Annotated in this window: 179 protein-coding genes, 1 tRNA gene, 1 pseudogene and 1 riboswitch (2 of these 182 only partly in view); of the genes and pseudogenes, 80 read left to right on the top strand and 101 right to left on the bottom strand. The window is 69.1% G+C overall.

Going from position 1 to position 229897, the window contains the following annotated elements; all coding sequences use genetic code 11:
* Both D7Y04_RS32890 and D7Y04_RS32885 read left to right on the top strand, forming a co-directional pair.
* On the top strand, positions 1-379 hold the final stretch of the coding sequence (locus tag D7Y04_RS32890) for an efflux RND transporter periplasmic adaptor subunit (protein WP_121761855.1). It extends 800 nt beyond the left edge of the window; the window shows 379 of its 1179 coding nt (coding positions 801-1179); its start codon lies beyond the left edge, outside the window; it ends in the stop codon at positions 377-379.
* A 19-nt stretch (positions 380-398) separates the two neighbouring features.
* The gene (locus tag D7Y04_RS32885) at positions 399-3506 is read left to right on the top strand and encodes an efflux RND transporter permease subunit (RefSeq protein WP_120593675.1); all 3108 of its coding nucleotides are present in this window, start codon (positions 399-401) and stop codon (positions 3504-3506) included.
* A gap of 66 nt (positions 3507-3572) precedes the next feature.
* Here the strand turns inward: D7Y04_RS32885 and D7Y04_RS32880 are convergent, their stop codons facing one another.
* The 3 genes from D7Y04_RS32880 to D7Y04_RS32870 are packed head-to-tail and all read right to left on the bottom strand — an operon-like array spanning position 3573 to position 5751.
* Positions 3573-4208, bottom strand: coding sequence for a LysE family translocator (locus tag D7Y04_RS32880; RefSeq protein WP_121761854.1), 636 nt, complete (start codon positions 4206-4208; stop codon positions 3573-3575).
* A 5-nt stretch (positions 4209-4213) separates the two neighbouring features.
* Positions 4214-4813 (bottom strand): hypothetical protein, encoded by a 600-nt coding sequence (locus D7Y04_RS32875; protein WP_121761853.1) that lies wholly within the window; start codon positions 4811-4813, stop codon positions 4214-4216.
* On the bottom strand, positions 4810-5751 hold the full coding sequence (locus D7Y04_RS32870) for a 3-hydroxyacyl-CoA dehydrogenase family protein (protein WP_255428728.1): 942 nt from the start codon (positions 5749-5751) through the stop codon (positions 4810-4812). The genes D7Y04_RS32875 and D7Y04_RS32870 overlap by 4 nt, the downstream gene beginning before the upstream one ends.
* 301 nt (positions 5752-6052) lie before the next feature.
* Between D7Y04_RS32870 and D7Y04_RS32865 the strand changes: the two genes are divergently transcribed.
* Both D7Y04_RS32865 and D7Y04_RS32860 read left to right on the top strand, forming a co-directional pair.
* Entirely contained in the window at positions 6053-7561 is a 1509-nt protein-coding gene (locus tag D7Y04_RS32865) for an aldehyde dehydrogenase family protein (RefSeq protein ID WP_120593681.1), read from the top strand.
* An 80-nt stretch (positions 7562-7641) separates the two neighbouring features.
* Complete coding sequence (locus D7Y04_RS32860; protein WP_121761852.1) at positions 7642-9327, top strand: hypothetical protein; 1686 nt, start codon at positions 7642-7644, stop codon at positions 9325-9327.
* Here D7Y04_RS32860 and D7Y04_RS32855 read toward each other — a convergent pair whose 3' ends face one another.
* Positions 9328-10182, bottom strand: coding sequence for a class I SAM-dependent methyltransferase (locus tag D7Y04_RS32855; protein ID WP_121761851.1), 855 nt, complete (start codon positions 10180-10182; stop codon positions 9328-9330).
* Between the two features lie 75 nt (positions 10183-10257).
* On the opposite strand from D7Y04_RS32855, the gene D7Y04_RS32850 reads away from it, so the two are divergent.
* Complete coding sequence (locus D7Y04_RS32850; RefSeq protein WP_121761850.1) at positions 10258-10689, top strand: helix-turn-helix domain-containing protein; 432 nt, start codon at positions 10258-10260, stop codon at positions 10687-10689.
* Positions 10690-10709: 20 nt separating this feature from the next.
* Here the strand turns inward: D7Y04_RS32850 and D7Y04_RS32845 are convergent, their stop codons facing one another.
* The 6 genes from D7Y04_RS32845 to D7Y04_RS32820 form a co-directional block, all read right to left on the bottom strand.
* Entirely contained in the window at positions 10710-11027 is a 318-nt protein-coding gene (locus D7Y04_RS32845; RefSeq protein WP_120593685.1) for a hypothetical protein, read from the bottom strand.
* Complete coding sequence (locus tag D7Y04_RS32840; RefSeq protein ID WP_121761849.1) at positions 11027-12673, bottom strand: SH3 domain-containing protein; 1647 nt, start codon at positions 12671-12673, stop codon at positions 11027-11029. Before D7Y04_RS32840 ends, D7Y04_RS32845 begins: the two co-directional genes overlap by 1 nt.
* Before the next feature lie 72 nt (positions 12674-12745).
* A complete protein-coding gene (locus D7Y04_RS32835) occupies positions 12746-13378 on the bottom strand; it encodes a glutathione S-transferase N-terminal domain-containing protein (protein WP_121761848.1) in 633 nt (210 codons plus the stop codon).
* 53 nt (positions 13379-13431) lie between these two features.
* On the bottom strand, positions 13432-14664 hold the full coding sequence (locus tag D7Y04_RS32830; protein WP_121761847.1) for a serine hydrolase: 1233 nt from the start codon (positions 14662-14664) through the stop codon (positions 13432-13434).
* Between the two features lie 93 nt (positions 14665-14757).
* Positions 14758-15807, bottom strand: coding sequence for a lipocalin family protein (locus tag D7Y04_RS32825; protein WP_121761846.1), 1050 nt, complete (start codon positions 15805-15807; stop codon positions 14758-14760).
* Positions 15808-15919: 112 nt separating this feature from the next.
* The gene (locus D7Y04_RS32820; protein ID WP_121761845.1) at positions 15920-16708 is read right to left on the bottom strand and encodes an AraC family transcriptional regulator; all 789 of its coding nucleotides are present in this window, start codon (positions 16706-16708) and stop codon (positions 15920-15922) included.
* Positions 16709-16785: 77 nt separating this feature from the next.
* Between D7Y04_RS32820 and D7Y04_RS32815 the strand changes: the two genes are divergently transcribed.
* The gene (locus D7Y04_RS32815; RefSeq protein WP_121761844.1) at positions 16786-17277 is read left to right on the top strand and encodes an anthrone oxygenase family protein; all 492 of its coding nucleotides are present in this window, start codon (positions 16786-16788) and stop codon (positions 17275-17277) included.
* A gap of 164 nt (positions 17278-17441) precedes the next feature.
* Positions 17442-18887 (top strand): putative metal-binding motif-containing protein, encoded by a 1446-nt coding sequence (locus D7Y04_RS32810; RefSeq protein WP_121761843.1) that lies wholly within the window; start codon positions 17442-17444, stop codon positions 18885-18887.
* Between the two features lies 1 nt (position 18888).
* Here the strand turns inward: D7Y04_RS32810 and D7Y04_RS32805 are convergent, their stop codons facing one another.
* Positions 18889-19296 carry a DUF3224 domain-containing protein gene (locus tag D7Y04_RS32805; RefSeq protein ID WP_121761842.1) on the bottom strand — a complete coding sequence of 136 codons (408 nt, stop codon included), beginning with the start codon at positions 19294-19296 and terminating at the stop codon, positions 18889-18891.
* Between the two features lie 144 nt (positions 19297-19440).
* On the opposite strand from D7Y04_RS32805, the gene D7Y04_RS32800 reads away from it, so the two are divergent.
* Positions 19441-20238 (top strand): intradiol ring-cleavage dioxygenase, encoded by a 798-nt coding sequence (locus D7Y04_RS32800; protein ID WP_121761841.1) that lies wholly within the window; start codon positions 19441-19443, stop codon positions 20236-20238.
* A gap of 24 nt (positions 20239-20262) precedes the next feature.
* Here the strand turns inward: D7Y04_RS32800 and D7Y04_RS46430 are convergent, their stop codons facing one another.
* Positions 20263-20706 carry a DUF4437 domain-containing protein gene (locus D7Y04_RS46430; protein WP_158627624.1) on the bottom strand — a complete coding sequence of 148 codons (444 nt, stop codon included), beginning with the start codon at positions 20704-20706 and terminating at the stop codon, positions 20263-20265.
* 102 nt (positions 20707-20808) lie between these two features.
* Between D7Y04_RS46430 and D7Y04_RS32790 the strand changes: the two genes are divergently transcribed.
* The gene (locus tag D7Y04_RS32790) at positions 20809-21732 is read left to right on the top strand and encodes a LysR family transcriptional regulator (protein ID WP_121761839.1); all 924 of its coding nucleotides are present in this window, start codon (positions 20809-20811) and stop codon (positions 21730-21732) included.
* Positions 21733-21759: 27 nt separating this feature from the next.
* Here the strand turns inward: D7Y04_RS32790 and D7Y04_RS32785 are convergent, their stop codons facing one another.
* The 6 genes from D7Y04_RS32785 to D7Y04_RS32760 form a co-directional block, all read right to left on the bottom strand.
* Positions 21760-22263: a nuclear transport factor 2 family protein gene (locus D7Y04_RS32785; protein ID WP_121761838.1), complete on the bottom strand. Its 504-nt coding sequence runs from the start codon at positions 22261-22263 to the stop codon at positions 21760-21762.
* A 93-nt stretch (positions 22264-22356) separates the two neighbouring features.
* Positions 22357-22941, bottom strand: a complete 585-nt coding sequence (locus D7Y04_RS32780; RefSeq protein WP_120593698.1) for a hypothetical protein — start codon at positions 22939-22941, stop codon at positions 22357-22359.
* An 11-nt stretch (positions 22942-22952) separates the two neighbouring features.
* On the bottom strand, positions 22953-23711 hold the full coding sequence (locus D7Y04_RS32775) for an ABC transporter ATP-binding protein (protein WP_120579855.1): 759 nt from the start codon (positions 23709-23711) through the stop codon (positions 22953-22955).
* Complete coding sequence (locus D7Y04_RS32770; RefSeq protein ID WP_121761837.1) at positions 23708-24679, bottom strand: iron chelate uptake ABC transporter family permease subunit; 972 nt, start codon at positions 24677-24679, stop codon at positions 23708-23710. The genes D7Y04_RS32775 and D7Y04_RS32770 overlap by 4 nt, the downstream gene beginning before the upstream one ends.
* Positions 24669-25763, bottom strand: a complete 1095-nt coding sequence (locus D7Y04_RS32765) for an ABC transporter permease (protein ID WP_233601671.1) — start codon at positions 25761-25763, stop codon at positions 24669-24671. Before D7Y04_RS32765 ends, D7Y04_RS32770 begins: the two co-directional genes overlap by 11 nt.
* Positions 25726-26739 (bottom strand): siderophore ABC transporter substrate-binding protein, encoded by a 1014-nt coding sequence (locus D7Y04_RS32760; RefSeq protein WP_121761836.1) that lies wholly within the window; start codon positions 26737-26739, stop codon positions 25726-25728. Before D7Y04_RS32760 ends, D7Y04_RS32765 begins: the two co-directional genes overlap by 38 nt.
* Positions 26740-26900: 161 nt before the next feature.
* On the opposite strand from D7Y04_RS32760, the gene D7Y04_RS32755 reads away from it, so the two are divergent.
* Positions 26901-28490 carry a glycoside hydrolase family 43 protein gene (locus tag D7Y04_RS32755; protein WP_121761835.1) on the top strand — a complete coding sequence of 530 codons (1590 nt, stop codon included), beginning with the start codon at positions 26901-26903 and terminating at the stop codon, positions 28488-28490.
* Positions 28491-28502: 12 nt separating this feature from the next.
* A complete protein-coding gene (locus tag D7Y04_RS32750) occupies positions 28503-29021 on the top strand; it encodes an SHOCT domain-containing protein (RefSeq protein ID WP_121761834.1) in 519 nt (172 codons plus the stop codon).
* A gap of 3 nt (positions 29022-29024) precedes the next feature.
* Here D7Y04_RS32750 and D7Y04_RS32745 read toward each other — a convergent pair whose 3' ends face one another.
* Positions 29025-30446 (bottom strand): PDZ domain-containing protein, encoded by a 1422-nt coding sequence (locus D7Y04_RS32745; protein WP_121761833.1) that lies wholly within the window; start codon positions 30444-30446, stop codon positions 29025-29027.
* Between the two features lie 10 nt (positions 30447-30456).
* On the bottom strand, positions 30457-30729 hold the full coding sequence (locus D7Y04_RS32740) for a DUF2277 domain-containing protein (protein WP_121761832.1): 273 nt from the start codon (positions 30727-30729) through the stop codon (positions 30457-30459).
* Positions 30730-30865: 136 nt separating this feature from the next.
* Here D7Y04_RS32740 and D7Y04_RS32735 point away from each other — a divergent pair, with 136 nt between their 5' ends.
* From D7Y04_RS32735 to D7Y04_RS32725, 3 genes are all read left to right on the top strand, one after another.
* Positions 30866-31267: a hypothetical protein gene (locus tag D7Y04_RS32735; RefSeq protein WP_121761914.1), complete on the top strand. Its 402-nt coding sequence runs from the start codon at positions 30866-30868 to the stop codon at positions 31265-31267.
* Between the two features lie 153 nt (positions 31268-31420).
* A complete protein-coding gene (locus tag D7Y04_RS32730; RefSeq protein ID WP_120593706.1) occupies positions 31421-32614 on the top strand; it encodes an LLM class flavin-dependent oxidoreductase in 1194 nt (397 codons plus the stop codon).
* 91 nt (positions 32615-32705) lie between these two features.
* Positions 32706-33812 (top strand): ferrichrome ABC transporter substrate-binding protein, encoded by a 1107-nt coding sequence (locus D7Y04_RS32725; protein ID WP_199749770.1) that lies wholly within the window; start codon positions 32706-32708, stop codon positions 33810-33812.
* A gap of 1 nt (position 33813) precedes the next feature.
* Here D7Y04_RS32725 and D7Y04_RS32720 read toward each other — a convergent pair whose 3' ends face one another.
* The 4 genes from D7Y04_RS32720 to D7Y04_RS32705 all read right to left on the bottom strand — a co-directional run bounded on the left by D7Y04_RS32720 (position 33814) and on the right by D7Y04_RS32705 (position 39898).
* A complete protein-coding gene (locus D7Y04_RS32720) occupies positions 33814-35127 on the bottom strand; it encodes a PQQ-binding-like beta-propeller repeat protein (RefSeq protein ID WP_121761830.1) in 1314 nt (437 codons plus the stop codon).
* 111 nt (positions 35128-35238) lie between these two features.
* Positions 35239-36396, bottom strand: a complete 1158-nt coding sequence (locus D7Y04_RS32715) for a trypsin-like serine protease (protein WP_304988645.1) — start codon at positions 36394-36396, stop codon at positions 35239-35241.
* Between the two features lie 175 nt (positions 36397-36571).
* Positions 36572-39220, bottom strand: coding sequence for a winged helix-turn-helix domain-containing protein (locus tag D7Y04_RS32710; protein WP_147477240.1), 2649 nt, complete (start codon positions 39218-39220; stop codon positions 36572-36574).
* A 48-nt stretch (positions 39221-39268) separates the two neighbouring features.
* Positions 39269-39898 carry a histidine phosphatase family protein gene (locus D7Y04_RS32705; RefSeq protein ID WP_120598684.1) on the bottom strand — a complete coding sequence of 210 codons (630 nt, stop codon included), beginning with the start codon at positions 39896-39898 and terminating at the stop codon, positions 39269-39271.
* 388 nt (positions 39899-40286) lie between these two features.
* Here D7Y04_RS32705 and D7Y04_RS32700 point away from each other — a divergent pair, with 388 nt between their 5' ends.
* Positions 40287-42167 (top strand): nucleoside-diphosphate sugar epimerase/dehydratase, encoded by a 1881-nt coding sequence (locus tag D7Y04_RS32700; protein WP_233601685.1) that lies wholly within the window; start codon positions 40287-40289, stop codon positions 42165-42167.
* Between the two features lie 77 nt (positions 42168-42244).
* Here the strand turns inward: D7Y04_RS32700 and D7Y04_RS32695 are convergent, their stop codons facing one another.
* Complete coding sequence (locus tag D7Y04_RS32695; protein ID WP_121761826.1) at positions 42245-43177, bottom strand: GNAT family N-acetyltransferase; 933 nt, start codon at positions 43175-43177, stop codon at positions 42245-42247.
* Between the two features lie 243 nt (positions 43178-43420).
* Here D7Y04_RS32695 and D7Y04_RS32690 point away from each other — a divergent pair, with 243 nt between their 5' ends.
* Positions 43421-44794: a hypothetical protein gene (locus D7Y04_RS32690; RefSeq protein WP_121761825.1), complete on the top strand. Its 1374-nt coding sequence runs from the start codon at positions 43421-43423 to the stop codon at positions 44792-44794.
* 123 nt (positions 44795-44917) lie between these two features.
* The gene (locus D7Y04_RS32685) at positions 44918-46069 is read left to right on the top strand and encodes a DegT/DnrJ/EryC1/StrS aminotransferase family protein (protein WP_121761824.1); all 1152 of its coding nucleotides are present in this window, start codon (positions 44918-44920) and stop codon (positions 46067-46069) included.
* On the opposite strand, the gene D7Y04_RS32680 is transcribed toward D7Y04_RS32685, so the two are convergent.
* The 6 genes from D7Y04_RS32680 to D7Y04_RS32655 form a co-directional block, all read right to left on the bottom strand.
* Positions 45990-46736 (bottom strand): sugar transferase, encoded by a 747-nt coding sequence (locus D7Y04_RS32680; protein ID WP_121761823.1) that lies wholly within the window; start codon positions 46734-46736, stop codon positions 45990-45992. The two genes, D7Y04_RS32685 and D7Y04_RS32680, sit on opposite strands and share 80 nt — an antisense overlap.
* Positions 46737-46804: 68 nt before the next feature.
* Complete coding sequence (locus tag D7Y04_RS32675) at positions 46805-48130, bottom strand: lipopolysaccharide biosynthesis protein (RefSeq protein WP_121761822.1); 1326 nt, start codon at positions 48128-48130, stop codon at positions 46805-46807.
* Positions 48127-49347: a glycosyltransferase family 4 protein gene (locus tag D7Y04_RS32670; protein WP_120598690.1), complete on the bottom strand. Its 1221-nt coding sequence runs from the start codon at positions 49345-49347 to the stop codon at positions 48127-48129. The genes D7Y04_RS32675 and D7Y04_RS32670 overlap by 4 nt, the downstream gene beginning before the upstream one ends.
* Position 49348: 1 nt before the next feature.
* Positions 49349-50623 carry an O-antigen ligase gene (locus tag D7Y04_RS32665; RefSeq protein ID WP_233601684.1) on the bottom strand — a complete coding sequence of 425 codons (1275 nt, stop codon included), beginning with the start codon at positions 50621-50623 and terminating at the stop codon, positions 49349-49351.
* A 31-nt stretch (positions 50624-50654) separates the two neighbouring features.
* Entirely contained in the window at positions 50655-52859 is a 2205-nt protein-coding gene (locus D7Y04_RS46625; protein WP_121761820.1) for a polysaccharide biosynthesis tyrosine autokinase, read from the bottom strand.
* The gene (locus D7Y04_RS32655) at positions 52856-53977 is read right to left on the bottom strand and encodes a polysaccharide export protein (RefSeq protein WP_120599215.1); all 1122 of its coding nucleotides are present in this window, start codon (positions 53975-53977) and stop codon (positions 52856-52858) included. Before D7Y04_RS32655 ends, D7Y04_RS46625 begins: the two co-directional genes overlap by 4 nt.
* A 248-nt stretch (positions 53978-54225) precedes the next feature.
* Here D7Y04_RS32655 and D7Y04_RS32650 point away from each other — a divergent pair, with 248 nt between their 5' ends.
* Together D7Y04_RS32650 and D7Y04_RS32645 are read left to right on the top strand one after the other, a co-directional pair.
* Positions 54226-55179, top strand: coding sequence for a GNAT family N-acetyltransferase (locus tag D7Y04_RS32650; protein ID WP_121761819.1), 954 nt, complete (start codon positions 54226-54228; stop codon positions 55177-55179).
* Positions 55180-55205: 26 nt separating this feature from the next.
* A complete protein-coding gene (locus D7Y04_RS32645; RefSeq protein ID WP_120599217.1) occupies positions 55206-56072 on the top strand; it encodes a hypothetical protein in 867 nt (288 codons plus the stop codon).
* Between the two features lie 4 nt (positions 56073-56076).
* Here the strand turns inward: D7Y04_RS32645 and D7Y04_RS32640 are convergent, their stop codons facing one another.
* The gene (locus tag D7Y04_RS32640; RefSeq protein WP_121761818.1) at positions 56077-57249 is read right to left on the bottom strand and encodes a zinc-dependent alcohol dehydrogenase; all 1173 of its coding nucleotides are present in this window, start codon (positions 57247-57249) and stop codon (positions 56077-56079) included.
* 165 nt (positions 57250-57414) lie between these two features.
* On the opposite strand from D7Y04_RS32640, the gene D7Y04_RS32635 reads away from it, so the two are divergent.
* Both D7Y04_RS32635 and D7Y04_RS32630 read left to right on the top strand, forming a co-directional pair.
* Complete coding sequence (locus D7Y04_RS32635; protein WP_233601670.1) at positions 57415-58257, top strand: helix-turn-helix transcriptional regulator; 843 nt, start codon at positions 57415-57417, stop codon at positions 58255-58257.
* 45 nt (positions 58258-58302) lie between these two features.
* A complete protein-coding gene (locus D7Y04_RS32630) occupies positions 58303-59529 on the top strand; it encodes a hypothetical protein (protein ID WP_121761817.1) in 1227 nt (408 codons plus the stop codon).
* 4 nt (positions 59530-59533) lie between these two features.
* On the opposite strand, the gene D7Y04_RS32625 is transcribed toward D7Y04_RS32630, so the two are convergent.
* From D7Y04_RS32625 to D7Y04_RS32615, 3 genes are all read right to left on the bottom strand, one after another.
* Positions 59534-59938 (bottom strand): hypothetical protein, encoded by a 405-nt coding sequence (locus tag D7Y04_RS32625; RefSeq protein ID WP_120599220.1) that lies wholly within the window; start codon positions 59936-59938, stop codon positions 59534-59536.
* A gap of 66 nt (positions 59939-60004) precedes the next feature.
* Complete coding sequence (locus tag D7Y04_RS32620; RefSeq protein ID WP_199749769.1) at positions 60005-61327, bottom strand: hypothetical protein; 1323 nt, start codon at positions 61325-61327, stop codon at positions 60005-60007.
* A 58-nt stretch (positions 61328-61385) separates the two neighbouring features.
* Positions 61386-62264 carry an ATP-grasp domain-containing protein gene (locus D7Y04_RS32615; RefSeq protein WP_120599221.1) on the bottom strand — a complete coding sequence of 293 codons (879 nt, stop codon included), beginning with the start codon at positions 62262-62264 and terminating at the stop codon, positions 61386-61388.
* A 215-nt stretch (positions 62265-62479) separates the two neighbouring features.
* Between D7Y04_RS32615 and D7Y04_RS32610 the strand changes: the two genes are divergently transcribed.
* A complete protein-coding gene (locus tag D7Y04_RS32610) occupies positions 62480-63508 on the top strand; it encodes a serine hydrolase (RefSeq protein WP_120599222.1) in 1029 nt (342 codons plus the stop codon).
* A 7-nt stretch (positions 63509-63515) separates the two neighbouring features.
* On the opposite strand, the gene D7Y04_RS44160 is transcribed toward D7Y04_RS32610, so the two are convergent.
* The 4 genes from D7Y04_RS44160 to D7Y04_RS32580 form a co-directional block, all read right to left on the bottom strand.
* Positions 63516-65372 (bottom strand): hypothetical protein, encoded by a 1857-nt coding sequence (locus D7Y04_RS44160; RefSeq protein ID WP_147477239.1) that lies wholly within the window; start codon positions 65370-65372, stop codon positions 63516-63518.
* 100 nt (positions 65373-65472) lie between these two features.
* Positions 65473-66279, bottom strand: coding sequence for a HEAT repeat domain-containing protein (locus D7Y04_RS32590; protein WP_121761814.1), 807 nt, complete (start codon positions 66277-66279; stop codon positions 65473-65475).
* Positions 66276-67112 (bottom strand): HEAT repeat domain-containing protein, encoded by an 837-nt coding sequence (locus D7Y04_RS32585; RefSeq protein ID WP_121761813.1) that lies wholly within the window; start codon positions 67110-67112, stop codon positions 66276-66278. Before D7Y04_RS32585 ends, D7Y04_RS32590 begins: the two co-directional genes overlap by 4 nt.
* A gap of 46 nt (positions 67113-67158) precedes the next feature.
* Positions 67159-68418 (bottom strand): GAF domain-containing sensor histidine kinase, encoded by a 1260-nt coding sequence (locus D7Y04_RS32580; protein ID WP_121761812.1) that lies wholly within the window; start codon positions 68416-68418, stop codon positions 67159-67161.
* Positions 68419-68596: 178 nt separating this feature from the next.
* Here D7Y04_RS32580 and D7Y04_RS32575 point away from each other — a divergent pair, with 178 nt between their 5' ends.
* Positions 68597-70405: a glycosyl hydrolase family 18 protein gene (locus D7Y04_RS32575; RefSeq protein ID WP_121761811.1), complete on the top strand. Its 1809-nt coding sequence runs from the start codon at positions 68597-68599 to the stop codon at positions 70403-70405.
* 60 nt (positions 70406-70465) lie between these two features.
* Here D7Y04_RS32575 and D7Y04_RS32570 read toward each other — a convergent pair whose 3' ends face one another.
* The gene (locus D7Y04_RS32570; RefSeq protein WP_121761810.1) at positions 70466-71944 is read right to left on the bottom strand and encodes a hypothetical protein; all 1479 of its coding nucleotides are present in this window, start codon (positions 71942-71944) and stop codon (positions 70466-70468) included.
* A 132-nt stretch (positions 71945-72076) separates the two neighbouring features.
* Here D7Y04_RS32570 and D7Y04_RS32565 point away from each other — a divergent pair, with 132 nt between their 5' ends.
* Positions 72077-73435: a sigma 54-interacting transcriptional regulator gene (locus D7Y04_RS32565; protein ID WP_120599916.1), complete on the top strand. Its 1359-nt coding sequence runs from the start codon at positions 72077-72079 to the stop codon at positions 73433-73435.
* Positions 73436-73588: 153 nt separating this feature from the next.
* Positions 73589-74407 carry a hypothetical protein gene (locus tag D7Y04_RS32560; protein WP_121761809.1) on the top strand — a complete coding sequence of 273 codons (819 nt, stop codon included), beginning with the start codon at positions 73589-73591 and terminating at the stop codon, positions 74405-74407.
* Between the two features lie 78 nt (positions 74408-74485).
* Here D7Y04_RS32560 and D7Y04_RS32555 read toward each other — a convergent pair whose 3' ends face one another.
* Positions 74486-75379 carry a papain-like cysteine protease family protein gene (locus D7Y04_RS32555; protein WP_158627623.1) on the bottom strand — a complete coding sequence of 298 codons (894 nt, stop codon included), beginning with the start codon at positions 75377-75379 and terminating at the stop codon, positions 74486-74488.
* A 117-nt stretch (positions 75380-75496) separates the two neighbouring features.
* Here D7Y04_RS32555 and D7Y04_RS32550 point away from each other — a divergent pair, with 117 nt between their 5' ends.
* Together D7Y04_RS32550 and D7Y04_RS32545 are read left to right on the top strand one after the other, a co-directional pair.
* Positions 75497-78247, top strand: coding sequence for a serine/threonine-protein kinase (locus D7Y04_RS32550; RefSeq protein ID WP_158627622.1), 2751 nt, complete (start codon positions 75497-75499; stop codon positions 78245-78247).
* 181 nt (positions 78248-78428) lie between these two features.
* Positions 78429-80423: a glycosyl hydrolase family 8 gene (locus tag D7Y04_RS32545; RefSeq protein ID WP_158627621.1), complete on the top strand. Its 1995-nt coding sequence runs from the start codon at positions 78429-78431 to the stop codon at positions 80421-80423.
* Positions 80424-80435: 12 nt separating this feature from the next.
* On the opposite strand, the gene D7Y04_RS32540 is transcribed toward D7Y04_RS32545, so the two are convergent.
* Positions 80436-81278, bottom strand: a complete 843-nt coding sequence (locus D7Y04_RS32540) for an SDR family oxidoreductase (protein ID WP_121761805.1) — start codon at positions 81276-81278, stop codon at positions 80436-80438.
* A gap of 91 nt (positions 81279-81369) precedes the next feature.
* Positions 81370-82491, bottom strand: coding sequence for a transaldolase (gene tal / locus D7Y04_RS32535; RefSeq protein ID WP_121761804.1), 1122 nt, complete (start codon positions 82489-82491; stop codon positions 81370-81372).
* A 205-nt stretch (positions 82492-82696) separates the two neighbouring features.
* Between tal and D7Y04_RS32530 the strand changes: the two genes are divergently transcribed.
* Entirely contained in the window at positions 82697-84604 is a 1908-nt protein-coding gene (locus D7Y04_RS32530) for a transketolase (protein ID WP_121761803.1), read from the top strand.
* An 18-nt stretch (positions 84605-84622) separates the two neighbouring features.
* On the opposite strand, the gene D7Y04_RS32525 is transcribed toward D7Y04_RS32530, so the two are convergent.
* Together D7Y04_RS32525 and D7Y04_RS32520 are read right to left on the bottom strand one after the other, a co-directional pair.
* Complete coding sequence (locus D7Y04_RS32525) at positions 84623-85156, bottom strand: ankyrin repeat domain-containing protein (RefSeq protein ID WP_120597313.1); 534 nt, start codon at positions 85154-85156, stop codon at positions 84623-84625.
* Between the two features lie 15 nt (positions 85157-85171).
* Positions 85172-86641, bottom strand: coding sequence for a catalase (locus tag D7Y04_RS32520; protein WP_121761802.1), 1470 nt, complete (start codon positions 86639-86641; stop codon positions 85172-85174).
* 130 nt (positions 86642-86771) lie between these two features.
* Here D7Y04_RS32520 and D7Y04_RS32515 point away from each other — a divergent pair, with 130 nt between their 5' ends.
* Positions 86772-87716 (top strand): LysR substrate-binding domain-containing protein, encoded by a 945-nt coding sequence (locus D7Y04_RS32515; protein ID WP_121761801.1) that lies wholly within the window; start codon positions 86772-86774, stop codon positions 87714-87716.
* On the opposite strand, the gene rraA is transcribed toward D7Y04_RS32515, so the two are convergent.
* On the bottom strand, positions 87691-88188 hold the full coding sequence (gene rraA, locus D7Y04_RS32510; RefSeq protein WP_120597316.1) for a ribonuclease E activity regulator RraA: 498 nt from the start codon (positions 88186-88188) through the stop codon (positions 87691-87693). The genes D7Y04_RS32515 and rraA overlap by 26 nt on opposite strands.
* 117 nt (positions 88189-88305) lie before the next feature.
* Between rraA and D7Y04_RS32505 the strand changes: the two genes are divergently transcribed.
* Positions 88306-89244 carry a hypothetical protein gene (locus D7Y04_RS32505; RefSeq protein ID WP_121761800.1) on the top strand — a complete coding sequence of 313 codons (939 nt, stop codon included), beginning with the start codon at positions 88306-88308 and terminating at the stop codon, positions 89242-89244.
* A 70-nt stretch (positions 89245-89314) separates the two neighbouring features.
* Here the strand turns inward: D7Y04_RS32505 and D7Y04_RS32500 are convergent, their stop codons facing one another.
* Positions 89315-90625 (bottom strand): hypothetical protein, encoded by a 1311-nt coding sequence (locus D7Y04_RS32500; RefSeq protein ID WP_121761799.1) that lies wholly within the window; start codon positions 90623-90625, stop codon positions 89315-89317.
* Between the two features lie 127 nt (positions 90626-90752).
* Between D7Y04_RS32500 and can the strand changes: the two genes are divergently transcribed.
* Positions 90753-91412: a carbonate dehydratase gene (gene can / locus D7Y04_RS32495; protein WP_121761798.1), complete on the top strand. Its 660-nt coding sequence runs from the start codon at positions 90753-90755 to the stop codon at positions 91410-91412.
* 6 nt (positions 91413-91418) lie between these two features.
* Here can and D7Y04_RS32490 read toward each other — a convergent pair whose 3' ends face one another.
* Both D7Y04_RS32490 and D7Y04_RS32485 read right to left on the bottom strand, forming a co-directional pair.
* Positions 91419-92474: an alcohol dehydrogenase catalytic domain-containing protein gene (locus tag D7Y04_RS32490; protein ID WP_120597320.1), complete on the bottom strand. Its 1056-nt coding sequence runs from the start codon at positions 92472-92474 to the stop codon at positions 91419-91421.
* A gap of 18 nt (positions 92475-92492) precedes the next feature.
* Positions 92493-93791, bottom strand: a complete 1299-nt coding sequence (locus D7Y04_RS32485) for a universal stress protein (protein WP_121761797.1) — start codon at positions 93789-93791, stop codon at positions 92493-92495.
* Positions 93792-93956: 165 nt separating this feature from the next.
* On the opposite strand from D7Y04_RS32485, the gene D7Y04_RS32480 reads away from it, so the two are divergent.
* Positions 93957-96455, top strand: a complete 2499-nt coding sequence (locus D7Y04_RS32480) for a GAF domain-containing sensor histidine kinase (protein WP_121761796.1) — start codon at positions 93957-93959, stop codon at positions 96453-96455.
* 7 nt (positions 96456-96462) lie between these two features.
* Here the strand turns inward: D7Y04_RS32480 and ppsA are convergent, their stop codons facing one another.
* Positions 96463-98799 carry a phosphoenolpyruvate synthase gene (gene ppsA / locus D7Y04_RS32475; protein ID WP_121761795.1) on the bottom strand — a complete coding sequence of 779 codons (2337 nt, stop codon included), beginning with the start codon at positions 98797-98799 and terminating at the stop codon, positions 96463-96465.
* Between the two features lie 227 nt (positions 98800-99026).
* On the opposite strand from ppsA, the gene D7Y04_RS32470 reads away from it, so the two are divergent.
* Positions 99027-100550, top strand: coding sequence for a glycosyltransferase (locus D7Y04_RS32470; protein ID WP_121761794.1), 1524 nt, complete (start codon positions 99027-99029; stop codon positions 100548-100550).
* A 19-nt stretch (positions 100551-100569) separates the two neighbouring features.
* On the opposite strand, the gene D7Y04_RS32465 is transcribed toward D7Y04_RS32470, so the two are convergent.
* From D7Y04_RS32465 to D7Y04_RS32450, 4 genes are all read right to left on the bottom strand, one after another.
* On the bottom strand, positions 100570-103350 hold the full coding sequence (locus D7Y04_RS32465; protein WP_121761793.1) for an HAD-IC family P-type ATPase: 2781 nt from the start codon (positions 103348-103350) through the stop codon (positions 100570-100572).
* 87 nt (positions 103351-103437) lie between these two features.
* The gene (locus tag D7Y04_RS32460; RefSeq protein WP_233601669.1) at positions 103438-104004 is read right to left on the bottom strand and encodes an imm11 family protein; all 567 of its coding nucleotides are present in this window, start codon (positions 104002-104004) and stop codon (positions 103438-103440) included.
* Positions 104005-104026: 22 nt separating this feature from the next.
* Positions 104027-105355 carry an AHH domain-containing protein gene (locus D7Y04_RS32455; RefSeq protein WP_121761792.1) on the bottom strand — a complete coding sequence of 443 codons (1329 nt, stop codon included), beginning with the start codon at positions 105353-105355 and terminating at the stop codon, positions 104027-104029.
* Positions 105356-105365: 10 nt separating this feature from the next.
* A complete protein-coding gene (locus D7Y04_RS32450; RefSeq protein WP_121761791.1) occupies positions 105366-106673 on the bottom strand; it encodes a S9 family peptidase in 1308 nt (435 codons plus the stop codon).
* A 143-nt stretch (positions 106674-106816) separates the two neighbouring features.
* Positions 106817-106889: riboswitch (S-adenosyl-L-homocysteine riboswitch) on the top strand.
* A 91-nt stretch (positions 106890-106980) separates the two neighbouring features.
* Between D7Y04_RS32450 and ahcY the strand changes: the two genes are divergently transcribed.
* Complete coding sequence (gene ahcY / locus D7Y04_RS32445; RefSeq protein WP_120598887.1) at positions 106981-108411, top strand: adenosylhomocysteinase; 1431 nt, start codon at positions 106981-106983, stop codon at positions 108409-108411.
* Between the two features lie 67 nt (positions 108412-108478).
* Here ahcY and sthA read toward each other — a convergent pair whose 3' ends face one another.
* The 4 genes from sthA to D7Y04_RS32425 form a co-directional block, all read right to left on the bottom strand.
* A complete protein-coding gene (gene sthA / locus D7Y04_RS32440) occupies positions 108479-109876 on the bottom strand; it encodes a Si-specific NAD(P)(+) transhydrogenase (RefSeq protein ID WP_120598888.1) in 1398 nt (465 codons plus the stop codon).
* A gap of 92 nt (positions 109877-109968) precedes the next feature.
* The gene (locus D7Y04_RS32435; protein WP_147477238.1) at positions 109969-111501 is read right to left on the bottom strand and encodes a PPC domain-containing protein; all 1533 of its coding nucleotides are present in this window, start codon (positions 111499-111501) and stop codon (positions 109969-109971) included.
* A gap of 165 nt (positions 111502-111666) precedes the next feature.
* A complete protein-coding gene (locus D7Y04_RS32430) occupies positions 111667-112338 on the bottom strand; it encodes a hypothetical protein (protein ID WP_121761789.1) in 672 nt (223 codons plus the stop codon).
* A gap of 74 nt (positions 112339-112412) precedes the next feature.
* Positions 112413-112868, bottom strand: coding sequence for an anti-sigma factor (locus tag D7Y04_RS32425; protein WP_120600397.1), 456 nt, complete (start codon positions 112866-112868; stop codon positions 112413-112415).
* 83 nt (positions 112869-112951) lie between these two features.
* Between D7Y04_RS32425 and D7Y04_RS32420 the strand changes: the two genes are divergently transcribed.
* Positions 112952-114394 (top strand): PLP-dependent aminotransferase family protein, encoded by a 1443-nt coding sequence (locus D7Y04_RS32420; RefSeq protein WP_121761788.1) that lies wholly within the window; start codon positions 112952-112954, stop codon positions 114392-114394.
* Between the two features lie 168 nt (positions 114395-114562).
* Positions 114563-115222, top strand: coding sequence for a DUF4328 domain-containing protein (locus D7Y04_RS32415; RefSeq protein WP_158627620.1), 660 nt, complete (start codon positions 114563-114565; stop codon positions 115220-115222).
* A gap of 5 nt (positions 115223-115227) precedes the next feature.
* Here the strand turns inward: D7Y04_RS32415 and D7Y04_RS32410 are convergent, their stop codons facing one another.
* The 3 genes from D7Y04_RS32410 to D7Y04_RS32400 are packed head-to-tail and all read right to left on the bottom strand — an operon-like array spanning position 115228 to position 117315.
* Positions 115228-115668, bottom strand: coding sequence for a nuclear transport factor 2 family protein (locus D7Y04_RS32410; RefSeq protein ID WP_120594938.1), 441 nt, complete (start codon positions 115666-115668; stop codon positions 115228-115230).
* 43 nt (positions 115669-115711) lie between these two features.
* The gene (locus D7Y04_RS32405) at positions 115712-116725 is read right to left on the bottom strand and encodes an NADP-dependent oxidoreductase (RefSeq protein WP_121761786.1); all 1014 of its coding nucleotides are present in this window, start codon (positions 116723-116725) and stop codon (positions 115712-115714) included.
* A complete protein-coding gene (locus D7Y04_RS32400; RefSeq protein ID WP_121761785.1) occupies positions 116722-117315 on the bottom strand; it encodes a DUF2239 family protein in 594 nt (197 codons plus the stop codon). The genes D7Y04_RS32405 and D7Y04_RS32400 overlap by 4 nt, the downstream gene beginning before the upstream one ends.
* Positions 117316-117422: 107 nt before the next feature.
* Between D7Y04_RS32400 and D7Y04_RS32395 the strand changes: the two genes are divergently transcribed.
* The 4 genes from D7Y04_RS32395 (at position 117423) to D7Y04_RS32380 (ending at position 125028) form a co-directional block, all read left to right on the top strand.
* On the top strand, positions 117423-118925 hold the full coding sequence (locus tag D7Y04_RS32395) for an acetyl-CoA acetyltransferase (protein WP_121761784.1): 1503 nt from the start codon (positions 117423-117425) through the stop codon (positions 118923-118925).
* A gap of 138 nt (positions 118926-119063) precedes the next feature.
* Positions 119064-121109, top strand: coding sequence for an endo-1,3-alpha-glucanase family glycosylhydrolase (locus D7Y04_RS32390; protein WP_121761783.1), 2046 nt, complete (start codon positions 119064-119066; stop codon positions 121107-121109).
* Positions 121110-121552: 443 nt separating this feature from the next.
* Positions 121553-124522 carry a DNRLRE domain-containing protein gene (locus tag D7Y04_RS32385; protein WP_233601668.1) on the top strand — a complete coding sequence of 990 codons (2970 nt, stop codon included), beginning with the start codon at positions 121553-121555 and terminating at the stop codon, positions 124520-124522.
* A 215-nt stretch (positions 124523-124737) separates the two neighbouring features.
* Complete coding sequence (locus D7Y04_RS32380) at positions 124738-125028, top strand: transposase (protein ID WP_233601667.1); 291 nt, start codon at positions 124738-124740, stop codon at positions 125026-125028.
* Between the two features lie 539 nt (positions 125029-125567).
* On the opposite strand, the gene D7Y04_RS32375 is transcribed toward D7Y04_RS32380, so the two are convergent.
* Entirely contained in the window at positions 125568-126155 is a 588-nt protein-coding gene (locus D7Y04_RS32375; protein ID WP_147477237.1) for a hypothetical protein, read from the bottom strand.
* Between the two features lie 58 nt (positions 126156-126213).
* Positions 126214-132363 (bottom strand): NACHT domain-containing protein, encoded by a 6150-nt coding sequence (locus D7Y04_RS32370; RefSeq protein WP_368666429.1) that lies wholly within the window; start codon positions 132361-132363, stop codon positions 126214-126216.
* A gap of 890 nt (positions 132364-133253) precedes the next feature.
* Between D7Y04_RS32370 and D7Y04_RS32360 the strand changes: the two genes are divergently transcribed.
* From D7Y04_RS32360 to D7Y04_RS45930, 4 genes are all read left to right on the top strand, one after another.
* Positions 133254-137387 (top strand): Ig-like domain-containing protein, encoded by a 4134-nt coding sequence (locus tag D7Y04_RS32360; protein WP_121761778.1) that lies wholly within the window; start codon positions 133254-133256, stop codon positions 137385-137387.
* Between the two features lie 218 nt (positions 137388-137605).
* Positions 137606-138340 (top strand): 1-acyl-sn-glycerol-3-phosphate acyltransferase, encoded by a 735-nt coding sequence (locus D7Y04_RS32355; RefSeq protein WP_233601682.1) that lies wholly within the window; start codon positions 137606-137608, stop codon positions 138338-138340.
* Between the two features lie 211 nt (positions 138341-138551).
* Positions 138552-139088 (top strand): DUF4833 domain-containing protein, encoded by a 537-nt coding sequence (locus tag D7Y04_RS32350; RefSeq protein WP_120594929.1) that lies wholly within the window; start codon positions 138552-138554, stop codon positions 139086-139088.
* A gap of 167 nt (positions 139089-139255) precedes the next feature.
* Positions 139256-140086, top strand: coding sequence for a hypothetical protein (locus tag D7Y04_RS45930; RefSeq protein ID WP_233601666.1), 831 nt, complete (start codon positions 139256-139258; stop codon positions 140084-140086).
* Between the two features lie 72 nt (positions 140087-140158).
* Here D7Y04_RS45930 and D7Y04_RS32335 read toward each other — a convergent pair whose 3' ends face one another.
* Entirely contained in the window at positions 140159-141583 is a 1425-nt protein-coding gene (locus D7Y04_RS32335) for a hypothetical protein (protein WP_121761776.1), read from the bottom strand.
* 315 nt (positions 141584-141898) lie between these two features.
* Positions 141899-144010, bottom strand: a complete 2112-nt coding sequence (locus D7Y04_RS32330) for a CHAT domain-containing protein (protein WP_147477235.1) — start codon at positions 144008-144010, stop codon at positions 141899-141901.
* A gap of 122 nt (positions 144011-144132) precedes the next feature.
* Between D7Y04_RS32330 and D7Y04_RS32325 the strand changes: the two genes are divergently transcribed.
* The 8 genes and pseudogenes from D7Y04_RS32325 to D7Y04_RS32290 all read left to right on the top strand — a co-directional run bounded on the left by D7Y04_RS32325 (position 144133) and on the right by D7Y04_RS32290 (position 155682).
* Positions 144133-144390 carry a transposase gene (locus D7Y04_RS32325; RefSeq protein WP_158627619.1) on the top strand — a complete coding sequence of 86 codons (258 nt, stop codon included), beginning with the start codon at positions 144133-144135 and terminating at the stop codon, positions 144388-144390.
* 21 nt (positions 144391-144411) lie between these two features.
* Positions 144412-145581 carry an IS30 family transposase gene (locus tag D7Y04_RS32320; RefSeq protein ID WP_121761773.1) on the top strand — a complete coding sequence of 390 codons (1170 nt, stop codon included), beginning with the start codon at positions 144412-144414 and terminating at the stop codon, positions 145579-145581.
* Positions 145582-145588: 7 nt separating this feature from the next.
* Positions 145589-145876 (top strand): annotated as a pseudogene (locus D7Y04_RS32315) (integrase core domain-containing protein); the annotation flags it as partial.
* Between the two features lie 325 nt (positions 145877-146201).
* Positions 146202-147329, top strand: coding sequence for an alpha/beta hydrolase (locus tag D7Y04_RS32310; protein ID WP_121761772.1), 1128 nt, complete (start codon positions 146202-146204; stop codon positions 147327-147329).
* Positions 147330-147378: 49 nt separating this feature from the next.
* Positions 147379-147690: a hypothetical protein gene (locus tag D7Y04_RS32305; protein ID WP_121761771.1), complete on the top strand. Its 312-nt coding sequence runs from the start codon at positions 147379-147381 to the stop codon at positions 147688-147690.
* A 143-nt stretch (positions 147691-147833) separates the two neighbouring features.
* The gene (locus tag D7Y04_RS32300; RefSeq protein ID WP_121761770.1) at positions 147834-152975 is read left to right on the top strand and encodes a non-ribosomal peptide synthetase; all 5142 of its coding nucleotides are present in this window, start codon (positions 147834-147836) and stop codon (positions 152973-152975) included.
* Positions 152972-154486 carry a condensation domain-containing protein gene (locus D7Y04_RS32295; RefSeq protein WP_121761769.1) on the top strand — a complete coding sequence of 505 codons (1515 nt, stop codon included), beginning with the start codon at positions 152972-152974 and terminating at the stop codon, positions 154484-154486. Before D7Y04_RS32300 ends, D7Y04_RS32295 begins: the two co-directional genes overlap by 4 nt.
* The gene (locus tag D7Y04_RS32290; RefSeq protein WP_121761768.1) at positions 154483-155682 is read left to right on the top strand and encodes a cytochrome P450; all 1200 of its coding nucleotides are present in this window, start codon (positions 154483-154485) and stop codon (positions 155680-155682) included. Before D7Y04_RS32295 ends, D7Y04_RS32290 begins: the two co-directional genes overlap by 4 nt.
* Positions 155683-155687: 5 nt before the next feature.
* On the opposite strand, the gene D7Y04_RS32285 is transcribed toward D7Y04_RS32290, so the two are convergent.
* The 3 genes from D7Y04_RS32285 to D7Y04_RS32275 form a co-directional block, all read right to left on the bottom strand.
* Positions 155688-157337 (bottom strand): hypothetical protein, encoded by a 1650-nt coding sequence (locus tag D7Y04_RS32285; protein ID WP_121761767.1) that lies wholly within the window; start codon positions 157335-157337, stop codon positions 155688-155690.
* A gap of 25 nt (positions 157338-157362) precedes the next feature.
* Positions 157363-158952 carry a hypothetical protein gene (locus tag D7Y04_RS32280; RefSeq protein WP_121761766.1) on the bottom strand — a complete coding sequence of 530 codons (1590 nt, stop codon included), beginning with the start codon at positions 158950-158952 and terminating at the stop codon, positions 157363-157365.
* Positions 158953-159220: 268 nt separating this feature from the next.
* The gene (locus tag D7Y04_RS32275; RefSeq protein ID WP_121761765.1) at positions 159221-159763 is read right to left on the bottom strand and encodes a hypothetical protein; all 543 of its coding nucleotides are present in this window, start codon (positions 159761-159763) and stop codon (positions 159221-159223) included.
* A gap of 500 nt (positions 159764-160263) precedes the next feature.
* Here D7Y04_RS32275 and D7Y04_RS32270 point away from each other — a divergent pair, with 500 nt between their 5' ends.
* Positions 160264-161544 carry a S8 family peptidase gene (locus tag D7Y04_RS32270; RefSeq protein ID WP_233601665.1) on the top strand — a complete coding sequence of 427 codons (1281 nt, stop codon included), beginning with the start codon at positions 160264-160266 and terminating at the stop codon, positions 161542-161544.
* A gap of 7 nt (positions 161545-161551) precedes the next feature.
* Here the strand turns inward: D7Y04_RS32270 and D7Y04_RS32265 are convergent, their stop codons facing one another.
* Positions 161552-161962, bottom strand: a complete 411-nt coding sequence (locus D7Y04_RS32265; RefSeq protein WP_233601664.1) for an Imm8 family immunity protein — start codon at positions 161960-161962, stop codon at positions 161552-161554.
* Positions 161963-161983: 21 nt separating this feature from the next.
* Here D7Y04_RS32265 and D7Y04_RS32260 point away from each other — a divergent pair, with 21 nt between their 5' ends.
* The 5 genes from D7Y04_RS32260 (at position 161984) to D7Y04_RS32240 (ending at position 166709) form a co-directional block, all read left to right on the top strand.
* Positions 161984-162364, top strand: a complete 381-nt coding sequence (locus tag D7Y04_RS32260) for a hypothetical protein (protein WP_121761764.1) — start codon at positions 161984-161986, stop codon at positions 162362-162364.
* A gap of 285 nt (positions 162365-162649) precedes the next feature.
* Positions 162650-164587: a glycoside hydrolase family 15 protein gene (locus D7Y04_RS32255; RefSeq protein WP_120594914.1), complete on the top strand. Its 1938-nt coding sequence runs from the start codon at positions 162650-162652 to the stop codon at positions 164585-164587.
* A gap of 176 nt (positions 164588-164763) precedes the next feature.
* Complete coding sequence (locus D7Y04_RS32250) at positions 164764-165522, top strand: hypothetical protein (protein ID WP_120594913.1); 759 nt, start codon at positions 164764-164766, stop codon at positions 165520-165522.
* A 114-nt stretch (positions 165523-165636) separates the two neighbouring features.
* Entirely contained in the window at positions 165637-165819 is a 183-nt protein-coding gene (locus D7Y04_RS32245; RefSeq protein WP_121761763.1) for a hypothetical protein, read from the top strand.
* Positions 165816-166709, top strand: coding sequence for a sigma-70 family RNA polymerase sigma factor (locus D7Y04_RS32240; protein WP_121761762.1), 894 nt, complete (start codon positions 165816-165818; stop codon positions 166707-166709). Before D7Y04_RS32245 ends, D7Y04_RS32240 begins: the two co-directional genes overlap by 4 nt.
* A 51-nt stretch (positions 166710-166760) precedes the next feature.
* Here the strand turns inward: D7Y04_RS32240 and D7Y04_RS32235 are convergent, their stop codons facing one another.
* The 3 genes from D7Y04_RS32235 to D7Y04_RS32225 form a co-directional block, all read right to left on the bottom strand.
* Positions 166761-167024, bottom strand: a complete 264-nt coding sequence (locus D7Y04_RS32235; protein ID WP_121761761.1) for a hypothetical protein — start codon at positions 167022-167024, stop codon at positions 166761-166763.
* 27 nt (positions 167025-167051) lie between these two features.
* Positions 167052-167312, bottom strand: a complete 261-nt coding sequence (locus D7Y04_RS32230) for a hypothetical protein (protein WP_120596622.1) — start codon at positions 167310-167312, stop codon at positions 167052-167054.
* 125 nt (positions 167313-167437) lie between these two features.
* A complete protein-coding gene (locus D7Y04_RS32225) occupies positions 167438-168310 on the bottom strand; it encodes a DMT family transporter (protein ID WP_121761760.1) in 873 nt (290 codons plus the stop codon).
* 378 nt (positions 168311-168688) lie between these two features.
* Between D7Y04_RS32225 and D7Y04_RS32220 the strand changes: the two genes are divergently transcribed.
* The 4 genes from D7Y04_RS32220 (at position 168689) to D7Y04_RS32210 (ending at position 172766) form a co-directional block, all read left to right on the top strand.
* Entirely contained in the window at positions 168689-170668 is a 1980-nt protein-coding gene (locus D7Y04_RS32220) for a putative metal-binding motif-containing protein (RefSeq protein WP_121761759.1), read from the top strand.
* 205 nt (positions 170669-170873) lie between these two features.
* Positions 170874-172130, top strand: coding sequence for a hypothetical protein (locus D7Y04_RS32215; protein WP_121761758.1), 1257 nt, complete (start codon positions 170874-170876; stop codon positions 172128-172130).
* Positions 172122-172222: transfer RNA gene (locus D7Y04_RS44610), tRNA-Glu, on the top strand. The genes D7Y04_RS32215 and D7Y04_RS44610 overlap by 9 nt, the downstream gene beginning before the upstream one ends.
* 130 nt (positions 172223-172352) lie before the next feature.
* Complete coding sequence (locus tag D7Y04_RS32210; RefSeq protein WP_158627618.1) at positions 172353-172766, top strand: peptidase inhibitor family I36 protein; 414 nt, start codon at positions 172353-172355, stop codon at positions 172764-172766.
* Here the strand turns inward: D7Y04_RS32210 and D7Y04_RS32205 are convergent.
* Together D7Y04_RS32205 and D7Y04_RS32200 are read right to left on the bottom strand one after the other, a co-directional pair.
* Positions 172760-173767 (bottom strand): hypothetical protein, encoded by a 1008-nt coding sequence (locus tag D7Y04_RS32205; RefSeq protein ID WP_120596642.1) that lies wholly within the window; start codon positions 173765-173767, stop codon positions 172760-172762. The two genes, D7Y04_RS32210 and D7Y04_RS32205, sit on opposite strands and share 7 nt — an antisense overlap.
* A gap of 42 nt (positions 173768-173809) precedes the next feature.
* Entirely contained in the window at positions 173810-174838 is a 1029-nt protein-coding gene (locus tag D7Y04_RS32200; RefSeq protein WP_147477232.1) for a hypothetical protein, read from the bottom strand.
* Between the two features lie 151 nt (positions 174839-174989).
* Here D7Y04_RS32200 and D7Y04_RS32195 point away from each other — a divergent pair, with 151 nt between their 5' ends.
* The 3 genes from D7Y04_RS32195 (at position 174990) to D7Y04_RS32185 (ending at position 177044) form a co-directional block, all read left to right on the top strand.
* On the top strand, positions 174990-176132 hold the full coding sequence (locus D7Y04_RS32195; RefSeq protein ID WP_121761755.1) for a hypothetical protein: 1143 nt from the start codon (positions 174990-174992) through the stop codon (positions 176130-176132).
* Positions 176129-176389, top strand: coding sequence for a hypothetical protein (locus tag D7Y04_RS32190; RefSeq protein ID WP_121761754.1), 261 nt, complete (start codon positions 176129-176131; stop codon positions 176387-176389). Before D7Y04_RS32195 ends, D7Y04_RS32190 begins: the two co-directional genes overlap by 4 nt.
* Before the next feature lie 70 nt (positions 176390-176459).
* A complete protein-coding gene (locus tag D7Y04_RS32185; protein WP_121761753.1) occupies positions 176460-177044 on the top strand; it encodes an insulinase family protein in 585 nt (194 codons plus the stop codon).
* Here D7Y04_RS32185 and D7Y04_RS32180 read toward each other — a convergent pair.
* The gene (locus tag D7Y04_RS32180; RefSeq protein ID WP_120596631.1) at positions 176986-178266 is read right to left on the bottom strand and encodes an amidohydrolase family protein; all 1281 of its coding nucleotides are present in this window, start codon (positions 178264-178266) and stop codon (positions 176986-176988) included. The two genes, D7Y04_RS32185 and D7Y04_RS32180, sit on opposite strands and share 59 nt — an antisense overlap.
* Before the next feature lie 162 nt (positions 178267-178428).
* Here D7Y04_RS32180 and D7Y04_RS32175 point away from each other — a divergent pair, with 162 nt between their 5' ends.
* Positions 178429-179730 carry a hypothetical protein gene (locus D7Y04_RS32175; RefSeq protein ID WP_121761752.1) on the top strand — a complete coding sequence of 434 codons (1302 nt, stop codon included), beginning with the start codon at positions 178429-178431 and terminating at the stop codon, positions 179728-179730.
* On the opposite strand, the gene D7Y04_RS32170 is transcribed toward D7Y04_RS32175, so the two are convergent.
* Both D7Y04_RS32170 and D7Y04_RS32165 read right to left on the bottom strand, forming a co-directional pair.
* Complete coding sequence (locus D7Y04_RS32170; protein ID WP_158627617.1) at positions 179709-181694, bottom strand: FG-GAP-like repeat-containing protein; 1986 nt, start codon at positions 181692-181694, stop codon at positions 179709-179711. The genes D7Y04_RS32175 and D7Y04_RS32170 overlap by 22 nt on opposite strands.
* Positions 181695-181803: 109 nt before the next feature.
* A complete protein-coding gene (locus tag D7Y04_RS32165; RefSeq protein ID WP_304988644.1) occupies positions 181804-183441 on the bottom strand; it encodes a cell wall anchor protein in 1638 nt (545 codons plus the stop codon).
* A gap of 158 nt (positions 183442-183599) precedes the next feature.
* On the opposite strand from D7Y04_RS32165, the gene D7Y04_RS32160 reads away from it, so the two are divergent.
* Entirely contained in the window at positions 183600-184190 is a 591-nt protein-coding gene (locus D7Y04_RS32160; RefSeq protein ID WP_121761750.1) for a DUF938 domain-containing protein, read from the top strand.
* A 51-nt stretch (positions 184191-184241) separates the two neighbouring features.
* Here D7Y04_RS32160 and D7Y04_RS32155 read toward each other — a convergent pair whose 3' ends face one another.
* The 5 genes from D7Y04_RS32155 to D7Y04_RS32140 form a co-directional block, all read right to left on the bottom strand.
* Positions 184242-184811, bottom strand: coding sequence for a hypothetical protein (locus D7Y04_RS32155; RefSeq protein ID WP_121761749.1), 570 nt, complete (start codon positions 184809-184811; stop codon positions 184242-184244).
* A gap of 147 nt (positions 184812-184958) precedes the next feature.
* Positions 184959-186746: a tetratricopeptide repeat protein gene (locus D7Y04_RS32150; protein ID WP_158627616.1), complete on the bottom strand. Its 1788-nt coding sequence runs from the start codon at positions 186744-186746 to the stop codon at positions 184959-184961.
* Positions 186747-187343: 597 nt separating this feature from the next.
* Positions 187344-187799 carry a hypothetical protein gene (locus D7Y04_RS44155; protein WP_147477231.1) on the bottom strand — a complete coding sequence of 152 codons (456 nt, stop codon included), beginning with the start codon at positions 187797-187799 and terminating at the stop codon, positions 187344-187346.
* On the bottom strand, positions 187796-188395 hold the full coding sequence (locus tag D7Y04_RS32145; RefSeq protein ID WP_121761747.1) for a hypothetical protein: 600 nt from the start codon (positions 188393-188395) through the stop codon (positions 187796-187798). The genes D7Y04_RS44155 and D7Y04_RS32145 overlap by 4 nt, the downstream gene beginning before the upstream one ends.
* The gene (locus tag D7Y04_RS32140; RefSeq protein ID WP_158627615.1) at positions 188392-189027 is read right to left on the bottom strand and encodes an RNA polymerase sigma factor; all 636 of its coding nucleotides are present in this window, start codon (positions 189025-189027) and stop codon (positions 188392-188394) included. Before D7Y04_RS32140 ends, D7Y04_RS32145 begins: the two co-directional genes overlap by 4 nt.
* 143 nt (positions 189028-189170) lie before the next feature.
* On the opposite strand from D7Y04_RS32140, the gene D7Y04_RS32135 reads away from it, so the two are divergent.
* A complete protein-coding gene (locus D7Y04_RS32135) occupies positions 189171-190223 on the top strand; it encodes a hypothetical protein (protein ID WP_147454603.1) in 1053 nt (350 codons plus the stop codon).
* Between the two features lie 71 nt (positions 190224-190294).
* Here the strand turns inward: D7Y04_RS32135 and D7Y04_RS32130 are convergent, their stop codons facing one another.
* Positions 190295-191053: a DUF1338 domain-containing protein gene (locus D7Y04_RS32130; protein ID WP_120595323.1), complete on the bottom strand. Its 759-nt coding sequence runs from the start codon at positions 191051-191053 to the stop codon at positions 190295-190297.
* Positions 191054-191162: 109 nt separating this feature from the next.
* Between D7Y04_RS32130 and D7Y04_RS32125 the strand changes: the two genes are divergently transcribed.
* Positions 191163-191900: a hypothetical protein gene (locus tag D7Y04_RS32125; RefSeq protein WP_121761745.1), complete on the top strand. Its 738-nt coding sequence runs from the start codon at positions 191163-191165 to the stop codon at positions 191898-191900.
* 26 nt (positions 191901-191926) lie between these two features.
* On the opposite strand, the gene D7Y04_RS32120 is transcribed toward D7Y04_RS32125, so the two are convergent.
* Together D7Y04_RS32120 and D7Y04_RS32115 are read right to left on the bottom strand one after the other, a co-directional pair.
* On the bottom strand, positions 191927-193474 hold the full coding sequence (locus tag D7Y04_RS32120) for a hypothetical protein (RefSeq protein WP_121761744.1): 1548 nt from the start codon (positions 193472-193474) through the stop codon (positions 191927-191929).
* Between the two features lie 72 nt (positions 193475-193546).
* On the bottom strand, positions 193547-196294 hold the full coding sequence (locus D7Y04_RS32115) for a pitrilysin family protein (RefSeq protein ID WP_121761743.1): 2748 nt from the start codon (positions 196292-196294) through the stop codon (positions 193547-193549).
* 272 nt (positions 196295-196566) lie between these two features.
* Here D7Y04_RS32115 and D7Y04_RS32110 point away from each other — a divergent pair, with 272 nt between their 5' ends.
* Positions 196567-197106 (top strand): hypothetical protein, encoded by a 540-nt coding sequence (locus tag D7Y04_RS32110; RefSeq protein ID WP_120595319.1) that lies wholly within the window; start codon positions 196567-196569, stop codon positions 197104-197106.
* Positions 197107-197132: 26 nt separating this feature from the next.
* The gene (locus D7Y04_RS32105) at positions 197133-197711 is read left to right on the top strand and encodes a hypothetical protein (protein ID WP_121761742.1); all 579 of its coding nucleotides are present in this window, start codon (positions 197133-197135) and stop codon (positions 197709-197711) included.
* A gap of 4 nt (positions 197712-197715) precedes the next feature.
* Here the strand turns inward: D7Y04_RS32105 and D7Y04_RS32100 are convergent, their stop codons facing one another.
* On the bottom strand, positions 197716-198468 hold the full coding sequence (locus tag D7Y04_RS32100) for a ferritin-like domain-containing protein (RefSeq protein WP_121761741.1): 753 nt from the start codon (positions 198466-198468) through the stop codon (positions 197716-197718).
* Positions 198469-198564: 96 nt separating this feature from the next.
* Positions 198565-199488: an AraC family transcriptional regulator gene (locus D7Y04_RS32095; protein ID WP_121761740.1), complete on the bottom strand. Its 924-nt coding sequence runs from the start codon at positions 199486-199488 to the stop codon at positions 198565-198567.
* Positions 199489-199642: 154 nt separating this feature from the next.
* Here D7Y04_RS32095 and D7Y04_RS32090 point away from each other — a divergent pair, with 154 nt between their 5' ends.
* Complete coding sequence (locus tag D7Y04_RS32090) at positions 199643-200383, top strand: SDR family oxidoreductase (RefSeq protein ID WP_121761739.1); 741 nt, start codon at positions 199643-199645, stop codon at positions 200381-200383.
* An 86-nt stretch (positions 200384-200469) separates the two neighbouring features.
* A complete protein-coding gene (locus D7Y04_RS32085) occupies positions 200470-201651 on the top strand; it encodes a hypothetical protein (RefSeq protein WP_147477230.1) in 1182 nt (393 codons plus the stop codon).
* Between the two features lie 51 nt (positions 201652-201702).
* On the opposite strand, the gene D7Y04_RS32080 is transcribed toward D7Y04_RS32085, so the two are convergent.
* The 8 genes from D7Y04_RS32080 to D7Y04_RS32045 form a co-directional block, all read right to left on the bottom strand.
* Positions 201703-205170, bottom strand: a complete 3468-nt coding sequence (locus D7Y04_RS32080; protein WP_121761737.1) for a methylmalonyl-CoA mutase family protein — start codon at positions 205168-205170, stop codon at positions 201703-201705.
* Between the two features lie 75 nt (positions 205171-205245).
* Positions 205246-206229, bottom strand: coding sequence for a methylmalonyl Co-A mutase-associated GTPase MeaB (gene meaB, locus D7Y04_RS32075; protein WP_121761736.1), 984 nt, complete (start codon positions 206227-206229; stop codon positions 205246-205248).
* Positions 206226-208412, bottom strand: a complete 2187-nt coding sequence (scpA, locus tag D7Y04_RS32070; RefSeq protein WP_120595311.1) for a methylmalonyl-CoA mutase — start codon at positions 208410-208412, stop codon at positions 206226-206228. The genes meaB and scpA overlap by 4 nt, the downstream gene beginning before the upstream one ends.
* Positions 208412-210295: a methylmalonyl-CoA mutase family protein gene (locus tag D7Y04_RS32065; protein ID WP_121761735.1), complete on the bottom strand. Its 1884-nt coding sequence runs from the start codon at positions 210293-210295 to the stop codon at positions 208412-208414. The genes scpA and D7Y04_RS32065 overlap by 1 nt, the downstream gene beginning before the upstream one ends.
* A gap of 143 nt (positions 210296-210438) precedes the next feature.
* On the bottom strand, positions 210439-211890 hold the full coding sequence (locus D7Y04_RS32060; protein WP_121761734.1) for an efflux transporter outer membrane subunit: 1452 nt from the start codon (positions 211888-211890) through the stop codon (positions 210439-210441).
* Between the two features lie 10 nt (positions 211891-211900).
* Positions 211901-215005: a multidrug efflux RND transporter permease subunit gene (locus D7Y04_RS32055; protein WP_121761733.1), complete on the bottom strand. Its 3105-nt coding sequence runs from the start codon at positions 215003-215005 to the stop codon at positions 211901-211903.
* The gene (locus tag D7Y04_RS32050; RefSeq protein WP_121761732.1) at positions 215002-218067 is read right to left on the bottom strand and encodes a multidrug efflux RND transporter permease subunit; all 3066 of its coding nucleotides are present in this window, start codon (positions 218065-218067) and stop codon (positions 215002-215004) included. The genes D7Y04_RS32055 and D7Y04_RS32050 overlap by 4 nt, the downstream gene beginning before the upstream one ends.
* Positions 218068-219309, bottom strand: a complete 1242-nt coding sequence (locus D7Y04_RS32045; protein WP_121761731.1) for an MdtA/MuxA family multidrug efflux RND transporter periplasmic adaptor subunit — start codon at positions 219307-219309, stop codon at positions 218068-218070.
* A gap of 136 nt (positions 219310-219445) precedes the next feature.
* Between D7Y04_RS32045 and D7Y04_RS32040 the strand changes: the two genes are divergently transcribed.
* Entirely contained in the window at positions 219446-219739 is a 294-nt protein-coding gene (locus D7Y04_RS32040; protein ID WP_121761730.1) for a hypothetical protein, read from the top strand.
* Between the two features lie 86 nt (positions 219740-219825).
* Positions 219826-220284: a hypothetical protein gene (locus D7Y04_RS32035; RefSeq protein WP_121761729.1), complete on the top strand. Its 459-nt coding sequence runs from the start codon at positions 219826-219828 to the stop codon at positions 220282-220284.
* Here D7Y04_RS32035 and D7Y04_RS32030 read toward each other — a convergent pair.
* Together D7Y04_RS32030 and D7Y04_RS32025 are read right to left on the bottom strand one after the other, a co-directional pair.
* Positions 220249-221097 (bottom strand): NmrA family NAD(P)-binding protein, encoded by an 849-nt coding sequence (locus D7Y04_RS32030; protein ID WP_121761728.1) that lies wholly within the window; start codon positions 221095-221097, stop codon positions 220249-220251. The genes D7Y04_RS32035 and D7Y04_RS32030 overlap by 36 nt on opposite strands.
* Entirely contained in the window at positions 221094-221525 is a 432-nt protein-coding gene (locus tag D7Y04_RS32025) for a nuclear transport factor 2 family protein (RefSeq protein WP_121761727.1), read from the bottom strand. Before D7Y04_RS32025 ends, D7Y04_RS32030 begins: the two co-directional genes overlap by 4 nt.
* A 94-nt stretch (positions 221526-221619) precedes the next feature.
* Between D7Y04_RS32025 and D7Y04_RS32020 the strand changes: the two genes are divergently transcribed.
* The gene (locus D7Y04_RS32020; RefSeq protein ID WP_121761726.1) at positions 221620-222567 is read left to right on the top strand and encodes an AraC family transcriptional regulator; all 948 of its coding nucleotides are present in this window, start codon (positions 221620-221622) and stop codon (positions 222565-222567) included.
* 423 nt (positions 222568-222990) lie between these two features.
* Here D7Y04_RS32020 and D7Y04_RS32010 read toward each other — a convergent pair whose 3' ends face one another.
* Complete coding sequence (locus tag D7Y04_RS32010; RefSeq protein WP_147454510.1) at positions 222991-223455, bottom strand: hypothetical protein; 465 nt, start codon at positions 223453-223455, stop codon at positions 222991-222993.
* Between the two features lie 25 nt (positions 223456-223480).
* Positions 223481-224068, bottom strand: coding sequence for a TetR family transcriptional regulator (locus tag D7Y04_RS32005; RefSeq protein ID WP_120595298.1), 588 nt, complete (start codon positions 224066-224068; stop codon positions 223481-223483).
* Positions 224069-224165: 97 nt separating this feature from the next.
* Between D7Y04_RS32005 and D7Y04_RS32000 the strand changes: the two genes are divergently transcribed.
* Positions 224166-225038 carry an oxidoreductase gene (locus D7Y04_RS32000; protein WP_121761724.1) on the top strand — a complete coding sequence of 291 codons (873 nt, stop codon included), beginning with the start codon at positions 224166-224168 and terminating at the stop codon, positions 225036-225038.
* Between the two features lie 3 nt (positions 225039-225041).
* Here the strand turns inward: D7Y04_RS32000 and D7Y04_RS31995 are convergent, their stop codons facing one another.
* On the bottom strand, positions 225042-225416 hold the full coding sequence (locus D7Y04_RS31995) for a GFA family protein (RefSeq protein ID WP_120595296.1): 375 nt from the start codon (positions 225414-225416) through the stop codon (positions 225042-225044).
* A gap of 181 nt (positions 225417-225597) precedes the next feature.
* Here D7Y04_RS31995 and D7Y04_RS31990 point away from each other — a divergent pair, with 181 nt between their 5' ends.
* Genes D7Y04_RS31990 through D7Y04_RS31980 form a run of 3 tightly spaced genes read left to right on the top strand, consistent with a single transcriptional unit; the run spans position 225598 to position 227722 of the window.
* The gene (locus D7Y04_RS31990; protein ID WP_120595295.1) at positions 225598-225885 is read left to right on the top strand and encodes a hypothetical protein; all 288 of its coding nucleotides are present in this window, start codon (positions 225598-225600) and stop codon (positions 225883-225885) included.
* Positions 225882-226169: a hypothetical protein gene (locus tag D7Y04_RS31985; RefSeq protein WP_120595294.1), complete on the top strand. Its 288-nt coding sequence runs from the start codon at positions 225882-225884 to the stop codon at positions 226167-226169. The genes D7Y04_RS31990 and D7Y04_RS31985 overlap by 4 nt, the downstream gene beginning before the upstream one ends.
* Positions 226166-227722 (top strand): PepSY domain-containing protein, encoded by a 1557-nt coding sequence (locus D7Y04_RS31980; protein WP_121761723.1) that lies wholly within the window; start codon positions 226166-226168, stop codon positions 227720-227722. The genes D7Y04_RS31985 and D7Y04_RS31980 overlap by 4 nt, the downstream gene beginning before the upstream one ends.
* A gap of 741 nt (positions 227723-228463) precedes the next feature.
* Here D7Y04_RS31980 and D7Y04_RS31975 read toward each other — a convergent pair.
* Positions 228464-229897, bottom strand: partial view of a TonB-dependent siderophore receptor gene (locus D7Y04_RS31975; protein ID WP_121761722.1) — the 3' portion only. 792 nt of this gene lie beyond the right edge of the window; only the last 1434 of its 2226 coding nucleotides appear in the window; its start codon lies beyond the right edge, outside the window; it ends in the stop codon at positions 228464-228466.

Here is a 229897-nt window from a genome sequence, read left to right as displayed (position 1 = left end):
GCGCATGCGCGCCACCGTGCCCAACGCGGACGGCCGGCTGCTGCCGGGCATGTTCGCCAGCGTGGAGGTGCTCTCCGACGCCAGCGAGCAGGTGGTGGCCATTCCCGCCACCGCCGTGCTCTTCGCCCCCTACGGTGACTCGGTGTTCACCCTCTCCGAGGGCAAGGACGCCGCGGGCAAGGCGGCCCTGCTGGCTCGGCAGCAGTTCGTGCGGCTGGGAGAGCGCCGGGGTGACTACGTCGCGGTGACGTCCGGCCTGAAGCCCGGGCAGACCGTGGTCAGCAGCGGCGTCTTCAAGCTGAAGAACGGCATGGCCGTCGTCGTGAACAACGCGCTGGCGCCGCCCGTCGAGGTCGCTCCCCTGCCGGTGAACCCGTAGGGCCGCGAGAGGCGAACCCATGAACTTCACCGACCTCTTCATCCGGCGTCCGGTCGTGGCGCTGGTCGTCAACCTCATCATCATCATCGCCGGCCTGCAGGCCCTGCGCTCGCTCAACGTGCGGCAGTACCCGCGCAGCGAGAACGCCGACATCACCGTCACCACGGTCTACGTCGGCGCCAACGCGGAGCTCGTCCGTGGCTTCATCACCACGCCACTGGAGCGCGTCATCGCCGCGGCGGACGGCATCGACTACGTCGAGTCCACGAGCTCGCAGAACGTCTCCATCATCCGTGCCCGGCTCAAGCTCAACTACGACGCCAACCGCGCCCTGAGTGAAATCAGCGCCAAGGTCGACCAGGTTCGTGGCGACCTTCCGCCCGAATCCCAGGTCCCCGTGATGGGCATCGAGTCCGCGGACAGCCAGTTCGCTGTCGCGTACCTCAACTTCACCTCTGACTTCCTCGAGCAGAACGAGCTGTCCGACTACCTGGTGCGCGTGGTGCAGCCCCGGCTGTCCTCGGTGGAGGGCGTGCAGCGCGCGGACATCCTCGGGGCGCGCACGTTCGCCATGCGGGTGTGGATGAAGCCGGACCAGATGGCCGCGCTCAACGTCAGCCCCATCCAGGTCCGTCAGGCGCTCGCCACGAACAACTCGCTCGCCGCCGTGGGCCAGACGAAGGGCTCGCTCGTGCAGGTGAACCTCACGGCGAACACGGGTCTGCGTTCCGTGGAGGAGTTCAAGCAGCTCATCGTCCGCAAGGATGGCGGCGCGGTGGTGCGGTTGTCGGACGTCGCGGACGTGGTGCTCGGCGCCGAGGACTACGACACCGACGTGACGCTCAACGGGAAGACGGCCGTGTTCGTCGGCATCTGGGCGCTGCCCAACGCCAACTCGCTGGACGTCATGCAGCGCATCCGCCTGGAGATGGACTCGCTCAAGAAGGACCTGCCCGAGCAGATCAACGGCGGCGTCGCCTTCGACGGCACGGACTACATCCAGAACGCCATCGACGAGGTGGTGAGCACGCTCATCGAGACGCTCATCATCGTCGTCATCGTCATCTTCCTGTTCCTGGGCTCCGTGCGCTCCATCCTGGTGCCGGTGGTGGCCATTCCGGTGTCGCTCATCGGCACGGTGTTCCTGATGCAGGTGTTCGGCTTCACGGTGAACCTGCTCACCCTGCTCGCGGTGGTGTTGTCCGTAGGCCTGGTCGTGGACGACGCCATCGTCGTGGTGGAGAACGTGGAGCGCCACCTGCGTGACGGACTGCGCCCGGTGGACGCCGCCATCAAGAGCGCTCGCGAGCTGGTGGGTCCCATCATCGCGATGACGCTCACGCTCGCCGCGGTGTACGCGCCCATCGCCTTCCAGGGTGGCCTCACGGGTTCGCTGTTCCGCGAGTTCGCGCTCACGCTGGCCGGAGCCGTGACCCTGTCGGGCGTGGTGGCGCTGACGCTCTCCCCGATGATGTCCTCCGTCCTCCTGAAGGCGGGCCACGAGGACAAGGGGTTCGCGGGCGTCATCAACCGCACCTTCGAGCGCCTGCGGGCCGCGTATGCCCGCTCCCTGGACAGCTCGCTGCTCGTCCGCGGGCCCGTCTACGCGGCGTGGATCTTCCTGAGCGTGCTCGCCCTGGTGATGTTCAACCAGTCGGCCCGGGAGCTGGCGCCCGTGGAGGACCAGGACTTCGTCATCGGCATCATGAGCACTCCGTCCAACTCCACCCTGGACCAGCTCAAGCCGTCCGTGACCAAGACGAGCGAGTTGCTGATGGACATGCCGGAGTCCAGCTTCAACTTCCAGATTGTCCAGCCGAGCAACGGCTTCTGGGGCCTGGTGCTGAAGCCGTACAAGGAGCGCCAGCGGACCACTGCGCAGGTGCTGGCGGAGGCGCAGGAGCGGGTGAACACCATCCCGGCGGTCCAGACGTTCACCCTCCAGCCCCCCGCGCTGCCGGGCGGTGGCAACTTCCCGGTGGAGTTCGTCATCGCGTCCACGGCGGAGGCGGAGGAGCTGCTGGGCTTCGCGCAGCAACTCCAGGAGAAGGCGACGCAGAGCGGGATGTTCGCCTTTCCGCCCATCATCGACGTGAAGTTGGACCAGCCCCAGTCGGAGCTCGAGGTCGACCGCGAGAAGGTCGCGCAGCTGGGCCTGAACCTGGGGACCGTGGGCCAGGACCTGGGGACCGCCGTGGGCGGCAACTTCGTCAACCGGTTCAACATCGCCGGCCGCAGCTACAAGGTCATCCCTCAGGTCCTTCGCTCCTCCCGCCTCACCCCGGAGCAGCTCAAGGACATCCACGTCACCGGTCCGGACGGCAAGCTCGTGGCCCTGTCGGCCATCGCGTCCATTCAGGACAAGGTGGCGCCCCGGTCGCTCAACCGCTTCCAGCAGCTCAACGCGGTGAAGCTCAGCGGCGTGGCCATCCGCCCGCTGGATGAGGCGCTCACCTACCTGGAGACGGAGGCCTCGCGCATCCTGCCCGCAGGCTACCGCATGGACTACACGGGCGAGTCCCGGCAGCTCCGCACGGAAGGCGACTCGTTCGCTCCGGCGTTCGGGCTGGCGGTGGTGTTGATCTTCCTGGTGCTCGCGGCCCAGTTCAACAGCTTCCGGGATCCGCTCATCATCCTCGCCGGGTCGGTGCCGCTGGCGCTCTTCGGCGCGCTGATAACCACGTTCCTGCGGATGCCGAACCCGATGATGCCGTACTTCACGGACAGCTTCACCACCACGCTCAACATCTACTCACAGGTGGGTCTGGTGACGCTGGTGGGGCTCATCGCGAAGAACGGCATCCTCATCGTGGACTTCGCCAACCGCCTCCAGGAGGAGGGCAAGTCGAAGCTCGAGGCGGTGAAGGAAGCGGCCTCCGAGCGGCTCCGTCCCATCCTGATGACGACGGTGGCCACGGTCGCGGGCCACTTCCCGCTCGTCCTGGTGTCGGGTCCGGGCGCGGCGGCGCGCAACAGCATCGGGCTCGTGCTGGTGACGGGCATGGCGCTGGGCACGCTCTTCACCCTCTACTTCGTGCCGGCCATCTACCTGCTCATCGCCAAGACGCGCACCGTGGCCGCCAGCGAAGCACCGGAGCTCCAGCCGGCGCCCGACGCCGCCACGTAGGCGAGGGCTGAAGCAGAGCCGTTGATTGAGCCGCCTGGAGGCACCTGCCCCAGGCGGCTCTTCTTTTTAGCGACGGGACAGCGCGAGCTTCGCGCCGAACGCGATGAACACGCACCCCGTCACGCGGTCCATCGCCTTCATGAAGGCAGGGCGCCGGAGGACGCGGCCGAGTGGTGCCGTCACCCCGATGAGAAGCGCGGCCCACACGGCGCCCATCACGACGTGGATCGCCGCGAGGCCGAACGTGTAGGCCACGACCGGAACGTCCGGGGGCACGAACTGCGGCAGGAAGGTGACGTAGAACACCCCCACCTTGGGGTTGAGGACGTTGGTCAACAGCCCCCGGCGCAGCCAGTCCAGTGCTCCCTGCTGGACCTCCGCACCGGTGACGGCGTCATCGGCCGCGAAGCTCGAGCGGGGCTTCCGGAGCAGCCCGATGCCGAGCCACACCAGATAGGCCGCGCCGGCCCAACTGAGCGCTGTGTAGGCGACCTGCGAGGCCGCCAGCAGCGCGCCCAGTCCCAGCGCGACCGCCCCGCCCCACGCGAGGCACCCGATGCCGATGCCCAGGGCCGCGAAGCCCGCGCGCCTCGTGCCTTCAATCGCGGAGGTGCGCAGGACCATGGCGGTATCGACACCCGGAGTGATGGTGAGGATGCCCGCGGCCACGAGGAACGTCAGCAGGGAGGAGGTGACGGTCATTGCCGCTACCTTAAGCCCCTTTCCGGAGTGCGCATGCGGATGGCGAGCGCGCGGCAGCCCGTGGCGGATTCCGCGTCGTCGGGCGGGGCCCACGCTCCGAGCGAGTGGTAGAGCCTGCCCTCTCGCCGCTCCAGGTAGAGGATCATGTTGAGCGGCCAGCCGCTGCCCTGGAACAGGTGCCGGTCCATGGGCGTGGGCTCCTGGCTGACGCGCATGCCGCGCTCGTGGGGCGGGCCGATGCGGTGCCAGTCCGGGTGCAGGTGGATGGAGCCGAGCACCTCCAGTCCCTCGGCCTCGGCCTCGGCGGTGATGCGCAGCAGCTCGCGGGGCTCACACCAGTAGCCGCGCCGGCCGTTGGCGTAGCAGGCGCCGAAGCGGGGGATGATGGCCGCTTCGAACTCCTGGAGCACGGTGTCGTCCGTCTCGCGGATGTTGGTGGCGAAGCCCACGCGCTCCACGTACATCGCGTCGTCCGTGAAGCGGCCCAGCAGCACGGCCCAGCTGCGCGGCGGCAGCTCCGGCGTGCACGCCGCGTACTCCCGGACGGCATCCGCCATGAAGTCAGACAGCGCCGCTGGGTCCATGAGCACGACGTCAGCGCTCATTCTCCGGACTCCGGCGTGGGGAGGCGGCCCGCGGCCCGGTCCTCGCGCAACTGCGTGATGAGGTGGCGGGCCATGCGCTCCTCGAAGGCGGCGGCGCTGTCTGGCGTCCACGGATAGAAGCCCTGGCCCGTCTTCAGGCCCAGCTCGCCCTGGTCCACCTTCTGTGTGAGCACCGGCGGCACCGGACGCCCCGAGCCGCGCAGGACGCCGATGATGAAGTCCAGGCCCACGAGGTCCAGCCGGTCGAAGATGCCGGAGGCACCCAGGCGCCGCCCGATACCCTGGGTGAGCACGCGGTCCACCATCTCCGGCGTGGCCACTCCCTCCTGCACGATTCGGAAGGCTTCGCCAATGAGCGCCTGCTGCAGGCGCGGGCCCACCGAGCCCGGCACATCCTTGGCGAACACCACGGGCGACTTGCCCAACTCTTCAAGGAATCGCCGCACCGTCTCCACCGCGTCGGGTGAGGTCTTCTCGCCAGGGATGACGTCCACCAGTGGCACCAGGTGCGCGGGCAGGTAGTAGTGCGCGGAGAGGACACGCTCGGGGTGCGCGCAGTCGCGGGCAATGGCTGTCACGCTCAGCGCGGTGGTGTTGGTGGCCAGCAGGGTGTCCGGTGCCGCGAGCCGGTCCAGCTCCTTGAAGAGTTGCTGTTTGAGCGCCAGGTCCTCGGGAATGGACTCGATGACCAGGTCCTGAACCACGGCGGCCTCGGCGAGCACCGTGGTGCGATGGATGCGCGCGAGCGCGGTGGTGCGCTGCTCAGCGCCGAGCATCCCCGTCTCCACCAGCAGCGCGGCGTCGCGCTCCAACTTCACGCGCGCGGCCTCGCTGCTCTCCGCCTGCCTGTTGAAGAGCACCACCTGTCTGCCGGCGATGGCGAGCTCGAGTGCGATGCCGCACCCCATGGCTCCGCCGCCAACAACGCCAATCCTCATCAGCCGCTTGTGTCCCATGTGCCGCGAGCGTGGCTGCCCTCCGCACGCGTGGCAATCACTTGAATGGCGGCTGCAATTGTCCAGGGCGCATGCGTGACGCGCCGAGCCTTCAGCGGCGTCACGGATTCACAAAGCCCCCGTGCCGCTCGCCTTCAGGGCGCGCACATCCCGTCCGGCGGGCCCTTGCCTGCCTCCCCAGACAGGCGGGGCGTGCATGACGATATTGCGCTCATGCCGCAGCTTGTCATGTGCCGGCGCTTCAATGGATTCAGCGCGCGTCAACGCGCGAGGAGGAGCACCCATGCTGGATACCGAACGTGTTGGCGAGCCCCTTCGTCATCTTGAAAGTCGCATCCTTCTGGCCGAGGCCCGGAGGGCGGTACCGGAAGCCTTCGACTCCCAGGGCCGGCTGCTCTCACCCGTCGCTGGGAAGTGGGTCCAGCCGCCTGCCTGGTTCAATGCCATCTCGCCCATCGACGGCAGCGTCCTCGCGGAGCTGCCGCTGCTGGGCGCCGCTCAGGTCGCCACGGGGGTCGAGCAGGCCGCGGCGGAGTTCGCGCCCTGGGCGGCCCGTCGGCTCGATGACCGCGCCCGTGTCGTCGCGGAGGCGGTGGTGCTGCTTCATGCACACCGGGAGCTGCTCGTCCGGATTCTGGCGTGGGACATCGGCAAGACGCTGCCCACGGCCTCCAACGACGTGGACCGGTGTCTCGCGGGCATCGCGTGGTACCTGGAGCAGATGGACCGGATGATCGATGGCCGCAAGCCGCTCGGCCTGGTCTCGAACATCGCCTCCTGGAACTATCCCTTCTCCGTCCTGCTGCTCAACGTGCTCGTGCAGTCGCTCGCGGGCAACTCGGTCATCGCGAAGATTCCGACCCAGGGTGGCGGCGTCTCACTCACGCTCGCCTTCGCGTTGCTGCGCCGCGCGGGCCTTCCCGTCTCGCTCGTCGGTGGACGCGGGCGGGACCTCTCCGAGGCGCTCGTCGGCCATCCCCACATCGCGGGCGTCGCCTTCATTGGCGGCCGCGCCAACGGTGGCGAGGTCCACCGCCGCCTGCGTGAAACGGACAAGCGATACGCGTTGGAGATGGAGGGTGTGAACGCCTACGCCATCACGCACTTCACGGACTGGGACGGGCTCGGCGAACAGATTCGCAAGGGCTTCGACTTCGGCAAGCAGCGCTGCACCGCCTACACCCGCTGGGTGGTCGAAAAGTCGCTCGTCCCGAAGTTCGTCCGGACGTATGTCGATACGGTCTCCGCGTTGCGCGTCGGCAATCCGGTCCTGGGGGCGCACGTGGACTTCGGGCCGCTCATCTCCCCCAGCAAGGCCAAGGAGCTCCGCGCCCTCATCGCTGAGGCGCGGAAGCAGGGCACGCAGGTGCTGCATCAGGGGATGCTCGCGGAGGACGCCTTCACCGCGCGGCAGGAGCGCGGCGCATACCTGCCGCCCGTCCTGCTCTTCGGCATCCCGCGAGACAGTGAGCTCTACCTGCGCGAACCCTTCGGCCCCGTCGACATCCTGGTGTCGGTGGACTCCGAGGAGGAGCTGCTGCGGGAGGCGAACGTCTCCAACGGCGCGCTCGTGGCCTCGGTGGCGACGGACGACCCGGAGCTCGCCCGGCGCATCGCGAAGCGGCTCCATGCCTTCAAGGTGGGCATCAACGCGCTGCGTTCGCGTGGCGACCGTGAGGAGTCCTTCGGCGGCAGGGGCGGCTCATGGGCAGGCGCCTTCGTGGGTGGCACCCACCTGGTGCGCGCCTTCACGGACGGCCCGCATCCCATGGAAGGCAACTGGCCCGCTTGAGGCGTTCACCCGCGCGTCAGTTCCAGGGGGACACGCGGCGTGGCAGCATGGTGCGACCTTGAGTCAAACGGGAGCGCACGATGCAGGCTTTGAGGAACGCGGGCACGGTGTTGCTTGTGCTCGCACTGGGCGGTGGGGCCTTCGCGGAGGAGGACGGAATCTGGTCGCCCAATGACCAGTTCCACGAGCCGAATGGCGATTGCGAGCTCGTGGCCGTCCTCCCCGCGCCCAAGGGTGCCTGGGGCGTGGTGGGGCACACCTGCAATCGATTGAACGGCGAGCCCGTGGGGAGCGTCGTGGTCATCGACGCCCAGGGCAAGCGCGCCACGTCGCCGGCTTCCGTGGCGCTCGAAGCCGCGTCCGACCGGGACCGCATGAAGGAGCTGGTGCAACTGCTCGCCGTGCCTTCCGGGGGCTACATCGCGACGTATCGCTCCCGCGACGAGAAGGCTCCCAGAGGCGAGAGTGGGCCCGCGCCCGTGGCCCATGAGCTTGTCCGCCACACGGCGGCGGGGGCGAGGGCCGACGCCTTCAACAGCAAGGTGCGCGAGGCGCTGCTCGACAAGGTGGGTGCCTCGTCGTTCATCATCACCGCGGAGGTGGATGCGAAGTCGCGGCTCATCGTCGCGGCGTCAACGCCAGACGAGACCTACCTGAAGCAGGTGCCGCTGTGGCTGCTGCGCTTCACCCCCGAGGGCACCCTCGAACGCGCCGAGCGCTTCGACTCGGTCCTGAAGGAGCTCAAGCTGGGCTGGTATGTGTTGAAGCAGGTCCGTGCCCGGGCCGACGGAGGCCTCTTCCTGAGCGGCCGGTTCCAACCCGAGGGGATCCGGTCCGAGGTTCCCGTGCTCGCCCTCAACGCGCAGTGGAAGCCTGAACCGCGCTTCAACACGCCTCTCATCTCCTGGGCGATGAAGGGGGAGGGCGGCATCGAGTTGAGCCTCATCGCCCCCCGTCCAGACGGCTCGGTCGTCGGGGTGGGAGACGTTGTCCAGGGAGAGACGCGCGCGGACGTCATGCGCCTGACGTCCGACGGGCGGCTCGACCCCACCTACAAGACCTTCCGGCAGGAGGGGGTATATCCCCAGGGCCGCTTCATGCGCGTGCCGCAGATGGGGCTTGGACCGGGCGGGAGCCTCGTGCTCGCCCAGAACAACATCCCCGCCGTGGATCCGCCGGAGGGCCCCTGGCGTGCTCCGGGCCTGGTGCGCTTGAAGGCGGACGGCTCGGTGGATGCGCGGTTCCAGAAGGGACTCGGCGCGGGACTGCGCTACCGGAAGGCGGCGGCGGAAGTGAAGCGGAGTCCCGATGCCGCGGGCTTCCTCCGGATGGTGGCGGCGATGCCGGACGGGTCGGTGGTGGTGGATGGGCTCTTCGACGAGTTCGCGGGCCAGCCGGTGACACCGCCCATCCGGCTCGCGGCGGATGGCACCCGGGTGGCGGGCTTCCAGGCGCGATTCGAAACGGTCCTTCCGCCGAAGAAGGAGGTCCCCAACGCGACGACGAGCGCGTTCTTCCAGGCGGACGGCAAGACTCACTACGTCGAGTGCGCCCGGCCGGGAGAGATGACGGAGACGTTCCTCTACTGGACGAGTGGCGACATCTGGGGACACACCCCCTCGTGCGGGGTCCACCTCGGCGGGAGCATGGCCACACCCGCGGGGGCGTGGCAGCACTGCGATGCGCGGGTCCGCAGGGCCCAGGCCCAGGGGGCCACCTGCAAGGAGACGAAGGAAGCGCCGATGGGCCTCCGCCGCCGTCCGTGATCAGGGGCTCGCTGACGCCCGGGCAACCACCTTCCAGCAGGCAGCGGTGTAGCGGACTTCCGCTCCGTGCACGAAGGGCTCGAACGCGGCGCGGACCGTTTCGATGACGTGGGTGCGAGTCCGGTCGTCCGCGTCCTGGAGGACCCTGCTGAGGAGACCGAACCGGGTCAGGTAATTGACCAGATCTTTCTCGGGCAGGGTGCAGGTGACATCGATGGGCTGGATGTCGATTCCGGCCCAGCCGCTCTCCTCCAGGATGCGGTGGATCCGGTTCGAATCCGCGAAGGCGAACTGCCCTGGTGCGTCCGGCCGGCGGGCGGGGATGTTCGACACGAGCGGCGCTGCGGCGCGCTCGGCTGTCGTCATGAACGGATTCTCCGAAGGACTCCGCCACGCGATGGCCAGGAGTGCGGCGTCGTTCCTCGCGGCATGGCGCAGGTTTGCGAAGGCCCGGACGGGGTCATCGAAGAACATGACGCCGAAGCGCGAGATGATCATGTCGAAGCTGGCGGGCTCGAAGGCGTGCAGCTGCGCGTTGGCGCGGATGAAGCGGGCCGGAGTGCCTTCCTGTTCGGCCCGGGCCCGGGCGGCGGCGAGCATCGGCTCCGAGATGTCGATGCCGGTACAGCGGCCCTTCGTGCCCAGCCGCCGCGCGACCGCGAGCGTCGTGCTGCCCGTACCACAACCGACGTCGAGCACCTGGCGCGCGGAGCTTGCGACGACTGCTTCGGCGAGCAGGTCTTCGAATGGCCTGAACATCGCGTCGAGCACCTCCTGGTTATCGGCCCAGGCGTGTCCGGCGGTGCCGTTCCACAGCTTCGTCTGCTCATCCTCGGGTTGGCGCGTGTCATCCATGGGGAGATCCTCCTGCTTGCCTTCAAGAACCAGAAGCCGCAGGGTGCCACTTCAAGTCGACTTGAGGTCAAGAGGATGACTGAATTGGACATCACGGAGGTGGCGAAGCGCTCCGGCGTTCCCGCCTCGACACTGCGCTTCTATGAGGAGCGGGGGCTGCTCGCCTCCATCGGCAGGCGGGGGCTGCGCCGCCTGTTCGGGCCCGAGGTGCTGGAGCGGCTGGCGCTGATAGCGATGGGGCGCGCCGCGGGCTTCACACTCGATGAGATCGCGCTGATGTTCTCGCCGGACGGGCGGCCGCGAATCGACCGGAAGATGCTCGCGACCCAGGCGGAGAAGCTGGACAAGACGATTCGCGAACTGAGCGCGATGCGCGACGGCCTGCGACACGCAGCGGCCTGCCCCGCGCCGAACCACATGGAGTGCCCCACCTTCCGCCGCCTCCTGCGAGGCGCAGCGTCAGGCGCGATGGGCGCGCGAAGGAGGAGGACACCGCGGCGGCCGTAGAGCCAGGACGGGCTCAGTCATCAACCAATGGCGATTCTGGAGACCTCGGTGAGGTCCAGCCTGCTGAACTCCTCTAGAATTAAATCGATATGTTCAAGAATCGCATCATTCTTCGGACTCCCTGCCAACGCGTCCCGAAGCTGCCGGAACTCATCCAGCAGGGTAGGTAGATCGCTCACGTCCACAACAGGGCCATCTTCGAACAGTGGCACCCATTTGAGGCCAAGCTTCTCCGCCGCGGAAAGCCACACACCATGGTACTCCCCCTGGGTGGCTACCGAGATGTAGAGGGGAGCCCGGTCTGTCGATTTGAATTTGATGAGGATGGCGACGGACATCAGTGGAGCTCTTGGTGATGGCCGACGATGGCCCAGTCAGGGAGGGGCGGCAACCGGAAGTCAATGCCCCAGCGCACTTCGAACGTCCAGCCAGGATGCGCTGACCGGAGCTTTTTCAGCGCAGCCTCCACACCTGCACGCAATCCTGGCGTGTCCGCGTCGATGCGGAATTGCAAGCGCCGGAAGCCTTGGATCTCCGCGAGGGTGGGGACTGTGGCAGAGCCCGTCTGGGTTGGCCGTGTGCCGGTCGCAGTTTGTGTGAGCGCCTGAATGCGACCGACGGTGGTTTCGTAGATCATCTCGTTGGCCCAGTCCGCCGGATCTCGCGGTGGGGTTGATCGATGAAGCCTTCGAGCCGACTTGTATTCGATGAGCAACCTCTGTTGCATGTCGATTCCATCGAGTTCTCCCAGTCTCATGTCGCGCCCCTTGCGCGTTCGCTGAACGAGGTCCACTCCCCGAAAATAGCGGGCGTCGACTATTTTTTGAGTCAACTGACCTATGACCTCTCGCGGACGCCCCGCACGCCGCTCTCGAAAGGTATCAAGGCGCTTGTTGAGCCAGTTTGCCAACCGGGCTTCTCCCAGCTTGCGGGCGAGGGCTGTCCCGCGCAGCGCGCGTACCATCCAGGACACCCCGCGAGACATCGCCAGCATGATCACGCCTTCCATGATGGCGCCGACCAGGGTCGCGACGGCCTCTGCGAGTTCGCGCGCGGCGCGATCAATGGCGGCCGCGCTCCCTCGCGCCTCCCACACCGTGCCGATGAACTTGTGGAATGCCTTGGCGACCTTCCAGAGGGACTCCACCAGCCAGTTCAGCAACATGGCCAGTCCCAGCCACTCCAGGACGATGAGGCCGATCTCGAATCCGACGGCTGCTCCTGGTGCGGCGCCGACTCCGCCGGCAAGCGCTCCGATTCCCGCTCCGATCGCGGTTGAAACCGCGAGCACCGCGATCCCGCCCAGCACCATCTCGGCCAACGCCATGACGATGTCTTGAAGGACCTTCTCCGTGTGCCGCGTGACGGACTCGCTGAGATACCGCGTGGAGAGGGCGACTGCGCGATGGAAGTCATCCCAGAGTTGGGTAACGCGCGCGACGGTGGAGCCCAACGTCGTGGCGAGATTGAAGGATCGGGAGCCGGAATTGACGACGTCCGATAGGGATTGGGCGAAGTGACGACCCGGAATCCAGATCAAGGTGTCGCTGCGAAAGTGCACTTCACGCCAGCCCGTGGTTCCCGACGGCACCGCCAGGCGGTTCGTGTGTGCGAGGACATTGACGAAGAAGCGCAGGTCCTGACCCCACTGGGAGGCCAGATCGCCGTAATAGGCTTCCGCGATGGCAATGGCGGTTCCGGGCACGCCTGCTTCAACCCGATGCAGTCGCGCGCTGGGCTCGGGCAAATGGGTCCAGATGTACTCGGAGGCAGTGAAGCCCGTTTGCCCATGACGGGTGGAGATCTCAGCCCAGCCATCCTTCCATCGACGGATGACCTGGACGGTCGTGTTGAAGGGCAGGGTCTGGATGATGTTCGACTCGGTGGTGCTCCGTGTCGCGCGAAGTCGTACCTCGGAAGCCCCATCCCACTGGATGATACCCACACGGCCTACGGCTTCGCCGTCGTCGCGTACACCCCCCATGGTGATGTCTCCTGTCCAGGGACCTCCTCAATGATATACGAGACTCGCCCTCGCAGCGAAGCCCGGGTGTGTTCAGACATCAAAGCGGAATGGGGTGGCACTGGCGGATGGGCGCTGTGCGAACTGCTGACAGAAGCGGTTCAGCGTTTCATAGGAGGCCGTGGGTAGGACGTCCCGGAACTCCAGATGGGTCACGAGGCAGAAGAGGGTGACCTCCAGGTAGCTCAGGTTCCGCTCGGGCGGGAGGGCGGCCAGCGCGGCGCTCGCGTTCTCCTCCAACCACGCCATCATGTTGAGCAAGGACTCACGGAGCTTGCGTGCGTGGGTCGTGCCCTCTCCGGCGCCAGCCATCTTCTCCATGACCAGCGTGACCTCTGTCGCCATGGCCTGCAGGGTGAGTTCCTGCATGTTCGCCAGCAGGGGGACGTCCAGGTCCTCCGGCCACACCACCCGGAGCCTGGGATTTGACCGCCGCCACAGCTCACGAGAGACATTGAGCGCGCCGAACCAGACACCTTGAGATGTCTTCAGGACGGGAATGCGGAGCGCGGGGTTGCCGCCATAGTCCTCCGGGTTCGTGGACAGGAGGTCCCGCACCACCTGGAAGGAATGGTCGACGCCCAGCTCCGCCGCGAAGAGCCGGGCAATGCGTGTGAAGTGCGAGCTTGAACGGCCGATGATGACAGGCTTGTCGAGCGCGGACATGGGGCCTCCCGTGAATGTGGCGTGGCAGGTTAACCCCATCGCGTCCCAATCCCCTATGGCTGGGAGGGCCCCGCCAGGGCCGCCATGATGATCCGCACGGCGATGTCCGGCTGATCCCCTCCCATGTGGAGCGTGTTGACCGAATAGATGAGACGCCGGCGCAAATCCCGCGTGGCGCCCATCCCGTTGTTGTAGCCGTGCCGGTCGCCCGTCTTGCCCCAGAAGATGACGCCGTTGATGTCGTGGCGCCTGAGGCCCGCGCTGTAGCTGGCGCGACCGCCTCCCGCGGCGGGCAGGTCCGGGACGGTGAACAGCTCCTCCTGCTGCTTGCGCGGCAGCAGCCGCCCCTGGAAGAGCGCGACGAGGAAGCGGTCCAGGTCCTCGGCGGTGGAGATCATCTCTCCGGCGGCCCAGGGCACGGACTGGCTGGCTTCGGTGACGTCCACCAGGTAGCGCTCGCCGTAGGCGATGGCTCCCGCCGGGCAGCCCGTTTCGTCTGGCGCGACCTCCTCGTAGCCACGCGTGTGGCGTCCGGGAAGGGTCACGTCGTTGCCAGGCACGAAGGTGTCCCGCAGGTGCAGCGGTCGCAGGATGCGCTCTCGCACCGCGTCCCCGTAGGGCCGGCCCGTCACCTGTTCGATGAGCAGCCCCGCCACGAGGTAGCCGATGTTGCCGTACTCCTGCTGCGTGCCCGGGGCGAAGCGGGGGCCCTGGGGGAGCGTCAGGGAGAGGAGCTCCCGGGGGCTGAAGCGCCGGAAGCGGTTCTCGAAGAACCAGTCAGGGTCCTTCTGCGGCACCGTCACGCCGGGCAGGCCGTGGGTGAAGTTGAGCAACTGGCGCACGGTGATGGGCGCGTAGACGCCCGCGGGCAGCAGGCGCGGCAGGTAGTCCTGGACGGGCCGGTCCAGGTCCACGCGCCCCTCGGCGGCGAGCTGCAACACGACGATGGCCGTGAACGTCTTCGTCATGCTGCCAATGCGGAAGTGCGCGTCCGCGGGCACCGGGGCGCCGGTGCGGATGTCGGCCACGCCGGACGTGCCCAGCCAGCGCCCGTCCGCGCCGCTCACCCGGACCAGCGCGCCGGTCACCTCCGCGTTCGGCAGGCCCGCGATGGCTTGTCGCAGCGCCTCGCGGTTCAGGGGCGGCAGGGGCGACCTCGCCGCCTCCAGCTCCTGTTCGCCCACCTCCAGCGCGGCACCGGCCGGTGCCTCCGGTCCGCAGGCGGGGGCCGTGAAGCTCGCGAGCAATGCCATACCCAGCCGCAGTCCGCGGTGCAGGACAGCCATGTTCCATCTCCTGTGAGGGAAGGGCCGGCGCTTTTCCGGCCGGCGGATGGAACACCGGTGACCCCTGGCGGTGTCACCGGGCAGGGCGGAACTTCAATCCACCGCCACGTACAGCTGGCCGTCCTGGCCGATGGCGCCGGGGGAAAGCGACCATCCCTGGCCCTCCTGCATGAGGTAGAGCGTGCGCTTTCCCTCCGGCGAGCGCGCGGCCCCGATGAGCAGGTACCGGCGTGTCCGTTTCGCTCCGGTGAGCGTCAGCACGTCGTGCTTCACGCTCCAGGTGCCCTGGTCGTCGTCGGAGCCGAACTTCATCGCGCCCACCTGTCCGGACGCGCCCCCGTACTTGTATTGGAACGCGTGATTGGCGCCGAAGGTGTAGTCGATGCTGTAGGAGACCGCCGTCATGGTGGTGCCGCCGGTATAGGCGTTGACCCACTGGGCTCCGCTGCTGGTGCCGTAGATGAAGTGGCCCACCACCTCCGCGTCGTCCACCAGCGGCAGGCCCACGGGGCTCCCGCGCACGCCTTTCAGCGCTTCCTCCACCCGGGCGTAGGACGTGTTCCAGGAGAACGAGGCCGACATGGCTTCGCCCAGGCCTCCGGGCGTCATGAAGCTCTGGATGAACACCAGCGGCTCCAGGCGGTCTCCTGCCTCCACCAGGTAGAGGCTCACCCGGAAGGACCGGTCGTTGTTCTTCGCGCGCACCACCGCCGCGGTGAAGAAGGCGCGGGCCCCATTGGACATGAAGCGCCGCATCACCAGTGGGTTTGGCTGTACGCCGTTCCAGTCCGCGCCAATTCGCTCCTGCCACACCTTCGCGAGCCGGCCCTCGGCGTCATCGAGCCCGGGCATGGCCGGCAGCCGGAGTGCTTCCACCCCCAGGGTGTCGCCCCGGTCGTTCCACTCGAGGATGAAGCGTCCGTCCTCCTGGGTCTTCCACCCCTGGGGCGCGTCGAACGCGAAGCCGCCGGGTTCGCCCGGGTTGCCGCGGCCCCTGCTCACCGTGCCGGGGGCTCCGGGCGTGTCGCTGTCTCCGGCGAACAACCCCAGGGCCATGAGCCCCAGGGTGCCGGTGCAACAGAAGGCGCAGGCGCCTCCGACCACGAGGAGGATCCAGACGAGGGGGCTCTTGGGACGGGCCATGGTGGGTGCCTGGGGAGAAGTGCGGGGCCGCGAGGGACGTTCGGGTGGATGCGCCGGTCATCCGCTTCTACGCCCAGTGGGCCGAATCTTCCCGCCCAGGCCCTCGAATGCGTCAGCGTCCCGCGCGCCGCAGGACGGCGGGCGTGAGTCCCGTTACCCGGCGGAACACCGTGGTGAAGTGACTCTGGGAGCTGAAGCCGACCGCGAGCGCGATGTCTCCGAGGGAGCGGGTCGTGTGGCTCAACAGGCCGCGCGCCCGCTCCACCCTCCGCTGCTGCACGTAGGCGTGCGGCGTCATGCCCATGGACTGCCGGAAGGCGCGGGTGAAGTAGAAGACGCTCAGCCCCGCGCGCCGGGCCAGCTCGCCCACCTGGATCCTCCGCGCGAGGTGCGCTTCGATGAAGAGCCGCACGCGGTGGAGCGCGGCGGCGGAGAGGCCTCCGCGCCTCCGCGCCGCTCGCGTCCCCCCAGGGTCCTGGAGCAGCTTCGCCATTCGGGTGGCATGGCGGTCCTGCACCTTCCTCGCCTCGCCCAGGAAGCGGGCGATGACCTTCAACTCCGCGTCCGGCAGCGGCGACATCAGCTGCAAGCCATCCGCCTGGAGGGGACCCCAGAGGGTTTCAATCCATTCGCGCGCATGCCCGGTGAGCGCGAGCTTCCTGCTGCTTCCCGAGCCCTCCCGCTGGACGTAGCCGGCGAGCTCCAATCGCTCCACATCGGCGCCTCGTGCGACCGCGCTCAGGTGCGCGGGGCCTCCGAAGTGCAGCTGCGCCAGACACGTCAGCTCCGCGCGGCCGAGCGCGAGCACCTCTCCCACGGCGGAGTCGAACTCCGCGGAGGCTTCCTGGAAGCGGACGATGTCGGCGCCAATCTGGGCGAGGAGTGCGTGCCGGGGGCTCATGGAAAACACCGCAGGATTGAGAAAAACAGCACAAGGGCGCGAAAGACGCTCGCGGGCACGGGACGCATGCTGGCCCCATGATGAACCTGAAGCCCTCCGCGGCGGAAATCCTGTTGTGGCTCTTCGTGCTCAACCTGGGCGTCGCCTTCGGCGCGGGGCTCTATGAGCACCGCATCGCGCTCCCCCGGTGGCTCGACGTCACGGGCGGGCACTGGTCCGCGGAGGCGGCGCGCCAGGATGACGTGGGCCGGCGCTTCTGGGGTGTTGTCACCACGGGTCCGCTGACGCTGCTCACGCTGGCCAGTCTCTATTTCGCCACGCGGGCCACGGGGCCGCTGCGCTCCTGGTGGCTCGCGGCCGCGCTGGTGGTGCTCGTGGACCGGGTGCTGACCTTCTCGTACTTCATCCCCACGATGGTCCGACTGATGCAATCGCCTGACACTCCGGCGGCCGTGGAGACCGCGACCCGGTGGGTTCGGATGAACCATCTCCGTCATGCGCTCGCGGGAGGCGCGTGGTTCTCGGCCCTTCAAGCCCTTTCATGGCTTCGGGTGAAGGGAGCCGGGTGACGTGTGCGCCATTGAGATGGATTAGACTCCGTCCCGGGGTGGGCCGAATGTGGGCCGCCGAAGAGGGGATGATGGAAGTGCGGATGCGTTGGGCGAGGCTTTGGACGGTGGTGTTTGCTGTTGGCAGCGGGGTGCTCGGGGGATGTGAGGATGCGGATCCGCCAGTGAATCCGGTTCCGGATGCGGGAACCGTTGATTCGGGGACCGCGGATGATGGCGGCACGCAGACGGATGCCGGCACCGACGCGGGCTCCTTGGGGGAACCCCTTCCCTGTGAGCGGACGCAAGGCATCTGCGCGGGGGCCCGGCGCGCAGTGGTGGACGGAGCCTACGAGCCGGTGTGCACCGCTCGCTCGTATGGTGCTGACTACGAGGCCACGGAGACGCGCTGCGACGGTCTGGACAACGACTGCGACGGGGTGGCGGACCCGCCGTCCTGGTCCCAGGTCGCGTCGCTGGGAGCGCCTCCGCATTCAGGCCGGATCAGCAGCCTCCGGGTGACCGACGGAGTCCTGGCGGTGGCCTTCGACCGCGTGGCGGTGGCTCGTGTCATCCGGATGGACACCGCGATGACGCCGCTCGGTGTCGCGGATGTACGAGTGGAGGTGTTGGACGAATCCCTCGCGCTGGACTCGGTGAGCACCCGGTTGCTGCGCACCTCCCAGGGGCCCGCGCTGTATTACGCGTCAGCGGGACCGGAATACGACCATACGCAGGGCCACCTCATCCTGCTGGATGAGCAGGGCCGTCGCGTGCCTCGCGAAGGTGAGCCGGAGGTGGGCGTGCTCCTCTTCGACCAGCCCGTGGGGGACCGGGCCACCGCGGCGGCCGTGTCGGCGGACGGGTCGCGGGTCTTCGCGGCCTGGCGGGATGCCTCCCAATACGTCACCGGCGGCCGTGAGCTGTGGGGCACGCTCACGGAGCTGGAAGGCGAGTCCGTGGTGGCTCCCCGAGTCCTGATGCGGGCGCTCGCCGAGGACAAGCTCCTCTACGGCGTGGAGGTGATGGGGCTGCGGGATGGGGGCTTCCTGGTCCTGGTCCAGGAGATGAAGCAAGGCGCCTCCGAGGGACTGCTGCGGCTCCAGCGCTTCGACAGCGGCCTGCAACCCGTGGGTGATGAGCGGACCTTCCCCGCGGAGGCGAATCCAAATGCCCGACTCGTGGACCTGGGCGCGGTGGCGGGCGGTGCGCTGGAGTCTCCGGCCATCGTGCTGCGCGGCATCCTGGGCGGGGAGCGCGTGCTGATGGCCTTGGGCAATCTCTTCGGCGAGGTGACCACGCGGACCCTGGCCGTGACGACCCCCCGTGAAACTCCCTGGGTCGGGACCGCGGTGACGTCTCGTGGCCTTCAGGCCGCGTGGCTCTCCACCTCCTTTGACCTGGAGGAGCCCGAGCCCGCCTTCATGTGGCGGGGCCGGTTCTGGGCGCTGGGGAAGGCGGGCGTCCCAGCGGACCTGACCTCCGGGCCCGAATACCTGCCCCTCAACCAGTTCTCGCAGTGGGTCATGCTGGAAGAGCTTCCGGACCGCTGGATGGGCGCGCTGGTGATGACGTCCACCAAGAGCCCCATGGCTCACACCCTCCAGGCGGTCCGCTACTGCGCACCGTGAGTCACGGCGCGTCCGGCAGGGTGTACTGGAAGTCGTAGGAGTGCTTCCCGCCCGGCGCGATGTCGATGGTCATCGAACCGGCGAGCCCCGTGAGCTCGCCGGTTCCAGAGTCCGGCACCACGGAGATGACGAGGTGGGGCGCACCGCGCGTCATCACCCCGAAGTGCTGGAGCGCGAAGGTGCCGGCGCGGCCATCCAGCGTGCCGCTGACGCGCTCCATGGCCACGTACCCCGCGGACCCCTCCACCGGCGTCCGCACCGCGAGCATCTGCCCCTGGCTCGTGGCCTCCAGCGCGCCGTGATAGCGCTTGTCGAGCATCATCCGGCCCGGGGCCGCGTCCGCCGCGCCCGCCTCCGGGGCCATGGGGGTGAGCTTGACGTCGAAAGGTCCGTTCACGCGCTTCGTCATGGGTGTCTGCTCCCTTGCCTGGTGGCCGGACAGATACGCCAGGAGCCCCGCGTCTGGATTGCAAAAACGCGTCACCTCCGGCGCCTTAGGACTCGCTTAAGACATTGGGCCTACCGTCACGGTCACTCCAAGGGGGCAGGGCGCATGAGTGACGACGAGCGGAATCACCACCACGGACTCCAGCAGGACCTGCGGGTCCTGGCGAAGCGCACGGACCGGCGGGAGCTGCTGCGCTGGATGGCCTTCACCAGCCTCATCCCCATCATCGGCTGCGGAGGGCCGGACTCCGGCGGCAGCGGGGACACGTCTGGCTGCGCGAGGATTCCGGAGGAGACGGCCGGTCCCTATCCCGGTGACGGCTCCAACGGAGCCAACGCCCTGGTGCTGTCGGGCATCGTCCGGAGCGACATCCGCTCCAGCATCGCGAACGCGAGCGGCGTCGCGGCGGGCATCCCGCTCACCATCACCCTCACGCTGGTCGGCAGCGACGACAGCTGCACGCCGCTCCGGGGCTATGCCATCTACCTGTGGCACTGCGACCAGGCGGGGCGGTACTCCATGTACTCGTCGGGCGTCACCCACGAGAACTACCTGCGCGGGGTGCAGGTGACGGACGAGGAGGGCAAGGTGACCTTCACCAGCATCTTCCCCGCCTGCTACAGCGGCCGCTGGCCGCACATCCACTTCGAAATCTACCCCTCGGTGGAGGCCACCTCCTCCTCGCGCAACAAGGTGGCCACGTCCCAGCTGGCCCTGCCAGAGGATGTCTGCGACACCGTCTACGCGACGTCTGGCTATTCGCAGAGCGTGCGCAACCTCAGCCAGATTTCGCTCTCCAGCGACAACGTGTTCAGCGACGGCGCGTCCACGCAGCTGGCGACCGTGACGGGCAACACCTCGGATGGCTATGCCGCGTCCCTGGTGGTGGGCATCAAGGTCTGACGCGCCGCTTCGCCCGCCGGGCGGCTACTTCGCCTTGGCGGGCGCGAAGTCGAAGGGCTTGTCCTGGGCGATGAGCATCACGCACTCGGCGTCTGGCGCGCACTGGTTGCGGTGCACCACCTTGCCGGGCTGGTCCCAGGTGCTGCCGGCCTCCACGGCGCCCGCTTCGGCGGCGCCCTCGCTGGTGTTCGTCATGCGGCCCTTCACCAGCACGCCGTGGTAGTCGGAGGAGTGGGTGTGCGGCCCTGAGTCGAACCCGGCGGGGAACTTCATCAGCAGGGCATACGGGCCCTTCTTCATGTCGCCCCAGAGCACGTGCACGGACGGGCCGCCGGGCATCATCTCCGTCCAGGTGAGCTTGTCATAGGCGGTCTGCTGGAACGCGGCGGACTCCTTGCCCTTGGCGGCGGCGAAGGTGAACGCGGAGACGACGGCGACGGCGGCGACGAGCTTGGGCAGGGTCTTCACGGGAGGCACTCCTCGGTGGAAGGAAACGCCGGGGAGGATGGCTTCGGGGCGGTCCTGCGAAAATGCCCGATTCCGCATGGCACCTCTGCGAAAGTGCAGACCATGCCCGAGTGGAGCGACCTGCGGCACTTCCTGGCCATCGCGAGAGAGGGGAACCTCTCCGCGGCGGCGCGGCGGTTGAAGGTGGACCAGACCACGGTGGGCCGGCGCCTGGCCGTGCTGGAGAAGGAGCTGGGGGCACGGCTCTTCGACCGGACGCCCACGGGCCTGCGTCCCACGGCGGTAGCGCTGCGCATCCGGCCGGCCGCGGAGGCGGTGGAGGCGGAGGCGCTGAGGGTGGAGCGGCTCGCCAGCGGCGAGGACCTGCGTCCCTCCGGGCCGGTGACGGTCACCGCGACGGACTCCTTCCTGGTCCACAACGTGATGCCGTGGCTGGCCGCGTTCCAGGAGCGCCATCCGGAGATCGAGTTGCAGCTGCTCTCCGGTTACGAAGCCCTCTCGCTGGTGCGGCGCGAGGCGGACGTGGCCATCCGGCTGGTCCGGCCGCAAGAGGCGTCGCTGCGGGCCCGGAAGGTGGCTGCCATTGGAGTCGTCCCTTTCGCGTCGAAGGCCTATCTCTCCCGCCGGGGGCCGGTGCGTTTCGACACGGGGCTCCAGGGGCACTCGGTGGTGGGCTATGCGCAGGACTCACGGCGCTGGCCGGAGTCGAAGTGGCTGGACGTGCACGCGGCGAAGGCCACGGTGGCGCTGCGGCTGGCGTCCATCCTGGGGCTGCTCCAGGCCGCGCGCGAGGGCCTGGGCGTGGCGCTCCTGCCTGCGTTCTTCGGCCACCTGCATCCGGAGTTGGTGCCCCTGCGTGACGCCCTGCCGGAGCTGGAGCGGACCGTGTGGCTGGTGTTCCACGAGGACCTGGCCCACAACGTCCGGGTCCGCGCGGTGGTGGACTTCCTGGCGGAGACCATCGGGAAGCAGGCGGAGGCGCTCGCGAAGCCTCCGGTCAGGTCCCGGAAGAAGCGCGCGCGGTGACGGGGCCGCGTCACCGCACGCCCGGAGTCACGGCGTGCCGAGCCGCTTGCCCCGGGCGAACTCCAGGCCCAGCAGGTTGCCGCGGTGGTGGATGGGATCCAGCGTGACCTTCTGGATGCGCCAGCCCTCCGCGGCCGTCTTCACCACCTCATGCGTATAGCGTCCCACCAGGGTCCACTCCTGGGGAAAACCGTCCATGGTGAAGAAGTGGGACACCTCCGCGTAGGCGTGCACCGTGGCGTGCGTGGGGCTGGTGAACTCCGTACGCACCGTGTTGGCGGTGGCGTGCTGCACCCGGGTGAAGCACTCCAGCGCCTTGTTGCCGAACTGCGCCAGCACGGCGCGCGGCGCGGTGGAGGGCGGCACGCCCATGAAGCGGGAGTAGTCCGACGTCACCTCCGGGGCGAAGACCCGCTCCCATCGGGTCCAGTCGCCCGTGTCCTTGCCATGGTCGATGGCCTGCCCGTACTCGGCCACCAGCTCCTGCACGGCAATCCAATCCAGCATGTACTCCAGGTTCTTCTCGCGCATCTCCGTCTGCCTTTCTGGAAGAGGGGATGCACAGGCTTTCACCCTCCGTGGAGGCGGAGCAAGCAGAGGACGCGCCGCTCAGGGGGCAAGGCGTTACGGCTCCGAAACGGTGATGCCCATGCCCCTGGGCGTGTCGGACAGTCCGATCACTTTCGCCCGGGCGCTCGCTTTCCACTCCAGCTCGACCGTGCCGGGGGTGGCGTCCGGTTGCACCTGGACGGTCAGGTCCGTGGCCCACTCACACGATGCTCCCATCTCGCAGGTCTCATCCAGGATCACGACGGTCCGCGCCAACACGTCCTCCCCCGTCTTCAGCACGACGGGCTGCGTGGGCACGGCCGGGTCAGGGCTGGCCTTGGACAGCGAGACGCGCATCCACGGCAGCGCTGTCCGCGAGGGGTCCGCCGGTGTCCACCGCGCCTTCACCTGCACCGTCAGCTCCACCTGGGCCTTCTTCGATGGCGGCTCCTGCGCCGTGACCTTCACGGTGATGGGGCGCGTGAGATTGGGCGCCTCGGTCGTGAGGGTCAGGGGCGCGCTCGTGTGGGGCTCGGAGACGATGTCCTCGAAGCTGTTCCTGGACGTCGCCACGACGCTGGCGCAGGCGAACAGCAGGAGCAGCCGCGAGGCCCAGTGGCGCAGGCGGGGGGACTGGGGGGCTTCACGGGTGGAGAACATGGGCCTGGGGCTCAGCGGTAGTGGACCGCGATGCGCTTTCCATCGAGCAGGTGGATGTCGATGTCCATGTCATAGATGTCGCGGAGGACGGCGGGGCGCATCAGCTCCTCCGGCGTCCCCTGGAAGGCGACCTTCCCGGCGCGCATGGCGATGACGTGGTCGGAGTAGCAGGAGGCGTAGTTGAGGTCGTGCAGCACCAGCACCACGCACTTGCCCAGCGCGTCCGCCGCGCGCCGCAGCTCCTTCATCATGGCCACGGCGTGTTTCATGTCCAGGCTGTTGAGGGGCTCGTCCAGGAGCACGTAGTGGGTGTCCTGGCACAGCACCATGGCCACGAAGGCGCGCTGGCGCTGGCCTCCGGACAGCTCGTCCAGGAAGCGGTTCGCGAGCGGCTCCAGGCCCAGGTGGTGGAGCGCTCCCTCCACGAAGGCGCGGTCCTCCACCGTGGGGCGTCCCTTGGAGTGCGGATAGCGGCCGAACGTCACCAGGTCGCGCACGGTGAGCCGCGAGGTGACGGCGTTGTCCTGCCGCAGGATGGCCAGCCTTCGCGCCAGCGCGTCGCCGGGCGTGCGGACCACGTCCATGCCGTCCACCAGCACCGTGCCGGAGGACAGCGGCAACAGGCGGCTCACCATGGACAGCAGGGTGGACTTGCCGGCGCCGTTGGGCCCGATGATGGACGTCACGCCCGTCTCCGGGAACTGGAGCGTGACGTCGTCCACCACCACGGTGTCTCCGTAGCGGCGGGACACGTTCCGGGCTTCGATCATCGCAGCACGCCTCGCATCAACAGGGTGATGAACATCAGGCCGCCCAGGAACTCGATGATGACGCGCAGGTTGGCGCCAAAGGAGAAGACGCGCTCCAGCACGAGCTGACCGCCCAAGAGGCCAATCACGGCCAGGAACACGGCGGCCGGCAGCACGTGGACGTGCCGGTGCGAGCGCACCAGCCCGTGCGCCAGGTTCGCCACCAAGAGGCCGAAGAAGGTCACCGGCCCCACCAGCGCCGTGGACACCGACACCAGCACCGCCACCACCGCCAGGAGACGCGACACCGTTCGCCGGTGGTCCACGCCCAGGTTGATGGCCACGTCGCGCCCCAGGCTCAGCACGTCGCAGGTGCGCATCAGGCTGAAGCCCAGGATGGACGCGCCCAGGGTCATCAGCGCGGAGACGATGAGCAGGTCCGGGTCCGGGTTGTTGAAGCTGGCGAAGAAGCGGTCCTGCAGGAAGTCGAACTCGCCCGGCGCGATGAGGCGCTGGAGGAAGCTGGACAGGCTGCGGAACAGCACGCCCAGCACCACGCCCGTGAGCAGCAGCAGGTGGACGCTGCGCCGGCCGCCCTCGAACAGCCAGCGGTGCAGCACCGCGGAGAAGACCACCATGATGGCGACCTCCACCGTGAAGAGCAGCCGGCTGTCCAGGCTCGCCATGGTGCGCGAGCCCAGGAAGAAGAGCAGGCTCGTCTGCAGGAGCAGGTAGAGCGTGTCGAAGCCCATGATGGCGGGCGTCAGGACGCGGTTCTCCACCACGGTCTGGAACAGCACCGTGGAGACGGCGATGGCGTAGCCCACCAGCAGCACCGTGGCGACCTTGCGCGCGCGGAACGGCAGCACGAAGTCCCACTTGCCGCCCGCGTCCACGGTCATGAACACCACCACGCAGAACGCGGCCAGGCCCCCCAGCAGGAGCAGCCGCCGCTCGTGGCCTTCCAGTCGCAGCGCGCTAGCCGACACGGTCGTCCCTCCGCAAGAGCAGGTGGAGGAAGAGGAGGCTGCCCACCACGCCCGCCACGGTGCCCACGGGAATCTCATAGGGCTGGCGCACCACCCGCCCCACGATGTCGCACAGGAGCACGAAGCCCGCCCCCAGCACCGCCACCCACGGGATGGAGCGGCGCGCGTTGTCCCCCACGATGAGGCTGACGACGTTGGGCACCACGAGCCCGATGAAGGGAATCATCCCCACGGTGGCCACCACCACCGCGGTGACCATGGCGACGATGGCCAGCCCCAGCGCCATGATGCGCGGGTGGCTCAGGCCCAGGTTGGTGGTGAAGGCCTCGCCCATGCCCGCGACGGTGAAGCGGTCCGCGACGACGTAGGCGATGACGGTCAGCACGAAGGCGCCCCAGAGCAGCTCATACCGGCCGCGCAGCACGCTGGAGAAGTCGCCCGTGGTCCAGGCCATCAGCGATTGCAGCAGGGAGAAGCGGTAGGCGAAGAACGTCGTCGCCGCGTCGAAGATGGCGCCCAGCACCAGCCCCACGACGGGCACGACGAGCGCCGAGCGCAGTGGAATCCGCCGGAGGATGAACAGGAACAGCGCCGTGCCCGCCATGGCGAAGCAGGCGGCGACCGCCGTCCTGGCGAGGATGGGGAGGCCGGGGGCGAGCAGCGTGACGGCGAGCAGGCCCAGGCTCGCGGACTCCGCCGTGCCCGCCGTGAAGGGCTCCACGAAGCGGTTGCGCGCGAGCATCTGCATGATGAGGCCCGCGACGGCCAGGGACATGCCCGCCAGCACCAGGGCCAGCGTGCGCGGCACGCGGCTGATGACCAGCACCTGCACCGCGCGCTGGTTCTCCGCCGGCGCCAGCAGCGCTTCCCACGACACGTGGCTCACGCCAATCAACAGGCTGATGCCCGCGAGCACCAGCACCCCGAGCACGGCCACGCCGAGCAGCGGCAGGGGAGCGCCCTTCGCGCCGCTCGTGGGCAGCGGTTCGGAGCGCGCGCTGGCCTCGTGGGAGGCCACGGACGGGGCGCGCGGCGCGAAGCCCTGCTCAGGGAGCGGAGGGCTGTCGGGGCTTCGCGTAGACATCGGAGATCTGCTCCATCAGGCGCCGCAGGGACTGGATGCCGCCGCCGATGAGGTAGGTGTTCGCCGGCTCCAGGTACACGACCTGTCCCTGCTTCCAGGCCGTCGTCTGGTGCACCAGCTCGTTGTCCAGCAGCCGCTGCGCGCCGCCGCCCTCGCCAATGGCCGCGTCCCGGTCGATGACGAACAGCCAGTCCGGGTTGGTCTCCAGGATGAACTCCGAGCCCACGGCCTCTCCGTGCAGCGACGCCTTGAGCGACGGGGCCGCGGGCGGGATGCCGAAGGTGTCGTGCAGCACGCCGAAGCGCGAGCCCGGGCCGTAGGCGCTCATCCGCCCTCCGGACGTCAGCACGATGAGCCCCTTGCCGCGGGTGGCGGTGGTGCCCTTCAGCGTCGCGATGGACTGGTTCAACGCCTCCACCAGGGTGCGCGCCTGCTCCTCCTTGCCGAAGACGGTCGCCAGCCGCTGCGTGTTGCCCACCACGGTGTCCAGGAAGTGCGCGTCGTCCGTGGTCTGGTCGATGGTGGGCACCATGGCGGCGAGCTTCGTGTACCGGGCGCTGGAGCGGCCGCCGGTGATGACCAGGTCGGGCCGGGCGGCGTGCAGGGCCTCGTAGTCGGGCTCGAAGAGCGTCCCGTAGCGCGGGTACTTCTTCGCGTCCGCGTACTTCGCCAGCTGGCCGGGGAAGTACTCACCCGCCACGCCCTGAACGTCCACCCCCAGCGCGTCCAGCGTGTCCAGCGCCGCCAGGTCGAACACCACGACCTGCTTCGGGTGCTCGGCCACGACGGTGTTGCCCTGCGCGTGGGCAATGGTCCGGCCCGCTCCCGGAGCAGGGGCCGCCGCCGCGCCTTCCGAGGGCACGGGCGCCGGGGCCGGAGCTCGCGGGCCCGACCAGAAGAAGACCGCGAGCGCGATGACCGCGACCCCGATGAGGGCCGCGAGGAGGGTGGGGAACCGCCGGGGAGTGGTGCTCACGGGAAAGGCAATCCAGAGAAAGTGATATCAAATGAAATTGATATTCATTATCGAAGTTGCGGATATAGCGGATCGCCGCCGGACGGTCAAAACCCATCGGCCTTGCGCGGCCCGGGCCTTCCCTGGAAGCTTGGATTTCAAGACTTCCATGGAGAAGCCTCATGAAGCCCGTCCGAGCCGTCCTGCTGTTGTCCCTCCTCACCACGACCTTCGCCGGGAGTGCCCTCGCGCAGGACAACTCGCGCACGCTGCTCATGCAGTGGCTGGCGGATCCGGACGTCTACAAGGAGAACGACGACTTGTTCTTCCTCACCGGCACGGGCAACGGGGTGCTGCTTCCGCTGTATGAGTCCAACGACCTGACGACGTTCCGCTTCAAGCGCGACTACAACCCGTCCGCGACGGACCCCACCTACGACTACTGCTTCCTGTGGGCGCCGGACCTGAGCAAGGTGGGCAGCGTCTACCAGCTCCACTTCTCCGGACACCGGGTGCCCAACGGCGCGGCATGTCCTCCGGCGGGCCAGGAGGTGACGACCTTCGTCGCCACGGCGCCGGACTTGAACCTGGTCTTCGGCGTGCCCCAGCCCATCAACGCCAACACCACCTGGCCGCGCACCACCACCGGCACGGCGTGCCTGCCGCAGGGGTGCAACCGGAACATCCGCATCGACTCGGCGACGTTCAACGACGGCGCGGACCGCTGGCTCTTCTATGTCTGGTTCCAGAACGGCAACAACATCTCCTCGTTCAAGTTGGCCGCGCCCGGCACCGTCTACAACCACGCGGGCCCGGCGGTGTTCGCGACGCCGGCCTACGAGGAGGGCATCAACGAGGCGCCGGAGCTCTTCAAACGCGACGGGCGCTACTACATGGTCTTCAGCGGCGGTTGGTACAACAGCCAGTACGCCATGTACTACGTGATGGCGGACTCCATCCCGGAGCTCACGCGGGCGCGGGCGGTGCGGCGGATGTCCCTGCCGCTGAAGAACTCCGCGGGCCGGCTGGTGCAGTCCCACGGCCACAACGTCATCGTCGAGCGGCGAGGCGAGTACTTCAACATCTTCCACCAGGGCGCCTTCGACAGCGCGGGCAACCTCACCTCGCGCAGCACGTACAAGCAGCGCGTCGCGTTCAAGCCGGACGGGGCGATGACTTCGCTCAACCAGGTGAACGTGCGTTGGAACCGGCTCGCGGGGTACAGCTACTCGCTGGACGTCGTGCTGAAGAATGGTTCGGTGGTGGGTCCGTGCACGTCGGTGGTGCTGCTGGGGCAGTCCAACAAGACGGTGTTCGACGGCGTGTGCCGCAGCGCCGGGGACCGCGTGGTGACGAAGGGGGAGATCGCCGCGTTCCGCCTCTTCTATTCCAACAACAACGTCTGGGGCCCCTCCGTGGAGAAGGCCTATGACGGCATCTCCGACGACGTGTCCCTGGAACTGCCCGGCGGCGTCACGCCCTTCGTGGACCTGGAGTGGAGCGAGGAGGAGACGACAGCGCAGTACTCCATCGACGTGCAGCGGCGGGACACGGGCGCGTGGATTGGCCCGTGCATCGGCGTGGGCGCCGTGAACAAGAGCCTGTCCTGGAGCTACACGGGGCGCTGCGACACGCCGGGCATCAACGTGCCGTTCTCCAACATCCAGGCCTTCCGCGTCTGCTCCGCGGTGAATGGCGACTGGGCCCATGCGCGCTGCGGCGCCGCCGCGTACGACGGGCGGGCCCTGCACTCGCGCATCAACATCCCCTAGGCTTCAAGCCCCATGTTCGACGCCATCACCTCCGACCCCGCGCTCCTCGTCCTCCTCATCGTCGTGGCGGGGGGGCTGGGCGTTGCCTTCGGACCGAAGGCGGGGCTGCTGGGGCTGTTGGGCGCCGGGCCGGACCGCGCGGTGCTGGAGCACGGTGAGCCCGGGGAGGCCACGGTGCTGGAGGTGCGGGACAGCGCGATCCGCATCAACAAGCGTCCGCTCCTCCAGTTGCTCCTGGAGGTGCGCATCCCAGGCCGTGCTCCCTATCAGGCGCGGGTGAGCAAGCAGTTGCCGCGTTATTCGAGCACGGCCACCTGGGGCCCGGGGCTGCGTGTCCAGGTGAAGGCGGACCCGAAGCAACCCCAGCGCGTCGTCATCACCGGCTTCGCGATGACCGCCGCCGCAAGCCCTCCGTCGCTCCCGGCGGATCCAGTCCGGGCGATGGAGGACCTGAAGCGCATGGCCGATGGCGGCCTCATCACCGAGCGCGAGTACGAGGCGAAGAAGGCGGAGATCCTCGGTCGCTTGTAGCGGCTAGCGATGGCGGTGACAGGAGAAGATGAGGGGCGCGAGCGCGCCCTTCACCTTGTAGGAGAAGGAATGGCCGTCCTCCTCGGCTGAGGCGTATTCGATGTCGGGCTGGGCCTCCAGCCACTTCTCCGTGGCGGGCAGGTCGGCGCAGGGGTCCTTGAACTTCGCGGCGAAGCGCTTCTCGAAGGCCGCCATCTTCGCGTGGGCCTCCATGACCTCGCGGTGCTCGGCCTCCAGCTGCGCCTGTGAGCGGATCTCCCTCGTATCCGGTTCGCTGATCCAGGTGCTTCCGTCGGAGAAGCGCGCCTCCAGCGCCAGCGTCACGGTGCGCGCCACCGTCGTGTCCAGCGGGACCTCGACCTGGAGGCTCGACTCGCGGGCATTCTTCCCCATGGGGAGTGGCCTCAGGCGCCGGGTCACCTGGCCATCGGCGTCCACCTCCACGAGCGTCGCCTCCGTGGGACGGGGGATGAGCTGATGCGCGGACACCAGCATCTGGAGCGGGGTCTTGTCTCCCACCATGAAGTTCCACGGCTCCCGCAGGTACAGGGGCCGCCGACTCACGGGCGAGGGCATGTCACAGCGCACCGCCAGCTTCACGGTAACGTCGCGCTCCAGCGGGGGCTTGCCCTTGCAGATCAGCTTGACGTGCAGGGACTTCTCGAGAGGCTTGGGGCTGCCCTCACACTGCTGGAGGACGTTCGGGATCGCCCAGAGCGCCGGGGCCACTTCGAACGGCTCCCCGTTGTGGCGGGTGCCCTCGGGCCGCAGGGTGAAGTCGAGGCCCTTCACGGTGCCGCTCACCTCCAGTTGCTCCAGGCCGGTGCGGCAGGTGGTCCTCACGTCGAGGCTCGGGTGGAGCCAGAGGGACGTGGCGCCGCCGCCCTCCACTCCCACGAGCTTCCCCTTCATCACATAGGCGGTGGTGTCCTGCTTGAATTCGAGCCGGGGCTGCTCCTGCTCCGCCACGAAGGCTTGCTGGAGCCTCCCGTGATAGAGCCCGAACTGCATCGGGGTCAGGCGTTCCATCTGGGCCTGCGTCAGCGGGACGCTGGGGAACAGATTGTCGGGGATCGGCTCGCGGCTCTGGAGGATGACCTGGGTGGTGCCCTTGGGGTGCGGATCCACCTTGAGCCAGAGGGACTCGGCGGGCTGGGGCGTCAGCGCGTCCTGCAGGTCCGTCGCGTCGAGCTGGGCCAGGGGCACCTTGATGAAGGCTCGGGGCGGCATGTCGATGCGCTTCACCTGCATGCCCACCTGGAGTCCCGCCTCGGCGGCGACGCTCTTGGGCTCCACCCGGGTGACGGTGACCGTCTCGCCATCCGAGCGGGCGGAGTAGCCCGCGGATTTCATCGTGACGGTGAATGGCGCCGCCGCGAACAGCCAGGCGCCAGCGAACGCGGACAGCAGCGAGGCGAGGAACATGGGGAGCACGTTAGCGCGGAGCGAAGCGCTTCGCGGCCCGCAGCTTCGCCTTCATGGCCTCCATGTCGCGGTTCCGCGGCGGGGAGGTGGTCACCAGCGCGTCCATCAGCCGCCGCGCTGTCTCCGTGATGTCCTCCACGGCGCGGTTGAAGGCCTCCTCGTTCGCCTTCGAGGGGGCGCTGGTGCCGCTCAGCTTTCGCACGAACTGCAGGGCCGCCGCCCGCACCTCCGCGTCGGACGCGGGGGGCTCGAAGTTGAACAGCGTCTTGATGCTCCGACACATGGACGGGTCCCCTGGCGTGAAGTGCCGCCAGCGTACCCCACGCCCGTGCTCCCGCCGCCGGTGTGAACCCTATCGAATCAAATCTTGTGGGGATAAGCTGTCTAGCTAGATGTATCCGCAAGAGAGGATGAAGCTCATGAAGATTGTATCGGGTGTGCTCGCGGCACTGGTCATCGCGACGCTGGCGGCCTGCGGTGGTACGGATTCCGGCGACGTATCGGAGGACCTGGGACAGGTCTCCAGTGCCTTGTCGACCTGTTCGACGACCTGTGCGTCGGGGACGACGGTGTCGTGCTCGGGGAGCTCCTGCTCCTCCGTGGACGGCCAATATGTGCAGTGCAACGGCTCCTATCAGTACTGTCCCTCGACCCCTCCGCCCAGCTGCACGCGCGCCAACACGTGCACGTTCATTGACGGCACGTCGTGTCCCTCCGTCGGCACCTACCGGGGTTGCTGTCTGAGCGGGCTGCCCACGGGGAGCTGCTACTGCAAGCCCGGCAACACCTGGACCTGCACCCTTCCCCCCGAGGATCCGTAAGCACTGTTCCATCTTCCCCCCGCTGGCCTGGGCAAGGTCCACTGGGTGGATTGACGGTCCAACCCACGCCGTCCGGAGCGGAGTGCTTCCGGACGGCGCGGGAGTTGTTCTCGTTGTTGCTGGAGACGTGAAACCGATTTCAGGGGGGACATAATGCGACTCGACATTTTTTCGGAGATGCAGCACCCGAAGGAGCGCTGGAGCGGTCCGGACCACGAGCACCAGCTCATCCAGGAGACACTGGAGCAGGCTCGGCTGGCGGACGAGATGGGCTACGGCGTCTGGTGGCAGGTGGAGCACCACACCGCGGTGGAGTTCAGCTACAGCTCCGCGCCGGAGATCATGCTCACCGCCATCGCGCGGAGCACGAAGAACCTGCACGTCGGGCACTCGTCGGTGCTGGCGCCCATGCGCTTCAATCATCCCATCCGGATCGCGGAGCGCGCGGCCTTCATCGACCATCTGAGCGGGGGCCGCTTCCAGCTGGGACTGGCGCGCAGCACCATCCCGGAGTGGCGCACCTTCAACATCGAGCCCGACTCCACGCGCGGGCAGATGCAGCAGGCCTTCGAGCTGGTTCCGAAGCTGTGGACGCAGGACAAGGTGTCGTGGGACGGGCCGGACCTGCGGCTGAAAGACGTCAGCGTCATCCCGAAGCCGTACCGCAAGCCGCATCCGCCGCTGTGGCAGGCGTGCTCCAGCCCCGCGTCCTTCGAACAGGCGGGGCGCAACGGCGTGGGCGCGCTGGGCGTGACGCTCTGGGCCTCTCCGGAGGAGGTGGCGGAGATGATCCACATCTACCGCGAGGCGCTGCGCACGCGCTGCGAGCCGGTGGGCGCGTTCGTCAACGACCAGGTCGCCTTCTTCACCTTCGTGCACTGCGCGGACAGCGAGCGCGAGGCGATGGAGAACGGCGCCGCGAAGGCCGCCGCCTGGTACACCAGCGGTTCGTTCACCTTCTTCGAGGCGAAGGACGCCTTCGTGAAGACGGCCGCGGAGCTGGAGGTGCTGGCGAAGGACCCGGCGGGCGGAGGCCTGACAGGCCAGTACCTGCGCAAGAAGGACCCGAACGCGCCGCAGTCCCAGGCGCAGCGCCTCCTGGGCCGCATCATGGGCGGTGAGCAGGTCCCGGATGAGCAGGTCTGGGAGGTGCTGAGCGCGCAGGACTCGCTCATCGTCGGGACCCAGGACCAGGTGCGCGCGGGGCTCAAGCGCTACCAGGCGCTGGGCATCGACGCGCTCATGTCCTTCCACCAGGTGGGCGCGCTGGCGCACGACAAGGTCCTGAAGAGCATCCGGCTCACGGGCGAGCTCATTCCGGAATTCCGGACACCGGCCGCGCCGTAAGAGGGAAGGAGAGGGCAGGGGAGCGTGGAGGTCCAACACCCACGCTCCGCGCCACTTCTCCCGCGCGGCGGGACGGAGCAAGCTGAACTTCGTGTCCCGCCGCTCACAGCTGCTCCTCCTGCTCGGCGTGTCAGTGCTCCTGCACGCGGCGCTCCTCTTCGCGCTGTGGCGGAGCCCGTCCGCCAACGTCCGGCGTCACGAGCCGTCGCAGGTCATCGAGATGGAGATCGTCACCCGGGATGAGCGCCCCGCGCCGCCCGTGCCGGACGAGGAGCCGAGGCGCTCGCCAGCGCGTCCGGACGAGCGCGAGCCCTCCACGCGCGCCCGGAAGAAGGACGAAGCGCCGGCGCAGGTGGCGGAGCGCGAACCCTCCACGCGCGCGGGGAAGAAGGACGAAGCGCCAGCTCCACCCGAGACTCCCGGGACCGCCGCTTCGGAACCCATCGCGGAAGCGCCCGCCGAGCGCGCGTCGCCTCCGGTCCGGGACGTCCCGCTCCAGTTGGAACCGCCCGGGCTGCTGGGCGGTGGGCTCCTGAAAGGGCCTCCGTCAACGGGGCGGACGATCCGCAACGTCCCCGGCTCGGAGCCGGACCCCAAGGCCCTTGCGGCTCGTGAGGCGGAGGAGGCGCGTCAGAAGGTGGATGGCTGGGCCAAGGACGCGACCGCGTCCTCGCGAGCCACGGGCGCGACGCCTCCCTACTTAGCGAAGCTGCGCCAGGGCTTCTCCGAGCGGCTGGTGAACCCGCCCCCTCCCGACACCGATGTGCTCGTTCGCCGGCTGAAGCGCGAGCAACTGGAGTCCATCGAGCGCTTCGGCAAGACGGGCACTCCCTTCGCACCCCAGGCGCGCGACGTCCGGCGCGAAACGTCCGATCGGCTCCTCGCGGCCGTGGAGGCCGGGCGCGCGGCGAATATGTACATGGTGGACGTCACGGCCCCCGTGCTGGCGCTCGTCGCCATCGTGGAGGTGCGGCAGGCGCGCGACGGCAGCCTCATCGACCTCCAGGTGCTGGAGGGCTCCGGGGACCCGAAGTTCGACCGCTGGGCGGTGTCCCACCTGCGGGATGCGCTCGCCAGCGCGGAGGCTCCCACGGACGGCGGCGTGGGCATCCGCGAGGATGGGATGCGGACCCGCTGGCGGTTGGAGGAGTACCTCGGCAACCCCCGCGTGCGGGTCCACCTCATCTCCATCTACTGACTCAGTTCTCTCCGATGCCGCCGATGCGGTCGCCCGTCGCGGCGTCCAGCACGCGAAGGCGGCCCCATAGCGGCACGTACACCCGGCCGCCCCGGACCCAGAGGGCCGTCAGCTGGGAGGTGAAGTCGGTTTCGGGCAGGGCCACGTCCCAGGCCACGGCGCCGGTGCGCAGGTCGCGCTTGATGAGCTGCGCGCCGCCCTTCTCCAGCGCATAGACGACGTAGACGGCGTCCTGGGTGATTTCCCCCACCTCCGGCGCGGTGTCCCGCAGGAGAAGCGGATCCTTCTCCGACACGGTGTCGTGCCACAGCGGCTTGCGGTTGCCCGGCGCGTACAGCCCCACCAGGGGCACCTGCGTCCCCGGCCACCGCGTGCCCAGCGCCAGCGTGTAGCCACCCGTGCGGAAGAGGTACTTGGTGGAGAAGCCGCGGATGTCGGAGGGCGGGTAGCTGGAGCGCTCGCAGGAGGTGGGGTGCTCCGCCGGCCGGCTCATGTTGCACGTCTGGGGACTCAAGGGCGGCGTGGCGCAGCCCTTCGGCGCACGGGGCGCGGGCTTCGCGGTGGCCGTGAGCGTGTCGAAGAGCAGGTGCTGGTGGTCCACCAACTCCACCCAGACGGACGTCGTGTCTCCGGGCGGGATGCAGAGCCGGCGCGGCGAGTCCGTCAGCGGCACGCGCCCCAGCCGCTTTCCGGTCTCCAGCTCCAGCATGTTCACCGTGCGCTGCTCGCTCATCACCAGCCGGCCGTTCTGGGCGATGACCTTCGTGTAGCGGGAGGCGTCCGGCCCTTCCGAGGGGGCCGACTCCCAGAGCTTCTGGAACGTCCGGCCGTCGAACGCGGCGACGTACTCACGGGGGCCCGTGCCTTCGTAGCGGCGCACGTGGCCGACGATGTCCTCCGTCCCATCGCCGTTGACGTCCACGAACGCGGGCGCGCCCCGCTCCACCCACTCGATGCGCTCGGGTGCGGGCTTGGGCGGCTCGGGCGGAGGCGCGGGGATGACGGGAGGCGCAACGGGGCGGACGGCCGCGGGAGGCGGGATGCGGATGGGCTCGTGCGTGTCCGGGCCCGCGGCGAGGAAGAACACCGCGCCCATGACTCCCATCAGGACCATCACCGCGACGCCCGCGAGCATCACCACGACCTGCTGGTTCTTCTGGGCGGGCGGCGGCGCGCGCGGGCCGGGCTGCACCGGGAGCGGGCCGTCCAGGTCGAAGGCGTGGCCGCAGTAGCCGCAGACGTAGTGCGTCTTCGCGGTCTGGGGCGTGAAGGGCGCGTTGCAGTGGGGACAGCGCGAAGCTCTGGGCCGGGCCATGACACCGGGTGTAGCACTCCATGCCCACGAGGTGGCTGAAACACGAAAGCCCCCTCCCTCCGCGAAGGGAGGAAGAGGGCTTCGCGCGCTCACGCCGGTGTCAGGCGACGACTACGGCACCGTGGCCTTCAGGGAGACGCCCGTGTACGCGGAGTAGCCGCGCACGGAGACGTACCAGGTGCCGGCCGCGGGGGCGGTGATGGTGCAGGTCTCCGCGTTGCCGCTGGCGTACGGGCGGCAGTTGTACGCGGTGGTCGTGGGCTGCGAGCCCTGGCGCACGTAGAGGTCCGCGTCACCCGTGCCGCCGGACTGCTCCACCGTCAGGGTGGTGGCGCCCGCGGGGACGGTGATGGCGTAGTGCTTGAAGGAGCTGGCCGCGCCGGAGATGCCGGTCTGGTTGAGCAGCGTCTGCGTCGGCTGCTGCGGGGCATTGATGGTGGTGTTGATCCAGCTGGCGAAGGACGCCACGCGGCCGTACATGCCCGCGTACGACGCGTCGGCGCAGCCGTAACCCCAGCTCACGATGCCCGCGAGCACGCGGGTGCTGCCATTGAGGACGGTGAGGGGACCGCCGCTGTCACCCTGGCAGGAGTCCTTGCCCGGGGCCTTCGCGCCCAGCTGGTCCGCGGTGATGGTCTCCTCACCCTGGTAGTCGGCCTGCGCGGCGGCGTTGCTGATGATGTTCACGTCCACCGTCTGGAGCGTGGTGGGCAACGAGGAGGAGCCGCTGGACAGCGTGCCCCAGCCCGTGACGCGCGCCACGGCGCCGACGCCGCCCACGCCCGAGGCCTCATCCGCCGCCGTGACGTACGGGATGGCCTTCACGTTCGTGCCGCTCAGGTCCAGGGGCGAGGACAGCTTGAGGAGCGCCGCGTCCTTGCCGTAGTTGGCGTCCACGTAGCCCGGGTACACGACCACCTGGGACACGGTGCGGACCTGCCCACCGGTGGTGGTGGTGCGGTTGGTGACGCCCGCCACGATGCGGCCCGGCTTGGAGATGCTGCCACCGGAGTTCACGCAGTGCTGCGCGGTGAGGATCCAGCTCTCGTTGATGATGGAGCCGCCGCAGAAGTGGCTGCCGCTGCTGCTCTGCAGCGACACCTGCCAGGGGTTCGCCGCGATGGTGGTCGCCGAGCCACCGACGATCTCCTGGGTGGTGGCGGCGGGAGCCGGCGTCTCCGGCTGGGCCTGCTTCTCTTCCGTGGTCTGGGGACCGCAACCGACGACCAGCAGCGACACCGCGCTGGCAGCAGTCCAGCGACGCACCATCTGAGCCGAAATCATGTGAACCCCGTTTTTGTTGGAAAATATGAGGCGGCGGGATTCTGGATGAACCCAGGACTCCTTGTAAACACCCTGGCCGACGATTTATTGTAACTGGATAACTACTGTGACGGGGTTGGTGTGACTGCTACAGCGTGTCACATGTCCAGGCTCTGGATGTCTACTCGGCGACGAAGGTGAAGCCTGGAGACACCTCCAGGCGGTAGCCGGGGTCCTCGAAGACCACCCGGGTGCCGGTGCCCTCCAGCATGTCTCGCACGTGGCTTACGTGGACGCGCAAGGCGTTGTCATGCAGGCGCGGGTCGTAGTCCGCGTTCCACATGGCGCGCACGCAGTCCTCCTTCGGCAGGATGCGGCCCGGTTGGCGGGCCAGGGCGTAGAGCAGCCTTCTCGGCAGGGCTCTTCGCTCCAGGGAGACGGTCTTCCCCGGGGCTCGCAATTCGTGACGGCGGGCGTCCAGCACCACTGCCTCCGGCGCGGGCGCTTCCGGGAGGGACGTGGCTTCCGCGGCGGAGGCGAGCGGTCGGGTCAGCTCCGCCATCAGCTCGGGGTCCACTCCTCCCCTGGTGCCTTCGCGCGTGGCCTCCTCCAGGGCCTGTGCCGCCTCTCGGGCGCGGCCCGCGTGACGGTGGAGCGTGGCGCGGGTCAGGTGTCCCAGCGTGCGCTCCAGCGCGAAGTCGTCACCACGCGCCAGGGGCTCCAACGCGGTGAGCAGCGCCGTGGCGCGCGAGGCGTCCGCGCCCCGGGCGGCGGCCAGGGCGGCCAGGGCGCGCTGGCGGGCGGCGATGCCGGGGCGCACCTCGCGGGGCTCCACGGTGATGGGTGCTGCCTCCGGCCCTGGCACGTCCAGCGTGCGCGCCACCCGGGCGGCCCGCATCAGCCCCACCACGCCGCGCGCCCGGACCTCTTCCTCCACCGCGTCCAGCTGGGCGTGGCCCTCCGCGCGCCGGCCCATCTCCAGCAGCATGCGGCCCGAGCCCACGCGGCACAGCAGCCGGACGAAGAGGTAGCCCGCCTTCTCCGCGCGGCCCTCCGTCTCCCGCAGCGCCGCGAGTGCCGCTCCGCGCTGGCCCAGCTCTCCGCGCACCCACGCCGCGATGCAGTCCAGCTCCAGCGCGAGGCGGGGGGCGCCCAGCTGGCCCAGACGCTCCCGGGCGCTGGCGAGCGCGGCGTCGGCCTCCTTGAAGCGGCCCAGCCGGCTGAGGATGCCCGCGGACATGGCCGCCACCAGGGGGCCTCGCGAGTCGAGCGGCGCGTCCTCCAACAATGACACACATTGGGCCAGGGGCTCCGCCAGCTCGCTGTCCCGGCCTTCAATCCAGAGCATCAGCGCGCGGGCGTAGGCGCACCAGCCCAGCACGCGCCGATCCCCGGTCGCGGCGGCGGCGTTGTCCAGCATCGCCAGGGATTCATCCAGTCGTCCCTGGAAGAAGCGCAGCGCGGTCCATGCCAGCAATTGCTGGAGGAAGACCTCCGCGCTGCTCGGCACCGGCATGGACTCCAGCGTGCGTTCGCAGGCCTCCGGCTCCATCGCGAAGAGGGCCACCCGCACCAGCACGGCGCCCACGCCCTCGCGCAGGGCCTCGTTCGACTCCGGGTCCGGCGCTCCGGCGTCGGCCTCCAGCGAGGCTCGCAGGGCCAACAGCTCCGGATAGGCCCGGCGCAAATCCAGCAGCCGCACCCGAGCTCTCGCATGGGCCAGCTTCACCTGGGGCGTGCGCAGCGCGGCGGGCAGCGAGTCCAAGAGGCCCAGGAGTTCGTCCGCGGCGCCGTGGCGCACCAGGCTTTCCGCCTGCGCGACGATGAAGGCCGCGCGCGCTTCATGCCGGCCGAGCGCCTGGAGGTGGCGGCACACCGCGCGCACCCGGACCACCGCGGGCAGGGGCTCCTGCTCCAGGACCTCCAGCAGCGCTTCGTGGCCCGCGCGCGCTTCGTCCGGCGACAGCAGGGACACCATCGCCTCGCGCACCAGGTCGTGCACGCCGTGCCGGCCTCGCGAGTCCGTCTCCACCAGCAGCTTCGCGCCCAGCTGGCGCAGCGCCTGGTCCGCCGCGTCGCCGGACAGCACCGGCCGCAGCGTGCTCGGGGTGAGCGGCAGCTGGCTCAGGGCCATCAGCGCGGCCAGCCGCCGTTCGTCCGCGGGCAGCGCCGCGAGCGCCGCCCGCACCGGTTCGTCTCCGCCCGTGTCGCCCGCGTGGGCGCGGCGCAGGAGGAAGGGCAGGCCCCGCGAGCGGCCCCACGCCGCGTCGAAGCCGTCGCGTTCTCCATAGAGCGCGTCCAGTTCCCGCCACAGCTCTCGCGCGGCCTCCTCCGACAGGCCCTCCAGCCGCAGCTCCACCCGGTCCGGACTCGCAGCGTGCCGGGGCACCGACTCGCGCGAGGTGGCCAGCAGCGTGCCCTGCCGGAGCCGACCTCCCAGGTCCTCCACCAGCGCCGCGCGCTCCGGCGGCCCGAGCACGTGCAGGTCGTCCAGCACACACAGGGCGCGGCGCGCCTCCAGCTCTCCCGCCAGCGCCTCCAGCCGGGACGCGTCCGACAGGGCCTGGGCCACGGGCGCTTCGCTCAGCAGGCGGCGCACGTCGTCCACCACCGTGTCCAGCGTGTCCCCGGGACGCACGCGCCGGTGCACGACGGGCCCCCGGTGCTTCGCGGCCACCGCCGCCACCAGCGCGGACTTGCCCGCCCCGGGCAGCCCGTAGACGACCCCCGTGCGCACGCGCCTCAGCATGTCCCCCAGCCGCCGTACTTCCTGGGCTCGGCCCACGAAGACAGCCGGCGGTCCCAGCCCCGGAGCGGTTGGCGTGCGCATGGCGCGCGCGAGTGTACGTCCATCCCGGCACGGTCCGTCACAGTCGCTTCAGGTGTCGTCCAGGCTGAGCTCGCGCAGGTGGCTGACGTCCCCCCAGGTCACCATCCGCAAGGACCCGTCATGGAGGTCGAACTGGTTCCAACCCGCGTTGAGGACGGAGAAGGCGCGCGGCGCGGCGGCGGGGATGCCCAGGCAGTGGCGCAACAGGGCGCTGAGCAGGCCGCCATGCGTGACGACCACGACGCGAGCCCCCGGGTGGCGCGCCCCCAGCTCCTCCAGGCAGTGCAGCGCCAGCCGCAGGCGCTGGGACGCGCTCTCTCCTTCGGGCACCACGTAGTCCGCATGGCCCTCCGCGTACGCGGCGAAGACAGCCGGGTGACGCTGGCCGGCCTCCGCGCGCGTCAGCCCTTCGAGCACGCCCAGCCCGCGCTCCCTCAGGCGCGCGTCCCGCTGGACGTCGTGGCCCGTCCTCGCCGCGATGCGGGAGGCCGTCTGCACCGCGCGGTCCAGGTCGCTGCTGTAGAGGGCCTGGAAGGGAAGGGTGGCCAGCCGCGCCGCGAGCGCCTCCGCCTGCCGCTGCCCTTCACGGCTGAGCATGCTGTTCAGGTGCCCCTGCAGGCGCCCCAGTGCGTTCCACTCCGTCTCCCCGTGCCGGAGCAGGATGAATTCGGTCGTCATGGCCCAAGCGTGGCGGGCGGGCTCCGGCGGAGCAAGACTCGCGAAGTGTCAGCCCGGCGCCTGAGAGCCCTGGGTGATGTCTGTCTTCCGGCCCCGCGGGGCAGGGCGCCTGCTGGCTGGCGCGCACGTTCACGGGAATCAGGTCGGACAGCACTCCTGGACGGCTGTGATGACACTGGACGCGCGTCCACCTTTCCGCGATTCCGAGCTAGGGCGTGTCTTCCTGATTACGCGATGGGAGGACGGCGGGTTCTCCGTGGACGCCGGGCCGGAGGGGGAGACATCGATGAAACACGGTCAGAATCTGGAAGCGATGAGCCTGGACGCAGGGCCACGGGAAACCCCGGAGCATGCACCGCGAAGGACTCACCGCTTCGGCTGGCTGAGAATGCTGGGCGTGGACGCGGTCCTCATCGCCAGCTCGCTGGTCGCCGCCACGATGCTGCACTTCGCGGACGGGCTGTCCCCGGCCTGCAAGGAGGTCCTGCCCCAGGCCGTGGCGTGCCTGGTCGTGGTGCGCCTGGTGACGCTCATCTGGCTGGGCCTGCACCGCTGGTCCTTCGACCGCTCCGGCATCCACGAGGCGGTCCGGCTGGAGCTGGCCAGCCTCGCGGGCACCATCGTGTTCGAATTGCTGCGCACCATCTTCTTCACGGAGTCGCTGCCGGGGCAGGTGGTCGCGCTGGAGTTCTTCGTCACCACCACGCTCCTGGGCTTTCACCGCTTCGCCCCGAGAATGGTTCGACAGTGGTACCTGGACCGTCAGCGCGCGCGGGCGCAGGGCTCCCAGCGGACCCTCATCGTGGGCGCGGGCAGCGCCGGGGACCTGCTCCTGCGCGACCTGGTGCGCGACCGCAACAGCCCGTGGCACGTCATCGGACTGGTGGATGACGACCCTGGCAAGCAGGGCACGTACCTCAATGGCAAGCCGGTGCTCGGCGTGCTGGACGCGCTGCCGGAGCTGATGAAGAAGCACCGGGTGACGCAGGTGCTCATCGCCATCCCCCGGCTGTCCCCGGAGCGCACCCGGCACCTCTTGAGCCTGTGCCGGCACCAGAGTGTCAGCTTCAAGATCATCCCGGCCTCATTCGCGTACCTGGACCAGAAGATCACCGCCGCCATGCTGCACGACCTGTCCCCGGAGCACCTGCTGCCCCGGGACGCCATCTCGTTCGACCATGACGAGGTGCACCGGCTGGTGACGGGCCGCCGCATCCTCGTCACCGGCGGCGCGGGCTCCATCGGCAGTGAAATCGTCCGGCAGGTCGCGGGGCACTCGCCCGCGTCGCTGGTGGTGGTGGACATCAACGAGAACGAACTCTACCTGCTGGTGCGCCAGCTGCAGTCGCGCTACCCGCACGTGCCGGTGCACTCCGTGGTGGCGGACATCCGCGACCTGGACCGGCTGATGCGCATTGGCCAGGAGTTCGCGCCGCAGTACGTCTTCCACGCGGCGGCGCACAAGCACGTGCCCCTGATGGAGGACTCGCCGGAGGAGGCCATCAAGAACAACGTCTTCGGCACGCAGAACGTGGCGCGCATGGCGGACGCGTGCGGGGCGGAGCGCTTCATCCTCATCTCCACCGACAAGGCGGTGAAGCCCTCGTCGGTGATGGGCGCCTCCAAGCGGCTGGCGGAGATGGTCATCCGCGACATCGCCGTGACGTCGCGCACCACCTTCTGCGCCGTCCGCTTCGGCAACGTGCTGGGGTCCGCGGGCAGCGTGGTGCCGCTCTTCAAGCAGCAGATTCAAGCGGGCGGCCCCGTCACCGTCACCCACCCGGACTGCACCCGCTACTTCATGATCATCCCGGAGGCGGTGGGCCTGGTGGTGCTGGCCGGCCTGGGGGGCTACGGCGAGCTGTGCATCCTGGACATGGGGGAGCCGGTCCGCATCGCGGAGCTGGCCGCGAACATGATCACCATGACGGGCCTGGTGCCGGACAAGGACATCTCCATTGTCTACACGGGCCTGCGCCCCGGAGAGAAGCTGGAGGAGACGCTCATGTCCGAGGAGGAGGAGCTCACCCAGCAGGTGCGCAACCGCATCAAGGTGGCTCGCAGCCCCGCGCCGCCCGCGGACTTCCTGCTCCAGCTCAAGCGGCTGGACCGCGCGGCCCGCGCCGGTGACTCCCACGACGTGAAGCGTGCCCTCCAGGACCTCATCCCCGCGTACACCCCGTCGAAGATGACGGGGACGGTGGCGAAGGTGTTGCCCGCCTTCGGCCCCGCGAAGCCTTCCTCGGCGGAGCAGAACGTCAGCGCCTGACCCCACGCGGCCCCGGCCGTCCATGAGGAGCCCCGGTCTCCCTTGCCCCTTCCAGGGCGGGAGGCCGGGGCTTTTCGTCATGGGCGGTGCAGCGAGCGGTAGGCCGGAAAGAAGTCACTGGCGGCGTGGCCTTCCGCGAGAGTGGCGTACACGGCCGCGTCGCAGACGATTTCATGCGTGTGGATGTGCCCGCTGGCGTTGGAGAAGCCGCGCTTGAAGTCCTCCAGGCCGTCCCCCGGTGAGAGTCCGCCCCCCAGGTGGAGCGGAAGCCCCAACTGGAGGCACAGGTCGATCATCTCTCCGAAGACGTTCTTCGCCGGGGAGCGCGCCAGGTGCGCGTCCGCCGTGCCGCCCAGGTAGTAGTGCAGGAGGCCGTCGCTGCGGACGACCAGGGCCGCGGAGGCGACCGTCCCATCCGGCGCGCGCGTCGTCGCGAGCCAGGCCTCCGGGGACGCGAACAGTTCCTCGAAGTACGCGTCGGAGAAGAAGTACCGGCGGCACGCCTGGTCCCGGACCATGGTCTGCCGGTACACCTCCCGGAACCCCGCGCGCTCCTCGGGGGATGCGTTTCGGGCCGCGCGCACCGTGCTCACGAACCCCAGCCGCACGTTGCGCCGCATGTGCCGGCGGTGCATCTCCCGGGGGGTGAGTGGGCGGTCCGGCTCCACGAAGAAGACCTCGTTGCGCGCCGTGCCCCCCGCGAAGCAGCGCGGCCCCTGGACCCGCTCCCGCACGAAGATGCTGACAAGCTCCGTGCCCCGCCAATCCACCGCGTGTGCTGGCAGGCTGCCCCAACCGTCCGTCACGCCGCCTGGAAACCCATACGGAGAGATGGCGTCGCGGTACGATGTTTCATCAATGGCTCGCACGATGAGTGGGATTCGCACCGTCCCGCCCGTGTTGCCTTGTTGGATGAGCAGCGTATGGGTGACCTGCTCGGCGCGAAGGTGGTGCTCGGAGCGGAAGTACTGCTCGGACAGCGCCGAGGCGCCCGCGTCGGGAACCAGCATGGCGCTCGCCTGCCCTGTCCTGGTCATTCATCCCCCACCCTGAGTCCGCCAGCTCAGGCGGACAGGCCCATGGGGCCTTGCACTGACGACCCACGGGCAGTCTCAGTGATTCTTTTTGTCTAATCACAAAGGAATTACCTGGGTCGCCAAAACCTTTTGGCGTCCAGTGAACGCACTCCGGCGTTCCCACAACAGGGTAGCCTACCGGGCGGTTGACGGGAGCTACCCCACAGGACCCCCCTGATGTTGGAATCCCGTCGTCGCAACTCTGGTCGTGCCCTGTCGTCCCTGTTGTCGCTGACCCTGCTGGTGGGTGGTGGTGCTTGCGGCCCCCAACCCGAGCAGGACGGTGCCAGCACGGCCAGTCCCAACGGAGATAACACCCCGGGCAGCACCGAAGTCTCCACCCCTGGCGCGGACACGCTCGCTCCCTCTTCCCCCGAAGAGCAGATCGCAGTGGGTCCCTCCGAGCCGGAGGCCGAGGCTGCTCCCACCACTCCGGAGGCGGACGTCCCTGCCGCCGCGGAGTCGCCTGCCACCTCCACCGCGGAGGAGGGCCTTGGCACCACGGCCCAGGCCGCTGTCAGCCTGCGCACCGTCGCCGCCTGGGAGACGCTGTTCCTGAACCGCTGGAACTCGGAGCACACCTCCAGCTTCCTGCCGAAGAGCCAGTCGCTGGACAGCTGGCAGTTCTACGACCTCGCCTACGGCGTCGATGGCAACACCGCGATGTATCGCGCCACCGGCAAGACGCAGTACATGGACCGGGCGTTGCTGTATGTGAACAACATGGTCAACCACGCGAAGGTCTCTTCTTCGCTGCCCAGGAGCCAGTTCAAGGACAGCTACCTGGGTTGGGCGTCCGCCCGCTCGGACACGCTGGGCCAGGAAGTCCCCCTGTTCGAAAGCTACTGCTGGCGTTACGTGACGCGCATGCTGCGCACCATCCGTGAGACGCCCGCGCTCTACAACAACAGCACGTACAAGACGCAGTACGACAAGCTGCTGGCGTTCACCGAACGGAACATGTTCGAGAAGTGGAACAAGCGCGGCGCGAACAGCTACCTCTACCGCGTCAATACGCACATGGCGTCGCACTGGGCGTACATCGCCATGGACCTGTCGAAGATGACGACGGACGCCACGAAGAAGGCGCAGTACCTGACCGTCTTCAACAACATCAACCGTGACATGCCCAACAACACCTCGTCGCTGCGCGGCCAGCTGATGACCAGCCCGGTGAACGCCAACGCGTACTTCTGGGCCGCCGAGTGGGGCTCCAAGAAGCGCCCGGGCCAGGACGTGGCGCACGGCAACGGCGTGATGGCCTACATCGTGGAAGCCCACGACGCGGGCATGGAGTGGACGGACGCGGACATGCGCAAGTTCGTCGCCACCCTGAACAACGTCATCTGGCCGTCCGCCAAGAAGTACGGCAACTACGTGGACGGCACGGGCAGCGGCACGGGCTGGTTCAATGACGGCCTGGTGAAGCTGGGCCGCTACAACGCCGCCCTCCAGCAGCGTCTGGAGACCCACACCGTGGGCCAGAACACCCAGTACTACGGCAACGGCGCGCTCAACGCGAAGCTGCTGGGCGCGGGTTCGGCGCTCTAAGCCGAATTCCACGATGTGAAACAAACACCCCCTCCTCCCGCCCGAGCGCGCGGGAGGAGGGAGTGTGCGAACGCTCCAGGTAATGCCGGGGTCCGTGGACCCGGTCTTGCCTGGAGTTTTCGCATGTCTTCCCGCATCTATTTGTCCTCGCCCCACATGGGCACGCTCGAGCGCGGCTATGTCGACGACGCGTTCGCAAGCAATTGGATTGCCCCCCTGGGCCCCCACGTCGATGCCTTCCAGGAGGAGTTCGCCCGGTGCGTGGGAACGCCGCACGCGCTGGCGCTGAGCTCCGGGACGGCCGCGCTCCACCTGGCGCTCCAGCTGGTGGGCGTGGGGCCCGGCGATGACGTGCTGGTGAGCACGCTCACCTTCTCCGCGTCGGTGAATCCCATCCGCTACCTGGGCGCCTCCCCTGTCTTCATCGACAGCGAGCGCACGTCCTGGAACATGGACCCCGCGCTGCTGGAGGAGGAGCTGGCGATGCGGGCCCGCCTGGGCCGGCTGCCCCGCGCCGTGGTGGTGGTGCACCTGTACGGCCAGAGCGCGGACCTGGATCCCCTCGTGGCCACCTGCGACCGCTACGGCGTGCCCGTGGTGGAGGACGCGGCGGAGGCCCTGGGCAGCACCTACAAGGGACGGGCCCCTGGCACGGTGGGCCGCGTGGGCATCTATTCGTTCAACGGCAACAAAATCCTCACCACGTCCGGCGGCGGGATGCTGGTGTCCGCGGACGGCGAGCTGGTGCAGCACGCGCTCAAGCTGGCCACGCAGGCGCGAGACACGGCGCCGCACTACCAGCACTCGGAGATTGGCTACAACTACCGGATGAGCAACGTGCTGGCCGCCATCGGGCGGGGGCAGCTGCATGTGCTGGAGGACCGGGTGGCCGCGCGCCGCGCGAACCACGCCTTCTACGCGGAGGCCTTCCGGGACCTGCCGGGCATCCAGTTCATGCCGGAGGCCCCGTGGGGCCGTCACACGCGCTGGCTGACGACCCTCACCATCGACCCGGAGGCGTTCGGCGCGGACCGGGAAGCGGTGCGCACCGCGCTGGAGCGGGAGAACATCGAGGCGCGGCCGGTGTGGAAGCCCATGCACCTTCAACCCGTCTTCGCGAACTTCGAGCGGCGGCGGGGCAGCGTGGCGGAGGACCTGTTCCGCCACGGCCTGTGCCTGCCGTCCGGCTCCAACCTCACGCGCCGGGAACTCGAACGGGTGGTGGAGGCGGTCCAAGCCGTTCCCCGGAAACAGGGGCTGCGGACGGCGGGCTGACCTGGGCCTGCTCCTGCTGCCGGAGCGCCACGCCCCTGGCCTCCGGCTGCGGGGTGCCCATGAACTTGTTCATGGTCGCCTCGCTCGCGAAGGAGATGCCCTGGCGCTGCAGCACGCGCACCCCCGTCAGCGCCAGTATCTTCAGGTCCAGCGCCAGGCTCCACTGGTCCACGTACCAGACGTCCTGCTGGAAGCGCTCCTCCCAGGAGAGCGCGTTGCGGCCGTTGATCTGCGCCCAGCCGGTGATGCCGGGCAGCACGTCGTGGCGCCGCGCCTGCTCGGCGGAGTAGCGCGGCAGGTACTCCACGAGCAGCGGACGCGGCCCCACCAGGCTCATGTCGCCCCGGAGCACGTTCCACAGCTGCGGCAGCTCATCCAGGCTGGTGGAGCGCAAGAGCCGCCCGGCCCAGGTGAGGCGCTGCTCGTCCGGCAGCACCTGTCCGTTCGCGTCCGTCGCCTCCAGCATCGTGCGGAACTTGAGGACGGTGAACAGCTGGCCATTCTTCCCCGGGCGCTGCTGCCTGAAGAGGACGGGGCCGCCCAGGGTCAGACGGACGAACAGCCCTGTGGCGGCCATCACGGGGGAAAGGCATATCAATCCCACTCCTGCCGCCACCACGTCGATGCACCGCTTGAGGAACAGCCCGGATCCTGCCTGTCTTTGCATGGGGACGTCGCTCCTTGAAGTCGGAAAGGCTAGAAATCCTTTCAGTCCTCCACCACGACCCCTGGGACTCAGCCTGTTGTCGGCTCCCGTGCATCCACGGGGCCCGCTGGGACGGCCCGAAGCGCTTGCGCGGGCTCCACGGCCGTCAGCCGCCGCCAGACGCGCAAGGTCAGCCAGATGCTGCACGCGAGTTCCGACACCCACCCCAGCCCCAGGGCCCATGCGGCCCCCACCGGGCCCACGCGCGGCACCCACACCGCGCTGCCCAGCGCGACCACGGCCACGGAGACGACGAGCAGCACCACCTGGCCCTTGAGCTCGCGCGCCGCGGTGAGGCCCACCGCGAGGCTCAAGCAGACGTACTCCAGCGCCGCCGCCCCCATCAGCCAGACGAACAACGTGAGGTTTCCGGCATAGGCGGCGCCGTAGAAGAGCGTCAGCGCCCACCGGCCGAGCAGCGCCGCACCGGCGATGGCGCACAGGCCCACCCCCGCGGACGCCGCTGTGAAGCCCGCCAGCACCTTGCCGTAGCGGCGCGCGTCCCCCGCCGCGTGGTAGCGCCCCAGCCGGGGGCTCACCGCCTGCCCCAGTGAATGCACCACCCGGCCGCCCAGCGCGGCGAAGTACGCGAGCGCGGCGTACATGCCCAGCTCCGCCTGGCCCGCGTGCGCCTCCAGCAGGTAGCGGGGGATGTTGGGCCGCAGCGCGCCCATCAGCGCGGTGAGGCCCAGCACCCAGCACAGGAGGAAGAGCGCCTTGAGCCGCGTGCCCTCCGTGCGCCACGGCGTGCGCCAGAGGGTGCTCCAGGGGCGCACGCCGGGGAACTCGCGCCGGAGCGCCCGCGCGTCGAAGACGAAGAGGACAATGGCCCAGGCGAAGGCCATGGCTGCCGCGCCGGCGATGGGGCTGTGCGTGAGCCACAGCGCCAGCGGCACCAGCACCACGGACAGCGCGCTCTTGGCGATGGTGGACCGGGCGATGAGCCCCAGCCGCTCCACCTTCTGGAGCGCGCCGTAGAAGACCTCGCTCACCGCCTCGAAGCCCTTGGCCAGCGCCACCAGCGCGATGACCCAGCCCGCGTGGAGCGAGTCCGCCATCCCCGTGGCGATGGCGCAGCACATCGCCACGCCCGCGACGACGTTGAGCACCATGAGGCCCAGGTAGTGCTCGAAGCCGAAGGCGCTCCGGGCGTCCGTGGCCTGGAGCGTGCGCAGCTGCATGCGGGACATCAGCAGCACCGGGGCGGTGATGGCCAGGGCGAGCGCGAACTGGCCCACCTCCTCCATGGTGGCCAGCCGCGCGAAGGCCACCAGGACGCCCCATTGCGCGAGGGCATAGATGAGCCCGGCGGAGAGTGACCAGACGAAGTTGCTCCCCACCGAGCGCGCTGTCATGACCGGGCCGCCGCGCGCTGCAGTACCTCTGAAAGCCGTTTCGCCGCGATGTCCGCGGAGTAGCGCTCCCGGCCCAGCTTCCCGGCCAGCGCGCCGGCCTCCGCGAGCCAGCGCGGGTCGCGCAGCCGCTTCGCCAGCATGGCCGCCGCGGCGGGGATGTCCTTGGGCGGCAGCCTGAGGCCAAAGGCCTCCCGGTCCAGCATCTCCGCCTGCCAGCCGCCGTAGTTGAGCGCCAGCGGACGGCCCGCCGCGAGCGCGTCGAAGAACTTGTTGGCGGAGTTGTCCTGCATGCCCGGCACGTCCGTGAACATCGACGTGGCGATGGTGGCCGCGCTCAGCACCGCGGGCACCTGCTCCTTGGGCACGCTGGGCAGGAAGAAGAGGTTCTGGTTCTTCACGCCCAGCCGCTCCGCCAGTGCGTGCAGCAGGGACTCCTCGCGGCCCTTGCCCATGATGACGAAGCGGACCTCCGGGTCCAGCCTCCGCATCTCCGCGGCCACCCGCACCAGGTACTCCACGCCGTTCACCAGCCCCAGCGTGCCCGCGTACAGCACCATGGGCCTGTCTCCCAGCCACGCGTACTTCTGCCGGAACTCCTGGCCCGCGGACGCCGGCACCTGGAAGCGGTCCGGGTCGCAGAGGTTGGGGATGATGGTGATCTTCTCCGACGGCACGCCCGCCGCCTCCACGCCCGCCTTCATGCCCGGAGACAGCGCGACGATGTGCTCCGCGCCCGCGTACGCGGCCCGCTCCAGCAGCTGCGCGGCCAGGATGGCGGAGCGGCTCTTGAGCGCGCCCACCGCGATGGGGATGGCGGGCCACAAGTCGCGCACCTCGAAGACCATGGGCCGCTTGTTCCACCGCGACGCGGCGATGCCCGGCACCGCGATGGTGAGCGGCGTGCTGGTGGCGAAGAACACGTCCGCGGGCAGCTGCGCGGCGCGGCGCGTGGAGTTGACCGCGAAGTGGCTGAAGGCCCGGATGCGGTCCGGGTAGCTCATGGCGTTGTTGTACGGCACCGGCAGCCAGTGCACCTGGATGCCGCTCTCGTTGGACTCGCGCCAGCCCTTGCCCGTGCCGCTGTCCGTGCGGGTGTCGGAGGTCACCATGTGGACCTCGTGGCCCATGGAGACCAGGCGCCGCGCGAGCTCATAGGAGCGCGTGCCCCCGTGCATGGTGGGGGTGTTGAAGTACTGATGCAGATAGACGATGCGCATGTCAGGCGGCTCCTGTGAATGAGGGTTGGGGAAGGGGGTGGGGCAGGGGATGGCCGGACTGCGCGGGCTTTCGCGCGGGGTCCGCGGTCGCGGAGGCCATCACCATCAAGAGGAAGAGGGCGCGGCTGTCGTAGAGGTCGCCGCTGGACTGACTGCCCAGGAGCACCAGCACCGCCGCGCCCACGGTGGCGCCGTCCAGGCCCTGGCGCCGGAGGAACGCAGAGCGCACGAAGGTCGCGATGAAGGCCGCGAACAGGAGCAGCCCCACGGCGCCGCCCTCGCAGAAGATCTCCAGGAAGAGGTTGTGCGGGTAGACGCCCAGGCGCAGCGCGGGGAACGCCGCCAGCCCCGCCCCCGCCACCGGGTAGTCCTTTCCCAACTGGATGGCCCGCTCGTAGAGGACCTCCCGCCCGGACAGGTACACCTTGCCTTCGCTGCTGCCCGCGCCGCCCGCGCCCACCTCGTAGTTGAGGGTGAGGCGCAGGAAGCGCTCCTGGAAGGAGTTGCTGAGCGCCTCTCCCAGCGGGGAGAACATGGCCACCACGGTGATGGCCACCGTCGCCAGCAGCGTCAGGAGCAGCAGCCGGCGCACCGGCACGCGCCCCACCACGAGGCAGGTGGTGATGCCCGCGATGATGGCGACGGACCCGCCGCGCGAGCCCGTGAGCAGCGTCAGCATCACGCCGCTGGCGGCCACCGGAATCCACAGCCACGTCTGGCCCCGCCAGTACCAGAAGTAGAGCGCGCCCATGGTCAAGAGCCCCATGAGCCGCGCGAAGATGTTGGGCCCGCCGTTCATCACCGCGAGCCGCGCGCCACCGCCGCCCGCCAGCAATTGCTTGATGCCGGCGATGGCGAGCAGCCCCGTGGCCACCACGACGATGGCCCAGAACGTGTCCAGCGTCCGGGGCGCGGGCTGACGCAAGCAGGCCAGCGCGAAGCCCACGCACATCACCGCCACGAGCATGACGTCGTAGACCTTGGTCAACGAGAAGTCGAAGTCGGGCGACCAGGTGGCGCTGGCGGCCATGTAGCCCAGGAAGGCCAGCATGGCCGCGATGAGCGGCGGGTCGAAGCGCGACTCGCCGGGACGGGCCTCGCGCCGGGCGCGGTGCAGGAGCCCCACCGCGGCGAACACGCCTCCGCAGATGACGATCCAGAGCCGCAGCTCCAGGAACAGGTTCGTCTCCACCTCCGCGGCGGCCAGCCGGTGCATGCCCCAGCGGCCCGCGAGCATGTAGAGGGCCGCGATGAAGCCCAGTCCTGTGCAGCGCATCCAGCTCACGGTGCGGTCTCCCGGTGGGTCTTCAGTTCGCGGACGGGTATTCGTATTGGTAGACGCCGCTCACCGCGCGGCCCGTCCGGGAGCGCGGCACTCCGTTGAGGACCACGCCCTGGGCCGGGACGCCGCTCTGCTCCAGTTGGTGCAGCGCGGTGGCCACCTCGCGCAGGGACTGGGCCGCCGCGCGCACCACGGCGAGCCGCACGCCCGCGTGCCGGCCCACGAGCGCCGCGTCCGTCACCGCGAGGATGCAGGGCGTGTCGAAGAGGACGACGTCATAGTCGGCCGCCACGCGCGCCACGAACGTGTCGAACGACGCGCCGGCCAACAGCTCCGCCGGGTCCGGAGGAAGCGCGCCCGCGCCCAGGAACGACAGGCCGGGCGCGGCGTCCTGGAGCAGGGCCTGCTCCAGCGTCGCGGTGCCCCGCAGCACTTCATGGAGCCCGGGGAGGTGCGCCTCGCGGAAGCACCGGTGCAGCCAGCCGCCGCGCAGGTTCGCGTCCACCAGCAGCACGCGCTGGCCCGTCTCCGCCAGCACCCATGCCAGGTTGAGGGCGACGAAGGACGTCCCCGCGCCAGGGCTCGTCCCGGTGACGGCGACGACGTGGCTGCCCGCCTCCTTCATGGCCCGCTGGAGCCGCGTCCTCAGGCCGCGCACGCATTCCACGGTGACGTCCCGGGGGATGCTGCGCGCCAGGATGATGGAGGGGCCGCGGGGGGACGTCGCGCGGCGGGGGCCGGTGGGGACGCTGGCGAGGACGGGCACCGCGAGCGCGGACTCCAGGGCCGCGGGGTCGGTGACGCCCGGGTGCAGCGACTTGCGCGCGAAGGCCAGCGCGACGCCGAACGCGAGCCCCAGCACGATGCTGACCGCGAACACGTCCGGCTTCGCGGGGCGCACGGGCAGGCGCGTCACCACGGGCACGTCGATGATGCGCGCGTTGGTGATGGTGCTCGACTTGAGCACCCGGTACTCCTGGGCCTTGTTGTTCAGCTGGAGGTACAGCTCGTTGGCCACCTTCACGTCGCGAGTGAGCTGGGCGGACACCCGCTCCGCGTCCGGGATGCCCTTGAGCCGGGTGTCCAGCGCGGTGCGCTCCGTGCGCAGGCGCGCCAGCTTGCGCTCCGTGGCCAGGAGCAGCGGGTGGTGCTCGGTGAAGCGCTGGCGCAGCTCCGAGCGCTCCATGGCGAGCGTGGAGATGTCCTTGTCCAGGTCCGCGCTCCGGTTGAGGACGGCCTGCACCTCCAGCCCCAGGTCCACGCCGCCCTTGCCGGCGCGGTAGTCGCGCAGCGCGGCCTCCGCCTGCTCCAGGCCCTGGCGCAGGCCGGGCAGCTGGCTGTCCAGGAACGACAGCGTGCGGCCCGCGTCGTCGCTGCGGCGCTCCACGTTGGAGCGCACGTACGTGTCCGCGATGGCCTGGAGCGTGGCGGTGGCCAGCACGGGGTCGGGCCCGTCCAGGGTCAGGTTGAGCACGCCCGTGCCGGCGCCCTTCTCCCCCATGCGCAGCGTGCGCTGCAGCTCCTCCACCACCGCGAGCTTCGAGCGGCGCATCACCTGGAAGCGCGTCCCCGGCCGGGCGTGCAGCTCGGTGACGAACAGCTCCACCTCGTGCGGCGCGCGCGCTTCCGTCTGGGCGCCGGTGCCCACGGTGCCGTTGAGCACGACGCGCCCTTCGGGGCCCCACAGGGCGTACGCGCCGTCCGCCTTCGCCACGAGCGTGAGCGGCACGTCCTCCCACTCCGTGGGCACGTTCAGCCGCTCCACCTGGAGCGTCTCCCCGCCCCAGGCGTACGAGGCCCCGCCCCACCACGGCACCGCCGCCAGGTCCGGGCCCGGGTGCGCCCGGGCATGGGCCGCGCCCAGCACCGGGAAGTAGCGAGGCTCCACGCTCACGCCCAGGTGCAGCGCGTCCGCCACGCGCCCCAGCAAGGCCCTGGAGCCCAGGACCTCCATCTCAGGGGCCGCCTGGCTGGGCACGTCTGGAATCAGCTCGTCCAACTGGCCCAGGCTGCTGCTCTTCTGCTCGATTCGCAGGATGGCATTGGCCCGGTACACCGGCGTCGTGGTGAGCAGGTACAGCACGCCCAGGGCCAGGGCCAGGGCGACGGACGCCGCGATGGTGCCGCGGCGCTCCCCCAGGATGGCCAGATATCTGCCCAATCCCAATTCATCATCCTGCGTGCCGGGGCCTGGGCGGGGCGGCGTCACGCGTTCGGGGGTGCTCGTCATGGGTTGTCGATGATGATGGTTCTGTCTCCGATATCCACTGCCTGCCAGAGCAGCTGAACTGTTGGCTGGATTTGCTGGATGATGCGATTCCAGCGCGTCAAGTCGTGCGCGGAGACGAAGATGACGTCGCGAGGTTGTAATTGGAACTGTGTCGCCAGCAGCAGCGCGTCCGGCGACTTCGCGTCCAGCTTGAAGATGTAGGGCCGCTCGAAGCTGCCGCGGATGACATACACGCGGCCCGGGTTGGAGGTGAGCGGGTCGAAGCCCTCGGTGTCGCCGATGGCTTCCGCCAGCGTCATCCGTCCCTTCACCATCAAGCGCGAGGACGGTTTTCGGACCTCGCCCAGCACGAAGACCTTGTTGCGGCTGCGGTCCGCCACGTTGACGATGTCGCCGTCCTGGAGCAGCCAGTTCTGGCTCACGTCCCCCTGTTCGTAGAGGGCCTGCAGGTCGAGCGTGAAGGTGGTGCCGCCCCGGCTGAGGGTGACGGCGCGCAGGTCCGCCTCCGTGGAGAAGCCCTTCGCCTGGGCGATGGCGTCCTGCACGCGCAGGGGCACGTCGGTGACGGGCAGGGTGCCGGGGGCCACCACCTCGCCCGTCACCTGGACCTTCTGGCCGCGGAAGCCCACCACGCGCACGTCCAGCTGGGGCTTCTCGATGACGTTCGCCAGCCGCTGCGTGAGCAGCTCCCTGATTTCCCGCAGCGTCTTGCCCGCCACGGGGAGGTTGCCCACGTGGGGGTAGAACATGGTCCCGTCCGCCGCCACGGGATTGCCGACGGCCTCCGCGGGGCGGAACTCGCCGGCGGGGATGGTGAGCTCCGGGTGGTCCCACACGATGACGCTCAGCACGTCGTGTGGCGTCACCCGGTAGTCATAGTCCGTGGCCACTCGCGCCAGAGGATCCACCAGGGGCGCGGGGCGCGCCTGCCGGCGCTCCTCCAGCTGGTGGCTGATGAGGGACGCGTCGATGGGGAGGATTTCGTAGGCGCCATCGGCTCCGGCGTCTGCCTTTCCCGCGTAGCGCTCCCGGAAGGCATCCTCGTCCATCTGCATTCCCGGGCCCCAGGCGCATGCGCTCAGGCAAGACACCGCGGCCAATAACAGGACGTGTTTCATGGGCGGGCAATCTTCCGAAGGAAGCGTGCAAGCGTAAGCCCGAATAATGCCAAATGTCTGGAAGACGCTACGGCTCGCTGGCGAGGTGACACATGCCCTGCCCTGGGGGGCTGGAGTGGCGCGAAGCGCTGGAATCAGGACATCCGCGCTGCACCCCGGGGGGCGGTGACGGACCCCGGATCCATTCACATACCCTCAGGCTGTCTCGGGCGTTGTCGGGCCCGCTCGTTTCCGTCCGGGGGGAACCCATGAATCCAGTGGCACCGTGGAGAGCCGTCCTCGTCCCTGACGGAGGCCAACGCGCCGTTTCGTCTGACTATTTCCGCTCCGAGCAGCACCTGCGCGCGGAAGGGGTGACGCACAGCCTCATCGTGGAGGATGGGGAGGGGCGGGCCCTGCGGGTGCCGCTCATCGTGCGGCCCATCGAAGGGACGCACTACCGGGACGCGGTTTCTCCCTATGGGTTTCCCGGGGCGGAGTTGAACGGCCTCTCCGAGGTGCCGGTGGACGGCATCGACTGGCGGGGCACGGAGCTGGTCAGCATCTTCCTGCGTGACCGCATTGGCGGGCCGTACTGCTTCGCGGGCGGCCGGCCGCGCACGGAGGTGTGTCTCATCGACCCGAAGCTGCCGGTGAAGTTCCGCAGCGACCACGGCGCGGACATCCGCCGCAACGCCCGGCGCGGCTACGTCAGCGCGGCGGTGCGGGTGAAGGACTCCACGCAGGAGCAGCGCGAGGCGCTCAAGTCCATCTACCGGCAGACCATGGACCGCAACCAGGCCGGGGAGCGGTACTACTTCAGCGAGGACTGGTTCGAGGAGGTCTTCACCTGTCCCTTTGCGTGGCTGGTGACGACGCGCGCGCCGGACGGGGCGGTGGCCTCCTCCGCGCTGGTGGTGCTGAGCGACGGGCTCCTGCACAACTTCATTGGCGGCACGGCGGACGCGTACCTGGTGCACTCACCGGCGAAGAACGAGTTCCCGGTGATGGTGGAGCTGGCGGAGAAGCTGGATGCCTCCGTCCACCTGGGGGGCGGCGTCCGGCCGGGTGACGGCATCGAGCGGTTCAAGCGCGGCTTCGCCAACGCGATGTCCCAATTCTACACGCACGACCTCATCTGCGACCCGGAGGCATACGCACAGCTGTCCCAGGGGCACGCGGGCGAGGACTTCTTCCCCGCCTACCGCGCGCCCCGTTCCTGACGTCTTTGTGTGCCGGAGAGGTTCCCATGGTCCTGTCACTTCCCCAGCTCCGCGATGTCGCGGAGGCCCGCTTCACGTGTCTCACGGAGCGGGAGCTCGCCGAGCGCCGGCGAGAAGAGGGCGTTCGCGTCATCTCCCACCGGGGGCACTACTGGGAGCAGTCGGGGGCGCCCGGCTTCTTCCAGCCGGTGCATCTGCTGGCGCGGCTGACGCCGGACGAGGCCACGCCGCCCACGCCGCTGGCCTGGGGCTACCGCGCGGCGCTGACGCCGGAGACGGCGAACGTCGCCACCGGCAAGGTGCCCGTGGTGCGGCTGAAGGACCTGGACACCTATGACATGAGCCGGTTGAACTCGAACCGGCGCAGCAAGCTGCGCAAGTGCCAGCGCACGGTGCGCATCGTCCAGCTCACGGGGCCGTCGCTGCTCCTGGAGCAGGGCTATCCCGTGGTGCGGGACGCGCTGACGCGCACGCAGCACAAGAAGATCCCCACGCTGGACGAGTACCTCAAGGGCCTGCGGCAGTACTTCACATCCGACCACTGGTGCGTGCTGGCGGGGATGGTGGACGACAAGCTGGGCGGCTACCTGGACGGCTACATCGTGGACGGCGTCGCGTATGGCTTCAGCGCGTACTACGCGACGTGGGCGCTGCCGACGAACATCTCCACCGGTCTCATCTACGAGTTCGCGCAGCTCTGCCGCCGGCTGGGGGCCCGGACGCTGGTGGGCGGACTGCATGCCCGTGAAGCGGCCCAGCTCGAACAGTTCAAGGACGAGCTGGGCTTCGTCGTGGATCCGGTGCCCATCCAGTGGGGCATGAACCCGCTGGCGCGCGCCTTCATCCGCTGGCGCCGCCCGCATGCGTACTACCGGCTGACGGGCCAGGCCTGATGGGCTACGGCGTCATCACGACCTTGATGCAGCCGTCCTCCTTGTCGCGGAACTTCTTGTAGAGGGCGGGTGCGTCAGCCAGCCGGGCGCGGTGGGTGATGAGCCGCGTGGGGTCGATGGCGCCGGATTGGATCTTCTCCAGCAGTGGCCGGGTGTAGCGGTGCGTGTGCGTCTGGCCTGACTTCATGGTCAGGCCCTTGTTGACGAAGGCGCCCATGGGGACCTTGTCCAGGAAGCCCACGTAGACGCCGGGCACGGAGAGGCTGCCGCCCTTGCGGCAGCAGTGGATGGCCTGGCGCAGCGCGTGCGGCCGGTCCGTGGCCAGCTTCACCGCCGCCTTCGCCTTGTCGATGACGGCGTCCAGGCTGCCGGTGCCGTGGGCCTCGGCGCCCACGGAGTCGATGCAGCGGTCCGGGCCGCGGCCGCGGGTCATCTCCTTGAGGGTCTCGTAGACGTCCTGCTTGGTGAAGTCGATGGTCTCCGCCTTGCCCCAGGACTTCGCGAGCGCCAGGCGCTCCGGCACGTGGTCGATGGCGATGACCCGGCCCGCACCGAACATCCACGCGCTCTGGATGGCGAACTGGCCCACGGGACCGCAGCCCCACACGGCCACGGTGTCGCCCTTCTCCATCTCGCAGTGCTCCGCCGCCATGTAGCCGGTGGGGAAGATGTCGGTGAGGAAGAGGACCTGATCCTCGGTGAGGCCGTCCGGAATCTTGAGGGGACCGACGTCCGCGTACGGCACGCGCACGTACTCCGCCTGACCGCCGGAGAAGCCGCCCAGCATGTGCGAGTAGCCGAAGAGGCCGGAGGGCGAATAGCCCATCACCTTCGCGGCCATCTCCGCGTTGCGGTTGGAGCGGTCACAGAGGGAGAAGAGGGTCTTCTGGCAGAAGAAGCACTCGCCGCACGCGATGTTGAAGGGGACGATGACCCGGTCGCCCTTCTTGAGCTTCGTGACGCCGGAGCCAATCTCCATCACCTCGCCCATGAACTCGTGGCCCAGGACGTCACCGCTCTTCATGGTCGGCATGTAGCCGTCCAGCAGGTGCAGGTCGGAGCCGCAGATGGCCGTGCGGGTGACGCGGATGATGGCGTCGCGAGGGTCCTCAATCTTCGGATCGGGGGCGGACTCGTAACGGACGTCGCCGTGGCCATGCCAGCAGATGGCTTTCATCGGGTGTGGCTCCTTGGAGTCAAAAGGCGTTGGAGCAAAGCTGGGGACTTGGAACGTGCACGGCCAACGTTCGCGGGCCGTTGCCGCCTGGCTGGCTGGCGCTCGGAAGGGGTGAATCGACGTCCGGGGATGCAATGGGACCCCTGGCCGATGCAAAAAGGGGATGTGACCTCCGCACCCGTCCTCGACTTCGGCCGTTACCTGGGCACGCCCCTCCAGCGAGTGGAGGTGGAGGGGCTCGTGCTCACGGAGAGCACGTATGCGCCGGGCGTCCGGTTGCCGTCCCACGGGCACCGGCACGCCGGCTTCCGGCTCACGCTGGAAGGGGGCTTCACGGACGTGGTGGAGGGCCGCGCGCGGGAGTGCACGGCCCGCTCGGTCGCCTTCCAGGCGCCCGGGCTGGAGCACGCGCAGCGCATCCGGGACGTGCGCACGCGCACCTTCAACATCGACTTCTCGGAGGCGTCCTGGCGGTCGCGGAGCGCGCTCGTCGTGGGGTTGGATCCGCGGGTGGACCTGACATCGGTGCGGCTGGCCACGCTGGGGGCGCGCGTGTACCAGGAGTTCCGGCGCGCGGATGACGTGGCGGCGTTGGCCATCGAAGGGCTGACGCTGGAGATGCTGGCGGAGGCGGTGCGCGCGTCGGCGCCGGTGCGGACTTCGGGCCCTCCGGCGTGGCTGGGGCGCGTCCGGGAGTTGCTGGACGCGGTGCGAGGGCCTCCGCCCACGCTCGCGGCGTTGGCGCGGGAGGCGGGGGTGAGCCCGCAGCGGTTGGGGCGGGCCTTCCGCCAGGCCTGGCGGTGCAGCCCGGCGGAGTACCTGCGCCGGTCGCGGCTGGAGCGCGCGGGCAGGGCGCTGCGCGAGACAGAGCGGCCCCTGGGCGACATCGCGCTCGACGCGGGCTACTGCGACCAGAGCCACCTGACGCGCGAGTTCCGCCGCCGACTGCACCTCACCCCGGCGGAGTACCGGCGGCTGGCGGGACGTGCATCCGGTTCCACGCGGTAGGTTTCGTCCAAGACGGCAGGGGGCGGTCGGTCCTATCTCCCGGCCATGACCCTGCCATCGCATTCCTTCCGCCGCGCCGTGGCGCTCCTGTGCTCAGCGCTGATGTGGACCGCCTGCGCGGGTTCCCGGCCCATCCCGGTGGCTTCAGAGCCGGCCGTGCGCCGCGTGGACTCCGGACGCACGCAGTGGATGCTGCGTCCGTCGGAGTCGTACGACGCGCTGTGCCTGTTGAACCTGCTGCGAGGCGACGCGTTCTACACGCGCTTCTACCCGGCCGAGTTCCAGCGCTTCTCCGCGCTGCTGGGGGCGCGGGAGCAGGCCGCGCTCGCGCACCTCACCGAGCGGATGACGAAGCAGGGCGGCAAGATGGTGGGGCCGTTCCTGACGCTGGTCTTCTCCGTGACGGAGGCCACCACGGTGGAGGACCTGGCGGCGACGGTGGCGGACGATGCCGCGTGGAGCCGGATGCGCGCGGACTTCCTGGCCACGTCGTACGGGAAGGAGGACGGCTTCGCGGAGATGGAGGCCGTGCGCGGGGACCTGGGCGTCCTGCTGGCGTTCCTGGAGCGCGTGGAGTTCCCCCGCATCTGGCGGGCGGAGTACCTGCCGCAGGTGGAACAGGCCATCGCGGGGCTGGCGGCGAAGGTGGCGCCGCACGACGTGGTGGGCTGGGACGAAGCGGTGCTGGGGCGGGAGCTCCAAGTTGCGGCGTTGAGCGCGCACGTCCTGAAGTTCGCGAAGCCGCACGGCATCCGGGTGACAGGGTGGAACTTCCTCACGGACGCGACCTATCCGGCGGACGTCACCGTGAAGACGGCGGTGCATGAGTTGCTGCATCCGCCGTTCACGCGCGAGGGCGAACTCGACGCGAAGTTGTCCGCGCTGGAGGCGGACCCCTACTTCCAGCGGCTGGTGCGCGAGCATGACCCCGCGTTCGGCTACACCACGGCGCGCGGCCTGACGGAGGAGGACTGCGCGGAGGCCATCGACGTCTACGTCAGCGAACGGGAGGGCCTGCTGCGCAACCGGGAGGGCCGGCCGCTCACGGGCTCGGAGTTCTTCCGCGACCACGACGACGGCCTGCACGTCCTGGCCTTCGTGCTCTACGAGGAGCTGAAGCGCGCGGGCCCTTCACGCGCGGGGACGTACGAGGCCTTCCTGTTGGGCCTGTTCGAGCGCGGCGTGCTCGAGCCCGGCAGGTTGGAGCGCCGCTTCCGCGCCTCCCCGGGGCACTACCCCGTGAAGGCGCTGAGCGAAGCGGCGGCTCCGTGACGACTCAGAAGCACTCGCGCGCGTCGGTGAAGGCCGGGCAGTACGTGTCCACGCCGTTGCACGACACGCCGCCGCACACCTTGGAGTTCAGGGGCTGCAGCGTGTAGGCGTTGAAGCCCGTGCAGCTCACGGCCGAGTTCGTCGACTCGCAGAAGAAGGACACGGTCGTCGGCGAGGGACAGTTCTTCCACTGACCGTCGCACATCACCGCCTGGCCCTCCACGGCCTCGCAGTGGTTGCCCGAGCAGGACACCGACGTCCCGCCAGGACACGACGCCGTGCAGACGGCCATGGCCGTGACCTCGGAGCCTTCCTGGGGCTGGAGCGCGTCCTCCGCCTCCATCGAGCCGCCACACGCCACCGTCTGCAGGCCCAGCACCGCCATCGCAACGAACAGGAAACGCATCATCAGACTCCTCCGGGTTTAAGTTGGAAAACGCAATATACCGGAAGAGTCCTGCGATTCACCCCAGCATCACGGCGGGGTGTCCTGGGTGGTGGTCTTGTCCAGGCGCTCCTGGAGGGCCTTCCAGCCGCGGTTGCCCGCTTCACGCGCGCGGTCGAGCGTCTCTCCCGCGCCCTGGGCCACCTGCTCCGGGGAGAGCGCCGCCGTGCGCTGGCGCACCCGGTCCATCCAGACGAGCGGGGCGTAGAGCTGCTTCGCCCGCGCCGGGCCCAGCAGCACGGTGAGCACGTGCTCCAGGCCTCCTGCGCGCGCGAGCAGCGTCCGGCCCAGGAGCAGCGTCGCGCGGGTCTGCTGGAACAGCGGCAGGCTGTCCCCGTGCTTGCGCAGGGCCTCCGCGTTGTCGTGCACCTCGCGCCGCTCTGTCTCCTCCAGGTAGGGGCTGGCCGCGAGCTTGTCCAGGGACGCCGCCGCCTCTTCGTAGCGTCCGCGCCGCGTGTGGATGAAGGCCCAGCCCCACCACGTCAGCTCGTTCTCCACGCCCAGCGTCTGGAGCGAGCGCAGCCCCTGCTCGATGTCGTCCTCGGCGGCGCGCTCGCGCTTCAGGCCCATACGGTTCCAGGCGCGCAGGAAGTGCCCGGCCGCGAGCACCGCCTCCCGCGACTGCGCGGGCGAGCCCTGCTGGATGGCGGGGAAGGCTTCGGGTGGAAGGCGTTCCGCCTCGGTGAGGAAGCCGGTCAACTCCTCCTCGGCGGCGTAGTGGTATCCCGCCTGGCAGAAAGAGACGCCCCGGCTCGCCTGCGCCGCGGCGCGCAGGGGCGCGGGCCAGGTGGGGGTGGGGTTGGCGCGCGACAGTTCGTAGAAGACGAGTTCCGTGGCGGGGATGCGGTCGGACTTCTCCGCGGCGTCCAGTGCCAGCAGGACCGCGGCGAGGAAGGCGTGCTCCTGGCCCGCGTCGTAGGACGGCAGGGGCAGGGACTCGCCGGAGGCCCACCGGTTCCACAGCAGGGGGAACTCGTCTTCGTCGCGCGTCTGGAGCGTCTTGCGCGCCTTGTAGAAGGCGATGCCCAGGTCCAGGTACGTGCGGGCCGCCGCGCGCGTCGCTTCGTCGGTGAGAGGCTTGTCCGGCAACGCGCGCGTTTCAGCCAGGGCCTTCCAGAGCAGGGCCACCTCCTCCGGGGCCTTGGGGTCGTCGCCCGCGCGCACGGAGAGCTTGAGCGCGCGGTAGGGCACGAGCGCGACGGAGTCACGGAGTCGTTGCTCAATCTCCGCGCGTTCCTTCGCGGCGCGCTCGGCGTCCGTCTTCTGGCAGCCGCCGCACGCGGTGAGTCCCACGAGGAGGAGGGCGGCGATGCGGTGGCGCAGCCCCCGGTGTGCACGGACGGAGTCCTTCATGGCCGCGCACGGTAGCACCGGCTCCTCGTGGAGGAAGCCTGCCTCCCCACCGAGAGGGCTAACGCAGGTCGAGCAGCGCGGCGAAGAGGTCGCGCGGATCCAACCCGGGCGGCAGTCCGGAGACGCCGCCGTCATTCACCTCCACCACCGCCCAGCCGCCGTCCTCCAGCATCGCCACGTCCAGCGCGAAGAACGGAGAGGGGATGCGGCGGCCCAGCGACTCGAAGGCGGTGAAGTCGGGCACCTCCACGTCGAACTCGTGGTACGGCTCTGCGGCAATCAACCGGCCGCCGCCGAAGAACAGCCGGAACTCCAGGTGCGCGGGGCCCGCAGGCGTCCGGCCGTAGACCTTGAGCGGCAGGTAGCGGCGCACCACGAAGCCGCGCTCGAAGCGGTCGCCGCGCTCGTCGAGCAGGTTCTGGCAGATGCGCTCGAAGTCCTCGCGCGTGGCGTCCGCTGGCACGAAGCACGCCTCCGCCCAGCGCTCCTTCGCGGACTTCACGTGGTCCTTGAGGATGTACGGCGGAGGCCCCAGCTTCCGCGCCAACCGCCACGCCTCCGCCGCGTCCGGTTCCTCCGTCCAGACCGAGCGCGCGGTGTAGCCGGCCAGCCGCGGGTACCAATTGGGCAGGTAGTGCGCGGCGGCGTACTGCGCAGGCGTCGTCACCAGCCGGTGTCCCAGGGCTTGCACGGCCTCGTCGAGTTCTCCGTATTCCTCCTCCGTGAGCATCCATCCCCGGTACAGCAGCCGGAGGTGGCCGCGCTCCGGCACGCCGGTGAGCGCCCTCGCCGCGTCGCCCGACAGCAGGGCGGAGAGGTCCGCCTGATACGTGTCCACGCCCAGCGCTTCGGCCGCGTCGGCCTCCACGTCGAACGGATCCGGCTGGTGCGGGTTTCGACCGAACAGGACTGCCTTCACGGCGGGGGAAGCGGGCATCCAGGTGGCCTTTCGTCAGGGGAAGGGCCCACGTGGACGCGAGCACACGCGGGGCCTGACACGGCCACGGCGGGCGCTGGAGGGCGCGAACGCGGGCGGCATGTCGGGACGAAAGGGGCCTTCCAGGGGGCGGACGCCCTTGCACGGTGATGCCTGACAGAACCGCATCCGGAAGGCTTGCCTCACCGGGCGGCGGGCCCGTAAAGCGCCACTCCATGTCGAACCCTTCCGACCTCCTCCACGCGGAGCTGCGGTCCTACCTGCGCGGCTACCCGACGGCCTCCGTGTGTGCGGCGATGACGTGGCGGGGCGCGCTGCACGTCGAGGGGCTCCGAGGCAAGGGGCCGCCGCCGGCCACGGATGCCCTCTTCTCCCTGGGGGCGCTCACGGAGGTCTTCACGGCGGCGCTCCTGTCGGTGATGGCGGAGCGAGGGGACGTGCGGCTCGACGAGCCCCTCGGGAACATGATTCCCGCGTCGCTCTTGAACGACGAGGTCGCGCAGCGCATCACGCTGGAGCAGCTGGCGACGCACACCTCCGGGCTGCCGCACCTGCCGCCGAACCTGGGCGCGGCGCCCGCGAATCCGGACGACCCGTTCGGACACTACTCCGCGAGCCTGTTCGGCGAGTTCCTGCGCAACTACCACCCCCGGCAGCCGCCGCCGCACCCGTCGTCCGAGTCCTTCCTGGGCATGGGCGTGCTCGGCCACGCGCTCTCCCGGCGCATGGCGCTGAACTACGGGCACCTGATGCGGGATGTGCTCTGCAAGCCCATGGGGCTCGTGGACACCACGGCGCGCGTCACGGAGGAGCTGGCCCCGCGCCTGTTGCAGGGCCACACCGCGCGAGGCAAGCCCGTGCCGCCCTGGACCTTCGCGGCGCTCCCGGGCGGCGGCGCGATGCACTCCACGGTGGGAGACGTGATGCGCTTCCTGGAGACGAACCTGGGGCGGGGAGAGACGTCCTTCACGAAGGCCCTGTACCGGATGCAGGCACCTCGGGTGAAGGCCGGGTCCTTCCAGCGCGGCCTGGGATGGAATGTGTCCCAGGTGCGAGGGAAGGACGTGGTGTGGCGCTCGTCGGTGATGGGGGGCTACGTGGGCTTCATGGGGCTCAGCATCGCGGCGGACGCGGCCGTGGTCATCCTCGCGGACCACGGCTGGTCGCTGTTCTCCGCGCTGCGGGGGCGCGTGCCCCTGGAGGCGCCGGGGCTCGCGTTGATGTCGCGGTTCCTGCCGCCGTGAGGGGGCTTCAGGGAATGGTGAAGCGGTAGAGCTGGAAGCCGCCCGAGGACGCCATCTCGAAGTCGCGCACGTTGCGTGGGGCGCCGGTCTCGCTGCGCTGCGCGAGCTTGAAGTCGCCGGTGCCGTTGCTGGCCTGGAAGCGGAACTCGTACGAGCCCGGTTCGGTGGGCAGCGGGGCCGCGGACATCTTGGTCACGGCCAGGTTGGCGAAGCCCGGCAGGGTTTCACCGTCCGGGCGGCGCACGGAGCCGATGGCGCGCAGGAAGGGCGAGCCGCCGGTCAGGATGAGGTACTGGGGGTCCGCGGTGCGCGCGGGCTTCGCCGGGGCGGAGGGGGCCGGGGTGGGCTCTTCAGCGGGGCGAGCCGCGCCCTTGGCGCCGCGCTTCGACTTCGATGCAGGCTCTTCGCTGGGGGCGGCAGGGACGGAGGTCTCTTCAGTCGCTTCGGCGGGAACGGTTTCGGCTTCGGAGTCCTTCCGCTTCGCGGTGCGGCCCGAGCCCTTGCGAGAGGGGGCTTCCTCGGCGGTCGCTGTCTCCGTCGCGGGAGGCGTTCCTTCCACGGTGGTCGCGGGAACGGTGTCGGTGGCGCCCGTCTCCGCCTGTGGCGCGGGCGTGGCGGACTCCACGGGGGGCTCCGACGGGGAAGGCTCGGGGGCCTCCTGCGGTGCGGCGGCAGGAGTTCCTTCGGCCGGCGTCTTCTTCGTGGAAGAGCCCTTGGGCGCCTTCCCCGCGCGCTTCGAAGGAGCCTCGCTGGCGCCTGTCTTCAGTTCGGCTGTCTCCGCATCCGCGGGGGTCGGCTCGGGGGCTTGAGCAGGCTGTTCGGAGGGCGTCGGCGCTGAATCCTTCGGGCGCTCCTCGGCCGATACGGGCTCCGCGACAACTTCGGAGGACGTCTGTGCATCGGTCTTCAGGGGCTCCTCGGTCGATGCAGCCTTCGACGCGGCGGCTTTCGAGCCCTTCTTGGTCGGAGTCGGCTCCGCGGCTACCTCGGAAGACTTCGGTGCATCGGCCTTGGGGCTCTCGTCGGTCGATGCAGGCTCCTGGGCTCCCTTCGACGCGGAAGCCTTCGGGCCCTTCTTGGTCGGAGCCGACTCCACAGCCGCCTCGGAGGACTTCGATGCATTGGCCTTGGCGCCTTCCTCGGTCGAGCCCGGCTTCTGCGCGGCGCGTCCGGCGGCCTTTGCTGCGGACGCCTTCGGGCCCTTTCCGGTTGAAGCAGACTCCGCTGTGGGTGTCTGGGCGGCCTTCGACGCCGGAGCCTTGTGGCTCTCCTTGGCCGCGGTGGGCTTCGTGGCGGCTGTCTTTGAAGCCTGCGCGGCGGGCTTTGCAACAGGCGTCTTCGACGGTTGTGCGCCCGGCTTCGCGGCAGGCGCCTGCGCGGCGGCCTTCGCTGGGGGCGCCTTCGGAGCCTGTGCGGACTTTGCGGCTGGCGTCTTCTGCGCCTTCGCACCGCCCGTCTTCGCGGCGGAGGTCTTCGGCGCCTGAGCCGCGGACTTCGCGGCAGGCGTCTTCGAGGCCTGAGCACCCGACTTCACCACCGAAGCCTTCGGAGCCTGTGCGGCCTTCGGGGCGGAAGCCTTCGGAGCCTGAGCCGCCTTCGCGGTGGGCTTCGCGACAGGTTTTGCCTTGGAGGCCGGTGCCTTGACCGCCGCGCCCTTCACCGCCTTCGCGACCTGCTTCAGCTTCGAGGCCGCGGTCTTCAGGGCCTGCACCACCGGCTTCGCGACCGCGGCCTTCTTCGCCGGGGAAGGGGCCTTGCCCCCGGTGGGACGGCCCCCGGGCTTCGTGGCGGCCTTGGCAGGGGCGCTGCGGGACTTGGACGAATCAGAGGAGGCGGACGGTCGGGTCGGGCGACGCTGGGCCATACTCGATGGCTAGTGCACCCACCGCCTCGCCGCAAGGCACACGTGGGGTGCGCGCACTCTTCTTGTCGCCCGGCGATCACCGGTCCGGTACAGCCATTGCTCAGGCGAGTGATTCCAGGTGGGCGATGGCGGCAGCGAGGACGCTGCGGAAGTAGCTGTCGGCCTCGCCAGGCGGGTCCCGAAGACGATGGAGCAGCGGCAGGAGGGAGAGATCCTCCAACTTCTCCGCGGCTTCGACAGCCAGGACGATGACAAAGCTTCCCTCCAACTCGCGGCGGAGCGGCTCCAGGACCCGCGGGTCCTTGCGCAGCGCCAGCCCGACCAGGGCCTCACCGCGAAGCTCCAGGTCGGTCTCCGTGAGCCGGTCGAACAACGCATCCCGAAGCTCGGGTGTGTCCACGTCTTCCGCCTGGCTGCCCAGGCTGAAGGTCGCCCAGTTGCGGACGTCCTCATCGCTGTCGCGGGAGAGCTCAATCAAGGTCTGGATGGCGACCGGATCCCGGTGGGGCATCATCCCCATGACCACGCCCATCCGGACATCCTCGTCCGGGTGGTTCTTCAGGGGCACGAGGGCGGGAACCGCTCGGGCATCCCGGAGGTGCCCCAGGGCCGTGGCCATCGAGCCCAGGACGGAGGCATCCTGCTCCGTGGCCAGCGCGGACAGGACCTCATCCGCGCACTTTGCCATGAGTGCGTCGCTGCGTTCCCGCCAGCCCAGTTGCGCGAGGATGTCCGTGCCGCGTCCACGCTCGCGTGAAGAAGCGGAGTGCAGCAACCTGACGGCGGCCTCGAACACTTCCTCGCCGCCCCGGTCGTGCAACTCGCGGATGGCCTCCCAGGCCGTTTCGTCCTCCTCGTCACCCTGCAACGCGAGGGCAATCAACTCCGGAACAGAACGGTCTTTCATGACGCGCGCCCTCCCAGGTATTCGATGGCGAAGTCGATGGCGCCCTCGAAGGCGTCGTCCATCGGGCGGGCCGCCTCTCGGACCGCGAGGAGCAGCGGCAAGAGCGACGCGTCCTCCAGGTACCTCGCGGCCTCGATGGCCGCGATCTCGACGGGTGGCCTCTCCAGTTCATGACGGAGGTGCACCAGGACGCGAGGGTCCTTCCTCTTGGCCAGCCCGACCAGCGCGTCCGCCCGGATGCCGCTGTCCTCATCCGACACCCGGTCGAGGAACGCGTCCCGCAGCGCCGGGGTGTCCACCTCGTCCTCGTCCTTGAGGGCCAGTCCGGACAGCACTTCCTCGCGCACGGATGTGTCTCCGTCCCGGGAGAGCTCCATCAAGGTCTGGAGGGCCACGGAGTCGTTGTGATGCGGCATCAGACCCCGGGCGACTCCCTCCCGGACCCGGGCATCCGGGTGGTCCTTCAATGCGCGCAGCGCGGGCAAGGCCCGGGCGTCCTCAAGGTAGCCCAGGGTGTAGCCTATTGCCTTGAGGACGGGTGGGGCCTGCTCCGTGGGTAGCGCGGCGAGGAGGGCCTCCGCGCATCGTGCCCTGCGCTCACGGTGCTCCTTCGCGTCGTGCCCCGCCGCCTGGGCGAACAGCACCGCGCCCCGTGCGCGTTCCCTCGAAGAAGGGGAGCGCAGCAACTGCTCGGCGGCGGCGAACAGTTCCTCCCGGTCGCGCTTTCGCAGCGCATCCAGCGCGGCCCAGGTCCAATCCCCCTTCACATCGAGGAGCGCGATGGCCACCAGCTCCAGCGCGGAGAGGGCGTCGTAATGAGCGGGAATGGCCATGGGGAAAGGATAGCCCCAGGAACACCCCCCTCGGGCTCCCCATCCCCTACGCGGAGCGCCGCTGCCGTGCGCTCGCGTCCAGCGGAAGGGTGATGGTGAAGCAGGTCCCCTCCTCGGCGCCGCTCGTCACCGTGGCCTTGCCGCCGTGCGCTTCGGCCAGGCCTCGCACCAGGGGCAGCCCCAGGCCCCAGCCCTTCTCCGCGCTCTCCGTGGCGGACCGCGTGCGGTGGAACGGCTCGAAGATGGTTTGCAGGTCCTCCGCGGCGATGGGCGTGCCCTGGTTGCGCACCTGGAGCTTCACCTGGGTTTCATTCCGGTCGAGCCGGATCTCAATCGGGGTGCCCGGCGCTCCGTACTTCGCCGCGTTGGAAGCCAGGTTCTCCACGATGCGGCGCAGCCCGAGCGGATCCGCCCGCATCGTGAACTCACCTTCCGCCTTCAGCTCGAAGCGCCCCGGGTAGAGCGCAGAGATCTCATCCAGCGTCTGGGCCGCGACCGCGTGGAGGTCGCACTCCCGCACCTCCAGCGCCACGAGCTTGCCGGCCTGGATGCGGCTGGCGTCCAGGAGGTTCTGGATCATCCGCTCCGCGCGGTCCAGGCTCGCCGTCACGCGGCCCACGGAGGTCTGGACGCCCGGCAGGTCCGCATGACGCCTGCCCATCAGCTGCACGCTCAGCTTCGACGCCGTCAGGGGCGTGCGCAGGTCGTGCGTGAGCGCCGCGACGAACGTGTCCCGCATCCGCTGCTCGGCCTTCAGCTTGCGGATCTGATCACGGAGGTTGATCTCCGTCATGATGGAGGCCGTCAGCTCCTTCATCACCAGGTGGTCCTGCTCGGTCCACTCGCGCACCGAGGGCTGGATGCAGCAGAAGGTCCCCAACACTTGCCCGTCCGGGTTGATCAACGGCAGCACGATGAGGGCGACGATGCCCCAGGGCCCGGTGGACGGATGGAACTTCAGGAACGGATCCGCGGGCGCGTTCGAGGAGATGATGGGCTCTCCCTCGAGCGTGTAGCGGCACAGCGACGCGTCGATGGGCAGCGTCCGTGTTTCCCGGAAGGGCGAGGGCAGGCCGAAGTCCGCCTTGAAGAACTGCCGGTTCGAGTCCACCAGCGACATGATGGTCAGCGGGACGTTGAGCAGCTGCGCCGCCAGGCGGGCGAGACGGTCAAAGGCCTCCTCCCGGGGCGTGTCCATCAGACCGGTGTCCCGGATGGCCTGCAGACGGTTCGGATCCCCGAGGCGACGGTTGCACCGCTGGGTCCGCGCGAGAGAGGCCTCGTCCAACTCACCTAGAAACTTCATGGAAACGGATTCTAGGTGCTGGGGCTGGAGGCCGGGCACCCTGATCCAAGGGGCGAGCCCCTCCGTTCGCTGAGCAACCTTCCAGGAGCGTTCAGGAAAATCTTTCAGGATTTGACCCGCTTTCCCGGGGCCCGCCCTCCCTGTCTCCCGGACCCTTTTCCGGGAGGCTTTTCCCCCAATGCATCCCCCTCGTTCGTCGTCCCGCGCGGCCCTCGCCGTGCTCCTGCTGCTTCTGCCCACCCTGGCCCTGGCCGCGGACCGGGGCGCCTGGGCTCCAGGCGTCGCGTATGCCGTGGGCGACATCGCGTCCTATGGAGGGAAGGGCTACGACTGCCGGCAGTCCCACACGTCCCTGGTGGGCTGGGAACCGCCCAACGTGCTCGCCCTGTGGCTGGAGCGCACCGGCAATCCCCCCGCGGACACGCAGGCCCCCACCGCGCCCTCTGGAGTCGGCTCACCCTCCAAGACGTATGACAGCGTGTCGCTGACCTGGAGCGCCTCCACCGACAACGTGGGCGTCACCGGCTACGAGGTCTTCGTCAACAACGGCACCTCCGCCTCCGCCACCTCCACCACGACGAACGCCACCGTCACCGGGCTCGCCGCGAACACCACCTATACGTTCACCGTGAAGGCGCGCGACGCGGCGGGCAACCGTTCCGCGGCGAGCGCCGCGTTCAGCACCACCACGCCCACGCGCCCCGCGCCGGACACGCAGGCCCCCACCGCGCCCGGCTCGCTGCGCTCCACCGGCGTGACGGCCTCCAGCGTGTCCCTGGCGTTCAACGCGTCCAGCGACAACGTGGGCGTCACCGGCTACGAAATCTTCGTCAACGGCGGCACCAGCGCGGCGGCCACCAGCACCACGCTGAACGCCACCGTGACGGGGCTCGCCGCCAACACCACGTACACGTTCACCGCGAAGGCGCGCGACGCGGCCGGCAACCGCTCCGCCGCGAGCAACAGCGTCGCCGTGACGACGAGCAACACGGCGCCTTCGGGCAGCAAGGTGCTGGTCGGCTACTGGCACAACTTCGACAACGGCTCCACCAACATCCGGCTGCGCGACGTGTCCTCCAAGTACAACGTCATCCAGGTGGCCTTCGCGGAGCCGGTGACGGGCGCGCCGTCGGGCACCATGGGCTTCACCCCGTACAACGCCACCGTGGCCGAGTTCAAAGCGGACATCGCCACGCTCAAGGCGCAGGGCCGCAAGGTCCTCATCTCCCTGGGCGGCGCCAACGGCACCATCCACCTGGACAACGCGGCGGCGCGGCAGGCCTTCGTCTCCAGCATGCAGGGGCTGGTCAATACGTATGGCTTTGACGGCCTGGACCTGGACCTGGAGGGCGCGTCGCTGTCCCTCAATGGCGGGGACACCGACTTCCGCAACCCCACCACGCCGCGCATCCAGAATCTCATCGCGGGCACGCGCCAACTGCTCAATGACAACGGGGCGGGCTTCCTGCTCACCATGGCGCCGGAGACCGCCTACGTGCAGGGCGGTTACGCGGCCTACGGCGGCCCGTGGGGAGCCTACCTCCCCGTCATTTACGCGCTGCGCGACCGGCTGACGTACCTGCACGTGCAGCACTACAACACCGGCACCGTGATGGGATTGGACGGCCGCGCCTACGCGCAGAGCACGCCGGACTTCCACGTGGCCATGGCGGAGATGCTGCTCCAGGGCTTCCCCGTGGGCGGCAACGCGAGCGCCGTCTTCCCCGCGCTCCGGCCGGAGCAGGTCGTCATCGGCCTGCCGTCCTCGCCGCAGGCCGCGGGCGGTGGCTACACCACGCCCGCCAACGTGCAGAAGGCGCTGGACTACCTGATGAAGGGCCAGTCCTTCGGAGGCACCTACGTGCTGCGCCAGGCCGGCGGCTACCCGGGCTTCAAGGGGCTGATGACCTGGTCCATCAACTGGGACAAGTTCACCAACTTCGAGTTCTCCAACAGCCACCGCGCCTACCTGGACACCTATCAATAGGGCTCGGAAGCCCTCCGCCCACCGGAAGCATGCCGGTGGGCGGAATCTGTCTGGCATTGCCTACCGCGCTTCACTCAGCCCAGGCGGGCAGGTGAAGGTCGCCGGCACGGCCCAGAGTTGGTTCCGTCCGGTGTCGTCGATGGCGTAGAAGTACACGCGGGTGCCGGAGCGGGTGAATCCCTCCGGCGTGACGACCCCCGTCGCCATCTGCCCCGTCGTCGCCACGGTGCCCCGGGTGAACCAGGGCTGGGCGGCTCCGGGCGTCAACGAACCGCTGAAGAGGACCCGGCCCGTTCCGGTGGCGAAGACGGGGGAGACGTGCTCGTCACTGCGGATGAGCTGGCGGAAGAGGTCGCGCGTCCCCGCCGCCGTGCCGTTCGTCACCCACAGCGAGACGTCCAGCGGTACGGGGCCTTCGCCAGCGATGGCCATGGAGAAGTAGAGCTCGTTGGCCGACACGGTCGACATCTGCACGTAGGGCGACGTGGACGGATCGCTCGCGTAGGGATTGGGCAGCGTCGTGACGAGCGCCTTGCCTCCGCCGGCCAATGACAGCCGGTCGATGCGCAGCCGCTGCGTGACCGCGTCCGGGGACCACAGGTAGACGTAAGTGCCCAGCGCGCCGAGCAGCCGCGTGTACCGGCCGAAGGAGTCCAGCCGGGCGGTGCCCGACTCGGTGCCATTCGTCCGCCACACCTCGTAGTTCGGGCCGTCCATCAGCAGGAACAGCCCCTGCACTCCCGAGTAGCTCACGTCGAGGATGAAGGTGAGGCCCGCGTCCAGCCGCTTCACGGACACCGTGCCCCCCGTCGTGCCGTCGGTGCGCCATAGCGTGGTTCCCGTGCCCTGCCCGAAGAAGAAGAGCAGCCTGCCGCCGACCTTCAACGTGCTGAAGCTCAGCCCCGCGTTCGCCCCGAAGTCCCTCACCCGCACCGTGCCCGTGGCCGTCCCATCCGAGCGCCACAGCTCCGTGCGCGAGGGCTCCGTGGCCGTGGGCTGCGTCAGCCGGAAGAACACCAACCGGCCGCCCACTTCCGTGAGGTTGAGCAGCGCGGAGCCGGTCGGCCCCGGCGTGAGGTCCCTCACCAGGTGGGTGCCGGCGGTCGTCCCGTCGCTGACCCAGAGCTCCGTGCCGGTGCCCAGGTTGTTGAGCAGGAAGAAGACCTGGCTGCCCACCGCGACCAGGTTCCCAATGCGGGGGATCCCCAGCGGCACCGCCGGGAACTCCCGCACGGGGACGGTGCCCGCGTCCGTGCCGTTGCTGCGCCACAGCGTCGCGCTGCCGTCAGTGAGGTTGGTGGAGAAGTAGAGCGTGCCCTGCACGTCCGCGAGGGAGGTCACCTCGCTGCTGATACCGGCGGTGGGAGGGATGACGACCTTCACCCGAGCCGCCACGCCGGGGGGACACGCCTGGGCCTCCACCTGCCGCGCGTCCTCCACGACAGCGGAGGGAAGGGCGGCGTCTTCCTCCGGAACACCTCCACACCCCGCCAGCATCAGCCCCAGCGCTGCGAGGGCACCCCAATTCCTGACACGCATGCCTGGCTCCTTCCGGGTCGAAACGGCCGGAAGGGTGGGGTGCAAGGCATTGCCTTCCAACGGGCACCGCAAGGAGGTGGGAGTGTTCCCCGGGGCCTCCCGGCCCTCTGCTCGCGTGCTAGCGTCGTCGCGGTGTCGACACGGGATGACAGGACCCGGACCCTTCCCGAGAAGCCCGGGGGCAAGGTCCGGTTGAAGCTGTGGGTGTTGTCCGGGCCCGCGGCTGGCCGGAGCTACCCGCTGCCGGTGGGGGAGTACCGGCTGGGCAAGAGCGCGGACTGCGACATCGTGCTCGAGGACGGCACCGTGTCCCGCCATCACCTGAAGCTGGAGGTGCGGGAGGATCGCGTCGTCGCCACGGACCTGGGCTCGTACAACGGCTCCTTCTGCCAGGGCCTGCGCTTCAGCGAGCTGGAGGTCCAACCCGGCGCCGTCCTCCGGCTGGGGGAGACGCAGCTCAAGGTGATGCCCGAGGACACCCGCGAGCGCTCGCTGCTGCTGTCGCCGCGCGACCGCTTCGGTGCCCTGGTGGGACAGAGCCGCCGGATGCGCGAGGTCTTCACCTTCCTGGAGCGCATGGCCCCGGGCGACTCGGACGTGCTCATCCAGGGCGAGACAGGCACCGGCAAGGAGCTGTGCGCGGAAGGGCTGCACAATGAAAGCCCGCGCGCGAAGAAGCCCTTCGTGGTGGTGGACCTCGCGGGCATCGCGCCGTCGCTCATCGAGTCCGAGCTGTTCGGCCACGTGAAGGGGGCCTTCACCGGCGCCCATGCGGACCGGGCCGGAGCCTTCGAGCGCGCCCACGGGGGCACCGTCTTCCTGGACGAGGTGGGCGAGCTGCCCCTGGAGATGCAGCCGCGCCTCCTGCGCGTGCTGGAGCGCCGGCAGGTGAAGCGGGTGGGGGGCAACGACTACCGCGCGCTGGACGTGCGCGTGGTGGCCGCCACGCACGTGGACCTGGAGGCCGCGGTGAGGGCGGAGAAGTTCCGCCGGGACCTCTTCCACCGGCTGGCCGTGCTGCGCGTCGCGCTGCCGCCGCTGCGCGAGCGTCCGGAGGACATCCCCATGCTCATCGACACCGTGCTGGAGCGCCTGGGCAAGCCGCCCAGCACCCTGTCGGACCAGACGCGCGCCCTGCTCCTCCAGTACCCCTGGCCGGGCAACGTGCGCGAGCTGCGCAACGTGGTGGACCGCGTGGTGAACCTGGGCGAGGAGTCCCTGCCGGACATCGACCCGGGCGTCCCCGGCCGTGCCTCCCTCCGCGCGGGCGAGCTGAACCTGGCCCGGCCCTTCAAGGAAGCGAAGGAGCAGCTCGTGGAGGGCTTCGAGCGCGACTACCTCAAGAGCCTCCTCAAGCGCTGCGAGGGCCGCTTCAACCGCGCCGCCCGGGAGGCCGGCATCGACCGGGTGTACCTGCGCAAGCTGATGCGCAAGCACGGCCTGGAGCTCAGCGACGGCAAGCCCGGGGCGGACGAAGACGACGCAGGGTGACTCCTGTCACCCACTGGGACCGCCACCGGGTGACTCGAGTCACCCACTCGCGAGCCCCTCTGCGTGGCTGCTCCCTCGGGAGGCCCACTGGCATCACTCCTGCTTAGGGAACGCGTACCGGCCATTCACGGCCCCCACGACCCCGAGCACGTCATGATCTCCTCCGTCTCCTCCCGTTCCAACCCGTCCTCGTTCCTCACGTCCCTGCTGAAGCCGGCCGCGCGGGCGCAGCCGGTGCAGCCCTCCCAGGACACGTCCGCGGCGGCCCTGCGCAACAAGATGTTCCACACGGACAGCTTCGAGTCCTCGCCGTCGGCGCGGACGCAGTCGCTGCCCCCCACGCCGACGACGCGGCCCGCGGGCGCGGGCTCCGATCCGGTCAGCGCGGACGCGCTCGTGCCGGCCAGCTCGCATGACGCCTCCAAGGACTACGAGGCGCTCTCGTACTCGGAGGACAAGCAGTACAACGGGCAGCCGCTGAGCTTCTGGAAGAAGAACGTCTGGGACACCGCCATCAAGTCGGGCGCCGCCCCCGAGGAGGCCGCGCTGCTTGTCGCGCAGGTGATGCAGGAGGGTGGCACGGACTTCAACAAGAGCGGCGCCGCGACGAACTACGGCCCCTTCAACCTGAACAAGGACCTGCTGGAGACCTACGGCAAGCACCTGCCTCAGGACCTCCAGCAGCTCAACGGCAGCAGCCCGGAAGCCATTGAGCTCAACGTGACGAACGCGCTGGACGCGATGCGCGCGGTGGGGGCCAACAACTACCTGCACCACGTGCGTGGCGGCCGCACCAACTTCGAGCACCCCGAGCAGCGCATCAGCGACAACCCGAACGTGAAGGGCGATGACGCGTTCGCCTTCGAGCGCAGCCTGTCCAACAACGCGCGCCTCTTCCTGGAGTCCGTCCAGGCCAACCCCTCCACGCTGAACGACAACCAGCGCTTCGCCTCCGACATCCCGAACATCTGAGGAAGCGGGCGCAGCGTGAAGGACGGGGCCCCGCGTGCGATGCACGCGGGGCCTTTTCGCGTCCCCACGCCGCGCGAACTACGAACCGGACTCGCGCGAGCCGAACGAGTTGTTCTTGGAGCCGATGCCGGAGGAGTCCCCCAGCGTGGCGGAGTGATTCGCGTTCGCGGCGGCGAGCGCGCCCGCGTCACCGCCCTGCGGGCTGACGATGAGCATCCCGCCGCCGTTGAACGAATCCCAGCCGGAGTTCATCGCCTGGGTGAGGTGCTGGAGGTCCACGTCGTAGCTGGAGCCGGAGGCCGGATCATTGATGCGGTACTGGCCCTGGGCATTCTTGCCGTCGATCTCCACCCAGTGCGCGCTGCCAGCGGACGTGTCACCGGAGGCGCCGGGCTGGATGCGGTTGGAGTCGACGAGAGCCACCGCCTTCTTGCCCGAGTCGAGCGCGGCGTTCAGCGCGTCGCGGTCGAACTGGGATGCACCGCGCGTCACCTCGAAGCCCTGGCCCGCGAGCATCTGGCCCATCTGGTCCGGCGTCGTGCCCTTGCTGTCGGAGTAGCGCGACTCCAGTGACTGGACGAGCTGGGCGTCCGTCTGCCCCTGGCCGCCGCCATTGGCGCGCACCAGCATCGCGGCGGCCGTCGCACCGCAATTGGTGGCGTCCGTCTGCCGGAGGACCGGCGTCTGCTGGGCCCAGCCCTTCGCGCCCGTGAGTGAGGGCGCCGGCTCCATCTGCGACAGCTCCATGGGACGCGCGCCCAGGGGCTGTCCGGCCCCCGCGGCCTGGGCGGCCCATTGTCCCGCCACCTCCGGTGACTCCTCGAAGCGGTCCTGCGGGAGCCCGGTGACCTGCTCCGTCTCGAGGACCGGCTCGGGGGCCAGGTGACCCTGGACCGGAGCGTTGCCTTGCGGCGCGGCTGTCTGCTCGGGGGGCAGGGAGGGAGGGAGATTCTGGGGACGGGTGACGTTCATGAACAACCCTTGCGCTCGGGGGAGGAGACCGCGGCTCCTTATTATCGAAGAAGGCCGCGGTCCGGTTGTGGGCGGCATGGTGATGGCATCGCCGGGACCCCTAGGATGTCATCCATCATGAAGAACCCGGCCGAAGACGACCGCGACGACACGCTCCCCGCGCGCAGCCCTGATGGCGAGGCGACGCGCCTGCTGCCGCGGACGCCGGCGGAGACCGTGCCCGCGACGAATGAGTCGGACCGGCAGCCCCGGCACGGGACGTCCTCGCCCGTCCAGGTGGGGCGCTACCTGCTCCTGCGGCCGCTGGGCGCGGGAGGCATGGGCGTGGTGTACGCGGCCTATGATCCGGACCTGGACCGGAAGGTGGCGCTGAAGCTGCTGCGCTCGGAGGGGCACGCGGATCCGGAGCTGGGACGTGCGCGGCTCCTGCGCGAGGCGCAGGCGATGGCGCGCATCTCGCACCCGAACGTCATCCCGGTGTTCGACGTGGGCATCTGGGGCGCCCAGGTCTTCCTGGCGATGGAGCTGCTGGATGGGGGCACGCTGGGGCAGTGGCTGAAGGAGGCCCCCCGCTCGTGGCGCGAGGTGCTGGAGGCGTACCTGGGCGCGGGCCGGGGGCTCGTGGCCGCGCACGCGGTGGGGCTGGTGCACCGCGACTTCAAGCCGGCCAACGTGCTGAGGGATCGCCGGGGCCGCGTCTGCGTGACGGACTTCGGGCTCGCGCGCCAGGTGGGGCTGCCCTCCGGCGACGATGAGGACTCCTCCGCGCGGGAAGTGAACGCGCTGGCCGCGGAGCGACGCATGCTGGATGCGCCCATCACCGTCACCGGCGCGGTGATGGGCACGCCGAACTACATGTCCCCGGAGCAGGTGCTGGGCGCGGTCCCGGACGCGAGCACGGATCAATTCAGCTTCTGCGCCGCGCTGTACGCTGCGCTGTACGGCCAGCGCCCCTTCGACGTCGCGCGCATGCAGGCGCTGAAGACGCCGGCCGACCTGGAGGGCCCGAACGCGCCCCGCCTCCTGGATCCGCCGCGCGACACGCGGGTGCCCGCGTGGGTGGGCCGGGCGGTGATGCGCGGGCTGGCGCTGCGCCCGGCGGAGCGCTTCCCGACGCTCGCGGAGCTGCTGGACGCGCTGGGGCAGGAGCCGAAGCGCAGGGCCCGGCGCCGCGCGTGGGGCGGCGTGGGCCTGCTGGCGGGAGGACTCCTGATGGGCGGCGGCGTGCTCTACCAGCAGTCGCGCGTGTGCGAGGGCGCGGACGCGCTCATGGCGCGGGTGTGGGGCCCGGAGCAGCGGGAGCAGGTGGTGCGTGCCTTCACCGCCACGGGCAGCCCGCTGGGGGCGGACATGGCCGGGCGAGTGGCGGCCGTGCTGGATGGGTACGCGCGAAGCTGGAGCCAGCAGCACACGGACGCGTGCAGGGCCACGCTCGTGGAGGGCACCCAGCCGGAGGCCCTGCGCGTCGAGCGCGTGGTGTGCCTGGAGCGGCGGCGCGAGGACACCCGCGCGGTGGTGGCGCTGCTGTCCACCGCGGACGTGCCCCTGGTGGAGAAGTCCCTGTCGCTGGTGAACGCGCTCCCCGCGTTGGACGAGTGCGCGGACGTGGCGAAGCTGGGCGAGCAGCAGCGGCTACCGGAGTCGCCCGCGGAGCGCGCCGAGGTGGAGCGCCTGGAGGCGCTTCTGTCGGAGGTGAAGGTGCTGGTGGATGGCGGACGCCTTCCCCAGGCCCGGGCGCGACTGGAGCCGCTCGTGGAGGCCGTGCGGGCCACGAGGTACGCGCCGCTGATGGCCCGGCTCCAGCTTCAGCAGGGGTGGATGCGCGAGCAGTTGGGTGACTCGGAGGGCGCGGCCATCGCGCTGAGGCAGGCGGCCTTCGACGCGGAGGCAGGGAGGGCGGACCGCCTGAAGGTCACCATCCTCAACCGGCTGCTCTACGTGGAGGAGGGCCAGCGGCACTTCGAACCGGCGGAGGTCTGGAGCGGGCTCGCGGATGCGACGCTGCGGCGCATGGGCGGCGACGCCGTGCTGGAGGCGGAGGTGCGGGTCAATCAAGGCAACCTCGCGAACGCGAGGAATGACTTCTCCCGCGCGAGCGCCCTCTTCGAGGAGGCGCGGACGCGAACTGAGGCTGCGTTGCCGGAAGGCCACCCGCTGCGCGCGCGCATCACCTTCCTCCAGGGCAACCTGGCGATCCGGATGAAGGACACCGCGCGCGGCGTGGCGTTGCTGGAGCGCGCGCTGTCGCTGACGGAGGCCGCGGTGGGCCCGCTGCATCCGGACACCGCGCGCCGGCACGACACCCTCGCCTGGGCGCTTCGCGAGGCGGCGGATCCAGCCCGGGCCCTGCCGCACGCGCGCGCCGCCGTGGAGATCCGCAAGGCGCTCCTGGGAGCGCGCACGCTGCCGGTGGCGGAGGGGCTGGACGAGGTGGGCATGTGCCTCCTGGCGCTGGGCCGTGATGACGAGGCGCTGCGCGTCTACGAAGAGGCGCTCGCGACGAAGCAGCAGGTGGCGCCTGCTGGGGATGAGACCTTCCAGTACAGCCAGGACGGCGTGGGTCAGGCGCTGCTGGGCCTGGGCCGCGCGAAGGACGCCATCGCGCCGCTGCGGCTGGCGGTGGCGTACCCATCGATGCCGGACGGGACGCTGGCGGAGTCAGGCTTCGCGCTCGCGAGGGCGCTGTGGGAGGCCGGGGAACGGCAGCCCGCGAGGCAGGAGGCGGAAGCGGCCCGTGCGCGCTTCGTCCGCGCCACGCGCGAGCCCGAAGCCGCGACCGTGGCCCGCTGGCTGGAGACTCATCCGGCTCCGGAGGCCGCCGCCGTCCCCGCGCGTCTCAAGGAGACCCGGCCTCGCGGGAGGCGGTAGCGCCACCGGGTAACTGCTGTCACCCGGTGGTGGGCCCCTCGGGTGACTGGAGTCACCCAGCGCGCGTGCATCCCCGCCTGCGTGTCCCTCTGAAACAGGGATGCATGGGCCCTGGCATCGCTCCTGCTTTGGAAGAGGGCATCCGGCCGCAACCGGCCCACCTCCAGAACGGAGCGTTCCCATGGTCTCTGCCCTGTCCTCCAATGGTTCCTGCGTCCCCTCGTTCAAGCGCTGGGACGTGAAGCCGAACGCTGTCCAGCCTCCGGCCGTCGTGAACACCGGAGCCGCGAAGCCGCCCGCATCCCAGCCTGCCACGGTGAAGGATGGCTTCGACGTGGGCCGCGACACCCGCGCGGATTGGAAATCGTTCTCCGGGCAGGCCCAGGGCACGGGCCTGCAGACCGCGAGCACGGCGAAGACGCTGGCACCCGACAAGGCGACGGCGGAGGCGGCCGTCCAGCAGAGCTACGCGGACTGGAAGGCGAAGTACGTCACAGCCGACGGAGCCAATGGCGCGCTGCGCGTGCAGCGCCCGGAGAACAACGGCGACACGGTGTCGGAGGGCATCGGTTACGGGATGCTGCTCGCCGCGAACAACGGGGACCAGACGACGTTCGATGGCCTGTGGAAGTACGCGCAGTCCCATCTGAACGAGAACGGCCTGATGAACTGGCGGATCGACGCGCAGGGCGGAACGTTGGGGCAGAACGGCGCCACGGACGCGGATGAGGACATGGCGATGGCGCTCGTGAGCGCCGACAAGAAGTGGGGCGGCTACAAGCAGGACGCCACCACGCTCATCGACAACATCCTGGAGCACGAGGTGGAGCCGGGCACGAACGTGCTCAAGCCGGGCGACGCCTTCGGTGGCTCCTCGGAGACGAATCCCAGCTACTTCGCGCCCGCGTACTACAAGGAGTTCAGCAAGTTCACCGGTGACACGCGCTGGGACCAGGTCGCGGACGCCAGCTACGACATGCTGGACAAGGCGCTGAAGCAGCCCGGCTCGAAGGACACGGGGCTGGTGCCAGACTGGATGGATGCCAATGGCAAGCCGCTGGAGCGGGGGCCGAACTCCACCTACGACGCCATGCGGACCCCCTGGCGCATCGGTCTGGACGCGGCGTGGAATGATGATCCGCGTGCCAGTGCCTACCTGGACAAGGTGAACACCTTCTGGAAGTCACAGGGCGTCGAGAACATCGGCGACACGTACGCGCTGGACGGCACGCCCCTGTCGAAGAACCACAACGCGACGGCGGTCTCCATGGCCGCGGCGGGCGCCATCGCGGACCCGGATGCCGGGTACCGCGGCGCGATGTGGAACGAGATGGTGAAGACCACCGAGGGCGGTGGCTACTTCGGTGACTCGTTGCGCGCGCTGTCCCTGCTGACGTCATCGGGACAGATGGCGCGCCCCTCGGACACCAGCGCACCGCGGGTGGACACGGTCTCCGGCCCCCAGGGCGTGAGCGGTGATTACGGCGCGGCACAGGCCATGACGGACATGGACAGGCTCTCGTCCCTGCACCCGGTGGGAACGGAGATGCACGGCGTGGGGGACGCGAATCGCGCCGAGTTCGAGAAGAACAAGCGCCCCATCGCCGAAGCCGCGCTCAGCGCCGCGAAGCGCTACTTCCCGGAGCTGCCACTCCAGGACGCCACGCGCATGCTGCTGGCGGACATCGCGCAGGAGTCCACGTTCAACCCGAAGCTCAACGTGGAGCCCAATGGCAGCGTCACCCCGGACAAGACCATCGGCCTGTTGCAGCCGCGTGCGGCCTCCAACCTGGAGGACTTCCGCAACTACGCGAGCGGCAATGGTCTGAATCGCGCGGACGGCAGCGCCTGGGACCCCAAGCAGACGCAGGACCAGGAGCTGGCCAACGTCTGGGAAAACGTGCACGTCGGCGCCTGGTACATGTCCCAGATGGCCCGGCTGGGTGCCGTCTCCGCCAACGAGCATTACCTCTGGGGCCGCGACGGGACGGCGCCCACCACCGTCCAGACGGGGCTGCTCTCCCACTTCATGGGCCCGGGCGGAGCGGCCAACGAAGGCGCCAGCAACCCCGGCGCCGCCAGGTACCTGTCCATGGTGGGCGGAGAGATGGACTTCCTCCAGTCAGGCCTCGCCCAGCGCGTCTACGGCACCGTGCTCAAGCCCGGTGCCGTGTAACGCGCCACCACTTCAGTCCAGGCGCGTCGCGACGCGGGCGACCATCGTGTCGCCGGTCGCGTCCCCGGCCTTGAGCGCGTACAGGGAGCGCATGATTTCGGACGTGATGTAGCGCAGGTGCGGCGATGGGGAGGTCGCGGCCTCGCAGATGATGCGCGCGATGTCGTCCGCGGTCTGTCCCATGCTCGCGTAGGTCTCCGCGGAGCCCCGCATGTACCGGCCCAGCAGCTCGCCATACACGGCCGGCCCGTTGCCCTGGGTGCCATTGCCCGTCGCGCGCACGTTGTTGACGAACTCCGTGTGGACGGGCCCCGGCTCCACCAGCGAGACCTGGATGCCCAGCCGGGACGCCACGGGGGCCAGGCTCTCCATGAAGCCCTCCACCGCGAACTTCGCCGCGCAGTACGCGTCATTGAAGGGCTGACCCACCAGTCCTCCAAAGCTGCTCACGGAGATGATGCGCCCGGACCGCTGCTCTCGCATGACAGGGAACACCGCCTGGGTGACGCGCCACACGCCGAAGAAGTTGACCTCCATCGTGCGCCGCAGGGCCTCCTCGGAGGTCTGCTCCATCGTGGCCATGTAGCCCGCGCCCGCGTTGTTCACCAGCAGGTCGATGCGGCCGTGCGCCTGGAGGACGTCGCGGACACACGCCTGGGTGGAGGCGTCACTGGTCACGTCCAGCGTACGGATGTGGAGCTTCACGGCCTCCCGCTCCGCCCGCTCCCGGAGCGCGTCCGCCCGGGCGCTGTCGCGCAGGGTGGCGACGACCTCGAAGCCCTGGCGTGCCAGGAGGACGGCCGTGCTCAGGCCAATGCCAGTGGAGGTGCCAGTGACGAGTGCGACCGGGGCCATGCAATGTGTCTCCTGGAGTGGCGCACCGGGAGCGGCGCGCAGGGCGTAATGACTATCACCCTGGGCCCCTCCCGCACGCGGATTCCAGGAATCAAGTCTTTTTCAGCTTCTCCCCCACCGCGCCGAGCAGCTGGTCGAAGGACTCGGAGAACAGGCGGATGCCGTCAGTGGACAGCTCGTCCGTCACCGTCTTCATGGAGATGCCGGCTGCCTCCAGCTGGCGCATGGTCGCCTCCGCCGCGGGCAGGTCCTCCTCCAGGCTGGGGCGCACCTTGCCGTGGTCCCGGAACGCGTCGATGGTGGCGGGCGGCATGGTGTTCACCGTGTCGCGGCCGATGAGCTCCTCCACGTAGAGCACGTCGCGCAGCTTCGGGCTCTTGGTGCTGGTGCTCGCCCAGAGCACGCGCTGCACCTTCGCGCCCTTCGCCGCGAGCGCCTTCCAGCGGGAGCTCCCGAAGACCTCCTTGAAGGTGCGGTAGGCGAGCTTCGCGTTGGCGATGGCCACCTTGCCGCTCAATCCCTCCATCGCCTTCTGCTGCTCCGGCGTGGCGCCCGCCTTCAGCTTCTTCTCAATCTCCTTGTCCACGATGGCGTCGATGCGGCTGATGAAGAACGACGCCACGCTCGCCACGCGGCTCACGTCCCCACCGGACGCGGCGAACTTCTCCAGTCCGGAGACGTAGGCCTCGGCGATCTGCTTGTAGCGCTCCTGGCTGAAGAGCAGCGTCACGTTGACGTTGATGCCCTCGGCGGTGAGCTGCTCGAAGGCCGGCAGGCCCGGCACGGTGCCCGGGACCTTGATCATCACGTTGGGCCGGGACAGCGTCTTCCACAGCCGCCGCGCCTCCTCCAGCGTGCCGTGCGTGTCCAGCGCCAGCCGGGGGGACACCTCCAGCGACGCGAAGCCGTCCTGGCCCTTCGTCGCGTCGTACACGGACGTGAGGAGGTCCGCGGCGCCCTGCACGTCGCGCACGGCGAGCTGCTCATAGAGGTCGTTGCCGGAGAGGCCCTTGCCCTTCGCCGCGTCGAAGAGGTCCTGGTAGTCGTCGCTGCCCGACACGGCCTTCTGGAAGATGGTCGGGTTGGAGGTGAGCCCCTTGAGCCCGTCCTCCTCGATGAACTTCTTCAGCGTGCCCTGGGTGATGTAGCTGCGCTGGAGGTTGTCCACCCAGACGGATTGGCCGAACTCGGCGAGCTGTCGCAGCGGATTCATGGATTCTCCCGGCGGGGGCGCGAGGCTCCCGGATGGCGTTCCTTCAGGTTGTGCATGCCCTGTCGCCCACGTCCGGCCGGGCGGGCAGGCACTCGCGGATTCTGCCTGCGAACAGGGCCAGCGGGGGGCAACGCTTCTCGGAACCCGGGGCAGTCAACACAGTAGCGGGGGCACACCCCTGTCCCCCCAACCCGGGAGCGAAACGATGGCGGACACCTTGGCGGACCTCGCGGCGCAGCTGCGCATCGACAGCATCCGCTGCACCACGGCGGCGGGCTCGGGCCACCCCAGTTCGTCCATGTCCGCGGCGGACATCATGGCCGTGCTGTTCCAGAAGTACCTGCGCTTCGACTTCCAACAGCCGAAGGCCCCCAACAACGACCGCTTCGTGCTCTCCAAGGGCCACGCCTGCCCGGTCCTCTACTCCGCCTTCAAGGCAGCGGGCGCCATCGACGACCGGGAATTGCTCTCGCTGCGCAAGTTCGGCAGCCGGCTGGAGGGGCACCCGAACCCGCACGTGCTGCCGCTCGTGGACGTGGCCACCGGCTCGCTGGGGCAGGGGCTGGCCGTGGGCGTGGGAATGGCGCTCGGCGCGAGGATGGATGGCCTGCCCTTCCGCACCTACGTGCTCATGGGCGACAGCGAGACGGCGGAGGGCTCCGTGTGGGAGGCGTTCGACAAGGCCGGCCACTACGGGCTCGACAACCTGTGCGCCATCATCGACGTGAACCGGTTGGGGCAGAGCCGCGAGACGGAGCTGGGCTGGAACCTGGAGGCCTACTCGGCCCGCGTCCGCGCCTTCGGGTGGAACGCCGTCACGCTGGACGGCCATGACCTGGGCGCCATCGACAAGGCCTTCGCCGAAGCCCAGGCGAAGAAGGGACAGCCCACCTGCCTCATCTGCAAGACGGAGAAGGGGCGCGGCTCCTCGCTCATCGCCAACCAGGATGGCTGGCACGGCAAACCGCTGCCGGAGGACAAGGCGAAGGACGCCATCCGTGAGCTGGGCGGGGAGCGCAACGTCCGCGTCCAGGTGAAGAAGCCGGAGGCGCTGAAGGCCACCGTGCCGGACAAGGCCTCGCCGTTGCAGTTGCCCACATACGAGGTCGGCCAGAAGGAGGCCACGCGCAAGGCGTATGGCGACGCGCTCCTGGCGCTGGGCAATGCGCGGCCGGACGTGGTGGCGCTGGACGCGGAGGTGTCCAACTCCACGTACTCGAACGAGTTCCAGAAGGCGCACCCGAAGCGCTACTTCGAGATGTTCATCGCGGAGCAGAACATGGTGTCCAGCGCGGTGGGCATGGCGGTGCTGGGCAAGAAGGCCTTCGTCAGCACCTTCGCGGCCTTCCTGTCGCGCGCCTATGATCAGGTGCGCATGGCGGCCATCTCCAACGCCACGGTGCACCTGTGCGGCAGCCACGCGGGCGTGTCCATTGGCGAGGATGGCCCGTCGCAGATGGCGCTGGAAGACCTGGCGATGATGCGCGCGGTGGGCGGCAGCACGGTGCTCTACCCGAGCGACGCGAACCAGACCGCGAAGCTCCTGGCGCAGCTGGTGGATCGCCCGGGCATCACCTACCTGCGCAGCACGCGTGAGAAGACGCCGGTGCTCTACCCCGCGACGGAGGACTTCCCCATTGGCGGCAGCAAGGTGGTGCGCCAGTCCGATGAGGACGTGGCGACGGTGGTGGCCGCCGGCATCACGCTGCACGAAGCGCTCAAGGCCTACGAAGCGCTGAAGAAGGACGGCATCGCGGTGCGCGTCATCGACCTGTACTCCGTGAAGCCGGTGGACGCGAAGACGCTGCGCAAGGCCGCGCGCGAGACGCTGGGGCGGCTCATCGTGGTGGAGGACCACTGGGCGGAAGGGGGCCTGGCGGACGCGGTGCTGGAGGCCTTCACCGGTGAGCGCGAGCGGCTGCCCATCGTGGTGCGGCTCGCGGTGACGAAGATGCCCGGCTCCGGCAAGCCCGCGGAGCTGCTGAACGCCGCGGGCATCGACGCGGAGCACATCGTGGAGGCCGTCACCTCGCTGAGGGAGGAGACGACGGCCCAGGGCGGGGACGGCCAGGGCAAGCCGTCCGAGAACGCCTGGGGCCACACGAACGCGTAGCCCAGGGTGTCTGTCTTCTCAGGGCTTCGGATCCAGCCGCTCGGCCGCGCGCGCCGCACCCATGGAGCGCGCGTAGTCCAGCGCGGTGCGCTTGTCCGCGTCCCGGACCCGGTGGTCCGCGCCGCGCTGGATCAGCAGCTCCATCATCTCCAGCTTGTCGAACATGGCCGCGAACATCAGCGGCGTGCGGCCGTCCGGGCCCGTGCCGTCCACGTCCGCGCCCGCGTCCAGGAGCACCGTGGCGATGGCCTCGTTGCCCTTGAAGGCCGCGCCGGCGAGAGGCGTCTGGCCCGCGTCGTTGGGCTGCGCCGGATCCGCGCCGCGCTCCAGCAGCAGGCGCGTCGCGTCCACGTGGCCGTAGTAGCTGGCCAGCATCAGCAGGGAGTCGCCTCGCTCATTGCGAACGGTTACGGGAAGCCCGGCGTCGAGCATCTCGCGCAGCTTGCCGGCGTCCCCCGCGCGGACCAGCGTGAAGGCGCTTCGCACGAAGTCCAGCAGGGCGGCGTCCTCGGCGGACGGGGATGCATTCTTCGGATCGTTCGGGGGGCTCATGGGCGGTGTTCCTTCCTAGCGAGCGCGGCGCTTCTGCTGGACGGCGACGGCGATACGCGAACCATACTCCTCATCCGCCGCGCGGAAGTGGGCGACTGCCCGGGTGATGATGTCCTCCCGACTCACCTGCGCCAGGCTGCCGGAGATGTTCTCCACCAGTCGGGCCTTCGCCGCCTCGTCCATCAGCCGGTAGAGGGCGCCGGCCTGGACGTAATCGGTGTCCTCGGCGTGCTTGCCGTGCGCGAAGGTGCCCGTCATGCCGCTCACCGCGTAGCCCGTGCCGTAGCCCTCGTCCGTCTGCGCGGGGCCGTTGAAGCTGTTGGGCTCGTAGTTGGGGCCGCGCCCGCCGTTGCCGTCGAAGCGCATGGCGCCGTCACGGCCGTAGTTGCGCGCGCCGCCCTTCACACCCTTGGGCGAGTTCACCGGCAGGTGCGTGCTGTTGATGCCCAGCCGGTAGCGGTGCGCGTCGCCGTAGGCGAACAGGCGCGCCTGGAGCATCCGGTCCGGGGACGGGCCGATGCCGGGCACGAAGTGCGCCGGATCCAACGCCGCCTGCTCGACCTCCGAGAAGAAGTTCTCCGGGTTGCGATTGAGGGTGAGGTTGCCCACCTCCATCAGCGGGTAGTCCTTGTACGGCCACACCTTGGTCAGGTCGAACGGGTTGAAGCGGTAGTTCGCGGCGTCCGCCTCCGGCATCACCTGCACCTTGAGCGTCCACGAGGGGAACTCGCCCCGGTCGATGGCCTGGTACAGGTCGCGCTGGTGGTGCTGCGGGTCCTTGCCGCCAATGACTTCCGCCTCCGGCGTGGTGAGGGTGCGGATGCCCTGGTCCGTCTTGAAATGGAACTTCACCCAGAAGCGCTCGCCCGCCGCGTTCACCCACTGGAAGGTGTGCGAACCAAAGCCATCCATGTGGCGCAGCGTCGCGGGGATGCCCCGGTCCCCGAAGAGCCAGGTGAACTGGTGCGTGGCCTCCGGTGAGTAGGAGAAGAAATCCCAGACGTTGTCCGGCTCCTGGCAGTTCGTGTACGGGTGGTACTTCTGCGAGTGGATGAAGTCCGGGAACTTGATGCCGTCCCGCAGGAAGAACACCGGCGTGTTGTTGCCCACGAGGTCCCAGTTGCCGTCCTCCGTGTAGAAGCGCACCGCGAAGCCTCGCGGGTCACGGGCGGTGTCCGGCGCGCCCTTGGAGCCCGCCACGGTGGAGAAGCGCAGGAATGCTTCCGTCTTCTTGCCCACCGCGCTGAAGACCTTCATGCGGGTGAAGCGGGTGATGTCCTGGGTGACTTCGAAGGTGCCGTAGGCGCCGGAGCCCACCGCGTGCACCACGCGCTCCGGGATGCGCTCGCGGTTGAAGCGGGCCAGCTTCTCCAGCAGATGGTGGTCCTGCAGCAGCACCGGACCGTTGGGGCCGGCCGTCTGCGAGTGCTGGTTGTCAGAGACCGGCGCGCCGGCTTCGGTGGTCAGGGTGGGACGCTGGGACATGGACGCTTTCCTTTGCGTGAGGCCTTCGGGGCACTTCGACGCGGGGAAAGGTAGAGAGGTCCCCCTGATTGGGCCAAGACATCGTTTGGATGGGAGTGATAGGTAGGGCCTATCGCTTCCAGGAGGGACCATGGCCTCGCTGAACGACATCACCCTGCGGCAATTGGAGTACCTGGTGGCGGTAGCGGACACGCTGGGATTCCGGCGGGCGGCCGAGCGATGCCACGTCTCCCAGCCTGCGCTGAGCGCGCAGATTCAACAGCTGGAGTCGGTGCTCGGCGTGAAGGTGTTCGAGCGGGACGCGCGCCGGGTGATGATCACTCCCGAGGGCACGGAGCTGGTGGCGCGGGCGCGGCGGGTGCTGACAGAGGCCGAGGACATCCTCAAGGCGGCGGCGCGGATGGGCGACCCGTTCGCGGGGCCGCTGCACCTGGGGGCCATCCCCACGGTGGCGCCCTATGTGTTGCCGGAGGTGGTGCCCGCGCTGGTGAAGCACTACCCGAAGCTCCAGCTGCGGCTGCGCGAGGAGAAGACGGCGCTCCTGATGCGCGACATGGACGAGGGCCGGCTGGACGCGGCGCTGCTCGCGGTGGACGCGGAGCTGGGGCGCCAGGTGGAGCACGTGGTCATCGCGGAGGATCCCTTCGTCGTGGCGGCACCGCCAGGGCATCCGCTGGAGAAGAAGAAGCACGTGCAGCTGCGCGACCTGGATGAAGAGGACGTGATGCTGCTGGAGGACGGGCACTGTTTCCGCAGTCAGACCCTGGCCCTGTGCACGCGCGTGGGCGCGCGCGAGGTGGACTACCGAGCCACCAGCCTGACGACGCTCGCGCAAATGGTGATGGCGGTGGGCAGCGTCACGCTGTTGCCCCAGCTGGCGGTGTCCATGGAGAACCGGCGGGGGCAACTGGTGGTGCGGCCCTTCGCGCCTCCGGGGCCGGGCCGGACGCTCGCGCTGGCCTGGCGTCCGGGGCATCCCCGGGCCGAAGCGCTGCGCGCCATCGCGGGGACGCTGCGCTCCGTGTGGCCCGGAGCGGGGAAGGCGAAGGTCAGCGCAGGGCCTTCTGCGAAATGACGATGCCGTCCGCGTCCGCGTAGAGGTGGTGGCCGGGAACGAAGGTGACGCCCGCGAAGCGGACCTCCACGTCGAGCTGGCCCTCGTTGCGCTTGCCGCTCTTGAGTGGGTGGGTCCCCAGCGCCTTCACGCCGAGGTCGGTGCGGCCCACCTCCTCCGCGTCGCGGATGCAGCCATTGACCACCACGCCCGCCCAGCCGTTCTTCTGACCCAGGGCCGCGAGCACGTCACCCACGAGCGCGCAGCGGCGGCTGCCTCCTCCATCCACCACCAGCACGCGGCCCAGTCCCGGTTCCTCCAATGCCTTGCGCACGAGGGAGTTGTCCTCTGGCGCGCGCACGGTGCTGATGGGTCCGGAAAAACTCCGGCGCCCGCCGTAGTCCAGGAATCCCGGCTCAGCAATCTGGAATTGCGGAGTTCCCGAGTAGGCGTCACAGAGGTCGGCGGTTTTGATGTCAGGGGTGTCGCTCATGATCCGTAGGATGCACGCGCCGGCCGGGTATGGCTGTGATTGCGCGTGTGGGTCCGCTTGCCTTGACCGTGCAATGTTCGAAATCCTATCGTCGGCGCCTTCCTGAGGGGGAAGTTCATGCAAAGGCTGAAGTGGTTCGTGAGCGCGATTGCGTTGCTGGCGCTTGCGTGTGGTGAGGTGTCTGAATCGTCCACGCCCGTGATTCGCGAGGGCGAGGGACTGCTGGAGCTGCCGCTGGTGTCGACGTCGGCGGGGCGCAGCTACAAGCTGGTGGGCGCGACGTTCGCCATCACGGGGCCGCAGAACGCGACCATCACGGATACGTCCGCGGAGTCGGTGATGCTGCCGCTCATGGCGGGGACGTATTCCATCCAGATGAACGGTGAATGGCACGTGGAGCGCACGGACGCGCCGGGCGTCACGGTGCCCGTCACGCTGGTGTCGCCGAACCCGATGGCGTTCACCCTGGGCGAGGGGGAGACGCGCCCGGTGCGCTTCCTCTTCAAGGTGCCGGGAGACGCCACTGCCGACGTGGGCATCAGCGTGGACTCTGGCGGTTGGATCTCCGGAACCATTGACTTCGGGCCTCGCTACCAGCCCCCTCCCGGCGCTCCTCCGGACATCTTCACGGAACTGAGCGAAAAGAGCATCCCCTTCGTCATCAGCTTCGAGTCCGCGACGGTCACGCGGTCGAACGAGTACAGCACGAAGGACGTACAGATCCAGACGTCGCCCGTGACCTTCCAACTGGGAGGCGCGGTCCCGGCGGTGGTGATGCAGCAGTTCGTCCCCGCTCTCCAGGGTCGTTCGATGAACCTCTTCATGGGGGCGTACTCCTCTGGCCCGTCCGCCACCTTCCTGGGGACGATCCTCCTGGAGAACGTCGAGCAGCACGCCCGGTTCGAGCTGAATCCCCAGCCGATCTCCATCGGAGTGGACTCGGAAGGATATCCGCTGTTGCAGTCCTTTCCATTTACCGCGAACGCGGTTTTCTCGGGCGGTTCGTCACCAAGCATCTACGGCGACGTCCGCAACGGCACGTTCTCGCCGCAGTAACACCCACCGCCGCGCGCCGTTCCTCGCTGGAACGGCACGCGGCCCCTGAGGCCGCGTTGGAGGCGCGGCTTCAGGGCGCGAAGGGGGGACTCTCGTAGCCCACGGTGCCGGTGTTGCCGTCGTAGGTGTTGGCGCTCGGGGTGAAGGTGGAGTTCTTGAAGACGAAGACGCCCCATCCCGTGCCCTGTGACACGAGCGAGTCGGAGAGCTGCAACCGGCCCCGGCCCGCGCTGCCACCCAGGACGATGTTGCCCTGGATGTCGCCCGCGTTCGTGAAGGCGTCGCAGCAGAAGGGGTCCGAGCCGCCGTGGCTCACCCTCGCGTGGGCGATGACGTTGTTCGCGTCCAGGGAGCGGATGGCGATGCCCTTCCAGTAGCCCGGCGTCTCCGTCCGGCCCGTGAACACGATGGGGTCCGCCGCCGTGCCCCGCGCCACCAGGGAGCCCGTCTCCGTGATGCGGAGCCCGGACTTCGCCTCGAACTGGAGCCGCACCCCTGGCTCCACGGTGAGCGCGCCCGAGTACTCCACGATGGTGTCCGGGATGCCGGTGGAGACGCCATAGGGCACGTCCAGCTTGTGCAACGTCTGGGCTATCGCCAGGTCACCCTCCGGCGCCGCCAGCAGGTGGACGGTGTTGTCGCCGTTGGCCGCCGGGTTGGTGGCGCTGTTGCCGGAGTAGACGGTCGCTCCATCCAGTGCGCTCGCGATGGACAGGCTCACGGTGGCGGGCGCGCCCAGGTTCCCCCGGAAGAGGTTCTTCGAGAAGCCCGGCAGCCGCGACCGGTTGAAGGCGAAGAGGCCCAGCGTCCCGCTCTTCTCCACCGTGGTGTTCGCGATGCGCACCTGGCTGACGGAGTCCTGGAGCAGCGAGCCCACCACCACGGCGGCCCGGACCTCCAGGCTGCCGGCGGGGCCATGGAAGTAGTCACAGCAGAAGGCGTCCTCGCTGCCCGCGTAGGAGATGACCACGTGCTCCAGCGCGTTCGCGGAGGTGTTGGATTTGAACGCGAGCCCCTTCCAGAAGCCCGGCGTGGCCGTCGTCCCCGTGAAGGTGATGGGCGCGGCTTCCGTGCCCACCGCGTTGAGGGACCCCGTGGGCATGATGAGCAGGCCCGCGTCCGGCCCGAAGCGCACCACCGTGCCCGGCGCCAGGGTGAGGGCCCCACTCACCTCCACCACGCCCGTCACCGCGTAGGTGCACTGCTGCGTGCCCGGCTCCCAGGTCGTCGCGGTGGTGAGGTTGCTGGAGATGTTCCGGACGCAGGGGCCGCCGGGCCCGGGGCCGTCGCCGGGGTCATCCTCCGAACCGCCACAGGCGGCCAGGACGGAGGCCGCCACGAAGGGAAGAAGCCGCGGGAAGCGAAGCAGGTGTTGCAGCATGGGGGTCCCCCTGAACAAGCCAGCGGCGAAGGCCGCCTGCAGGGGGAGTACGCCGGGCCGCGCGCATATTCTCGGGCGGCGAGGAAAACGCCGCCGGAGGGCACTGCCGGCTCGTTAGACTCAGGGGATGACCGACCGGACGCTGGACGTGCTGTTCCAGAACAACCGCGAGTGGGCCGCCTCCATGGTGGAGAAGGATGCCGACTTCTTCCGGAAGATGGCCGGCCAGCAGTCGCCCGAGTACCTGTGGATTGGCTGCTCCGACAGCCGCCTGCCACCGAATCAGATCGTCAACCTGATGCCCGGCGACCTGTTCGTCCATCGCAACATCGCCAACGTCGTCGTGCACACCGACCTCAACGCGCTGTCGGTGTTGCAGTTCGCCATCGACCTCTTGCGCGTGCGGCACGTCATCGTCTGTGGCCACTACGGCTGCTCCGGCGTGCGCGCGGCGATGGAGCGCAAGCGGGTGGGGCTGGCGGACAACTGGCTGCGCCACGTGCAGGACGTGCACCAGAAGCACGAGCGGCTCCTGCCTGAATCACTCCCGCCCCATGAGCGGCACGACCGGCTGGGCGAGCTGAACGTCCTGGAGCAGGTGCAGAACGTGTGTCAGACGACCATCGTGCAGGACGCGTGGGAGCGCGGACAGCCGCTCACCGTGCACGGGTGGGTCTACAGCGTGGAGGACGGCCTCGTCCATGACCTGGGCCTCACGCTCAGCGGCCCGGACGAGCTGGCCGCGAAGCTGCACTCAAGCCTCGCGCGCTACGCGGCGGCACCGTAAGCCTGCTCAAGGCCGGATGGCGACCTTGAGCACGCCGTCCTTGCGCTGGCTGAACAGCTCATACGCGTCGCGGATGTCCTTGAGCTGGAAGCGGTGCGTGAAGAGCGGCGTGAGGTCCACCCGCTTCGCGCGCACCACCTCCATCAGGCGCCGCATGCGCTCCTTGCCGCCCGGGCAGAGCGTGGTGACGATGCGGTGGTCCCCGAGCCCCGCCGCGAAGGCGTCGTAGGGCATCTGCAGCTTCCCGGAGTACACGCCCAGGCTGGACAGTGTGCCGCCGGGGTTGAGCGTGCGCAGCGCGCTCTCGAAGGTCTGCTGCGTGCCCAGCGCCTCGATGGCCACGTCCACGCCGCCGCCGGTGAGCCGCTTCACCTCCGCCACCACGTCCTGGTTCCGGAAGTCGAGCACCACGTCCGCGCCCAGCTTGCGCGCCATGGCCAGACGCGCCTCGTCCCCGTCCACGCCAATCACCAGCGACGCACCCATGAGACGCGCCCCCACGGTGGCGCACAAGCCAATGGGCCCCTGCGCGAACACCACCACCGCGTCTCCAATCCTCACGCCGCCGGACTCCGCGCCGCTGAAGCCCGTGGATGCGATGTCCGCCAGCAGCAGCACCTGTTCGTCCTTCAGTTCGTCCGGAATGGGGGCCAGGTTCGCCTGCGCGAAGGGCACGCGCACGTACTCCGCCTGCACGCCGTTCATCGTGTTGCCCAACCGCCAGCCTCCCGCCGCCTCCAGGCCCTGGCCGTGGCCGCACTGGGACGCGTGCCCGGAGAGGCAGCCCCGGCACTGACCGCACGGCGTGATGGCGCCCACCAGCACGCGCTGCCCCACCTGGTAGCCCGTGACGCCCGGGCCCAGCTCGTCGATGACGCCCACCATTTCATGGCCCACGGTGAGGCCAGGCTTCACCGGGTACTCGCCGCGCAGGATGTGCACGTCGGTGCCGCAGATGGTGGTGAGCGTCACCTTGACGATGGCTTCGCCCGCGCCCGCCTTCGGCCGCTCCACCTCTTCCACGCCCAGCTTCTGGGTGCCTTGGAACACGGTTGCCTTCATGGCTCACCTCGTCTGTCTTCAGGCGCGCGGCATGCGCACCGTCACGGCGGGTCGGTCGCTGCGGGCCATCACCTGCTGCGCCACCGAGCCCAGCACCGCGCGGCTCACTCCCGTGCGGCCGTGCGTGCCCAGGCACAGCAGGTCCACGCAGTAGCGCTCCGCGGCCTGGGTGATGACCCCCGCCACGTCATCGCCCTTCAGCACCGACAGCTCCACCTTGTGCCGCCCCTCCTGCTCCGACTCGGGCACTCGGAGTTCCAACTGGCGGCGGGCGGCCTGGACGGCCTCGGGTGACGCGTCCGCGGGCTCCACGTGCAAGAGGTGCACGGTGCCCCCGGGCGGCGTGAGCGCGAAGGCGTAGGCGACGGCGCGGTCCCCTGGCTCCGTGAAGTCCGTGGTGGCCAGCACCGCGCGCACCCGAGGCGGCTCCTTCACCGCGCCCTGCTCGGCGGTGAGCACCGGCACGCTCACCACGGACATGGAGGCCAACCGCCGCGCATGCTGCGACACGCTCCACAACCGCGCGAGCGCCTTGCGGTGGTGCGTGCCCACCACCAGCACGTCCACGTGCTCCTCCTCGGCCAGCGCGACCAGGTGGTCCGCGACGCGGCCCAGCCCCGGCTCCAGCCGCGCCCGCACCGTCACGCCGGGCATGCGCAGCGGCTCCAGCAGCGAATCCGCCTCCCGCTCCAACGCCTCCCGCAGGTCCAGCGACACGTCCTTGTAGCTGCGCGGGTGCACCAGCCCCAGCCGCTTCGCCTCCTCGGAGACCCAGAAGATGCGGCCGCCCACCACCTCCAGCGGCCCGAAGTGGGAGAGCGCCTTCACCCAATCCCGCGCGACCTCGTAGGGGCGCGAGCGATCCAGGCCCACCATCACCCGCAGGGGCCGCTCGCCGCGCGCCCACGCCTCCAGCGCTTCGCTTTCGCGAACCACCAGGAAGGGCACGGTCAGCGCCTGCGCCATCCGGTCGACCGTGCCGCCCAGGCCCAGGAAGGGCGTCTCCTCGCGAGGCGCCGCGGACACCACCAGCTTCAGGTCGCGCTCGGTCACCAGCGCGCTCAGGGTCTTCTCCGCCTCCCCGGTGAGCACGACGGGCTCGACGCTGACTCCAGACAGGGTCTCCAGCCTCCGCGCTTCTTCCTGGAGCGCGCCCTGCACGGCCTCTCGAGCGCGCTCACCAAACGTCCGCGCCACGTTGCCCGGCAGGGCATGCACCACGAGCAGCGAGGCGCCCATCCGCCGGGCGAGCAGGGCCGCTGTGTCGCAGGCGCGCCGGGAGGCGTCCGAGAAATTGGTGGTGCACGCGATGTTCATGTCGGCCTCCCCCTGGCTTGAACGTAGTCACCGCGCCGCACCACCCGCCGTGGAGGAAGGGAGGAGGCGCGGCGTGTGCCGGGCCGCTCGCGGTTTCCTGTCGCCCATGGAGGCAGGACGCATTGCCGGGCCCCGCGCCGGACCCCAGGTTCTCTCAGGGGTGCCATGCGAATCCCTGTTCCGGTCAGCCGCCTGTCCTGGCCTCTGGACGTTGCGCGCGCCCGTCCAGGGGGACCGCCGCGGCTCGCGCGCGTGCTCGCGATGTCCGTGCCCGTGGCGAGCATGTTCGCGGTCCTGGTGGGCGCGCTCATGCTGTGCGGCTGGCTCCTGGCCGTTCCGAATCCCGTCGCGAACAAAGACGGCTTGCCGTCACCTGTCGACGCCTGGGGGCTCATCGCGGCGGGGGGCGCGCTCTGGCTGCTCCATGCGGAGACGGCGCGCGGGTGGCGGCGCGCGGTGGGGTGGAGCCTGGCGGCGGTGATCTTCCTCCTGGGGAGCGAGGTGCTCGTCCGGCATGCCGCGGGAAGCGGGGTGGGCCTGCTGCTCACGGGGCTGTCGCTCGGGATGCTGCATGTCCGCACGCGCCAGGGGTGGCACCCCGCGCGGTGGCTGGCCCTGCTCACCGCGACACTCGCGACGTGGAGCCTCATCGGCGGGTTGTACCAGGAGCACCGGTTCGGGCTGGCACCGCTGCACACGGCGGAAGGGCCCGGCACGCTGCTGGGCCTTCCCATGGCGCTGGCCCTGCTGCCGCTGTCGGTTGGAATCCTCTCCGTCCATCCGGAGCGGGGGCTGATGCACGCGCTGCTGAGCGACGACCTGGGAGGCCACTCGGCGCGGAGGCTTTTGCTGGCGGCCCTGCTCGTCGTGCCCGCGACAGGGGCCGTCCGGCTCCTGGGCGAGCGGCTGGGGCTCTATGGGACGGCCGCGGGCACGTCGCTCTTCGTGCTCGTGACCATGGCCGCCTTCCTCGCCGTGTCCTTCTGGAACGCGAACACCCTCTCCCGGCTGGACGCGAGCCGGCGCAGGGCGGAGGACGTGCTGCGTCTGAGCGAGGAGCGCTTCCGGACCTCGTTCGATGGGGCCCCCACGGGCATGGCGCTGGTGGACCTGCAGGGCCGCTTCCTCCACGTCAACGCGGCGCTCTGCGAACTGGTCGGCTACTCGCGCGAGGAGCTGATCAGCCGGTCGTTCCAGGACCTCACCGTGCCGGAGGACCTGTCGGTGGACCAGGAGAACGCCGCGCGGATGCGCCGTGGCGAAATCGACTCCTTCCAGCGGGAGAAGCATTACATCCGCAAGGACGGCCGGTGCATCGCCGTCATCGTGTGGGGCACGGTGGTGCGCGACCCGCGGGGAAGACCCATCCACTTCATCTCGCAGATGCAGGACATCACGGAGCGGGAGGAGCTGGAGCAGGCGTCGCGCTTCCTGGCGGACGTGGGCCCGCGGCTCGCGGCGTCGCTGGCGTCCCAGACGACGCTGGCCACGGTGGCGACGCTCGCCGTGCCGGCGCTGGCGGACGGGTGCGTGGCGGCCAGCCTGGACAGGAACGGACGCCTCCAGCAGGTGGAGAGCGCGGCCCAGGAGCCAGGGACAGCGGCGCGGCTGAAGGCGCTGACCACGGCGTACGGGCCGAACCCCTTCCCCCCGGCGGGCATCGTCGCCTTCGTGTTGCGCACGGGCGAGTCGGTGCTGCTGCCCGAGGTCCCACCGGAGGTGCTCGAGACGGCCGCGCTGGACGCCGGGCACCTGGAACAGCTTCGCCTGCTGGGGCTCCGGTCGGTCATCGTCGTGCCGCTGCGCAGCCGGGAGCGCAACCTGGGGGCCCTCATCCTCGCGACGTATGGCTCCGGACGCCGCTACGGGCCTCGGGAGCTGGCCCAGGCCGAGGAGCTGGCCCGCCGCGCGGCGCTCGCCCTGGACAACGCCCGCCTGTTCGAAAGGTCCGAGCAGGCCAGCCGCATGCGCGACGAGGTCCTGCGCATCGTGGCCCACGACCTGCGCGCCCCGCTCAACGTCATCCAGCTCAGCGCCGGCATGCTGGAGAGGGCACTGCCTTCCGGGGACGGCACCCGGCGGCACCTGGACACCCTCCAGAAGTCCGTCCATCGGGCGAACCGGCTCATCCAGGACCTGCTGGACGTGGCGCGGATGGAAGGGGGCGTCCTGTCGGTGGAGCGAGAGCCCCTGGCGGTGGCGCCGCTCATCCAGGAGACCGTGGAGCAGCACCGCGCGCTCGCGGAGGCGAAGTCGCTCCGGCTGGTGGCCCACGTTCCGGAGGACCTGCCCTGCGTCCTGGCGGACCGGGAGCGCGTGCCTCAAATCCTGGCCAACCTCCTGGGCAACGCGTTCAAGTTCACGCCCGAGGGGGGCTGCATCACCCTGCGCGTCCAGCCAGAGGCGGGGCAGGTCCGCTTCCTGGTGAGCGACACGGGCCCCGGCATTCCAGCGGAGGACCTGCCGCACATCTTCGAGCGCTTCTGGCAGGCAGGGCCGAAGCGCAAGGAGGGCGCGGGGCTGGGGCTCACCATCGTGAAGGGCCTGGTGATGGCCCATGGCGGGCAGGTGGGCGTGGAGACCACGCACGGCAGGGGGAGCACGTTCTCCTTCACGCTCCCGGCGGCGTGGCCCGCCGGAGCGCAGACCTGCGCGCACGTCTGACGCCGCGCTACCGGCGCAGGGCGGACTCCAGCAGCAGCCGCCGCTCCGCCGCCGCGACGACCGCCCGGGTGGCGCCGACGGCCCCTGGATCCACGGAGAGGGACGTGATGCCCGCGCGCACCAGGTGCTCCGCGAACGACGGACGGTTCGAAGGCGCCTGGCCGCAGAGGGACGACGTGATGCCGGCGGCGCGGCTGGCCTGGATGATGCGGACGATGGCGTCCAGCACCGCCGCGTCCTCCTCGTCGAACAGCTCCGCGCACAGCTCCGAGTCCCGGTCCACGCCCAGCATCAGCTGGGTCAGATCATTGGAGCCAATCGACACGCCGGTGATGCCCATCCGTGCGTACTCGGGGATGCGGTAGACGACGGAGGGCACCTCCGCCATCACCCAGCGCTCCAGCCCACGCTGGCGTCCCAGCGGGCTTGCGTCCACGGCCTCCAGGCACGCCTCCAGCTCCCACGCCGTGCGCACGAAGGGAATCATCAGGTGGAGGTTGGGCGTCTCCTCTCGCACGCGGGCGAGGACCTCCAGCTCCAATTGGAACACCTCGGGCTCGCGCAGGTAGCGGTAGCAGCCCCGGAAGCCAATCATCGGGTTGGATTCGGTGGCCTCGAAGTCGCTCCCGCCCTCCAGTCCCCGGAACTCGTTCGTGCGGAAGTCCGTGGTGCGGTACACGACCGGGCGGCCCCGGAAGGCGCGGGTGATGCTCAGGAGCGCGCCGGACATCCGCTCCACGAACTCGCGGCTCCGGCCCTCGGCGATGAGCTTGCGCGGGTGCACGCCGCCCAGGGCCTCGGTGAGCATGAACTCCGCCCGCAGCAGGCCCACGCCGTCCACTGGAAGCGCCGCCGCCTCCTGGGCCTGGCCTGGCAGGGCCAGGTTCACGTAGAGCCGGGTGCCCAGCGCCTCCGGCCCCAGGGTCGTCTGCTGTTGGGGGCCCTGCGCCCTGGAGGACGTGGCCGATGGCACCTCCGCGGCGCGGCCTTCGCGCACGGTGCCGGTGGCGCCATCGACGGTGACCTCCTCGCCATCGCGCAGGACCTTGGTGGCGGTGCGCGTGCCCACCACGCAGGGCTTGCGCAGCTCCCGGCTGACGATGGCCGCGTGGCATGTCATGCCGCCGCTGTCGGTGATGACCGCCGCCGCGCGCCGCAGCGTGGGCACCCAGTCCGGAGAGGTCATGGGCGCCACGAGGATTTCACCGCCTTCCAGTCGCGAGCCCTCCCGTGCCTCGCGCAGCACGCGCACGCGGCCGGACGCGATGCCGGGGGACGCGCCGAGGCCGGCAACGAGCGTTCGTCCCGAGGGCTCGGCGGACGCGGGGCGCTCTTCTGGGCCGCCCACCGTGGTCGTCACGGGGCGTGACTGGACCAGGTAGAAGCGGCCCTCCTGCTCCGCCCACTCGATGTCCTGGGGCTCGCCGTAGTGCCGCTCCACGCGCAGCCCCAGGCGCGTCAGCTCCAGCACCTCCACGTCCGTGAGCACGCGCGCGCGGGCCTGCTCCTGCGTGAGGTCCTCGCGCTTCTCCCGGCCCACGCCGTCGCGCACCATCCGGAAGGCCTTCTCGCCCACGCGCGCTTCCAGCAGCCGGGGGCCCATGCGGTCCACGACGTAGGTGTCGGGCTCCACCTGGCCACCCACGACGACCTCCCCCAGGCCGAAGGCGCCCTCGATGACGACGTGCTGCGGATTGCCGCTGGCGGGGTCCATGGTGAACATGACGCCCGCGCGCGCCGAGTCCACCATGGCCTGCACCACCACGGCGATCTCCGGCTCCTCCGTGAGCCCTTGTGCCTTGCGGTAGGCCACCACGCGCTCGCCATAGGCGGATGCCCAGCACGCGCGCACCCGGTCAATGAGCGCGTCGTCGCCCGCCACGTTGGTGAACGACTCGTGCATGCCCGCGAACGACGTGGTGGCGGTGTCCTCCGCGGTGGCGGACGAGCGCACCGCCACCGCGTTGCACTCCCTCAGTTGGTGGTACGCGGCGAGGATGTAGATGCGCAGCCAGTCCGGCAGCGGCGCCTGGAGCACCACGCCGCGCAGGGCCTCCGTGTGCTCGGCGAGTGACCTGGGGTCGTCCGGGTCGACGCGCTTCCACAGCTCCTGCAGCCGGGGGCGCGCGGACTCCATGGCGTGATGGAAGGCGGAGGCGGTGATGACGAAGCCGGGAGGCACGGGCAGCCCGGCGCGGGTCAGCTCGCCCAGATTGGCGCCCTTGCCTCCGGCCTGGTCCACGTCCTCCCGGGACAGGGCGTCGAACCAGAGGATGGAGGGAGGCGGGGCCGGTTGCGCTTCCGGCGTCTGGGCGGGTGGCTCCTGGGAGAGGGACGGGTCCATGGTCGGGGCTCCTGGCGCGGCGAGGAGGGGGGCCTCGTCCCATGGGTCGCGAGCGGGGCCACGTGTCCGCGCTCCTTCGAAGCTGGGCCCTGCGCAATCGGACCGCAGGCCGCCGCTGGCGGGAGAAGGGCCCCGTGCGTGCCCGCCCGCCGCCGTCCCCCAAGCCTTGCGCCCGCGAGTCCCGGCCCCAAACGTTCCGCGTGCAAGGACCCCGAGGGGGAAGGGCCATGGACAGCGTCGTCGCAACCGATTCCCTGGAGCAGGTTCCGGAGGCCGCTCGCGCGGACATCGCTGACTCCCTGCTCAAGCCCTTCGAGGTCCACGTTCAGGCCAGCTCGCTGGACTGCTTCCGGCCGGGGCTCACGGCGGCGGAATGGGCGTCACTCCAGTCCCACGCGGAGCAGGGCCGGGAGCGCATGAGAGGCCGCACGTTCTGGAACGTGAACTCCACGGCCCGGGGCGGCGGGGTGGCGGAGATGCTGCCCGGGCTGCTCGCCTATGCGCGAGGGGCGGGCGTGGACACGCGGTGGATGGTGATGCGGGGCACGCCCGGCTTCTTCCACATCACCAAGCGGCTGCACCACGCGCTGCACGGCTCTCGGGGAGATGGCTCCGCGCTGGGGCCCGGGGAGCGCGCCTGCTACGAGGACGTGCTTCGCGACAACGCGGAGGAGCTGCTCGTGCTCATCCGTCCGGGCGACGTGGTCCTGCTGCACGACCCGCAGACCGCGGGACTGGCGCCGGCGCTCGCCGCCATGGGTGCCCAGGTGGTGTGGCGCTGCCACATCGGGTGTGACGTGCCCAACGAGGAGGTGGAGCGGGCGTGGGCATTCCTTGCGCCGGGGCTGGCCGCCGCGCGGCTCGCGGTCTTCTCCCGGGCCGCCTACGTGCCGCCGATGCTGGCGGACCGGGCGGTCGTCATCCAGCCCTCCATCGACATCTTCGCGGTGAAGAACCAGCCCCTCGAACCCGCCGTCGCGAGCGCCATCCTGGGCCACGTCGGGCTGGTGGGCCGCTCGCCGGACCTCCCCGCGCCCGTCTTCACCCGGATGGACGGGGTGCCGGCCCGGGTGGCGCGCGGGGCGGACATCGTGCGGTTGGGGGTCGCGCCCGCGCCGGACGTGCCGCTGGTGGTGCAGGTGTCGCGGTGGGATCCGCTGAAGGACCCGGTGGGCGTGCTGCGGGGCTTCGCGCTGCTCTTGAAGCAGTCGCCCTGCCTGCGCGCGGAGTTGGTCCTCGCGGGCCCCTCGGTGACGTCCGTCGCGGATGATCCAGAAGGTGCGGCCACGTTCGAGTCCGTCGTCGCGGCGTGGCGCGAGCAGCCGCGCTTCCTGCGCCAGCGCGTCCACCTGGCCTGCCTGCCCATGGTGGACCCGGAGGAGAACGCAGCCATCGTCAACGCGCTCCAGCGGCATGCGGGCGTGGTGGTGCAGAAGAGCCTGAAGGAGGGCTTCGGGCTCACCGTCACGGAGGCCATGTGGAAGTCCCGGCCCGTGGTGGCGAGCGCGGTGGGTGGCATCCAGGACCAGGTGCACCACGAGGTGGAGGGACTGCTCGTGCGCGACCCCGACAGCCTGCCGGAGTTCGCCTCAGCGGTGCGGAGGCTCCTGGAGGATCCGCGACTGTCGGCCCGCCTGGGCACCCAGGCCCACGAGCAGGTGCGCGCCCGCTTCACCGCCGTCCGCCACCTCTCCGACTTCGCGTCCCTGCTGCGGAGGTTGGACATCCGCCCGGAGGCTCGCGGCGGATGAGTCCCGTCAAAGGCCGCGGTCAGGTGGCGCTCACGCGTCGGCCCACCTCCCGCCGCCGCGAGCGCAGCCACTTCTCCAGGCCCACGACGGGCAGCACGCAGGCGCCCACCAGCACCGACCGCGCGATGTCCCCCAGCGACAGCGGCGCGGAGCCGAAGAGGCGCTGGAAGAAGGGCACGTACATGAACGCGGCCTGGAGCAGCACCAGCGCGGCGATGCCCACGAACACGGTGGGGTTGCTCGCGAAGCCCACCTCGCGCGTGGAGCCCGTCAACGTGCGGCACAGCCACAGGTAGAAGATTTGAAAGCTGACCACGGTGTTGACGGCCATGGTGCGCGCCTCGGCCAGGGCCCAGGCGTTGGGGACGCCGTGGGTGCCGCCCTGGCGCGTGAACTCCCAGAGGAACAGGCCGATGGCGCCCGCCGCCATCAGCAGCGCGACGAGCCCGGTGCGCATCACCACGAAGTGGCTCAGGACGGGTGTGTCCGGCGAGCGGGGTGGCCGGCGCATGACGTGGCGCTCCTTCGCCTCGAAGGCCAGGGGCAGCGCCAGGGTGACGGTGGCCACCAGGTTGATCCACAACAGCTGCGTGGGGCGCATGGCCAGCAGCGGTTCGCGCACGCCGCCGGACTCCTGCAGGGGGAAGAACGTCACGCCCAGCATGAGGATGAGGGCGAGCCCCAGGTTGGTGGGCAGCACGAAGGCGAGCGACTTGATCAGGTTGTCATAGACACGGCGGCCCTCCTCGACGGCGGCGACGATGGTGGCGAAGTTGTCGTCCGTCAGCACCAGGTCCGCGGCCTCTCGGGACACGGCCGTGCCGGTGATGCCCATGGCCACGCCGATGTCCGCCTGCTTGAGCGCGGGCGCGTCGTTGACGCCGTCACCCGTCATCGCCACCACGTGCCGCTGTGTCTGGAGCGCGCGCACCAGCCGCAGCTTGTGTTCGGGGGCCAGGCGCGCGAACACGTTCGTGTCGTTCACCGCCACGGCCAACTCCGCGTCGCTCATGCCGGACAGGCGCGCGCCGGTGAGGCCCGGATGTCCTGGCGCGTGGAGCCCCAGTTGAAGGCCAATGGCCTCCGCCGTGCCCGGATGGTCCCCGGTCATCATCTTCACGCGGATGCCCGCGGCGTGGCAGGCCTTCACGGAGGCCACGGCCTCCTCGCGGGGCGGGTCGATCATCCCCTGCAGGCCCAGCAGCGCGAAGCCGTCCTCCACGTCCTGGGGCCGCAGCGCGTCCGCGCGGAACATGTGCTTGCGCGCGAAGGCGAGCACGCGCAGCCCCTGCCTCGCCATGCGCTCCACCTCCGCCAGCACGGCGTCCCGGTCTGTCTCCGGTCCGCAGCGGCGCAGCACGACTTCCGGGGCACCTTTCATGAAGAGCTCGGAGTGCTCCGGGTCGCCCGCGTGGAGCGCGGCCATGAATTGGTGCTCGGATTCGAAGGGGATGGCGTCCAGGCGGGGATGGCGCTCGCGCAGCTCCGTCACGCCCAGGCCCGCCTTCTTCGCGGCGAAGAGCAGCGCGCCCTCCGTGGGGTCGCCCGTCATGCCCCAGCGTCCCTCCCGGGGCTGGAGGTCGGCCTCGTTGCAGAGCACGCCCGCGACGAGCAGCGTGCGCACGTCGTCGGGCGGCACGTCCAGGGGGCGCCCCGCGCGAAGCAGATCTCCCAGGGGGGAGTGGCCCACGCCGGTGAGCGCGTAGTGCCCGCGCCAGGTCCACAGCGCCTGCACGGTCATCTCGTTGCGGGTGAGGGTGCCGGTCTTGTCCGTGCAGATGACGGTCGTGCTGCCCAGGGTCTCCACGGCGGGCAGCTTGCGGATGACGGCGCGGCGGGACGCCATGCGCTGCACGCCAATGGCCAGGGCGATGGTGACGATTGCGGGCAGGCCTTCCGGGATGGCGGCCACCGCCAGGGTGATGGCCACCAGCACCGCGTCGCTGAAGGCATACCCCCGGAACATGCCCACCCCGAGCAGCACGGCGGACAGCACGACGATGCCCGCGCTGATGACGCGGCCCAGCCGGGCCAGCTCCCGAGTAAGCGGAGTGCTGAGGTCCGCGGCCTGCTCCATCAAATGCGAGATGCGGCCCAGCTCCGTGGCGCTGCCCGTGGCGACGACGACGGCGGTGGACGTGCCGGACGTCACCAGCGTGCCGCCGAAGGCAAGGCTCGCCCGGTCCCCCAGCTCCGCGTCCTCGGCCACAGCCGCGACGTGCTTGCTCGACGGGACGGACTCTCCGGTGAGCGCGGCCTCCTCCACCTGGAAGTTGCGGGAGCGCAAGAGGCGCAGGTCCGCGGGCACGCGGTCCCCCGAAGCGAGCTGCACGACGTCACCGGGAACGAGCTCCGCCGCGGGCCGCGCCAGCAGGTGTCCGTCGCGCAGCACCTGCGCGGTCTCCGGCACCATGTGGTTGAGCGCCTCGATGGCCCGGCCCGCGCGGTATTCCTGCACGAAGCCGATGAGGGTGTTGAGGACCACGACCGCGGCCACGACGAGCCCGTCGGTCACCTTGCCCAGCAGGATGGCCAGGCCCGCGGAAGCGATGAGGACCCAGATGAGCGGGCTGTCGATCTGCCGCCACAAGAGCTTCCACGCGCTGTCCGGCCGCGAGCGCTCCAGCACATTGGGACCATGGCGCGCGAGCCGTTCCCGGGCCGCTTCCTCCGTCAGCCCCTGGGGCGCGCTGGAAAGCCGTTCCAGCACGGCGTCCGGGAGGAGCGCATGCCAGGGGACGGAAGGCGCGTCGGGGGCGCGAAGCCCTGCCTGCTTCCTCGGCTGTGACGGCTCCTGCATGGCATGCCTCCCCTGGGGAAGCTGGCCACGGGTCAGCGGGAGGCGAGTCATGCCGCGCAGGACACCGGGCGCTCCCACGCGCGCCGGTCATCTGTCCTCGGCCGGGCCCGTTACTCGCTCGAACGACACCCCCAGGTTTCCGACCGCTTCGAGGGCGTTCTTGACGTCTTCCGAGACGATGAACGCGGTCTTGAACTTCTTCAGCCGGAAGACATGGGCGCCCTCGGTCTTCGAGGGGTCGATTCGCACTCCGTAGATCCAGTTGTACTCCCCTTCAAACTCAGGAGGATGGGCGTCCTCGTCGTAGTGATGCACCTCCCGGCACCGTGCCTCGTCGATGCAATCGATCACCTTGGTGGCATTGACGACGAAGAACGGGTCGGCATCTCCCTCAATGGACACCGGGAAAAGCTGCACGTCACCGGGAGCCAGTGTTTTGAAGACGTTCGCAACGGCTTCACTGACGGTGGGCGTTTCTTCAATCGAAGAGAATACAAAGTCTCGCTTGGTGCCAGGATGGGCGACCTGCGCCTTGAGGGGGCCAGGGTCGGGGAGGGTGCGACCATCTACAAACATCCAAGGCTCGTCAAAAGCTTCGCCTGAGTACCGTGTCGGCGTATCAAGGAGCCAATGCGGCACATCGGCAAGTCTCACCCAATAAAAATACCGCTCCATCTCAGCCCTCCCCCTTCACAATGAGACGCCGCAACGGAGAGTCCGACGTCAGAAGCTCATTGGCTATCTTCGCAAGCTCCTCCATCAAACTGGCCCGACAGGTCTCAGTCGTCCGGCAGCGTGAAACGGAATGATTAAGGCGCTGAAGCACCTCTGTATGGTAGCTCTCAGGGTGAGGCCCCTCGTGTCCCTTGAGCCGCACCTTGTTCGAGGCATCTTCGAGCGTCATTCCGGCCTTCTTGAAAATCTTCTCGCATCGTGGCGTCCAAGGACCGCCTGTAGCATCGGAGATGGGGTTCTTGTTCGTGCAGATGTGATGAACAGGCCCCTTCTCGTCACCGGGAAACCGCCCCTCTCCGTACATCGCCAGTGCCGCCACAGCTCCCGGAGCCAGCGTCACGTTGAGCACACCGGCAGCAGGCAAGGAGATTGAGCCCACTCCGCCGTTCATAGCAGCCGCGAGCCCGAATCCACCTTCTGCCTGCGCGCGAAGTGCGGCCTGGGAGAAGCCCGGGAGCCTGGGCCCCTGGGCCGCCATCGCGTTCTTCCCACCGAGGGCCGCTGTGACGAGCAGCACCAGGACACGCGTTCCGTTGGTCCCGAGCACCTTGCCGAAGCGATGTCCGATGTCCTGCAACTCGATGACGCTCGTTGCTGTCTCCGCTTCGTCCCAGAGTCGCACGAAGCCCCGGCCAATCTCCCAGACCGGCACGATGCCCAGGTAGGCCACCATCGCAGCCGTCAACGCAACCGCAAGCACCTTGGTGACAGGCTCGGGCAGCGTCATCGTGAGGAGCACGGTCAGGGCGGCCGAGGTCACCATGGCCTTGAGCACCACCGGATTCAGCACCTTGCCGACCTCGACCTCGACGCTCTCCCACACCGTGTCGAGGGCGAACGAGAGCGCCATCACCGTCCGGTCCTTGCGCGAGAACGTCAGCCCCGTCCCGCCCACCAGGGTCAAGCAGTCGTCCCCGTCAGGGCAGATGCGCGCGTACAGCGATTCAGGTGAGCTGCCCGAGCCAGCGTCCGCGAGTCCCTTCGAGGACGCGAGCAGGGCCCTGGACCGCACCCACCCTCGCTGGTCGGCCGCATCCGTCTCGCGGAAGGCAACGTCCATTCGCATGTCCAGGATGAGCTGCGTGAGGGCCGCCATGAACTCGTCCTCACTCACCTGGACCGGATCCACATCCAGGGACTCGTGAACCACCTGTCTGCCGTCTCCAACATCCACGTGGACAACACGAGTGGTCGCACACCCTCCCACAAGAAACAACAACGCGACAGCTCCCACCCATTGCCAGTGGCTCTGTATGTGTGTGATTGCCATGACGATCTGATCAGCGGGCCGGGGACGAGGGCGTCCCGGGCGGCGGATCGACGCGCTGGCAGGAGCTGAGCACCGGCTCCGAGGGCGCCTCTCCGGTGAGCCGCTGCTTCAGCCAGGCCAGGGTGCCGGGAATGTCATCCCCCAGCACGCCGAAGTGATCCGCCACGGGGCACCCGACGTACTCCACCTGGGCCCCTTTGCTGATGAGCCCCGTGCTCACGAGCGCGGTCTGGGCGGGGTTGACGCGCTCGTCCTGTCCACCCTGGACGAGCCGCACGGGCGTGGTGACGGTCAGCGCGCCCGGCTCCATCGCGCGGAGCTGGGCGTTCAGCTTCAACACGGGCGCGGTCAACTTGAGCACCTTCCCCGCCGGAACGAAGCCGCCCCAGGAGCCTGCTTCGCTCAGCTCCGTACGGCACTGCGTGTCGACGTACGCGTACAACCGCTGGGCTTCAGCCTGGAGGAGGTTCTCCGGCGTCAGCTCGGAGGGGTTGCCCGCGATGGCGCCCGTCAGGAACAGGGGCATGAACGCGGCGTTCGGGCCCGCGGACGTCTGGGCAGTGCCCGCGTAGAACAGCGCCTCCATGGCGGAAGCCGGCGCATAGGCCAGCACCCCCACCAGCTCCAGGCCGTCATCCTTCAGCCGCTCGGGCGCCCTCGCCGCGGCGAACAGCGCGGCCTGCCCGCCCTGCGAATGCCCCACGATGGCGAACTTCTTCGACAGCTTCTTTCCATGCAGCGCATGCGCGGCGCGCACGATGTCCAGCACGCCGTAGGCCTGGGAGTTGCCCAGCAGGTACGGGTGCCGTCCCGGTGTCCCCAGCCCCTCGTAGTCCGACATGACGACGGCCCAGCCCTGCTTCAGGAACTGGTTGAGCAGCCGGTGCGGGGCCTGATTGTACCAATGCGCGGACGCGCCCAGCTCGTCCCGCGACGGCGCGCACTTGTCCGCGATGCCCAATGTCCCGTGCGCCCACGTCACGACGGGCCAGCCCCCCGTGGGCTCCTCTCCCTCCGGCACCGCGATGATGCCCGACACGGCGATGGGGGCCTCGCCCGGTCCCCCGCTGTTCGACAGGTAGAGCACGCGCTCGTTCAGCTTCGTGCCCTCCAGCGCGGCCAGCCCCGTGAGCGGTTCGTGGTCGAGCACGAACCCGGGCGCCTCGTTCGGAAGCGGGGAGGGGGGCCGGTAGAACTCGCGCACGTCCCAGTCGACGTCCTTCACCTGGGACGTCGTCGAAGGCGCCCGGTGGGCACACGCAGAGGGAAGAACGGCGAGTGCGGTCAGCGCCCACAGCGACCGGTGCAAGGCGGACATCAGGACTCCTGGGAAATATGGAATCCAAAGAATCCATGAAATTCCCTCTGTGCGCCAGGACACCTCCAGGTGCGACTTCCGCCTGCCTCCAGCGAGGCAATCTCCCTTTGAAATTCAGGGCGCCTTCCCGTAGTTTCCCCCGCGACTTCGAGGAGCGTTGCGAGGCCTTTCCGGCCCCAGGCTCGAAGCCGACTGACCCAACGGCGCTCACCTGAACGCGTTTCTTGCGAGGGTGAGGCGGCCTTTCTTTCCAGGGCCCGAGCCTCTCCCTTGCCGGCAGGCGCGCCACCTGGATCAGGAGCCACACATGACCGCGGTTACCCAGAAGCAGAATCAGGACTACGCCATCGCCGACCTCAAGCTCGCCAGCTGGGGCCGCAAGGAGATCCGCATCGCCGAGAGCGAGATGCCCGCGCTCATGGCGATCCGCGAGGAGTACGCGAAGCAGCAGCCGCTCAAGGGCGCTCGCGTCACGGGCTCGCTGCACATGACCATCCAGACGGCCGTGCTGGTGGAGACGCTCCAGGCGCTGGGCGCGCAGGTGCGCTGGGCCTCGTGCAACATCTTCTCCACGCAGGACCACGCCGCCGCCGCGCTGGTGGAGGCCGGCACCCCGGTGTTCGCCCACAAGGGCGAGTCCCTGAAGGAGTACTGGGACTTCACCCACCGCATCTTCGAGTTTGGCCCCTCCGGCAGCGACCACGAGGGTCCGAACATGATCCTCGACGACGGCGGTGACGCCACGCTGCTCATGCACCTGGGCAAGCGCGCGGAGAAGGACCTGTCCGTCATCGCCAACCCCGAGAGCGAGGAGGAGCGCGAGCTGTACGCCTCCATCAAGGCCAAGCTCGCCGAGGACGGCACCTGGTACTCGCGCAAGAGCGCCAAGATCATGGGCGTCACGGAAGAGACGACCACGGGCGTGCACCGCCTGCAGGAGATGTCCGCCAAGGGCACGCTCCTGTTCCGCGCCATCAACGTCAACGACAGCGTGACGAAGAGCAAGTTCGACAACCTCTACGGCTGCCGTGAGTCCCTGGTGGACGGCATCAAGCGCGCCACGGACGTGATGGTCGCCGGGAAGATCGCCGTCGTCGCGGGCTACGGCGACGTGGGCAAGGGCTCCGCGCAGGCCCTGCGCGCGCTGTCCGCCCAGGTGTGGGTGACGGAGATCGACCCCATCTGCGCGCTCCAGGCCGCGATGGAGGGCTACCGCGTCGTGACCATGGATTACGCCGCGGACAAGGCGGACATCTTCGTCACCGCCACGGGCAACAAGTCCGTCATCACCCATGCGCACATGGCCAAGATGAAGGACCAGGCCATCGTCTGCAACATCGGCCACTTCGACAATGAAATCGAGGTCGCCTCCCTGGAGCAGTACAAGTGGGAGGAGATCAAGCCCCAGGTCGACCACGTCATCTTCCCGGACAACAAGCGCATCATCCTGCTGGCCAAGGGCCGTCTGGTGAACCTGGGCTGCGGCACCGGTCACCCCAGCTACGTGATGTCCAGCTCCTTCGCGAACCAGACCATCGCGCAGATTGAGCTCTACTCGCACAGCGACAAGTACCAGGTGGGCAAGGTGTACGTGCTGCCCAAGCACCTGGACGAGAAGGTCGCCCGGCTCCAGCTCAAGAAGCTCAACGCCCAGCTCACCGAGCTCACCCCCGAGCAGGCGAACTACATCGGCGTGCAGAAGAGCGGTCCGTACAAGCAGGACACCTACCGCTACTAGTCCCTGCCTGATGTGACACATCCAGGGCACCGTGGGCTTTCAAGCGCCCGCGGTGCCCTTCGTTTTTTCAGAACAGCCGGTTGAGGCCGTTGAGCGCCGCCACGCGGTACGCCTCCGCCATGGTGGGGTAGTTGAAGGTCGTGTTGATGAAGTAGTCGATGCCGTTGCCCGGCCAGTCCTGCGCCATGATGGCCTGGCCGATGTGGATGATTTCGGAGGCGTTGTCCCCGAAGCAGTGGATGCCGAGAATCTCTCGCGTCTCCCGGTGGAACAGCAGCTTCAGCATGCCCACGGTGCGGCCCGTAATCTGCGCGCGCGCCAGGCTCTTGAAGAAGGCGTGGCCGACTTCGTAGGGGACGCCCGCCTGGGTGAGCTCGCGCTCCGTGCGGCCCAGGCTGCTGATTTCAGGGCTGGTGTAGATGCCGGTGGGGATGTCCTTCACCAGCTTGTGCTCCGCCCGCCCCTCCACGATGTGCGTGGCGGCGAAGCGGCCCTGGTCATAGGACGCGCTCGCCAGCGACGGGGCGCCCACCACGTCACCCACCGCGTAGATGTGGGGCACGGACGTCTGGTAGCCGTCGTTGACCTGGATGCACCCGCGCGCGTCCACCGCGATGCCCAGCGCTTCCAGCCCCAGGTCCTGGCTGTTGCCGGAGCGGCCGTTGGCCCAGAGGAAGACGTCCGCCTTCAGCCGCTTGCCGCTCTTCAGCTGGAGCACCACGCTGTCGTCGTGCGGCTCCACGGAGACCATCTCCTCCTGGTGGCGGATGAGCACGCCCTGTTCGCGCAGGTGGTAGGAGAGGGCGTCCGAGATTTCGTCGTCCAGGAAGGACAGCAGCCGGTCGCGCGTGTTCACCAGGTCCACCTTCACGCCGAGCATCCGGAACATGGAGGCGTACTCGCAGCCGATGACGCCCGCGCCGTAGATGATCATCGACAGCGGGGACTCACGCAGCTTGAGGATGGTGTCCGAGTCGAAGATGCGCGGGTGGCGGAAGTCCACGCCCTTGGGCCGGTAGGGCCTGGAGCCCGTGGCGATGACGAAGGCGTCCGCGGTGAGCAGCTCCACGGAGCCGCGCGGCTCCGTCACCTCCACCGTGTGCGCGTCCCGGAACTTCGCGCGGCCCACCACCAGCTCCACGCGGTTGCGCTCGTAGAAGGTGGTGCGCAGCTGCACCTGCTTGGACACGACGGTGGTCGCCACGCGCATCATGTCCTTGAGCGTGGTGTGCCGCGCCAGGTCCGCCCGCATCTCCGGGTGGTCCTGCTGCACGTCCATCAGCCGCTGGATGGCGTGGCGCAGGGCCTTGGAGGGGATGGTGGCGGTGTGGGTGCAGGCGCCGCCTACGAGGGCCCCCTGCTCCACGGTGCACACCTTGCGGCCGGACTTCACCGCCTTCATCGAAGCCCCTTCACCGCCGGGACCGGAGCCGAGGACCACCACGTCGAACCGCCGAGCGCTCATGGGTCCGGAGTGTTCCCCCAACCCCGGCCCCGAGGGAAGAAATCACCTCGGGGCCGGGCACTGCTTCACACATCAGTGCCTGCAGGGCGGCTTCAGTAGGACGCCTGAAGCGTCAGCCCGGAGTAGTCCGTGTAGCCCTTGATCATCACGTGGTAGACGCCCGCGACGGGGCTGTTGATGAGGCACGACTCCGTGTTGCCGCCCGTCAGGGGGCGGCAGTCGTAGGCGGTGTCCGTGGGCGCCTGGCCCTGGCGGACATACAGGTCCGCGTCTCCCGTGCCGAACATCGTCTGCACGAGCAGCGAGCTCTTCCCAGCCGGCACGGTGATGGTCCAGTAGCGGTACGAGTCCTTCGCGCCCGACAGGTTCGTCACCGGGACGTTGTTGTTCAGGATGCCCGTGCCCGGGTTGCCCGGGTTCCCGGAGCCGGGGACATAAACGCCGAGCAGCGTGGCGCCGGTGAACGTCTGGGACGAGCCCGCGTTGTACACGCGCACGTGCCAGGTGCCCGCCTGGGGGTTGTCCACGTAGCACGTCTGGTTGTTATTGACCGCGCTGCCCGAGGCACCCAGGCAGTCATACGAAGACAGGGTGGGCGAGCTGCCGCGCTTCGCGTAGATGCGCACGGGGCCGCTCGATGCGCTGTAGGTGCTGAAGGTGACCTTCGTGGCTCCCGTCGGAACCTCCAGCGTGTAGTTGCAGGAGAAGCCTCCGGACGGTGCGCTCAAGCCATTCATGCTGACGTTGTTGCTGATCGGGCTGGTGGTCGTGCACCCCGGCTGCCCCCCCGACAGGGTGTAGGTTCCCGTGATGCTCACATTGGAGAACGACCCGGTGCCGTACAGGCGCGCCCAGTAGATTCCCGAGGACGACACAGGGATGGAGCAGGTCTCGTAGTTGCTGTAGAGGCTGGAGGACTTGCAGTCGTAGACCGACTCGGTGGGGGACGCATCCCGGCGCACGAACAGGTCGGCGTTGCCGCTGCCGCCGCTGGTGGTGAACGTCACGTTGGTGGCACCGGTGGGGACAGACAACTTGTAGATGCAGGACCAGTCGCCCGTGTTCGCGCCGATGCCGGTCAGGGCCACGTCCTTGGTCAGGGTGGTACTGCTGGTGCAGCCCGTCTGTCCGGAAGGCGTGGACGTCGCCTTCAGGGTCGCGGCGCTGAACGCCGAATAGCCATACAACTTCACGTAGTACGTGCCCACCTGCGCGCCGGTGATGGAGCAGGACTCCGTGCTGCTGGCGCCAGCGGAGCTACAAGTACTGCTCCCCGTGGTCGGTTCCGAGCCGTACTTCACGTACAGGTCCACGTCGCCCGAACCGCCGGACGTGCTGAAGGTGAGGTTGCTGTTCGCGGACGCGACGTACAGCGTGTACGTGCAGGAGTACTCCCCCGCGTTCGCGCTGATGCCGGTGACGGTCACGTTGGGGGTGAGGGCAATGCTGCTGGTGCATCCGGCCAGGGCCTGCACCCGCTCTTCCGGCGGGGGCCCCTTCTCCAGCACCGGGGCCTGTTCAGCGGCCTCGGTGGGGTTCCCCAGCTCCGTCTCAGCGCCCTGCTCCATCTCCGCGCCACAGCCCGTCAAAGCACACGTCAGCCACACGGCGGCCAAAGACTTCAATCCAAGATGTTTCAAGATGTTCCTCGGTTTGTGAGAACGCTTGTCGCCAGGGGGGGCGAAAGCCTGTCGTCCGTCCGGCCTCGGACAGTACGCAAGCTATCAAGCGTGTCTGACATTCCGCGTGAGGCCGGCCCGCACGGAGCGCGCGGGCCGGATGCGGCCTCCTCAGGGTGAGAGGAAGAGGCTCTCGCCCAGGGCCAGGCGCTTGTGAGCGGCTCGCGCGTCCAGCTTGATGAGGACCTTCGGGTCCTCGTCCGCCTGCTCCTCCGCGGAGAGGGAATCCCATTCCTCCAGGTCGAGGACCTCCGGAACGACAAGCGTGCGCAGGTCGGGAGGGTTCTGCGACTTGATGACCTTGCGGCCGTTCATCACGTAGTGCGTGAGATGTTTCGAGTGCAGTTGGGACGCGTCTCCAAAGAGGGTGAGCCACGCGCCAGAGCCGGAGTCGACGAGTTCCGCCTCCACCGCTCCCGCCGCGTACGTCACGCTGTCCATCGAGGTCGCGACGAGCGTCTCCTTCACGCGCAGCGTCCCGGTGCAAACGAAGGTGAAGCCCACGCCGACGAAGAGGTTGCGGCACGTGACGTCGCCGAACACGACGAGGACGCCCTCGTCCCGCCTGGCGGCTTCCACCAGCACGTTGCCTTCGACGTCCAGGTTCCCCATCACCAGCGTGTAGGCGTTGGGCGGCCGCCAGGGAGCGGCGCCCGTCTCCTTCACCTCCGCCGGCTGGGCCCAGGGCTCCTCCACATCCAGGGTGAACAGGCCCTCGACGAACTTGCGCAGCGCTTCGGGCGCGGACTGGAGCTGGGGCGGGGCGGTGGGCCTGGGCGGCATGGGCGGGCTTCCTTCCGGTGAGGGGGGCCAGGCCTCCTCCTGCCCGGGGGCGGAGGCCGGGGCAACCGCATTCGTCACTCGATGGTGGCGAGGGCCTCCACGCCGTGCTCCTGGCACCAGCGGCGGTACGTCTCCAGCCGCTCCGCGGGGCTCACGCTCTTGAGGACCTGACCGTCGTCACCCAGGTATTCGATGCCGCCCTTCACGGTGATGTGCAGGACGAGGGGCTCATCGCCCACGACCTGCCAGCTGTCGACGTTGCCGGACGGCTCATAGACATACGTGCCCGGGCCAATCACCTCGCCGGTGTCGAGCAACTGACGGCGGCCAGAGATGTTGAAGGCGTGCGACTCGCCGACGTGGCGGTGCCGGGGGATGAGGGTGCCGGGCTCCAGGCGGAAGAGGTACATCCAGCCGCTGCCGTCGCGGAAGAAGCGCAGCGGCTTGAACGCGAGCCCGGGCCGGCCCATGGGGATCCACGGCATGCGTTCGGAGTCGACGGGGTGGGAGGCGTAGGTGGAATCGGTCATGCCGGAAGGATGGTCCTCCGCTGGCCCGGTGACAGGGCCAGGATTGACGAAATCCATTGGGCCAATCCGTGGGAGGATGCGGCATGGACTTCCATGTGGAGCTCCGGGGACGCCGGGACCTGGCCGGGCAGATCTACCGGGGGCTGCGCGCGGCCATCCTCGACGGGCGCCTGCGCAGTGGGGAGCGGTTGCCGCCCACCCGTGAGCTGGCGCTGCGCCTGGACGTGGCCCGGAACACCGTGGGCGTGGCGTATGAATGGCTCACCGCGGAGGGGCTCATCGCGGGGCGCACGCGGGCGGGGAGCTTCGTCCAGGGAGAGGCGTCCCGGCCGCGCGGCAGGGCAGGGCGGGAGGCCCAGGTGCCGCTGCGTGCCCGGGCCTTCTGGCGCTCACTGCCGGACCTGCCAGCACCGCTGGCTCCCGCCGCGTATGACTTTGGCGTGGGCAGCCCGGACGTCTCGGGCTTTCCCTTCGAGTCCTGGCGCCGGCTGGTGGCGCGACAGCTGCGGGCCGCCACGATGTCCGGGGGCTACGTGGACGCTGCCGGGCACCGGGGGCTGCGGGAGGCGGTGGCGCGGCACGTGGGCGTCTCGCGGGGCGTGCGCGCGGAGGTGGACGACGTGTTCATCACCAATGGCGCGCAGCAGGCGCTGGACCTCGTGGGCCGGGTGCTCATCGAGCCGGGGGACTGCGTCGCCATGGAGGAGCCCGGCTATCCACCCGCGCGGCAGGTGTTCCAGTCGCTGGGCGCGCGCGTCGTGCCCGTGCCGGTGGACGCGGAAGGACTGGACGTGGCGGCGCTGCCGGACGCCGCTCGGCTCGTCTATGTCACGCCGTCGCACCAGTTCCCGCTGGGCATGCCCATGTCGCCCGCGCGCAGGGTGGCGCTGCTGGAGTGGGCGAAGCGGCGCGACGCGGTGGTGATTGAAGACGACTACGACAGCGAGTTCCGCTTTGGCGGACGGCCCCTGGAGACGTTGCATGGGATGGATCGCTCCGGGCGGGTGCTCTACGTGGGCTCGTTCTCGAAGGTGATGGTCCCCATGCTGCGGATGGGGTTCCTCGTCGCGCCGCCGTCGCTCCAGCGGGAGCTGCGGTGGGCACGGCGCGTGATGGATTGGCACAGTCCGGTGCCGGAGCAGGCAGCGCTCGCGCGGTTCATCGACAGCGGACTGCTGGCGCGGCACATCCGCAAGATGCGGCGGGATTACGAGGCGAGGCACGCGAGTGTGGCGGAGGGGCTTTCGCGCCACTGCGGAGACTGGCTCCAGGTGGTGCCCTCCGTGGCGGGCCTGCACCTGTGCGCGACGTTCCGGCGAGGCGGCGTGGCGCTGGAGCGGGAGACGGTGGCGCGGGCCCGGGCGGTGGATGTGGGGCTCATCAGCCTGTCGCGTTACTTCGCGGGGCCACGAGCTCGGCCAGGGCTGGTGCTGGGATATGGCGGTATTCCTGCGACACGCATTCCAGAAGGCATGAAGCGGCTGGGCGCTTGTCTTTCGAAGGTGGAGGGATTGACCAGGAATTGATGAAGGAGTCTGATTTCTTTCATCATGCTCACCGCCACCGCAGGGGAAGCCGCGCCGCAGGCAGTGTGTCCAACGCATCCCAGCCGTGAGGCTGTGCGCACCTGTGTCCGTTGTGGAGGGTATGTCTGCTCCGCATGCGAGCGCGAGGCAGGCCAGTGTCCGGAGTGCATGCGTCAGCTTGCGCTGGAGGTGCCTGACTCACGCGCTCGTGCACTCCGGGCCGTGGTCTCCCTGCTCATCACCCTGGGGGCTTCCTTCCTGAGCCTGCTCTTCCACGTCGGGTTGTTGCTGATGGGAGAAGAGGGGGATGAAGCCCTGGAGAAGATCACCGCGGTCGTGACCACCGTCGGCTTTCTCTCGGGCTACGGCTCGAGGGTCTACTTCTTGATGTGGTTCCACCGGGTCGTTCGCCAGCTCCAGGCCCAGGGGGCCGGTATTGGCCTCACTCCAGGCGGAGCCGTGTGGATGTGGCTGATTCCCTTCGTCAACTTCGTGAAGCCCTTCACCCTCATGAAGGATGTCGCCGAGAAGGCGGGGGGCGCGCGGTTCGCCGCGTCGCTGCACCTGGGGCTGTGGTGGGGCGTTCAGCTCCTCTTCTACGCCGTGGACACGGTCAAGCGCGTGCTGGTGAAGGTCGTCTGGAAGGAGAACGGTGCGCCCTGGGATGCCGCCTGCGTGCTCGGCATCGTGATGGCGCTCGTCGTCGTGCTGTTGACCCTCTCCTACGTGCGGGTCGTCCGGGAGCTCCAGGCGCGGATGGACCGGCGCCGGGCTGCACTGGAGGCTGGGAACGAACCTGTTCCGGAGGATGAAGCCGTCGCCGCGTAGCCCGGCTACTTCGCCAGCCGGGTCGCGTGGCTCGCGGCGAGCTTCCACTGGCCCTCGCGGTAGACCCAGGTGTCGGTGAACTGGAAGTCGCCTTCGAACTGCGTCTTGCCGGAGTGGCCCTTGAGGGTGGTGATGCCGGTGACGACAGCGGCGTCGCCGTACAGGCGGATCTTCTGGTGGTGGTTGCGGAAGACCTCGTAGACGGGGTCCTTCTTCGCCACCTCCGCCAGGTTCTGCTCCAGGTCGGTCACCGTGCCCTTGGAGTCGGTGAGCGTGAAGCGCGCGTCCAGGCTCTTTCGCAGCGCGGCGACATCGGCGGTCTCGAAGGCGCGGCAGAGCGCGGCCTCGACCTTGAGCAGCTCACGCTCGTCCTGCGCGGGGTCCCGGGCTTCCGCGGCGCCCGTGGCGAGGGCGAGTACGGTGGTCAGCGTGGTCTGGAGTTTCATCCGGGGCTCCGTGCGTGAGGTGGGAGGCCGCAGGCTACCGCGCTCAGACAGGGGCCGCGACGCGGACCAGCTGCTTGCCCAGGTTCCGACCCTCGAACAAGCCACGCAGGGCGGACGGCGCCTGCTCCAGCCCTTCGGCGATGGTCTCCGCCAGGACGAGCTCCCCCCGGGCAGCCCAGGTGGACAGCTCGCGGAAGGCCTCGGGGAATCGTGGGACGTGGTCCAGGAAGATGAAGCCCTCCATGCGCCCCCGCTGGAAGGCCAGCTGCATGTAGTTGCGCGGCGTGGCGCCGTAGTCACGGTCCTTGTAGCCGGAGGAGACCGCTCCGCAGAGCACCACGCGGGCGCGCAGCGCCAGGTGGTCCAGCGCCGCCTCCAGCACGGGCCCTCCCACGTTGTCGAAGAAGACGTCGATGCCCTTGGGCGCCAGTGCCTGGAGGCGCGTCCGGACGTCCTCGGACTTGTAGTCGATGCAGGCGTCGAACCGGGCAACGCGGGTGACCCAATCGACCTTGTGCTGGCCGCCCGCGATGCCGATGACGCGGCAGCCTCGGAGCCTTGCGACCTGTCCGGCGATGGAGCCCACGCTTCCAGCGGCGCCGGAGATCAGGACGGTTTCACCTGGAGCCGCGCGGGCCACGTCCGTCATGCCAATCCACGCGGTCAGCCCGCTGGCGCCGTAGAGGTTCAGCATGGCCTTGGGGTCGATGCCGTCCGGCACCTTGTTGAAGCCGAAGAGCCCCGCGTCACCGGCCAGCGCGTACTCCTGCCAGCCCGTCATGCCCGTCACCCAGTCGCCCACGGCCAGCCGTTCAGAGCGGGACGCGATGACCTGTCCGACACCTGCCCCGCGCATGACTTCGCCGAGCTCGACGGGCCGGATGTAGGTCGCATGGGGATTGAGCCACGTGCGTTGGGTGGGTTCGATGGCGAGACAGACGACGCGCACCAGTGCTTCGCCGTGACCCGGGGCCGGCACCGGCGTCTGACGCCATTCGAAGCAGGCGTCAGAGACCTCGTCGTGGGGACGCGACTTCAGCACCCACTGGTTGTTCATGGCGTCTCCTTGGAGAACGCGGGGGCCGCGAGCTTTCGGGCGCAGTCGCGGATGTCGTCCGGCCAGCTCCGAGTCCACTTGTTGAAGCGGGTGCGGTCGCCCGCGTAGAGCGCGCGGGCGGCCTCCTCGTAGCCCGGCGCGTTGCCGGCCATCGTGGTCATGAAGCGGTCCGTGGCGGCCTGGGCGCGGCGGACACGGTCGGCGTCGCCGCTGTTCGCGCGAGCGGCCTCCACCAGCTTGCGCAGGGCCACGGATGCGCCGCCGGGTTGCTCGGACAGCCATTCCCAGTGACGGGGGAGCAGCGTCACCTCGCGGGCCACCACGCCCAGCTTGGGGCGGCCGGGGCCTCGGGGTTCCGAAGACTCGGCGGCTGGGTCGGGTGCCGGCTGGAGGCGGGCGAGTACCTCCGCCAGCGTGCCGCGCAGGTGGAAGTCCACGGTCCGGCCCGTGGCGTCGTCGAACAGAAGCAGGGATTCATGCTCGCCCGCATCGAGCGTGGTCTTGGCGGCGGTGACGACCTCGGCCGGTGAGCCGGAGGCAAGCAGGCGCTGGCCGGTGAAGGCGGTCCAGGTGACGGAAGGGGAAGGCATGTCGGGTATATTACCCGGATAGAAATGGGCGTCAATTCTACCCGGGTAATATGGTCGCATTGACCGGGATGGCTGGCCGTGGGAGCAGGTCGGTCAGGAGGCGAGGCATGAAGGACGCGAACAGGATTCCCGTCATCGTGGGCGTGGGGCAGGTCAACGACCGTCCGGAGGATCCGCTGCGGGGCCTGGATTCGCTGGGCTTGATGGAGGCCGCGCTGCGGGCGGCGGACGCGGATGCGGGTGGTGGGTGGCTCTCCCGGCTGGATGCGCTGTCGGTGGTGGATCAGCTCTCGTTCCGGCAGATGGGGCCGTTGCCGCTCGCGCTGGCGGAGCGGCTGGGAGCTCGGCCGCGCATTCATGAACAGACGGCGGAGGCCAACGGGGACAGCCCGGTGCGGCTGCTTCACGAGGCTGCCAACCGCGTTGCTTCCGGTGCCGTAGAGGTCGCGGCGGTCGTGGGCGGCGAGGCCCTGCGCACGGCGGCCCGGCGCGCGGCGCTGGCTGCGGGGGATGCACCCTCCGCGCACAACGCCGCGACGAGTATCGGTGTCCAGGCTCACGCGGCCTACCGGAAGCGCTACGGCCTCAACTCTCCGGTCGACGTCTATCCCCTGTATGAGAACGCCGGCCGTGCCGCGTATGGCCAGACGCTGGCGGAGGCGCAACGGGAGAGTGGCGAAATCTGGTCGCGGTTCTCGCGGGTCGCTGCGGGCAACCCCGGTGCGTGGATCCGCGAGCCTTTGTCCGTGGAAGAGATTGTCACGCCCTCGCCGTCCAACCGGCCCATCGCGTTTCCGTACTGCAAGCGGATGGTGGCGAACAGCGCGGTCAACCAGGGCGCGGGGTTCCTTGTCACCAGCCTGGCGAATGCCCTCGCGCATGGCGTGCCAGAGGACCGCCTCGTGTACGTGGGGCGGGGCGCGGCGGCGCACGAGCCGGAGGACTTCCTCGCGCGCGATGGCTACTCGAGCTCACCGAGCATGGCCGTGTCGCTGCGTCGCGCACTGGAGCTGAACCGGCTGACCGTCGACATGCTCGACTTCGTGGAGCTCTACAGCTGCTTCCCCTGCGTGCCGAAGATGGCGCGCCGGGTGCTGGGCTGGCCGCTGGAGAAGCCCGCCACCGTGTTCGGGGGGCTCACGTTCGGCGGAGGTCCCGTCGCCAACTACATGAGCCACGCGGTGGTCAGCATGGTGCAGCGGCTGCGCGAGCAGGGACGCCATGGCCTGCTCTTCGGCAACGGCGGCTTCGCGACGTACAACCACAGCCTCGTGCTCACGCGCGAACCGCCGCCCGCTGGAACACTGCCCCAGTCCTTCGAGCATCAGGCGGAAGCAGACGCCGCGCGCGTCCCGGTCCCTCCGTTCGTGGAGGGCGCCACGGGCCCCGGCCGCATCGAGACGTACACCGTGCTGTACGAACGCGACGGCAGCCCGAGGTTCGGTGTCATCGTCGCGCGCGGCGCGTCCGGTGAGCGTTTTCTCGCGAAGGTCCCGGCCCACGACACCGCAGGCATCGACTTCCTGTGCGACGGGAAGGAGGAGCCTATCGGCAGTGAAGGTCACGCCGTCGCCGGACCCGGCGGTGACATCCTCTGGCACCGGGCTTAGTCATCATTGCTTGTATTGCGGTTAATCCAGAAGCAACCCGTTCAGCCCCCCCGCGACAATGGAGCCTGCCCGCCCGTGGAGCGCCATCCATCTCGTGATGGCGCGACAGGAAAATGCGAGCTGGAACGGAGCCTGTGGATGCACCCCGCGAATCACGACTTGAAGAGCACCTGGAAGGTCCTGCCCCTGTGGCTGCTGGCCGCGTGGATGGGCTGTGGCGGGGATCCGCTCCATGAGCCCCTGGCCTCGCAGCAGGATGCGCTCGTGGACGGCTACAACCTCGTCGTCACGGGCGTGAGTCCCACCACGGTGGTTCCGAGCAGTGCCGTCACCTTCAGCGCGACCATCCGGAACGCGGGGAACGTAGCGACGCCCGCGGGCATCGTCCACGGCCTCTCCTTCTGGGTGAACGGTACACAGGTGTCGTGGTCGGACACGTACACGAGCTCCATCGCGCCGGGGGCCAGCGTCACGCTCACCGCCAACTCCGGCCCTGCAGGGACGAAGGTGTGGACCGCGCCGGCCACGGCGGGAGCCCACACTCTCCTCGCGCATGTGGATGACATCAACCGCCTGCCGGCGGAGACGAACGAGAGCGATAACCAGTCCAGCTTCCCGCTGAGCGTGACGCCCGCCGCGACCTGCTCGGACCGGGTGCGCAACGGCACCGAGACGGGAGTCGACTGCGGGCCGGACTGTGGCCCCTGCGAGTGGCCGTTCACCGCGGTGCCGCGCACCACGCTACGGAACTCGGCGAAGCGGGTGTATGCGCACTGGCACTACTACCCGGTGTCGTTCGACAACACCCACCCGACGTCCAATGACTACTACGAGCGCGGCTACATCGCGGTGAATGGCGAGAGCGGAAGCCACGTGGCCTACGGCGGCATGATGCGGGAGCGGCCGCTCCCGAGACTGCCCCGGACGGAGACGGACTGGCGGCTTCGCGACGCGAAGGACGAAATCGAGCTTGCGGCGAGGATTGGCATTGATGGCTTCTATCTGAACCTGTGGACCGACAGCGACGTGAACAACGGCGCGGTGTGGACGCGGGCGAAGACGATCGCCGACGCGGCCTCGCAGGCCGGCGGCTTCGACATCATCCCCAACTTCGACATGACCATCCTGGGGACGGGGAGCCAGGCGGGGGACCAGGACCTGATGATTCGCATCCTGGGTCAGCTGAAGGGCTACGCGGCGCTCCTGCGGCGGCCGGATGGGAAGTATGTCGTTGGCCTGTTCAATCCCGCCGCGCAGGGCCGGACGGCGGCGTTCTACGCCACCGTGAAGCAGCGCGCGTCAACGGAGCTGGGCATGAGCCTGTACCTGGTACCTGTCTTCCTTGGCACGGGGAGCACGGCGCTCTTCGAGGAGTACAAGAGCGTGGGGGATGCCTATGCGGGGTGGGGGACGGCCGTCCCGGTGACGACGACGTCGGGGTACTCCGGGAGCTTGAAGACGAAGGCGGCCGGATACGGCAAGCCGTGGATCCATCCGATGAGCAGCCAGGACTACCGGCCCAAGGACAAGGCCTTCTGGGAGGCGCGCAACTCCCTGACACTCCGCTCCATCTGGGAGAATGTGATTGCCGACGGCCTGGACGAGGTCCAGATCGTCACCTGGAACGACCAGCACGAGCACCACAACATCCGGCCGTCGACGGGGAAGCAGTGGCCCGCGTACGACATGACCGCGTATTACATCCAGTGGTTCAAGACGGGCACGCGGCCGACCATTGAGCGCGACGTGCTGTATTACAACCACCGCATCCACCATCAGTCTCTCGTGCCCACGACCCAGACGTCCGCGAACCTCGCGGTGTGCAGGGCAGGGTGCCCGGCGACGAATGAAGTGGAGCTGGTGGGCTTCCTCACGTCCGCGGGCCGGCTTGAAATCACGCAGGGCACGACGACCTACGGCGAGGACAAGACGGCGGGCGGCGTGCAGGCCATCCGGACGGCGTTGGCGGTGGGGACGCCGACCTTCCGGCTGAAGCGCTCGGGGGCCACGGTGGTGCAGTTCCAGAGCATGCACCCCATCGTCGGTTCCATCGCGTATCAGGACCTGCTGTACCGCGCCGGAAGCTCGGCCCGCGCGGCGCTCCCGTCCTGCGCGACCTCCTGTGCCAACGCAGAGGCCCGCTGCCGGCTGTGCCCCGGCGAGCCGATGTGGCTGAAGCGCTGAAGACGCTCAAGGGGCGACGGGCCTGGGCTTCGGCGGCAGTACCCTGGCCGGATACTTGCTGAAGGAGGCGACGGCTCCTGCGCTGGTGCAGGGCCTGGCCCCTTGGATCAATGACCTGCGTCGAGCGGATCCGGCGTCACTGAGCCAGCGCCTGGAGGCGGAGTACTACATCTCCCATCTGATTCTGGCGGAGTTGGCACAGCGCGGCGAGGACCTGGCGAAGTACGAGGAGCCCATCCTCCAGCTGAGGAGGCCCTCTCAAAAGGTCGGCCGGTTGAGCAGGCCTGGGGGCCACAGTCCAGCCACTCGAACGTCCGCGGGCCCAGGAGCACTTCGAGTGGCTCGCCCGATGTCTGGCTCACCCGTTGCTCAAGTCCTCCCCTCGTGGTCCCAGAGGGAGAGTCAGCGTGAGACGGATGACAGTCGCAGGGATGTTGTGGGGAATGGGTGTGGCGCTCGCGACCCTGAGCGGGTGCGGAGCGCCACTGACGGTGGAAGAAGATTTACATCCGCCAGGGGCGGAGACCGTCGGCACGGAGCGCGCGGCGCTCACGACGCGAACGGTCGTCCTGACGCCCACGGAGGACGCGCATGTGGAGGCCTCGTCCCCGAACACGAGCTTCGGCGCTTCCTCCACCTTGAAGGTCTCGCGAACCCCCGAGGCGCTGACGTACCTGCGATTCTCCGGGGCCGAGCTCCCCGTTGCCGGGACGGTGACGTCCGCGAGGCTGCGCCTGTTCGCGATGAACAACGCGGCCCAGGGTGTCGTCGTGCACGACTCGCCGGGCGTGCACATCTGGGACGAAAGCGTGACGTGGAATACCCGGCCGAGCTGGAGCGACGCCTTGCTCACCTCGAGCGAGGGGCCCGTGAGGAGCGGGACCTGGGTGGAGCTCGACGTGTCGGGCATGTACATCCCCAGCCGCTACTACAGCGTCGACTTCCGCCTCTCCGCGAAGGGCACGGACAGCCTCACGTTCGGGTCGAGCGAGTCCTTCGAATTCAAGCCGCAGCTCGTCCTCACCGTGGAGTCCGCGGAGAACAACCCGCCGCCGCCGCCCGCGCCGCTCACGCTCTCCGGCGCGCCGGTCTCCTTCACCGCGAGCGGCGACACGTTCGTCGACGCGGAGAGTCCGGGCACGGCCCAGGGCGGCGCCACGACGTTCAAGGTGGACAGCGCCCCCATGCAGGAGGCCTACCTGCGCTTCCCGGTGCAGGGGCTGACGGAGGCCGTGCAGCGCGCGGTGCTGCGCCTGTACGTGAGCTCGGGGTCGGATGACGGCCCGGCCGTGTACGCGCTGACGGGGCTGCCGTGGAGCGAGGCCAGCGTCACGTGGAACTCGCGCCCGGCCCGCACGGGCAGCCCGGTGGAGGACGCGCAAGGGCTCGCGACGGGGAGCTGGGTGGACTACGACGTGACGGACCTGGTGCGTGGCAACGGGGACGTGGCGTTCGGGCTGTACCCGACCTCCAGCGACGGCGTGACGTTCTACTCGCGGGAGAGCGCGGATGCGTCGCTGCGTCCCCGGCTGCTCGTCTGGACGGGCGCGGCGAAGACAGCCTCGACGGACGCGTGCCTGACCCGCACGGAGTACGTCGAGGTCCCCGTCAACGCGCTGCACGACACCTACGCCGCGGCGGATGCGCCGGACTCGAAGTTCCAGCACCACGCCTCGCTGCGTGTGGACGCGGAGCCCCGTGCGGAGGCCTTCCTCCGCTTTGATGTCCAGTTGCGGCCGGAGCGTATCCAACGGGTGGCGCTGCGCCTGTATGCCATTGACGGCACGGGCAACGGGCCCCGGCTCTACCGGGCGTCGACGTTCGACGGTGCGACGACGGACTGGAACCACCGCCCGGCGCCAGTGGGCGAGCCGCTGGTGGACCTGGGGGCCGTCGCGAGGGATGCGTGGGTGGAGCTGGACGTGACGAACACCGTGACGGCCTCCGGGACGTACGCGTTCGCGCTGCTGCCGGACAGCACCAACAGCGTGGGCTTCGTCTCCACGGACGCGGAAGCGCGCCACATCATCGGGGGCGCGCCCCGGCTGGTCATCACGTATGAGAGCAGCCCGTTCTGCTCGTACCGGGGCACGAAGCCGTCGGGGACCACGGCCTGGGTGCGTCAGGACGGAGGCGCGCGGGCGGAGGCCCCTCGTCACGTGGCGCCCGCGCCGGATGGCGGGTTCGCGGTCGTCACCCGGCTCTTCGGCACGGGGACCCCGCCCGTCCCATCGGGCCACACCGTCACCCTGCACCGGGCGGATGGCGCCGTCGCGTGGACGCGCTCCTTTACGCAGGCGGGGGTGCGGTTGGAGAAGGTGGTGGTGACCACGGTGGGCAACGTGCTGGTCGCCGGCAGCTACGACGGGGCACCGGACCTGGGCAAGGGGCCGCTGCCCCAGGGCTCCGGCATGGTGGTGATGAAGCTCACGCCTGACGGCACGGTGGACTGGACGCGCGGCTTCCGGGCCTGGTTCGGTGACCCGAGCGACCCGGAGCATTACCAAGACAACCCGATGGAGGTGCTCGACCTGGCCACGGATGCGCATGGCAGCGCGGTGCTCGTCGGCACGTTCTGGGGCTACACGGACTTCGGCAACGGGCCGGTGTATTCGGGCAAGCCGTTCCCGTACGACGACACGTACCCGAACTCCTACGTGCTGAAGCTCCAGTGGGACGGTGCGCCCCTCTGGTCGCGCGTGCTGGCCGGGACGTCCCTGGTGGGCACTCGGGCGAATAGCGTCGCAGTGGACGCCAGCGAGGGCGTCATCGTGGGCGGCCAGGCGGGCAGCAACACCGACTTCGGTGGCGGCACCGTCGCGGAGCGCGGAGGCTTCGTCGCCCGGTATGACGTCGGGGGCGACTTCGGCTGGGCGCGGGTGATGAGCGCGCGCTTCATCGAGGTGAACTCCGTGGGCGTGCTGCCCGACCAGCGCATCGCCTTCACCGGGAACTTCAACGGGTACCTGTCGTTCGCCGGCCAGAGCTACGTCAGCCGCGAGCCGGAGGAATACGAGGGTGCCCGGGATGCGCTCGTGGGCGTGCTCACCGCGGCGGGTGGGGACGTGGGCTTACGGCAGTTCGCGCACTCCGGGTTCACGGACATGGTGGTGGACGGGGCCGGGAACATCGTGACGACCCAGTCCGGCGCGGGGAACCTCATCGGGCTGGGCGACGTCGGTTGGGACCAGGATGAGGTTGCCCGGCCCACGCTGGCGGCCTTCGGTTCCGGGCTGGAGTCCCGGTGGGTCCGCGTGCTGGGGCTGACGTCCGTGCATGAGCTCCACCTCGCGTCCTCCCCGGACGGCGTCGTGGTGGCGGGCAACCTGAACGAGGCGCTCGAGATGGACGGCACCTGGTACACGCCGCAGTCCCGGCGCTCCGACGTGCTGCTGTTCAAGCTGCGCAAGTAGGCCACCGTGCCTCGGGGCTCCAGCATCCAAGCGGGGCCTCGGGGACGTGCCGTCTGGTAGTTGCCTTTCACCGGAAGCAAAACGCCAAGCAGGTCGCGCTGTTACCGGCGAATGCCTTGATCTCTCATCGCTTCGTTCTGCTGCCCCATCCCGTTTCGTCCCGTCTCGTCCCATTCTAATCCCCGCTGGAGGGGCACACTGGGGGCACAGCCCCGGTGCGCCTTCCTGGAGGGCTTATCCCTGCACGCCAATACGCACCTTCATGCGAACGACATGCAGGGCTGGAGCGGCGATGCCGCTACGGGGCGCGCGGTGCGCTGGCGCTGGAGCGTTTGTCACGAGCGGAGGATGGCCGCGTTGCCTACCGCATGAAACGCCCGCTGCCGAGCGGTACGACGCACCTGCTCTTCACCAGACTGGAACTGTTACGACAATGTCCACTTCGACTTTCTCGTCCTCGGCTGCTGCATCATGCTCCTACGGCGCCTTGTCCTGGTATTTGTTAAGAGCTGTTACCTACAGGGATGGGAACGCATCAGATCCTACTGGCCCTAGACAAACCAACTCAACGCCTTGACTCCGCTCCTGGATACCAACTTCAAAACAAGGCCGACCGACCAGCTCTATGTTTCACAAGGCATCCTGACTGAACAAAGCTCGGGCATCGGAGCAAACGCTCGTTATTCGCCCGGCACCTTCACGTCCGCAGTCAACCCCTTCAATCCCTCTATTCTGCACTGAGAAGAGCCAGCCGGCACGGGTGCCGTGAACTTGTTCCGCCAGCAGGCCAACGGGAACATCCTCATTGTCGACGGCAATGACGACACGAACCTAGTGGATGCTTCCGTGAAATGAATCGCTGACTTGTTCTGGCGGGTTGGTCTGAACGAATTCAAAGCGCCCGCGCCGCGCATCACTAGCACGGCGCGGGAGTCCTCTGCATGGCCCCTATCCCGCCTATACGCTTGGCCTGCGAAGCCTCGAAGCTCTTGGAGCAAGCCTTCCACCAAAGCCGCACCTTGGTGCACCCTATCTTGCGTTGGCGCTACTTGCTGTCGGCCTCACGAGCATCCAGTTCTTTCCGAATGTCGCTCGCGAACGCGCCTGCCAGCTTGGTAAAGGACTCCAGTTTCGCTAGTTGTTCTCGCAACTGGGCGGCTCCTGTGTCAGGAGCCTCGTCGCCCTCTCCCTCTTCGCTCAGCACGAAATCGACAAGAGCGCGCTCGGCTCCTTCCTCAGCTCCCGCCTGTGCAGCGAGTTCAACCCACGGCGCTGTAGTTGAAGCAGCCCGCTCTGCAGCGGAACGGAGGGCCGTTGCGATGAAAAGACGTGCTGCAAAGTCGATTCCAATGGCTAGGTCGAGCCATCGCTTGGTGTCCTCGTCCGCCTGGGCTGTTGCCGCCTCATGTAGAGCGGCCTGGTGGTACCGGTAACCCGGTCGCTTCACATCCAAGGATGCGAGGACCTTCAGGACCGGATCGAGCTCTTTGAAGGGACGTAGCCGGTCGGGAAAGGTAGCTCGATACTCCCAAAGGTCGAGGATCGCCTTCGCACACGCTTCTTGCGCGGCTGCTCTGCTCCCACCCGAAGCCTCTTTCGCGGCCTCAATCAGCTCTGCAACGTAGTGGGACATCCAAGACGCCAACAAGTCGTCTCCAGCATTGAGCTGCGAAACCAGCTGACTGCCTAACTCAAGGACGGCCAATGAGCGGGTGAGGGACACCATCTGCTCCCAACAGGTAGTAACGGATGAAGAGTGGTGGTGAGATCCCCGCGTCGTCCGCACTCTCCTTGTTACGAGGGCGTTGGCGCCGGATTTCAACACTCAAGACCAACCTAGACTCATCAGAGCGCTCCAGCAGGCGCTTCACGAACGTACTATTGGCACTGAGCCTGACACCAGGGATCGTGTCCATTTCCCGTCCGTAGCCTTGGCGGTGGGTCCAGAGTTCGCTACGCAGTACCCCATCCACGCCAGTCGTCCAGGTCCGCCCGTCCCGCTGCTCGACCAACCCAAGAGCGCTGACGGCGTCATCAGAAGGAACAGGGCCAGGATACTGTAATCTGGATGCCCACGGGTCGGCCTCATCGAGTCCATCCGAGCGGTCCCCTTCCAGTACCCACCCCTTGAGCTTAAGGCCGCCCTGCTCCACGGTGTCATCATCAGCATAGGGAAGGGCAAGTCGGCCAAGCTCGGGTGCGGACTGCAGTGCAGCCACTAGCGCTTCTGCGCCAAGGCGGGAGGTAACTGCGCTGCGGATACGCACTGTCTCAGAATAGTCGCCCTCTCCGCCGCTCCAATGGCCCCACAAGACTAACATGCCGTCGTCCGATAGAAGCTGCTGACTCAGGTACTCAGCCGTGACGGACCAATGCCATGCAGTTGCGGCAGAACCTACGGGAGCGGGCGGGGGACCGACTAGGCGAGGATCTCGTCGATCCGCAAGCCATTGGTCATACGAACGACTCAGCGAGTAGTGAGCTAACCACTCGTGGAAGTCGTCCATTGTTGCGGTGTCGCGGCGCCGTACGGAGCGCTCCTCCAGAAGCACTGCCGCAACGTGCATCATGGCGTGGTACGCTAGGTAGGCGGTCAGGTCATCCGTTCTAGGAAGACTGCCGTGTGAGTGTTGGGTCTCATCCTCGCGGAAGATTTTCCAAGTACGCCGTGTGTCGTCACGCCATGTCACCCCACGACTCCAACATAGGTGCCGACGAATAGCTTCGTGCACTCGCTTCTCGATAGACTGCTGACTTAGCCCGAATACTTGTCCCAGCGGCGCGAGCCAATATGGTCCAATATCGAGGCCAAATGCGTACTTCTCGTCATCGGTAAGTATTTGTTCGGCGAAGAACTCGTCCTGTTCCTTTGACCAAGAGGTGTAGACTACTTCTGCCATGTGGGGACGATTTGGGCAATCCAGGTCGCTCGCATTGTTGCGCAGCATTACCCCCGCATTCACCAGTGCTCGAAGCCCTTGAGCGGCGAACTCACGAATGAGAACGTGGCTCTCGCGCAGCGCGCTCTCGAGCAGAGGGACGGCCCGACGCAAAGCTGTAGGGTTCTCAATAGCGCCGCGGGCAAGACCAACGAGTAGCCACTGCCGTGCGTGCCAAATGTAGAAGTCGAGGCGCCTGTCGACGAAAGGCTCGGCTGCGCGTGACTTCTCCAGCGACAGAAGCGCATCGAGAATCTCGCCCCAGTCCAACTCGACCAAGGACCTTGTTACGTGTGCGCATTCCCACCGAACAGACGCCTCGGGTGAGCCCAAGCCGGCCCAGACGTATCCAGCCAAAGCGACAGCCAAGGATTGCGGCGGCTGCAGCTCGGGGCGCCATGGGCCATCGCCATCCTCCGGTTTGAGGACCCCTTCCATGAGGTCTAGTCCGAACCCAAGGGCTGCGTCGGCATCGTTCGGCGACATTAGCGCAGCGATCGAGTCGACCATCTGGAAGAGCTCGGCTGCGCCCAACGCATCGAGCTGAGTGACAAAGCCCTCCAGCGTAGCCTTTGCAATGTCTTGTTCAGACGCTATTCCTTCGGAGTGTAGCCGAGCATGAGCCCAGTGCTGGCTCCATCCGCGGCCTCGGACGTGCGTAGGCTCGCGCCGGCAGGCGAGAAGCAGCGCACTTCTGAGCTCTTTGCGAACGGCCGGGCTCGGAGGAAGCGGAGACGGAAGTGAGTCCACCAAGTCGCGGGCCTCAAACATTCCGAAGTTGGGCCATCCGGCAATCGCCCGGATCAACTCGGGACGCTGACCAATTTGGGCTCGTGCCCACGCTTCCCTAATGAACTCTTTAAGGGGATAGAACACGCCATACGCGAGCACCCTTGAGTACGCCTGCCATAGCGATCCAGGGTTAAGAAGGTCAACGTCCTGAAAGACTGTCTCCCAATCTGGGGGGGAATCCTTCTTCACCCCGGCAGGAGGCCCCAGCGTGTTCTCAGGGCTGTCCTCAGAAGGCTGGGCACGTGCTGCAGCAGCAAGGCGATCGACATCTGGGAAAACCAGTCCGTGCGAGGACCTCAGAGCTTGGAGCGCCGACCAAACCTCTTGCTTCCCAGGTTGAACCCGTAGGTAGCGGTATCCGATCTGCGCAACGCGGTTCCGCCGGGCTTGGTCCGGCTCTGCCGCGACCGCGCGGTGCAGGTCCGAAACCCGATCCCAATCGCCAGTCAGGCCTGCAAACGCGATGGGTGCAACCATTGGTAAGTGGCCCTTCTCTACGAGGCGGTACACTGCAGCGGGAAGCAGCCGAGCAGGGTTGCCGAATCGGCGGTCACGCCACCGGCTGAGGATGGCGATGGCAGATGAGGGACAAAGGTCTGTCAAAGCCTCGACGCTGCCTTCCCAATCAAAGTGCTTGTCTCGTTCAACGTACTCGCGGGTAAGTTCCGCAACACGCGCGAGCCGGTACGCGGTGCGGGGGCGGGAATTCGTGCGATCTGCTGCGGCTCGCGCCAAGTAGAGAAAAGCTGCCCAACGGTCGAGGTTCTCGTCTCCGATTCGACTTGCGATTTCGATAGCACGGTCGAAGCAGGCGCGCGCCTCGGCAATACTGACTGGCAGGATGGCGCGCGCGATTTTTACGTATAGGATTGCCCGCGTATCCGCATCCTCACGTGACGAATCCAGAGCGCCAAATGTCGACCCTGCGAGACTCAGCGCCAGAGACTCAAGTCCAGCGGTGCGAGCGGCGATGCGACACAATTCAATGACGTCGTCAGTCTCAAGGTCTTTCCATTGCTTGTCGATCCACGATGTGAACAGTTCGCGGGCTGAAGAAGTGTCTCCAGGCGCGTCTCGCAAGATGCCCAACCAAGTCAATGCTACAAGCGCAAGAGTGCCTTGGGTGGAACGCTGACCGCGGTCCTCTCTGGGAGCCGACTTCGTTCGCGCCGCTTCAATCGAGCCTGCGACGTCGGAGGGCGCACGACCACAAGCGATCTCTGCGGAGAGCGTTAGCAACGGCAGGAGCGGAGCGACCTCGTGCAGAAGCGCTTCCGCATCAGAGCTTCGTCCGAAACCGCGGTCCTCTTGGAGTTCCTTGAGAACATTGGTAGGTGCCAAGTCGTGGACGGTGAGCTTCTTGCCTCGCAATGCTGCTTCGAGGGTGTAGGCGCGCACCAGCGGTCCACGGTCCCGGTCAAACCGGCTCACGATGGCGAAGGGCGGTGCGGATGGAAGGTAGCGGCCAAGGACCGTCGCCCAGTTGTGTGCGCTGGAGGGCTCAACTCGCATGCCAAGTTCCGCAGCCGCACGAGCGGCATCCAGCACAGACCATTCCTCGGTCATAGCCGTGGACGGTGGCAGCTTGACGTGGCGACTCGACATCAGTCGTAGCAATCGACGAAGTACCGATGATGGAAAGAGGCGTCCTGCGGCTCTTGCTTCCGCAGCGAGGCCCAAGATCAGCCACACGTCGTTTCCGGCAGCCTCAGCCAGTGCCTCAAGTTGGTCTTCGCGGCCAATGTCGATTAGCCGCCTTCCAACCTGCTTTCCCACCTCAAGCGCGACATGGCGCGGTTGCCACCTGCGAATGAAGTATGCGCTAGCCTTAGGGCCCTTGAGTCGAAGCTCCGCGATCGCTAACTCCGTCAAGTCGTCGTAACTGATCTCTTCGGACTTGCGCTCGTCTGCAGGACGGCGAGCCCACGCATTCAGCCAGTCGTTGGCCATGCGGAGGTGGCCGGATGCCTCGGCAGTGAATTCGTCGCGTCCAGAGAGAATCCCTGCATGGTATGCATGGTGAGCACCCGTCCATGAGGAGCTGAATGGACGGCGGGATACGACTTCTTCGATTCGGTCTGGGGCCATTATGATGGCCGCCACATCCGTGTTCGACTGGATGAAGCGGTTCTGGCGTTGCTCACCCGCGCATTCGCCACCCACCTTGAGCGCCAGTTTGGCTGCAGCCGAGTAGCTTCCGAGCCGGAGACAAGCGTTGAGTGCGAAAGTGAGCCGCTGCAGCTCCACGTCCCGCCTCTCTAGTGGGTTTTCGGTCGGAAGCCCCTCTCCCGAAAGCGCCAGCGCCACCAACTCATCCAGCCTTCCGGCCTGCAGGAGCAGTTGAGGTAGGGCGGCCGCAGCATAGGCGCTCTGCGCGGTGAGTGGTCGAAGCCTTTCCAAAAATAAGGCAAGCGCAGGCCCATCCGGGGAGAACTGCTCGCGAAACCACGTCTCCGCCGGCTCGTCGAGGAAGTGTAGGCTGGTTCCCTTCAGGAGCAGCGGGCGCCCGAGATCCAAGGCGAAACTTCGAACTGCACTCTCCTCGACGCCTGACAGTCTCGCGAGCACGGAGACTGGCACTAGTGGGCGAAGGACTGCCAAGCCACGGCAGATGAGGTCGATCTGCGAAGCCTCGATGCGTCCAGCCCGATCCTTGAGCTCGGCGATGGCCCTCTCAAGCAGTCCACCGAGTGCCCTTTCTACAGTGGTGGGCTGCGGGCCTAGCTCTCGGATCATCTCCTGGAGCGGCAGCCCTCGCGACAGAGCTAGTGCTTGTACACGCGGGTTCGAGCTGCTGAGAAAGGCGAACTCCGCCACCTCGTTGTCAGTGGCGTCAGGGTAGAAAGTTCGGAGATGGCTGCCGCTTTCGAGCGAGGTGAAGGGCTGCAGCTCGAACTCCTGTGTCCCAGGCGCCGCTTTGAGCTTTTCGCGCCGGTGCGTACGGCAGGTGAACGCAACGCAAACGCCCTCAGGAAACTCTGCTCGAATGAGGTCGCGGACGAAGCTGGAGGGCTCCTTCTGCTCTTCGGCCGCCATCTCCGCATTGTCGGCTGCATCGATAATGAGGACGAGGCGAGCTTCTCGGTTGCTTGCGCGAAGAAGCCCGACTGCTTGAGTGATCCGACCTACGAACGCCCGCATGTACTGCTTGGGGTCAGCGTGGGCCGTTGGGATAAGCGGGTGGCAGAGGCCGCGCGCGGCCAACTCGTTGGCAACCTGCACTAGTGCATCGCGGTGCCGGTGCCGGAAGTGGAGTGCGCTTCGGTATCGGCCATCGCCAAAACAGTCGTAAAGGACCGCTTCGGAGCCAGGTGGCACCAATGTGACCAGCCGTGCGGCCACAACCGACTTTCCGACGCCACCGTCGGCATGGATAACGAGAGGCCCTTGGGCTGCGAGAAGTGCTCGCAGGAGCTCTGGCTCTTGCTGGCGCGGAATCGTCCCCTTGGCCTCTCCCACGAGACGGGGAGCCGGAGCGAGCTGCTCCTCGGTAACTTTCAGTGCGCGCAGGACATCGTGCCGCAGAATCGATGGGTCGTGCTCGAACTCGGTCGTCGCTTTGCGGGCGACGAGTTCTTTGAGTTGAACGGGGCTGTCGCAGTCCGCGTCAGGCAGGTACGCCGCTAAATCTTGCGTCAGCAGGTTCCGTTGTGCCCAGAGGTCGCCCTCACCGCCAACCGCTCGGAACAAGCCGAAGAACTGCCGCGCTTGGGTCTCGTCGAGTCCCGAATACCTGATCAATGCCTGTTGCAACTCCGGGTGTCGAGCCGCCTCTCCCGAAGCGAGGTCCGCCAGCACTTCCCCCAACTTTGTGTCAATTGGCCGGTTGGTGGTGAACTCGAAGCGGAAGCGCTCGGCTGCATGGCCTGCCGGTACGGTCCTCCGCAGTTGCGAGTAGCGTTGCGCGAACCCGAAAATGGTCTTCTTGAGTCCGCTTGACGTCCAGGGCTCGTGAGCGTTCCGCGTCGAGTGCTTCAACTGCACGTAGTGAATGAGCCGAGCTTTATCGCGGCGTTCATCACCATAGTAGAGCCCTACATCGATAAGCTCTTCCCCGGCATCAATCGCGTCGCCTTTGTCCTCGGCGACAGAAGCTCCTTCAATCGTCACTGCCGCCAAGTCCGTCGCTCCCGGAAGGAGGCGAAGGCATTGGCGAGCCGCCCAGTGGTAATGAAACTGGTCTCCGTCCCGGCTCGGTCGAACCAGTTCTTGGCCCGTCATTACGAACCCCTCCTCTTGGCTTTGGTTCCATTCGGCGCTGGAGGCGCCTCACTATCGACTGTACCTCTTTGGGTCGAGCCGCGCGCATGACTTCATCCCCGACGCTATCCAGTCGTGTCGGCAGGTTTGGCTGCGGACCCACCATGTCGACGTGAAGTTGCCCTGCTATGGAAGGTCTCTTGTGGCATGGCGACCAGCAGCCCCGCAGCGCCAGGTTCCCGCACGGCCGCGTCACGGACAGCGCTACCGGCTCTTCCTGATGCTGAGGCCAAGAGTCTCAGTCAGAGCGGGTTAGCCGGTCGCGCCTCGGTGGAAGGCCAAGCGGGGATCCGACGTCCGTGAGTGGCGCGTCCCCCAAGCGGGAGTGGAGGAGACGAGCGTGGAGCCCCAGGCAGCTGCCAGCACGGAGCCGATGAAGGGGAAGACGCCGCGAGGAGACTTGCGCCGAGTTGCTCAGCAGGACGTTCGACTTCGACGTGTTCGCCTGCGTGAGGTGTGGAGGCAGGCTTAAGGGTGTTGGCGGGCCGTGAAGGGAGCACGAAGGGGGCGCGCAATTCTGAAGCACCTGGGGTTGCACACGGCGAGTGCGCACCTGGGCTGCTGGCTCGGTAGAAGCCCACGAGGATGGCGGCCCCGCAGCCCTTGGCGTTCAGCGCCCCGCTGCCAGCCCGAGCCTGACGCAACCGGCGACCGGGCGCGGGCGATAATGCACCGGCCCTGGAGAGAGCAGTCTCCAGGGCCAGTGCTGTTTGTGCGCCCCTCCAAGGACACCCACCCCCATGCATGCCCATTTCCCGGAGCGGACCGTCCGCTCCCTTACCGGCGCGCTCGCGCTCCTGCTGCTGGCCCGCTGTGCCGCGCCCACCGAAGCGCCCACGCCCACCACCGTGCGTCAGGCGCTCGCATGCAGCGGTGGCGGCAGCATCGACCAGCACGCCGCGCAGTGCGACGGCACGGGGAAGCTGCTGTCCTGGGCGCCTCCCACGAACCCGGGCAGCTCCGCCGCGTATGACCATGTGCTGGAGTTGAACCAGAACTACCTGCTCGCGCTCCCCAACCTGTCCAACCTCACGAACCCTTCGGTGGCCAAGCCGGCCTACTACGCGCACTCGTACCTGTGCAGTGGCACGGCGCCCGGGTGTTCTCCCGCGGGTCAGCCGGTGGGCTGGCCACACAACCCCGCCGGCCTGAACGCGATGCTCATCGAGTCCGGCCTCGCGTACTCGCCCTACAAGAACGACCCTCGCCTGCGCGATGCCGCGCTGGCGCTGCTGGACTGGCACCTGGCGCACGGCATGACGGCTGTGGGGGACCATTGGTCGCGGGTGCCCTACGCGAGCGGCGCCAGCGGCACGCTGACATACGCTGGCGCGCAGGCGGGCAGCTCGGTGGGCGTGGGTGACGGCGTGGGCTACCTGCAGCCGGAGAAGGTGGGCGCGCTCGCGTGGGCCGCCGTCCAGGCCTTCAAGTTCAATGGCAACACGGCCTACCGCGACATGGCCATCAACGCGGCCAACCAGCTCACCAGCCACCTGCGCACTCCGAGCGCCACCGTGTCACCGTGGCCGTACCGCGTGCGGGCCTCCGACAACGCCGTGCGCACCGGCGCCAACATCGTCGACAACTACGCGTCCAACGTCGTGGAGCCCCTCAAGCTGTTCCAGGAACTCATCCGGCTGGGGCAGGCCGGCGCGCTGAACGGCGCGCCCGGCTACAGCGGCACGCAGTTGGCCCAATGGCAGAGCACCCAGGCCTCCGTCCTCGCGTGGCTGCTGGGCGGCAACGGCCCCATCGCGACGCAGAACTGGACCCAGTACTTCGAGGACGTGGGCTCGGACGCCACCAACAACCTGAACCAGCTCGTCCCCGGGGAGACGGCCAAGTTCCTGATGGACAACCCCGGCCTGGATCCGAACTGGCAGGCGCACGTGCAGAACATCATCGCCTTCATCGAGACGAACTTCGGAGACACGCTGGAGTTCGGCGCGCGTCCCATCAAGGAGCAGTACGCGTTCCACTACAAGATGGGCAGCCACACCGCGCGCTACGCCGCCGTGAACGCGCGCTACGCGGAGCTCACCGGGGACGCGACGGCGAAGGACAAGGCCTTCCGCGCGTTCAACTGGGCCACGTACATGGTGCGCGACAGCGGGCTCACCATTGACGGGCCGTATCCCAACAACGTCTGGTTCACGGACGGGTGGGGTGACTTCATCCGGCACTTCGTCATCGGCATGGGCGCGCAGCCGGACTGGGCTCCCGCCGGGCAGAACCACCTGCTGCGCTCCACCTCCGTCGTGACGAGCATCACCTACGGGCCCGGCAACGAGGTCCGCTACACCACCTACGACGCCAGCGCGACGGAGGTGCTGCGCCTCGCCTTCGTCCCCTCGGCGGTGACCGCGGGCGGCACCGCCCTGTCACAGCGCACGGACCTGGCCGCGGACGGGTGGACCTTCGACACCGGCAACAAAGCGCTCCGCATCCGCCACTCGACCAGCGGGGTCATCGTCATCTCCGGGGCGCCACCCACCGCCCCCGCCGTCGCCCTCACCGCGCCCTCGGACGGGCAGAACTTCACCGCGCCCGCGACGCTCAGCCCGGGCGCCACGGCCACACTCACCTCAGGCCGCACGCTGGCCAACGTCACGTTCCGCGCGGGCGCCACCGTGCTCTGCACCGTGAACGCCCCCGTCTCCAACCCGGTCACCTGCACGGCCACGAGCAGCCTGGGCAATGGCAGCCACACCGTGAGCGCGGAGGCGGTGGACAGCCTGGGTGAGAGCAGCTCCGCGTCGGTGGCCATCACAGTCGCCGGTCCGCCCACGGTCAGCATCCTGAGTCCTGTCTCCGGTGCCACGCTGCCCACGGGGAGCACGACGCTCAGCGCTTCGGCCAGCGCGGGCGCGGGGCGGACCCTCACGCGCGTGGAGTTCTTCCAGGGCACCACGTCGCTCTGCTTCACGACGACCGGCACGGCCTGCACGTGGAACGGGACGGCCGGCACGTACGCCAATGTCTTTGCCCGCGCGACGGACAATGGCAGTCCGGCGCTCGTCACCGACTCCGCGCCGGTGGGCTTCACGGTGAGCCCCTCCGTGGGCGGCGTGCTGCTGGTGGGCGTGGACACCGTTGGGACGCAGAACGACTTCGACAACGGCGGCTCGGTGAATGCCTTCCCGTACACCGCCGTCGCCACAGGGGCGCTGGGGACGCTCAAGGTCTTCGCGGCGCCGGGCAATGCCAATGCGTCGCTGTCCATTGGCGTCTACAGCGACGCCTCGGGCGCTCCGGGCACGCTGCTCTCCTCCTGCACCACCCCGGTGGTGGATCCGCTGCCGCTGGTGACGGGACAGTGGTACGGCTGCACCGCTGCGCCGCAGGTGACGCTGACGTCGGGCACCGTCTACTGGCTGGCGCTGCTGGGCGCGAACGGGGGCGGCGTGTTCCGCTACATGGACCTGCCCACCGGCTCCATGCGCTACTCGCCGACGGGCCTCTCCGCACTGCCGGGCCCCACGTTCGGTACCTCCACGGTGTACGCGGGCGCGTCCAACGCTTCGATGTATGGCCTCTCCGCGGGCAGTTCCACCTTGCCGACGGTGTCCATCACCCAGCCGGCCGCCAACGCCAACTTCACCGCGCCCGCCAACCTGAACCTCCAGGCCAGCGCCACGGCGGGTCCGGGCCGCACGCTCACGAAGGTGGAGTTCTTCGACAACGGCACCACGCTGCTCTGCACGGTGAACGCGCCCACCTCTGCGTCCGTGAGCTGCGGCGTCAGCTCGCTCCAGGACGGCGCGCACAGCGTGACGGCGAAGGCCACCGACGACACGCTCCAGGCGACCACCTCCGCGGCGGTGCCCCTCACGCTGTCCAACCCGCCCACGGTGAGCCTCACCTCTCCTACCGCCAATGCGGCGTACACGACGCCGGCCTCCGTGCCGCTGGCCGCGTCCGCCAGCGCGGGCTTCGGCCGGAGCCTCGCGCGGGTGGACTTCTACGCGGATGGCACGTCGCTCATCTGCTCCAGCACCACCAGCCCCTACGGCTGCGCCTGGAGCAATCCCTCCCAGGGGAGCCACACGGTGCACGCCGTGGCCGTGGACAACGGCAATCCCGCCGCCAGCACCCGCTCCGCCACGGTCTCCATGACCGTGAACAGCGCCACCACCGTGCCCGCGGCGCCCACGGGCTTGACGGCGACAGCGGTGTCGGCGGGGCAGATCAACCTGGCATGGACCGATGCCTCGGCCAACGAGAGCGGCTTCCTGGTGGAGCGGGCGCCGGACGTCTCCGGGGCTCCGGGCACCTTCGCCCAGGTCGGGACGCCGGGCGCCAACGTGACGACGTTCAGTGACACGGGCCGGGCCGCGAGCACCCGCTATTGGTACCGGGTCCGCGCGACCAACGCCGCGGGGAGCTCGGCCTACACGGCCACCGCCAGCGCGACGACCCCCGCAGCGCCCACCGCTCTCGTCGGCAACAGCACCGTGCTGACGACGTCCGACTTCGAGAACGCCGGCGTCGCGGCGGCGTTCAGCTACGCGGCGAATGCCACCGGCAACGTCACGCGGCTGAATCTATACGTGGATGCGCAGACGACGGCCACCACGCTCCAGCTCGGCCTGTATGCGAATGGGAGCGGGACGCCCGGCACGCAGCTGCGCACCTGCACTGTCACGCCCGTCACTCCTGGGGCATGGAACGTCTGCACCATCACGTCACAGGCGGTGACGTCGGGCACGACGTACTGGCTGGCGGTCCTCGCGCCCACCGGCGACATCTATTGGCGTCACACCGGCGGCACCGGCTCCTACAAGGTCCAGCCAGGGCTGACGGCGCTGCCCGCCACCTGGTCCGGCACCGGCGGCTACCCGGGTAGCAACATGTCCGCCTACGCCGGCAACTGAGCCAGCCCCCGCCACCCGACGGCCCTTCGCTCGGAACAGGGTGGAGGGCTCCGCCTCCACCCACGCGGACAGCGCGGCGCCTTGGAACTCGGGCGTCGCCGGACCCGGCGGGGACATCCTCTGGCAGCGGGCTTCCTCTGGACTGCCTTCGTGCACCGGGCGTCATCCATGCCCACCTACGCTGTGTGGATCCATCCATCCATGACAGAGTGGGAGCCATCCGAATCCTCCTCTCGATCGCGTTCTGGACCTTCCTCGCGCTGTCCAGCGCGGTGTTGTTCCTTGGAGCGCTCCTGCTGTGGGCGCTCACCCGCCCGTTTGACGCGAATGGACGCGTGCTTCACCTGTACTCGTGCTTCTGGGCACAGCTGTATTTCTACGTGAACCCGATGTGGCACCTGCGGGTGGAGGGCCGCGAACGCCTGCCCTGGAAGGGCGCGGCGGTGCTGGTGGCCAACCACGAGTCGCTGGGGGACATCCTGGTCCTCTTCGGCCTCTACCGGCCTTTCAAGTGGGTCTCCAAGGCGGAGAACTTCAAGCTGCCGCTCATCGGCTGGAACATGCATCTCAACCGGTATGTGCCGCTCATCCGCGGAGACCGGGCGAGCATCATCCAGATGATGGCCGGGTGTGAGCGGTGGCTGTCGCGTGGCGTCCCCATCCTGATGTTTCCCGAAGGCACCCGCTCCAAGGATGGGGAGGTGAAGGCCTTCAAGGACGGCGCCTTCACGCTGGCCATCCAGCAGCGCTGCCCCATCATCCCCGTGGTCCTCACTGGCACCGCGCGGACCATGCCCAAGCACGGGCTGATCATCCAGCAGGCGGTCCACGCCCGGGTGCGCGTGCTGGAGCCCATCGACCCGGAGGGCTTCGCCGGGGACGTGCACGCCCTGCGCGACCACGTGCGCGATGTCATTGTCCGTGAGAAGGCGCGCATGGAAGCCGAGCGCTGAACGTCACGCAACCGGCCCGGGACTCCGAGCCGTAGCCCCCAGGCCGCGGGGGGCTTCGACAGGCGGACGAGGAGGTGCTCGGAGGAGCCTGCGCCGAATTCTGTGAAAAGTGTGCCGGGCGGGTGACAGTTCCGGGGGACAGCGGTATTTCGTCCTCCCGATACGGCCTCGCGGGCGACCGCCGTCACTGCGCGATGCATGGGGGACCCCTATGTTTCCTGAATCCGGGCTCTTCAATCTCACAGCCGTCGCGCTGGCGACCGTCGCGACCCTGGCCTCTGCGGCCGGGACGCCCGTTCCAGCGCAGTCCGCCTTCTTCCTGACCCGAAGTGAGAACCGGAACCAGGTCCACTACGCCCTGCGCCTGGACGAGGCCTGCCGCCCCGTGGGGCCGAGTCCCGTGCAGGTGTACTGGCTCATGCTGGAGCGCGGGCCGTCGGAGGTGGAGGAGCTGCTGGGGGTCGAGCAACCCGTGTATGGGTTGGAGGACCCGCAGCAGGTCGAAGCCACCGAGGATGGCTGGCGGATCCGGGTGCGCCTGAAGGCCTTTCCCTCGCGCCCCGTCGACATCACCACCGCGCGGGTCGACGGCAAATGCCAGGTCCAGGCGTGGACGAAGCTGGGCAACACCGTCTGCCGGCTGGAGCACGTCTTCGTGAAGACGTCCTGGCCCTTCTCGGTAGACTTCGTACGGCTGGATGGTGTTGGACCGGATGGGAAGCCGGTCCAGGAGCTGATCCGCCGGTAAGGGGACGCTGTCAGCCGTGTAGCCAAAGCCGTCACGCTTGCAGCCAGCGGTGTGACGGTTCGGGTCACAAATCCAAATGCGCACGGAGAGTGTTTGTTTGGGTATGGATATTGTAATGGGGTCGCACTCCCCGTCGGGGATTTCCCCTGCGGAAACAGGAGTGCCCCATGCGCCTGAACCTGAGCAACGGCTCCCGTCTCGTAGCCTCGGTGCTGACCCTCGTCCTTTCCGCCACTCAGTCCCGGGCGGAGACGCCGGTCTGCGTGGAGTCCAGTGGGCTGAGACACTGCGGCCTGAACGGCGCCTCGGTGAAGGAAACAGGGGAGGGCGTCCGGGTGGAGAGCCAAGACCCCTCCGTGAAGGGCGGCGTCGTCATCCACACGGAAGCGGCCACGAACTGGACGGCGGGGATGTTCATCGAGGGCGTGGGGGATGAACAGACATCCCAGACTGTCTTCTCCTCCACGTCGAAGGAGGGCAATACGAGCACGGCGACCCTGGAGCAGGTGAATGGAGAGGTTGGCTATTCGGCCGCCTTCGTCCGGGGCGGAGAGAAGTCGACCTACTCCGTGTTCATCTATCGTGACGGCTTCCTCCAGGCCTCCATGGGAGGCATCCGCAGTGGAGAGACCCTGGTCCGCTCGGTCCCGAACCTGGACCTGACGCCGACCGTGCGCCCTCTCGGCATGACCTACGATGACTGCATGCAAGGCTGCATCCGGCTCAACTGTGGTGGCATTTGCGCGCACTTGTACAACGGCGCCCAGCGCACCCTGCCCGGAGGGTCCCGTGAGTGGCAGTTCGACGTCTCCCATCCGGAGCTCCACCTGAAGGATGGGCGCGTCGTGGAAGGGGACGAGATCGTCATGCGCGAGGAGCTTCGCAAGTCGGACCGTCAGCCCCAGGCGGTGGGCGTCGAGCAGATCCAGATCCAGACCACGGCACCGGTCATCGACCTGCGTGACGAGAACGCCGCCAAGGCTTGTTTCAGCCGGTAGCGCTCCGGCGATTCAAGCTCGTACGCGCCTGCAACGATGATGCGCAGGCGCGCCCGTCCTGATGCGGGATGGCTACTTCTGGATGAACGCGGCGAAGCGCTTGTCGAGCAGGGGCGCCGCCTTGTCGACGGCGTCCCACGTGTCGTCGTCCAGCTTCGGCGCGTCGTGACCGTACTTGCCTGCGCGCTTGCCGAACACCTTGATGAGATCCTTCGTGATCCACAGGTCGTTCATGTTGTGGAACCAGCGCCACAACAGCGTCTGGAGTGCTGGCTCGTCCCTCAGATGGTTCGCCCAGAGTCCCCGAGGCATGGCCTGCTTCACCAGCTCCGACCCCTGGGCCTCCCGCCGCGCGATTCGGGTCAGCAGCGCCGGGTGTGCTGGAAACCGTGAAGTGTCCAGCAGCCCGCGCGTCACCGCGTAGCCGACGAAGAGCCCCGTGGTGACATCCGGATACCGGGCGAGATCCCCCGAGCCCCTCACCGTCAGGGTGACGGAGACGGAATCATCGAACTCGACTTCGAGCTCCAGGTACCCAGCGCTGTCGAGCGCATGGACCCAGTAGGCGACGGTGGGCTCGTCCTCATCCGTGAAGCCTGCTCGGCGGCCGGTGGGCGGCCCCAGCACCTTCGAGACCTCCTCCTCCGACTTCGCCTTCCAAGGCACGCCCAGGACGTTTTCGCCTATCGCCGGCCGTACCCACGCGGTGGAGACGTAGGGGATGAAGCTCTTGGCGGTCTTCGGAATCGGCGGGAAGGCGTCGTGCAGGATGTCGTGTGACAGGACCAGCTCGACGCCGTGCTTGGGCGCGGAGACGTTGACCGAGTCGTTGTTCTCGCTCGTCGAGGCCGGAAGCTTCTTGCCGAGCACCTCCGTCACGTAGGCGATGACCTCGGGAGAATCCGCGCGACGCCCGAGCACCGACGCCACCTGCCGCGTCTTCGGACCGAGCTTCGCCATCACCTCGGTGGGCGTGAAGGTGGGCGCGGAGGCCGGCTGCTGCGTCGCGCTGGCCTTCGCGTCGCCGTCGAGCCAGGCGGAGAAGTCGAACTCCTTCGCCTTGGGCGCCTTGACCTTGTGCTTCTTCAACCACGCGGCCAGGGCCTCGCGTCCGGACCCAGCCTCCTCGTCGTCGAGCTCGCTGATGTCCGTCTCGCCCTGGGACCACAGGGCGAGGAACTCCTCCAGGCTGTTCGCGACGGTCCGCGTCTCGCCCTCGGAGCCGAGCAGCGCCACGGCGGCCGGGGCCTTCCCGCCGGGCTTCACCAGCAGGAGCAGCGAGCCATCCGGGAGGTGCAGGAACGAGAAGGCGGAGGCGCGAAGACGGTCCGCCTTCGCCGGGTCCCACTCCTCGGGAACGGCCTCGGCCAGTAGCCCATCGAACCAACCCAGGGTTCCATGGGCTTGCGTGCCCACCCACTCGCCGACTTTCTGGAGCAGCGGTGGGACCTCATGACCTTCAGGCGCGGCGGACAGGTTCACGGAGTACTTCGGCATGGGTGGTCGGTTCAGCCTCCTGGTCCGAATCATAGGGCACCTCCCGCCGGCACAGCGCCGGCAAGAGGCGGCCCGCGGCACGGACGTCAGTCGTTGACCCAGCAGAACCACTTGTTGAGGGGGACATCCTGGCAGTAGCACTCCCCCGGGGCGCCATTGGACCACTGACAGAAGTTCGACGTGTCATAGACACAAGGGCGGGTCTGGAGCGTCTCACAGCTGTCGGCAAGTGCCGAGGAGTCCTGACCGGTCGGTGCGGCAACTCGAGGCGCATCTTCGGGTGATGCTGCTCATTCGTACGACGCGCCGCGCGCCCTAAGGGCTGCTCTCCTCCATGAGTGCATCGATCGAGGGGTCAGCCAGAACGATGCGATCGGGACGCCCAAGTAGTACGTACAGCAGACTCTCGGGGATATACCGCTGAGAGCGGAGCGTCGCACGTAGGTGTTCGCCAAACCCTCGCTCATTTGCAATTTCCACAAGCAAGGCTTCGGTGTCCTCATAGATGTGTCCTCTGCGAAGCCTACCTTTCGAGCGACGCATCATGAACTCCGTGAGCGCTGACTCTTCGAACGTCCCTTCGGTGGCCCACTGACTCAGCTTCGGCGTGGCGGTGATGACCTCGGCCACTGCGTTCGTCGCTGCGACGCGGTGCCAAACCTGGTCGAAGGAGCGATTGGCTTCACGGCCTTGAATCGTCTCCATTACATAGGTGAAAAGCCGCATCATGAGGGTTGTGTCCCTCCGCACATCGATAGGCACGAGCGTCCCGAGAACGGAAACAGCTCCGTTCGCCAGGAGCAGATCCGCCACAGTCACTGCGCCACGGGCTCGAGGTGCGGTATGGCACGCACTGAGGATGACCAGAGGCGGCATGGGGCCAAGCTCGACTCCAAGGGCTGGCTTATCCCCAATGACGAGTGTCGCGAGATTGTGCTCCTTGAGATAGCGGCCGTGTGCGCTCAAGAGGAGGACTTGATAGTTACCCGCCGAGAGGCTGTTTCTCAATTGCTCCGGCGTCGACACTTCTACGATGTCGCAGACCGCATCGGGTTGCTGTTGGACGATTTCCTGAATGCGCTTCCAGCCGAACATCGCATGCGGTCGGATGGGGTCTGAATGCGAGAGGCACTCCGCAATCAGTACCCGCAGGTTCTTCCGGAGGTAGATGATGGGCCACCGGACCAACTCGTGCTGAAGGCACCGGGTGAGAGGCTGTACTGGCAGCAGGGAAACCGGCACGGAGCAACTGAGGGGCGCGGTGTGTCCTGGCAGAATTGCCAGGCCGATGGGGAAGTTCGTGAAGGCAGAAATGCTGCTGGCTCGCCGGAGCAGGCGCACCGTCTCATGGCCGAGCGCTCTCGTGATGGACTTGCCGAGCCGGGTGAGGATCTTCCAGATGACGAGAGGCTGCGGACGGTCTCCCGCACAATGCTCTTCGAGCTGACAAAGGATGCGAAACGAATCATCGTCCACCTCTGGCCGCAGCACGCCCAGCGCATTGGCCGCCGAGGCCCGATGGGTCACGACGGATTGAACCGCGAGAGCCTCCCACCGCGCATCGGATGCCAACTCCGAAGCCCCGCGTCCTGACGCACGCTTATACGACGGTGACACTCCGCTCATTCCAATGACCACGGGCCATTGCAGCCCTTCTTTCACCTCCGCTTGGGCCTCTTCGAGCGTCTTCTTGAACTCGTCGTCTGGGGGGCCCCTCGACAGAAGCAGAACCAGTGCCTCCAGGCGCTCGCGCAGGAATGCAGAAAACTGGAAGGCGGTGTCGACGCTCTGCGGGCCGATGTTGTCTGGATATTGGCCATCATCCAAAAAGGCTCGCTGCGTGTAGTGCGCGGTGGGGAGCAGCAAGGGCGCAACGGCGCTCGGGGGAGTCCACGGAGGCGGTCGAAGGGTTCGGTCCCGCTGAACCGGGATCGGCATCGCGGCGATGGATTCCCAGTGCTGGCGCAGCATGGACGGTGAGAGCTGCGAGAACGGGGTGGGTGGGAGCACCGACTTCGTCTTCTTGGCCAGAGCCTCCGCCTCGGAGGCGGCGTCATCCGGGTACAGGATCAGCGCGGGGCGCACCGAAAGGAGGAACGAGGCGACCGCATCATCTCCCAGTGCTTCAATGGGGAACGGGAATATCTCATGAGGAGCGTCGAGGGTCGCAGCGTGGAGACACTCTTTCGGGGATATATCGATGGTATCGAAGAGCGTGCGCGGCAGATGAAGGCAGTACCAAATTGCCTCCAAGGGCCCACCGGTAAGATCCCTATCCAGACCATGGGGCCACGTCTGACCGGATGGGTATTCACCTTTCTGCGTAAAAACAACCCGGGGCACCGGACCGGTTTGCTTCTGCCTGAAGAGGAGCACATAGGTTAGGCGATAGGGATCTACATCCTGAACCGTATGCTCACTGGTCACGGCTGCTTGGCTCCTTGACGCTCGGCGGGTCCGATCCGCAAGGGGAGTTCTAACACTGATGGGCTGTGGCTTGAGCGTCACCCGCTTCCGTGGACACCCCCAATGTGATGGAAGGGTGTTCGATGTCGGAGAGCAAGAAACAGCAGAGGCGGCAGCGACGTAGCTTCAGCCCGGAGTTCAAGGCCGGGGCGGTGAAGCTGGTGCTGGAGGAGGGCAAACCCATCGCGGAAGTCGCGCGGGACCTGGACCTGACGGAGACCGCCTTCCGCAAGTGGGTGGAGCAGGCCAAGGCGGACCGGGGACAAGGCAAGCCCGGCGCGCTCGCCTCAACCGACGCCCACGCAAGACGCTCGATTTCCTTTCTCCTGCGGAGAAGCTAGAGAGCGTGTTGCTCTGACCGGTTGAGCGTGCCGTACCTATCGTTCGCCGAGCGAGAAGAAGTCGCGATTCTCCACGCCCGGCGCCTCGGAGTTCGTGCGATTGCGCGTCGGATTCAGCGTTCTGCCTCGACCATCTCGCGGGAGTTGCGCCGCAATGCCGCGACCCGTGGCGGTGGCTTGGAGTATCGAGCAACAGCGGCCCAGTGGCATGCGGACCGACGCGCGAGGCGCCCGGAGGTGGCGAAGCTGGCCGCAAACAACGAGCTGCGGCGGTACGTGCAGGAGCGCTTGGCAGGGACACTCACTGCTGACGATGGGACAAGCGTGCCTGGCCCAGAGGTGCGTTGGAAAGCGCGACGCCAGGGCCCCCGAAAGGACCGCCGTTGGGCGACCTCCTGGAGTCCCGAGCAGATTGCCAATAGACTTCAGGTGGACTTCCCAGCGGATGCCTCGATGAGGCTCTCCCACGAGGCCATCTACCAAGCTCTCTACGTTCAAAATCGCGGTGCCTTGCAACGCGAGGTGGCCAGTTGCCTGCGGACCGGGCGGACGCTACGGGTGCCGCGGGCACGTGCCCGAGTGCACGGGAAGAAGTTTGTCAGCCCCGAGAGCAGGCTCAACCATCGCCAAAGCGAAGTCACGCACCGCAAAGTACCTGGGCACTGGGAAGGGGGCCTCATCTTGGGGGTGGGGAGTTCTGCCATTGGCGCGCTGGTCGAGCGCATCACCCGATTCACGCTGCTGCTGCACTTGCCGCGCATGGACGCCCAAGGCCTGCCTCGGGTGAAGAATGGGCCTGCCCTGGCCGGACATGGCGCCGATGCGGTCCGCAGCGCCATTGCGTCCTCGCTCACCGTGTTGCCAAAGCAGCTGCGTCGGACGCTCACGTGGGACCAAGGGGCTGAGATGGCTCACCATGCCCGCCTTCGCGCCGACACGGGCCTTTCCATCTATTTCTGCGACCCGCGCAGTCCCTGGCAGCGGGGCACGAACGAGAACACCAACGGCCTGCTTCGCCAGTACTTTCCAAAAGGGACAGATCTCTCCAGATACTCCCGTGAGGACCTCGCCACTGTCGCCTCCGCCCTCAACAATCGGCCTCGCAGGACTCTTGGATGGAAGACACCTTCCGAGGCGATGAACACTCATCTACGCTCACTTCAACCAGGATGCGTTGCGACGACCACTTGAATCCGCCCAATACGCCAGTGAGGACTACCGACGGCGGCTCGCCGAGCGCGGCATCACCTGCTCGATGAGTCGCAAGGGAAACTGCTGGGACAATGCCGTCGTCGAGAGCTTCTTCAGCAGCATGAAGCTGGAACTCGTCTACACGCGCACCTTCAAGACGCGCGCGGAGGCGAGGCTCGCGCTGTTCGAATACATCGAGGTACCCTACAGCCACAGGCGTCGTCACTCCTCACTCGGCTATGTCAGCCCGGCCGAGTACGAGCGAACGACTGAGGCTCCGAGGCAGGCAGCGTAGTCAACCTGTCCACGGAAGCGGGTGACTCTCAATAGCGGGTAACAGTGTGTCCTGCTTGAGGTTTCCTATCACCCTGTCCACGGGTTCAAGTCCCGTACTCCTCGCCACTGAGAAGGGTCCGGAATCGAAAGGTTCCGGGCCCTTCGCTTTTGGGCCGGCGGAGACCCAGGACCGCATCGCGGCCAGGGAAGAGGCGCGGCCCACGACATGTGAAAAGCGGGTGACAGTTCGAGGCGAGGGCCGTGTTCCACGCACGGATGCCTGTCTTTGTCGCACCAGCACCCGGGCCGGCAGGTGCGGCATCCTCCTGAAGGAGCTGACACCCATGCGTGGCCTCACTGTTACCATCGCACTGACCCTGGCCCTGTCCGCATCGCCCGCCACAGCGGACACGGTGCCCTCCCTGCCCGAACCCACCGGCTGCCAGCCGGTCGGCACCACCTCCCTGTATCTGAAGGACACCTCGCGCCCCGACCCATGGGTGCCGTCGGTGAACTACCGGGAGTTGATGGTCTCCCTCTTCTACCCGGCGACTTCGGCGCACGGTCCGAAGACTCAGTACATGACCCCGGCCGAGTCGGCAGCGCTCCTCGCGGACAGCGGCATCCCCGACGTGCCACCGGACCTGCTGAGCACGACGCGGACCCACTCCGTCCGCAACGCGTGGCCGGCGGGTTGCGCGCGCAGCCTGCCGCTGGTCGTGCTGTCGCCGGGCTACAGAAAGCCCCGTGCCACGCTCAGCTCACTGGCCGAGGACCTGGCGAGCCACGGCTACGTCGTGGCGGTGGTCGACCACACCTATGAGAGCGTCGGCACCCGCTTCCCCGACGGGCGCGTCACCGGGTGTGCCTCGTGTGACATACCGCACGACCTGGCGTTCTGGCAGAAGCTGGAGCAGGGCCGGGCCGCCGACGTGTCGTTCGTGCTGGACGCGCTGACCTGGCCTCACGCGAAGTGGCTCGGCGCATACCTGATCGACCCGTCCCGCATCGGGATGGCCGGCCACTCCGTGGGGGGCGCGAGCACCCTTCCCACCATGGTCAACGACTCCCGTCTTCGGGCCGGAGTGGACCTCGACGGCGACACGAGCACCCCGCTCCTCGCCCCCGGGCTGTCCCGGCCGTTCATGTTCCTGAGCCACCAGCTCACGCCCATCCTGTGCCAGCCTGGCGTGAACACGGCCTGGGAACGGGACTGGCAACAGATGACCGGGTGGAAGCGCTGGCTCGAGGTGGCGGGCACGGTACACGCGTCGTTCACCGACATCGGGCTGTTCGCTGACCAGCTCGGCATCAATATCGGTGCGAGCACCACCGCGGAGCGTACCCAGGCCATCACCCGGGCCTACGTCAGAGCGTTCTTCGATCAGCACCTGCGCGGCTGGCCGCAGCCACTGCTGGCCAGGCCCTCTCCGCAATACCCCGAGCTCGTCTTCTGCTCCGCCCTCCTGTAGGCGGCCGTGGCTTGCGCGCTGGACCCGGGGCCGAGGAAGCTTCCGGCCCATGAAATTCAATCCAGCCGTGCTCAGCATTGCCGGCGGCTTCAGCCTGTTCTTCCTCGTGTCCGGTGTGCGAGCCCTGGTGCGCAAGCGGATGACAGTCGTGAACCCCGCTCATTCCGGGGCATGGCCGGGCCTGCTCGGCAAGGCCATGCACTCGCAGCTGCCGAAGAACCCGTTGGATCCCTACCCTTCGCCCCACATGGAGGCGACGGGGGGCCGGGCCCTCGGGATGGCAGTGCTCTACATCGTGCTGGGCGTGGCCTTCCTGGGCCTGGGCATTTTCGCCACGCTGGTGGAGAACGACGTGCTCTGAAGCAGCGGGCCCGCTTGGGATGTTTCCGAATGAGGGCACCGCGGCGTTTTTTCGCGTGCTAGAGGTCCGGGATACCGGGCTGCCGGGCGGTGAGCCTCCGCGCGGAGAGCCCAGGTGCAAGTCATTGCATCAGGAGCCCTCGCTTGACCTCCACGCCCCCTTCCTCCCGGGTCACCGGAACTGAATACGAACGCCTGCTGGCCAGCCTGCGACGCAAGAGCGCCTGGGCGCTGGAAGGCCGGAACACAGCGGTGGTGCTGGAGGGCGGGCACGTGGCTGCGCGCGTCCCGGACTCCCGGGTCGACCACGGTCCATGGCGCTCGGTGGTGGACGTCATCGCGGAGCAATGCCGGCTGCACGCGGATCGCGTGGCGCTCTCGGACGGGACCACGGAAACAACCTATGCGCGACTGGACGCGCGCACCCGTGCCCTGGCCTCGAACCTGCGGGCCCGGGGCCTTGGACGGGGTGACGTGGTCACGCTCGTGCTGGACCGGGGCCCCGCTTTCGTGGAGTTCGCGCTCGCGGTCTGGAGGGTGGGCGCGGCCTACCTTCCGCTGTCGCCATCGCATCCGCGGGCCTGGCGGGAGGACATCGTTCGCAGGGTCGGTGCGGCGCTCGTGGTCGGCTTCTCGCCGGACAGCGCGGTGCCAGAGGTCCCCTTCCTGGATGCAGGGGCCGAAGCGGGCTCCGTCGCGTCTCAGGATGACGACGCGGTGCTCGTTCCGGAGGACCTCGCGTACATCATCTGCACGTCCGGTTCGACGGGTGAGCCCAAGCTGGTGATGAGCGAGCATCGCGGGGTCGCCAACCTCCTGCACGCCCAGCGCGACTTCCTGGGCGCGTTGGGGCCGGACACGCGCGCGCTCCAGTTCTTCCACCCGTCGTTCGACGCGTCCCTGTTCGACGTCCTGCTGGCGCTGCCCAACGGAGGACGGCTGGAGTCCCTGGATGCGGCACAGCTCTCCGGTGAGCCGCTGGCCCAGGTGCTGGTGCGCCGGCGCATCACCCACGCGGTGCTGCCCGCGACGGTCCTGCGCACGCTGCGACCGGGCGGTTTCCCCGACCTCCAGATGCTGATGAGCGTGGGGGACGTGTGCTTGCCGGAGACCGTGCGGCAGTGGGGCTCGCAGCACCGCTTCATCAACGGCTATGGCCCCACGGAGGTGACGGTGGCCAGCACGCTCCAGGCCGTGCGCTCCGTGGACGGCGAGCGCGTGCCCATTGGCCGCCCCATCTCGAACTACCACGTGGTCCTGCTCGATGAGCACCTGCACCCCGTCCCCGACGGAGTCCCGGGTGAGCTGTGCTTCGGAGGCGACGGGGTTGGACGTGGTTACCTGGGCCTGCCGGGCCTCACCGCCGAGCGGTTCATTCCGGATGCGTTCGGCCCGCTGCCGGGAGGACGGCTGTACCGCAGCGGCGACCTGGGCCGGTGGCTGCCGGACGGCACGCTGGAGTTCCTGGGCCGCCGCGATGACCAGGTGAAGATCCGCGGCGCGCGAATCGAACTGGGGCAGGTGGAGGCGGCCCTGGCCTTGCTGCCGCACGTGCGGGACGCGGTGGCGCTCGTCGACGGCACGGGGGAGCGTCTGCTGGGCTACGTGATGCCGGTCGCCGGAGCGGTGCTGTCAGGCGACGCGGTGCGCTCGGAGCTGCGCCGCCGGCTGCCCGGCTATCTGGTGCCGGACGTGATGGTGGTGGTGGACGCGTGGCCGCTGAACACGAGCGGCAAGGTGGACCGGGCCCGGCTGCCCCGCCCCCAGCGGATGGAGCGGACCGGCTACCAGCCGCCGGAATCCCCCGCCGAAGAGGCCCTGGCGGCCATCGCGGCGGCGCTGCTCGGGATGGAGCGGGTGGGGCGGCATGACGACCTGTTCGAACTGGGCGGACACTCGCTGTTCGCGACCCAGCTTGTCGCCCGGGTGCGCCGCGTCCTGGGCGCGCAGCTGGAGTTGAGCGCGGTGCTCCAGTCGCCCACGGTCGCTCAACTCGCGGCCGGCTTGAAGCAAGGGCAGGGTGGGGTGGACCTGGGCCCTCGCGGAGGCGAGGCCGGTGCCGCCATCGCTCCGTCGTTTGGCCAGGAGCGCGTGTGGTTGATGCACAAGCTCAACCCGGACGCGCGGGCCTACCACACGCAAGCCGTCTTCCGGCTGGCGGGGGCCCTGGACATCGCCGCGCTGCACGCGAGCCTCACGGACATCGTCCGCCGCCACGACGTGATGCGCACCCGCTTCCCCGAGGTGGATGGAGAGCTGCGCTGCGAACTGGAGGCGCCCTGGGCGGTGGAGGTGCCGCTCCAGGACTTCAGCGGCGTGGGTGAGGACGTGCTGGAAGCGCGGGTGGGCGAGGCGGTTCGCGAGGCGGTCCAGACGCACTTCGTGTTGGCGGAGGGCCGGCCGTTCCGCTGGCGGCTCCTGAAGGTGGGCGAAGAGGAGCACCTCTTCGTGCACGTCGAGCACCACGTGGTGCATGACGGCTGGTCGTTCAACGTCTTCGTCCGCGAGCTGCTCAACGGCTACGCCGACCACGTGCGCCACGGACAGGTGCGCCGACCTCCGCTGTCCGTGCAGTACTACGACTACTCGCGCTGGCAGCGGGAGTGGGTGGGCACGGAGGCCGCGAACGCGCAGCGCCGCTTCTGGCGCAAGGCCCTGGAGGGCGCGCAGACGCAGCTCCAGCTCCCGCGCCGCGCGTTGTCCGGGACCCGGCGCTTCCGTGGGGTGGCGCCTCGGATGGAGCTGGACGCGGAGCTCGCGCGCCGGTTGCAGGACCTGGCGGACCGCAACCACACGTCCCTCTTCACCACGCTCCTCGCGGCGTTCTTCGTCCTGTTGCACCGCTACACCGGCTCGCGGGACCTCCTCGTCGGAACCGCGGTCGCGAACCGGCGCTGGCAGGACACGGAGAGCCTGCTGGGCATGCTCGTCAACACGGTGGTGCTGCGTGGACAGCTGCACGAGGACCCCTCCTTCACGGAGTTCCTGGCGCGGGTGCGGCGCAACACGCTGGAGGTCTTCGACCACCAGGAGCTGCCGTACGAGCACATCTTCGCGGAGTCACCCGCGCGGCTGCAGGGCGGGCTCAATCCGTTGATCCAGACGATGTTCAACTTCCATGACTCGTCGGTGGGCTCGCTCGAAGCGTCCCCTCTCGACGTCACCATCGTCGAGGGCCTGAGCAATGGCTCCGCCAAGTTCGAGCTGTCCGTCGTCGCGGTGCCCCTCTACGCCGAACCGGGACACATCAGCCGGTTCGCCGGGGACCTGGTGACCATTCCCCGCTCCGACAGCACCGTGCGCTCCAGTCCCCGAGCCTCCCTGAGCGGCATCCTGCTCTCGTGGGAGTTCGACTCCGACCTCTTCGAGGACTTCTTCGTCACCGGCATGCTGTCCGCGTACCAGCAGCTGCTGCGCTCCATCACCGCCGCGCCGGACACCCGCGTGTCCCGGCTGGCCTTGATGAACGACGCGCAACAGCGCGCGCTCGTCAGCGTGGGCGCCAGGAAGGAGGCCCCCACATATCGGGTGCATGACCTGCTGGCCCAGTGGACCCGGCTCGCGCCCGACGCTCCGGCGGTGAAGGCGGGGGCTTCCGTGCTGACGTACGAAGCACTGACGCGCCGGGCGGAGACCCTGGCGCACCACCTGCGAGACCTGGGCGTTGGCCGGGGGTCGCTGGTGGCGGTGTGCATCCACCGCTCGGCGGAGCTGGTCGTGGCCCAGTTGGGAAGCCTCATGGCGGGGGCGGCCTTCCTCTCGTTGGACCCGAAGGCGCCACCGGCCTACCTGGAGTCGCTCGTCCAGGACGCCGGGGCCCACGCCCTGGTCACCACTGCGGCGCTGTCGGACCGGCTCACCTGCCTCCCCACCGTCGTACTGGATGACCTTGCCCCGAAGTCCGGTCCGCCGTTGCCCTCGGGAAGTCCATCGGACCTGGCCTACGTCCTCTACACCTCCGGTTCGACGGGCAAGCCCAAGGGCGTTCAAATCGAACACCGCTCGGTCGTGTCGCTCCTGCACCGCACGGCCCTGGCCGAGGACCTGGGACCGGGCAAGACGATGCTGGCGATGGCGTCGGTCTCCTTCGATGTCTCGGTGCTGGAGGTCTGGGGCGCGCTGTTGAACGGCGCCGCGGTCCACTTCCTGCCGCCGGTCTGGGACGTGCCCACGCTGGCCCGGTGCCTCATCGAGGAGCGCATCACGCATGTGGTGATTCCCCCCGTGGTGTTGCCCCGGTTGGCCGCGGAGGCCCCGGAGTCCTTCGCCGCGCTGGATCGGGTGATGGTGGGCGGAGAGGCCTTTCCCCCAGAGGCGTTCCGCACGCTTCAGCGAGCAGGCTTCACGAAGCTGACGAACGCCTACGGCCCCACGGAGGCCACCGTCATGGCCAGCGCCTACAAACTCGACGAAGGGCATGATCCCGAGGCCACGAACGTGCCCATCGGCCGGGCGCTGTTCAATGCCCACGTCGTCGTGCTCGACGCGTCCGGGCAGGTGGCGCCGCCGGGCGCAGTGGGGGAGATCTGCATCGGAGGGGACGGACTCGCGCGGGGGTACCGGGGCAGGCCGGAGCTCACCGCGGAGCGGTTCGTGCCGGATCCGCTCGCGGCGCATCCTGGCGGGCGGCTCTACCGCAGCGGAGACCTGGGCCGGTGGCTTCCGGGAGGCATCATCGAGTTCCTGGGCCGCCGCGATGAGCAGGTGAAGGTCCGGGGCTTCCGGGTGGAGCTGGCGGAGGTGCGCGCCGCTATGGCCGAACATCCCGGCGTGGCGGACACCCTCGCGGTCATCGACGCGCGCGCGGAGGAGCCCCGCCTCGTGGGCTACGTGGTGGCCGAGCCGGGAGTCGCGGTGGCCGCGCAGGCCGTGCGCGAGGACCTGGCGCGCAGGCTGCCGGGACACCTGGTGCCCTCGGAGGTCGTGGTCCTGGAGGCGTGGCCGTTGACCCCGCACGGAAAGGTGGACCGCTCCCGGCTGCCCACCACGACCCCTCGGAGTCCGGAAGCGCCCTTCACGGCGCCCAGGACCGAAACCGAGGTCCGCATCGCGGCGGTGGTCGGGGAGTTGCTGGGTGTGACCCGGGTGGATGTCCACGAGAGCCTGCTCGCGCTGGGCATGCATTCCTTGCAGGCGATGCGGCTGGCCTCGCGGCTGAGTCGGATGATGGGGCGCGAGGTCGGGCTCGCGACCATCCTCATGGGACCCACCGTCGCGCAGCTGGCCGCCGCTCTCACCGTGGCGCCGGTCGCCTCCACCACCATCAAGCGATTGCCGCGCGCATGACGACCGCGTTCCCGATGTCCTTCGCCCAGCAGCGGCTGTGCTTCCTGCACCGGATGGATCCCACCGGCGCGGCCCACGCCACGGTCCGCTGCCACCGTGTGGCGGGGCCGCTGGACCTGCGAGCCCTGCGGGAGGCCCTGGACGTGCTGGTGGCCCGGCACGAACCGCTGCGGACCGTCTTCCCCCTGGGAACGCGGCAGCACCTCTCGCCGGAGGGGCAGGCACCTCTCCACGTCGTGGACGTGGCGACCGAAGCGGAGGCCCTGCGCCACGCGCAAACAGAGGCGGCCCGTCCGTTCGACGTGGAGCACGGACCGCTGCTGCGGCTCACCGTGCTCCGGCTGGATCCTCGGACGCACTTCCTGGTCTTCGCGCTGCACCTGCTCGTGGCGGACGGCGGGTCGCTTCAGGTCTTCTCCGAGGACCTGGCTCTCGCCTACCGCGCGGCGGTCCTGGGCGAACCCACGGGCTTGTCCGAGCTGCCCGTGCAATACGTGGACTGGTCCGCGTGGCAGCGCGAACAGCTCACCGCTTCACGGCGCGAGTCCCTGTCGCGCTGGTGGCGCGAGCGGCTGTCCGGCGTCCCCTTCTTCCTGGACCTCGTCGCCCCGCGTCCCGCGCTGGGCCAGGGACGCCGTGCGCATCGCGTGCTGCCCGCCGCCATTGTCCGGTCCGTGCATGCCCTCGCGAGCGCTGAACGACAGACGGTGTTCACGGTGCTGGCCGCCGCGTGTGGCCTCGTGCTCGGTCAGCGTGCGGGACGTGAGCGGGTGTTGCTGGGGCTGGCCGTGGCCAACCGGGACCTGCCCGAGGTCGAGCGCGTGCTCGGGTTCTTCGTCAACACCGTCGTGCTGGAGGTGGACCTGCGCGGCGACCCCGACTTCCGCCAGCTGCTCACGAGGGTGGCCGCTTCCAGCGCGGACGCATACGCACACAAGGACCTGCCCTTCGAGCAGCTCGTCGAGGACCTGTCGCCTCCCAGGGACCCTACGCGGTCTCCCGTGGTCCAGGTGAACTTCGCCTACCATCCGCCCCACACGGCGGGAGCGCTGGCCCTTCACGGTTGCGAGGTGACGGAGCTGCTGTTGGATCTCCCCTCCGCGAAGTTCGAGCTCACCCTGCGGGTCGAGGAGCGCTCCGACGGCCTGTGCACGGTGTGGGCCGAATTCGATGAGAGTCTTTTCGACCTCGCGTTCATCGAAGGTCTGCTGGCGGCCTACGAAGAGGTCCTGCGGACCTTGAGCCCCGACGCACGCGTGACGAGCCTGCGTCCGCCCCGGACCGCGACGGAGGCACACCTGGCCCGCATCTTCGCCGACGTGCTGAAGGTCGCTTCGGTCGACCCGTATGACGACTTCTTCCGGCTCGGCGGCCATTCCCTTCAGTTGATTGAAATCGCGGCCCGGGTCCGGACCGAGCTGGGCCGGGACCTTGGACTGCGTGAGCTGTATCAGCATCCCACCGTGGCGGGCGCCGCCGCCCTGCTGACACGAACAGGAGCTTCCCAATGAGCAATCCCTATCCGTTTCCCAAGGACTGGCAGCATCCGTTGGAGCCTCCCGCCGACTACAAGCGGTTGAGGCAGGAGGCCCCGGTGTGTCCGGTCCGACTGTTCAACGGGAACACGGCATGGTTGATCAGTCGCTATCAGGACGTGCTCGCGGTCCTGAGTGATACCCGGATGGTCCTGGACTCCACGCTGCCAGGGTTCCCGCACATCTCCGCCTCCTCGGCGGCCCGGCAGGAGCGGACCCTGCCTTTCTTCTTTCGCCCGGACGCGGAGTACCGGGTTCAGCGGGCCATGCTCGTGCAGGAGTTCCTGCCCCGGCGGATGGAGGCCCTTCGGCCGCGAATCCAGCGCACCGTGGATGAGGCGCTCGACGCGATGCTGGCGGGCCCGCATCCGGTGGACCTGATGGCCGCGTTCGCGCTGCCCGTCGCCATCCGCGTCATCTGCGACCTGCTCGGGGTGCCCCATGACGGTGCGGAGCGCCTGCACGTCCTCAGTCGGACCATTGGCTCCCGGGCCTCGTCGCGCGAGGAGGCGACGGCGGCCCTGGCCGGACTGGATGAGGTCTTCCTGGCGCTGGTGGAGGCGAACCTGCGTGAGCCCACGGACACGCTCATCGGTCGCGTCGTGTCCGAGCAGGTGGCGACGGGCAAGCTGAGCGCCCCGGATGCCGCCGCCATGTTCCATGCGCTGTTCTACGCGGGCCACGGGCCGCCCGCGTACATGTTCGGCCTGGGCACGCTGGCGCTGCTGCTCGACCCGGGGCAGCTGGCGAAGTTCCGCGAGATGGAGGACCCGGCGGCCATCACCGCGGCCGTCCAGGAGCTCCTGCGCTTCGTCAACGTCTCGCACCTGGGCCGGCAACGCGTGGCCACGGTGGATGTCACCATTGGCGGCCAGCTCATCCGCGCCGGTGAAGGCATCCTCGCCCAGCCGGATTCAGCCAACCGCGACGAGACGGTCTTCGAGGATCCGGACCGGCTGGACCTCCAGCGCGAGGTCCACCGTCACTTCGCCTTCGGCCATGGCATCCACCTGTGCACGGGACGGGCGCTGTCGCTCATCGAGTTCGAGGTGGTCTTCAAGACGCTCTTCCAACGCATCCCCACGCTGCGGCTGGCCGTGCCGCCGGAGGAGATCCGCTTCAAGAAGGATGAGAACCTGCTCGGCGTGCACGAGCTGCCCGTCACCTGGTAGGCGCATCAGGGGGCCAGGGCCTCGAAGCGACAGTCCATGTCGCCCAGCACCGTCCCCGGCGACGTGAAGAAGTCCGCCCGGAACTCGAGCGCGTAGGTGGCGCTCTGGGGCGCGGTGAAGACAGCCCGCCAGCGCACCTCCTCCTGTTCCTCCAGGGTGGACGCCTGGACCGCCCCCTGCGCGTCGAGGAAGACCAAATCCGGCCGGTGCTTCGCGCCCGACACCTTCCAGGGGCAGTCGAGCTGGTAGCGACGTCCGGCGATGGCTTGGAACGTGTAGACGTCGTGGTCGACGGCGCTGGCGATCCGGAAGGACAGCGTCTGGGGACCGTCCGGGAGGGGCGTCGCCGTGTCCAGGGTGTCCCCGTGGTCGTCCAGGCCCTGGTCTTCCACCTGGAGCGTGTAGTTCCCCGTCACGTACTTCGCTTCAAGCGCGGGCGTGCCCGTCATCTCCACGGAGTGCGACTCCTGGGACGCCTTGAAGGACGTCGAGGTGGGGATGCCCGCGGAAGCGGGATGGGTGCCGAACGGGCCCCCCGGCGCCGCGTCCTGGATCCTGCCCTGGCGCTGTCCCGTGAGGGCGAAGGACACCCGGTAGTGGTGCCCGGGCTGGACGGAGAGGGCGAAGACGTCCCGGTCTCCTTGCACCTCGATCTTCCCCTGCACGGACGCGGTGCCCGCCGGGACCGGGGTGGCCGCTTCCGGGGTGTCTCCGTGGTCCTCCTGCCCCAGGTCGTTCAGCACGCAGGTGTAGGGGAGGGACGGATCGAGAAAGGCGTTGGCCTGGATGGAGGCATAGGAGGTGCCCCCCAGGGATTTGATGCGGGCTTCGCCTTCGGTCTCCCGGTCGTTGGGGTCATACGCGACGCCTAGGGACTTCTCCTGGCCGTTGAGGAACCGCAGCTCCCAGGAGGGGTTCGGGAAGGCGCAGCCGAGCGCGTAGACGTGGTCCACGGTGGTCTCGAACGACAGCAGATCCCGCTCGCGCCAGTGTTCGCCGTAGCCCGTGAAGGGCTTCTCCGACGGCGTCCAAGGCGTCGCCCGGAGGAGCAGGTCCCCGTGGTCGTCCGGCCCGCGGTCCACCAGGCGGAACTGGAACGGCACGCGGGGGTAGCTGTTGAGCGGGAGCAGATAGAACGTGTGCACGGCGCCACGTTCCAGCCCGGACCAATGCCGCGGGCTGGGGGGATAGCTGGTGCTGTCGCTGTACTGGTCGGAGGAGTCGAGCCGCGTGCCCGCGGCATCCCGCAGGACCACCGAGTAGCCCAGGCTCCCCGGTTCCACCGTGAGGTCGTAGTGCCGACATCCCCGGGCGACGAAGGCGAAGTGCAGCGGCACGCCCCCTCCGGGCGGCCAGGTGATGGTGTGCACTTCGTCCGAGGGAATCAGCAGCGTGGCGCCATCCGGCACGCCCGCGTCACCCGGGTCCCCGACCGGCCCGTCGTCCGCGCAGGCGACGGTCCCCGCGTCCTGCTCCGGCTCACTCCCCGCATCCGGACCGGCGTCCACGCCGGCGTCCACGCCCGCATCCGCCCCCGCGTCCGTGCCGGCGTCGAGCACGAGCGGCGGAGGCTCCGGCGTGGAATTGCATCCCGCACCGAGGATGAGCCCGCCGGACAGGAGGAAGACGGACCACCACCGCTGCTTCACGTTCATGACAGGGGCTCCTGGAATGGGCATGTCAGGGGTCCAGGACCTCGAAGAGGACCGTGTGGTCGACGAGGTTCTCTCGCAGATAGGCGGTCATCGCGAAGTAGTAGGTCCCCGCAGTGGGCAGGGTGAACTCCTTCACCCAGCGCGAGCCGACGCGCTGCCCGGGTGCCCGGATGGAGCGCCCCTGCGCATCGTAGAGGGTTGAGAACAGCTGCTCCCCGGTCGACGTGTCCCTCCAGTCGCCGCTGAGGCGATAGCGCCCGTTGGCGACGGCCTGGAAGGAGAGGTAGTCCGCGTCGATGAACTCAGAGATGTGCACGATGACGGTCTGCGACGGTCCGCTCAGCGGCGTCGCGGTCTGCCGCGTGTCGCCGTGGTCGTCCAGGCCCAGGTCCTCGAACCGGAGCGTATAGGGGGCGGGCGTCCACCGCGCCCGCAGGATCAGGTCCCCCTGCACGCCCACGTAGTAGGAGGTCCCGGCCGTCTTGAAGGCCAGGACGATGTCGTTGAACCCCTCGAATTCGCCGCCCGGCTCCGCCGCGAGGACCCGACAGTCGGGCGGCGTGGCGCTGGGTTCGCAGGTCGCGCGGTAGTGGTGTCCGGGCTGGACGCTCAGGGCGAAGACGTCGAAGTCCGCACGGAAGTCGAGCCGCCCCGCGACGGAGGTCGTCCCCTCGGCGAGCGCGGTCGCGGTCTCCATGCGCTCACCGTGGTCCTCCGCTCCTTCGTCCTTCAGCCGGCACTGGTAGGCGGAAGGGGACGGGGCCACCAGGGAGTTGTTGGCCCGGACCATGGCGAGGAACCGCTCCGCTGGGGCCTTGAAGGCCGTGGAGGCCTGCAGCTCCGTGAAGTTCGCGCTGTTCACCTCGCTGACGGCGTAGTTCAGGACCGGATCAAAGAAGGACATCCACCAGCCCGGGTGCGAGAAGTCGCAGGCCATCGAATAGACGTGGCCCGCCACGGTGGAGAACGAGAACACGTCGCGCTCCCCCGGGTGCTCCCCCTGCCCCATGAGGGGCTGCTCCGAGGGGAGCCAGGGGTAAGCCGTGGTGAGCAGGTCACCGTGAGCGTCCGGCCCCTGATCCACGAAGCGGAAGACAAGGTCCCGGGGGAACTCGAACGGCTCCGTCGAGACCTCCAGCGTGTAGAAGCCCTCCTGGGTGAACCCCGACCAGTGCGTGGTCACGGGGAGAGCCCCGGAGAAGCCTTCCCGGCGTTCGAGGACGGCTCCGGACGGGTCCTTCAACGTCATGATGATCCACCGCTGGTACTCCTCGATGAGGAAGTCGTAGTGGCGCCCGACCTGTCCCAGGAAGGCGAAGCGGAGCGTGACCTGGGGGGCCGTCCACGCCGCGGTGCGAACGCGCGTCGCGGACGGGCGCAGGAACGTGTGGCCCTCCGGAACGCCCGGCGGCGGGGGCTCCTCGGGCCCGTCGTCCGGGCCCGCATCGGCCCCCGCGTCCACACCGGCATCCAGGCCCGCGTCCGCACCCGACCCCGCGTCCACACCGACATCCGGACCCGCGTCCACACCGGCATCCGGACCCGCGTCCACGCTCGGGCCCGCGTCCGACTGGGGAGGCAGCTCATCCGGAGTGGACTCGCACCCCGAGCCCATGAACAGACACCAAGAAACGAGAAAGGCAGACAGCGAACGTGATTTCAAAGACATCTCATGGGCTCCCGGGACGGGGCACCCTAGCCGAAGAGCGCCTGGGGTTGCCACGGCCGCCTTGTCAGACTCCAAGACGGCCGGCAGGCGTCACGACTGACGCCGCATGGCTCCGCCCCCCGGAGCCGCCGGCGGAGTTCCGTGCGGAGGAGAACCTGCTCGGCGTGCACGACCTGCCCGTCACGTGGGAGTCCGCTCCCGATACGCCCCAGGGCTACTGGTAGCGCGAGACCCAGAGGCTGTCGCCACCCGCGGCTGTCTCAATCCACACCGCCGTTGCGTGTCCATTCAGGTCCATGGCCCCCGTGATGGCGCCCACGACAGCTCCCGGCGCGGACCGCAGGGGTTCCGGGGGCCGGAAGTTGCCAGGGGCATATTGGTAGCTTGCCCAGGCCGTGTGGTCGGACTGGGCCCAGAGTGCGACCTGGTCACCGGCCGGGTCGGAGGCGAGCACTGGAAATCCGCCCAGCACGGTGCCTCCGAGCCGCGGGTTGTTCGGATCGACGCTGCGGTCGAAGCGCGGACGGATGTCCCAGTCCTCCTTCGCCGCGCTGTACACGCGTCCCTCGGCGGCCCCGGTGAGGGGTGGGGGATGGGGGATGTACAGCCAGCCGGCCAGTGCATCGCCCGTGTTCGTCGGGACGACGATGGACGGGTTGAACATGCCTCCATGGTCGGAGATATGTGAGTCGATGCGCTCGGCGGGCTGCCATGCGTTGCTCTGCCGGTCGTAGCGGCGTGCGTCGATTCCCTGCATCTCTTCGCCAGTCAGCGCCGAGAAGCGCTGTGGCCAGACGGCGAGCGCGTGTGCTCCCACGAAAGCGACGGCCCGGCGGAGAGCCGCTGGGGCTTGCTCCAGCTCATGAGGCTGGAAGCCCCCGCGGTCGGATTTCGCGGGGAAGGGGGCGCCCCCAGGGGACAGACCGCGCAGCCGAACTCACACAGGAGCAGGCCCATCACAAGCAGCGAGACGCAACGGACATGGAAACTCATCAACGCCCGGAGCTATTCACTGTTCCCCTGGCGCGTCAGTGTCCGCACGTCCCTTCCGCGCGAGCAGAATGCAACGGCCAGGAGCCCCTGCCGTCTTCCCGCTTCAGTGCCCCCAGGTCCCCGAGCTCCAGAACGGGGTGACGCCGTCCTTGCCAACCTGAAGTTCCCGTGACGGACGTTTCGCGGCCCCGGAGGGCAGGAGCCATTTTTTTGGGTCAGAAGGCGTTAATTCATCAGCTGGAAGTGCCACCCCCGGGGGGACCCATGTCGCTGAAGCTCCTGTCGCGGACGGTCGCGTCCGCATGCGTGCTGTTCCTGCTGCCGGCGTGCCAGAGCGGGGGCAATCCCATCCCGTCACCCGGTGACACACCCTGCCGTGGCACCGCGTCCGTACAGGCACCCGTGCGCGAGAAGTTCCTCAGGGTCGCGAAGCCGGTCCCCGGTGAGTACGTCGTCGTGCTCAAGGAGCCCCGGGAAGGGGACGTCGCGCCGGCGCCGGGGGTGGTCGCGGGGAGCCTTACCGAGCGCTTCGGCGGCAAGGCCTTCCACGTGTACGCGCACGCGCTGCGGGGCTTCGCCGCGCGCATGAACGAGAAGCAGGCCCGTGCCATGTCCGCCGCGCCCGAGGTGGAGTACGTGCAGCAGAATGCCGTGGTGACGCTGGCTGAGAGCCAGTCCGGCGCGACGTGGGGGATTGACCGCATCGACCAGCGCGACCTGCCGCTCAATCAGGTCTACCTGTACAAGACGCAGGGCCGGGGCGTGCACGTCTACGTCCTCGACACGGGCCTGCGCCCCACGCACCAGGAGTTCGCCGGGCGGGCGGACATCGCCTTCGATGCCGTCGGCGACGGTCGCAACGGCGTGGACTGCAACGGCCATGGCACCCACGTGTCCGCCACGGTGGGCGGCAACGTGTATGGTATTGCCAAGAGCGCGTCGTTGCATGCCGTGCGCGTGCTGGACTGCGAGGGCTCCGGGACGACAGCGGGCGTGGTGGCGGGCGTGGACTGGGTGACCGAACACCACCAGTCCCCGGCGGTGGCCAACATGAGCCTGGGCGGCGGGGAGGACGCGGTGCTCGACGATGCCGTGCGCCGCTCCATCGCGTTGGGCGTGACGTATGTGCTGGCGGCGGGCAACGAGAACCAGGATGCGTGCAAGCGCTCTCCCGCGCGCACCGCCGAGGCCATCACCGTGGGGGCCACCAACAGCGTGGACCGGCGGGCGTCCTTCTCCAACCATGGCGACTGCGTGGACGTCTTCGCGCCCGGCGAGGGCATCCTCTCGGCCTGGACCAGCGATGACACGGCGACCCGAACGCTGAGCGGCACGTCCATGGCCACCCCGCATGTCACCGGCATCGTCGCGCTCTTCCTGGAGGCCCATCCCGGCTCCGCGCCGCAGGAGGTCAGCACCGCCATGACGGGCAACGCCACGCCGGACAAGGTGACCAACCCCGGGCGCTGCTCACCGAACCGGATGGCCTACTCGGGCTTCATCGAACCCCTGCGGGCCCCCACCGTCCAGAACGGCGGGGAGTAGGCGCGGGTCACTTCATGCCCTCGAACTCCCAATGGAAGTGAACTCGAAGTTTGTCGACACCCTCCTCCCAGGTAGGCCCTTCGCAGGAGGCAATCGTGAGTTCGAGCCAGCGCCAGAGTTCATCGAAGTCATACCGGCGCATGACCACCAGCTTGCTGCCGGACAGGAGGATGCCGTCCTTGGGCTCCAGCGTGTCGAGCCCCGCCGGAGTCGCCAGCATCACGCTGAACGTATCCGACTTCTTGACCTGGTCCTGAGTTCCCTTGCCTCGGGTCCTGGGCCGATGTTGCCGCGCTGGCGGCAGCCAGTCGTCGAACATCTCGAAGCCTGTCACGACACCGTTGGCGCTGAACACCTGGAACTTCGAGAATGGAAGACAGGGGTGCGGGAGGGCGTGTTGTGATTCGATGCCGCTCAATTCCTCAAGGAGAGACACGCCATGAAGAGCTTCCTGAGTGTGCTGACGGTGCTTGTCGTCCCGGTGCTGGTGGCCTGTGGTGGATTGGAGCCTGTCGAGGCGCCGGAGCTGGAGCAGCAGTCGAGCGCCCTCGTCACGTGCTCACAAACCTGTCCGAATGGCTCGACGGTGTCCTGTGAGGGGAACACCTGTTCGGTGCAGGCGGACTCCGTCGAGTGCGATGGCTTCTACAACATCTGCATCCCTTCCACTCCCATCTGTGGGCTGAACAATCGCTGCAGCAAGCTCGCGGGGACCCCGTGTTCGCCTGTTGGCGGGTCGCGGAGTTGCTGCCTGCCGGGCCACCCCAATCCCAATTGCTTCTGTACGCCCCTGGGCGTCTGGGCCTGCAGCGCGCTGTGACGCGCCAACGCGGACGACCCCTGCCAGCGGCCGTCCGCGTCCCCCTGCTCAGGTCTCGGCGCGCATCGAGTTCGATGCCAACTCGAGACCCCCGCCACCGTGAAGGTGCGGGCGGAAGGGACCGCTGCGGCGGGGAGCGGTCAGGCCCTCCGTTGATTCCAGGAAGGGTCCACGGGGCGGGACAGAGGGGGCCCCCTGCGTGGGTGGGTTGCCGGGTGCGGTCGTCGCGGGGGTCGCTACTTTGAGGGCGGGAGGTCGCGCTCCTGCCCCGCGACACGCCTGCTCATGGACCTCTACAGCGCCGCCAGGCGGATGGCCCGCCCCTTCCGGTTCACCAACCCGGCGTCCTACCGGGAGGTCCCCCTGGCGGGCCGCGGGGTGATTGGCGATGGATGCTCCTGCGCGCTTGTCCGGCCGGACGGCGTCATCGACTGGCTCTGCTTCCCCCGCTTCGACAGCCCGAGCGTCTTCGCCGGCATCCTGGATGACGAGAGGGGTGGCATCACCGGCATCACCCCCGTCGTGTGGCCCTTCGAGAGCCTGCAGCGCTACGACCCGGACACCAACGTCCTGGAGACGCTGTTCCGCTTCGAGCGCAAGGGGGCCATCCGCATCATCGACTACATGCCGTGGACCAACGACCCGCGCTCCTCCGTCCACGAGGTGCACCGGCGCATCGAGTGCCTGGAAGGCCCGGTGGAGCTGAACATCGTCTTCGACCCCCGCTTCGGTTACGGCGCGTCTCGGACGCGGGTGGAGCGGGAGGAGCACGGCCTGGTCGCCCGCGGGTCGGGAGGGGAGCGGCTGGTCGCCGTGCTCAGCGGGGAGGCGGAGTGGCGGCCCTGCGAGGCGCTGCGCGGCTCACCCTGCCGGGGAGACATGGGCCTCCAGGCGCGCATCCGGATGGGGCCGGGCGAGCGGCGCTGGATGATTTTGTCGTGGGATTCCGACCGGCCGGAGCCGCTGGCCGCCTACCGGCCCTTCGACCACCTGCGGGATACCCGCCAGGCCTGGCGCGAGTGGGCGCAACAGCTCCACTACGAAGGGCCGTGGCGGCACCACGTGCTGCGCTCCGCGCTGGCGCTGAAGCTGCTGATGTACGGCCCCACGGGCGCGATGGTGGCCGCGCCCACCACCTCGCTCCCCGAGTGGATTGGAGGGCCTCGCAACTGGGACTACCGCTTCAGCTGGGTCCGCGACTCCGCGATGGCGGTGCGCGCCACCAACCTCCTCGGCTTCCAGAGTGAGTCGCGCGAGTTCTTCTACTTCGTGCGCGACACGTTGCAGCGCGGTGACGCGCTTCAGGTGATGTACACGCTGGACGGTGCCTCCGTGCCGCCGGAGCGGGAGCTGGACCTCCTGGGCGGCTTCCAGGGCTCGCGGCCGGTGCGGCTGGGGAACGACGCGAGGGACCAGTTCCAGTTCGACACCGCGGGCGCGCTGCTCGACGCGGCGTACCTCTACGAGCGCTCCGGCGGGCGGCTGCCGCTGCGCACCTGGAGGCTGCTTCGTTCAGTCATCCAGGCCACCGCCCGCCGCTGGAGCGAGCCCGACCACGGCATCTGGGAGCCGCGCAGGGAGATGCGTCACAACGTCCACTCGAAGCTCATGGGGTGGCTGGCCCTGCGCCGGGGGCAGCACCTGGCACGGCTCTTCGGGGAGACGGCGCTGGAGCAGTCCAGTGCCGCCCTGGCGGACGTCATCCGGGCGGACATCCTGCGCAACGGCGTGGATCCGGCGCGCAAGCACTTCGTCGGAGTCTACGGAGGGAACGAGCCAGACGCCGCGCTGCTGCAGTTGCCCATCGTGGGCTGCTTCCGGGGGACGGATCCGTTCATCCTGAGGACGCTCGACTGGCTGCGCGCGGAGCTGGGGGCGGGCCCGTTCTTGCGCCGGTACCGGATGGATGACGGGGTAGGGGGGCCGGAGGGAGGCTTCATCCTCTGCGGCTTCTGGCTGGCGGAGGCGCTGGCGCTGGCCAATCGCATCCAAGAGGCCGAGGACGTCTTCGTCGCGCACGCGGAGGCGTCGAACCACCTGGGACTGCTGGCGGAGGAGATCCACCCGCTGACGCGCGAGCAGTTGGGGAACTTCCCACAGGCCTTCAGCCACCTCGGCCTCATCAGCGCCGCCGCGCGCATCGACCGCGCGCTCAGGCTCCGAGACGAAGGGCAGTCAGAGCCCCCGCACCTCCTGGAGCCCGAGCCGCCGTCCATTGAGTGACCCCAGTGTCCTTCTTCTCGTTATTGTCAGAATAGTCCGAATTTTTGAAAATACACTGGAATTCGTCCTGCTGGCTCTGTGTAATGCCGAACGCAAGACCTGCTCATCCAGCGGCGCTACTGGAGTTGCTCCCAATACCAGACCGGTTCGGGGCCCGCCGCCAGGGAGACGTGCGCGTGGACTTTCCTGAATACGTCATCAAAAAATCGGCATCCCGCACCGCCTTCAATCAGGGCGACTTCGTGGGGGACGTGGAGCGCAGCGGCTTCTGTGCCGCGCTCAGCTACTCCTGGTGCCGCCGGATCCTGGACTCGGAGAAAGAAGCCTTTGGGGTGCCTCAGGAGTTTCCCGCCGTGCGGCTCGCCGCGCTGTCGAGGGCCGCGCGCGGCCTGATCGTGAATCAGCGGGTCTACATCGCCAAGCAGAGGAAGGTCGTCGAAGAAACGATTCCGCGGAGCATCGCGGCCATGGAGGTAGGGCAAGTTCTCTTCAAGCAGGGATTCGGTGAAGGAGACACGCTGTACAGGGTCGGCAGGGAGACCTGGAACGACGTGATGCGTAACCAGATCGTCACGATCGGCGGCGTCAAGATTCCCAGGGCCCAGCTGGAACTCGCGAAGGATAGCAACGTGAAGGTCTCGGCGGCGCTGAGGGTGCCGCCGTTCGCGAGTGTCAAAGCAGCGCAGGAGTTCGTGAAAGAGAAACTCCGGCGGCAGGGCACGCACGTGCTGGGCCTCGGGCGTTTCCATGCCATCACGGTCTACCGGACCGAAGGTGTCTTCAGCACCGACTTCTATTTCTTCGATCCGAACTGCGGCGAATTTCTCTGCAAAGGAAGCGAAAACGCCGGCTTCGCGCTCTACGCACTCCTGCACACGGTCGTCAGCTACGCAGAATACACAGAGTTGTTCGCGTTCCTGGTCGAAGCTCTCTAAGCGCCTCCTCCCTGAAAAATCCCCGGAAAATCATTTCTGGGACGGCGTAGCGCACGCACGGCTCTCCCTTCTGGAACCCCCTCGACGCCCAACGTCGAAGCCAGGAGCAGGGACATGAGAGCCGTTGACGCCTTCCGCAGTGCCGCCACCCTCATCAAGCCGCAGCCCCCCGCCGCGCCGCCGCGCCCCGCCGCCCTGGCGGAAGAGGCCCGCGTCAAGCTGTCGGGCCTGGGCGTGAAGGCGCGCAAGGACCTGGAGCAGGTCCTCGCCTGGCAGCGACGGGAGGCACGCAGATGAGTGGCCCCGTGGAAGCAGGGGGCCTGGCCGCGCTGCTGCGCACGCATGTGTCCGCGGAGCGACGCGCGCAGCTGGACGAAGGGGAAGACCTGGAGGCGCTCCTGCGCGAACACCTGACGGTGGCGCGGAACACATGGCCCTCGGTGGAGCTCTCGACGGAGTCGTTCTTGCGGCATCTGGCGCTGCACCTGCCGGACACGGGCGCGATGGCCGTGCTGCGCGAGTGCCATGCCGCGGACCTGTACCTCGCGTGTGCCTGTGGGGAGGGCCATCCCACCGCCCTGCGCGCCTTCGAGCAGCACCTGCTCCAGCAGGTGCCCTCCCGGCTCGTCTCCATGCCGTGCACCCAGGTGGATGAAGCGCTCCAGTTGCTGCGCGAGCAGTTGTTGATGGGCTCCGGCGGTGAGCCGCCCAGGATCCTCACGTACTCAGGCCGGGGAGCGCTGCTCGCCTGGGTGGTCATCTCCACCGCGCGCATCGCCAGCCAGCTCAAGACCCGGGACGCGCGCCAGGAGTTGTTCGACGAGCCCCCCGAGGCGCTCGTTCAATTGCTGTCCACGGGGGACCCGGAGCACGAGCTGCTGCGCAAGGACCTGCGCGAGCTGCTGGTGGACGTGCTGCGCAAGGTCCTGGAGGCCCTGCCCCCGCGAGAGCGCACGCTGCTGAGGCTGCACCACCTGCATGGCTTCACGATGGACCGGCTCGCGACGATGTATGGCGAATCCCGCTCCGGCGTGGCGCGCCGGGTCCTCCAGTCCCGCGAGCGGCTGCTCAAGCTCCTGCGCGCGGAGCTGGCCGGACGGCTGAAGCCAGACGACGCCGCGCTGGACAGCCTGCTGGGGTTGGTGAACAGCCAGCTCGATTTGAGCCTGAACCGGCTGATGGAGTGAGCCCGCCTCCCGCCGGCACGGTGCCGGCAGGAGGCGGTCGAGGCAACGACGTCAGTCGTTGACCCAGCAGAACCACTTGTTGAAGGGGACATCCTGGCAGTAGCACTCCCCCGGCGCGCCGTTGGACCACTGACAGAAGTTCGACGTGTCATAGACACAGGGACGCGTCTGGAGCGTCTCACAGCTGTCGGCAAGCGCCGCGGAGTCCTGGCCGAGCGATTCTTCGCTCTCGGCGCCCTCCGTCACTTCCGTGCCACCACAGCCCATTCCAAAGACAGAGACGACAGCGGCCATCGCGAGCCCACGAAGAAACATGATGCCATTCCCCTTTCGCAAGGAACTTCAGTTGCCCAAGCAGACCCACTTGTTGAAGGGGATCTCCTGGCAGAAGCACTCGCCAAAGGTGCCATTGGCCCACTGGCAGCTCGTCTCCGAGCCCGGATTACAGCGGCGGGTCTGGAGCGTCTCACAGCTGGTGGCGAGTTCGGCGGAGACCTGACCGGCCTGCATATCGCTCTCGGCACCGTCCGTTACTTCCGCGCCACCACAGCCCATTCCGAAGATGGAGACGACGGCGAACATCGCGAATCCACGAAGCAACATGTGACGCTCCTTTTCGCTGGTGAGGTGCTGATGCAACAGCGGACGAAAGGGTTGGTCAAGGTTTACATGGAAAGCCGCGATGACACTGAAAAGCTACGCACGGAGCGGTCTCCGCGGAGTGCCCGTCAGTGTTTGGCTGCGATAGGACGCTGCTTCGCACGCAGGCTGAGCAGAACGCCCGCGAGCAGCGCGGTGCCACCCAGGAGCAGCCGCTGGGTGAGGGGCTCTCCGAGCAGCAGCACCGCGCCCACCGCCGCGATGACCGGGACGCACAGTTGCACCACCGCTGCGCGCGCGCTGCTCAGGCGGGGCAGCGCTGCGTACCAAAGGCTGTAGCCCACGCCCGAGGCGAGCGCGCCTGAGGTGACGGCGAGCAGCAGCCCCTTCGGCGACGGGTGTGGGGCCGCGTCCAGCGCGCGGGCGAGCATCGCGAGTGCCAGGGCCAGCGGCACGCCGCGCACGAAGTTGCCAGCCGTTGCCGCGAGAGGGTCCGTGCTCCCACGCCCTCGCAGGCTGTAGATGCCCCACGCCACGCCCGCCGCGGCCATGAGCCCCGCGCCGAGCGCATCCGGCGCGCTCGCTCCAGGAAGCGTGAGCCCCGCGAGCCCTGCGAGTGCCACCGCGAGCCCCGACCACTCGAGCGCACGCGGCCGCTCACCGCGCGCGAGCCCCGCCGCGAGCATGGTGAGCTGCACGCCGCCGAAGAGCAGCAGGGCGCCCACGCCCGCCCCGATTCGCACGTACGCGAAGCTGAATCCGGCCGCATACACGAAGAGCGCGAGCGCCGAGGCCCAGCTCCCATGCTCCGTCGCCTTGACGCCGCCCCGCCGGAGTCGCAGCAGCAGCGCGAGCACCAACGCTCCCGACGCAAGCCGCACCAGCGTGAACGAGCCCGCGTCGATGCTGCGCGCCGCGCCACCCGAGAGGGCAGCGCGGCACAGCAGCGAGTTCGCGGCGAAGCCTAGGAGGGCAAGCAGGGTGAGGAGGGGAGTGCTCACGCAGCATCGGACATAGCGGGCCGCGTGACGCGCGTCATGTCCCCCGGGCATCACGTCGTGGCTGAAGTGTTTCTGTCAACCCGCGCTGGCCTCCTTCACGTTCGTCACCCGCGCTTCGCCTCGGCCTCGGTGGGACGCGCGAGCCGCTGCTTGCCTGCACCCTTCCTCGGCCCTTCGATCACCCGGCGCGCCTCGACTTCTTGGGTGACGGGAAGATGGCGCCCGTCGGCAGTGAAGGGCATGCCGTCGCCCGGGAGGGTGGAAACATCCCGTGGCACCGGGCTTGAAGCACTCCTCCGCACGTTGGGGTGCGTGTAGGTGTGTTTTCTCTCCGATGCGTCTTGCCCGAGTCAGGGGGGCGCCCGAAAATGCCGCCCCATGCGTTTAATCCTGATGGCAGTGCTGTGTGCCTCCGTGTTGGCGGGGTGCAAGAAGGACGACTCGAAGGCCGGAGCGCTGAACGTCACCCTCGCCTACAGCGGCTTCGCGCGCGGATGCGTCACGGTGACCGCCACGGACGTGGACAACGCGGCGAACACGAACAGCCTCAACGTGGCGATCCCCGGTAATACGCCAGGCAGCGTGTCGGTGGCGGTGTACCGGAAGAAGGACTGGGGCCGCGTGCTGAGCGTGACGACGCAGCTTCATGAGGTCGACTGTTCGACCCCCGCGCTGGGCATCCCGCAGGAGAAGAAGGCGCAGGTTCCCGTGGAGGGCTCGCTGGACGTGGCCTTCGTCGTGCGGGCCAACGATGCGGATGGGGACGGCTACTTCAGCAGCGAAGACGCCGAGGGTGTCGTCACAGGCTCGGACTGCAAGGATGGGGATCCCTCCGTGCACCCCAGCGCCGAGGAGGTGTGCAACGGAAAGGATGACAACTGCACCCTTGGGGAGTCGGACGCGATCGACAAGAAGACCTGGTACGAGGATGTGGATAGCGACGGCTACGGAAGCACCCGGGTGGAGGCTTGTGTCCAGCCTGCTGGGACCGTGGCTACCGGCGGCGACTGCAACGACAGCGACGCACTGGTCAGACCGAATCGGGATGAGTTCCGCTGCGACGGCAAGGATGACAACTGCAATGACATGACCGACGAGGTTTTCGACGTCGACGGTCCTTGCACGGATGAGCTCAAGTGCGCGGGCAAGAATGCGTGTGCCTCTACCCCGAGCCAGACGACCTGTGTGCGGCTCCCGAGTGAGAATCCGGTGGCTTGGTTCGTGGACAGCGACGGCGACGGGTTCAAGGGGCAGGACGCAGGGCTGGGCTGTGAGTCTCCCGTGGATGGCGGTGTTCCCCAATCCCAGGACTGCGATGAGAGCTCAATCTACGTCCGGAATGAGCTGCCGGAGGTCTGCGACCGGCTGGACAACAACTGCTCCGGCGTCGTGGACGAGGGATGCACTGTCCCCGATTGGGGCACCGACGCAGGGGTTCTCGGACCCACGGATAGGCTGAATTCCATTGCCCTTTACGACCAGGGGCAGAAGGGATGGATCGCGGGCCCGAACAAGCTCGCTCATCTGGATAGTTCGAGCCCTGGCATCAAGGAGTTCACGGATGGTTCTTGTCGGAAGTCCTGGAATGCGGCCTGGGCCGCCCAGGATGGTCGAGTCTTCGTTGTCGGAGAGGACGGGTGGCTGTCGACTCGGACTCTCGCAGGGAATGAAGCGTGTTTCACGCCGCAGGTGGAGACCGACAAGAACAATACGGACTTCAATGGCGTCTTTGGGATTGATGACGCCGCGGCCGGTGCCACGATCTTCGCGGTCGCGAGCAACGGAAGGATCTACCGCTGGGCTCCGCCCTATAATGAAGCAGGCAATTTGGTTGAGATCGCGCAGGTCCCCGCGAACCTCCGTGCGATTGGAGGCTTGAAGTCAGTGGATTCGCTTATAGCGGTAGGCAATGCGAACACGGGCCTCACGGCACAGGCCTATCGTGCCAACTCGACAGGAACCACATGGGCGGCTGAGTCTCTGGGGGCTTCGGATACATCCTTCATGCGAGGGGTGCATGTCCTGAACGCTCATTACGCATACGCAGCGGGCGACAATGGGCGGGTCTACGAGTGGACCGGCGGAGCAGGCTGGAATGCCCTGCCGCAGCTCCCGATTCCCAATGGTGCGCCGGGTGTCCCGGATATCCTGGACGTGCTCTCCTTCAGCAAGAATGGCATCTATGTGGTGACGACCGCGAACACGATTGCGTTCTTCAATGGCAGTGCCTGGAGCACCGAGCACACCGCAGCGCAGACATTGAGGTCTCTGGACGGACCCAAGCCCACGCGTTTTGCCGCGGCGGGCGACGGCAGCACCATTGTGAACTTCACGGCACCCGCGCCGACGCCTCCCTGAGCCAACCGAAACCGGCTGGAAAAGCGCGCCGACTCCATCGACGCGCTTTTCCCCGGGGCTCATTGTACGGGAACGCTCCAGCACTGGCAGGTCGACGCTCTTGTCCCAACCCTCGGTTCGCTCCTCATCACCGGCTCACGCCTCATCGCGGGACGCCGCCCCACCGACGGCGGCGTGGCGGGACACGGTCCTTCGCCTCGGTGTCGTGCTCTGGGTGGTCGTGCTGTACGCAGCCTTCCAGCCGGGGCTGATGTCGGTCGACACCATCGACCAGTACGCGCAGGGCCTCCGCGGCGTTTTCGATGACGTCCACCCGCCTCTCGGTTCGTTGCTGCTGGGCCTCAGCGGGAGGCTGGTGGGTTCTCCGTGGCTGATCCTCGTGGGGCAACTCCTCTTGCTGGCGGGGAGCATGGCGCTGCTGGTGCGTTCTCCCGATGGGCGCATGCGACGCAGGGGCCTGTTCATCCTCGGAGCCTTCCTGGTCGTGCCGACCGTCTGGGCGCTCGCGGTCATCCTCTGGAAGGACGTGATGGCCGCCGCGGTGCTGCTCGGCGCGGTGGCCGCGCTCAAGTGCCGCCGTCCTCTCCTGGCGCTGGTGCTGCTGATGGCGGGCACGGCGTTCCGTCACAACGCGCTCGTCGCGGCCCTGCCCCTGGCCATTCCCGTGATGGCCCAGCTGTCGCGCCCGAGATGGCGCTGGCCGCTGCGGGCCCTGGTGCTCGCGGTCCTCGTGGCCGGACTCGCCCTCACGCCGTCTCTGATCAACCGCGCGTTGGGCGCCAGCAAGGGTTGGGCCGCGGGCCAGCTCTTCGTCTTCGACCTCGCGGGCATCTACGTGGCGCATCCCGAGCTGTTCCCGGGTTCCACCCTGGAGCAGGACATCTCCGCCCCGGAGCTGGCGCGCAGCTACTCGCCCTTCCACGTCGGGTCCCTCCTGTTGGGTTCGCCGGATGCTCGGCCCGTCCTCCTTGAAAGCCTGCCCGGCCGGCGCGACGTGCTGGTGCGCGAATGGACCCGCGTCGTCCGAGCGCAGCCCGTCGCGTACGCGCACCACCGTTGGGAGACCTTCCGGCGCCTCATCGGTGCCTTCGAGGGGCCGGTGTTCTTCCCCTTCCAGGTGCGCATCCAACCCAACCCCTGGGGGTTCCAGCTGCCGGATCAGGGCATGCTGCACCAGTGGCTGCGGAGCGGCGCGGACCTCGTGAAAAATTCCCTGCTGTTCCGGGGCTGGGCCTGGCTGGGGGCGCTCACCGTGCTGACCCTGCTCTCGCTCTTCGACGTGAGACGCCGGCCGCTCGCGTTCTTCACCGCGCTGTCGGGCCTGGGCTACGGACTGAGCTACCTGGTCATCAGCATCGGCTGCGACTTCCGCTTCCTCTACTGGTCGGTCATCGCCACCTTCGCCGCGCTCGCCCTGCGGGTGACCGGGGAAGCTCCCGCGTCCCAGACACCGTCCAAGTAGCTCCGGTGCGGAAGGCTGCCGCCTTCGCACGCCAGGGGGAGAGCAGTCGGCTCTCATCCGGCTGGACGCAGGTTCGAGCCCTGCCCCTGGAGCGCTTCTTCCTGCTTGCGTTCACTATATAATGAACGCGCTGTTTTTCCGGATTTACACGTCTGCCAATTCAATGCAATGCCCTACCATCGCGGGGCAGTGCGCGTTCATCCGGGCAAGGGAGCCATTGAAATGAATTGGCAGGCATTCCGGCGGCAGAATGACGGCTTCAAGCGTTCCACCCTTTGGGGCCTGGGGGCCGCGGTGACGCTCGCGCTCTCCGCGGCGGCCGTGCTGGCTCCCGCGGACGCGGCGGCAGAGGAAGACAATCCGTGTCCCTTCTCCGGTGTCCTCTGCCTGTTCGACGGGCCTGACTTCACCGGTGCGGTGTGGAACGTCATGGCCTGGCCGCCTGGCGGCGCGGGGACCTGTGTGAACCTCCCCGAGCACGGCTGGGAGGACCGGGCCGTTTCCGCCATCAACAACGGCCCCTACACCGCGTCGCTGTTCCTCAATGAGGACTGCGTTGGCGGCCCCCATCCCATTGGCCCCGGCGAGTGGGTCAGCCCCCTGACCTTCGCGCCCAAGAGCGTCTGGGTCTACTGAGCACCGGCCTTGCGGCCGCGCCAGAGCCGCAGCGTGGCGAGGAGGCCCAGCACCGTCAGGCCTCCTCCCGCCTGGGTGCAGCCGCTCTTGGATGGGTTCTTGATGGGCTCCTCGTCCTCGGGGTCTTCGACCACGTCGGTGCCCCCGTCGGCGCAGCCACCGGACATGCAGGACGTGGCGCAGCGGAGTTCGAAGTCCACGCTCAGCGGCGGCAGCGTGATGTCCGCGTGCTCCAGCGTTCCCAGCAGCGTGGCGCGATGGCTTCCGGGCGTGAGGCCCAGGCCGGGCGGCGGCGGGTTGTACGTCGTGCAGACCGTGTAGAGGAACAGCAGCTGCCGGTTGTATTCGTACTTGTGGCTGTCCGGGTTGTCCTCGCCCGTCGAGGTCAACCCGTGGTGATTGGCGAATGACCAGGGCTGTCCGTCCACCTCCACCGCCCAGTGCACCCAGGGCAGGAACGGCACCAGCTCCGGTGATGGGGTGAAGCGCAGCGTGGTGGCGTCGCCTTCCTGCGGGCTTCCGCAGTTCGAGTCTCCGAACACCGGGAACACCCCCCGGCTCGGCGTGTCCACGCTCAGCGTGCCCAGGGTCGTGGGCAAGGGCAGCTCCGGGCCCGCGGTGAAGGTCGCGGACTGCGTCTGCGTCTCCTGGTACTGGCAGAGGCCCTTCGCCTCGATGCGGTACTGCGTGCCCGGCACGAGCGGCGCCTTCGGGACCACGACGTGCGTCCTACGGCCGCCATTCGCCAGCGTGAAAGGCACCGGCGTGCCGTCCGACTGGAGCAGCCGGAGGGTGGAGACGTTCGTGTTCTCCAGGCGCGGCGGCACCACCACCAGCCCGGGGACGTTCGCGGGAACCGCTCCGCCGTCCTCGGGGAGCGGGAAGCGGACATCCACCATGCAGTTGGGCGCGACGCATGCCTCCGCGGAAGGCGGCGCGAGCGCCCCCAGCCCCAGGAGGAACATCCCCACCGCGCCCCATGTCCCAGTGTGTCCGTGCATTTGCTCCATCAGACACCGGAGCCCCAGAACGTGGGACATGCCTCAGGGACGATTCGTGCGCGGCCCACGTCGCCAGAGCCGGAGCGTGGCCAGGAGCCCGAACGCCGCGAGGCCTCCGCCCGCCTGCGAGCATCCCTTGGCCTTCGGCGTGAGGTTGTCATCCGGGTCGGTGACGGTGCCGGTACCGGCGTCGGGGATGGGCTCGGTGTAGCCGCCGTCGGAGCCAAAGTGAGGACAGTTCACCTCGAAGGTGGTCTCCAGCACGGGCAGCACCGTCCCCGCCTGTTCGAGCACCGGGCGCAGCGTGGCCGTGTGCTCTCCGGGCTCGATGCCCTCGGCCGAAGGCGGCATCCCGGGGGACTCGTAGCCACAGAGCGTGTAGACGGTCAGCAGGTCCCGCATCGTCCTGAATCCATCCGCGGGGATGACACCGCCGCTGGCATCCACCGCACCGTGCGGGGCCGTGGCCCACGGCTGTCCATCCACCTCCAGCGTCCAGCGCACCCACGGCAGGAAGGGCATCAGCTCGGGAGCGGGAGTGAATTCCAGCGTCACCCAGCCACCGATGTAGCCCGACGCGCACGACGCGCTGCCGTCCCAGACCTTGAACTGCCCAAGCTGCCCGGCTCCCGCCCGAAGCACGCCGGTCGTCGTGGGCAGCGCGGCCTCCGGGCCCGCGGTGAAGTCCGCCATCGCGACGAACGGATGCCCACCACCGCCGCCACTGCAAGGGACGGTTCCCTCCAGGTGGTAGCGCGTTTCGGCAACGAGCGGGGCCGTTGGGGCGAGGACGCCGCTGTTTCCGGGGCCCTTGATGAGGCGTGCCTCCACGTCCACGCCTGCCTCTGTTCGCAAGCGCAGGCTCTGCTCGTCCACCCACTCATAGGCGGGAGGCACCACCACCAGGGCGGGCACATTCGCCGGGACGACCGCGTCCGGGGGCAGGGGAATGCGGCTGCCCTCCACCGTGCACAGGGGGCGTCCGCACGCCTCCGCCGAAGGGGGCTTCAGCAGGCCAAAGCCTCCCAGGAACACTCCAATCGTCAGTGCCGTCCATCCAGGTGTCTTCATGGCCCTTGAGACACGTGGGCCCGGCGGGTTGGGACATGACGCTCCCTGGATGCGCCGGTTCAGGCGGGGCCGCGACCGTTCAGCGAGCGGGGCCGACCGTCTGGCCCGCGGATCCAGGATGCGGTCCGGTCCTCGGCCAATACTGCCGGGCATGCGACGCAAACTCGTGCTGCTGGTGCTGGCCGTGGCGGTGTGGCTGCCGGCGCTCCACCTCCTGTTCCGGCCCCGCGACCGGGAAGCGCTGACCGCGGCGCTGGCCCTTCGCCAACGCACGTTCTCGCTCCAGGAATCGAGCGCGGAGCGCGACGTGCTCCACCGCACGAACCCGGAGTGGGACCTGATGGTGCGCACCTTCTCCGTGCTGTCGTTCGCGAACCTCGCGTTGTCGGAGCCCGCGCGAAAGGCGGAGCACCTGGCCGTGGTGGACGTGCTCATCGCCCGGACGCTGCGAGACGAACGGCGGGCGCATGAGGCCTTCTTCCTGCCCTACGTGCACGCGGGCCCTTTCAAGGACCCGGCCGGGCGCAGCCTCTTCGTGGACGGTGAGCTGGCATTGATGCTCGCCGCGCGCCAGATGGTGGAGAAGCGCGCGGATTACGCGCCGCTCTTGCGCGAGCGCGTGGACCTCATCGCCGGACAGCTGGAGCGCGCGCCGGTGCTCGCGGCGGAGAGCTACCCGGACGAGGGCTGGACCTTCTGCAACACGTTGGCGCTCGCGGCGCTGCGCCTGTCGGACAGGGTGGACGGGCGGGACCATGGCGCGCTCCTGCGCCGGTGGGTGGCCTCCGCGCGGGAAAACCTGTCCGACAGTCGGACAGGTTTGCTCGTGTCGAGCTTCACCTACGACGGCGTGACGAAGGACGGGCCGGAGGGCTCCACGCTGTGGCTCGCGGCGCACATGCTCCAGGTGGTGGACGCGGACTTCGCGAGCGACCAGTACCAGCGGGCCCGCGCCGCGCTCCTGGGGCAGGCGCTGGGCTTCGCGTGGGCGGGGGAGTGGCCCGCGGAGGAGGCCGCGGTGCAGGACATCGACTCCGGGCCCACGATTCCGTGGGTGAACGCGAACGCGGGCTCCAGCGGGCTGGCGCTCGTGGGCGCGGCGGCGTTCGACGACGAAGAGGCGCTGGATGGGCTGCTCACCAGCCTCCACTTCGCGGCGTTCCCGGTGCACGACGACACCGGCTTGCGCTTCGCGGCGGGCAATCCGCTCGCGGACGCGGTGCTGCTGTACGCGCTCGTCGAAGGACCCCTCTGGCGCCTCGCGCGGGCGCCGCACCTGGAGGCACACCGATGAGGCGACACCCGTTCGTCATGGCCGCGCTGGGCATCGGCGCGCTCTTCCTGGCGCTGCACCTGGGCGGAGGTAGCGAGTCCGTGGGCGTGCTGTCCGGGACCGTCGTGGGCGGCCCCTGGAGCATGGGCTTTGGAGTCCTCTACGCGCTGGCCTGGTTCGGCGCGGTGCTGGTGGCGCCGGTGCTGCTGCTGGCGGGGCTGGTGGACGCCGCGCTTCAGAGCAGCTCGAAGGTGAGCGTCACGTCACAGCGGGAATAGGAGTCCTTCGCCCGGCTCATCTCCAGCGAGATTCGCAGCCCCTCGGCGTTGGTGGCCATCACACTCCGAGATGCTGCTGGATGGGACAGAGCTGCTGCTGGTGCCCCAGCCCGCGTCGCTGCGCGTGGTGGTGCGCTCCGGCGCCTCGCATGATCCGCCGGGCAAGGAGGGCCTGGCGCACCTGGTGGAGCACCTGGTGTTCCACGGCAGCCAGGACCTGGCGGGCCCGGAGCTGCGCGCGCGCGTGGAGGCGGCCGGCAGCATGCTGAATGCCCACACGATGTCGAATGCCACCGTGTACATGCTGGATGCTCCCGCGAGCGCGTTCGTCCCGTTGGCCAGGGACATGCTGCGCATGGTGACCAGTCCCATGCTCCCCGGCGGCAAGCGGCTGGAGCGCGAGCTGGGCATCATCCAGACGGAGAGCACGTACCACTTCAAGGACTCGCTGCTGGGCAGCCAGATTGAAGGGGCCCTCTTCTCCAGCATGTCCGCCGCCTCCGCTCACGCCCGCGGTGATCAAGGACTTCGTTCGCCGGTACTTCGTGGAGGAGCGCTCCGTGCGCATCGTGAGCACGCCGCTCTGAGCCTGGCTTTCAGCGCCGGTACAGCGTGCCGCCCTTCATCACCAGCCGCACCTGGCGCACGGCGCTGATGTCCTGCGTGGGGTCGCCCTCCACGGCGACCAGGTCCGCGAAGAGCCCGGCCTTCACCTGCCCGACGCGGTCCTCCCAATGCAGCATGCGCGCGTTGCCGGAGGTGGCCGCCTGGAGCGCCTGCGCGGGAGTCACGCCGCTGGCCACCAGCAGTTCCAGTTCGCGCGCGTTCTCCCCGTGCGTGAAGACGCCCGAGTCCCCACCCACGCACAGGGGCACGCCCGCCGCCAGCGCGGCCTTGAGGCCCTCGCGCTTCTTCTTCGAGGACTCGGGCTCCGGGTCCACGCCGCGCTTCCAGCCGCGGTACTGGAGCATGGCGTCGCCCGCCGCCAGCGTGGGGCACAGGAACACGCCTCGCTGGGCCATCAGCTTCCAGACCTCCGGCGTGCCGGCGTCACCGTGCTCGATGCTCTCCGCACCGGCGAGCACCGCGCGCTTCATGCCCTCCGGCGTGCTGGCGTGCACGGCCACCGGACGCCCGCCGCTCTTCGCCGTCTCCACGATGAGGCGCATCTCCTCCTGGGAGAAGGTGGGGAGCGCCTCGCCGCGCGGGCCCCAGCGGTAGTCGCCGTAGACCTTGATCCAATCCGCGCCGAGCCCCATCTGCCCGCGCACCGCGCGCGTGAGGCCGTCCACGCCGTCCGCCTCCTCCGCGCCCTGGGGCACCGTCCATTCGGACGCGAAGCCCTTGGGGCCGTAGCTGCCGGTGGCCACCAGCGCGCGCGTGGTGACGACCATGCGCGGGCCCGGGATGATGCCCTGGTCGATGGCCTGCTTGAGGCCCACGTCCGCGTCCGCCGCGCCCTCCGTGCCCAGGTCGCGCGTGGTGGTGAAGCCCGCCATCAGCGTCGCCTTCGCGTGGTTGGTGGCCCGCGCCACGCGCAGCGCCAGGGACTCCTTGAGCACCTGGTCGTTCCAGGTCGCCTCGTTGTACGGATGCAGGAACAGGTGCGAGTGGCCCTCGATGAGGCCGGGCAGCAGCGTCGCGCCGGGCAGGTCGATGACCTCCGCACCCTCCGGCGCCTTCACCCCCTGGGACGGTCCCGCCGCGACGATGCGCTCGCCGGTGACGACCACCACCCAGCCCGAGTGGGGCTTGGCGGTGGTGCCGTCGAAGACGCGCGCGGGGCGCAGCACGTAGGAACGGGCAGGGGCCTGGGCCCGCGCGGACGCGGAGCCGAGGACCGCGGACAGGACGGTGGCGAAGAGCAGGGCGCGCATGTGGGGGCGCAGTCTGCGCGCGTCGCACCGTCAGGGGCCATCGGGTTTGTGGGGCAGGTTTATCTGGAAGGCTTTTCTTCCCGCGCGCTGTCAGCTTGTCTGGAGTTGTGCGTCGAGGGCCCCGGCTTTCGAATGCCGCACCGTTCTTCTGGGGGACCTTCATTGCATCGCTTGATTGCGCTCGCCGTGCTGCTGTGCGTTGCCTGTGGCGACAAGACCGACCCGCCCACCCACGCTTCGGACGCGGGGACGGAAGGCCCGGCCACCCTCATCGTCCATTCGGACTGGTGGGACTTCGTCGCCGGACTTGGCGACATGCAGGGCATCACCGTCCTTCTGGGGGACGGCAGCCGCTTCCGTCAGCCGCTGGGCCGTGACGGCATCGCGCGGTTCCATGACGCGGCCATCACCGGCCCCCAGGACATCACCGTCGTCATGGTGGGCGACGGCAAGGTGTGGGCCAGCACGACGCTGAACGTGGAGGGCACGGAGGTGTGGGTCCGCTCCGGCTTCGGCTTGCTCGGGGGCGGGTTCCCGGGCAGCCGGCAGGCCACCCTCGCTGGCCGCGTGACGAACCTCTCGGGAAGACCGGCGCAGGTGCGCGTGGTGGGGAAGGGCTTCGCGGGCGTCACCAACACACAGGGGGATGGCACCTTCATCATCGAGGTCTGGGGCGAGACCGCCGGCGAGGTGGCGCTGTTCGTCACCGACAACCCCCAGCAGGTTTCGGCCGTGGGGCTGCTGCGGGACATCGCCGTGGGAGAGGGGCGGACCACCAGCGGGCTGGTCATCCCCTTGGACCATCCGGTGGATCAGCGGCTGCCCGTGGAGGTGACGAACCTCCAGCCCTATGGGGCGCTGTCGAGCGTCACCGCCACCTTCTCGCTCGGGTCGGAGTACCTCTTCACCACGAGCACAGTCGGCGCCACGCCCATCGAGGTCCCGGCCATGGCCCGGACGCCGCCGTTCGACACCGTGGACGTCCGCTTGTCCGCGACGGCGGGCAGCGATGAGCGCATCGCGTCCGGGCGGGTGGTCGCGAACGCGCCGCTGTTCGCTAAGGGTGTCACGTCGCTGGCCCTGCCCGCGCCCGTGACGCTCACGTCGCCTTCGCCGGGCACGAAGGCAGCGCCCGGCTCGGGACCGCGCTCCGGGCTGACGCTGCGCTGGAGCGCCGACCCCGCGGTGCACAGCGTGACGATTCGCATGATTCCCCAGCAGGCGCCGGAACTCGACTGGTACGTCACCGCCCCCGCGACCGTGGGCAGCTTCAGTCCCTTCATCCTCCCCGCGGAGGTGTCGCCGCTGCGGGAACTGGGCGCGGGTCGCTACTTCGTGCAGTGGTCCTCCCGCTCCCTGGGGATGGGCCACGGCTACCAGGACCTCTACAAGGAGGCCCCGTCGGTGTTCGAACCGGACTCGTGGAGCTCGAACACGTACGGCTACTCCGTCCTCCAGGACTGACGCGCGTGCTGGCGCGACGGTGCCAGCGCGCGGAACACCTTGGTGTCGCCGTCGTAGTTGTTGGGGTTCCAGTACACCTTGTCCGCGCCATCCCGGCCGTCGATGTCCGCGAAGAAGAAGCCGGTGTTCTCCGAGTTGCTGAAGCCCGTGTTGTCCATCACCGGGCTGCCCGCGAAGTTGGTGCCGGTGCTCGGATAGATTTGCATCCGGCCCTCGCGGAAGCCCGGCCGCCAGAAGACCTTGTCCGCCTTGCCGTCGCCGTCCACGTCCGCGAAGTAGAAGCGGGACGTGTCCACGCCGCTGGTGCCTGCCTCGTGCAGGAAGAACAGCGCGAACGCCCCCGCGCCGGTGGAGCGGTACACGCGCGTGCGGCCGCCTTCCTGGTCCGGATTCCAGAGGATGCGGTCCGCCTTGCCGTCGCCGTCCACGTCCGCGAAGTACACGCGGGTGCCCGCGCTCGTGTTCGCTCCCGTCGTGCTCGTCACCGCGGCGCCGAAGGACACCGTGCCGTTGCACTTCGACACGAAGGTGTCGAACGCGCCGGCCTTCTGCGTGGGGTTCCATCGCACCAGGTCCGCGCACCCGTCGCCGGTGATGTCCGCGAAGAAGAAGCGCGTCGCGTCGCTGGTGCTCGCCGCCTGGGTGACGGCCACGCGTTCGCCGAAGGTGCCGTCGCACTTCGCGGGGTAGATGCGCACCTCGCCGTCCCCCAGGTTGGGCCGCCAGAGGACCTTGTCCGCGCAGCCGTCGCCGGTGACGTCCGCGAAGAAGAAGCGCGTGGTGGCGACACCGCTCGTCGCGCCCGTGTTCTTCACCGCCGTGGCGAAGCCGCCGTCACACTTCGACTTCGCCACCCACGTCTCGCCTTCGCCCACCGCGTAGTTCCAGGTGATGCGGTCCGCGCAGCCGTCGCCGGTGACGTCCGCGAAGAACAGCTGCGTGCTGGTGGACGCGCCGTTGGGCGTCGGCGAAAGGGTGGAGCCCGCGGTGAAGATGGACGGGCGGAGGGTGGCGAGCACCGGGTAGTGGTCCGACGGCGTGAGGCCGCCGCTCTCCGTCCGGTCGATGGAGGGCGCGGACGAGGTGAGCGCGCCGCCGTTGTGGAAGATGTAGTCCAGCCGCTGGTACTTCGTGGACGTGGAGCCGCTCCACGCGTTGTTGAACGTGGCGTCATCCTCGCCCGTAACGCCGTCGAAGCGCGCGGTGCGGAACAGCCGGGCCCCGCTCTCCAGGTCCGCGATGGTGGTCTCCCCCGGAGTGGACTGGCCCTGCGCGTCGGAGTTGAAGTCCCCCATGGCGATGACTGGCAGGCCCCCGGGCTTCGTGGCCAGGAATGACGCCATCTGCTCGGCCTCCTTGAGCCGCCCCAGCGAGCACGCCGCCGCGTAGGCGAAGTGCGTGTTGGCCACGAAGTACACCTGGCCGGACGTCAGGTCGCGCAGGCCCACCCAGGCAATCTTCTTCCCCTCCGCGTGGCTGAAGCACGTGGCGCTGGAGGCGTAGGGATTCACGAGCGCCTCGTTGCCCTGGCCCACCTCGGGGGCAATCTCGAAGCGACTCTTCTTGAAGAAGATGAGCTTCGGGCTGCCGCCGCCCGGGTTGTAGACGCCGTAGGGCTTGTCCGTGCCCGTGAGCCCCGCGATGAGGTCCGCGGGGATGCTGGGGCCGCCCGAGGGCGCCTGGGCCTCCTGCACGCCGACGATGTCCGCGTTGTTCGCGAGGATGCGCTGGAGGACCGCCGCCTTGCGGTTGGGCCACGCGCGCACGCCCGTGTCCAGGGGACCGCGCACGTTGTACGTCATCACCCGGAACGCCTTGTGGTCCGTCGTCGCCAACGCGCGCGACTGTCCGTACAGCGCGTCAGGGGAGGGCGGCGCGCCTCCGTCCGGCCCGCAGGCCAGCAACGGAGTGAACACCGAGAGCAGCGCGGCGGCGCACGCGAGATGGGGACGGAAGCATCGCATTGCTGCGATTATACATGGAAAACGAGAAATAACATAAAATCCTTCCAGGTCTGCTGCCGCGCCCGGCGTGGGGAGCCGGACGCGGCCCATGCATGACTGCGATTGCGAGCTACTGGCGCACGACGCGCTTGAGCTTGAAGGGCGAGGGCGACTCGCTCATCGTGTAATAGGCCGTGCCGGTCGGGTCGTACTCGATGGCCTCGCCCTGGCCTTCCACGGTGTCCGTCAGGGAGACGGGCGTGGCGGCGAACGCGGTCTCGAAGGCCGCTCCGGTGGCGGCGCGGAACTCATACACCTTGCGGTAGGTGCGCAGCAGGAAGCGGTTGGCGCATGGGTGGATGGCGCCGGACGTGGCGGCGCCGTAGTTGGTGTCCGTGGTGGTGGGCAGCGGGAGGTTGGCCACGAACACGAGCGTGCTCATCGTCCCCGGCGTGGGGAGCGGCTGGGGGAACTTGTAGACCTTGCTCGCGCCCGCGTAGGACTTGGTGACGATGTAGATGTCGCCCGTGGTGGGGTGGACCAGGATGGTCTCCGCGTCCTTGGGCGTGTCCGGGTACTGGAAGGGGAAGGCCTCGGCGGTGAGGTTTCCGCTCGTCTGGCCCGCGCCGATGTCGGGCTCCGGGATGCGGTAGACGGCGAAGGTGGACGGCGGCGTGGGGAAGTTGGCGCTCGAGCGGCCGATGTCGCCCATGTAGATGCACTGGCCGGCGGGGCACGGGCCGGTGGCGACGTCCTCCCAGTCCGCGGGCGTCACGTTGGACACGGTGAAGGTGCCCTTCGTGCTCGCGTCCGCGGTGCTGATGGCGACGATGGCGGTGGTGTCCTCGTTGTGCGCGTAGAGGACGCCCGGCGTGAGGCGGCTGGCGGCGATGCCCGACGGCTCCACCAGCGCGGTGGCCGTCACGGTGCCCTGGGTGGTGTACGCGGTGGAGAAGGTGTCCCCCACGGAGCAGGAGGTGGAGGCGTTGGCCGCGCGCAGCGCCACCACCTGCGCGGTGTTCGTCTCCGCGTAGGGGGAGGAGCCGTTGAACGACCCCTGCGCGCCCGCGGCGCCCAGGTCCTTGTAGGCCACGTTGTAGATGACGCCCGTGGACGAGGACACGAGGCAGGTGTCCTCGGGTTCGGTGAAGCCCGCGGGCGGGACGATGGGGCTCGCCGGGCACGCGGCGCCGGTCCACAGCTGCGAGCCGAACCACACCGCGACGCCGTTGGCCGTGCTGGTGGAGAGGGCGGGCGTGTTGAAGCTGGCGGTGAGGCCGTTCTTCTGGCCCGTCTGCGCGTCGATGGGGTTGGCCGTGTCCACGCCGGAGAACGCGGAGATGCTGCCGGCCATGTAGCTGGCGATGTCGATGGTGAACGCGTACGTGGACGGCTCGGACGCGGTGGCGACCTTGTAGAAGACCCACGTCTTGAGCTGCGACGCGCTCTGGTCCGAGCGCACCAGCGTCCAGCCCGCGGGAGGCGTCGCCACCGCGGCCACGTTGTTGCGGTTGATGATGCGCGCCAGCAGCACGTCACCCACCGCCGTGCCCGTGGGCTTCGCGATGCTCAGCGACGTGCGCGTGCTGCCGCCCGCCGTGGCGCTGCTCCGGTACGCGATGTTGGACACCGCCTGCCGGGCGGTCGCGACCTCCTGCTCGGGGAGGGAGGAGGCGTCCTCCGCCAACGGCCCGCAACTCGCGAGCGTGAGCAGCGATACCGAGCACAGCATGCGTGAAACATTCCGGTTGAAGAACGTCAAGGTCACTCCTGCCTGGGGGATGAGGCGAGTCGAGGCAGGAGGTTTTCGACAGGTCCCGGAAAGTGTTGCGGATTCCGTGCGCGAGCGGCCGTCTTGTTGGCTGTGATTGAAATCTTCCGCGAGAGGCCTTTCCTCGCGTGCGTGGGTGTGGAAGAGGGGAGGGCATGAAGCGTCACGCCCCGGCCACCGAACGCAACCGCGAACCGCTCCTCGCCGTCCTCCGGGAGGTGCTGCCCACGGAGGGCACGTTGCTGGAGGTGGCGAGCGGCACCGGCCAGCACGCGGCCTTCTTCGCGAAGGCGTTCCCGGGGCTGACCTGGCAGCCGACGGACGGCGACCCGTCGTCGCTGGAGAGCATCGACGCGTGGCGCATGGAGGACGGGCTGGCCAACGTCCTGCCCGCGCGTTTGCTGGACGCGAGCTCGGACGCATGGCCGGTGGAGCACGCGGACGCCGTGCTCTGCGTGAACATGATCCACATCGCGCCGTGGGCGGCCTGCCAGGGATTGATGCGGGGCGCGGCGCGGGTATTGCGTCAGGGCGGACGGCTGGTGCTGTACGGCCCCTACTTCGTGGAGGGGAAGGAGACCGCGCCGAGCAACCTCGCCTTCGACGAATCGCTCCGCGCGCGCGACCCGTCCTGGGGCGTGCGCGAGCTGGGCGCGGTGACCGCGGAGGCGGCGCGCCACGGGCTCCAGCGCGAGCGCGTGGTGGAGATGCCGAGCAACAACCTCACGGTGGTGTTCCGCCGGTAGGACTTCCGCCGGGACGGCGCTCGTCACGCCGTCCCGGCGCGTGGGCATGGGCTACATGCCGGGGCAGTTGCCGCCCTTCAGCTGACGGGCGGTCTCGTGGACCTCGTCGATGAGCTGGCGCTTCTGCATGTGGTCCTGCGCGGAGTAGGTGATGGTGATGCCCTCCGGCGTGTCCGTTGCCACGGCCTTGGAGGGGACGCTGGGCGCCCCGGCCATGCCCTGGTCGCCACCTCCGCCGGTGCCGCTATCGTCGCGGCCATCCTGCATCTCCGTGGCGCTGTCGCCCAGGTCCTGCTCCTGCGCCAGGTCCATGGGGGTCTCCTCGCTGGCGGTGCGCTTGGACTGCTCGTTCAGCATCCGTCGGGCGCGCGTCTGGAGGTCGGACACCTGCGACGGGTCGGACGTGGTGAACATGAGCGCCACGCCGTCGGACGTGTCCTGCGTCTGGACCTGCGCGCCCGGGACGGACATGGGGCAGCGCTGGTCCCCCGTGGACGACATCGCGGTGGCGGACATCGGCTCCTTGGACTCCTCCTTGTGCATCCCCTTCTTGGAACAACCCGCGGAGAAACAAAGCGCCGTGGTCGCGGCGAGCATCAGCGGCAGTCGGGACATGGGCATGGTGTGCCTCCTCTGTCGTGGGTTCGTCGTGCGGCAAGGTGGAGAGGCATCCCAGTCCTCGCAACACTTCCTCCACGCTGCCTTGCCTGAAGGCCCCACCCCGTGGATGGACAGCGCCATCGCGGAGCGGACACGCGGGTTCCCGGCTCACCACACGGCTTCGAGCTGGAGCATCACCCCGTGCTTCTCGTAGTTGCCGTTCGTGGCGTCATACGCGTGGCAGAGGTGCTCCGCGCCTTCGCACGCGGCGGGGTCGTCGTCCGTGAGCCGCATGTCGATGTTGGAGCGGTTCACCAGCAACTCGTAGCGAGCGGTGAGCCGCAGGTGGCTCGACAGGCGGGCGCTCACGGAGGGGATGATCACGAAGCGTGTGTCGTGGCGGCGGCGGACGTCCCACGTCTCGGTGTCTCCTCCGGCCGTCACGACGCGCAGGGCGTTGTCCTCCAGGTAGCGGCGCCACTCCACGTCCGCGTCCAGGCTGGCGGTGAGCCATGGCAGGGGTTGCCACCGGCCGGACGCGCCCACGGCGTGGCCCGTGAAGCCGAACGGAATGACATACGTCTGCGACACGAGGGATGCATCCTCGCTGGTGAAGGATTGCTCCAGCGTGCCGATGCGGTCCTGCCGGTAGCGGTACCACGCGGTGATGCTCGCGGGCCCCAGGCGCCATTCCTGGGACAGCGTCGCGTCCAGGCGTGGACCGGTGAGGTAGGCGAACTCCTCTCCAATTCCGTCCTTGCCGGCGGCGCCCAGGTCCAGCCGCGTGCTGGTGTGTTCGGTTTCGTCCCAGGCCAGCCACGCGTTGGCATTCACGGAGGCCTGGAGCCCCCGGAAGTCGGCCAGGCCGGTGAAGAAGATGTCTCCGCCCGCGAGGAGTCCCACGCGCACCCGTCGCGCGGCGTCCCACTCCGCGGACACCGTCGCGCGGTGGAGCTGGAGCGAGTAGTCCCGCACGGACGATTCGGAGTAGGCGCGCTGACTGCCGCCGTAGGACAGGGCCGCGAAGAGCCGGTCGGACAGGCGGAAGCGCGCGGTGATTCCCACGCTGGCCTCTGCGAAGGGGCTCGCGGTCACCACGTCCGCGTTCGCGCCGGACACGTCGCGGGCCGCAACGCCTACCTGGAGCACGTTGCTGTCGAAGCCCGGCCCCACGGTCGCTGAGGCCCAGAGGGCCGAGCCACTGGAGCGCAGTCCGAAGGAGATCAGGTCCAGGTACTGATACGCCGTCGCGCGGTCCAGCGGGGTCAACGTCAGCGCGAGCGCCGCGGTGAGGTCCTCGCGGGCCTCCGCGCGCGAGCCCATGCGCCAGGCCGACGCACCCGCCATGAGCCGGGCCCTGCCGGAGTCGGGCTGCCCCTCCGCCGCGCGCAGGAAGTGCGCACGAGCCTCGTCGAAGCGGCCGGCATCGAAGGACGCGAGTCCCTGGCGGTAGGCGTCATCCCCTTCGTTCACGGCGGGCGAGAGCAGGGCGCGCAGCTCCTCCACCTGCAGCGCCTCCGCCGTGGATGCACCCTGCGAGACTCGCTCCGCCCATTGCGCGGCACGGTCCGGAGCACCCGCGTCGAAAGCGGCGAAGCCAGCGTTGATCCACGCCACGCGGGCGAGTGGGGCACCTTCACGGACGCGGGCGAAAGCCTCCTCCGCCTCCGCGAAGCGCCCCAGGGCATAGAGGCATGCGCCCCGGTTGAAGTTCCAGGCGTCGGGCTCCGGAGCATCCGAAGCGTGCCCCGCGGCCTCCAGGGCCTCCAGCGCTTCCGCGGGACGGCCCAATCGGAAGCGGGCCAGGCCCACGAGGTACAGCGAGGCGCCGGAAGGTGGGGCCTGGAGCGCCTGCTGTTCCGCGTCCACGTACCGGCCCGCCGCGAAGGACTCGCGCGCGTCCTCCAGCGGCTCCCCGGCCGCGAGCGCCACCAGGAGCAGCAGGCCCGTCCACACGCACCGCGACGTAGCGCATTCCCCGCACGGGTGCGAGGGCAGCGCACCGCGCCATCCGGCACGGGGAGAGAGCCCGGTGCGCACCGACCCAGTCCGTGCTCACGACGTCGCCAGGTCCTCTGACAGGACTCCCGTCCAGATGGAGGCGAGTCGAGCCCCCATGGGAACGCCCCCCTTGGCGGCGACCCGGACAAACCTGTCCGACAGTCGGACAGGTTTTGGAGCGCCGGGGCGGTCTCCCTGCGAGGCGAGAACCCTGTGGGAACGCGCCCCCCGTGGCGGCGCACCGTGCAAACTTGTCGGACAGTCGGACAGGTTTTGGAGAACCGCCTCGCGAGGGGGGATCGCGTGGAGGTCAGAGAGCTGCCCTGAGCCTTTGGCTTGCGCTGGGTGAACGGTGCTCAGGTCTGGTGCGTGGAGCCCCAGCCTTCTTGCTGCTTCGCGAGCGCAGCTCTTGCTGGGACTTGTTTCCTGGCGTCAGGGATGGGCGCGGGGGCTGCCAGCGTGATGCGTGAAGTCCGGAGTTCTGGGCCACGCGCGCGGCGGTGGTGTGCCGCGCCCCTGGCCACTCACGGGCCTTTTCGTCCGCGCCGTCGTTCAGCGCCGCGGCGGCTGATGCGGCTGCGCGGGAGGCTGCTGATTGGGCGGCGGTGGTGCGCCGTCGGTCCTGGGGGATGGCGAGCGCATGCGGCCCTCATCCCCTGGCGGGCGCGACCCGTTGGGCCTGCCGTCCTGTCCCGGGCCTCCCGAGGGGCCACGCGTGTCCGGCCCAGGAGGCGGACGGGCCGTGTCGCCCCGAGGCGGCGGGGGAGGGCGCTCCGCGTTCCTGCGCCCCAGGATGGTGTCCACCTGTTCTCCCGGCGCGATGACGTCCACCGTGTGCGAACTGCGCACGTGCGCCTGCTGCGCTCCGGGCGGTGGGGGCGGTACGGGGGCCTCGGGCGGCCTCACGGCCTCCGTTGGCGGCGGGGCTGGTGTCTGCTGGGCGTGCGCGACCCCGCCTCCCAGCCACAGGAGGACGGCGAGCGCCGGTGTCGAGAACCCCGTCTTCATCCGCCCGTGACCTCCAGCACCACGTCGTGCTCGATGCGCTGGTCGCCCGCGCGCGCCAGCGCCGTCACCAGATAACGCCCCGGCCGCTGGCCTCGCACCGCGATGGGAATCACGTTGCTGCCCGCGCTCAGGGGCTGCGTCCACTGGTAGGAGCGCAGCGGCAATTCCTCTCCGTCCGCCCAGAAGGACAGCCCCTCCGGCAGGCTCACCTGGAAGTCCGCCTGCTCTACGGCCACGTCCGCCGTGAAGTCCAACTTGATGACCGCCACCTTGCTCACCGGCACCTGCGTACCGGGCCGCTCGAGCTCCGTCATCCCCGGGGCTTCCGTCTCCGGGACTCCAGGCGTGCCTCGCACCGCGCCCAGCACCAGGAAGGTGGCCACGCCCATGGCGATGCCCACCGCCGGCCACAACACCGGCGCTCGGCGGCGCCAGAAGTCCCGCACCGCATCCCACCCCGACGCCGGTGTGGGAGGACCGGCCTCCACGAGCCGCCGGTGGAGCAGGGCCTGGAAGTCGGGCCCGGGCGCGTCGTCTCGCAGCGCCGCCAGACGCTCGCGCAGCGCGCGGTCCTCCCTGTCCTCGGGCTCACTCATTTCCTGCTCCTCGCAGCATGCGACGAAATGTCCTGCCCGGATGTTCCCACCGGCGCGTCATCTTCCGGGCCGCCGGGGCCCTGGCCCCCCGCCAGCAGGGCCTTCAGGTGCGCCCGGCCCCGAGACAGGCGCGACTTCACGGTGCCCACGGGCACCCCTTCGATGTCCGCCACCTCTTCATAGCTGTGGCCCTCCACGTCGAAGAGCACCACCGCCGTGCGGAACTCCGGCGGCAGCCCCCGGAGCGCCCGCCACAGCCGGTCCCGCTCCTGGGCGCGCATCATTCCTTCATCCGCGGACTCGGCGTCCGACGCCGCCTTTGTGTGGTCCTGCTCCAGCGGCTCCTCACGGGAGCGCTCGCGGCCGGCGCGGCTGCGGGTGGCGTCATAGAAGGCGTTGCGCACCACCGAATAGAGCCATGTCTGGAACGCGGACTGGAAGCGGAACGAGCGCAGGTTCTTGTAGACCTTCACCAGCGCTTCCTGCGCCAGGTCATCCACGTCCGAGTCCGACGCGGCGAAGGCCCGCGCGAAGCGGCGCACGCGCGGCAGGTGCGAGGACACGAGCAACTCAAAGGCACGCACGCTGCCGTCCTGGGCTTCGAGGATGAGTGCGCGCAGCTCGTCGTTCACGGTCGGCGGCACTCTATCCGGCCCCGGCGCACGCTCAAAAAGCCGCGGGAAAATCCCCGCCGGGAACACGGCGGAAATTCATTTCGTCTCATGGGGGCGGACGGACAGCGGCCGGGCACCGGATGACAAGGGAGCACGCACTCATGAGGCACTGGAACAGGGGCAGTCAGTGGCTGGGAGCAGTCGCGCTGGTGGTGGGCACCATGACGGTCGGTTGCGGCGGCGGGTCGCAGAGCTCGACCACGGATGCCACGTCGGATGTGTCCCAGGCGGTGGAGGCCACGTCGGACTCGAGCGATGCGGTGGAGGTGTCCAGCCTTCTGCACGGTCTGGACAAGCTGCGCCCCCAGGCCATTGAAGGCTTTCACTGTGATGAGAGCCCCGACATCACCACCGTGGAGGTGTGTGGCAAGACGCTGCCCGCCACCGTGCACCTGGAGTGGACGGACTGCGCGCCCCCCACGCGTCCCGAGGGTCCCGGCCGCGGCGGCGGCCAGCCTCCCGGCGGTGGCGGTGGTGGAGGCCAGCCTCCGGGCGGTGGTGATCAGCCTCCTCCCCCGCAGGGCGGCGAGGGTTCGCAGGTGCGCGGCCAGTCCTTCGACGGTGGAAACGGCGGCGGCAAGCCTGGCGGCAAGGGCCCCGGTGGCCCCACCAGCGGCACGGTGGACATCGTGAACGCGTACGAAGCCTCCGAGGACTGCACGGGCGCGGTGACGCAAAGCCAGACCGTCACCTTCGAGGTCTCCGGCACCAACTCCGATGGCGAGGTCTCCACCGTGAAGGGCACCACCTCCTCCACGGCGGAGCTGGTGGACGGCGCTCCGCCCCAGCGCAAGAGCACGCAGGCGGACGTGACTCGCACGCGCACGGATGCCGCTGGCACGGTGGTGCAGTCGGTGCGGCTGGAGGGCTCGCTGTCCGTCGCGTTCTCCACGGACACGCCGCCGGTGCGCACCATCGACGGCGCGTACACGGAGACCGCGCTCGACGGTTCGCAGGGCACCGTGACGCTGGCGGGCATCGTCCGGCCGTCGCGCGAGGTGTGCCCCTGGCCCACGAGCGGCACGCTCACGCGCACCACCGCGGACGGCGCCAGCCACGTGCTCACCTTCGGTCCGGAGTGCGGCGACGGCACGCTCGACGGCGCGGAGCTGAACCTGCCTGACCGCTGCGAGCGCGGCGGCGGCCGCCACTAGCCTCACGAGGCGTCGCGGTCCGGGGGCGCACTCCCAACCCCCTCCCCCGACCGTCCCCCGGGCCGCGAGCCTCAGCCTCGTTTCGTCATGTCGAACAGCGCGCGGGCCTGCGGCCCCAGGAACCCGTCGAACCCTCCCGAGCGCTGGGCGATTTCAAAGTACGCATACGGCCATGCACGCGTGCCACCGCCCCGGAGCGTCAGGGGCAGCGGGGCCGCGTGCGTGGCCGTCTGTCTGAGCGAAGTGCCGGGCTCGCCCTCGATGTCCGCCTTCATGGGCACGCCCGCTTCGCGCATGCGCCGCTGCCAGGCCTCCACGTCGTCCACCGCGCCGGTGAAGTGATTCACCTTGCGGCCGAAGGCCAGCAGCCACGCGCCGTACTGCGTCTCCTTCTCCAACTCCAGCAGCGCGGCTTCCTCCGGAGGCGGCGGCGCCGTGAACCACGCGGCGAGCGACTCCACGTCCTCCGGCGGCGGTGGATCCACCGGCAGCGCGGCGAGCAGCTCGCGGGCGCGCGGCGAGAGTTCCTCCTGCTTCAGCTCGGACAGGAAGACGCGCGGCAGTCCGTCCGGATGCGACAGGTAGATGGCGGACAGGTGCGCATCCGGGAACGTGTACGCGCCGGCCGGCTTCCACCCGAACCGCTCGAACACGCGGGAGAAGAGGGCGATGCCTCCCTCCGGCCGCGCGAGGGTGCGGAACGCGACGTGGTCGTTGCGGAAGTGTCCCCCGGACAGCGTCACGAAGGTGCGCGCGAAGGGGACTTCGGAGGCGTAGCGCTCCCACAGCAGGTCCAAGAGCCGCGAGGCGTCGGAAGCGGAGGTCGTCATGCGCGGCAGTCTACGCCGCACTCCCGGGGGCTTTGAGCGTCATCCGCGAACTGTATTAACAAGCACAGGCCCGCTCAGGGCGGAAACGCTGAATACACGGAGATAAGCGATGAACGCGATGAAGATGGGGCTGCTGGCCCTGGTGTCCGGCCTGCTGCTGGCGTGCGGAGGGACCGTGGAGCCGGAGGCCGCCGCGCCCGAGCTGGCGCGGCAGGAGAAGGCCCTGTGCGGTTCCTGCGGAGACTCCATTTGCGACCCCGGAACGGAGAACCCCTTCAACTGTCCGCAGGACTGTGGCTTCGGGCCCGTCTGCGGCGACTCCGTGTGTTGCGACGGGGAGACGCCGTCCAGCTGTCCGCAGGACTGCCCCTACCTGTCTGACTTCTGCTACGTGAGCCCCATGGGGTTCGCGTCCGCGTCCTCCGCGGGCCTGTGCGCCGTCTGTGGTGACAGCATCTGCGACCCCAGTGCGGAGAATTCCTCCAACTGCCCGCAGGACTGCGGCAGCCCCGGCTACTGCGGGGACAGCGTGTGCAATCCCAACACGGAGAACTCCTACAACTGCCCGCAGGACTGCGGCAGCCCCGCCGGCTACTGCGGCGACAGCGTGTGCAATCCCAACACGGAGAACTCCTACAACTGCCCGCAGGACTGCGGCAGCCCCGCCGGCTACTGCGGCGATTACACCTGTGACCCCAGCACGGAGAATGCCTTCAACTGCCCGCAGGACTGCGGCTTCGGGCCCGTCTGCGGCGACAGCGTGTGCTGCGACGGGGAGACGCCGTCCAGCTGCCCTCAGGACTGCCCCTACCTGTCTGACTTCTGCTACGTGTCGCCGGCGTACTGAGTCCGTGGGCGCGCGCGCGGGTGGCTTCAGCGCAGCTCCACCGTGAGCCCGCCGAAGGTCATGGCCTCCACGTGACCGTTGTCTCCGGAGTGCGTCAGCGGCGCCTCCGCGAGCCCCACCGCCACCAGCGAGTCCCCGTCCGCGTCCACGCCCAGCAGGTGGAAATGGCGGCCCTGTCCCTCGGGGCCGGGCCGCCGCGTGCGCACCGTCTGGCCGTCGGTGTACGCGAGCGCGAGCAGCGGGCTCGCGCCGCGCGAGATGCTCATCCCGCCGTCCCACCGGTCCCATCCGGAGGCGCCCACGGCGACGAGCCCCGCGTTCGTCCAGCGCAGCGCGGAGAAGTGGTCCGCGCGGCCCGTGTCCACGCGGTGCTCGAAGCGCAGCGCGCCCGAGTCGAGCGACAGCACGCCCAGGTAGCCGTCATAGGGCGTCATCCGGTCCTCCACGCCCGGCGCGGACGGGTACCAGTCGATGGTGCCATCCGCGCCCTCCGTCACCACGGTGCCCGCGAGCGCCACCTCTCCGTCGCGCAACGCCATGTCGAAGACGACGAACTCCGCCGCCCGGGCGGGGACGAAGACGTGCGTCCCGATGCGCGTCCCCACCGGCGTGAAGGCCGTCATGGCGAAGGGCTGCCGTTCGGTGTCCGCGGGCGTGGTGACGTCATCACCGGAGCGGCAGTGCACGGAGGTGAAGTCATTGAACGTGCGGCTGGAGGCCAGGCAGCGGGAGCTGTTCCAGGTGCGGCCCACCACCAGCCGCCCGTCCGAGTCCACCGCGAGCAGCGGCCGGAGCGCGGCCTCGCGCCAGCGGAATTCGTCATGGGCCCAGGCGGCCGGCTGGGTGGAGTGGCGCCCGTCCACGACGCGGGTCCATTGCTCGGTGTAGCGCCCGTCCATCCACCGGAGCGTCATCACGCCCGACACCTGCTCAAAGCTGGAGCCCCCTCCAAGCGGGACGGCCACGAGCGACAGGAAGGCCACGGCCAGGTCCTCGCCGCGTGCCTCCGTGCGCAGCCAGCCGTCGGTGAGGGTGTGGACCCCGAGGGACTTCATGTGGAACGGAGGGGAGGGCAGGGTGCCTCCCAGGTCGGCTTCGGGCACCGTCTTGGGGGTGGGCAGCCGCTCCCAGGACAGCACCTTCCCCTCGGAGGACAGGCGCACCAGGTCGTACGTGTCCGCCGCCGCGATGGTGCGCTCGAGGCCCACGGTGACCTCCCCGGACGGGTGCACCGTGAAGTCACTCAAGTGGTCACGGGCCACCGCGTCGAACCGCCACAGTGGCGTGCCGTCCTTCGCGGACACGGTGAGCCGGCGGGTGTGCCGTCCTTCCGCGTCCTGCGTCGTCTCCAGCACGAAGGTGCGTCCGGCGGCCCGTCGCACCTTGAGCCCGCCGAAGCCCTCGCGCGGCCGCACCTGGGAGGACGGGGTGCCCTTCTCGAACGCCCGGATGAGCCCGGGCGCGGCGCAGTCGGTGCCCTCGCACGGGGATCCCGGCCCGTCCGTCCCATGACAGGCGGAGGCGCCCCATGACAGCAGGGCGCCCAGCAGATACCGCGTCCGGCGGAGGTCCATGACTCGCATGCCTCCTCATACGGAGGCACGCGGCCCGGCGGGTCGTGCCCCGCCGGACGGGGGCCCTTCCCGCTACGGCACCGACACCGCCTGGAGCGCGGCGCGGCTGGGCTGCTCATCCCCGGTGACGCTCACCACGAGGCGCTGGAGGCAGCCCGCGAACTCCTGCTTCAGCGCGTCCGTCGTCACCGCCTGGAGGTGCGCGGGGCGCTGCGCCACCGACTCCACCGGGAAGCCCCGCACGCGCGCCTTGAGCAGCGCCCCCACCCACGCATCCGTGGAGATGAACGACACCCCCTGCCGCGCCAGCAACCGCGCGCGGGCATGCGCCAGGTCCTTTTCGGACACCTCCTTCGCGAACGCCGCCAGCGTCTCACGCAGCGACGCCACGCCTTCGCTCATCCGCTGCGCATCCAGGCTGCCGCCCAGCAGGAGGTGCGCCGCGCCGCCCCGGCCAATCCAGGGCTCGGCGCCGAAGCCGTAGGACGCTCCTGTTCCGGAGCGCGTCCGATCGTAGGCCTCCACCTCCAGCAGCTCCGCCATCAGCGCGTAGCGCGCCTCCAGCTCCGGCGTGGCCGTGGGCAGCCGGCAGGCCAGCTGCACCTGACCCTGCGTGGCCCCGGGACGCGCGGTGAAGAGCGTGTTCACCTTCGCGGACGCGGCGGGCAGCGCCGGCGCGGGCGGCACGGCCACTGGCTGCGGCTTGCCCCGGCTCCAGTCGCCCAGGTACTTGCGCACCATCGGCTCGACGTCCTTCACCTCGAACTCCCCCGCCACCACCACCGTCGTGTTGCCCGGGCGGTAGACGTCCTCCAGCCACTCCTGCGCCTCCGACCAGGACACCTTCGCCATCTGCGCGCCCGTGGCCTCGGTGGCGTAGGGGTGCGTTCCGTAGAGCGCCTGCATCAGGTTGCGGTGCGCCAGCACCTCCGGCCGCGTGTCCACCGCTTCGCGCCAGGGCTGCACCTGCTCGCGCCAGTAGCGCACCACGGACTCCGACGTGCGGGTGGTGGACAGATCCTCCGCGAGCATCGCCAGCATGTTGCCCACGTTGCCCGCCGTGCCGGCCATGTCCACGCGCACGTGGTCCAGCGCCGTGCTGGTGGACTCGTGGAGGCCCCAGTCGCTCGGGCGACCCTCGAAGTGCGACTCGCGGAAGGAGCCCCACTTCGCCAGGTCCGCCACGCCCGGCTTCACCCCGTGCGCCGTCCCGCCGCCCATCACCGCGCCCACGCGCACCACCGGCAGGCCCGGCCGGGGCACCAGCAGCACCTCCATGCCGTTCTCCAGCTTCAGCACCTGCACGGGCGCCGTGGTGGCCGCCAGCATGGACGGCGTGACGCGCTCGCCGCCCTCCACCGCGGGCTCGCCCCCGGGCAGCTTCGCCAGCGTGGGGAGCGCCGTCGGCGTGCCGCTCTCTCCCGGCCGCACGAGGATGACGTGCGCCCGGTCGCGCTGGAGCCACTGGTACGCGAAGTCCGTCACCTTGCTGCCGCCCAGCCCCATCAGCGCCATCTGCGAGCGCGTGTACGAGCGCACGTCCGTGGTGAAGTGGGTGAGCAGCGCGCGGCTCCGGGTCCGCGCCAGCAGCCGCTCCGACTCCAGCACCATGTTCGTCACCACCTGGCGGCGCAGGGACTGGAAGTTGAACTCCTGGCCCAGCACGCCGCTGGCTTCAATCTCCCCGCTCCAGGTCTTGTGCACCTGGTCCAGCACCTTCTCCGCGCTGCGCTCCGGGTGGTCCCCGCGAGACAGGTGCACGCGCACGATGAGCAGCGACGCGCGGGTGCCGGGCACCAGCCCCGTGGAGATGCCCGCGATGTCGCCATCGCTGCGCACCGCCTCCCAGAGGTTGTTGTCCAGGCTGACGCCCACGAAATCATGCAGGGCGCTGGCCTCGTCGAAGGAGCGCGGCAGCACCCAGGACAGGTACAGCTCCGGTGACGGCACCGCCGCCGCGTACACCGGCATCGTCTTGCTGACCGGCGCGGCCGCGGGCTCCGGGCGCTTCGCGGGCATGCGCGTGTCCAGGGCCAGCGGGGCGCCGGTGCCCACCCACGCGGGCGGCAGGTTCTGCAGGAGCGTGGACTCCACCTCCGCCAGGTCCACGTCCCCGGAGATGACCAGGGTGACGTTGTCCGGGCGATAGTGGGCGCGCGCGAAGCGGTGCGCGTCCGTCAGGGTGAGGGCGGACAGCGACTCGTGCGAACCCACCACGGGCCGCGCGTACGGGTCCCCCGCCGGGAAGGACGCCGCGTGCACCCAGCTGAACACCTGGCCCACGTAGCCCGTCTCGTTGCGCTGGCGCAGCTCGTTGCGCACCACCTCGCGCTCCACCGCGAAGACCTCCGGGCTGACGTTGGAGAGCGGCGACGACAGCCGCTCCCCCTCCAGCTTCACCAGCGCTCCCAGCGACTCCTTGGGCGCGAGCTCTTCATACGCGGTGTAGTCCAGGCTGGTGGAGGCATTGGAATGCCCCGCGCCGGAGGCATTGAGCCGCGCCTGCACGGAGGGGCCGTTGGCGGGACGCGCGCGGAAGGCCAGGTGCTCCACCAGGTGCGCCAGTCCCTCCTTGCCGCCCGGGTCGCTGGAGCCACCCGCGCCCACCACCGCGACCACCGCCACCACGGGTGCGCGCGCGTCGCGCTCCACCACCACGCGCAGGCCGGACGGCATGCGGAAGTCACGCAGGGGGAAGGACACGTCGCGCATGACGACCTGTCCGCGCTGAGGAAGCGTGGCGCAACCTCCCAGGGACAGCGAGACCAGCGCGGCCATGGCCAGGCGCGAGGCGCGGACGGAACCCGACAGGAAAGACATACGACTCCAGGCACGAACCCGGAGGCAGCCCACGAAGGGCCCACGGCCCCACGCCTCCCCCCGGGCGGAAAATGAAGAATGTGGATGATGGAACGACCGGGGAGACAACGTCTGACGGAAGCGGACCGCAAGGGCAAAGCCAGACGATGGCGTGCTCATAGCATGCTCACCCATGGCCCGTCATCACACCGTCCGTGTGGGAAGGGGATGACAGGAATTGCAGGGAGCACGGGCTCCGCCGTGTCCACGGTCCTCCGGCTAGGATGAAGGCCATGTCCCTTCCGCCGCGCGTCGTGCTGCCGCTCCTCGCCTGCGCCCTCTGCGTCTCCTCCTGCTTCTGGCTGGACGACGACTTCCCCAGGGCCACGGGGGAATGCCGGGGGACGCATCAGGGACGGCGCGTGCGTTGGCCCCTCGATGAGTACTCCGCGCTGGTGCACCGCTCCGTTCAGGGCGAGTTGCCGGCCACCTTCATCGACCTGGACTACATCCCGGAGGATGAGCCGGTCCTGGAGGGCTTCGGCGTGGACATCCACCTGGTGGAAGAGGCCCGGGTGGAGCAGGACCGCACCGTGAACCTCCTCTCCCGGCAGGGCCAGCTGGTGCCCTCGGAGCGGTCGCTTGTGACGGCGTGGGTGGGCAACATCGGCGGGGATACCGGCTACCTCTCCGTGCCCGGCGTTCCGGTGGAGGGCTCGGTGACGCTGGACGAGCTGTCGCCGTGGGCCGCGCAAGGGCGCTTCGTCTACCGGTACTCGGATGGCAGCGAGCTGACCTGCACCTTCGACGTCTTGGAGGCCCCCGAGGAATGACGCGGTGGGGCTGGTAGGCTCCCACCATGGGCGTCCACGACTACCGATGCAGTGTCTGCGGTCCTCCCTCGTCGTTCGAGTGCGGTGAGAAGACCGGCAAGGAGTGCGAGGAGGAGGGCATCGGCAACGACGAGGCCATCCTGGACCTGTTCTTCTTCGCCGCTGCCGAGGCACCGGAGGACGCGGACGCCTTCGAGGAGGCCCGGGGCCGCGCCCGTCGCACGCAAACGAAGCCCTACGGCTACGACTGGGGCGAGTGGGAGTTCGTCCCCAGCCTCAACTACCGCGAGCTGCTCATGGACGACGATGACTCCACGGGCGTCTGGAGCATCGAGCCGTACGAAGAAGACAGGAGCGACGGCAGCCCCGTCTCGCTGGAGATTCCTGACGGCGAGCGCGTCTGGGTGGTCAATTACTGCCCTGTCTGCCATCCGCTGTTCGCGGAAGGCAAGACGCCCGAGGACGAGCCCTGTCTGGAATACCTCCGGGCCGTCGCCGAGAACCTGGACCTGGACTTCGACGGCGTGAAGGGCAGCGCGGACAAGCCGGCCTTCATCGCCACCGTGCGGGAGCGCGTCGCCCGCAGGCGGCCCGTGGCCCGCTGACGCCTCAGCTGGCGGAGACCCGCGTGTCGGTGACGCGGACGTCGTCCGGCAGGTTGGCGACCCAGGTGGTGACCTCTTCCAGGTGGAGCGTCTCCTCGCGAAGGACTTCGCGGAAGGCGTCCACCAGGTCGGGAGGTCCCAGCTCCTGGGCCAGGTCCACGAGCATCGCCCAGCCAGCGTTGTTGAGGATTTCGGCGATGAGGACCGCGCGCAGTGCGTCCGGGAGCGTGGCGCACGGGTCGTCCACGGCCCTCAGCAGCCCATGGGGACGCGGATCCGCGCCGTCCCCTTGCGCCGTCAGCTGGGGCGCGTCCACGCCGAGCCGGTAGATGCACTCGCGGATGAGGTTCAGGTGGTCCAACTCCTGGTTGTGCAGCTCCACCAGCCGCTCCGGCGTGGGGCCTCCCGGGTAGCTGCCCAGGGCATGGGTCTTCACCAGCAGGCCCGCGTAGAGCCGTGAGCTGGTCCGCTCGAAGGCGAGCCGCTCCCGAAGCTGGGCGGCGAAGAGCAGGGGCGTGGGCCCCTCCAAGGTCTGGAGTGCCTGGCCCACCAGCTCCTGGAAGTCCGGCGGCTGCAGCTCGCCCAGGTGGCCCGCGATGCGCATGAGGTGCACCCGCAGGAACCGCACGGCGCTGCCCGAAGGGGGCAGCGCCGAATCCCGAGGCGGCTCCTCACGGGCCACCTGCTCCAACTCCTCGGCGGTGAGCTGTTCCGCTGTGTGCTTCAGTCCCCAGTCTCCGCCTTCGCCAGATGACATCGCGCCCTCCCGCCAGGGATACCTTCCGGTGCGATGGCCACGGAAGGGGGGCTCAACGTGGAAACGATGCGCCGGGTCCGCCATCGGCCCCGGGGGCTAGCGCACTGCCGTTGGGGCGGAAGCGAGGGACTCCCGCAGCCTCGCGATGTCACGCGAAGGTGGTGCACCGAACATCCTGCTGTACTCGCGACTGAACTGGGACGGGCTCTCGTAGCCCACGGAGTGTCCGGCCATGGCCGCGTCCATGGCCTGGGCCAGCATCAGGCGGCGGGCCTCCTGGAGCCGCAGCTGCTTCTGGTACTGCAGCGGACTCATCGCGGTGACGGACTTGAAGTGGTGGTGGAGCGCGGACGGGCTCATGTGGACGGTGCGCGCCAGCCGTTCGATGCGCAGCGGCGCGGCATAGTGTTCCTTGAGCCAGTGGATGGCGCGGGTGACGGACTCGCGGCGGCTGTCCGCCATGGCGATGCGCCGCAGCCGTTCGGAGTTCTCACCGGACAGCAGGCGGTAGAGGATTTCGCGGATGACGAGCGGCGCGAGCACGGGGATGTCGCGCGGCGTGTCCAACAGCTTCACCAGCCGCGCCGTCGCGTCCAGCAGCGGCGCGCCCACTGGACCCAGGGCAAGGCCGCGGACCATGTCCGTGGGGCCGGGCGCCTCCAGCGCCGCCTCCATCCTCAGGCCGCCCAACTGCCCGGGCTCCAGGTCCAACCGGAAGCAGAGGTAGGGCGCGGCGGGAGAAGCCTCCACCACCTGTCCCGTGACGGGCAGGTCCACGGACGCGACGAGGCACTGGTCCGGGCCATAGACATACAGCTCGTCGCCCAGGAGCACCTGCTTGCGGCCCCGCGCCACGATGCACAGCGCCGGCTCTTGCAGCGCGTGCAGGGGCGTGGAGGGGTGGGATGCGCGGATGAGCACCATGCGGGGGATGGCGGTGGCGTGGATGCCGTCCGTGGGCGTGTGGCGCTCCAGCAGCGTCGCCAGCTCGGACAGGTGCGGGCTCAGGTCGGTCGGCATGCGCGTCAGTCATAACTCCTGTGGCGCCGAGGTGCCCGTGCAGGAATGGGCAAGAGTCCGCGAGCATCCGGATACCGCCGTCCCCACACTCCTTGAGAGGGTGCATCCATCCCCGGCGCCCTTCGTGCCGGGCCCAGGAGCGAGGACGGAAGCGATGACGACGGACATGAAGGGCAAGGTGGTGGCCATCACCGGAGCGAGCAGCGGCATTGGCGAGGCGACGGCCCGCCTGCTCGCCAGTCAGGGGGCGAAGGTGGTGCTGGGCGCGCGCCGGACCGACCGGCTGGAGGCGCTGACGGGCGAGCTGAGGTCGAAGGGCGGCGAGGCTCGTTACAAGGCGTTGGACGTGACGAAGCGCGAGGACGTGGAGGGCTTCGTGGCCTTCACGCTGAAGGAGTTCGGGCGGCTGGACGTGCTCATCAACAACGCGGGGGTGATGCCGCTGTCCAGGCTGGAGGAGCTGAAGCTGGACGAGTGGAACCGGATGATCGACGTGAACATCCGAGGCGTGCTGCACGGCATCGCCGCGGGGTTGCCGGTGATGAAGCGTCAGAAGGCGGGGCAGTTCATCAACCTGTCGTCCATTGGCGGGCACGCGGTGAGCCCGACGGCAGCGGTGTACTGCGCCACGAAGTTCGCGGTGATGGCCATCTCCGAAGGCCTGCGCCAGGAGGTGGGCGCGGACATCCGGGTGACGGTGATTTCGCCCGGAGTCACCGCGTCGGAGCTGGCGGACAGCATCAGCGACCCGGCGTCGCGCGAGTACATGCGCGAGTTCCGCAAGGACGCCATTCCGGCGGACGCCATCGCCCGCGCCATCAGCTACGCCATCAGCCAGCCCGCGGACGTGGACGTGAGCGAAATCATCATCCGCCCCACGTCGAGTCCGTACTGAGCGTGGATTGGCAAGTGATGTTTGGTGGAGCGTCAGCCGTCACGTAGGGTGGGCGTCCTCCAGAGGGGGAGGCCCATCCAATGCCAATGCTGAAACGCCCACTGTCTGCCTTCATGATCGGTGCCTGTCTGTTCGCGCTGGGCGCCTGTGATTCCAAGGACGACCCCGCCCCTGACGCGGGCGCCACCGTCGACGCCGGAACCGATGCCGGCTCGACGGTCGTCATTCCAGAGGGACATACGCTGCTGACGCCGTCCGCGACGGAGGTCCACTCCCTTGCCTGGGAAGGCGTGGAGACGCCGCTCCGGTTCGCCTTCGTGGCCCAGGCCGGGCACCACTACGACCTCATCGTCGAGGCCGGTTCCGATGGCTACATCCTGGAGCTGCGGGACGGAGCAGGAACGTCGCTCGACTACGGCATCCCGAACCAGCGCGTCAGCGAAACCCCCCATGCGTGGCATTGGTCCAGGTTCGCGGAGGGCTCCGTCCAAACGGTGGAGGTCACGTGGTTCTCCGCGTACTCCGAGGCCCCCGTGGCGCCCTTCTCCTTCCGCTTCGTGGACATGGGCCCGGACGACCACGGCGACCTGCTCGCCACGGCGACGCCCTGGACGCCCTCGGAGCAGGTCCTGGTGGGGCGCGGTGAGCACTGGGGAGAACGGGATCTGCTCTCCTTCCAGTCCGTGGCGGGCAACGTCTACGCGCTCGACTGCACCTTCCCCACTCCGTACTGGGACCTCTCCATCATCAACTCGCGCGAGCAGCGCTTCGGCATCACCGACAACAGCAACTTCACGGAGACCCAGGCCGCCACGGCCTTCCGGTCTCCGGGCGGCATGTTCTACGCATCCATCAAGGACCAGCAGGACAGCCCCACCCCCCAGCCGTACACCTGCGTCTTGAAGGACAAGGGCGCGGAGGACCACGGGGACACCGTGGAGACCGCGACGGTGCTCCCGGCCGGCACTGCGTCCGTCCAGGCGAAGATCGAAATGCTCGGGGACAAGGACATCTTCTCCCTGGGCGTCGTGGCCGGTCACTCCTACCGGGTGTCGTGCACCATCGACGGGGGCAAGGGCTGTGAGGTGCGCCATGCCGTACCGGGAGGCGAGTTCACCGAGGATCCAGGTGACCGCACGAAGACGACCTTCAAGGCGTCGCAGGCCACGCACTTCGTGCTCGTGCAAACCAATCCCATCGTCCCGGCGCGTTGGGTGGAGGGCCACTACACCCTCCAGTTCCAGGACCTGGGCACGAGCGCCCCCTGATGAACCCACGCCGCGGTCCCGGGACACCTGCCCGGGACCGCGGCGTTTGAATCACATGTTGCGCCGGTACTGGCCGCCCACTTCGTACAGCGCGCGGGACAGCTGGCCCAGCGTGCAGACCTTGCAGGCGTCCATCAGCGCGCCGAACACGTTGCCGTTGTCCAGGGCCGCGCGGCGCACCGCCTCCAGCGCGGCGGGCGCCGTCTTCGCGTTGCGCTTCCAGAAGGCGTCACGCGCGGTGATGGCGTAGTCCTTCTCCTCCTTCGTCGCGCGGATCACCTCCGGCGGCGTCACCGTGGGCGAACCCTTCGGATCCAGGAAGGTGTTCACGCCAATGATGGGCAGCGTCCCGTCGTGCTTCTGCATCTCGTAGTAGAGCGACTCCTCCTGAATCTTGGAGCGCTGGTACATGCGCTCCATCGCGCCCAGCACGCCGCCGCGCTCGGAGATGGCGCGGAACTCGTTGAGCACCGCCGCCTCCACCAGGTCCGTCAGCTCCTCGATGATGAACGAGCCCTGGTTGGGGTTCTCGTTCTTCGACAGGCCGAACTCCTTGTTGATGACCAGCTGGATGGCCAGCGCGCGCCGCACGCTCTCCTCCGTGGGCGTGGTGATGGCCTCGTCGTAGGCGTTCGTGTGCAACGAATTGCAGTTGTCGTTGAGCGCGAGCAACGCCTGCAACGTGGTGCGGATGTCGTTGAAGGCAATCTCCTGCGCGTGCAGGGAACGGCCGGACGTCTGGATGTGATACTTCAGCTTCTGCGACCGGTCGTTGCCTCCGTACTTGTCCCGGATGGCCTTGGCCCAGATGCGGCGGGCCACGCGCCCCAGCACCGCGTATTCGGGGTCCATGCCGTTGGAGAAGAAGAACGACAGGTTGGGTGCGAAGTCGTCGATGTTCATCCCGCGCGACAGGTAGTACTCGACGAAGGTGAAGCCGTTGGCCAGCGTGAAGGCCAGCTGGGAGATGGGGTTCGCCCCTGCCTCCGCGATGTGGTACCCGGAAATCGACACCGAGTAGAAGTTCCGCACCTTCTGGTCGATGAAGTACTGCTGGATGTCGCCCATCACGCGCAGGGCGAACTCCGTGGAGAAGATGCAGGTGTTCTGCGCCTGGTCCTCCTTGAGGATGTCCGCCTGCACCGTGCCGCGCACCGCCTGGAGCGTGGACGCGCGGATCTTCGCGTAGACGTCCGCCGGCAGCACTTCGTCACCGGACACGCCCAGCAGCAGCAGGCCCAGGCCGTCGTTGCCCTGGGGCAGTTCGCCCTGGTAGCGCGGACGCGGCAGGCCACGCTCCTTGTAGAGCGCTTCAATCTTCTTCTCGACCTCCTCCACCTTGCCGTTGGCGCGGATCCACTTCTCGCACTGCTGATCCACCGCGGCGTTGAGGAAGAAGCCCAGCAGCATGGGCGCCGGGCCGTTGATGGTCATGGACACGGACGTGGACGGGTCCGCCAGGTCGAAGCCGGAGTAGAGCTTCTTCGCGTCGTCCACGTTCGCGATGGACACGCCCGAGTTGCCCACCTTGCCGTAGATGTCCGGCCGGTGGTCCGGGTCCTCGCCGTACAGCGTCACCGAGTCGAACGCCGTGGACAGGCGCTTCGCCGGCAGGCCGCGCGACACGTAGTGGAAGCGCTTGTTGGTGCGCTCCGGGCCGCCCTCGCCCGCGAACATGCGAGCGGGGTCCTCGCCCTCGCGCTTGAGCGGGAATACGCCGGCCGTGAACGGGAAGGCGCCCGGCGCGTTCTCCCGCAGCAGCCACGTCAGGATGTCGCCCCAGTCCTCATACTTGGGCAACGCAATCTTGGGCACGCGCAGGTGCGACAGCGTCTCCGAGATGAGGTCCAACTCGATGACCTTGTCGCGCACCTGGAACTGGTACTTGGACGCGGCGTAGCGCTTCTTCGTCGCGGGCCACTCGGCCAGCAGGCGCCGGCAGTCCGCGTGCAGGCGGCTCTCCAGGTCCTGGTACAGCGCCACCAGGTCACCCAGGTACGCGGGCTCGCCCTCCACGCGCTCCGTCACCTGCACCACGTCGTCCGCGTTCTTCGGCTCGACGATTTCGAGCTTCTTCTTCCCCACGTTCTGCCGCAGGGCCTGGATGGTGCCGTGCAGCTGGTACATGCGCCGGGCAATGGCGGCCTGGGCGCGCACGAAGCCGTCGTAGTCCTCGCAGGCGTCGACGATTTCGGCCAGGTAGCGCGTGCGCTCCGGGGGGATGATCCACTTCTTCTCGCTCATGCCGGGCGAGAGCTGGAAGCGGCTGTCCAGCGTCGCGCCCGTCTTCTTCACCAGCGCGTCGGTGAGGGCCCGGTAGAGCGTGTTCATGCCCGGGTCGTTGAACTGCGACGCGATGGTGCCGTACACGGGCACCGCGTCCTCGGCCAGGGTGAAGGCGTTGTGGTTGCGCTTCCACTGCTTGCGCACGTCGCGCAGCGCGTCCAGCGACCCGCGCTTGTCGAACTTGTTGATGGCGATGACGTCCGCGAAGTCGAGCATGTCGATCTTCTCGAGCTGCGTCGCCGCGCCGTACTCGGCCGTCATCACGTAGAGCGCCACGTCCGAGTGCTCGGTGATTTCGGTGTCCGACTGACCGATGCCGGAGGTCTCCACCACGATGAGGTCGAAGCCCGCCGCCTTGCAGACTTCAATCGAATGGGCGACGTGCCGGGACAGGGCCAGGTTGCTCTGACGGGTGGCCATCGAGCGCATGTAGACGCGCGGGTTGTCGATGGCGTTCATGCGGATGCGGTCGCCCAGCAGCGCGCCGCCGGACTTGCGCTTGGACGGGTCCACGGAGAGCACCGCGAGCGTCTTGTCCGGGAAGTCCGCCAGGAAGCGGCGCACCAACTCGTCCACCAGGCTGGACTTGCCGGCGCCGCCCGTGCCGGTGATGCCCAGCACGGGCACCCGGGGCGCGTTCGTGCCGGCGTCCTTCAGGGCGGTGCGCAGCGCTTCACCCGCGTCCGCGAAGTTCTCCGCGATGGTGATGAGCGACGCGATGCGCTCCGGCTCGCGGGGCAGCGGGTCCTTGAGCAGGCCCTTGAAGTCCGAGGGGCGCTTCTCGAAGTCACACTGGGAGATGAGGTCGTCGATCATCCCCTGCAGGCCCATGGCGCGGCCGTCGTCCGGGGAATAGATGCGCGCGACGCCGTACTTGTGCAGCTCGTCGATTTCGGTGGGGAGGATGGTGCCGCCGCCGCCGCCGAACACCTTGATGTTCGCGCCGCGCTCGCGCAGCAGGTCGATCATGTACTTGAAGTACTCGACGTGGCCGCCCTGGTAGGACGTGAGGGCGATGCCCTGGGCGTCCTCCTGGATGGCGCAGTCGACGATTTCAGCCACGGACCGGTTGTGGCCCAGGTGGATGATCTCCGCGCCGGAGGACTGCATCAGGCGGCGCATCACGTTGATGGCCGCGTCGTGTCCGTCGAAGAGGCTGGCGGCCGTGACGATGCGGACGTGGTGCTGGGGCCGGTACGGCTGGGGAGCGGTGGTCGGTTGGGGGTGTCGCACGGGCGTACACTAGGAGTGCAGTGCAGGCCCGGCAAGCGATTGAGACAGGCGTTGGCCGTTGGACGACGCGCCTTGTCAGGCCTGCGATTGCGGCAGGAATGCCCCCAGCACACGCAGTGCGGCGGAGGTGGGCGTCGCGCGGCCTTCGCGTACGGCCTGCTCCAGGACCGGCACCAGGGCGGCCACCTCGGGGTGCGCCCGCAGGGCTGCTCGCAGGCCGTCGTGCACCATGGCCCACATCCAGCCCACCTGCTGCTGGGTGCGCCGGTGCAGCAGTTCGCCGGACGCCTCGCGCTTGGCGACGACGTCCTCCACGGAGGCCCACAGCGTGTCGATGCCGGTGCCCTCCATGGCGCTGCACGTGGTGACCACCGGCTCCGCGCCGGGGCGCATCAGGTGCAGGGCGGCGCGGTACTCCGCGCGGGCCCGCGTGGCGCGCGGCAGGTTGTCGCCGTCCGCCTTGTTGATGGCCACCATGTCCGCGACTTCAAGGATGCCGCGCTTGATGCCCTGCAGTTCGTCACCGGCGCCCGCGAGCATCAGCACCAGATAGAAGTCCACCAGGTCCGCGACCACCGTCTCGGACTGGCCCACGCCCACCGTCTCCACCAGCACCACGTCGAAGCCCGCGGCCTCGCAGAGCAGCAGCGTCTCCCGCGTCTTGCGCGCGACGCCGCCCAGCGTGCCGCTGGAGGGACTGGGCCGGATGTACGCGGCCATTTCGCGCGCCAGCCGGTACATGCGCGTCTTGTCGCCCAGGATGCTGCCGCCGGTGATGCTGCTGGACGGGTCGATGGCGAGCACCGCCACCTTCTGGCCGCTGCCCACCAGGTGCATGCCCAGCGCGTCGATGAAGGTGCTCTTGCCCACGCCCGGCACGCCGCTGATGCCCACGCGGCGGCTCTTGCCGGTGTAGGGCAGCAGCTTCGTCAGCACCTCCTGCGCGAGCGAGGCGTGCTTCGGGTGCTCGCTCTCCACCAGCGTGATGGCGCGCGCGAGCACCGCCCTGTCGCCCGCGCGCACGCCGTCCACGTAGGTGTCCGCGGGCAGCAGCTTCACGCCGCCTCCTGCTCGGCGGCCAGCTTGTCGAGCAGCTCGATGGCGGCCTTCGAGATGACGGTGCCCGGGCCGAAGATGGCGGCGGCGCCCGCAGCGCGAAGCGCGTCGTAGTCCTGGGGCGGGATGACGCCGCCCACCACGACCATGATGTCCTCGCGGCCCAGGGCCTTGAGGGCGTGCTTGAGTTGGGGCACCAGCGTGAGGTGTCCCGCGGCGAGCGACGACGCGCCCACCACGTGCACGTCGTTCTCCACGGCCTGGCGCGCGGATTCCTCCGGCGTCTGGAACAGCGGCCCGATGTCCACGTCGAAGCCCAGGTCCGCGAACGCGGTGGCGATGACCTTCTGTCCGCGGTCGTGGCCGTCCTGGCCCATCTTCGCGATGAGGATGCGCGGCCGGCGGCCGAAGCGCGCCAGGAAATCATCCGCCTTTGCCCGCGCCTCCGCGATGCCCTGCGCCTGTCCCGCTTCCGCTGAATACACGCCCGTCACCCCGCGCACGGTGGCCTCGTAGCGCCCAAAAACTTTCTCCAGGGCGTCGCTGATTTCGCCCACGGTGGCCTTCGCCCGCGCCGCGTCGATGGCCAGCGCCAGCAGGTTGCCCTCGTTGCGGCGGCCCGCTTCGGTAAGCGCGTCCAGGCGGCGGCGGACGTCTTCCGCGTTGCGCTCCGCGCGCAGCTCGCGCAGGCGGGCAATCTGCGCCTCGCGCACGGCGGAGTTGTCCACCTTGAGGATTTCAATGTTGTCCGGGCGCTCCGGCGGGTACTTGTTCACGCCGATGATGGCCTGGCGTCCGGAGTCGATGCGCGCCTGCGTGCGCGCGGCGGCCTCTTCGATGCGCAGCTTGGGCAGGCCCGCGTCGATGGCCTTGGTCATGCCACCCAGCGCCTCCACTTCCTGGATGTGGGCCCAGGCCTTCTGGGCCAGCTCGTGGGTGAGGCGCTCCACGTAGTAGCTGCCGCCCCACGGGTCGATGACGCGCGTGGTGCCGCTCTCCAACTGGAGATAGAGCTGGGTGTTGCGGGCGATGCGCGCGCTGAAGTCCGTGGGCAGCGCGATGGCTTCGTCCAGCGAGTTGGTGTGCAGGCTCTGGGTGTGGCCCTGCGTCGCGGCCATGGCCTCCACGCAGGTGCGCACGACGTTGTTGTAGACGTCCTGCGCGGTGAGGCTCCAGCCGGACGTCTGGCAATGGGTGCGCAGGGCCAGGCTCTTGTCGCTCTTGGGGTTGAAGCCCTTGATGAGGCGGGCCCAGAGGAGGCGGGCCGCGCGCATCTTGGCCACCTCCATGAAGAAGTTCATCCCGATGGCCCAGAAGAACGACAGGCGCGGGGCGAACGCGTCCACGCCCAGGCCGGCGGCGAGGCCCGCGCGCACGTACTCCACTCCGTCCGCGAGCGTGTAGCCCAGCTCCAGGTCCTGCGTCGCGCCGGCTTCCTGCATGTGGTAGCCGCTGATGCTGATGCTGTTGAAGCGCGGCATCCGCTCCGCAGTGAACTTGAAGATGTCCCCGATGATTCGCATCGAGGGACCGGGCGGATAGATGTACGTGTTGCGGACCATGAACTCCTTGAGGATGTCGTTCTGGATGGTCCCGCTGAGCTGCTCGGGCTTCACGCCCTGTTCCTCGGCCGCGACCACGTAGAGCGCGAGCACGGGGAGGACGGCGCCGTTCATCGTCATCGACACGCTCATCTGGTCGAGCGGGATGCGGTCGAACAGGATGCGCATGTCCTTGATGGAGTCGATGGCGACGCCCGCCATGCCCACGTCACCCGCGACGCGCGGGTGGTCGCTGTCGTAACCCCGGTGCGTGGCCAGGTCGAACGCGATGGACAGGCCCTTCTGCCCGGCCGCGAGGTTGCGGCGGTAGAAGGCGTTGGACGCCTCCGCCGTGGAGAAGCCCGCGTACTGGCGCACCGTCCACGGCTGCTGCACGTACATGGTGGAGTACGGGCCGCGCACGAACGGAGGCAGGCCCGGCAGGGAGCCCAGGTGCCCCACGCCCTCCAAATCCTCGCGAGTGTAGAGCGGCTTCACCGGGATGCCCTCGGGCGTGTCCCAGCGTTCGGCGGTGGCCGTGGCCTGGCTCGCCTGCGCGCGCTGCTGCTCCAGCACGGACGCGGGTGTCTGGGTTTCAGGGGCGTCGAAGGCGACGCGGGAGAAGTCCGGAACGGTGGGGCGCATCAGGCCACTCCCAGTTGCGTGTGCAGCGTCTTCAGGAGCTGGAACAGGTCCGCTCCCGCGTAGAGGAAGAGGTCCACGCCGGCCGCGCGGAAGGCGGCCTCGTGGTCACCGGGGCGGCCCGCGACGGCGACCGTGCGGGCGCCCTTCGCCTTGAGGGCGGCGACATAGGCGGGCAGGGCCTCTGGGTAGAGGGCATCCGGACCGGAGATGACGGCGAGCGTCGTGCCCGCCTTGGCGAACAGCTCCGCGGCGGCGTTCGCGTCCGCGAAGCCGTGGTGCTCGTTGGGCTCGATGCCGCCCACGGCGAGCACGTTGGCGATCCACGTGGAGCGCGCGGTGTGCTCCGCCACGGTGCCCAGGTTCGCCATGAAGGCGCGAGGCCGGGCGCCGTGCGCCGCGTGGTAGCGGTCGCTCGCGTCGCGCAGGGACTCGAAGGCCTCCGACACGCGCACCGGGCTCGGCGGCGCGATGATGCCTTCACCCTGCGCGGGCACGGCGGCGCGGGCCTCGCGCTGCACGGGGGCCTCGTGGAGGTGGGGGAACTCGGTGACGCCCACGATGGGGAGCTTGCGCGTGCGCACGGCCTTGTCGCGCGCGGTGCGCGTCTCCGTGAGGACGCGGGCCACGTCGCCCTGCGCGATGGCGCGGGAGATGCCGCCCAGCGCTTCAATGCGTTGCAGCTCCGTCCAGGCCGCGCGGGCCAGCTCCCCGGTGAGCTGCTCCAGGTAATAGCTGCCGCCAGCGGGGTCCGCGACGCGGTTGAGGCTGGACTCGTCGCGCAGGATGAGCTGCGTGTTGCGCGCGAGGCGCCGGCCCTGTTCGTCGGGAGTGCCCAGGGGCTCGTCGAAGGGAGCGGTGCTCACGCTGTCCGCGCCCGCCACGACGGCGGCGAAGGACTCCGCGGTGCCGCGCAGGATGTTCACCCACGGGTCGCGCCGCGTCTTGGTGGCGCTGGCCGTGCGCGCGTGCAGCGACATGGCCTGCGACTCCGGCGCTCCGCCCGAAGCGGCGACGACCTTGGACCAGAGCAGCCGCGCCGCGCGCAGCTTTGCAATCTCAGGGAAGAACTGGCCGCCCACGGACAGGGCGAACTGCATGGACCGCGCGGCCTCGCCCGGGGACACGCCCGCGCGCTCCAGCTCGCGCAGGTACTCCACGCCGGTGGCGATGCTCCACGCCAATTCATGCACGGACGTGGCGCCCGCGTCCGCCCAGGGGCGCGACGACACGAGCAGCGCGCGCAGGCCCGGCGCGTCCTTGAGCAGCGACGTGACGATGGGCGCGGCCTCCTTCAACGTGCGGGCCACGTCCACCTTCGCGGAGCCGTGTCGCGCGAGCGCCGCGATGGGGTCGATGCCGAGGCTGCCGCGCAGGGTCTGCTTCGCGGTGCCGGCCTTCTTCGCCAGCACCTCCAGCAGCAGGGACGCGGGCCGCAGCACGTCCGCGGTCGGCTCCAGGTGCACCGGCGTGCGGTCCAGCGGCACGTGCGCGAGCAGCCGCGCCAGCGTGGCCTCGTCCTTCACGTCCAGGCCGTGGGGCGCGTCCAGCAGCAGCCACACACCCTGCGTGCCGCGCTCCAGGTCATCGCGGAGCGCGTCGGCCGTCACGGCCACATCCGGGCCCGCGTACTCCTGGCACAGGAGCCATCCGCCCTCGGTGTGGCCCAGGGGTTGGGTGCCTCGCACGTAGGGTGCGACGCCGGGCGGTTCGGAGGGCGCCGGGGCGTCCTGGGGCGTGTAGAGGGGCTGGAGGGACAGGCCGCCTTCGAGGGGCGACTGGAGCACCGTGAAGGGCTTGCCCTTGAGGTCCTTGTCCACCAGCCGGCGCCACTCCTCGACGGAAGGGGGCGGGAAGTCCGCTGCGGTAAGAGGCACGTCAGCCATGCCCCTCCCTTAGGCGCATTGCCCTACCCGGGGCAATGGAAGGCTGGCGGGGCCTGCGTGCGGGCGTCCGCCCCGTGACCCCTGACGGACGCGCCGTGTCATGCGACGTGTGCCTACCAGGTTGGCCAGGTCACGTCCCTTCATCAGCGTGAGGTGCCGTCGGCCGGAGGAGGGGGCGGGTCCCAGCCGCCGCCCAGGGCCTTGATGAGCCCCACCGCGGACACCATCCGCTGCCCCGCGATGCTCGCCAGCTTCTGCTCGGCGGAGTAGAGCGTGGCCTGCGCGGTGACGACCTCCAGGTACGTCACGGTGCCGGCCTTGTACTGGTTCATCACCACCTCCAGTGACTGCCGCGCGTAGCCGACCGCCTCCTGTTGAATCCCTGCCTCCTGCTCCAGCACCCGCAGCGCCACGAGCTGGTCCTCCACGTCCTGGAACGCGGCGAGCACCGTCTGCCGGTAGTCCGCGACGCCCTGGGCGTAGAAGGCGCGCGCCTCCTCCGTCTGCGCCTCGCGGAGGCCGCCGTCGAAGAGGGTCGCCACCAGCTGCGGTCCCAGGGCCCACACCAGGTGGGGCGCCGTGAACCATTGGGCCAGGGTGGCGCTGGTGAAGCCTCCGGACGCGGACAGGTTCAGGGAGGGGAACCACGCGGAGATGGCGACGCCAATCTGTTCGTTGGCGGCGGCGGCCCGGCGTTCGGCCGCGGCGATGTCCGGCCGGCGCTCCAGGAGCGAGGAGGGGAGCTCCGAGGGCAGGGGCGGCGGAGTGGCGGCCAGGGGCACGCGGGGCAGGGCGAAGCTGGACGCGGGCTCGCCCACGAGGACCGCGATGGCGTGCTCGTAGGTCGCGCGGGCAATCTCGTTCTCCGTCGCGGCGGCCTGCGCCAGCGCGAGCTGCGTCTGGGCCTGGAGCACGTCCGGCCGCGCCGCCACGCCCTGCACGTAGCGGTTCTGCGTGAGCTGAAGGGACTTGCGGTAGCCCACGACGGCGTCGTCCAGCAGGCGCTGCGTGGCGTCCAGCGCGCGGAGCTGGAAGTAGCTCTGCGCGAGCATGGCGTGGGCGGACAGCTTCGCGTTGTCCAGGTCGGAGCCGGCGGCCTGGGCGTTGGCCTTCGCGCCCGCGACCTGCCGGCGCACGCGGCCCCAGAGGTCCGGCTCCCACGTGGCGTCCAGGGACAGGTCCTGGACGTTGCCCACGGTGGGCACGCCGGCGTTGGTGCCGGTAGGGGTGTTGGCGCTCCGCCCCGCGCCGCGCGCCCGCGTCAGCGACCCGGAGACTCCCAAGGTGGGGAAGAGCGACGCGCGGGCCTCGGCCACCAGCGCGCGGGCGCGGCGGTACGCGGCCTCGTAGCCCGCCACTGTCTGGTTGGCGCGGGCGACGCGTTCCTCCAGCGCGTCCAGCTCCGGGTCCTTGAAGCGCTTCCACCACGCGCCCCGGTCGTGTCTGTCATTGGGCTCCGCGGGCTTCCATCCGTCAGCGGCTTCCTTGAAGTGCGAGGGCACCGCGACGCGAGGACGGTGGTAGTCCGGGCCCACCGCGCATGCGGTCAACAGGCCGCATGCGAGCCACGAAGCGGCGTGGAGGCGAAGACGCATCGGCGGCTCCTCAGGCGCCCTCGGGACGGCCTGGCGCGAAGCGGTGCTTCCGCCACTGGCGCACCCGCCGGCCCAGGCGGTCCAGGGTCATGTAGATGACCGGGGTGGTGTAGAGCGTGAGCAGCTGGCTCACGCACAGCCCTCCGGCGATGGCGATGCCCAGGGGCTTGCGAAGCTCGGAGCCCACGCCCGTGCCCAGTGCCAGGGGCAGTGCTCCCAGGAGCGCCGCCATCGTCGTCATCAGGATGGGGCGCAGGCGCAGCTGCGCGGCGCGGAAGATGGCCTCCTTTGAACCGAGCTGCTCCTCGCGCTCCGTCACCAGCGCGAAGTCGATCATCATGATGGCGTTCTTCTTCACGATGCCGATGAGCAGGATGATGCCGATGAGCGCGATGATGGACAGGTCCAGCCGGAACAGCAGCAGCGCGAGCAGCGCGCCGACCCCCGCCGACGGAAGCGTGGACAGGATGGTCAGCGGGTGGATGAGGCTCTCGTAGAGGATGCCCAGCACGATGTAGACGGCGAACAGCGCGGCGGCGATGAGCATCGGCTCCGTGGCGAGCGACGCCTGGAACGCCTGGGCCGCGCCGCTGAAGTCGCCCCGGATGTCCGCGGGCAGGCCCAGGCCGCGCACGGCGGCTTCAATCTCCGTCACCACCGAGCCCAGGGACGTCCCCGGCTTCAGGTTGAAGGACATCGTGGCGGAGGGGAACTGGCCCTGGTGGTTGACGGACAGGAGCGTGCTCGCGGGCGCGAAGCTCGCGAACGCGGCCAGCGGCACCTGTGCCCCGGAGGCGCCCGTCACGTAGATGTCGTTCAGGCTCTCCGGCCGCTGCCAGAAGGGCGTCTGCACCACCATCACCACGTGGTACTGGTTGCGCCCGGTGTACATCGTGGACACCTGGCGCTGGCCGAAGGCGTCGTAGAGCACGTCGTCGATTTGCGCCGCCGTGAGCCCGAAGCGCGCCGCCGTGTCGTGGTCCACCACCACGTTCGTCTCCAGGCCGTGGCTGCGCTGGTCGCTGTTGACGTCCATCAGGCCGGGCACCTGCTTCAAGCGCTCCAGCACGCGGGGCGCCCACTGGTCGAGTTCGGTCAGTGAGTCCGCGGACAGGGTGTACTGGTACTGCGCGTTGCCCAGCCGCCCGCCGATGACCAGGTCCTGCGCGGACTGGAGGTACACGGTCGCGCCGGGCACGGCCTGGAGTTTCCCCCGCAGCCGCCCGATGACGGCGTCGGCGCTGAGCTTGCGCTCCTCCAGGGGCTTGAGCGTGATGTAGAGCGTGCCCGCGTTCGAGGAGCCACCGCCCGGCCCGCCACCGCCCACGGAGCCCGCCACCGCCTGCACGGCCGGGTCTTGCCCGATGAGCTTCACGTAGGCGGTGAACTTCTCGCGCATGGCAGCGAAGGAGATGTCCTGCTCCGCCTGGATGCTGGCGCTGAGCCGGCCGGTGTCCTGCTGCGGGAAGAAGCCCTTGGGCACCACGACGAACAGGTACGCGCTGAGCGCGACCGCGGCGAAGGTGAGCAGGAGCAGGAGCCCCGGATGCTCCAGCGTCCACGCGAGGCTGCGCGCGTAGCCCCGGCGCAGGCGTTCGAAGGGCTGGAACGAGGCGCGAGCCCGCCCCGGCTTCCGGGCGCGCAGGAGCCGCGAGCACATGACCGGCGTCACCGTCAGCGACACGACCAGCGACATGAGGATGGCCACTGACAGCGTGATGGCGAACTCGCGGAACAGCCGCCCCACGATGCCCTGCATCAAGAGCAGCGGGATGAACACGGCGATGAGGGAGAGGCTCATCGACAGCACGGTGAAGCCGACCTCGCGCGCGCCGCGCAGCGCCGCCTCCAGCGGGGAGAGGCCGTCCTCGATGTGCCGCTCGATGTCCTCCAGGACGACGATGGCGTCATCCACCACGAAGCCGGTGGAGATGGTCAGCGCCATCATGGACAGGTTGTCCAGGCTGAAGCCCAGGAGCACCATCACCGCGAAAGTGCCCAGGAGTGACAGCGGCACGGCGACGCTGGGGATGAGCGTGGCGCGCGCGTTGCCCAGGAAGGCGAACACCACCAGGATGACCAGGACAATGGACGTGAGCAGCGTCACCTCCACGTCTCGCAGCGAGGCGCGGATGGTGGTGGTGCGGTCCATCATCACCGTGAGGTCCACGTCCGCCGGGAGCGTGGCCTGGAACGCCGGAAGCCGTTCCCGGAGCGCGTCCACGGTGTCGATGACGTTCGCCCCGGGCTGTTTGAAGATGACCAGGATGACGGCCTGTCTGCCATTGGCGAGCCCCAGGCTGTGCACGTCCTCCACGTCGTCATCCGTTACCCGGGCCACGTCCTGGAGCCGCACCGGCGCGCCGTTCGAATAGGAAATGATGAGCGGGCGGTACTGCTCCGCGCGCAGCAGTTGGTCCGTGGCGGTGAGGGTGTACGCGAGGGGGCCGTCCTCCAGCTGGCCCTTGGGGCGGTTGGCGTTCTGCGCGCCCAGCGCGGTGCGGACGGCCTCCAACCCCAGGCCATACTTGTTCAGCGCGGTGGGGTTCACCTCCGCGCGCACGGCGGGCAGCGCGCCGCCGCCCACGAAGACCTGGCCCACGCCCTTCACCTGGGAGACCTTCTGCTGGAGGACGGTGGACGCGACGTCGTAGAGCTGCCCGCGCCCCTTGTGCTCGGACGTCAGCGCCAGGAGCATGATGGGCGCGTCCGCGGGGTTCACCTTCCGGTAGGTGGGGTTGTTGGGCAGGTTGGCGGGCAGGTTGCTCCGGGCGGCGTTGATGGCGGCCTGGACGTCGCGCGCGGCCCCGTCGATGTTCCTCGACAGGTCGAACTGCACGACGATGCTGGTGGAGCCCAGGTTGCTGGACGACGTCATCTGCGTGATGCCCGCGATGCGGCCCAGCTGCCGCTCCAGCGGCGTCGCGACGGAGGCGGCCATCGTCTGGGGGCTGGCGCCCGGAAGCTGCGCCTGCACGCTGATGGTGGGGAACTCCACCTGCGGCAGCGGCGCCACGGGCAGCAGCTTGAACGCGAGCGCTCCCAAGAGCGCCAGCCCCACCGCCAGCAGGGACGTGGCGACAGGGCGCCGGATGAAGAGCGCGGACGGGTTCATGACCGCCGCCGCCGGTGCGCCAGGGAGTCGAAGCCCAGGTAGATGACGGGCGTGGTGAACAGGGTCAGGAGCTGGCTGACCATGAGCCCGCCGATGATGGCGATGCCCAGCGGCTGGCGCAGCTCCGAGCCGATGCCGCCGCCCAGCGCGAGCGGCACGGCGCCCAGCATGGAGGCCATGGTCGTCATCAGGATGGGCCGGAAGCGCAACAGGCACGCCTCGTGGATGGCGTCGAGCGCGGGCTTCTTCTCCACGCGCTCGGCCTCCAGCGCGAAGTCGATCATCATGATGGCGTTCTTCATCACGATGCCGATGAGCAGGATGATGCCGATGAGGGCGATCATCCCCAGCTCCATCCCGCACAGCCGCAGCGCGAGCAGCGCGCCCAGGCACGCGGACGGCAGCGTGGACAGGATGGTGAGCGGGTGGATGTACGATTCGTACAGGACGCCCAGCACGATGTAGACGACCACCACCGCCGCGATGACCAGGAAGCCCTCGTGGGCGAGCGAGTCCTGGAACGTGCGCGCGGTGCCCTCGAAGGCCGTCTGGACGGAGGCCGGAATCCGGAGCCGGTCGCGCACGCCGTCGAAGGCGGCCACCGCCTGGGACAGCGACACGTCCGGGGCGGGGTTGAAGGAGACGATGGCGACGGGGAACTGGCCCTGCCGGTTGATGGTGAGCGGGCCCTGGCTCCGGCTCACGGTGGCGAGCGTGCCCAGCGGCACCGGGCCTCCCGCCGAGGAGCGCAGGTAGAGGTTGTCCAGGGCGGTGTCCACGCGCTGGAGCGCCGGGGTCACCTCCAGCACCACGCGGTACTGGTTGAGCTGGGTGAAGATGGTGGACACCTGGCGCTGGCCGAAGGCGTCATAGAGCGCGTCGTCGATGTCCTGGGGCGTGATGCCCAGCCGCGAGGCGGTGTCCCGGTCCAGGGTGACGTCCAGCCGCAGGCCGCCGTTCTGGAGGTCGTTGGCGACGTCCGTCAGCTCCGGACGCGTGCGCAGGTGATCCACCAGCCGCCCCGTCCAGGTGTCCAGTTCCGCGTCGTCGGGAGAGCTCAGGCTGTATTGGTACTGCGTGCGGCTCACGCGGCTGTCCAGCGTCAGGTCCTGCACGGGTGACAGCGACAGGGAGATGCCCGGCACGTCCGCCAGCGCGGCCTGGAGCCGGCGGATGACCTCCGTGGCGGAGGCGTCCCTCTGCGCGAGCGGCTTGAGGGTGATGAGCATCCGGCCGCTGTTCTGCGTGAGGTTGGTGCCGTCCACGCCGATGAAGGACGACAGGCCCTCCACGGCGGGGTCCTCCAGCACGGCGCGGGCAAGGGCCTGCTGGCGCTCGGCCATGGCGGGGAAGGAGATGGACGGCGGCGCCTGGGAGATGCCCTGGAGGACGCCGGTGTCCTGCACGGGGAAGAAGCCCTTGGGGATGGTGACGAGCAACAGCGCGGTGAGCGCCAGGGTGGCCGCCGCCATCAGGAGCGTGAGCGCGCGATGGCGGAGCACCCAGGTGAGCGCGGTGTCGTAGCGCTGGACCAGCCCGCGGAAGGCGCCGCCCACGACGCGCTCGAAGCGGCTGTCCTCTTCCGTCGGGTGGCGGCGCAGCAGCCGCGAGCACAGCATGGGGGTGAGCGTCAGCGACACGACGGCGGACAGGAGGATGGTCACCGCGAGTGTGATGGCGAACTCGCGGAACAGCCGTCCCACCACGTCCCCCATGAAGAGCAGGGGGATGAGCACGGCGATGAGCGACACCGTCAGCGACAGGATGGTGAAGCCAATCTGCTTGGAGCCCTTCAGCGCCGCGTCCAGGGGGCGCGTGCCGCCTTCGATGTAGCGGCTGATGTTTTCAATCATCACGATGGCGTCGTCCACGACGAAGCCGGTGGCGATGGTGAGCGCCATCAGGGTGAGGTTGTTGAGGGAGAAGCCCAGGAGCGACATGGCCGCGAAGGTGCCCACGAGCGACAGGGGCACGGCGACGCTGGGGATGAAGGTGGCGGGGGCGTTGCGCAGGAACACGAAGATGACGCCCACCACCAGCGCGATGGAGAACATCAGGTCGCGCTGCACGTCGCTCACGGAGGCGCGGATGGTGGTGGTGCGGTCGCTCAGGACGGTGACCTTCACCTGCGCGGGCAGGGTGGCCTGGAGCTGGGGCAGCAGCTTGCGCACGCTGTCCACGACGGCGATGACGTTGGCCCCCGGCTGGCGTTGCACGTTGAGGATGACGGCGGGCGTGGTGCCGGCCCACGCGGCCTGCCGGACGTTCTCCGCGCCGTCGAAGACGTGGGCCACATCGGACAGGCGCAAGGGTGCGCCGTCCCGGTACGCGATGATGAGCGGGGCGTAGTCGCCGCTGGACAGGCGCTGATCATTCGCGTTGAGCGTGTACGCCTGGCGGGGCCCGTCGAAGCTGCCCTTGGGGAGGTTGACGTTGGCGGCGGCGACGGCGGTGCGCACGTCCTCCAGTGTCAGCCCGTGCGCGGCGAGCGCGGGGCCGTTCGCCTGGATGCGGACGGCGGGGCGCTGGCCACCGCTGATGCTCACGAGCCCCACGCCGGGAAGCTGTGACAGCTTCTGCGCCAGCCGCGTGTCGGCCAGGTCCTCCACCCGCGTCAGCGGCACGGTGTCGGAGGTGAGGGCCAGGGTGATGACCGGCGTGTCCGCCGGGTTGACCTTGTTGTAGATGGGGGGGTTCGGCAGGTCCGAGGGCAGCAGGTTCGCCGCGGCGTTGATGGCGGCCTGGACCTGCTGCTCCGCGATGTCCAGGCTCATCTGGAGCGTGAACTGGAGTGTGATGACGGACGCGCCGTTGGAGCTGGACGACGTCATCTGGTTGAGGCCGGGCATCTGCCCGAACTGCCGCTCCAGCGGTGCGGTGACACCGGAAGCCATCACCTCCGGGCTCGCGCCGGGCTGGAAGGTGAGGACCTGGATGGTGGGGTAGTTCACCTCCGGCAGCGCGGAGACGGGCAGCAGCCGGTACGACAGCACCCCCGCCAGCAGCAGGGCCAGCATCAGCAGCGACGTGGCGACGGGCCGCAGGATGAAGGGCTCGGACATTCAGCGCCCGCCGTCCCGGGTGCCCGTGCCGCTGCCGCCCACGCCCGGTGCGGGAGGCCCCCGCGTGGCCGCGTGCCGCCGGATGGAGGCGCCGTGGGTGAGTTGATCCGCGCCCTCCACGACCACCTCTTCGCCTGGGCTCAGGCCCTGGCTGACGACGGTGTCCTCGCCGTCCGCCGGGCCGGTCATCACGGTGCGCACGGCGACGGTGTCGTTCGCCTGGGCGACGTAGACGAAGGTGCCCTGGACGCCGTGCTGGAGCGAGGCGGTGGGCACGACGGTGGCGCCGCGCAGGAGGTCGAGCCGCAGCCGCGCGTTGACGAACTGCTGGGGGAACAGCCGCGACTCGCGGTTGGGGAAGGTGGCCTTGAGCCGGACGGTGCCGGTGTTGGGGTCCACCTGGTTGTCCACCGTGAGCAGCGTGCCGGTGTCGAGCAGTCGCTGCCGGGTGCGGTCGAACGCCTGGACCACCAGGGGCTGGCGCGCGTCGAGCTTCTCCAGGACCTCCGGCACGCGGTCCTCGGGCACGGAGAAGATCATCGTGATGGGTTGCAGGGTGTTGACGACGACGAGCCCGGTCGCATCCGCGGCGTGGATGATGTTGCCGGGGTCCACGAGCCGCAGACCGACGCGGCCGGCCACCGGGGACGTGATGCGCGTATAGGCCAGGTTGAGCTCGGCGGTGGCGACGGCGCCGCGGTCCGCCTTCACGATGCCCTGGTACTGGCGCACCAGGGCCTGCTGGGTGTCCAGCGTCTGCCGGGCGACGGAGTCCTGCTCCAGCAGCGCGGTGTAGCGGCGCAGGTCGACGCGGGCGTTCTCCAGCACGGCCTCGTCGCGGGCGAGTTGTCCCCGGACCTGTTCCAACTGGCTGAGGAAGGGGCGCGGGTCTATTTCAGCCAGCAGGTCGCCTTCCTTGACGTGCTGGCCCTCCTGGAAGGCCACGCGCATCAATTGACCGTCCACCCGGGAGTGCACGGCGACGGAGGCGGTAGGCGTCACCGCGCCCAGGCCGGTGAGGAACACGGGGACATCCCGCGTCCCCGCTCGTGCCGTGACCACGGACTGGGGGCCCCGTGCCCCATGGCCCTGTGCACCCGCGCCGCCGTCAGCGGCCGTATGGCCGGAGCCCCGGGAATGCTCGAGCCGCCGCGCGACGATGGTGGACAGCACGAGGATCCCCGCGAGCAGCAGCCACCCCCAGCGAGGACGCCGGTGATGGGGAGGAGGGGGCGTGGGCATGCGAAGAACCGCCAGGGCACCCACCGTGGAGGAGTCGGCGGTTCGGGGCCCCCCAACGTGTGTCCGGACACGCGGGTCCTCAAGCCGCCCGAAGGGAGGGGCGCTGCCCTCCAACGGACATCACCGCGAGGGCGGCATGGACATGGCGCCGGAGGAGACGACGTCTGAAGCGGAAGTGGGCAGTGTGCAGTCGCAGCTGCAGCCCAACTGGGCGTCGTGCAGCGGTGACATGGACTGCGACTCCAACCGCTGTGGCTGCAACGGTGGCACGACCCGCGTGTGTCTGCCGAGCTCCGCGTATCCGAAGCCGTGTGCCAACTGGACTGCGTGCAGCAATGATTCGCACTGCACGTCCAACTGGTGCGGCTGCAACGGTGGGCAGGTCATGGTCTTCCTGCCGAACACCCACTATCCGAAGTACTGCACCTGAGCCGTCCGCGCCGCCGTCCGTCATCCGGGCGGCGGCGCCCCAACGCGATGGCGGACGGCGACGGGAAACCCGTAGACTCCCGGGCCATGAGTTCCGAGACGAAGCCCGGCCTCGAAGGGCAGCTCGCGCTGGAGGGCGTGCAGCGGCTGTCCGCCGAGGCGGGAGGCAACCAGGCGTCGCTCACGCCCGGTGCCGTCCGGCGCCGCGCGCTGGGCCTCCTGGCGAAGGGCACGGGCCTGGTGCTGCTGGGCGCCGCCATCATGGCGGGCCTGGTCTGGTTGGGCGTGGGCGGCAACAGTGTCTTGTCCCAGCTCCTGACGCTCCCCACGTTCTTCCTGGGCACCGCTTACTTCATCGCGGGCCTCACCGGCCTCCTGACGGGACGCCCGTGGGACCGCACGCCCTTCTGGGTGAAGCTGCCGATGATGATCCTCGGCGCCGTCATCGCGCTGACGGCGCTCATCGTCATCGGCGTCATGGGCATGAGCGCCCTGGGCCCGGACGCGAACTCAACGCCAGACGTCCAGGTGGGCCCGGGCGAATGATTCGAAGTCGCGCGGAGCACGGCCCGTGACCCGCTGTACTGTGTCCGTCACGCGGTCCTCCGCCCCGTCGCGGATGAGCGTGTCGAGCATCGTGAGGAAGCGCGCGTAGGCTTCCGGCATGCCGGAGTCCTGAAGGTGCCGCTGTGCCTCGTCGGGCGCCGCGTGCACGTGCCGGATGGAGCGGCCCGACACCCGGGACAGGATGGCCGCGAGGTCGTCGTAGCTCAGCGCCTGGGGGCCGGTGATGACATGCGCGGTGTCGTGCGACTTCGCGTCCGCGAGCGCGCGGATCCCCACCGCCGCGATGTCCTCCGCGTCCACGAAGCCCACCCGTCCCTGGCCCGTGGCCGTCACCAGCCTGCCGTCTCGGCGGAGGTTGGCGTGGTGATGATGGACGGGGCTGATGAAGTTCTGCATGAACCATGACGGCTGGAGCACGCTCCACTCGGGCACGTGCCCGCGCAGGAAGTGGTGCACCTTCCCCAGTCCCGGGCCCTCCTCCGGAACGACGGACGCGGAAAGCAGGACGACCCGCCGCACGCCGCCAGCCAGCGCCCGTTCCAGGACGGGAACCATGAGGACGGACGGGTCTTCCACCAACGCGGGGGCCAGCACATACATGCGGTCCACGCCCTCCAGCGCGGGCCCGTGCGTGGACGGATCCGCCCAGTCGAAGCGCACGTGTTCGGCGGCGGTGACGGGCAGCCGGGTGTCGCGCGTGGCGGTGCGCACCGTGAAGCCCTCCGCCGTGAGGCCCTGCGCGATGGGGCGGCCCGTGTTGCCGGCGGCTCCGATGACGAGGATGCGCGTCATGCCTGCTCCTTCGCGAAGGACTCGAAGGTGCCGCGGGGCGCGGCCAGCGGGTTCCAGTACTCGCGGTAGTGCACGATGCGGCCGTCGCGCACCTGCATCCGCATCACGTAGTCCTGTTCGTAGGGGATGTTCCCGGGCTGCAGCGTCGCGGAGCCGTGTACCTCCATCCAGCCTGTCGTGGGCTCCATGCTCGGGTAGCGCTGGACGTTCGTGAAGGTGAGTCCCTGGAAGTGCTTCGTGATGGGTGCGAAGTAGGCGCGGATGGCTTCGATGCCCTCCAGCCGTGCGGGCCCGCCGAGCGAGGGGGCATAGGGGAACTCGACGACGGCGTCGTCCGCGAAGAGCGTCAGCCAGCGCTCGACGTCCGTGGCGATGAGCGCGAGGTGCGCGTCCATCAGCCGAGCCAGGTCAGGGGAAGTGCGGTCCATGTGCGGCCTCCAGCAAGAGGTGATGGACCAGGAATAGGGCGCCCGTTATGGACGCTCCATGTCACTGCGTCCAAAAGAACTGTCTTCGAGTCCAATGCCTCCGGACGGAAAGACCGACGTGGTCTCCGACGTGCTGGAGACGCTGCGGTTCAAGACGCTGCTCTTCGGCCGCTTCGAGCTGGGGGCGCCCTGGGCGGTGCGCATGCCCCGCAAGGCCAACGCCTCTTTCTACGTGGTGGCACGCGGAAGCCTGCGCCTCCAGGTGGAGGGCACGGCGAAGCCGGTGTTCCTGTCCGCCGGAGACGTGGTGCTGCTGCCCCGCGCGCCCGCGCACGTGCTGGATGACGGCGGCCGCCGCAACCCCGTCGCGAGCGACTTCGTCCCATCGCAGATGCTCCGTCCACCGGCCACGCGGCTGGGGGGAACCGGGCCGCTCACCACGCTGATCACCGGCTGCTTCCAGTTCGGAGTGGACCCCGCGCATCCGCTGCTGCGGGCCTTTCCCTCCGTCATCCGCCTGTCCACGCAGGAGGGGCAGGGGACGCCCTCTCTCGCCGCGAGCGTGCAGCTCATCACCGCGGAGACCGCCCTGCCGGGGCCGGGCAGCGCGCTGGTGCTGGGCCGGCTGGCGGACGTGCTGCTCGTCCACGCGCTGCGGGCCCAGACGTCACTTGGGGGAACGAAGCAGGCGGGGTGGAAGGCGCTGGCCGACCCCGCCATCGGGAACGCGCTCGCGCTGATGCACGAACAGCCCGGCACCCCATGGACGGTGGAGCGGCTGGCTCGGTCCGTGGGCGTGTCGCGCTCCGGGTTCGCCGCGCGCTTCCACTCGCTGGTGGGGGAGACACCGCTGCACTACCTGGCCCAATGGCGGATGATCCGCGCCGCGCGTTGGCTGCATGAATCCAACGACAGCCTGGACACCATCGCTGAGCGCGCTGGCTACGAAAGCGCGCCTGCCTTCAGCAAGGCCTTCAAGCGCCGCTGGGGCGTGGGGCCCGGAGCGTATCGGCGTGCGGCCACGCGTCAGACTTCAGCGTGAGCCGCGGGTCCCGGTTTCAGTAATAGCAGCGCCAGTAGTCGTACCCTTCCCCGTCGCAATAGCAGAAGGCATGGCCCACACCCCCGGGGCGGATACACTGACGCGGGTTGGCCCCAGCAGAGGGACAGGACATGCCATCCAACTCCTCGCACTCGAGCAATACCGAGGAGGTGACGTCGGGCGCCGTCTGGCTCGCCGTGTCATCCACGGCCGCAGGCTGCATGGCGCCACCACAGCCAACGAGCAGCCCAAACATCAACGCTGAAATAATTCCGCGCATCTGTCCTCCGGGTTGAGAGTCATTGCGAGGCTAACACCGCTTCGCGATGAGTCTCAATATGCGAGCAATGTGTCGCAGCACGTCAGCACAGCGCCTGGCGTGGTGTACTGACAGCCCCTGAACGACGCGTCGTCCGGCGGCCCTCAGTGAGGAATGGCCACGGCCTGCTCCAGGCCCTCGGTCCACTCCAGCAGGCACGAAGCGTCCACGCTGAAGCTGACCTCGATGCGCGCCTTCGGGCCCGCGTAGACGAGGGTGAAGTCCGGCTTCCACCGGTCGCTGGCCGCATCGGAGTGGGCACGGACCTCGACGGTGCAGGTGACGTCCCGTCCATGGTCCAGGTCCAGGCTGAACGGCTCCTGGGTGACCTGCCATTGCCGGAGTGCCCGCAGCAGCGTGTCGAAGTGGGAGCGGAGCACCACGACCTGTGGCAGCCGGAGGTCGAAGTCCTCCACGACCTCCATGAAGTCATGATTGTCCCTGCGGAAGCAGGTGCCGGTGCTTCGCAGCTCGAGCAGCAGGCAGGGCTCCGAGTCCAGGGACACGGCCCGGCGGACCTTCCCTTCCAGCACGTTGTAGCCACCGTTCGAGGGAAGGCGGAAGTTCATGTTCAAGCCCGCGCCCTGACGTGGTTCATGAGGTGGGACTGACGGGCGACACCAGCAGCCGGACCGCCTCCACTACGGAGCGGCGCCGCCGGCGGAGCTCCGTGGGCGTGGGCGGGGTGGCCGTGGCGCAGTACGACAAGGGGAAGGCCCACGTCTTGGACAGCGCCAGCACCAGCGCCAGCAGCTCGTCCGCGGCGAAGTGCTTCGACACCAGCCCCTCCTTCTGGGCCTTCGCGATGGCGGCCGCCTTGTGCTGGTTGCTGCGCGCGACAGGCTCCGGGATGTCCACGGTGGGGCCGTGCTCCAACTCGTACCAGGTGGCCAGGCGCAGCACCTGCGGCCGGGCCTGGAAGCCGTCGAACAGCCGCCCCGCGTAGGCGGGCAGGTCCGCCGCGTCGATGGGCGTCTCGCGCGCCACCTCCGCCACGTGCGCTTCGAAGACCGCGTCGAACAGCTGCTCCTTGCTGCCGAAGTACGAATAGATGAGCGCCTTGTTGCAGCCGGCCGCCGCCGCAATGCGGTCCACGCGCGCGCCCGCGATGCCCTTCTCCGAGAACTCCGCCGCGGCCGCCTCCAACAGGCGCTGCCGGGTCTTCTGAGCGTCTCCAGCCATGCCCGCCCACCATGCCTCAGCCCATTCCGGGTTGCACCCTGTCAGGAGGGCCAATATATCCATGTAACCAACTGGTTAGTTGAAAGGATTTCCTGCCATGAGTGCGACCCCTGAGACGTCCCGTGTCTGGCTCATCACTGGTTCCTCCCGAGGCCTGGGACGCAGCTTCGCGGAGGCCGTGCTGGCGGCGGGGCACCGGCTGGTGGCCACGGCGCGCAAGCCGGAGCAGCTGGCTTCCCTGGTGGAGCGTTACGGGGACCGGGTCCGCGCGGTGGCGCTGGACGTGACGAACCCCGAGCAGGCGAGGGCCGCCGTGCAGACCGCAGTGGAGGCGTTCGGCCGCCTGGACGTGGTGGTGAACAACGCGGGCTACGGCAGCCTCGCGCCCATCGAGCAGGTGACGGACGAGGACTTCCGCTCGCAGCTCGACACCAACCTCTTCGGCGTCCTGAACGTCACGAGGGCCGCGCTGCCGGTGCTCCGCGAGCAGCGCTCCGGGCACATCATCCAGGTGTCGTCCGTGGGAGGCCGCCTGTCCACGCCGGGGCTGGGCGCGTACCAGGCCGCGAAGTGGGCAGTGGGAGGCCTCTCCGAGGTCCTGGCCAAGGAGACCGCGTCCTTCGGCGTGAAGGTGACGGTGCTGGAGCCGGGCGGCTTCCGCACGGATTGGGCGGGAGCGTCCATGACCATCCCGGAGTTCCGGCCGGAGTACGCGCCCACGGTGGGCGTGGTGGCCCAGCACATGCGTTCGCGAACGGGCAAGGAGGCGGGGGACCCGGACCGCGCGGCGCAGGTGCTGCTCCAGGTTTCCGCGATGGAGTCACCGCCGCTGCACCTGGTGCTGGGCAGCGACGCGTTCGAGCTGTCCCAGCAGAAGCTGGACGCGCTCAAGGCCGAGGACCAGAAGTGGAAGGACCTCTCCGTGTCCACCGACTTCCCGGAGGCCCGCGCCCCGGCCCCGCGCTTCTGACGGCTACCAGAGGTTGCGGCCGTCCACGAACTTCACGCGCACCGCGTCCAGGTTGAAGTCGTCGAACAGGCGCGCGTTGAGGCCCACCTTGAACCTGCCGGGCACGGGCGCGTTGTCCTCCCAGACGGGCGTGTCCGTCCACGTGCCGCAGCCGCACTGCTGGCAATGGTGGTGCGCCACGGGCTCGTTGCGCGCGTAGGTGGCCACGTTCTCGCGGCGCGTGAACGTCACCTGCTCGGGCTCGTAGTAGGCCCAGAGCACGCCGCGCTTGGAGCAGAACGTGCAGTTGCAGCGGGTGACATCCTTGGGGTGCGCGGTCACTTCGAACCGCGTCGCACCGCAGTGACAGCTTCCCTTCAAGGTCGCGGCTTCGCTCATTCCGCCATCATCCGGAGCGCCGCATTTCCTGGAAGCGCGGTGCGTGCGCGGTGTTCGTGCGTCGACGCTCGCACCGTGAGCACGGGTGCCTTCCGCCTGCCTTGACAGGCCTGGGGGCAGTCGTGAGGATGCAAATCATTATCAACTTCGAGCCAAGAGACGGGGTCGCGCGGTGGACGCGATGTTGAGCCTCGCCGCGCTGTGCTTCTGCGTGTCGGCGGTGTCGTGGATGGGCGTGGGTGGCCGTGCGCGGTGGCTCGCGGCCGTGCCGGGGCTCGCGTCGCTGGGGTGCTGCGTGGGCGATTTCGGGTGGGTGGCGGGGTTGCTGGTGCTGCTGGTGCTGGCGATGACGGCGGCCTCGGCGCTGGTGCTGGTGCTCTCGCCCCGGCCTCCGCGGGCGCGCACGTTCGCGTGGGTGAGTGGTGTGGCGGGACTGGTGCCGGTGGCACTGATGAGCGTGGGCCGATGAGCGCGGGTCGCGGTAACAATGCGGCGAACCACTCCGCCGCGCGGACGCTGGCGACGGTGATGGGGGCTCCGCTCGCGGCGTGCGCGGTGGGTGCGGCGGTGATGGCGTTCCTGCCGGTGTCGGGGCCGTGGGCCTTCGCGCTGGGCTTCCACGTGGTGCTGCCCGTGTGGGTGGGATTCGCGTGCGCGCTGCCGCTGGCTCGGAATGGCCGGGTGGCGTGGGGCGTGTGCCTGGCGGTGGTGGTTCCGGTGGCCGTCGCGCTGGCCGTGCGGGGGCCGCGATGAAGCTGTCGCCCCGGACGTTCCGCATCCAGTTCGACTTGCACGCGTGGGCGGGCGTCGTCGCCAGCCTGTTCCTGTTCGTCATCTTCTTCTGTGGCGTCTTCGCGATGTTCCGCGAGGAACTGGAGGTGTGGCAGGAGCCCGCGCTCCACGTCGCGCCGCCCTCGGAGTCACCGCCGTCGTTCGACATGATGCTCGAGCGGGTGCGCGAGCAGGGGCCGCTGCCGCGCGGCGCTCACGTGGGAATGCTCACGCACGAGGAGACGCGGTTCATCACCGCGTACCTCTTCGAGCCCACGGGGATGCGCGTGCTGTGGCTGGACCCGCTCACCGGCGCCGCGCTGCCGGAGCGCAGCAGGCTGGCGAGCGAGCTGTACTGGATGCACTTCTTCTACCGGGTGCCCTGGGGGATGGAGTTCACGGGGCTGGTGTCGGTGGCGCTGCTGGTGGCGCTGGTCAGCGGTCTGTGGATCCACCTGAAGGACCTGCGCGCGCAGTGGTGGCGCTTCCGTCCCACGGCGAAGCCGCGCTTCTCCGCGTCGGACGCGCACAAGGTGCTGGGCGTCTTCGGGCTGCCGTTCACCGCGATGCTGGCGTGGACGGGGGCGGTGTTGTGCCTGGCGGGGCTGGCGGCGCAGGGCTTCGGGAGCACGGTGTACCGGGGGCAGGCGGACCGGGTGACGAAGCTGCGCGGCTACAGCGTGCCCGTGAGGGAGGCGGCGGGGAAGGACGCGCCCATGCTGTCGCTGGACACGGTGGTGGACCGGGCGCGCGCGTCGGTGCCGGGCGCGGAGGGCACGCCCCGCTACGTGGAGCTTCACGACTACGGCGATGCACGCGGCTGGGCGGGCGTGTACTTCCAGTTGTCCCCGCTGGGGCCGGACCACTTCGCGCACGTGGACAGCGTGAGCGGGGAGACGTTCGGGTCGAGCGTGGAGTCCCGCACGCCGAATTTCTCCTTCGAGCGGCTGCTCTTCGACCTGCACGCGGGACGGTTCGCGGAGGCGCTGATGAAGCCGCTCTACGCGCTGCTCGCGCTGGCGATGTGCGCGGTGCTCGTCACCGGCAATCTCATCTGGCTGGAGCGCCGGGACCCGCTGCGCACGCATAGGGGCAACCGCGTGCTGGAGCGGCTGACTGTGGGCGTCTCCGCGGGGCTCGCGTTCGGCACAGCGGTGTACTGCGCCGCGAACCGAGTGCTGCCGTGGGCCCTGGATCGGCGAGGCGACTGGGAGTTCGGCCTGTTCCTGGGCGCGTGGGGGCTCGCTGTGATCATCGCGCTCGTGCCACGAGGGTCGTCGCGCCGGGTGGGCAGCGTGCTGAGCGCCGCGGCCGCGGTGCTGTTCGGTGCGGTGGTGGTGGGCGACGTGGTGACGCAGGACGCGAACCTGTTCACGGCGCTGTCGCGCGGTCTGCCTCCGGTGTTCATGGCGGAGGCGTTCCTGGCCGCGATGGCGCTGGGTTGTGGCGGGCTCGCGTGGGGTCTGCGCAGGCGCAAGACGGCGGAGCCCGTGTCCGGTGGCGCCGCGCCCGAAGGGCCTCTCGTCAAAGCGTAATCACAGGGGCTGACATTCGCGCGAGACGCGCTGGGCCCCGGACTCCCATGCAGTCCGCCCCCTGCCCGACGCGGTCCGCCAAACCTGTCGGACAGTCGGACCGATTTCCGCGCATCGGCCGGGACGGAGATCCTCCCTGGGCGTGGGGTTCCAAAACTTGTCGGACAGTCGGACAGGTTTCCGCTGCCAGGAGGGGGCCGGGGCCCACCCTGGGCATGACGTTCCAAAACTTGTCCGACAGTCGGACAGGTTCTCGCTGCCCGGGTGGAGCGGGGCCCACTGGGCCACGGGCTTCAAAACTTGTCGGACAGTCGGACAGGTTCTCGCTGCCCGGGTGGAGCGGGGCTCACTGGGCCACGGACTTCAAAACTTGTCGGACAGTCGGACAGGTTTCTGCTGCCCGGGCGGAGCGGAGCTCCCGGGCCCTGGGCTTCAAAACTTGTCCGACAGTCGGACAGGTTTTTTCGGTGCGCCACCGACGGGGCGCACCGGCGGGGTTCTTACCTTCTCACCCAGGGGGACAGCCTTTGTGTCCGCGGACCTGTCGCTGGGGGAGAAGTCCCGTCAACGCGTGACCGTGGCGCTTCCGGCGTCTCGAGGCGCGGCGCCCGGGAACGACCGAGGCCCTCGCTGGCGGAGACGTGCCAGGCGAAGGCCCCAGGGATTTCGCGGTGTGTGTGATGGTTTCAGGCCCTTCCGGCGGTGAGGCTTCCGGAAGGCCCCTTCAGGCCTGCGTGATGGCTACCAGGTGTAGCCGACCGTGGCGGACGCGCGGCGGCGCTCGCCGTAGAAGCAGGCCGTCGCGGAGCTGCACGAGGACACGTAGGTCTTGTCGCCCAGGTTGGAGGCGTTGACGGCCGCGCGCCACGGGCCGCGCTCGAAGTGCACGCTCGCGTCCACCAGCGTGAAGCCCGGCACGTCCAGCGTGTTCTCGCGATCCGCGTAGGAACTTCCCACGCCGCGCACGCCCGCCGCCGCGCCGAAGCCGCGCAGCGCTCCGTCCTGGAACGTGTAGTCCAGCCACAGCGACGCCAGCACCTCCGGCACACCCACCGGGCGCTTGCCCAGCTCGAAGTCCGCGCCCTCGGTGATCTCCAGCGAGTACAGCGACGCGGAGCCAATCAGGCTCAGCCCGTGCGTCAGCGTGGCGTTGGCCTCCACCTCGACGCCGCGCGAACGGACCTCGCCAATCTGCAGCTGGTTGAAGGAGCCGTCCGTCGTCACGAAGTTCTGACGCTTCAGCTCGAACACCGACAGGCCCACCAGCACCGGGAACACATCCGGCTGATACTTCACGCCCGCTTCAAGCTGCTGGCCCTTCTCCGGCTCGAAGATCGAGCCGTCCGACTTCGTCCCGGCCACCGGGTTGAACGACTTGGAGAAGCTGACGTACGGCGCGACGCCGAAGTCGAAGCGGTAGAGCAGGCCCGCGCGGCCGCTGAAGGCGCTCTCGCTGCCGTCGTAGTTCGACGTGGGCGTGAGCTCGTTGTCCACGTCCATGCCCACCCAGTCATGACGCCCGCTCAACGTCAGGCTCAGCCGGTCGCCGATGCGCAGCTGGTCCTGGAGGTAGACGCCCAGCTGGTTCTGCGTGGACTGGTTCAGCGTGTAGCGCGACTCCGTGGGCGTGTAGTCGCCGCGCACGGGATTGAGCAGGTCCAGCGGCGCGCCGGCCTCGTAGCCCTGCTCGTCGTTCAGCACGTAGTTCTTGAAGTCCACGCCCGCGAGCACCAGGTGGCGCACGGGGCCGGTGCTGAAGCGCACGTCGCCCTGCGTGTCCACCGAGAAGAGGTTCGCGGTCGGCCGGGTGACGAAGTTGCCGCGCGACAGCTGCGCGTCCGCCGGCTCACCCGCGTAGCCCACGCCGTAGAGCGTCTGGAAGTCCAGGTCCAGGTGCGCGTAGCGCAGGTTCTGCCGCAGCGTGAAGGTGTCGTTGAAGCGGTGGGAGAACTCGTAGCCCGCCCAGGACTGGTTGCGCTGGAAATGGTCCAGGCTCTTGTCGCTGGTGAAGAGGTCGGTGGGGATGCGGCCATAGGGCGCGTCCACCACGGTGCCCACGTACGGCAGGAAGTTCTGACCCTGCGTGCGGTCCGCCAGGAAGCTGCCGTGCAGCGTCAGCGCCGTATTGTCCGACGGTGCCCAGGTGAGGGCCGGCGCGATGAAGAGCCGGTTGTT

The sequence above is a fragment of the Corallococcus sp. AB038B genome, assembly GCF_003668955.1.
In the GTDB taxonomy this organism is placed as follows: Bacteria; Myxococcota; Myxococcia; order Myxococcales; family Myxococcaceae; genus Corallococcus; species Corallococcus exiguus.
Note: the sequence above shows the minus strand (reverse complement) of the source record. Positions and strands in the feature narration are given on the sequence as shown.

What these genes read in the sequence shown, in the direction of transcription:
- D7Y04_RS32280 (WP_121761766.1), bottom strand. Translation starts at nt 158,952, where the DNA reads ATGGGCTCGGGGTGCGAGTCCACTCCGGATGAGCTGCCTCCCCAGTCG.
- rraA (WP_120597316.1), bottom strand. Translation starts at nt 88,188, where the DNA reads ATGAGCGACACCCCTGACATCAAAACCGCCGACCTCTGTGACGCCTAC.
- D7Y04_RS32590 (WP_121761814.1), bottom strand. Translation starts at nt 66,279, where the DNA reads ATGAAAGACCGTTCTGTTCCGGAGTTGATTGCCCTCGCGTTGCAGGGT.
- D7Y04_RS32060 (WP_121761734.1), bottom strand. Translation starts at nt 211,890, where the DNA reads ATGCGTCTTCGCCTCCACGCCGCTTCGTGGCTCGCATGCGGCCTGTTG.
- D7Y04_RS32680 (WP_121761823.1), bottom strand. Translation starts at nt 46,736, where the DNA reads ATGCAAAGACAGGCAGGATCCGGGCTGTTCCTCAAGCGGTGCATCGAC.
- D7Y04_RS32310 (WP_121761772.1), top strand. Translation starts at nt 146,202, where the DNA reads ATGCGTGGCCTCACTGTTACCATCGCACTGACCCTGGCCCTGTCCGCA.
- D7Y04_RS32655 (WP_120599215.1), bottom strand. Translation starts at nt 53,977, where the DNA reads ATGAAACACGTCCTGTTATTGGCCGCGGTGTCTTGCCTGAGCGCATGC.
- D7Y04_RS32205 (WP_120596642.1), bottom strand. Translation starts at nt 173,767, where the DNA reads ATGCACGGACACACTGGGACATGGGGCGCGGTGGGGATGTTCCTCCTG.
- D7Y04_RS32450 (WP_121761791.1), bottom strand. Translation starts at nt 106,673, where the DNA reads ATGTCCGCCTTGCACCGGTCGCTGTGGGCGCTGACCGCACTCGCCGTT.
- D7Y04_RS44160 (WP_147477239.1), bottom strand. Translation starts at nt 65,372, where the DNA reads ATGGCCCAGCGTCGCCCGACCCGACCGTCCGCCTCCTCTGATTCGTCC.
- D7Y04_RS32130 (WP_120595323.1), bottom strand. Translation starts at nt 191,053, where the DNA reads ATGACGACCTCCGCTTCCGACGCCTCGCGGCTCTTGGACCTGCTGTGG.
- D7Y04_RS32845 (WP_120593685.1), bottom strand. Translation starts at nt 11,027, where the DNA reads ATGTCCGTCGCCATCCTCATCAAATTCAAATCGACAGACCGGGCTCCC.
- D7Y04_RS32755 (WP_121761835.1), top strand. Translation starts at nt 26,901, where the DNA reads ATGAAGCCCGTCCGAGCCGTCCTGCTGTTGTCCCTCCTCACCACGACC.
- D7Y04_RS32430 (WP_121761789.1), bottom strand. Translation starts at nt 112,338, where the DNA reads ATGCCGCCCAGGCCCACCGCCCCGCCCCAGCTCCAGTCCGCGCCCGAA.
- D7Y04_RS32580 (WP_121761812.1), bottom strand. Translation starts at nt 68,418, where the DNA reads ATGAAGTTTCTAGGTGAGTTGGACGAGGCCTCTCTCGCGCGGACCCAG.
- D7Y04_RS32650 (WP_121761819.1), top strand. Translation starts at nt 54,226, where the DNA reads ATGAATCCAGTGGCACCGTGGAGAGCCGTCCTCGTCCCTGACGGAGGC.
- D7Y04_RS32465 (WP_121761793.1), bottom strand. Translation starts at nt 103,350, where the DNA reads ATGCAGGAGCCGTCACAGCCGAGGAAGCAGGCAGGGCTTCGCGCCCCC.
- D7Y04_RS32025 (WP_121761727.1), bottom strand. Translation starts at nt 221,525, where the DNA reads ATGGACCGCACTTCCCCTGACCTGGCTCGGCTGATGGACGCGCACCTC.
- D7Y04_RS32690 (WP_121761825.1), top strand. Translation starts at nt 43,421, where the DNA reads ATGTTGGAATCCCGTCGTCGCAACTCTGGTCGTGCCCTGTCGTCCCTG.
- D7Y04_RS32815 (WP_121761844.1), top strand. Translation starts at nt 16,786, where the DNA reads ATGATGAACCTGAAGCCCTCCGCGGCGGAAATCCTGTTGTGGCTCTTC.
- D7Y04_RS32415 (WP_158627620.1), top strand. Translation starts at nt 114,563, where the DNA reads ATGCGTCAGCTTGCGCTGGAGGTGCCTGACTCACGCGCTCGTGCACTC.
- D7Y04_RS32850 (WP_121761850.1), top strand. Translation starts at nt 10,258, where the DNA reads ATGACTGAATTGGACATCACGGAGGTGGCGAAGCGCTCCGGCGTTCCC.
- scpA (WP_120595311.1), bottom strand. Translation starts at nt 208,412, where the DNA reads ATGCGCCCCACCGTTCCGGACTTCTCCCGCGTCGCCTTCGACGCCCCT.
- D7Y04_RS32670 (WP_120598690.1), bottom strand. Translation starts at nt 49,347, where the DNA reads ATGCGCATCGTCTATCTGCATCAGTACTTCAACACCCCCACCATGCAC.
- D7Y04_RS32560 (WP_121761809.1), top strand. Translation starts at nt 73,589, where the DNA reads ATGATCTCCTCCGTCTCCTCCCGTTCCAACCCGTCCTCGTTCCTCACG.
- D7Y04_RS32045 (WP_121761731.1), bottom strand. Translation starts at nt 219,309, where the DNA reads ATGCCCACGCCCCCTCCTCCCCATCACCGGCGTCCTCGCTGGGGGTGG.
- D7Y04_RS32200 (WP_147477232.1), bottom strand. Translation starts at nt 174,838, where the DNA reads ATGAAGACACCTGGATGGACGGCACTGACGATTGGAGTGTTCCTGGGA.
- D7Y04_RS32520 (WP_121761802.1), bottom strand. Translation starts at nt 86,641, where the DNA reads ATGTCCCAGCGTCCCACCCTGACCACCGAAGCCGGCGCGCCGGTCTCT.
- D7Y04_RS32155 (WP_121761749.1), bottom strand. Translation starts at nt 184,811, where the DNA reads ATGCCCATGTCCCGACTGCCGCTGATGCTCGCCGCGACCACGGCGCTT.
- D7Y04_RS32575 (WP_121761811.1), top strand. Translation starts at nt 68,597, where the DNA reads ATGCATCCCCCTCGTTCGTCGTCCCGCGCGGCCCTCGCCGTGCTCCTG.
- D7Y04_RS32270 (WP_233601665.1), top strand. Translation starts at nt 160,264, where the DNA reads ATGTCGCTGAAGCTCCTGTCGCGGACGGTCGCGTCCGCATGCGTGCTG.
- D7Y04_RS32875 (WP_121761853.1), bottom strand. Translation starts at nt 4,813, where the DNA reads ATGAGCGCTGACGTCGTGCTCATGGACCCAGCGGCGCTGTCTGACTTC.
- D7Y04_RS32350 (WP_120594929.1), top strand. Translation starts at nt 138,552, where the DNA reads ATGTTTCCTGAATCCGGGCTCTTCAATCTCACAGCCGTCGCGCTGGCG.
- D7Y04_RS32735 (WP_121761914.1), top strand. Translation starts at nt 30,866, where the DNA reads ATGAAGATTGTATCGGGTGTGCTCGCGGCACTGGTCATCGCGACGCTG.
- D7Y04_RS32800 (WP_121761841.1), top strand. Translation starts at nt 19,441, where the DNA reads ATGAGTGACGACGAGCGGAATCACCACCACGGACTCCAGCAGGACCTG.
- D7Y04_RS32525 (WP_120597313.1), bottom strand. Translation starts at nt 85,156, where the DNA reads ATGAGCCCCCCGAACGATCCGAAGAATGCATCCCCGTCCGCCGAGGAC.
- D7Y04_RS32295 (WP_121761769.1), top strand. Translation starts at nt 152,972, where the DNA reads ATGACGACCGCGTTCCCGATGTCCTTCGCCCAGCAGCGGCTGTGCTTC.
- D7Y04_RS31990 (WP_120595295.1), top strand. Translation starts at nt 225,598, where the DNA reads ATGTTGAGCCTCGCCGCGCTGTGCTTCTGCGTGTCGGCGGTGTCGTGG.
- D7Y04_RS32880 (WP_121761854.1), bottom strand. Translation starts at nt 4,208, where the DNA reads ATGACCGTCACCTCCTCCCTGCTGACGTTCCTCGTGGCCGCGGGCATC.
- D7Y04_RS32115 (WP_121761743.1), bottom strand. Translation starts at nt 196,294, where the DNA reads ATGTCTTTCCTGTCGGGTTCCGTCCGCGCCTCGCGCCTGGCCATGGCC.
- D7Y04_RS32135 (WP_147454603.1), top strand. Translation starts at nt 189,171, where the DNA reads ATGAGGCACTGGAACAGGGGCAGTCAGTGGCTGGGAGCAGTCGCGCTG.
- D7Y04_RS32040 (WP_121761730.1), top strand. Translation starts at nt 219,446, where the DNA reads ATGGACATGGCGCCGGAGGAGACGACGTCTGAAGCGGAAGTGGGCAGT.
- D7Y04_RS32005 (WP_120595298.1), bottom strand. Translation starts at nt 224,068, where the DNA reads ATGGCTGGAGACGCTCAGAAGACCCGGCAGCGCCTGTTGGAGGCGGCC.
- D7Y04_RS32610 (WP_120599222.1), top strand. Translation starts at nt 62,480, where the DNA reads ATGTCGAACCCTTCCGACCTCCTCCACGCGGAGCTGCGGTCCTACCTG.
- D7Y04_RS32095 (WP_121761740.1), bottom strand. Translation starts at nt 199,488, where the DNA reads ATGCCGACCGACCTGAGCCCGCACCTGTCCGAGCTGGCGACGCTGCTG.
- D7Y04_RS32805 (WP_121761842.1), bottom strand. Translation starts at nt 19,296, where the DNA reads ATGACGAAGCGCGTGAACGGACCTTTCGACGTCAAGCTCACCCCCATG.
- D7Y04_RS32160 (WP_121761750.1), top strand. Translation starts at nt 183,600, where the DNA reads ATGAAGCGTCACGCCCCGGCCACCGAACGCAACCGCGAACCGCTCCTC.
- tal (WP_121761804.1), bottom strand. Translation starts at nt 82,491, where the DNA reads ATGAATCCGCTGCGACAGCTCGCCGAGTTCGGCCAATCCGTCTGGGTG.
- D7Y04_RS32500 (WP_121761799.1), bottom strand. Translation starts at nt 90,625, where the DNA reads ATGCTGCAACACCTGCTTCGCTTCCCGCGGCTTCTTCCCTTCGTGGCG.
- D7Y04_RS32020 (WP_121761726.1), top strand. Translation starts at nt 221,620, where the DNA reads ATGCCTCCGGACGGAAAGACCGACGTGGTCTCCGACGTGCTGGAGACG.
- D7Y04_RS32255 (WP_120594914.1), top strand. Translation starts at nt 162,650, where the DNA reads ATGGACCTCTACAGCGCCGCCAGGCGGATGGCCCGCCCCTTCCGGTTC.
- D7Y04_RS32830 (WP_121761847.1), bottom strand. Translation starts at nt 14,664, where the DNA reads ATGGCTGTCCTGCACCGCGGACTGCGGCTGGGTATGGCATTGCTCGCG.
- D7Y04_RS32085 (WP_147477230.1), top strand. Translation starts at nt 200,470, where the DNA reads ATGCTGAAACGCCCACTGTCTGCCTTCATGATCGGTGCCTGTCTGTTC.
- D7Y04_RS32410 (WP_120594938.1), bottom strand. Translation starts at nt 115,668, where the DNA reads ATGAAACTCCAGACCACGCTGACCACCGTACTCGCCCTCGCCACGGGC.
- D7Y04_RS32420 (WP_121761788.1), top strand. Translation starts at nt 112,952, where the DNA reads ATGGACTTCCATGTGGAGCTCCGGGGACGCCGGGACCTGGCCGGGCAG.
- D7Y04_RS32125 (WP_121761745.1), top strand. Translation starts at nt 191,163, where the DNA reads ATGAACGCGATGAAGATGGGGCTGCTGGCCCTGGTGTCCGGCCTGCTG.
- D7Y04_RS32290 (WP_121761768.1), top strand. Translation starts at nt 154,483, where the DNA reads ATGAGCAATCCCTATCCGTTTCCCAAGGACTGGCAGCATCCGTTGGAG.
- D7Y04_RS32195 (WP_121761755.1), top strand. Translation starts at nt 174,990, where the DNA reads ATGCGACGCAAACTCGTGCTGCTGGTGCTGGCCGTGGCGGTGTGGCTG.
- D7Y04_RS32685 (WP_121761824.1), top strand. Translation starts at nt 44,918, where the DNA reads ATGTCTTCCCGCATCTATTTGTCCTCGCCCCACATGGGCACGCTCGAG.
- D7Y04_RS32490 (WP_120597320.1), bottom strand. Translation starts at nt 92,474, where the DNA reads ATGAAGGCAACCGTGTTCCAAGGCACCCAGAAGCTGGGCGTGGAAGAG.
- D7Y04_RS32360 (WP_121761778.1), top strand. Translation starts at nt 133,254, where the DNA reads ATGCATGCCCATTTCCCGGAGCGGACCGTCCGCTCCCTTACCGGCGCG.
- D7Y04_RS32695 (WP_121761826.1), bottom strand. Translation starts at nt 43,177, where the DNA reads ATGCTGGTTCCCGACGCGGGCGCCTCGGCGCTGTCCGAGCAGTACTTC.
- D7Y04_RS32505 (WP_121761800.1), top strand. Translation starts at nt 88,306, where the DNA reads ATGCAAAGGCTGAAGTGGTTCGTGAGCGCGATTGCGTTGCTGGCGCTT.
- D7Y04_RS32640 (WP_121761818.1), bottom strand. Translation starts at nt 57,249, where the DNA reads ATGAAAGCCATCTGCTGGCATGGCCACGGCGACGTCCGTTACGAGTCC.
- D7Y04_RS32405 (WP_121761786.1), bottom strand. Translation starts at nt 116,725, where the DNA reads ATGAACAACCAGTGGGTGCTGAAGTCGCGTCCCCACGACGAGGTCTCT.
- D7Y04_RS32710 (WP_147477240.1), bottom strand. Translation starts at nt 39,220, where the DNA reads ATGCGCACGCCAACCGCTCCGGGGCTGGGACCGCCGGCTGTCTTCGTG.
- D7Y04_RS32470 (WP_121761794.1), top strand. Translation starts at nt 99,027, where the DNA reads ATGGACAGCGTCGTCGCAACCGATTCCCTGGAGCAGGTTCCGGAGGCC.
- D7Y04_RS32455 (WP_121761792.1), bottom strand. Translation starts at nt 105,355, where the DNA reads ATGGCAATCACACACATACAGAGCCACTGGCAATGGGTGGGAGCTGTC.
- D7Y04_RS32820 (WP_121761845.1), bottom strand. Translation starts at nt 16,708, where the DNA reads ATGAGCCCCCGGCACGCACTCCTCGCCCAGATTGGCGCCGACATCGTC.
- D7Y04_RS44155 (WP_147477231.1), bottom strand. Translation starts at nt 187,799, where the DNA reads ATGAAGACGGGGTTCTCGACACCGGCGCTCGCCGTCCTCCTGTGGCTG.
- D7Y04_RS32515 (WP_121761801.1), top strand. Translation starts at nt 86,772, where the DNA reads ATGGCCTCGCTGAACGACATCACCCTGCGGCAATTGGAGTACCTGGTG.
- D7Y04_RS32145 (WP_121761747.1), bottom strand. Translation starts at nt 188,395, where the DNA reads ATGAGTGAGCCCGAGGACAGGGAGGACCGCGCGCTGCGCGAGCGTCTG.
- D7Y04_RS32745 (WP_121761833.1), bottom strand. Translation starts at nt 30,446, where the DNA reads ATGTTCCTCGCCTCGCTGCTGTCCGCGTTCGCTGGCGCCTGGCTGTTC.
- D7Y04_RS31995 (WP_120595296.1), bottom strand. Translation starts at nt 225,416, where the DNA reads ATGAGCGAAGCCGCGACCTTGAAGGGAAGCTGTCACTGCGGTGCGACG.
- D7Y04_RS32275 (WP_121761765.1), bottom strand. Translation starts at nt 159,763, where the DNA reads ATGCAGGGAATCGACGCACGCCGCTACGACCGGCAGAGCAACGCATGG.
- D7Y04_RS32335 (WP_121761776.1), bottom strand. Translation starts at nt 141,583, where the DNA reads ATGCCGAAGTACTCCGTGAACCTGTCCGCCGCGCCTGAAGGTCATGAG.
- D7Y04_RS32750 (WP_121761834.1), top strand. Translation starts at nt 28,503, where the DNA reads ATGTTCGACGCCATCACCTCCGACCCCGCGCTCCTCGTCCTCCTCATC.
- D7Y04_RS32170 (WP_158627617.1), bottom strand. Translation starts at nt 181,694, where the DNA reads ATGCGATGCTTCCGTCCCCATCTCGCGTGCGCCGCCGCGCTGCTCTCG.
- D7Y04_RS32585 (WP_121761813.1), bottom strand. Translation starts at nt 67,112, where the DNA reads ATGGCCATTCCCGCTCATTACGACGCCCTCTCCGCGCTGGAGCTGGTG.
- D7Y04_RS32210 (WP_158627618.1), top strand. Translation starts at nt 172,353, where the DNA reads ATGAATTGGCAGGCATTCCGGCGGCAGAATGACGGCTTCAAGCGTTCC.
- D7Y04_RS32220 (WP_121761759.1), top strand. Translation starts at nt 168,689, where the DNA reads ATGCGTTTAATCCTGATGGCAGTGCTGTGTGCCTCCGTGTTGGCGGGG.
- D7Y04_RS32550 (WP_158627622.1), top strand. Translation starts at nt 75,497, where the DNA reads ATGAAGAACCCGGCCGAAGACGACCGCGACGACACGCTCCCCGCGCGC.
- D7Y04_RS32855 (WP_121761851.1), bottom strand. Translation starts at nt 10,182, where the DNA reads ATGGATGACACGCGCCAACCCGAGGATGAGCAGACGAAGCTGTGGAAC.
- D7Y04_RS32100 (WP_121761741.1), bottom strand. Translation starts at nt 198,468, where the DNA reads ATGTCATCTGGCGAAGGCGGAGACTGGGGACTGAAGCACACAGCGGAA.
- D7Y04_RS32715 (WP_304988645.1), bottom strand. Translation starts at nt 36,396, where the DNA reads ATGGTGCGTCGCTGGACTGCTGCCAGCGCGGTGTCGCTGCTGGTCGTC.
- D7Y04_RS32030 (WP_121761728.1), bottom strand. Translation starts at nt 221,097, where the DNA reads ATGACGCGCATCCTCGTCATCGGAGCCGCCGGCAACACGGGCCGCCCC.
- D7Y04_RS32325 (WP_158627619.1), top strand. Translation starts at nt 144,133, where the DNA reads ATGTCGGAGAGCAAGAAACAGCAGAGGCGGCAGCGACGTAGCTTCAGC.
- D7Y04_RS32665 (WP_233601684.1), bottom strand. Translation starts at nt 50,623, where the DNA reads ATGCGCTGCACAGGACTGGGCTTCATCGCGGCCCTCTACATGCTCGCG.
- D7Y04_RS31985 (WP_120595294.1), top strand. Translation starts at nt 225,882, where the DNA reads ATGAGCGCGGGTCGCGGTAACAATGCGGCGAACCACTCCGCCGCGCGG.
- D7Y04_RS32865 (WP_120593681.1), top strand. Translation starts at nt 6,053, where the DNA reads ATGCTGGATACCGAACGTGTTGGCGAGCCCCTTCGTCATCTTGAAAGT.
- D7Y04_RS32185 (WP_121761753.1), top strand. Translation starts at nt 176,460, where the DNA reads ATGCTGCTGGATGGGACAGAGCTGCTGCTGGTGCCCCAGCCCGCGTCG.
- D7Y04_RS32860 (WP_121761852.1), top strand. Translation starts at nt 7,642, where the DNA reads ATGCAGGCTTTGAGGAACGCGGGCACGGTGTTGCTTGTGCTCGCACTG.
- D7Y04_RS32840 (WP_121761849.1), bottom strand. Translation starts at nt 12,673, where the DNA reads ATGGGGGGTGTACGCGACGACGGCGAAGCCGTAGGCCGTGTGGGTATC.
- D7Y04_RS32620 (WP_199749769.1), bottom strand. Translation starts at nt 61,327, where the DNA reads ATGAAGGACTCCGTCCGTGCACACCGGGGGCTGCGCCACCGCATCGCC.
- D7Y04_RS32240 (WP_121761762.1), top strand. Translation starts at nt 165,816, where the DNA reads ATGAGTGGCCCCGTGGAAGCAGGGGGCCTGGCCGCGCTGCTGCGCACG.
- D7Y04_RS32870 (WP_255428728.1), bottom strand. Translation starts at nt 5,751, where the DNA reads ATGAGGATTGGCGTTGTTGGCGGCGGAGCCATGGGGTGCGGCATCGCA.
- D7Y04_RS46625 (WP_121761820.1), bottom strand. Translation starts at nt 52,859, where the DNA reads ATGACGAGCACCCCCGAACGCGTGACGCCGCCCCGCCCAGGCCCCGGC.
- ahcY (WP_120598887.1), top strand. Translation starts at nt 106,981, where the DNA reads ATGACCGCGGTTACCCAGAAGCAGAATCAGGACTACGCCATCGCCGAC.
- D7Y04_RS32775 (WP_120579855.1), bottom strand. Translation starts at nt 23,711, where the DNA reads ATGATCGAAGCCCGGAACGTGTCCCGCCGCTACGGAGACACCGTGGTG.
- D7Y04_RS32395 (WP_121761784.1), top strand. Translation starts at nt 117,423, where the DNA reads ATGAAGGACGCGAACAGGATTCCCGTCATCGTGGGCGTGGGGCAGGTC.
- D7Y04_RS32765 (WP_233601671.1), bottom strand. Translation starts at nt 25,763, where the DNA reads ATGTCTACGCGAAGCCCCGACAGCCCTCCGCTCCCTGAGCAGGGCTTC.
- D7Y04_RS32740 (WP_121761832.1), bottom strand. Translation starts at nt 30,729, where the DNA reads ATGTGTCGGAGCATCAAGACGCTGTTCAACTTCGAGCCCCCCGCGTCC.
- D7Y04_RS32120 (WP_121761744.1), bottom strand. Translation starts at nt 193,474, where the DNA reads ATGGACCTCCGCCGGACGCGGTATCTGCTGGGCGCCCTGCTGTCATGG.
- D7Y04_RS32190 (WP_121761754.1), top strand. Translation starts at nt 176,129, where the DNA reads ATGAGGCGACACCCGTTCGTCATGGCCGCGCTGGGCATCGGCGCGCTC.
- sthA (WP_120598888.1), bottom strand. Translation starts at nt 109,876, where the DNA reads ATGAGCGCTCGGCGGTTCGACGTGGTGGTCCTCGGCTCCGGTCCCGGC.
- D7Y04_RS32000 (WP_121761724.1), top strand. Translation starts at nt 224,166, where the DNA reads ATGAGTGCGACCCCTGAGACGTCCCGTGTCTGGCTCATCACTGGTTCC.
- D7Y04_RS32065 (WP_121761735.1), bottom strand. Translation starts at nt 210,295, where the DNA reads ATGGCTGACGTGCCTCTTACCGCAGCGGACTTCCCGCCCCCTTCCGTC.
- D7Y04_RS32105 (WP_121761742.1), top strand. Translation starts at nt 197,133, where the DNA reads ATGGGCGTCCACGACTACCGATGCAGTGTCTGCGGTCCTCCCTCGTCG.
- D7Y04_RS32110 (WP_120595319.1), top strand. Translation starts at nt 196,567, where the DNA reads ATGTCCCTTCCGCCGCGCGTCGTGCTGCCGCTCCTCGCCTGCGCCCTC.
- D7Y04_RS32835 (WP_121761848.1), bottom strand. Translation starts at nt 13,378, where the DNA reads ATGTCCGCGCTCGACAAGCCTGTCATCATCGGCCGTTCAAGCTCGCAC.
- D7Y04_RS32675 (WP_121761822.1), bottom strand. Translation starts at nt 48,130, where the DNA reads ATGACAGCGCGCTCGGTGGGGAGCAACTTCGTCTGGTCACTCTCCGCC.
- D7Y04_RS32035 (WP_121761729.1), top strand. Translation starts at nt 219,826, where the DNA reads ATGAGTTCCGAGACGAAGCCCGGCCTCGAAGGGCAGCTCGCGCTGGAG.
- D7Y04_RS32705 (WP_120598684.1), bottom strand. Translation starts at nt 39,898, where the DNA reads ATGACGACCGAATTCATCCTGCTCCGGCACGGGGAGACGGAGTGGAAC.
- D7Y04_RS32230 (WP_120596622.1), bottom strand. Translation starts at nt 167,312, where the DNA reads ATGTTGCTTCGTGGATTCGCGATGTTCGCCGTCGTCTCCATCTTCGGA.
- D7Y04_RS32615 (WP_120599221.1), bottom strand. Translation starts at nt 62,264, where the DNA reads ATGCCCGCTTCCCCCGCCGTGAAGGCAGTCCTGTTCGGTCGAAACCCG.
- D7Y04_RS32050 (WP_121761732.1), bottom strand. Translation starts at nt 218,067, where the DNA reads ATGTCCGAGCCCTTCATCCTGCGGCCCGTCGCCACGTCGCTGCTGATG.
- D7Y04_RS32375 (WP_147477237.1), bottom strand. Translation starts at nt 126,155, where the DNA reads ATGTCCCACTACGTTGCAGAGCTGATTGAGGCCGCGAAAGAGGCTTCG.
- D7Y04_RS32825 (WP_121761846.1), bottom strand. Translation starts at nt 15,807, where the DNA reads ATGGCCCGTCCCAAGAGCCCCCTCGTCTGGATCCTCCTCGTGGTCGGA.
- can (WP_121761798.1), top strand. Translation starts at nt 90,753, where the DNA reads ATGACCGACCGGACGCTGGACGTGCTGTTCCAGAACAACCGCGAGTGG.
- D7Y04_RS32645 (WP_120599217.1), top strand. Translation starts at nt 55,206, where the DNA reads ATGGTCCTGTCACTTCCCCAGCTCCGCGATGTCGCGGAGGCCCGCTTC.
- D7Y04_RS32055 (WP_121761733.1), bottom strand. Translation starts at nt 215,005, where the DNA reads ATGAACCCGTCCGCGCTCTTCATCCGGCGCCCTGTCGCCACGTCCCTG.
- D7Y04_RS32625 (WP_120599220.1), bottom strand. Translation starts at nt 59,938, where the DNA reads ATGATGCGTTTCCTGTTCGTTGCGATGGCGGTGCTGGGCCTGCAGACG.
- D7Y04_RS32485 (WP_121761797.1), bottom strand. Translation starts at nt 93,791, where the DNA reads ATGAACATCGCGTGCACCACCAATTTCTCGGACGCCTCCCGGCGCGCC.
- D7Y04_RS31980 (WP_121761723.1), top strand. Translation starts at nt 226,166, where the DNA reads ATGAAGCTGTCGCCCCGGACGTTCCGCATCCAGTTCGACTTGCACGCG.
- D7Y04_RS32390 (WP_121761783.1), top strand. Translation starts at nt 119,064, where the DNA reads ATGCACCCCGCGAATCACGACTTGAAGAGCACCTGGAAGGTCCTGCCC.
- D7Y04_RS32010 (WP_147454510.1), bottom strand. Translation starts at nt 223,455, where the DNA reads ATGAACTTCCGCCTTCCCTCGAACGGTGGCTACAACGTGCTGGAAGGG.
- D7Y04_RS32180 (WP_120596631.1), bottom strand. Translation starts at nt 178,266, where the DNA reads ATGCGCGCCCTGCTCTTCGCCACCGTCCTGTCCGCGGTCCTCGGCTCC.
- D7Y04_RS32260 (WP_121761764.1), top strand. Translation starts at nt 161,984, where the DNA reads ATGAAGAGCTTCCTGAGTGTGCTGACGGTGCTTGTCGTCCCGGTGCTG.
- D7Y04_RS32555 (WP_158627623.1), bottom strand. Translation starts at nt 75,379, where the DNA reads ATGAACGTCACCCGTCCCCAGAATCTCCCTCCCTCCCTGCCCCCCGAG.
- D7Y04_RS32400 (WP_121761785.1), bottom strand. Translation starts at nt 117,315, where the DNA reads ATGCCTTCCCCTTCCGTCACCTGGACCGCCTTCACCGGCCAGCGCCTG.
- D7Y04_RS32090 (WP_121761739.1), top strand. Translation starts at nt 199,643, where the DNA reads ATGACGACGGACATGAAGGGCAAGGTGGTGGCCATCACCGGAGCGAGC.
- D7Y04_RS32570 (WP_121761810.1), bottom strand. Translation starts at nt 71,944, where the DNA reads ATGCGTGTCAGGAATTGGGGTGCCCTCGCAGCGCTGGGGCTGATGCTG.
- D7Y04_RS45930 (WP_233601666.1), top strand. Translation starts at nt 139,256, where the DNA reads ATGCGCCTGAACCTGAGCAACGGCTCCCGTCTCGTAGCCTCGGTGCTG.
- D7Y04_RS32285 (WP_121761767.1), bottom strand. Translation starts at nt 157,337, where the DNA reads ATGAACGTGAAGCAGCGGTGGTGGTCCGTCTTCCTCCTGTCCGGCGGG.
- D7Y04_RS32245 (WP_121761763.1), top strand. Translation starts at nt 165,637, where the DNA reads ATGAGAGCCGTTGACGCCTTCCGCAGTGCCGCCACCCTCATCAAGCCG.
- D7Y04_RS32730 (WP_120593706.1), top strand. Translation starts at nt 31,421, where the DNA reads ATGCGACTCGACATTTTTTCGGAGATGCAGCACCCGAAGGAGCGCTGG.
- D7Y04_RS32720 (WP_121761830.1), bottom strand. Translation starts at nt 35,127, where the DNA reads ATGGCCCGGCCCAGAGCTTCGCGCTGTCCCCACTGCAACGCGCCCTTC.
- D7Y04_RS32530 (WP_121761803.1), top strand. Translation starts at nt 82,697, where the DNA reads ATGGCGGACACCTTGGCGGACCTCGCGGCGCAGCTGCGCATCGACAGC.
- D7Y04_RS32425 (WP_120600397.1), bottom strand. Translation starts at nt 112,868, where the DNA reads ATGACCGATTCCACCTACGCCTCCCACCCCGTCGACTCCGAACGCATG.
- D7Y04_RS32480 (WP_121761796.1), top strand. Translation starts at nt 93,957, where the DNA reads ATGCGAATCCCTGTTCCGGTCAGCCGCCTGTCCTGGCCTCTGGACGTT.
- D7Y04_RS32385 (WP_233601668.1), top strand. Translation starts at nt 121,553, where the DNA reads ATGGGTGTGGCGCTCGCGACCCTGAGCGGGTGCGGAGCGCCACTGACG.
- D7Y04_RS32545 (WP_158627621.1), top strand. Translation starts at nt 78,429, where the DNA reads ATGGTCTCTGCCCTGTCCTCCAATGGTTCCTGCGTCCCCTCGTTCAAG.
- D7Y04_RS32885 (WP_120593675.1), top strand. Translation starts at nt 399, where the DNA reads ATGAACTTCACCGACCTCTTCATCCGGCGTCCGGTCGTGGCGCTGGTC.
- D7Y04_RS32700 (WP_233601685.1), top strand. Translation starts at nt 40,287, where the DNA reads ATGCTGGGCGTGGACGCGGTCCTCATCGCCAGCTCGCTGGTCGCCGCC.
- ppsA (WP_121761795.1), bottom strand. Translation starts at nt 98,799, where the DNA reads ATGGACCCGTCCCTCTCCCAGGAGCCACCCGCCCAGACGCCGGAAGCG.
- D7Y04_RS32540 (WP_121761805.1), bottom strand. Translation starts at nt 81,278, where the DNA reads ATGGCCCCGGTCGCACTCGTCACTGGCACCTCCACTGGCATTGGCCTG.
- D7Y04_RS32780 (WP_120593698.1), bottom strand. Translation starts at nt 22,941, where the DNA reads ATGTTCTCCACCCGTGAAGCCCCCCAGTCCCCCCGCCTGCGCCACTGG.
- D7Y04_RS32785 (WP_121761838.1), bottom strand. Translation starts at nt 22,263, where the DNA reads ATGCGCGAGAAGAACCTGGAGTACATGCTGGATTGGATTGCCGTGCAG.
- D7Y04_RS32630 (WP_121761817.1), top strand. Translation starts at nt 58,303, where the DNA reads ATGACCCTGCCATCGCATTCCTTCCGCCGCGCCGTGGCGCTCCTGTGC.
- D7Y04_RS32305 (WP_121761771.1), top strand. Translation starts at nt 147,379, where the DNA reads ATGAAATTCAATCCAGCCGTGCTCAGCATTGCCGGCGGCTTCAGCCTG.
- D7Y04_RS32235 (WP_121761761.1), bottom strand. Translation starts at nt 167,024, where the DNA reads ATGTTTCTTCGTGGGCTCGCGATGGCCGCTGTCGTCTCTGTCTTTGGA.
- D7Y04_RS32790 (WP_121761839.1), top strand. Translation starts at nt 20,809, where the DNA reads ATGCCCGAGTGGAGCGACCTGCGGCACTTCCTGGCCATCGCGAGAGAG.